The organism is Bradyrhizobium sp. LTSP849 (genome assembly GCF_000938255.1).
In the GTDB taxonomy this organism is placed as follows: domain Bacteria; phylum Pseudomonadota; class Alphaproteobacteria; order Rhizobiales; family Xanthobacteraceae; genus Bradyrhizobium.
In genome coordinates, this window is record NZ_JYMR01000053.1 from 55337 (window position 1) to 286022 (window position 230686).

Genomic DNA, 230686 nt, shown 5'->3' on the forward strand with positions numbered 1-230686 from the left:
GCCTGGAATGCTCACCTGCTGGGCGCGCCGTTCGACCGTGTACTCACGGTCAAACGTCAGGTGCTCCATTGGTACGAGCTCGAGGACACGAGCGCGTATCACGCAAACGCCCCGGTGTTCATCTGGATGCATGGCGCGACGGATGTCGACTACCTCTACGGCTTCCCGCCCCTGCCAGGCGATCGTAGCCTCAAGGTGGCGACCGAGCAGTATGAAACCAGCACAACGGCCGATACCGTCGATCGCACCGTCGATCCGGCGGAGTCGGCCAAGATGTACCGGGACCACGTCAAAGGGCGGCTCGCAGGCGCCACGCCACGCGTCGCGCGGACGGCCGCCTGTCTCTACACGGTGACACCCGATCGGGGCTTCATCATCGACCGGCATCCCGACCAGGATAGAGTCTTTGTCGTCTCGGCGTGCTCCGGTCACGGCTTCAAGCACTCAGCCGGTATCGGCAACGTCGTGGCCGAGAAGATGGTCGATGGTCGAAGCTCGATCGACCTCGCCCCTTTCTCCGTGTCCCGTTTTTTGTGACCTTTGGCACGAACTTTGTACTACGAAAAGAGTGCGCGCCGGTCGCGTCGTGTTTCAATCCCTGGAGGTGTCATCCGATGAGAAATATGCTCCGGTCCATGATGACAGGTGCCACGGTGCTGCTGATGCTCGGCAGCGCTCAAGCGGCTGATGGCGTCGATGCCATCAAGCAGCGCGGCACGTTGAACGTCGGCGTCAAGGCAGACTACAAGCCTTTTGGATACCGCGATCCCAGCGGAAATGTCGTCGGCATCGAGCCGTATCTCGCCGCCGATATTGCCAAGCGCCTCGGCGTCAAGCTCGAGCTCGTTCCAGTCGGGGCTTCGAACAGAATTGAGTTTCTTCAGCAGGGAAAAATCGATCTGCTGATCGCGACCATGTCAGATAGGCCCGAACGTCGCCGCGTCGTTCAGGCCATCGAACCCCTGTATTATTCGGACTATGTGAACATCCTTCTCAACAAGAAGGCCGGCATCAAGGATTGGGCCGACCTCAAGGGAAAACCCGTATGTGCGACGTCAGGCGCCTGGTACAACAAGGACGTTGCCAAATCCTACGGCCCCGAAATCGTTGCATTTGACGGTTCGGAGAAGCCTCTGTTTGCCATGAAGCAGGGCAACTGCATCGGCTATGTTTATGATCAGACCTTCCTGCAAGGCAAGCTGCTCGAAGATGAGTGGAAAGCGGACTACGACCTTCCCCTGAAAGGTGTTCTGCCTTCGCCATGGATGATCGCCGTCGCGCTCGAGAACACCAGTCTTCAGAAGCTGCTCGAAGATACGACAAAAGATTGGATGAAGACGGGTTTCATCGTGGAAGCCGAAAAGAAGTGGGGCATTACGCCGACGGAATATTCTCTCTCCATGCACGAGCAATACAAGGACAAATAGACGCACGAAGCGGAGCGCCGGATTCATCTCGTGCTCCGAACAGGTCAAGCCCATGCACTGATCCGGGGTGATTGCCTCAACAATTCGGTGTCACGCAAAATGCAGGCAATCGGCAACTGGTTTCAGCATCTCTATGAAACGACGGGGCTGAATTTCTCCGTATTCTACGACGCGTACGACTGGGATCGTTATCTCAACGGGCTCAAGATGACGCTGTTTCTCAGCGTCACGACCATCGTGCTGAGCTTGATCATCGGCGCGGCCGGAGCCTTGATGCAGGGTAGTCCGTCCAGATTGTTGCGGCTGGCCGTCAATGCTTTCGTGGTGGTGTTCCGCAACACACCGCCACTGGTCCAGATCTTCTTTTTCTATTTCGGCCTCGGCACGATGCTTCCCGCTGTCGAGGCGGCGGGCATGCGCGTTCCATTGCTGAGCAACGTTCAGTGGGCGATCATTTCGCTGTCACTGTTTGCGGCTGCCTTCAACGTGGAGATCTTCCGCTCAGGCATCGAGGCCGTCCCGAGCACGACGATCGAGGCCGCGGAAGCGCTCGGATACACGCGTCTCAAGGCCTACACCCATATCGTCCTTCCGCTGGCCATTCGCGTCTGCCTTCCCGCACTGAACAACAACCTCGTCAACCTGCTCAAGACGACCACGCTTGCCTACGCGATCGCCGTTCCCGAAACGCTGTATGCGGTCAAGCAGATCTGGTCGGAGTCGCAGAATGTTTTCGAGATGATGATCCTGTTGCTCGCGACCTACGGCATCCTCGTCGGTGTCCTCGTCTGGCTGATGCATCGCTGGGAGCGGGCGATGCGCATCCCGGGGTACGGACGATGAAACCCGCCGAGCCCGTACACGGCTTTGCCGTCCTCCTGCCGTATCGTCTCGTGCCGACCCGGATGTCCGTTCGGATCAGCCCGCTGTCCGCTGCGATCATCTGTTTCTGCGCCATCATGGCTGTGTCCACGGCGTGGGCGCAGACTACGCCAACGATGCTGTCACCGCTCCAGATCATCTTGAAGTGGTCACCACTCCTGCTGCGCGGGTTCGCCTTCAATATCCTGATCTCCTTGCTGGCCATGCTGCTGGGTACCGTCGCCGGACTTGGCCTGGGCCTGGCCTTGTTGTCGGAGTTCCGGCCGCTCGCCAGCGTCAGCTGGCTCGTGACTCAATTCTTTCGCAACGCGCCCTGGCTGGTGTTGTTGTTCTTCGTGATGTTTCTGGTGCCCTTCCAGATCACCATCTTCAAGACAACCATCCCCTTGCCGGACTGGGTCAAGGCCACGGTGGGCTTCGCCCTGCCCGTCATGGCGAATGTCGCCGAGGTCGTGCGCGGGGCCGTGCGTTCCGTCCCGTCGACGCAATGGGAAGCGGCGGAGTCGCTATCATTCACGCGGCGCCAGATGATGTGGCTGATCATACTGCCGCAATGCATTAAGAGAATGCTGCCGCCCTGGATGAACATCTATGCTCTTGTCGCCATGGCGACGGTGCTCGCGTCGATCGTGGGCGTCTCGGAAATGCTCACCCTGACGGCGCAGGTGCACGCCGCCGAAGGCGGCAGACCAGAACTGTTTGCGCCGCTCTACGGCTTCGCCCTGCTGTGCTTCTTTCTCTACTGCTATCCGATCAACCTTTGGACGGCTCGCCTCGAGCGTCGGTTCCGCATACGCTGAAGGAGCAGAGCATGGCTGCGAGCTGGACCCCGGATCAGCCCATCGTTCAATGCGTCGACGTCAGAAAATCATTCGGGGCTTTGGAGGTTCTGAAAGGCATCAGCCTGTCGGTCAAGAAGGGCGAGGTGATTTGCATCATCGGCCCCTCGGGATCAGGAAAGTCCACCCTGATCCGCTGCATCAATGCGCTCCAGCCGATCTCGTCCGGCAGCATTCAGATCGAAGGCATCGAAGTCACTGCCCCCAAGCTCGACAAGTTGGCGCTGCGCCGCAAGGTCGGGATGGTATTTCAGCAGTACAATCTTTTTCCGCACAAGACTGCGCTCCAGAATGTGATGATGGCGCCGATCCATGTTCTCCGCCAGAACCGCGCCGAGGTTGAAGTCCGAGCCCGAGCCTTGCTTGCGAAGGTGCGGCTCGCCGGGAAGGAGGACAGCTATCCCGGCGAGCTCTCCGGTGGACAGCAGCAGCGCGTGGCCATTGCCCGTTCGCTGGCGATGCGGCCGGATATCATGCTGTTCGATGAAGTCACGGCCGCGCTCGATCCGGAGACGGTCAAGGAGGTCCTGGTCACCATCCGCGAGCTTGCGGAGGACGGGATGACGTGCCTCCTCGTCACCCACGAAATGAACTTCGCGCGCGAGGTCGCCGATCACGTCTACTTCACCGATCGCGGTGTGATCGTCGAGCACGGGCCGCCGGAAACTCTGTTTACGGCGGCCAAAGACGAGCGAACGCAACGGTTTCTGTCGCAGGTCCTCTGAGCAAGTTGCGAGGATCCCGTCTAAAACTCGCTTCTGAGCGGGGTGGTTTTCTAACGCCCCCGATCCGGCGGTAGGAGCCTACTTCCCCGCCGCCTTGCGCAGCGCGTCGTTGATCCGGTCCTGCCAGCCGGGACCGCCCGCCTGGAAATGCTCCAGCACGTCCTGGTCGATCCGCAAGCTGACCTGCTCCTTGATCCCCGGCGCCACGTTCTGCTTCGGCGGAGCCTCAGCGGCCTTGGTCGTGACTTTCTTGAATGCGGCCTCGGCTTCGCTCCGCGCATCGCCCAATGTGCGCGGCCGCCTCGGTGGTTGGTCCGCCATCTGCTAGATTCCTTCAAACAGTGCGGTCGAAAGATAGCGCTCGGAGAAGGACGGCACCACAGCGAGGATGGTTTTTCCTGCCGCTTCCGGGCGCTTGCCGATCTGGAGGGCGGCTGCGATCGCGGCGCCCGAGGAGATGCCGCCCGGGATGCCCTCATAGCGCGCCAACGCCCGCGAGGTCTCGATCGCCGTCGTCGAGTTGATCTTCACGATCTCGTCGATCACGGAGCGGTCGAGGATGTCAGGGACGAAACCGGCGCCGATGCCCTGGATCTTGTGCGGCGTGTGCTGACCGCCCGAAAGCACCGGGCTCTCCTCCGGCTCGACCGCCACCACCCGCAACGATGGTTTGCGCGGCTTGAGCACCTGGCCGACGCCGGTGATCGTGCCGCCGGTGCCGACGCCCGCCACAAAGAAGTCGATGTTGCCGCCGGTGTCGTTCCAGATCTCCTCCGCCGTGGTCCGGCGGTGCACCTCGGGATTGGCGAGGTTCTTGAACTGTTGCGGCATCACCGAGTTCGGCGTCGTCTTCAGCAGTTCTTCGGCCGCGGCAATCGCGCCCTTCATGCCTTGCGCTGCCGGCGTCAGCACCAGCTCGGCGCCAAGGAAAGCCAGCATCTTGCGCCGCTCGATCGACATCGACTCCGGCATCACCAGCTTCAACCGGTAGCCGCGCGAGGCGGCGACGAAGGCGAGCGCGATGCCGGTATTGCCGGAGGTCGGCTCGATCAGCACCGTGTCCGGCTTGATGATGCCGGCCTTCTCCATGGCGATGATCATGGCCGCACCGATGCGATCCTTCACGCTCGCGGCCGGATTGAAATATTCAAGTTTTGCCAAAATCGTCGCATTCACGCCGTGCATGCTCGGCAGCCGGCGCAAACGCACGATCGGCGTGTCGCCAAAAGCCTCGACGATCGAGTCATAGATCCGGCCGCGGCCGGCTTGGTGCGCTGCACCCTTCTCGGACGATGCGTCCATGATGAACTCCCTGTGGCGACAATTAGTGCTTCTGTCGCAGCCTTTGCGAAGTTAGAGACAGCCTGTGACGACACGCAAGCGACAATGCGGCACATGTTAAATACGCTGCATCGCAAAATCGCGTGAGGTTTAATTAGCAGAAAACCAACGCATTTGTGTTGCGACCTCGTCAACTGATTCTGCTTATGTTAGACTTAGGTCTCGAAAGCAGAGAGGTCACCACGATGTCAGCAGTCGCTGAAGTGTTGTCGACCGTAGTGCCGAAGCGCGATCCGCGTTGCAGCGAGTTGCCCACCTGTCCCGTCTGCGCCGACTCCATGGTCGCCGCCGAAGCTTCCGCCTATGTCTCGGACCACGTGATCAGCTATCTCTGGACCTGCGACACCTGTGGCTATGGCTTCGTGACCAAGCACGCCGTCAAGCAGCGTTTCATCTGCAACTGATTAGCGCGGGGCGATGTCGCCCCTCGCCCAGTCCTCGCGCGTACGCCGGTAGAACTCTTCGAATGTCCCGTGTGCGATCGCGTCCCTGATGCCCTGCATCAGGAACTGGTAGTAAGCGATATTGATCTCGGATAGCAGCATCGCCCCCAGCGTCTCGCCCGCCTTGACGAGATGGTGCAGGTAGGCGCGCGCATAAGCGTGCGTCGACGGCCATGAGCTCTCCTCGTCGAGGGGACGCGGATCATCGGCGTGGCGCGCGTTGCGCAGGTTCACCTGGCCGAAGCGGGTGAAGGCGACGCCATGCCGGCCATTGCGGGTCGGCATCACGCAGTCGAACATGTCGATGCCACGCTTCACCGCCTCGAGAATGTCATCGGGCGTGCCGACGCCCATCAGATAGCGCGGCCGGTCCGACGGCAGCGCCGGCGCGGTCTCGTCGATCATCGCCAGCATTACGGCCTGCGGCTCGCCGACGGCAAGGCCGCCGATCGCATAGCCGTGGAAGCCGATCTCGACCAGGCCTGCGGCACTTGCATGACGAAGCTGCGGGACGTCGCCGCCCTGCACGATGCCGAACAGCATGTAGCCGTCCGGCGCGCTTTCGAACGCGCGCTTGCTTCGTTCGGCCCAGCGCAGCGACAGGCGCATCGCGCGCTCGATGTCGTCGCGTTCGGCCGGCAGCCGCACGCATTCGTCCATCTGCATGGCGATGTCGGATCCGAGTAAGCGCTGCACCTCGATCGAGCGCTCGGGCGACAGTTCGACCTTGGCACCGTCGATATGCGAGCGGAAGGTGACGGCGTTCTCGGTGACCTTGCGCAAATCCGACAGCGACATCACCTGGAAGCCGCCGGAATCCGTGAGCATCGGCCCATTCCAGCCGGTGAACCTCTGCAAGCCCCCGAGCGCAGCGATGCGCTCCGCGCCGGGGCGCAGCATCAAATGGTAGGTGTTGCCGAGCACGATGTCAGCGCCGGCGTCGCGCACCTCGCGCCAGTGCATGCCCTTCATGGCGCCGGCGGTGCCAACCGGCATGAAGGCCGGCGTCCGCACCACCCCATGCGGCGTGGTCAGGCGGCCGGTGCGCGCGGCGCCGTCGGTGGCGAGCAGTTCGAAATGATTGGATAGATTCATGGCGGTGCTTATTGCGTGTCGGGACATGTCGATCAACCCGCCCGGACCATGATGCCCCAGACTGGGACACCGCTGACGTGGACGTGATACTCGCTCCCGCTTGTTAAATAAAACGATACAGTGTAGTTTTATCCAGGGGTTGGACGAGATGCCGCGGTGAAGTTGCCGGCGGCATTACAAGCGTGATCGCCAGCCGCCGACCGATGCCCTTCCCCTCATGTTCGACTGACGCGTCCGGCCTCTCACACGGCTGGCTAAGGCAGGCAGGCGCTCGCCTGATCGAGTTATTCGTCCTGGTGTGCAGCCTGGCGCTCGCCGGCTGCACCTCCCTGCCGCGCACACCCTACACCGCCGCCGACGCCGCCGTCTCGCGCGTGCTCGATATCGACGGCTTGCGGCGCTACACCGACGAGCCCGTCACGAAATTCAGCTTCGCAAAGGACAATAGCGCGGCGACCGGGAGCTATTTGGCGCTTTCCGGCGGCGGCGCGGATGGCGCCTACGGCGTCGGCGTGTTGAACGGCTGGAGCGCGGCCGGCACCCGGCCCGCCTTCTCGGTCGTCTCGGGCGTGAGCACCGGCGGCCTGATCGCGCCCTTTGCGTTTCTTGGGTCCCAATATGACGACACGCTGAGGGAGCTCTACACCAGCGGCCTCGCGGAAAGCCTGCTGAGCGATCCCAGCATCATGCGTGTGCTGTTCAGCTCCGGCCTGTTCGGCAACACGCGATTGCGCGAGCTGGTGGCGCGCTATGTCGGGCCGGAGATCATGGCGCAGGTCGCCCGCGAAAACGCCAAGGGCCGACGGCTGCTGGTGGTCACGACCGATCTCGACACCCAGCGGACCGCCATTTGGGACATGGGCAAGATCGCCGCGGTCGGCACGCCCGAGGCGCTCAAGCTGTTTCGCGACGTGATGGCGGCCTCCGCCAGCATTCCCCTGGTGTTTCCGCCGATCATGATCGAAGCCGAAGGCCAAGGCCGCAAGTTTCAGGAGATGCATGTCGACGGCGGCGTGACGGCCCCGGTGCTGACGCTGCCGGAGGCCCTGCTCTTCCAGGGTCGCCTGCCCGGCAACGCGAAGATGGACATCTACATCCTCGTCAACAAGAAGATCGAACGAAACTTCGAACTTGTCGCCAACGGCACGATCGATGTCGCCTCACGCAGCCTGTCCTCGATCACCCAGTCGCAGACGCGCTCGATCATCTTCTCGACCTACGATTTCGCAAAGCGCAACCGGCTGGGCTTTCATCTCTCCTATATCGAACGCGATTATCCAGCGCCGGCTTCGGAAGGGTTCGACACGGCCTATATGCGGGCGCTGTACCAATACGGATATGAGAAAGCCGCAAGCGGCCAGGCCTGGACCTCGAGGATGCCTTAAAGCCGCGCCTGCGGAACGACGTCGCACTGAGACCGTTGACGATACGACCAATTCGGCCAGATTCGCGATGACGCCCCGGCTGCTGCGCGTTATAGAGCAATGACCATTGTCAGGAACGCGCAGGAATCATTGGGCATGGGATTGGCTGCGACCAAGGCAAGAACGGCAACGCCGCGACGCGAGGTGTCGAAATCGCGCGGCGGCCGTCCGACGAAAAGCGCCGCGATCGAGCGCGATCAGCGGCTGATCGAGGTCGCCACCCGCTTGTTCCTGGACCGCGGTTTCGACGCAACCTCGCTCGATGCGGTCGCGGAAGCGGCCCGGGTGAGCAAGCCCACCGTCTATGCCCGCTACGGCGACAAGCGCGGGCTGTTCACGGCCGTGCTGAGGCGCGAGATCTCGCGCTGGCTTGCCCCATTGTCCGCGGCAGCCGAAACACAGCTCGGCAGCTCGTCCGACATTTCGGTCGAGCAGCGGCTGGTCGAGATCGGGCAGGAGATGCTGAGCTTCACCTGCGGGCCTGATGCCATGGCCTTCAGCCGCATGATGACGTCACAGGCCATCAACTTTCCCGACATCGCCAAGCTCGGCATGGAAGAAGGCTGGCTGAAGGCCGTCGCCACGACCGCGCGATTCTTCGATCACCTGGTGGCGCAAGGCGCGCTCGACCTCGAGAACACCAACATTGCGGCCGAGGTGTTTCTCGACGTCGTCGTCGGCCACACCCACCGCATGGCGACGTTCGGAACGCCGATGGAAATCAAAGCCGCCGAAAAGCGGATGCGCGTGGCGATCAAGCTGTTCCTGGCCGGCGCGCTGGGGCCTGCCGACCGTGTCCAGGAGACTTCAAAAGCCCCTCCCAAACGCGCGCAGCGCCGCCGCCCATCCCGCTGACATTTCCGTGAGCTTCGCGATCTGTCCCCTGAGCGCGACAGCCTTGTCGTTGACCGAAATAAAACGATACGGTATGGTTTTGTTATAGGCGGTTCGGAACCGTTTTTCACCAGCCCCAAATGGGTTCGGACCGCCTTTGAGACCATGATCGCCGTGACGGGTACAGCCCGTTGCGACAATCAGCGGCCGGCCACTGCCCTTGGTCGGCCGCGACTTCTTTACGATTATCCGGCACACTCGCCGGCTGAGGGTTCTGAGCATGAGCACAGCACGACGACACACTTGGCAGTTGCTGGCGATGGCCCTGTCGGGGCTGCTCGTCGCAGCGCCGGCGCAGGCGCTCATCTCCACAGGCAGCACACCCACCGCCCTTCACGGCGAGACAGATGGTGACGCCGGGACGGATCGCCAAGCCGTCAGCCGCGAGATCGAGCGCTTCCGCAGTTCGTCGATCTCGATCAGCCAGGCCATGGCGATCGCCGAAGCCCGTCATGCCGGCGCCACGACCGCCGACGTCAGCTTCGATGGCGGCTCCGGCGTTCCGGTCTACCGGGTCAAGACCCTGCACAATGATCGGGTCTGGCGGCACACCATCAACGCTGCGACCGGCGAGCTGGTCGGCGGGGAAGCCGCCTTCCCTTTGGCCGAACTTGACGTGGAGGATCGCAGCAATCTTGCGGCCCTCGGCGCTATCCGGCATCGCCTTGCGGATGCAGTCCGGGTCGCCGAGCACGCGGCATCCGGCAAGGCTATCAGCGGCGGACTCGTGCGCGAAGGCGGACGGCTGAATTTCGCGATCGTCGTCATCAGCGGCGACGACCTCAAGGAGGTCATCCTCGAGCCACCGGGCGCCCGGACCAAATAGCGACGGCCACAATCCCGCCGAAAAGCCATTGACGGCCGCAAAACTCTCCCGCATAAGTCGCCGCCATGTTCACGACCACCAAACGCACGACCAAAACCACGAAGCCCGCAGGGGCCTCGGGAGGCGCGCGCGCGTAGTCGTAACGTAACGCATCAGCTTATCCGAAGCCCCGTCCTGAAAAGGTCCGGGGCTTTTTTATTGCCCGCAACACTGCTCAAACAGAGGACAGACCCGTGAGCTACGAACCCGTTGTTGCCATCGCCGGCGTGACCGGCGCGGTCGGCGCCGAATTCATTGCCACCATGAACCGGCGCGCCTTCCCCGTCGGCAAGCTCAAGGCGCTGGCAAGCGCCCGCTCGGCCGGCAAGACCATCGACTTCCGCGGCCAAAAGGTCGTCATCGAAGAGCTCACGGAGAAGTCGTTCGAGGGCGTCGATATCGCGCTGTTCTCGGCGGGTGCCGGCGTCTCGCGCAAGTTCTCCCCCGCCGCGGTGAAGGCCGGCGCGGTCGTGATCGACAATTCCTCCGCGTTCCGGATGGATCCGAACGTGCCCCTGGTGATCCCCGAGATCAACGCCAATCGCATCAGGGAGCACAAGGGCATCATCGCCGTTCCGAATTGTTCGGCGATCACGGCGCTGGTGCCGCTATGGCCGATCCATCGGCACAACCGCATCAAGCGCCTGATCCTGTCGACCTACCAGGCGGCAAGCGGCGCGGGCGCCGCGGCGATGGAGGAGCTGGTGGAGTCGACCCGCGCCTATCTCGACGGCCAGCCCTTCACGCCAAAGGTCATACCGCTTCCTTATGCCTTCAACGTCTTTAGCCACAACACGGACATCGATCCCGAGACCGGCTACAACGGCGAAGAAACCAAGGTCATCAAGGAAACCCGCAAGATTTTTGAGGATGAGACAATCGCCATTGGCGTGACCTGCGTTCGCGTGCCGGTGCTGCGCGCCCATTGCGAGGCCATCACCTTCGAATGCGAGAAGCCGATCAGCGAGGACCAGGTCCGCGCCATCATGGCGCAAGCCCCCGGCGTGAAGCTCGTCGACGACCGCGTGAAGAATTACTTCCCGATGCCGATCGACGCCTCGGGCCAGGACGACGTCCTGGTGGGCCGCATCCGCAAGGATCTCAGCGATCCCACGGGGCATTCGATCTCGATGTTCGTGGCGGCGGATCAGTTGCTCAAGGGCGCCGCGCTGAACGCGGTGCAGATCGCGGAGCTGTTGCCGCAGCGGGTCATGGCGTAAGCCATCGCGTCTGTCGACCCGTCATCCTGAGGTGCGAGCTCTGTGGCGCAATTGCGCCGTGGAGCGAGCCTCGAAGGATGAACGGCCGGGATTCAGCAGCCGGGCCGTCGCCCTTCGAGGCTCGCCGAAGAGGCGAGCACCTCAGGGTGACGGTGATAGAGTCCGCTCCCGCGCCCGAAACAGCAGGCACGCATCCCCATACGAATAGAACCGGTAGCCTTCCGCGATCGCGTGCGCGTAGGCCTGCTGCATGGTCTCGAGCCCGGTGAATGCCGACACCAGCATGAACAGCGTCGACTTCGGCAGGTGGAAATTGGTCATCAAAATATCGACGGCGCGGAAGCGATAGCCGGGGGTGATGAAGATCGAGGTCTCGGCCGCGAACGGCCGGATGGTGCCGTCCTCGCTGGCTGCGCTTTCGAGCAGCCGCAATGATGTGGTGCCAACCGCGATGATGCGGCCCCCATTCTTCCGCGCGGTGTTGAGCGTCTCCGCCGTCTCGGCCGGGATCATGCCCCACTCGGCATGCATCTTGTGGCCGTCGGTGTCGTCCACCTTCACCGGCAGGAACGTCCCTGCCCCGACATGCAGCGTGATGCGGTTGATGCCGACGCCGCAGTCGCGCAGCGCCTGCTCCAGCGCCGGCGTAAAGTGCAGGCCCGCAGTAGGAGCCGCGACCGCGCCTTCATTCGCCGCGAACATGGTCTGGTAGTCTGCGAGATCCTGCTCGTCAGGCGTGCGCTTGGAAGCGATGTAGGGCGGCAGCGGCGGGCTGCCGAGATCGGCGATGGCCTGGTCGAGCGCCGGGCCGTGGAACGAGAATGACAGCGTCACCTCGCCTTCACTGCCTTTGGCCTCGACCTCGGCATCGAGATGGCCGAGCAGGCAGACCTTGCCCTCATTGCCGAAGCGGATGCGGTCGCCGGCCACGAGCTTCTTCGCCGGCTTCACCAGCGCCTGCCAGCGCGAGCCGTCGAGGCGCTTGATCAGCGTCGCCTCGATCTTCGGCTCGGTCTCGCGGCCGATGCGGCGGCCCTTGAGCTGCGCTGAAATCACCTTGGTGTCGTTGACGACGAGCTGATCGCCCGCCTTCAGCCATTGCGGCAGGTCGGAGATGATTTGGTCGCGCAACGCACCGTTCTCTACGACCAGCATCTTCGCGGAGTCGCGCGGGTGCGCGGGGCGCAACGCGATGCGCTCGGCAGGCAGATCGAAGTCGAAGAGATCGGTGCGCACGTTTGGTACCTTGTCCTGCCCCGCCATCCGGCCCGGTCTTTGACCGGCCGGACAACAGGCTCCGGCGGGGCATGACGGCAGCGGTTACTCTGCGTCAGCAGCCATCCGCGCCTTGACGATCTTGTCGGGGTTCTGCACCGGCTCGCCGCGCTTGATCTTGTCGACGTTCTCCATGCCCTCGGTCACCTTGCCCCACACCGTGTACTGGTTGTCGAGGAAGCGGGCGTCGTCGAACACGATGAAGAACTGGCTGTCGGCGGAATCAGGGCTCGCCGCACGGGCCATCGAGGTGACACCGCGCACATGCGGCTCCTTGTTGAACTCGGCCTTCAGCTTCTGGCCGGAGCCGCCCGTGCCGGTGCCGTGTGGGCAGCCGGTCTGCGCCATGAAGCCGTCGATGACGCGGTGGAATACGATGCCGTCGTAGAAGCCTTCGCGCACCAGCTCCTTGATGCGGGCGACATGGCCCGGCGCGAGGTCGGGCCGCATCTCGATGGTGACGGGGCCCTGCGTGGTCTCGAGGATCAATGTGTTCTCAGTGGCGCTCATGCTCGTCTCTCTTGCGTTGGGGGTGAAGTCTTCCGGTTACGAAACTGGATTGCGAATGGACGCCCCGCAGCGGCGCCGGCCATCGCATCGGTAAATGGCATCGGCGTGCAGCGTTGCAATGCCTCCATCACCGCGATCCGGTATTGCAGCCGGTCATCGTCGGAGGCCTCCGCGGATTCATAGGTAATCCTCGGATGGCCCAGAATGTTTCCGGCCCGGTTAAAGCTCACGACGACGGTGATGTCGATGGGGCGAGCCCTGGCCGCCGGCGGCGGTTTCCAGCAGGTACGCAGATGCTGGAAGATGTCCTGGATGGTGTTGACCTGCGCGTCCTCTGCGGCCGCACTGGTGACGCCGATCAGCAGCGCCGCGGCGGCGAGCAGGAGCCTGTCGCCACGGCGCGCCATCGCGTTTCCCTATTTGATGTCGGAGGCGACCTGCACCTTCACCATCTTGTCCGGATCGGTGACGGTGCCGCTGCCTGAGCCGGGGGGGGCCTTCTTCAGCTTGTCGACGACGTCCATGCCCTGCACGACCTCGCCGACCACGGTGTACTGGTTGTCGAGGCTGCCGCCGTCGGCGAACATGATGAAGAACTGCGAGTTGGCGGTATCGACACTGTCGCCGCGCCGGGCCATGCCGACGATGCCGCGGGCGAAATGAACCTTGGAGAATTCCTGCTTCAGGTTCGGATATTTCGAGCCGCCGGTGCCGTTGAAATTCTGGCCGTCGCCGGTCTGCGCCATGAAGCCGTCCATCACGCGGTGGAACGGCACGTTGTTGTAGAAGCCCTCGCGCGCGAGCTGCTTGAGGCGCTCGGCGTGCTGGGGCGCAAGGTCGGTCCTGAGCTTGATGACGATGCGGCCCTTAGTGGTGTCGATGACGAGCGCATTGGCCTTGTCGAGTCCTGCCGGCAGGGTCTGTGCGCCCGCCGGGACCGCGCCAATGAGCGCGACAAAAATCGTGGCAAGAATTGCGAGGCGACGGATCATGAGAACTCCGGATCAGGTGAGATGAGGAAGCGCGCCGCTATGCGGCGAATTTGGTCTTGAGCAGGGATGCAACAAGCGGCGGCACGAACGTCGAAACATCGCCGCCCATGCCCGCGATCTGGCGCACCAATGAGGCGGTGATCGGGCGGACCATCGGGGACGCCGGCAGGAAGACCGTGTGCACCTCCGGCGCCATGGCCCCGTTCATGCCGGCAAGCTGCATTTCGTAGTCGAGATCGGTGCCGTCGCGCAAACCGCGAATCATGATGGTCGCCCCGGCTTTGCGCGCCGCGGTCACCGAGAGGTCGTCAAAGGTGGTGGCCTCGAGGGTGCAGCCGGCCGCCGCTGCTACCGGCCCACAGACGTCGTGGAGCATCTTCAGCCGCTCCTCGGTCGAGAACAGCGGCTTCTTGCCGGGGTGTACGCCGATCGCGACAACCAGCCTGTCGCATAGCGGAACGGCATGCCGGACCACGTCCAGATGGCCGTTGGTGATGGGGTCGAAGGAACCTGGATAGAAGGCAATGCGCGGCATGGCTTCCTCCTACCCCGCCCGGCCCTGCCCGGCAAGCCGGGCAGGTTCCCTGCCGGTTTTTCCGGCAATCCAGGTCTTTTCGTCAAATCACGTCGGAAACCGCCGAATTGTTTCGTCCTCGGGGCAGCGACGAAACAAAGGGAGCACGGACGAAACCATTTCCCGTATTCGCGAAGACGTCCGGAAACTGGCCATGGTTACTAATCCACCCAACAAATGACGGGCCGCACACTGGGCGTAGCGGCCGCATCACAGGGGACTGTCAATGATCAAGGCTCTTTCGGCGATCGCTATCGCTGCGTGTGTTGCTGCGACCCTCACCCTCCTGCCCGGTTTCGCGCCGACCGTCGAAGCCAGCGTGCCGCAGCCCCTCGCCAAGAGCGATCGGCTCGACATCAAGACCATCGGCAGAGACTGCTCGCAGCAGGCCTGGCCGAATTTCGAGGCCTCCTGCTTGCGCCGCGCCGGCACCAAGACCGACGTTCGCGTGGCGCGCCTCGTGACCGCGGACCGCACCCCGTAGGCGGTCTGTCAGCTTGGCGTCATAAAGACCGATATAAACCCCAAGATAAGCCGAAGATAAACCCCATGGATATTTGCGGCGTCTCGTCGCAGACTATGTGACGCTCGCGCCCTTCGGAATGGCCCGTGGGGCGCGATCCCATTGGGGGGTCGCCTTTGTCCAGTACGCCCGCAGTCGCTTCCGGCCATCATCCCGATCCGCTGCCGATTGCCATGACCATGGGCGCCCTCGGGGTGGTCTACGGCGATATCGGCACCAGCCCCCTCTACGCCCTCAAGGAAGCCGCCAAGGCGGCCGCCCATGGCGCGACAGTGACTCCGGAAGCTATCCTGGGCGTTGCTTCGCTGATCCTCTGGGCCCTGCTCCTCATCATCTCGCTCAAATATGCGCTTCTGATCCTGCGCGCGGACAACCGCGGCGAAGGCGGCATCGTCGCGCTATTGGCGCTGCTGCATGCCCGCCACGCGCAACCCGGCACCTGGCGCGCACATCTCCTGGTGGTTGGCCTCGTCGGCGCCGCGCTGCTCTACGGCGACGGCGCGATCACGCCGGCGATCTCGGTGCTCTCAGCCATCGAAGGTCTCAAGGTCGACGCGCCCTCGCTTGCGCCGGCGGTGGTGCCCATCACCGTCGTCATCCTGATCGGGTTGTTCATGATTCAGAAGCAGGGCACCGGCTTCATCGGCCGTATCTTCGGGCCGGTGATGATGGCATGGTTCGTCGTGCTGGCCGCGCTCGGCATCCACGGCATCATCAAGGCGCCGGGGGTGTTGGCGGCGCTCAGCCCGCTCTATGCTTTCGACTTCCTGATCCACCAGGACTTTCATGTCTCCTTCGCGATCCTCGGCGCGGCCTTCCTCGCGGTGACCGGCGGCGAGGCCATGTATGCCGACATGGGGCATTTCGGCCGCCTTCCGATCCGGCTGGCGTGGTTCGCCATCTGCCTGCCCGCGCTGGTGCTGAACTATTTCGGCCAGGCTGCGCTCCTGATCACCGATCCCACGATGATCGAGAATCCGTTCTTCCAGCTCTGCCCCGACGCCCTGCATTATCCGCTGGTCGCCTTCTCGGCAGTAGCAACCGTGATCGCCTCGCAGGCGATCATCTCCGGCGTGTTCTCGCTGACGCAGCAGTCGATCCAGCTCGGCTTCCTGCCGCGCATGCAGATCCGCCACACCACCAGCGATGCGATCGGCCAGATCTACGTGCCGCTGGTGAACTGGCTGCTCGCGGCCGCGACGCTCGGCGCGGTCCTGAGCTTCGGCACCTCGGATGCGCTCGCCGGCGCCTACGGTATCGCGGTGTCGCTCCTGATGGCGATCACCACGCTGCTCGCGGCCCTGGTTGCGATCCAGTGGGGCTACTCGCCGTGGCTCGTGGTGGCCGTGAACGGCTTCTTCTTCGTGATCGACGTGATCTTCTTCGCGGCCAACTCGACCAAGTTGTTCGAGGGCGGCTGGTTTCCCCTGCTGCTCGCGGCCCTCGTCGCCTTCCTGATGCTGACCTGGCGCGCTGGCGTCAAGCTGGTCGAGGCCGCGCGCGGAAAGCTGCGCCAGCCCGAGGAAGACCTGATCGAGACCGCGGTCAACAAGTGCAGCGCAAGGCTGCCCGGGACGGCCGTGTTCCTCGCGTCCGCGCCGAACGGCGTTCCGCTCGCGCTGACCCAATTCGTCAAGCACAACCACGTCCTGCACGAGCGCATTATCCTCGTCACCGTGCTGATCGAGGAGCTTCCTCACATCGCCGACGAGGACCGCACCGAGGTGATCGATATCATCCCCGGCATCACCCGCGTGGTCCTGCATTACGGCTTCATGCAGAACCCGACGATCTATGACGGGCTGACGCTCGCCTGCCGCCAGGGCAAGCTGCCCGGCATCGACCTCTCCGACATCACCTACTATGTCGGCCGCGAGACCATCATCCCGCGCGAGGATGTTCCGGGCATGTGGGTCTGGCGCGAAAGTCTGTTCGCCTTCCTCCAGCGCAACGCCGAACGCTCGGCCGCGTTCTTCGGCGTGCCGACCAAGCAGGTGGTGGAGTTCGGCACGGAGCTGGAGATTTAGCACGTCAATTCGCTTGAGACCCTGCCGAACCGGCGCGATCATGCCGGAAGCCGGATTGCGAGAGACGATGAGAGCGCTGCTTCTTCTTGTTTCGACCATCGTGCTCTACGCAACGCCCGGCTTCGCCATCAGCAATGACGATGTGCGCGCGGCACTCGAACTGCGTTTCAGGCGAGATCGCACCGGCGCCTGTATCGCAGCCGGAGTGATCGACGCTGGCGCCATTGCGACAGGCTATTACTGCGCGAATGCGAGCTCCCAGCGACCGTACGATGACCACACAGCCTTCGAGATCGGCTCAGTCACCAAGACGATGACTGCGGCACTGCTCGCCGAACTCATCGCACGCGGTGAAGTCGCCCTCAGCGATCCCATCGCAAAGCTGTTGCCTCCCGGGACGCGCGTGCCCTCTTTCAACGGCCACGACATGACCATCGGGCAAATCGTGACTCATACGTCCGGCCAGCCGGGGGTCCCGGCTAACTATCGCCCGTCCGACATCAACAATCCCTACGCCAACGTCACCGAACACGAATTGCTCGACGCATTGGCCGAGACCACGCTGACACGCGAGCCCGGCTCGAAGTGGGAATATTCGAATTTTGCGATGATGGTGTTGTCCTACGCGCTCGCCAAGCGCGCCGGCAAGGACTACGAGACACTGCTCCGCGAACATTTGCTTGTCCCGCTCGGCATGAACGAAACCTATGTGGACCATCGCCCGCCGCAGGTTCACGTGGCCCAGGGTCACTTCCCCAACACTGACCCTGCCGGCCCCTGGGATTTTCCGCCTGATATGGCCGGCGTCGGGGGCGTGCGCGCAACGTTGCCGGACATGTTGCGGTACCTCGAGGGCCAGCTGGGTACGCGCGCGAGCGCGATCACGCCTGCCTTGGCGCAGACCCAGGAACAGGTCGCCAGCGTCGGTGGACACACGATGGGCATGAACTGGAATCTATTCACCCGGAACGGACACACCATCATCGTGCACGAAGGTGGCACCGGCGGCTTCTCAGCCTACGCGGGGTTCGATCGCGCGGCCAAACGCGGCGTCGTCCTGCTTTGCGATACCGCGTTGACGTCCATCGGCGGCCTTGGACAGCTCGGAACGCACCTGCTCGATCCGTCGGCACCGGCCGGCGCGCCGCGTGTGGTCGCCGCGGCGGACACCAAACTGATTGACGCCCTGGTCGGAAAGTATCGCCTGCAAGGCGGCCTTGGCATGGAGTTGCGCCGAAAGGAGAGCAATTTGACCATCCAGGCGGATGGCCAGCCTGAATTCGAGATGGGCTACGACAGCGCCGGCGACTTCTATCCGCTCAAATTCGACGCCCTGTTGCGACCCAAGCACAAGGCGGACGGCAGCTACACCTTCACCTGGTTTCAGCTTGGCGGCGTTGCCGAGGCCGAACAAATCGGTACCCGGCCGGTTGCGGCCAAATGGACCCCTTCCGAAGAGAAACTCAAGGACTACATCGGCAACTACCCGCTGACGTCCAGTTTCGCGCTCCGCATATTTTCGACCGACGCCAAGCTATTTGTGCAGGGGACCAATCAACGACCGCTCGAACTCGCGTCCGTGGAACGGGATGTCTTCGTCGCCGAATCCGTTGCCGCTGAGCTCGATTTCGAGCGCGACGCCAATGACAAGGTGGTCTCGCTGACGTTGAAGCAGCGAGGACAAGTCCTGAAAGGCGAACGCCGCTAGACGGTTTCGATAGTCCCGTAACATGTGCGGCCGTCGGGCGGCTCGGAGCAGCGGCGCCTTCAGTGCGGCGGCAAAGGCTTCATTCCGGCTTTCGTGATCACGGCTGCAACATCTGCGGAGGAAAGGAAGTGCAGCAGGGCCAGCGCGGCGTCGGGCTGTTGCGAATTCATGGGCAGGGCACCGACATAAAGGGTCGGCGGCTGAACCTCAGACGGCACCGTGCCCACGAAATCGATCCCCGGCACGTGGATCAGCTCCGGGACTTGCTGGAAACCGAGCTCCGCCTCTCCGCGCGCGACGACCGCAGCGACGGGCTCGCCTGAGGGAGGACCGCGCACCTTGCGCGTCTTGCCGGCGATTTCGTCGGCGACACCGAGTTTCTTGAAGCCGATCGTCGACAGATAGGTGCCGCTGGAACTGTCCGAATAGGCGATGGACTTGGCCGCGAGCAGTGTCTTGCGCAGCGAATCCATCGTGCTGATGTCGGGCTTCGGTTGCCCGGCCCGAACCACCATGCCGATAAACGATTCCGCGAGCGGCACCCGGCTGCCCGGGCGCGTCAGATCCTTCTGGTCCAGGAGATCGACGCCGACCCCGTCCATGATGACCACGTCGGCCGCCTCGCCACGGGACAGACGGGTCGGGATCGACTCCGGTGAATCGCCGACCGAAGGCCCGCGCGTGGTGATGAGCTTGTGCCCTGTCGATTTCTCGAATGCAGGACCGAGCTCCTCATACACGGCAAAGAACCCGGCTGAGATAATCACCTTGACATCAGCGGCCGCCGCACCCGTCGCCAAAGTGGCGGTAACCAGGACAGCAATCAGGCAAGCAATGTATCGCGGCATGGCACGTCCCCTAACACCAACCCGGGCCACGCTTACTGCGCGCCATTCCCGTTGTCGCCATTGCTGCTCTCGGCCTCCTCCGTGATGTGCTCGACCGAGACCACATGCTCGTCCTCGGCGGTGTCGAACACGATCACGCCCTGCGTCGAGCGGCCGGCGATGCGGATGCCTTCGACCGGACAGCGAATGAGCTGGCCCTTGTCGGTGACCAGCATGATCTGGTCGGCGTCTTCCACCGGGAAGGAGGCGACCAGATTGCCGTTGCGGTTGTTGACGCTCATGGCGACGATGCCTTTGCCGCCGCGGCCGGTGGTGCGGTACTCGTAGGACGAGGTCCGCTTGCCGTAGCCGTTGACGGACACCGTCAGCACGACCTGCTCGGCCGCCGACATCTCGACATAGCGCTCCGACGGAATCTGGAAGCTGCCGGAGGTCTCCTCGACCTCGGCGTCCGCTGCCGGCTCCTCGGCCGCGGCTTCGCCGGCCACCGCACGGCGCATCTTCAGGTACGCCGAGCGCTCGTCCGAGGACGTCTCGACGTGGCGCAGGATCGCCAGCGAAATCACCTTGTCGCCGTCGCTAAGCGCGATGCCGCGCACCCCCATCGAGGTGCGCCCGGTGAACACGCGCACGTCGGTGACGGGGAAGCGGATGCACTGGCCAGCGGCGCCGGTGAGCAGCACGTCGTCGCGCTCGGTACAGATCTGCACGTCGACGATTGCTTCATTGTCGTCGAGCTTCATGGCGATGATGCCGGAGCGGCGCACATCGACGAAGTCGGATAGCTTGTTGCGCCGGACGTTGCCGCCTGTCGTGGCGAACATCACGTCGAGATTGCCCCAGGTCGATTCATCCTCGGGTAGCGGCATGATAGTGGTGATGCGCTCGCCCTGCTCCAGCGGCAGAATGTTGATGAGTGCCTTGCCCCGCGCGTTCGGCGCGGCCATCGGCAGGCGCCAGACCTTTTCCTTGTAGACTTGGCCGCGTGACGAGAAGAACAGCACCGGCGTATGCGTCGACGCCACGAACAGGCGCGCAACAAAATCCTCGTCGCGGGTCTGCATGCCGGAGCGGCCCTTGCCGCCGCGGCGCTGGGCGCGATAGGCCGACAGCGGCACGCGCTTGACGTAGCCGGCGTGCGAAACAGTGACGACCATTTCCTCGCGCTGGATCAGGTCTTCGTCCTCGACCTCGCCTTCCTGCTCCATGATCACGGTCTTGCGCGGCGTGGCGAACTCGGCCTTCACCTCGGCGAGCTCGGTCTTGACGATGTCCAGCACGCGGGCGCGCGAGCGCAGGATGTCGAGATAATCGGCGATTTCGCCGGCGAGCGTGTCGAGCTCTTCGCGGATCTCATCACGACCGAGCGCGGTAAGGCGCTGCAAACGCAGATCGAGAATCGCCCTGGCCTGCTCCATCGACAGCCGGATCGTGCCGTTCTCGCTGATGCGGTGACGAGGGTCGTCGATCAACGTGAGCATGTCCTCGACGTCCCGGGCCGGCCAGTCGCGCGACATCAGGGTGTCGCGCGCAGTGGTCGGGTCGGGCGAGGTCCGGATGACGCGGATCATCTCGTCGATATTGGCGACAGCGATCGCCAGACCGACCAGGATATGCGCGCGGTCGCGCGCCTTGCTCAACAGGAACTTGGTCCGCCGCGTGACGACACGCTCGCGGAAGTCGACGAAGATCGCGAGCAGATCTTTCAGATTCATGATCCGCGGCCGACCACTGTCGAGCGCCACCATGTTGACGCCGAAGCTCGTTTGCAGCGGCGTGAACCTGTAGAGTTGGTTGAGCACCACATCGGGCACGGCGTCGCGCTTCAGCTCGATGACGACGCGGAAGCCGTCGCGGTCGGATTCATCGCGCAGATCGGCGATGCCCTCGATCTTCTTTTCCTTAACCAGTTCGGCGATGCGCTCGACCATCGTCGCCTTGTTCACCTGGTACGGAATCTCGGTGACGATGAGCGCCTCGCGCTCCTTGCGAATGGTGTCGATCGTGACCTTGCCGCGCATCACGACCGAGCCGCGGCCCAGATGGTAGCCGGCGCGGATGCCCGCGCGCCCGAGAATGATGCCGCCGGTTGGAAAATCCGGTCCGGGGACGATGTTAATCAGTTCGTCGATGGTGAGCGCAGGATTGTCGATCAGCGCCACGCAGGCATCGATGACCTCGCCAAGATTGTGCGGCGGAATGTTGGTGGCCATGCCGACCGCGATGCCGCCCGCGCCGTTGACCAGAAGGTTCGGGAACTTGGCCGGAAGAACCGAGGGCTCGGTCTCGTTGTTGTCGTAGTTCGGCTGGAAGTCGACGGTGTCCTTGTCGATATCGGCCAGCAGGGCCAGCGCCGACTTGGTCAGTCGCGCTTCGGTGTAACGATAGGCGGCAGGCGGATCGCCATCGACCGAGCCGAAATTGCCCTGACCGTCGATCAGCGGCACGCGCATCGAGAAGTCCTGCGCCATGCGGACCATCGCGTCGTAAATCGACTGGTCGCCGTGCGGATGGTACTTACCGATGACGTCACCGACCACGCGGGCGGATTTGACGTACTTCTTGTCGGGCGTATGCCCCTGCTCGTGCATCGAGTACAGGATGCGACGGTGCACCGGCTTCAATCCGTCGCGGGCATCAGGCAACGCACGCGCCACGATCACGCTCATGGCGTAATCGAGGTAGGACTTCTTCATCTCCTCGAAGATGGAGACGGGGCGAATGTCCGAGGGTTGCGCCGGCTGGTCGCCGGGCTTGTTGTCGTCGTCAGCCAAGGGGGAATCCGGTGAAGTTTTATCTGGGAATCATATAGCGCATCGCCCCCCTGATAACCACCCTTGCACGCTTTCGGGAAGCGCTTTTTCCGACTGTTTTTCCAGAGACTTACGGGCTTTGCGCCGTCGCCATGGACAGGCCCCGGATGAGCCGCCCGGAACCGCCCCTTACGCCCCGAAAATTACGCGGTGCATGATGCGCCCGGGCACCGGCGTGAACAGGCCCGCCACCACCAGCGCGCCCGTGAACAGCAGGATCATGATGCGCCGGTGATCGATGACACAATGGGTGTGGGCCCGCCACACCGCCAGCGGCAGCATCACCAGCGTGAAGATCGAGAGCAGGTGGATCGGGCTGAACGGCCCGACCAAACGGATCTGGTGAATCCAGAACGACGATGCCGCCACGACCGCTCTTGGTCCGGATGCTCGAAAGCCGGGCCGGCCGTTTCCAGCCCCGATCCGAGCCGACTCTTCCCAAGCCTTAGATCTCAAGCCTCAGAACGGAATGTCGTCGTCCATGTCGCTGTTGCGGCCACCGCCGCCGGCGGCAACGGGACGGCGCGGCGCGCTGCTGACAGGACCGGAGGAGCCGAAATCGCCGCCCGGCTCATCGCCAAAGCTGCCGCCTCCTCCGCCGCCGCTACGGCCATCGAGCATCGTCAGCGTCGAGTTGAAGCCCTGAAGCACGACCTCGGTCGAGTACTTCTCGACACCCGCCTGATCAGTCCATTTGCGCGTCTGGAGCGCGCCCTCGATGTAAACCTTGGCGCCCTTCTTCAGGTACTGCTCGGCAACCTTGCAGAGCCCTTCATTGAAGATCACGACGCGGTGCCACTCGGTCTTTTCCTTGCGCTCGCCGCTATTCTTGTCGCGCCAGGTCTCCGAGGTGGCGATGCTCAGATTCGCGATCGGCCGCCCGTCCTGGGTGCGACGGATTTCCGGATCCTTGCCGAGATTTCCAACCAGAATGACCTTGTTGACGCTTCCCGCCATCGCCGCTCTCCGCTCCAAATCCACTGAATTTTAGAAGGCCGGGCCCGCTCGCCGCGCCATCTGTGCCTGTTGAGCTGACCCTATACGCTCACGGGCGCCGGTCGGCCCGCCACGCCCTTGGTTATCCCCATATATAGCATCGACCTGATATTTGTTCCAGATTTGTTCTAGTCAAAATCGATCGTGAATATAGGGCGCATGTCGGTAGCTGTGCCGCTCCCGTCGCGACCTACACCAAGGCGTCAGCCATGATGTCGACTGGGCCTGTCAACTATCGCGTGGGGCGGTCCGATCATCGCGACGTACTGATCCACCTGATATCATTCGGGAATCGAAGGCCGGCCTGGCGCCGGCCTTTTGCCGTTTAGTTCCCTGCGGGAACTATAGGTCAGTGACCGTTACATTCTGCGTCTGTTGTGACTTTTGAGAGACACAACTTGCAGCTTCAATGGTGTAGGTACGACATCAGTTGGACCAACGCGTCCGATGCCCTTCCGATCGCGGAAGGCAGCAACAGAAACTGGGACTGGGATTAGGTTGAAAATGAAGAAGGTTTTGTTGGCTTCGGCCTGTTTGTTCGCACTCGCCGCTCCGGCTTCGGCGGCCGATCTCGCGGCACGCCCCTACACCAAGGCTCCGGCCCCGATGGCTGCGGTCTACAACTGGACCGGCTTCTACCTCGGTATCGTCGGTGGCGGTGCCTGGGAAGATTCCTCGACCGATCCGAAGGTGAAGGGCGGCTTCGTCGGCGGCACCGCCGGCTACAATTGGCAGACCGGCAACGTCGTGTTCGGCCTCGAAGCCGACGGTTCCTGGGCTGACGTCAATGCTTCGGTGACGACGCTTGGCGTTACCCTGAGCAACAAGATCGATGCGCTGGGCACCGTGCGCGGCCGCATCGGCTACGCCGTCAACAACGTTCTGTTCTATGGTACCGGTGGCTACGCCTGGATCGACGACAAGCTCAGCCTCAGCGCGCTCGGCGTGACCGTCTCCGACACCAAGTTTCGCTCTGGCTGGACCGTCGGTGCGGGCGTCGAAGCGTTCTTTGCCCCTCAGTGGTCGGTCAAGGGCGAGTACCTCTATCGCAGCTTCAGCGGCGCGACGTATTTCTCCGGCATCGGTCTCCCTTTCAACACGGGCACGGACAGCTTCCACACCGTGCAGGTCGGCGTGAACTATCACTTCAGCGGCCCGATCGTCGCGAAGTACTGATCTTCGCTACCGACGTTACATCGTCACGAAAGGCCGGCCTCGCGCCGGCCTTTTTGTTTTTGCGGCACGTTCCAATGCCGCCCACACCCGGTTCCTGCTGCCATTTCCCGCCAACGCCCCAACAATCCGTTGACGATTCGCGAAGGGCACTGGAAATCCGTTCTCGTTCTTCCTACGTTCGCTGACATACCCATCGGCGCCGATCCCGGTTCCGGGCGAAGCGCGCCTTTTACGTTGGCGCGATCGCGCGCCTTTGGGATTCCTTGAGGACCACCAGGATGGATGAAGTGATCAAGGCGAAGCGCCAACAGAACGTGGGCTCAAACCTGCGCGCAATTACGATCCGTGGCGCGCGCGAGCACAACCTCAAGAATATCGACGTCGAGATTCCCCGCGACAAGCTCGTGGTGTTCACCGGCCTGTCCGGCTCCGGCAAATCCTCGCTCGCCTTCGATACGATCTATGCCGAAGGCCAGCGCCGCTATGTCGAGTCGCTGTCGGCCTATGCGCGCCAGTTCCTGGAAATGATGCAGAAGCCGGACGTCGACCAGATCGACGGCCTGTCGCCGGCGATCTCGATCGAGCAGAAGACGACCTCGAAGAACCCGCGCTCCACCGTCGGCACGGTCACCGAGATCTACGACTACATGCGCCTCTTGTGGGCGCGCGTCGGCGTGCCCTATTCGCCTGCCACCGGCCTGCCGATCGAGAGCCAGACCGTCTCGCAGATGGTCGACCGTGTGCTGGCGTTGCCCGAAGGCTCGCGCCTTTACCTCCTCGCCCCCGTCGTGCGCGGCCGCAAGGGCGAGTACCGGAAAGAGCTCGCCGAATGGCTCAAGAAGGGCTTTCAACGCGTCAAGATCGACGGCACCTTCCATGAGCTCGCGGAAGCTCCAACGCTGGACAAGAAATTCCCGCACGACATCGACGTCGTCGTCGACCGCATCGTGGTGCGCCCGGATATCGGTCAGCGCCTCGCCGAAAGCTTTGAGACTGCGCTGAAGCTCGCCGAGGGCCTCGCGGTCGTCGAATTCGCCGACGCGCCGGCGGCTGCGCCCGTCGAAGAAAAGAAGAAGACCGCAAAGATCCACGACAAGAGCGGGCCGGAACGCATCCTGTTCTCGGAAAAGTTCGCCTGCCCCGTCTCCGGATTCACGATCCCGGAGATCGAGCCCAGACTCTTTTCCTTTAACAATCCCTACGGCGCCTGCCCCGCCTGCGGCGGTCTCGGTGTCGAGCAGCATGTCGATGAAGACCTCGTCATCCCCGACAAGGAGCTCCCGATTGGCAAGGGCGCGATCGCGCCCTGGGCCAAATCGTCGTCGCCCTACTACGTGCAGACGCTGACCGCGCTCGGCAAGCACTACAAGTTCACGCTGACCACCAAATGGAAGGATCTGCCCAAGAAGACGCAGAACGCGATCCTCCTTGGCTCCGGCGAGGACGAGATCAAGTTCTCCTATGAGGACGGCGTCCGCTCCTACGACACCAAGAAGCCGTTCGAGGGCGTCATCACCAACATCAACCGCCGCTATCGCGAAACGGAAAGCGAGTGGGCGCGCGAGGAGCTGGCGAAATACTTCCACGACGTGCCCTGCGGCGCCTGCAACGGTTTTCGGCTGAAGCCGGAGTCGCTCTGTGTCAAGATCGGCGGCAAGCACATCGGCGATATCTCGGAGCTCTCGGTCAAGGGTGCCGGCGCGTGGTTCGAGACCGTGCCGGAGGCGCTGAACACGCAGCAGAACGAGATCGCCGGCCGCATCCTCAAGGAGATCCGTGAGCGCCTCACCTTCCTGCTGGACGTCGGCCTCAACTATCTCACCCTCTCCCGCTCCTCCGGCACGCTGTCCGGCGGCGAGAGCCAGCGCATCCGCCTGGCCTCGCAGATCGGTTCGGGGCTGACCGGCGTGCTCTACGTGCTGGACGAGCCCTCGATCGGCCTGCACCAGCGCGACAATGCGCGCCTGCTCGACACACTGAAGCGCCTGCGCGACCTCGGCAATACCGTGATCGTGGTCGAGCATGACGAGGATGCGATCCTGCTCGCCGACCACGTCCTCGACATCGGCCCCGGCGCCGGCATGCATGGCGGCCACATCATTGCCGAAGGCACGCCCGCCGAGATCATGCGCAACCCGAAATCGCTCACCGGCAAATATCTCACCGGCGAGCTCGAGGTCGAGGTGCCGGAGCGGCGTCCGCCGAACCATCGCCGCACCATCAAGGTGGTCAACGCGCGCGGCAATAACCTCAAGAACGTCACGGCCGAGATTCCGCTCGGCCTGTTCACCTGCGTCACCGGCGTCTCCGGCGGCGGCAAGTCGACGCTGCTGATCGACACCGTCTACAAGGCCATCGCCCGCAAGCTGAACAATGCCAGCGAAGGCGCCGCGCCCCACGACCGCATCGAGGGCCTCGAGCACATCGACAAGATCATCGACATCGACCAGTCGCCGATCGGCCGCACCCCGCGTTCGAACCCCGCGACCTATACCGGCGCCTTCACGCCGATCCGCGAATGGTTCGCCGGCCTGCCGGAATCCAAGGCGCGCGGCTACGAGCCCGGCCGCTTCTCCTTCAACGTGAAGGGCGGCCGCTGCGAGGCCTGCCAGGGCGACGGTGTCATCAAAATCGAGATGCACTTTTTGCCCGACGTCTACGTCACCTGCGACGTCTGCAAGGGCAAACGCTACAACCGCGAGACGCTCGAGGTCCTGTTCAAGGGCAAGAGCATCGCCGACGTGCTCGACATGACCGTCGAGGAAGCCGCCGATTTCTTCAAGGCGGTGCCCCGCGTCCGCGAGACCTTCCAGACGCTGCACCGCGTCGGCCTCGACTACATCCATGTCGGCCAGCAGGCCACCACGTTGTCCGGCGGCGAAGCCCAGCGCGTCAAGCTGGCAAAAGAGCTGTCGAAGCGCGCCACCGGCCGGACGCTCTACATCCTGGACGAGCCGACCACCGGCCTGCACTTCCACGACGTCAAGAAACTGCTGGAAGTGCTGCACGAGCTGGTCGCACAGGGCAACACGGTCGTCGTCATCGAGCACAATCTCGAAGTCATCAAGACCGCGGATTGGGTCATCGACCTCGGCCCCGAAGGCGGCGACGGCGGCGGCGAAATCGTTGCCTGGGGCCCGCCGGAAGACATCGCGAAGGCGCCGCGGAGCTATACGGGGAAGTTTCTAGCGCCGGTGCTGGCGAAGGCGCGGAAGCCTAAGCGGCGGCGGACGAGCGAGGCGGCGGAGTAGTCTCCGCCGCCTTGAGCGACCGGGATCAAGCTACCGTGGAGTGACCTCCATGCCGAGCCGAACCTATACGCTGTTTCGCAACGCCATCCTCGCTGAACAGCAGGTCACCTGCGTCTACGAGGATCGCTATCGCGAACTCTGCCCGCATATCATCGGCATCAACAAACGCGGCGAGGAGGCTGTGCTGGCCTGGCAGTTCGCCGGCGAGAGCAGTGGTTCGCTGCCTCAATGGCGATGCCTCAAACTGGCTAATGTTAGCGACGCTCGCGCGCGCAATGGCCGCTGGCACGCGGGCGGCTCCCACCTGACCGCTCAAACTTGCATTAACGATATCGATCTCGATATCAATGTTCACGTACGCAAGCTGCGTTGAGCCTTGCTAACTGCCGACGAATTCTATGACCGCCTCGCCTCGCGCAACCGCTTCGACAATTTGCGGCATGGCCGCCAGAAACTGACGAACCAGGGTGCGATTGTCGATGTTGCCAACCCGGACCCACAGCACGATCGGCCCCTGCCTCTTTGCTGCGCGCAAAAGTGAGAAATCGCGGTCCTTGGTAATGAGAACGGCCGATCGAGAAATGGCTTCGTTCCAGATTGCCCCATCGGTCGCGTTTGCCATCGCGAACTCGGCCACATGAGCCGCATCATATCCAGAGCGACGCATGGCTTCCGCGAGTCCAGGGGGAAGCTGAGCATCGATCAGATAAAACAAGCTATTTCGCCGCTATGATCGGGTGGTCAACCTGACGCGCAGCATAGGCGAGCACAGCGTCGATATCCGCCTCTTCCAGATACGGATAGTCCCCGAGAATGCTCTCGCGCGACTGTCCCGCGGACAGCAGTCCCAGGACGTCGGCAACTGTGATCCGGAGATCGCGAATACAGGGGCGTCCATGCATCCGCTCAGGATTGACCGTAATTCTTGCCAGTAGCTCCGACATCTGTCACCTCTGTGCAATCAATATAGCATCTCCGATTGCATCTGTCAGCGCATCGCCAGCGAACACGATGCTCGGTCAGTCCGGCCCGCTCTTCCTCCATGCCCTACTCCCTCGCCATCTTCGATCTCGACGGCACGCTCGTCGACAGCTTTCCCTGGTTCCTGCGCACCATCAATGACGTCGCCGACCGCTTCGGCTTTCGCCGCGTCGCCGATGAGGATGTCGAGGGGCTGCGGCATGCCTCGACGCGCGAGATCCTCAGCCGACTCGAGGTGCCGCTGTGGAAGCTGCCGGTGATCGCGCGGCATGCGCGGCGGTTGAAGGCGGAGGCGGCGGCCGAGATCTCGCTGTTTGCCGGCGTCGAGACGATGCTGCAGACACTCGCGAACAGCGGCGTTCAGCTGGCGCTCGTGAGCTCCGACAGCGAGGCCAATGCACGGCGGAAGCTCGACGGCACCGCCGCGTTGTTCTCGCATTTCGACTGCGCCGCCTCGGTGTTCGGCAAGCCCGCGAAATTTCGCCGCGTGATCCGGCGCGCCGGTGTCACCCCCGCGGATGTCATCTCGATCGGCGACGAGGTCCGCGACATTGAGGCGGCGCGGACTGTCGGAATTGCCTGCGGCGCGGTCAATTGGGGCTACGCGGCGCCGGCGGCGTTGCAGGCGCTTGCGCCCGATCACATGTTCGCGCAGATGGATGAGATTGCGGACGTGGTTTGCCGGACCAAAGCCTGATCCGCAATCGGCACGCCCAGCCCAGGGAGACGGTGATGACACTGACGGACGCAGCCCGCCTCAAACTCCTGGAGCCGCCGGTCGGCAAGGTGCGCGTCGTGCTCGACACCGACACCTATAACGAGATCGACGATCAGTTCGCGCTCGTGCAGATGCTGCTGTCGAAGGACCGCTTCGACGTCGAGGCGATCTACGCCGCACCGTTCTTCAACGCACGCGCCGACAGTCCCGGCCACGGCATGGAGCTGAGCTACCAGGAAATCCTTCGCCTGCTGGAGCGGCTGAACATCGCAGCCGAAGGCTTGGTCCATCGCGGCGTCACCGACTATGTCGGTTCGGCCAAGACGGCGCAGGCGGCACCCGCGGTCGACGACCTCGTGGCCCGCGCGCGCGCGGGCTCGCCCGACAAGCCGCTCTATGTCATTGCCATCGGTGCCATCAGCAACGTGGCCTCTGCGCTGCTCAAAGCCCCTGACATCATCGACCGTATCGTCGTGGTCTGGCTTGGTGGCCACGCGCTGGAATGGCCGCACACGGTCGAGTTCAATCTCAAGCAGGATGTCGGCGGCGCGCAGGTGCTGTTCGACAGCGGCGTGCCGCTCGTTCTGGTACCGTGCATGGGCGTCACCTCGCGCCTGCACAGCACGGTGCCGGAGATCGAGCGCTACGTCGAACCGCACGGCAGTATCGGCGCGTTCCTCGCCATGCGCTTCAAGGAATATTCGTCCGACCATATAGGCTGGGCCAAGGAGATCTGGGACATGGCGCCGGTCGGCTGGCTGCTCAATTCTGTGTGGGCACCGAGCGTGATCGTCCCCGCCCCGGTTCTCACCGATCAGATGACCTGGAGCGTCGACCGAAGGCGGCATCCGATCCGTTACGTGACCTATGTGGATCGCAACCCGATCCTGAAAGACTTCTTCCTGAAGCTGAAGGCGTTTGCCGGATCGAAATAGAAAGCGCGCTTACGCAACCCACAACCTGTTGCGCTGCCCGGCGCCCAAAACACCCACGCAAAGGTCAACGACATCAGGCAAAGATAATTCTCTTTATCAGAACTTCGGGTTATCGTATAGGAGGCCATCTCAACCCGGCCGAGGGGCGTTATCGCGATCGTCACGTACGCGGGATGGGACGTGGTGGACGCGGGCGGCGTCGGCGCGAAGGTGGTTTGCAGGGCGGCTCACGCCGTGAGCAACTACCGAGGCGCAAACGACCGGTGCAGCCCGCGTACGGCAAAATCGTGTGGTCCTGGCGCCCGGAGCCTGTGCGCCAAGTCTTGTGGTGATGTGCGAGCCCGACCGGGCACGCAAATCAGCCATCCGCAAGGTGACGGGGGCAATAGTGCATCGCTCCCCGGGGAGATCACGACATAAGCCGTAAAGCCACTGCGCAGGGAAGGCCGGATGTTTGGCTTCACCTGTATGCCGCTGTGCATCTGTTTCCAGCGCATTTGCGCACAGCGGACCGCGGGTGCCAGCCGGCACCCGGCCTTCCCTGCGCCCTCGGCACTTTCGGGGGCGGCAATTGAGCAAAGCTCGGGCAGGATATGCCGCGAGGGTTTGAACGTGTGTCCGCGATTTCAAACGTCAATGAAAGAAGAAGCATGCGGCTACGAGCCGTCATTGCGAGCGCAGCGAAGCAATCCAGAGTCCCTCCGCGGAAAGATTCTGGATTGCTTCGTCGCAAGAGCTCCTCGCAATGACGACGGAGAGAGCGATTGTGCCCCTCGCCTATTCCCCCAGCGTCGCTTCCACGAACCCACGCGGATCGTCGCAAAACTCGCGCATCACCCGATAATGATCGGTCTGCTCCACCGTCGTCGGCTCAAGGCCGTATTTCCCGAGCCGAAGCAGCTGCGCATTTGGATAGGCCATCAGCAGAGGCGCATGGGTCGCCATGATGACCTGGCAATTGCCGGAGAGATCCATCCGATGCAGGAGCTTGAGGAAATCCATCTGCCGCGCCGGCGACAACGCCGATTCCGGCTCGTCGAAGATGTAGATGCCCTGCTTCTGGCAGCGCTCCTCGAAGAAAACCAGAAAGCCCTCGCCATGGGAGAAGGAGAGATAGTCCGGCGCCTCCTGAACGCTCGCACCAAACACGCCCTCCATGGCTTGCGCAGCGCTCACGGCCGACCGGTCCAGATAGCGCGCGATCGAAAAGAATGTCTCCGCCCGGAAGAACCAGCCATCGGTTACCTTTGGTACCCAGGCAGCCTTCAAGGCGGCAGACAGCTCTACGCCAGTGACTTCCATGCCGCCGCCGTCGATCTCCTGAAAGCCCTTGCGGCCGCCCGTGCTGGCAAAGCCGGCGAGCCCGGCGATTCCCTCGAGGATGGTCGATTTGCCGGTCCCGTTCTCGCCGACGATGATGGTCACGGCGGTATCGAAGCTCTGATCGAACTCGTCCCTGAACACCGGAAGACAGAACGGATACGCCTCCCAATCCTCGACCTGCGCGCGATCGAGCCAGACGCGCCGAAGGTAAGGTGCAGGCAGCGTGGTTTCGCGACGGCGTTTCCGACCCATGCCCTCTACCTTCCCTGCTGGTCCAACGCCGCGTCGATAAATCCGTCCGGATCGTCGCAAAACTCGCGCATCACCTTGAAATGATCCGTCTCCCGCAACCTCACCGGCTCAAGTCCCGCTCTGGTCAGCCGCAGCAAGCTCGCATTCGGATAAGCCATCAGCAGCGGCGAATGGGTTGCCATGATGACTTGGCAGATGCGCGACTCTTCCATGCGTCGCAGCAGCTTCAGGAATTCGATCTGGCGCGCCGGCGACAGCGCCGATTCCGGTTCGTCGAAGATGAAGATGCCCTGGCGCTGGCAGCGCTCTTCGAAGAAGCGCAGGAAGCCTTCGCCATGGGAATGCGACAGGAAATCGGGGCCGACCTGGCCGGCATCGCGTGCGGCCTTGTCGAGATATCGCGCCACCGAGAAAAAACTCTCGGCGCGGAAAAACCAGCCATTGGTAATCTTCGGCAGCCAGCTTGCGCGCAGAGCTTTGGAAAGTTGGCCGCCCATCTTCTCCCGCGCTTCGGAGTGGTCGACGGGCATGTATCCCTTCCCGCCACCGGCATCGTCGTAGCCAGCGAGCGCTGCAATACCCTCGAGGATGGTCGACTTGCCCGTCCCATTCTCTCCGACGATGATCGTGACGGCGGCCTCAAAGTTAAGCTCGAAATCATCCGGAAAGATCGGCAAGCAAAACGGATAGACCTCGCGATCGTGGACCTGCAACGGGTCGAGCCAGATCCGTTTCAGGTAAGGCGCCGGCAGGTTGATCGTTCGACCGCTTCTTCGGCTCATGCCCGGCTTCCAACTCCTTACGACTGATCTGCTGATGTGAACATATCAGGAACGCAATCTTCGCGAAAGCTGCATCTGAGAAACATATGGAAACAAATAGCAATAAAACCCGCTATGCGTCACTTGGACGAAAACTAAAATCTAAGATTGTGGATCAGAATCGTCTTAGAAAAACGTAGCGCTGAGACAGCACGCTGGCATGAGGCCAGCCCCCACCTCGCGACCCCGGCAATGATTGACGGAAGTCCAGGACCGTTAGAAGCCGCGAGGAATGCGCGATGGTGACAACGTATTTCAACTACAACTACATCACGAGCAATCTCAAGCAGTCGCTGACGCGGGTTGGACAGCAACCGGACGTCGCGCGGGAGGCCGCCTATTACAAAGCCAACATCGGCAAGGTGAAGACCGTCGACGATTTCATGAAGGATTATCGCCTTTATAGTTATGCGATGAAGGCATATGGCCTGGACGACATGACGTACGCCAAGGCTTTCATGAAAAAGGTGCTGCAGAGCGATCTCTCCGACTCCAACAGCTTTGTGAACAAATTGGTCGACAAGCGTTACCAGGAGTTTGCCGCGGCATTTTCCTTCAATGGCAGTGCAACGCCGGTTGCGCAATCGGAGAACCAGACCGATGAGATGATCGGTCTTTACACGTCGACCAAGACAAACCAGGTCAATGCACTTGCCGACGACTCGAACTACTACAGCGCCGAAATCGGCAACGTCAGCAGCGCAGACCAACTCCTAAACAACGACCGTCTTCGCAACTATGTCTATTCGGCATACGGGATCGACCAAAGCAAGTGGTCGCGTGACACGATAAGCCAGGTCTTGCGCAGCGATCCGTCCGATCCAAGCAGCTACGTCAACACCACCTTCACGTCCCAGCTCAGCGGCCTCAATACAGCGCTCACCCAGGCGCAATCGGATATCAGCACCGCCAATTCGAACATTACCAATTATACGGCCCAACTCTCACAGCCGGGCGCCAACGTGCCTCAATTGCAGGTCCAGATCCTGGTCGAGAAATATCATCTCGATACGGCAACGAAGAGCGTTTCCAGCCTCAACGACCAGATCGCGACGATCGGCAATTTTGTAGACTTGGCCGGCGCGTTCGAGTTCCTGCCCGACGGGTCGCTTCCGGCAGGTACGCCTGCGCAGACTGCCGCAAATATAACGCTCACGAAGAAGCAGTTCGACGACAGCAAGGCCGAGGTCTACGCTGCGGCAAGCCCGATCTACGGAGCCGTGGCGATCAAGCAATTCAGGGCGGACCTCCTCAAGATCAATTCGGTCCAGGCGTTCGTGTCGACGCCGGGTGTGTATGATTTTGCGCTGGGCGCCGTCGGCCTCGATCCCGGACAGGTCTCGCAAGACACCGTCAAGAAAGTCCTCGAAAGCGATCTCAACGATCCAAAGAGCTACGTGTACACCCTCAAGGACAATCGATACGTTCAGCTCGCGCGCGCCTTCAACTTCGATGCAAAAGGCAATCTGACGACCCCCCTGGTCGCGCAGGACTCGGCCGAAGTCCTCCAGATTGCGAAAGACTACATCATTCAAGCAGTGAAGAGCGCGAGCACGGCAACCCCGCAGCAGCAGGCGGCAGTTCGGGCACAAGCCGCCAAGGACGCGACGGCCTATCAGGAGGCGATCGCAGGCATCGACAGTGTTTCCGATCTTCTTGCAAACAGGCCAATGGTCGATTTGATTCTCCTGGCCAAGGGTTTGGACCCCAGGAAGGTCAGCGACGATTTTCTCAAGAAGGTCTTCGCCTCCGACCTGAACAATCCAAAGAGCTTCGCGAACACGCAGAGCGATCCTCGCTTTGCCGAAATCGTGGCGTCGTTCAACTTCGACAGCAAGGGCAACGTCGCGCGCCTCCCGATGATGGGTCCGCAGAAGCGAGATCAATTCCGGGAAACACAAGCGAACTATATCGAGCAAAGCCTGGAGCAGCAGCAAGGGGATACCAATCCCGGTGTGCGCCTGGCGCTATATTTCCAGCGAAAGGCGGGAGAAATCACCTCCGCATACGACATCCTTGCCGACAAGGCGCTTTCGGAGGTGTTCAGGACCACCTTCGATCTGCCTGATTCGATGGCTGCGATGCCGATCGATCAGCAAGCCAAGTTCGTGGACAAGATCCTCAAGGTCAAAGATCTGTCCGACCCCGCGAAGGTTGAAAAGCTCCTGAGCCGGTTCACCGCCATGTATGATCTCAAGAACAGCCAGAGCACCGATCAGTCTCCCGTGCTCGACCTCTTTCAAGGATCTGGTTCAACCATATCAGGGATAAGTGAATCGACGTTCCTGGCCATTGCCAAACTGCGCGCGCATTCCTGATGATCGCTCGCCGTAGTTACGCCAACACCTCGAGCACCAGCTCCATGGTCATCAGCACAGGATTGTCGCCACGGATCAGACGGCCCTCCGCAATGCCTCCGGTGTAGTCGATCAGCGCGACATCGAGCACAGCTTCGAGCGCGCCGGATGCGTCTGGCGCGATCGCGCCGGCCGTTATCGCGAGCTCCGTTGCGAACGGCTCGGTCACACCACCATGGGTGAAGCGCGCGCCGACGGTCGAGCCGACGCCGCCGTGGATTTTCGCGCGCGCAATGCCTTGCGCGCGACAGAACTCTTCGAGGCAGCCGGCGAAATCCTGGTTAGGCCGCAGCCGCAGAGCGAAGGCCCGGCTCGTTGTGTGCGCGCCGCTGAGCGCGGAAACCACCGGTCCGAACAGCTTGAAATTGGTCTCGGTATCAGGCTCGGCGATGAACGCCGCACCATCGATCCCAAACGCCTCAACCGCGAACGGCTCGGCGACGATGGTCTCATCTGGCAGCATATGCCCGCCGCTAGCGCGGCCATCGGCCTCAGTCCAGAGCCCGTGGCAGTGAAAGAACGGCGCGCCGTCACGCGTGCCCAACGTCATGCTGCCGAGCTTCGTACGCGTCACGCCCTTGGGCCGGAACGTATCGCTGTAGAACGCGGCATTCTCGCCGGTCTTCGACAGCGCCGGCATCACATAGGCGAACGGCCCCAGCGCACCGCTGCCAAAATTCAACACGCCGCCGGCAAATCCCTCTGCCGCAAAACCGCGGCGCGCGGCCTCCAGCAACGGCACACCTGCCTGAAGCGTGAACGAGAAGGCGCGTCCCCTCGCCTCCACCCATTGGATGCGCTCGACGATGGGAGCGCCCGGCTGCTTGATACTCCGCATCGTATGCGCTCAGCCCGCCTTGGTCTTGTCGAGATCGAGCAGCCCGCGCGCCTCGAGTTCGTCGCGGACCATGCGCTTTGGAATCTTGCCATAGCCCGACTTCGGCAGCGCCTCCCAGAAGAAGAACCGCTTCGGCATCTTGTAGCGCGGCACCTTTGGCAACAGGAATGCCGCCATCTCGGCTTCACTCACAGGCCGCTCGCCTTCGCGCGCCACGCAGACAGCGACGCCGACCTCGCCCCAGGTCGCATCCGGCACGCCGAGGACGGCAACCTCGCCGACGCAAGGATGCGTCAAGATCTTCTCCTCGATCTCGCGCGGATAGATATTGGAGCCGCCGGAGATGTACATGTCGGAGGCGCGGCCGGTGATGTAGACAAATCCCTCCTCGTCCATGTGGCCGAGATCGCCGGTGCGGAACCAGCCGTTGCGAAATGCCTTCGCATTGGCTTCGGGGTTGTCGTAATAGCCGGCGAGCACGGCAGGGCCGATCACGCAGATCTCGCCGCTCTGGCTGGCACTGAGCTCGCGGCCCTCGTCGTCCTGGATCGAGACCTGCATGCCGGTTCGCTCGAAGCCGCAGGTGCCGATCCTGGCATGCGGCCCGTCCTCGGGATCGTGCAGCGCCGCCGGCAGCACCGTGATGTTTCCGGTGACCTCGCCGAGGCCAAAATACTGCACGATGACCTTGCCGAGTTTCTTCAGCGCGGCCTTCTGGTCCTCGCGGTACATCGGCGCGCCGGCATAGATCACGTGACGCAGCGAGGAATGATCGTATTTGTCGGCGGCGGGGTGCTCGACCATCATCTTCAGGATCGTCGGCACGGTGAAGAGATTGCTGACCCGATGCGCCTCGATCAGGCGGAACGCCTCGCTGATATCGAACTTCTCGCTCGGCAGCAGCACGGTGCACACGCCGCGCGCGGTCTGCACCAGCTGATGCACGCCGGCGCCATGCGACAGCGGCGCCACGACCAGCGATGCGTCGTCTTCGGTGACGCCGGGCGTCAGATCGGCAAGATGATTGGTGACAACAAAGCCCATTTGTCCGTGGGTCAGCACCGCGGCCTTGGAGCGGCCGGTGGTGCCGGACGTAAAGAAGAACCAGCAGGGATCGTCATGCTCGACCGCGACGTTCTCGACCACGTGACCGGCCTGCGACGCGATGGCATCTGCAACCGAGGTCTCGCCGAAAGATGCCTTGCCGTCGATGCTCCAGGTGAACTCCAGCGTACCGCCGCTGACGGCCTTCGCGTGCTCGGGAAAATCGACGTGGCACAGAAACGCCTTCGCGCCGGAGGCCTGCGCGAGATAGGTGACCTCGTCCGGCATCAGGCGGAAATTGGTGGGCACCCAGACCGCGCCGAGCCGGAACGCGGCGAACATCGAAAAGAACATCTCGTCGCCATTCTTGGAATGGACCAGGATGCGATCGCCCTTCACGATGCCCCGCGCGGCAAGCGCAGCCGAAAGCGCGGAAACCTGCGCATCGATCTCGCGCCAGGTCCAGGATTTGTCCCCCCACACGAAGCCGGGGCGCGATCCATGCCGCCGCGCATTCAGGGTCAGCATGTAAGCGAGATTCATGACGCGGCGGGACATGCGCAGGGGCTGCATCGGGCTTCCTCTTCGACGGCGGACGGCACGCAAGCCCCCCGCTCATTGCAGCCCATTTATCGCCATCGCCAGCACCCCCGCAAGGCCGCCGGCCGCGTAGCTGCCAGCACGATCGTTCAGGGAATTTTAAACATGATCGGCGCAACCTCGCGCAGTTCTCGCGTACAGAGTGCCGCATCATGGTCAAAGCGTCCGCATTACTCCTCTTGTCGCTGGCGCTCGCCGGATGTGCGATGTCCCCGCAAGCCCAGCTCACCCCGGATCCCGCCTTCAAGCTCGCGCGCTATGCCTGGGATGGCGCCGGCGAGGACCCCAATCGGCCCCGTTCCGCCTCCGAGCCATCTCGCGCAACGCGAACCTCAGCGAGTGGCAAACAGGACAACGCGCAGGACGGCATCGATACCGATCAGGATGCGAAGGTCAGCCGTTCGCTGGTCATTTGCCAGGGTTGCCTGCGCTCAAAACCTCAGCCGGAAGATTCGCGGCTCGCCAAAGCGGCCGATTGAAGCGAACCGAAAACATCATGAGCGACATCATCAACAACAGGGGCCAGCACCGCTACGAACTCGAGCTCGAGGGCCATCTCGCCGCGACCTATTACGAGATCGAGGGCGACGTGATCACCTTCGTCCACACCGAGGTGCCGCCCGAACTCGGCGGCAAGGGTGTTGGCTCAAAGCTGATCAAGGGCGCGCTCGATCAGGTCCGCGCTGCCGGGCTGAGGGTGGTCGCGCAGTGCCCGTTCGTGAAAGCGTATATCGAGAAGCACCCGGAGTATCAGGATCTGCTGAAGGTCTAACCCCGTCATTGCGAGCGAAGCAATGACGGAGAACTACAGCGCTCCCAGCCGCTTCAACGACTCCTGCGCCGTCTGCAAGCCCGGCTTCAACTCCAAGGCCTTCCTGAAATCGGCAATCGCGCCCTGCTTGTCGCCGAGCCGCATTCTGGCCTGGCCGCGATTGTTCCAGGAAAACACGTCGGCGGGATCGTACTGCAGCGCCTTGTCGTAGTCGGCGAGACCGCCCTTGTTGTCACCCTGGTAGAGGCGGATCATGCCGCGATTGCGCCAGCCCCGCGCGTCGGTCGGCGCGACGCGGATCGCCTCGCCATAGTCGGCGGCGGCGCGGTCAAGCTGCTCGCTGTCGCGATAGACGTTGCCGCGGTCGATATAGGCGAGCAGATCGGGCGCGAGCTTGATCCGCACGGTGTAATCGGCGAGCGCATGCGTCATGTCGTGCCTGCGGTAATACACCAGGGCGCGATTGGCGTAGGCCGTGGCATAGTTAGGATCGCGCTTGATCGCAGCGTCGAAATCCGCGAAGGCGCCGTCGAGATCGCCCTTGTTGAAGCGGGACTCGCCGCGGTTGCTGTAGGCCAGCGCCAGCGACGGATCGAGCTTGATGGCCTGGTCGTAATCGGCGATGGCGCGGTCATAGTCGCGCTTGAAACTGTAGACGCGGCCGCGGTTGTTGAAGGCGCAGGCATAGGTCGGATCGAGCCGAACCGCTTCGTCCAGGTCGGCCAGCGCGGCATCGAGCTCGCGGTTCTCGGTGAGGCCGTGCCCGCGGCTGCAATAGGCGCCGGCGAGTCTCTGACCTGTCTCGCTCCTGGTGTCGATCACCGTCGAGCAGGCCTTGACCCGTTCATCCGGCGTGCTCGTCAGCCCAATGCAGGCGTCCCAGGTTGGACCGCCCTCAGCCGAAGCCGGGACCGACGAGAGGAGCGCGGCGAGCAACGCCATGAGGCTGAGCGGGACACGCATTTTCCGGATATCTCCCCTGCGGCAATTTCCCTTGGTCGCGCCTTGGCAGAGGCGGGTTCAGGCGCCTAGATCAGGGGATAAGCAGCGCTTCGGAAGGATCTCTCATGGCGGCATCGGTACGCGACAACAGCGACAGGAGCCGCTTCGAACTCGATGTCGGCAATGAGCTTGCCTTCGCCAATTACCGGCTGACGCCGTCGGCCGTGATCATCACCCACACCGAGACGCCGCACGCGCTGCGCGGCCGCGGCGTCGCCTCCGAGCTGATCAAGGGCGCGCTGGACTTGATCCGGCGCGACGGCAAGAAAGTGATCGCGGGCTGCGGCTTCGTGGTCGACTATCTCGACAAGCATCCGGAGGATGCGGATCTCGTCGCCTGAAGCAAATGGGCCCGCGCGATGGCGGGCCCTCGCAGCGACCGAGTGCTCGATCAGTGCTTGATTTCCGGCGGCAGCTTACCGCCATTGGCGGCGAGCTTCGACATCACCTGCTTATGCAGCCAGACATTCATGCTCGCCGAGTCGTTCATGTCGCCGCTGAAACCGAGCTCCTTGGCGAGGTCCTTGCGCGCGGCCAGGCTTGAATCGATGTCGAGCGCCTTCATGAGATCGACGATCGAGGTGCGCCATTCCAGCTTCTCCTTCTGGGCCGCCACCAGCTTGTCGACGATGGCCGCAACGTCCACGGTCGCTGCGGGCGCCGCAGAGGGTGCCGCGCCGGGCGCGGACGACGGTGCAGCCCCGGCAGACGCGGTCCCTGCGGGTGCGCTGCCGGCGGGCGCGGCGGAAGCCGGATGGCTGCCGAAGATCGCGCCCATAATTTTCCCGAAAATGCTCATGTCTACTCCCCGAAAAGGATCCGTTGGAAGGGCCTTGAGTGGCACTTATAGACGAAGTTTGTGCGATGCGCCCGCGCTGTTCTCGCGAACCACAAGCAGCATCAGCTTATCTGCGGCGAAATGACGACCGAATGACATCATCGAGGTTGCACTGCGGCATCGAATCTCACCCAAGCGTGAGGGACAGGACTCGGGATTGGGAGTACGCTTTGTGTTCAGCTCGCGATGCCATCCGGAATTCGCGTCTGGTCGGAATCGCGATCATCCAAGAAAAGCGGCCGCTCGCGCCGTTTGCCGGCGCCGGATTCGGCTGCATGGCGAGGAGCAAGCGACTATGGCCACACTTTACCAGGGCAATGTGCCCACAATGGCCCCGCCCGCTGATGCGGCGGGACCAACCATCCGAACCATCCAGCTATCCGACCTGTACGACGCGCTCAAGCGCGGCTGGGAAGATTTCAAGGCGGTTCCGAGCCACGCCATCATCCTCTGCGTGATCTATCCGGTGCTCGGCCTCGTGATCGCGCGCGTCGCAATGGGCTATTCGGTGATACCGCTGCTGTTTCCGCTGGCCGCGGGGTTTGCCCTGATCGGCCCGTTCGCAGCGCTCGGCCTCTATGAGCTATCGAGCCGGCGTGAACGCTATGAAGAGGCCAACGCCTGGGATGCCGTGGAGGTGCTGCGCTCGCCCTCCTTCGGTGCAATGCTCGGCCTCGGCACGCTGTTGCTCGCTCTGTTCGTGACCTGGGTTGCGACGGCGCAGGCGATCTATGTTGCGGCGTTTGGCTATGAGGGGGTGACCGGAATCTCGGATTTCGTGACGCGCGTGCTGACGACATCGCAGGGCTGGTGGCTGATCGCGATCGGCTGCGGCACGGGCTTCCTGTTTGCACTCGCCGCGCTCTGTATCAGCGCCGTGTCGTTCCCCTTGATGCTCGACCGCCATGCCGGTGCGTTCGAGGCAATGGTCACCTCGCTCCGCGTCGTGGCCAAAAACCCGGTGCCGATGGCGGCCTGGGGCCTGATCGTCGCGGTGCTGCTGGCGCTCGGCACGATTCCCGCTTTCCTCGGCCTCGCCGTCGTCATCCCGCTGCTCGGCCACGCCACCTGGCATCTCTATTGCAAGGTGATCGTCTCCGATCCCGGCGCACGGCCGGTGCCGCCTCCGCCACAGCGTCCGCGCAAGCCGGCCGCCGATTTCCCCGCCAATCTCTTCCCGTGGCGGAACAGGACGGACGCCTGACGATATCGCAACATCCGATCCTGCCCAGATCCGGGCAGGATCGGACAGCGTCATACGCCTTGCTTTGGCCGCGGTTACAACCGACATTGCCGCCGCCGGTCATGCCACTTCACGGAATCAATTTAGACGAATGACCCCGACGATTTCTCGTCTCGCTCTCGCAGCCTTCGCCCTCACCGCCTTAATCCTCGCCGCCGAGCCTGCGGTCGCCTGCGGTTCAGGCAATTTCGACGCCTGGCTTGCGGATTTCAAAACCGACGCCGCAGCCAAAGGCATCTCGCAACAGGCCATTGCCTCCGGGCTCGCCGGTGTGACGCTCGACCAGGGCGTGCTCAACCGCGACCACTCGCAAAAGGTCTTCACCCAGACCTTCGAGGAGTTTTCAGGCCGCATGGTGCCGCCGAGGATGACGCGCGGCTCAAACATGATGAAGCAGTACGGCTCGGTGCTGTCGCGCATCGAGCAGACCTATGGCGTGCCAGGCGAAGTGCTGGTCGCGATCTGGGGTCTCGAGACCGATTTCGGCGTCAACACAGGCAAGTTCGCGACGATCCGCTCGCTGGCGACGCTGGCCTATGACTGCCGGCGCGCCGAGCAGTTTCGCGGCGAACTGATGGATGCGCTGCGCATCGTCCAGCGCGGCGATCTCGCGCCCGCCGACATGAAGGGCGCCTGGGCCGGCGAACTCGGCCAGACCCAGTTCATGCCATCGTCCTGGATGAAATACGCCGTCGATTTCGACGGCAACGGCAAGCGCGACCTCTTGCGCAACGCGCCCGATGTGCTCGCTTCCACCGCCAACTATCTCGCCGGCTATGGCTGGCAGCGCGGCAAGGATTGGCAGCCGGGCAGTCCGAACTTCGCGGTGCTCCAGCAGTGGAACAAGAGCGAGGTCTATTCCAAGACGGTCGCTTATTTCGCCACCCAGCTCGCGCACGCGCCTTAAGGCAAGCCTGTTTAAGACAAGCCTGAAACGAAACGCGTAGGGCCGATCGCCCAGCGACCGGCCCTCTCTTGGTGCGTTTACTTACCCGTTTACTTGCCTGCGGTGGCTTGCATCGCCTTGTTCAGGTGCATGCCGCACGCACCCATTTTACCGTTGAGCAGCGCGTCCTGCGCAGCCGTGATTTCCTTCTCAGCCACGAACTTGCTGTCACCGTCGGCCATGTTCTCGATCGCGGTCTCCGTCTTCTCCAGATTGGACCCACTGCAACCGCCCATGGCGTGCTTGGCGGCCTGGGCCGGCGCGACGGCGAAAGCGACGGCGGCAATTGCAATAACCCCGAGTAACTTCGTCATGATGTTACTTTCCTTCTCTTCTTCTTGGGACAGACCCAGCGACATTGCCGGAATCTGCAACATGACTTTGCTGCCGACGCGGCAACTTGCCGCAATAAATTCCCCGCGAGAACTGCGTGATGTTGCGCGCGGCGCAGAGCCGCATGCGAAATTTCTGATTTTCATTACAAGTTTGTAATCAGGCCTCTGCACGTTCGGCGTGTGTGCAGTGCATCATTGGAACGGACGCTCACTTGGCTGATTGAGCAAGAATCTCGGGCCTCGCTGCGAGCCCATTAATGAATTCCTGAAGCCTCGCCCGAACGAATCCCAGCCGTCTCCCCGAGACAGATAGCGGGATTATCTCCCTCCAATACTATGAATGCATAATCATTTCTTCTGACACTGATTCATGCGAATCACGCATGCCGGACTTGGGCCTACAAGCTGCCGCGACGCCTTGAAGATCACGGAAATGTAACCCATTTCCTCAGTATCGGAACCGCGCAAAGATATGTAAATCCGTGATTTAACGGGCATTTAGAGTGCCACGCGACCGGTTTCGCCTAGCTGTTGGGCGGGACTGCCGAGAGGTTAATCGTCTCTTACCGATGCCATGCATCCTTCGCTTAGCTGCATCGCAACATCGGAACTTCCGCACTGCACCACCCTCTTCTATATTCATTTCAACGATGACGCTCAGGTCAAGGGCTGAATCGAACTACAGGAGACTACCAATGCTGCTCTCGCTCATCCGCATGATCCAGGCTTTCCGGGACTATCAGCGCAATGTTGCCGAGCTGTCCCAGCTCAGCGATCGCGAACTGGCCGACATCGGCCTCGATCGCTCGGACATCCCGCGCGTTGCCGCCGGTCAGTATCAGGGCTGATATCGTTCAGCCCTTAACCGGACGAACCGATAACGCCCGCCTCGTGCGGGCGCTGTCGTTTTCAGCGGCAGAAAACTCGATCTCAGCGATTCCACTGACCGCCGAAAAGCGCTACCTGTCCGCCCCATGACAGGATCCCAATCTAATACCGTGCACGTCATCGGCGCAGGCCTTGCCGGCTCCGAGGCCGCCTGGCAGGTGGCGAAATCCGGCGTGCCCGTGGTGCTGCACGAGATGCGGCCGGACCGCATGACCGAGGCACACCGCACCGACGGACTCGCCGAGCTCGTCTGCTCCAATTCGTTCCGTTCGGACGATGCCGCCAACAACGCCGTCGGCCTGCTCCATGCGGAGATGCGCCGGCTCGGCTCACTGATCATGCGCGCGGCCGACGCCAACCAGGTGCCTGCCGGCGGCGCACTCGCCGTCGACCGCGACGGCTTTTCGGCCGCCGTCACCAAGGCGCTCAACGACCATCCGCTCATCGAGATCGCCCGCGGCGAAGTCGCAGGCCTGCCACCGGCGGACTGGAGCAACGTCATCGTTGCGACTGGCCCCCTCACCTCCGCCCCGCTGGCCGACGCCATCCGCGGGCTGACCGACGAGAACGCGCTCGCCTTCTTCGACGCGATCGCGCCGATCGTGCACCGCGAATCCATCGACATGTCGGCGGCCTGGTTCCAGTCCCGCTACGACAAGGTCGGCCCCGGCGGCACCGGTGCCGACTACATCAACTGCCCGATGACGAAAGAGCAGTATGACGGCTTCGTCGCCGCGTTGATCGCCGGCGAGAAGACCGAATTCAAGGAGTGGGAGACCAACACGCCCTATTTCGACGGCTGCCTGCCGATCGAGGTGATGGCGGAGCGCGGTCCCGAGACCTTGCGCCACGGCCCGATGAAGCCGGTCGGCCTCACCAATCCGCACGATCCCGCGACGAAAGCCTACGCGATCGTGCAGCTGCGCCAGGACAACAAGCTCGGCACGCTCTACAACATCGTCGGCTTCCAGACGAAGCTGAAGTACGGCGAGCAGCAGCGCATCTTCCGCACCATTCCGGGGCTGGAGAAGGCCGAGTTCGCCCGCCTCGGCGGCCTGCATCGCAACACCTTCCTGAACTCGCCAAAGCTGCTCGACGGCCAGTTGCGCCTGCGCGCGCAGCCGCGGCTGCGCTTTGCCGGCCAGATGACGGGCTGCGAGGGCTATGTGGAATCCGCCAGCGTCGGCCTGATCGCCGGCCTCTATGCGGCAGCCGATTCGCGCGGCGAGACGCTTGCGAGCCCACCCGGCACGACCGCGCTGGGATCGCTGCTCAGCCACATCACCGGCGGCCATATCGAGACCATCGAACCGGGCACGCGCTCGTTCCAGCCGATGAACATCAATTTTGGCCTGTTCCCGCCGCTCGCGAGCGCACCGACGAAGAAGCCGGACGGCACGCGTCTGCGCGGCAACGAGAAAACGGTGGCCAAGAAGCAGGCGATGAGCGCTCTGGCGCTCGCCGATCTCGATCGCTGGATCGCCGATCATTTGCGCATTGCCGCCGCGGCGTGAGTTTGAGATGAACCTTCCCAAAGACGACGCCGCGGTGCTCTCGGCACGCTGGATCGAGGGCGTGCTGCTCAAGCGCGACGTGTTCTCGACCGTCGAGCGCGGCCGCTTCCGTGGCGACAATGGCGAGGTCGACGCTGTGCTGCGCCGGCTCGACGAGGTGCCGTGGTGGTCGTTCCTCCTGGCACGCCATCTGTTCGCGCGCGAGAAGCATGCGCTGGCGCTCGCCAAGGGCCTCGACGTCGGTCCCGAGCTCTTGTGGGCCGGCCGCCGCGCCCTGATGCGCGGCTTCGTTGACGGCGTCGCACTGCATCTGGCGAAGCCGCATGGCGATCTCGCCTATTTCCGCTCGGCCAAGGTGGCGCTGCGCCGGATGCGCCGCGCCGGCATCTGCCACAACGATCTCGCCAAGGAGCAGAACTGGCTGGTCGGCCGCGACGGCCGCGCCTATGTGACCGACTTCCAGCTCGCCGCCTGCTTCAAACGCCGCGGACGGCTCTATCGCGTCCTCGCCTATGAGGATCTCCGGCACCTCCTCAAGCACAAGCGTTCCTATGCGCCTGAGGCGCTAACGCCGCGCGAACGAAAAATTCTCGCGAAAAAGTCGTTCGCCGCGAGCCTGTGGCTCGCCACCGGCAAGAAGGTCTATCGGGCAATCACGCGCGGCCTGTTCAACTTCACCGACCGGGAGGGCGGCGGCCGCCGGCTCGTCAACGATGCGCCGGTGCTGGCCGAGCTGATCCGCAAGATTCCGGCCGTGCGCGACACCGCGATCGTCGCCTTTGCCGACCGCCGCTCGGGCGTCGGGCTCTATGCCTTCGTCGAGGCCGATCACGCCGCACTCGAGGGCCAGATTCGCAACGAGCTCAGCGCCGCGAAAGGCCCAAAGCCGCCGGAACACATCCAGGTCGTGCACGCGCTACCGCGCGACGCCAGCGGCAGGCCCCGCACCGAGATCCTGCAACTGGTCGCCATGAACCAGCTCGACCTGATCGAGCCGATGATGAAGAACGACCAGGACCGCGCCTTCCTGAAGGACATTCTGGAGCAGCGCAAAAACCTGCGTGACCGCTTCAATTTTGAGGCGCACCTGCCGGCGGGCTGACAGGCTGCCCGCGCCTTGAAGCGTCCACATTGGCGATAGAGAAGCAGTCGGATAACGCAGGTTTGGCGGAGTTATGGGCACTCGGGGGACGAAGATGCATCGCGTGGCTGGCGGCCTGATCGCCGGCCTTCTGTTGCTGGCCACCGCACCCGCAATGGCCGAATCTCCGGCAGAGCAGATCTCCAGCTTCCGCCTCAAGCATGGTGAGGTCCGCGTCGTGCGCGATGCCACCCTCGACCGCATTGCGATGGACCAGGCACGCGCGATGGCGGCGAAGGATGATCTCAGCCACGAGACGCTCGGCCCGTTCAACAGGCGCATCGCGCCGGCCGGCGCGGGCCGTGCCGCCGAGAACATTGCTTACGGCTACGACAATTTCGAGAAGACGCTCGGCCAGTGGATCGACTCCTCCGGCCACCGCAAGAACCTATTGCTCCCCAACGCCTCCCGCGTCGGAATTGCGAGCGCCAAGAATGCCAGCGGCAAGCGCACCTATTGGGCCATGGAGATCGCCGGCGATTACGAGCAGAAGCGCGGCAAGGGCAAGAAGGACACGGAGCCGCTGGTCGTCGTAAAGCGCGAGGCTGCTCCCGCGAGCAAGCCCAAATCCAGCAACTGCCACATCAAGCTGCTCGGCCTCTGCATCTGAGACGACGCCAGGCATTGTTCCTTGCTGTCCGCCATCTTGCCCGCATTGTTCGGCGCGTCTAATTCATGCAGAAAGATGGCGAGAAGCGGAGGCCTAGTTGATCGACATCGCGCGAATACGTGCCGACACGCCTGCCACCAGCCGGCTCACATACCTGCATAACGCGGGAGCCGCTCTCATGCCCGCGCCTGTTGTCGAGGCGATGAAGCAGCATATCGATCTGGAAGGCGAGATTGGCGGCTATGCTGCCGCCGACCGAGAATCCGATCGGCTTGATGCCGTCTACGGCTCTGTGGCGCGCCTGCTGAATGCCGCGCCGGACGAAATCGCCCTCGTGGAGAACGCGACAGTTGCCTGGCAGATGGCGTTTTATGCGCTGCTGTTTCGCACCGGCGATCGCATCCTGACCGCCGAGGCGGAATATGCCGCCAATTATGTCGCCTTTCTTCAGGTCGCCAAGCGGACGGGCGCGATCATCGAGGTGGTGCCGAGCGATGCCAGCGGCGAGCTCGACGTCCACGCGCTCGAGCGCATGATCGATGAGCGCGTGAAGCTGATCGCGATCACCTGGGTCCCGACCAATGGCGGCCTCGTCAATCCTGCGGCGGCCGTCGGCAGGATCGCGCGCGCACGAGGCATTCCCTATCTGCTCGACGCCTGCCAGGCGATCGGCCAGATGCAAGTCGACGTCGAAGCGATCGGCTGCGACATGCTGTCCGCCACCGGCCGCAAATTTTTGCGCGGCCCGCGCGGCACCGGCTTTCTCTACGTCCGCCGGGCGCTGCTGCAACAGCTCGAGCCCCCCATGATCGACCACTTCGCGGCGCCCTGGGTTTCGCGCGATGAGTACCGGCTCCGCGACGATGCGCGCCGTTTCGAGACCTGGGAGAACAACTACACAGCCCGGCTGGGACTCGGCGCGGCCATCGATTACGCCCTCGATATCGGAATAGGCCCGATCGAACAGCGCTGCCGCATGCTTGCGGACCGCCTTCGCAGCGGCCTCACCTCCATTCGCGGCATCAAAATTCGTGACCTCGGACGCACGCCGGGTGCCATCGTCAGCTTCACGATGGAGGGGTATGAGGCCGAGGCCATCGTCACCAGCGCCGGCGCGGCCGGCATCACGATCGGCGCATCGGATCCATCGAGCACCCGCATCGACTCCGAGGTGCGCTCCCTGCCGGTGCTCGTGCGCGCATCCCCGCATTACTACAACACGGAGGCCGAGATCGATCGGCTGATCGGCCACCTCGCAGGTTTGGCGCCGCGATAGCGACGCTCAGGTGCAGCGTGCGCTCAGCCCGGATGCGCCGAGCTTGGCCATGACCTCGTCGAGATGCGCGCTATCGCGGGTTTCGATGACGAGTTGCAGCAGTGTCGCCTTAGCCGGCAGATCGGAGAACGTCCGCTGGTGCGAGACCTCGATGATGTTGGCGCCGGCCTCGGCCAGCAGCGCCGCGACCGCGGCCAATTGCCCGGGCCGGTCGGGGATATCGAGCGACAATTGGGTCAGCCGGCCCTCGCGCGCAAGCTCACGCGTGAGCACCGAGGCGATCAGCCTTGTGTCGATATTGCCTCCGCTCAGGACCAGCCCGACTTTCTGGCCGGCGAAGCGCGACGGATCTGACATGACCGCCGCGAGGCCCGCGGCGCCGGCGCCCTCGACGACCGTCTTCTCGATCGAGATCAGGGTTGCGACCGCGCGCTCGAGCTCGGCTTCGTTGACGAGCGCAATGTCGTCGACGAGGTGGCGGACGATCTCGGTGGTAATCTTACCGGGCGATTTCACCGCAATGCCTTCGGCCAGCGTATCGCCACGCGCGGGCAGAGTGCCGCCGTGGATGGCGTTGTACATCGAGGGATAGAGCCAGGCCTCGACGCCCAGAATCCGCAATGATGGCTTCAAGGACTTCGCGGCTATGGCAATGCCGCTGATCAGGCCACCGCCGCCGATCGGGACGACCAGCGTATCGAGCTCCGGCACCGCCGTGAGCATCTCAAGCCCGACCGTGCCCTGCCCCGCAATGACCAGCGGATCGTCGTAAGGGTGGACGAAGATCATGTCGCGGGCCTCGCCGTGGCTTCGCGCGAACGCGGCAGCCTCCTCCAGCGTCGCGCCGGTAACGACCACCTCAGCACCGTGATGCCTGGTATTCTCGACCTTCACCATCGGTGTGCCCACGGGCATGACGATGGTGGCGGGAATGCCGAGCCGCCTGGCGTGATAGGCCACGCCCTGCGCATGGTTTCCCGCAGACATCGCGACCACGCCGCGCGCACGTTCTACCGGCGTCAGCGCCGTGAGCCGGTTCAGCGCGCCGCGCTCCTTGAACGAGGAGGTGAACTGGAGGTTCTCGAATTTGAGCCAGATCTCGCAGCCGCAGATGTTGCTCAGCGTCCGGCTGTAGCTACAGGGCGTTTCGACCACGGCGCCCCGGATCGTAGCGGCAGCGGCATGAATGTCGCTCAGTGCGACCGGAAAGTCGCTCGGATCGGAGGATACGGTTTGGGACAACTCGGCCATAGGACAGCATAGAGCATTTGGCCGGCCCGGGCGATAAGCCGAGCGCTATTTGGTAAATTCCCGCGATCGTGAAGCCCGCCACAGCGTCCACAGCGTGCGCAACCGCGACGCCGGCTGCGGCGCGAACGGATTGCGCCCCGGCCGCGACAGGCGCTTGAGATCGGCCCGTGCCTGGCTTAGCGGCAGAAGCGCAGGCCGGACCGACGGCGGCACCTCCGCGAGCAGCGATATGGCCGTTGCCAAATGTTGCTGCGCCTCGCTCACGAGCTGATCCAAGACAGCTCTGAGATTGGAGCTCTCCTTACCGGCAAAGACATCTTCGATCCCGCAGTCGTGGCTATCCAGAATCTGCTGCGGCAGGAACAGTTGCCGGTGCGCGGCATCGCGCGGCAAATTCGTGATCACCTGCGCGATGCCCTGCGCCAGCCCGGCGTGCCGCGCGAGATGCTCGACGGCTTCCGAAGGCGGCGCCATGATCCGGGCTGCGAGCGTGAACAACGCCGAACAGGTCGCAGCCAGATAGCCTTCGAGCGCCGTCATCGTCGGCATTGGATCGTTGTAGAGATCGAACTGGTGCTCGTCGGCGAGCAGCGACAATGGCTCGACCGGCAGCTCGAAATCGCGGATCGCCCGCAGTAGCTCTGCCGCGACCGGATTGCCCTCGACGCTGCCATGGGCGTGGCCTGACAGCATGTCGGTCCACCATTGCAGGCGGATTTCGCCGGGCAAGGGCTGGCTCACCTGATCGCGGACGCGGACGATCTCGACATTGAAGGCGTAGAGCGCCAGCAGCGCGCGACGCTCGACGGCGGGCACGAACAGCGTCGCGACATAGCGCGGAAAGTCATGGCTTCGCACGAGATCGGCGCAGAAGGCAGCGCTATCGGCAGGAGGCGTGGCGCTGTTCATGGCACGGCGATCAGCGCGGCCGCGACGCGACGCCGTTCGCCGATCATGATGTTGTAGGTGCGCACGGCGGGACCGGTCTGCATCGTGTCCAGCACCACTCTCACCGCCTTCAAGGCCTGTCGCAGCTCCGGCGGCGGCAGCCACACTCCGGTTCCGGTGCCGACCAGAAGCGTGTCGATGCTGTTGGCAGCCGCAAAGACCCGCTCAAGCGAATAACGGTCGATCCTGGCGGGATCGGTCACGTCCCAGGCCCAGATCGCGTCGGGCAGGCAGAGCAGCGAGCCCCGATGCGACATGCCCGCAAAGGCAAAGCCGCCCTTGCCATAGGCCTCAATTGGCGCCGAGCGCGGGAAATGCGGTGCGTTGGGATCGCCGGCCATGCGCTTCGTCCGAATGAGCTTACTGCCGTCGCAAACGCTTGCGAGGGCATGCGGTTCGGATCATGCCTTGTTTTTCTTCGCCGGCGTAGTCACTTCGACCGCATCCTCGCGATGCTCGCCGACGCCGAGATAGATCAGGATCGGCGCCGCGATGAAGATCGAGGTGTAGGTGCCGACCAGCACCACGCCGAACATCATGACGGCCGTGAAGCTGTGAATGGCATGCCCGCCGAACAGCAGCAGCGCCAGCAGCGCCAGTGTCACAGTGAAGTGGGTGATGATCGAGCGCGACAGCGTCGAGTTGATGGACTCGTTGAGCAGCTGCGGCATCGGCATCTTCTTGTAGCGCCGCAGCATTTCACGGATGCGGTCATAGATGACGACGGTGTCGTTGAGCGAATAGCCGAGAATGGTCAGAAGCGCGGCGATGCTGGTCAAGTCGAAATCGACCTGGCTGATCGACATGAAGCCGATCGTCAGCACGATATCGTGCACGTTGGCGATCATGGCGCCGAGCGCGAACTGCCATTCGAACCGGAACCAGAGGTAAATCAGGATCGAGACGATCGCGAGCATCAGGCCGAGCATGCCGAAGGCCAGCAACTCGCCGGAGACGCGCGGGCCGACCACCTCGACGCGGCGATATTCGAAGGAATCACCGAGCGCGCCGCGGACTTTCTGCACGGCTTCCTGCTGGGCGGCATCACCGCCGGGCTGCTCCGCGACACGGATCAGGACGTCCGCGGGACCGCCGATTTGCTGGATCTGGACTTCGCCCAGGCGCAGACCATCCAGTGTCGTGCGCATCGCCGCGATGTCGGCGGTGCCGGATTTGGCCCGCACCTCCAGCAGCGTGCCACCGCGGAAGTCGATGCCGAAATTCAGGCCGTGGGTGAAGAACAGCGTGATGGCGACGATCGACAGCGCCGCCGAAATCGGGAAGCTGATGCGGCGGAAGCGCGTGAAATCGAAATGCGTATCGTCCGGGACGATGCGCAGCGACGGCAGCCAGCCGAACACCGAGACCACGGTGAGGACGGCAATCAGGATGCCGAGCCCGATGAGAACAATGTGAGTCACGGTCAGGCTCCTAGATCGGGACGCTCTGCGGCCGCTTCCACCGCACCCACCCGGCCACGATCAGCCGGGTCAGCGTAAAGGCGGTGAATACCGTGGTGATGATGCCGATGCCGAGCGTCACGGCGAAGCCGCGCACCGGGCCGGTGCCAATATAGAATAGCACCGCAGCGGCAATGAAGGTCGTGATGTTGGAATCGAGGATGGTCGCAAGCGCCCGCTTGAAACCGGCGTCGATCGCCGAGATCGCGTTGCGGCCGCCGCGCAGCTCCTCGCGGATGCGCTCATAGATCAGCACGTTGGAATCGACCGCGATGCCGACGGTGAGCACGATGCCGGCGATGCCGGGCAGCGTCAGCGTGGCATTGAGCAGCGACAACAGGCCGAAGATCATGGCGACGTTGATCGCCACCGCGATGTTGGCGAACACGCCGAACAACCGATAGGTCAGCAGCATGAACACGATGACCATGATCGAGCCGACATAGGCCGCAAGCTCGCCCTTCTCGATCGAGTCCTGGCCGAGGCCCGGACCGACTGTACGCTCTTCGACGACCGTGAGCGGTGCCGGCAGCGCGCCGGCGCGCATCAGGATCGCGAGATCGTTGGCGGACTGGACCGTGAAGCTGCCCGAGATCTGCCCCTGCCCGCCCGTGATGGGCTCGCGAATGACAGGTGCCGAGATCACTTCATTGTCGAGCACGATCGCAAATGGCAGACCCACGTTTTCCTGCGTAGCCTGCGCGAACTTGCGGGCGCCGGTTGAATTGAAGCGGAAGGAGACGATCGGTTCGTTGGTACGCTGGTCAAACCCGGTCTGCGCATCGTTGAGCTCGGCGCCCGAAACCAGCACCTGCTTCTTGACCACGTAAGGCACCTTCGGCGAGCTTTGGCTCATCAACAGCTCGGATTCCGGCGGCACTCCACCCCGCTGCGCCTGGTCCGGCGGCACGGAGGTGTCGACCATCCGGAATTCCATCTTCGCGGTCTTGCCGAGCAGCTCCTTCAGATGGGTCGGATCCTGAAGGCCCGGGACCTGCACCAGGATGCGGTCGTTGCCCTGGCGCTGGATCACGGGCTCGACGGTGCCGAGTTCGTTGACGCGGCGTTCGACGATCTGGATCGATTGCTCGATGGTCTTGCGCATACGCTCGACCATCGCGGGCTGAGACAGCGCCAGGCGGATCAATCCGCCGCCGGCATCGGTCACCTCGAGGTCGCGCTGGCTGCTCGACCCGAGCAGGCCGCCGATCGGCTGCGCCAGGTCACGCAGCTTGGCGAAAGCAGTCTGGAGGTCGGTGTCCTTGACGCGGACTTCGACCGTGTCGCCGCGCGTCACAAGGCCGGTATAGCCGATCTTGGCATCGCGCAGCGCGCGACGGACATCGTCGCGGACCTGATCGAGCTTCTCTTTCTTCACATAGGCGGAATCGACCTCGAGCAGCAGATAGGAGCCGCCCTGGAGGTCGAGGCCGAGCACGAGCCGGCGCTGCGCCCAGGCCGGCCAGGTCTTGACCTGCGTTTCGGGGAAAAAATTCGGGACCGCGCAGAGGCACACGATCAGCGCCGTCAGGATAATCCCGAGCGCCCTCCACCGCGTGAAATACAACATCGACTGGACCTGTCAGATCAGGAGATTTGAGAGACTCGCGCGGACGCTCACTTCGCCGCGGTGTCGTCCTTGGCGCTTTCCTTGGCGCTTTCTTTGGCCGGCTCGCCCTTGGCGCGCACGCCAGAGACCATCGAACGCATCTGGCGCACACGCACGCCGTCGGCGATCTCGAACTCGATCTGGTCGTCATCGACCACCTTGGTGACCTTGCCGACGAGGCCGCCCGAGGTGACGACGGTATCGCCGCGGCGGATGTTCTTCACGAGCTCGGCATGGTCCTTCACCTTCTTCTGCTGCGGGCGCAGAATCAGGAAGTACATGATCACGAAGATCAGGGCGAACGGCAGCAGCGACATCAACATGCTGTTGGTGTCGCCGGCGCCCGCAGCCTGGGCATACGCAGGAGTAATGAACATTCGGACGATCCTCGTGGAAACGGGGGAAAACCGGTCAGGCCCCTGGGGCGACCGGTTCGGTCAAATTCGCGCGGACTATAGCGGCCACCGGCCCAATTGCAACGCTGCCAGACCGGCGATTTGGCCACCTTGCGGCGCGGCTTCAGGCCCGATAAGGCTGCATTCTCAGGAACTTCGGACATGCCCAGAAAACCAAGCAAAAGCCCGGCCGGCAAAGGCCCCCGTACCCCTGCCGGAAAGCCCGCCCGCGTCGCGGCAAAACGCCTCAAGGGACCCACCAAGGCAGCCCCCATCGACCTCACCCAGGAGCGCATCGTCCGCGCGCTGGAGACCATTGCGGCCCACCTCGCCGCCCAGGGGAAGCCGGCCGCAACGCCCGAATCGTTCGCACGGGCGGATGCCTATGTCTGGCACCCAGACGGCCGCCTCGCCGCGGTGCCTCGGGTCAGCCGCGTCGAGCTGTTCCTTTTGAAGGGCGTCGACCGGATGCGCGACATCCTGATGGAGAACACCGAACGCTTCGCCAATGGACTGCCCGCCAACAACGCCCTGCTCTGGGGCGCGCGCGGCATGGGCAAGTCGTCACTGGTGAAGGCGGCGCACGCCAGCATCAACGCGGACCGCAAGGCCTCCGAGAAACTGAAGCTGATCGAAATCCATCGCGAGGACATCGAAAGCCTGCCCGCACTGATGGAGCAATTGCGCGCCTCGTCCTTCCGCTTCATCGTGTTCTGCGACGATCTCTCCTTCGACGGCAACGACGCCTCGTACAAATCGCTCAAGGCCGTGCTCGAAGGCGGCATCGAGGGGCGGCCCGAAAACGTCATCCTCTACGCCACCTCCAACCGCCGCCATTTGCTCGCGCGCGAGATGATCGAGAACGAGCGCTCGACCGCGATCAATCCCGGCGAAGCGGTCGAGGAGAAGGTCTCGCTGTCGGATCGCTTCGGCCTCTGGCTCGGCTTCCACCGCTGTAGCCAGGACGAATACCTCGCCATGGTACGCGGTTATTGCAGCCATTTCGGCGTCAAGGTCGACGACGAAGCGCTCGAACGCGAAGCGCTGGAATGGTCGACCACGCGCGGCTCGCGCTCAGGCCGCGTCGCCTGGCAGTTCGTGCAGGAGCTTGCCGGACGGCTGGGCGTGAAGCTGGCGGCGAAGTAGCGGAAGATCTCGCCACAAGTGAACTGTCATTCCCCGCGCAGGCGGGGAATCCAGTATTCCAGAGACATCGAGATTCAGCACAACCGCCGCGGCGTACTGGGTCGCCCGGTCAAGCCGGGCGACGACACCGTCTTTGCGGATGCTACGTAGGCCTCACGCCCCATTCAAAAATTGAAGCGGGTCAACCGGGCTCGATCCCTTACGGATCTCGAAGTGGAGCTGCGGCGACGCCACCTCCCCGGATTGACCCGACTTGGCAATGACCTGACCGCGCTTGATGGTATCGCCGCGCTTCACCATCAGCTCACTCGCATGGGCATATGCGGTGACGTAGCCGTTGGAGTGCCGAACCAGGACCAGATTGCCATAACCCTTCAGCTCGTTGCCGGAATAGGCAACGACACCGTCTTCAGCCGCCTTGACCGGCGTACCTTCGGGCACCGCGACATTGATGCCGTCATTGGACTTGCCGTTGGTCTTGGCGCCGTAGCTCGTGATCACCTTGCCGCGCACCGGCCAGCGGAAGGTCGGCAGCGAGCTGGTGGTCTCCGCAGCCTTCGCCGGTGTCTCGACAGGCTTCTCTTCGATATTGGTGGTGGCCTGGGCCAGACGCGCGCTCTGCGCCGGCGCAGCGATAGAAGCCATCTTGGTTGCGGGCGCAGGCGCGGCTGCAACGGGTTGCAGCGCGGCCGCAACGGGCGCGGCCGCGACAGGCGCCGGAGCAACCGGTGCTGCGAGCGCGGCGGTCCTGGCACCCGGCACGGTCAGCTTGGTGCCGAGCTTGAGTTTTGTCGACGGGTTTAGACCATTGGCGCGGGCGAGCTCGGCCGCCGAGATATGGTTCTTGCGCGCGATGCTGGCGAGCGTGTCGCCGTGATTGACGAAGTGGGTACTCGGCGGTGCGGCCAGGGCCGCAACCGGCTTCGCCGCCGGCGCCATCGCGGGAGCAGCCGCGACCGGAGCCATCAGCGGCGCGGGCGCAGCAGCCGTCGCTCCGGGATGCGGGATGACCAGTTGCTGGCCGGGCGAGAGCGCGCGCGGGCCCTTGTAGCCGTTGGCAGCCATGATCGCCTGCGGCGTGACGTGATAGCGTTTGGCGAGCACGTCGAGCGTGTCGCTGGTCCCGACGATGATCTTGGTCCCGCCGGGCGGCTGGGCGGCCGCGACCGAGCGCGGCGGCACGGTGCCGGTGGTTTCAAGACGCGGCTGGGCCGGCGGCGTATAGGACCCGAGGCCGCGCCCGCCTCCAGAGACGCCTCCACCCGCTGCAACGGGATAGGATTGCGGGGCTGCAACCGCCGGCGGCGGCAAGGGCTGAGACTGGTAGTAACCGGACTGCGTCTGCGGCCGCGCATATTGCGGCAGCTCGCGCGGCGGCGGTGCCTGCTGTACCGAACCGGTCTGCTCGGACGCAAAGGGATTGGAGAAATTCGACTGGGACAGCCGCGACTGCATGTCGGCGCTACACCCAGCAAAGCTGAAGGAGATCAGCGCCAGCACCGCAACCTGCGGCACGCGGCGCGAGTAAAGCAACTCGGCGACTACAGACATGGTTACTCACTCGTACGCAACAGAACTGGTCTTTTAAGTAAACACGCGCCGAGTAAATAACGGCTTAACCCTCCCAATAAGATGTTGGCAGCACAGCCAATCCGGAGTTCTACAGCTCCCGCGCCACGCCCGGCAGCGCCGGCACGAAGCGGACCTCGACGAGTTCCTTGCGCTCGATGCCGGCCTCGCCCCGGCGGAGGCGGGTCAGCGTCTGCACGCCCTGATGCGGGCCGACCGGCGCGATCAGGATGCCACCGACCTCGAGCCGCTCGACCAGGTTCTCCGGAATCTGCTCCATCGCCGCGGTGACGATGATGCGGTCGAACGGGCCGATGTTGGGAGGCAAATTGAGGCCGTCGCCCAGCATCACCTCGACATTGTGGAAGCTGAGCTGCTCAAGCCTGGCGCGCGCGGCATCCGCGAGCCTGCGGTAGCGCTCGACCGTCAGCACCTGGCCCGCCAGCCGCGACAGCACGGCGGCCTGATAGCCGGAGCCGGCGCCGATCTCTAGCACGCGGTGGCTCTTCTGGAGCTGGAGCTGCTCGGTCATGTAGGCGACGACGAAGGGCTGGCTGATGGTCTGCCCGCAAGCGATCGGCAGCGCGCTGTCGCGATAGGCGCCGTCGCGATCGGCGGCCTCGACAAACAGCTCGCGCGGCACCTCCTCCATGGTCCGCAGCACGGCCTGATCGCTAATGCCCCGGCGCCTCAGCGTGAGCTGAAACATCATCTTTTCCGGCGGATGCTGATGGGAGGTCATTGCTGTCTGCGTTCGTCTCGGAGGGCTAGATCGATGGTTTGCGTCGCAACGGCCCAGGCGAGAATCTTGTTCCGGCTCAGGAACCTATGATAGCCTTCCGGCGCAGCACTTGACCACAATCGGCTCGCGACAGATTAAGCTATTTGCGGATTTGCGTTGGCCTAAACGCGCATTGCGTCGCTTGGTGTTATCTGCGAACGTTTTCCGGAATGGGCAAGGACTCGGTTATGACTGCGACAGGGCTTTCGGGCCGCTCTGTGTTCCTCGTCGAGGACGAGGTCATGATCCGGATGATGGTCGCAGATATGCTGGAAGAGCTCGGCTACAAGGTCGCGGCTGAAGCGGGCGATATCACCGAGGCGCTGCGGCTTGCACAATCGACCGAGTTCGACCTCGCCATCCTCGACGTCAACGTCAACGGCAAGGTCATCTCGCCGGTTGCCGACCTGATCAAGGCGAAGGGCTGCCCCTTCATCTTCGCGACCGGCTACGGCTCATCGGGCCTGCCCGAGCAATATCGCGACCGGCCGGCCCTTCAGAAGCCGTTCCAGCTCGATGCCCTGGGCAAGACCATCGAGGCCGCGCTGCGCGGCGGCTAGCCCTGTTTCCAAGCCGTTACTTATTTCAGCGTCACGCTTAGCGCTTCCGAAAACGCTTCGTTGGTGCGGTCGAGCCTGAGCGGCGTGACCGAGACGTAGCGCTCGCGCAGCGCTGCGAGATCGGTGCCTTCGGCAGGCGTGTCCAGCATCGCCGCGCGTTCGAAGCCGATCCAGAAGTAAGGGTTGCCGCGACCGTCCCTGCGCTCGTCGATCTTGAGGAAGCCGAGATTGCGCTTGCCCTGCCGCGTCACACGGATGCCCAGCACATCTTCCGGCGCACAGGCCGGGAAGTTGACGTTGATGACCGTGTCCTTCGGGATGCCGGCAGCAATCACCTTGCGCAGGATGTCGGGCCCGAATTTAAGCGCGGTATCCCAGAGTGGCCGCTCGCGCGTCTCGACGCTGAATTCCTGCGACAACGCGAAGGATGGGATCCCCAGAATGGTGCCTTCAAGTGCACCGGCAATGGTGCCGGAATAGACCACGTCCTCGGCAACGTTGCGGCCCTTGTTGACGCCGGACAGCACGAGGTCGGGCAGCTTGGCGCCGAGAATATGGCGCGCGCCCATGATGACGCAGTCGGTCGGCGTGCCGCGCACCGCGAAGTGCTGTGGGCCGACTTCGCGCAGGCGCAGGGGATCGTTCAGCGACAGCGAATGCGACACGCCCGACTGGTCGAGCTCAGGCGCCACCACCCAGACATCGTCGGACAGCGCGCGTGCGATCTCCTCCACGACCTTGAGGCCGGGAGCGTGGATGCCGTCGTCATTGGTGCAGAGAATACGCATGCCGGAGGTCGATTCCTGAGATGGGGGCAGGCCGTCTTATCCGGCTACGGCCGATCAGGCAAACCGGCCGAATCCGGGAATTAGGCCGGTGCAATGCACGTCTCCTTTGTGATCTAGCTCATTGCGGTGCTGCAACGCCGTATCCTATTTTTCCTGGGCATTTTCTGGCGACTGGGCACGGAATGACCCGCTTTGCAGCCGCAATCCTCCTCAGTCTCGGCCTCTGCATGGCAGGCGCCGGATGGGCGCAGGATTCGGAGCCTGCGGACCGCTGCTTTCCCTGGCAGGAGTTCCGCAACGGCGTCTGCGTCGCCAAACCGGCCCCAATTGCGCCCGCACCGATCCCGGCAGCGCCGGAGCCAAGTCCGCTTCCCGCCCCGGCCGAGAACAGCGCGACGAGCATCCCGCTCGCATGTCCGCCCAACTCCCATGTCGAGGGCGGCGCCTGCATCATCGATGCGTCCCCCGCCCCGCCGCGCACGCTGATCACCGTCACGTGCAATGGCGGCACGGTGAGCAACGGGCAATGCACCTGCCCGGCCGGCTACGAATTGATGCCGGCGGGGACGGATCCGGGCGGGACATGCGTGCGGGCCAATGCGGAGAATTGCATCGGCGGCGCGATGACGGTCGCGGGCCAGTGCCTGTGCAACGGCCAGGTCACGATGTCCGGGCAGGTCTACGATCTCGAATTGGCCAAGGGCCAATGCGTGCCGAAGCGATGCCCGCGCGATGCTCCCTGCGTCACGGCCGCAGCCAAGCCGGAGACCGACGCTTCGCCAAAATTGTCATCGGAGGAGCCATCGCGCGACTGCGGCCGCGGCATGGTCGCGACGCGCCATGGCTGCATGCCGGTGCGGCATCGCTCGCACGCGACCGACCCGGGCACGTATTTCCGGATCACACCAAACTACCCGAGCCCAATGCACCATTAGCTAGCGGCGGATTCGCCATTGCGGCAGGAAGCGCGCGAGCTTGCCCTCCGCACGGAGCTGCATCGCCGGCAAGACCGGGCTCTCGACGGGCGATGTGTCAATCACACCGAGCGCTTCGAGTTGCGCGATGATCGGAGCCAACACCGGCGTCTGCGGATGGCGGCTCCGCGCCATCGTCACGGCCTTGTCAAAATCCTCGACATTGACGCCGGGCTTGGCCCGCCGGCTTTGCACATGGGCATCGTCCCAGAGCCGCGCGACGTCGATGTCCAGCACGCCACGCAGGCGCTGATCGACGGCCTGAACGCCAGCGCCGGTCACCGCCCATTGTCTGCCAACCCAGAAGATGTCGCGATGCAAGGCCATGAACGGTTGGTTCGCGTTGACGGACGGCCGGTAGGATAACCGGCCGCCCGATCTTCGCAACCAAACGTTTCTGCCGCAACACCCGGCAATGGAGCGTTACTCGCGCGCGACGACCTTCAGCCCGCCCATATAGGGCTGGAGCACGTCGGGGACCGCGATCGAGCCGTCCTCCTGCTGATAGGTCTCCATCACCGCGATCAGCGCGCGGCCAACCGCCGTGCCAGAGCCGTTCAGCGTGTGCACGAAGCGCGGTTTGCCGTCCGGCCCACGCGAGCGCGCATCCATGCGCCGCGCCTGGAAATCGCCGCACACCGAGCAGCTCGAGATCTCGCGGAACATGCCGCCATCGCCCTGCCCGGGCATCCAGACCTCGATGTCATAGGTTTTTTGCGACGAAAAACCCATATCTCCTGCGCAGAGCGTCATCACGCGATAATGCAGGTCGAGCTTCCGGAGCACCTGCTCGGCACAAGAGAGCATCCGCTCCAGCTCGTCCTTGCTGGCCTCAGGCGTCGTGATCGAGACCAGCTCGACCTTGGTGAACTGATGCTGGCGGATCATGCCGCGGGTGTCGCGTCCGGCAGCACCGGCTTCGGCGCGGAAACAGGGCGTCAGCGCGGTGAGCCGCATCGGCAATTGCTTCTCGTCGAGAATGGATTCGCGCGCGAGATTCGTCAGCGACACTTCTGCGGTCGGGATCAGGCCAAGGCGCTCGGTCCTCAGCCGCTCAAGGTCGGGTGACGCAAGCAATTCGCCCTTGATTGCCCAGAACTGATCGTCCTCGAATTTCGGCAACTGCCCGGTGCCGAACATCACCTCGTTGCGCACCAGCAGTGGCGGGTTGATCTCGGTGTAGCCGTGCTCGGTCGTGTGCAGGTCGAGCATGAATTGCCCGATCGCGCGTTCGAGACGAGCGAGCCCTTTCTTCAGCACCACGAAACGCGCGCCGGAGAGCTTTGCCGCCGCTTCGAAATCCATGTAGCCGAGCGCAGTGCCGAGATCGTCGTGCAGCTTTGGCGCGAATGCGTAGTTGCGCTTGTTGCCGAAGACGTGGCGTTGCACATTGCCGTGCTCGTCGACGCCGTCGGGTACTTCGCCGAGCGGCAGATTCGGGATCGCCGAAAGCTCCTTGGCCAGCTCCTCGTCGGCGGCCTTGGCAGCCGCTTCAAGCTGCGGCATCGAGGTCTTCAGCTCGGCCACCTCGGCCATCAGTTTGGCCGCACGCGCCTCGTCCTTCGCCTTCTTGGCGTCGCCAATTTCTTTCGAGGCGGCATTGCGCCGTGCCTGCGCCTGCTCCGAGGCCAGGATCGCCGCCCGCCGCGTCTCGTCGATCGCGAGCAGCGAAGCCGACAGCGGCTTCAATCCCCGCCGGGCGAGGCCGGCGTCAAAAGCTTGCGGATTGTCGCGGATCGATTTGATGTCGTGCATGGCCGTGGTCCTGAGGCTGGTTGCAAACTTTCAGCTTCCGAGTTGCAAGTTTGCAGATAGCGGGTCTCCCTAGCACGGCTGTCATCGCCCGCGAAAGCGGGCGATCCAGTATTCCAGAGACGGCAGTGATTCTTCGAGGGGCCGCGGCGTACTGGATTCCCCGCCTTCGCGGGGAATGACATCGGGGCGGCGGCGCCCTACTCCGCCGGCTTGGCGTCCGACGACGCGTCGGTGCCGGAGGGAGCCTTCGCGGCGGCTGCCTTCTTCTCCACCATCGAGACCGCAATGATCGAACCCTCATAGAGCGCGAGCAGCGGAATCGCGAGCGAGCACTGACTGAGCACGTCCGGCGGCGTCAGCACGGCGGCGATGATGAAAGCGACGACGATAAAATAGCGTCGCTTCTCGCGCAGCATTTTCGAGGAGATGATGCCAATTCGGCCGAGCAGCGTCAGGATCACCGGGAGCTGGAAGGCGATGCCGAAGGCGAAGATCAGCGACATCATCAGCGACAGATATTCGCCGACCTTGGGCAACAGCTGGATCTGCGCGGTCTCGTCACTGCCGGCCTGCTGCATACCGAGCGAGAAGCGGACCAGCATCGGCAGCACGACGAAATAGACCAGCGCCGCGCCCAGCACGAAGAAGAACGGGGTCGCGACCAGATACGGCAGGAAGGCCTGCTTCTCCTGCTTGTAAAGGCCCGGTGCCACGAACTTGTAGATCTGCGTGGCGACGATCGGGAACGAGATGAAGCCGGCGCCGAACAGCGCGAGCTTGAGCTGCGTGATGAAATATTCCAGCAGCGCCGTGTAGATGAATTTCGAATTCTCGGGCCCAGCGATCCACACGAACGGCCAGACCAGCACGTTGTAGATCTGCTTGGCGAAGAAGAAGCAGAAGATGAAGGCCAGGCCGAAGCCAAGCAGCGCCTTGATCAGCCGCGAACGCAGCTCGATCAAATGGTCCATCAACGGCGCCTTGCTGGCTTCGATATCGGCGTCGCTCATGACGCTTTGGCGTCCTTGATCGCCTCGGATGGCGCGGTGTCCTGGCTGACCTCGGCCGGTTCGACCTCGCGCGTGATCGCGAGCGGCTCGTTCACCGCAGCATGCGCTTCGGCTTCCACAAATGTCTCGGGCGTCGGGGCTTCCGGCGTCGTCGGTGTGACCGGTGCTTCATTTGAAGTCGCCGGCGCTTCACTCGGAGTCGCTGACGCTTCGACGGCAGCGGCCGTGGTCGTGGTCGTCTCGGCCGGCTTGTCGAGCGCATCGACGCGGAGCGCGTCGCTGACGTCCTTCTGGAGCGAGGTCATCAAATTGTTGCCGGCAAAGCCGGACGCGGCTTCCTTGACCTCGTCAAAACTCTTCTTGAGGTCGGCCATCTCGGCCTCGCGCATCGCTTCCTGGAACTGGCCCTGGAATTCGGCGGCCATCTTGCGGGCCTTGCCCATCCATTGACCGACCATGCGCAGCACGCCCGGCAACTCTTTCGGGCCGATGGCGACCAGGGCCACGACCCCGATCAGGACCAGTTCACTCCACCCGATGTCGAACATGACGTCTTCCGTTCACGCGAAATCACGATCGGCCCAATCCCTCACGCGCAGGATCGGGGCCACTACCCGCGTCTCGCGTGCTCCTGGCTCAGACGGCCTTGCTGCCGACGTCGGTTCGCGCCGCGGTCGGCGCAGCCGTGTGCTCGATCGACTTGGACGGCTCGGGCTTGTCGGCGACCTTGTCGTCGTCCTGCATGCCCTTCTTAAAGGCCTTGATGCCCTGCGCCACGTCGCCCATGAGATCCGAAATCTTGCCACGGCCGAACAGCAGCAGGACGACTGCGATCACCAGGATCCAGTGCCAAATGCTAAGCGAACCCATCCTGCAACCCTCCAAACACGCATGGCCGGGGACCCCGACCGATCTTCACCGAAACCTAGGCTTCGCAGGTGTCAAAAACAAGGACCAAGGCAGCGCCAATTCGCTGTTGGCGCTACGTAATCTTGCTAGTGTTAACTGGTCGCAGGGCGCCCGCAAAAGGACGGAATATCAGCCCTCTTCGCCACCCTCATTGCCGCCTTCTGGCGTCTCGGGTTCGACCGCAGGAGCCAGCGCGAGATCCAGGTCTTCGCCTGGTTCCAGCGGATCCTCGTCCTCGCGCAGCGTCGGGTCATCCGACGGCGTGGGGACGCTGAATCCGGTCGGCAGACGTGAATCCAGCAGGCCCGTGCCCTTCAGCTCCTCGAGGCCCGGCAGATCGCCGAGCTGTTCCAGGGTGAACTGCGACAGGAAGTCCTCGGTGGTTCCGAAAGTCAGCGGACGGCCGGGCGTCTTGCGACGGCCGCGCGGCTTGATCCAGCCGGTCTCCAAGAGCACGTCGAGCGTACCCTTCGAGGTGACGACGCCGCGGATCTCCTCGATCTCGGCACGCGTCACCGGCTGGTGATAGGCGATGATCGCCAGCACTTCGATCGCCGCACGCGACAGGCGCCGGGTCTCGGTGCTCTCACGCGTCATCAGCCAGGCGAGATCGCCGGCGGTGCGGAACGTCCATTTGTTGGCGACGCGCACGAGGTTCACCCCGCGCAACGCATATTCGGCCTGCAGCTGTTCGAGCGCGGCCTTGACGTCGACGCCCTCCGGCATGCGCTTGGCCAGCGTCGCGGTATCGAGCGGTTCATTCGAAGCAAACAGCAGCGCTTCGAGCAGCCGCAATTCTTCGGGGCGCGCCTGGGGTTCATTCTCCATCGGCTCGACCTCTTCTACGCGAACTTCCGCCAAAGCCATGGCAGCTTCTCCTTCTTGCACTTAGCCGACCGGCGCATCGGGCGCGGGAGCTGCGTCCGGAACCGGTTGATGGCGCCCCTTGCGGAAATAGATGGGCGCAAACGCCTCTTTCTGGTTCAGCTCCAGCTGACCCTCGCGCACCAGCTCGAGCGCGGCGGCAAAGCTCGAGGCGAGCACCGTCGCGCGCTGCGTCGGATCGGCGACGTGCCGGAGCAGATAGTCGTCGAGAACGCCCCAATCATCCTGTTCGGTGATGCTGCCGACCAGCCGCTCCAGCGTGGCGCGCGCCTCGGCAAGCGACCACACCGTGCGCTTGGCGAGATGCACGCTCGCCAGCACGCGCGACTGGCGCTGCGAGGCGTAGGCCGTGAGCAGGTCGTATAGCGTCGCCGTATATTTCGGATGCCTGATCTCGGCGATGTGCTCGGGCTCGCCGCGCGGAAAGATGTCGCGCAGCAATTGCTGCCTGTTCATCAGCCGGTTGGCCGCTTCGCGAATGGCTTCCAGCCGGCGCAGACGGTTGGCAAGCGCGGTCGCCATCTCCTCCGCGCTCGGACCTTCCGCACTCGGCGGCTCCGGCAGCAGCAGGCGCGACTTCAGGAAGGCGAGCCACGCCGCCATCACGAGATAATCGGCCGCCAGCTCGAGCCGGATCTTTCGCGCAGCTTCGATGAAGTGGAGATACTGGTCGGCCAGCGCCAGGATCGAGATCTTGGACAGGTCGACCTTCTGCTGCCGCGCCAGCGCGAGCAACAGGTCGAGCGGGCCTTCATAGCCCTCGACATCGACCACCAATGCCGGCTCGCCCTCGGCGAGCTCTGCGGGCCGCCCGGTTTCAAACGATAGGATTTCTGCGGTCATGCGGATGCCGTGCTTGCCCGTGCGATCAATGCGTCCAGTTCCGCGCGTGCAGCCGCCCGGTCGAACGGCTGCGGCGCCTTGCGCGCGGCGAGTGCGGCGTTCGCCCGCGCCAGCGCCCTGCCCGACAATTCCGGCGTCTGGCCGGCAACGTCGCGCATCTCCTCGATGTTGCCGTTGCAATGAAGCGCCATGTCGCAGCCGGCCGCAAAGATGGCCCGGGTCCGCTCGGCGAGGTTGCCCGCCAGCGCGTTCATCGACACGTCATCACTCATTAACAAACCCTGGAACCCGATTGCGTGGCGAATCACCTGAGCGATCATTGTCGCAGAAGTCGTCGCCGGATGAACGGGGTCGACGGCGCTAAACACAACATGTGCAGTCATCGCCATCGGCAGATCCGCGAGCGGCTTGAATGCCGCGAAATCGGTCCGGTCCAGCTCGTCCCGCGGCGTATCGACGGTCGGCAGCTTGAAATGGGTGTCGGCAGTTGCCCGGCCATGGCCGGGAATATGTTTCAGCACCGGCAGCACGCCACCCTGCTCCAAGCCCTCGGTAACCGCGCGGGCGATGGCCGCGACCTTGCCCGGCTCGGTGCCGTAGGCGCGGTTTCCGATCACGGCATCAGCACCCGCAACCGGTACGTCAGCCAGCGGCAAGCAGTCCACGGTAATGCCGAGATCGCCGAGATCGGCCGCGATCAGGCGGGCGCTAAGGCGGGCTGCGGCGAGCCCGAGCGCCGAATCAGTGTCGTACAATTTCGCAAACACGGCGCCCGGCGGATAGACCGGCCAGTGCGGCGGCCCCAGCCGCTGCACCCGTCCGCCCTCCTGATCGATCAGGATTGGTGCGTCGGCAGCACCCGAGACGCTCCGTAATTCCGCAACAAGTGCAGCGACTTGAGCTGGCGTCTCGATATTGCGCTTGAAAAGGATGAAGCCCCATGGGCGCTCAGCACGGATGAACTCCCGCTCAGCGGCGGTCAGTCCCGTTCCGGAAACGCCGGTAATGAAGGCCCGCGTGTTCATAGGGCCGATTAACCCTGCCCCGTGAGAGGGTCAAGGAATCCGCCGCTAATTCCTCTGGACGAAGCACGACGGCAGGCCAGCAGACTTCAGATTGTTGCAGGCCTGCACCGCCTCATCGGCCGAGCCAAACGGCCCCGCGAAGGCGCGGTAGACGATTCCCTTGCCCTTGTCGGTCAGATCAACCCGCTTGATCACCGGGGAGCGCGAGCCGAGGACGCTGCCATATTTGCTCTGAAGCACCCGATACGAGGCCTGCGCGCTGTCCTCGCTCTGCTGCGAGGAGACCTGCACGACAAAGCCGCCACCGGCACCGCTGCTCGCAGGTGCAAGCTGCGTCGGATTGGTCGCGGCCATCCGCTGCGGCGGCTCGGACGGCGCTGCCTGCGGTGACAGCGAGAGCGGCTGGTTGGCACTGGCATTGGCCGAGGTCGGCGGCGTGCGCGGTGCGGCCGGTGCTGCGACCGGCTTCAGCGGTGCTGCCGGCTTGGTGGCCGACGGCGCGGCGACTTGCGGCGCGGTGCCGTCAGTCTGATCGCCTCTCACGGCCACAGTCTTGATCGAGCGCGGCGCGCTGTTCGGCATCGTTCCGTTGCTTGGAATCGAACCGCCAGTCGGCGGCGGAACGGTGGACGGCGAGACGCTCGCGACCGGCGGCGGGTTCGCGTTCTGGTTCAACGGCGGGAACACCACGCGGGGACCGGCCGCCTTGGTGTTGACGTCGACAGGCGCCTCCTCGCGCGGCACGATTTTCTCGCTGCCGTCACCGCTCACCATGCGGTCCGGCACCTTGGCCGAGGAGTCCGCCGGCGCCGGCACGACCTTGGTCGGCGTGTTGTCGGCCTTGATGATCGGGGGCTCGCCGCTACGGGGCGAGCCGATATAGGTCTTGTAGGCGAACGCGGCGCCGGTTCCGACAACGGCGAGCGCCAGGATTGCCGCAACCGTTATCATGCCGCCGCGCGACTTCCTGGGCTCTTCGAGATCGGCCTCGGGATAGTCGCTCTGGAACGCGTAGGGATCGTCCGGATAGGCCGGCTCGCGCTGGAAATCCTGCTCACCCGCCTCAAGCCGGCCGTAGAGCGCATCATCGTAGCGCGCCGGATCGGGCTGCTCCTGTGGCTCCTGGTAGGCCTGCTCCTGATGGTAGGTTTGGGCTTGGTGCGCCTGGTCTTGGTAAGCGTGATCCTGATAGGCCTGCGGCTGATGAAGATCAGGCTCGGGCGCCGTCGGCTGGGCCGAATAGCGATGCAACGGATGAACCGGGTTCACAGAGACGGGATAGTCAGGCTCGGGAGCGGGTGCCGGCTGCACATTGGCGCGCCGCATCCATGACGGCGGCCCGGGCTGAGGCGGCGCGGCCTGCTCGGCATAGTCCTGCTGAGAGTCGTCCTGCGGATAGTCGTCTTCCTGATAGCTCTGCGTGGGTGCAGGCGCTGCCGGTGGCCGTGCACTCGGCCGGCCTTGCGCGACGAAGGGATCAGTTTGCCCGATCAGGCGGGCGAGTTCAGCCAAGGGATCGCTCTCCGCTCTCCCATGCTGATCGCCACCGCGACCAAAGTCATCGGAAGGAAACGGTCTGTCCTGATATCGATCGGCCATCGTGATGATGCGTCCCTTCGGGAAAGCCGCGCGCCCCTCGACCAAGGCGCGGCTTTCGACCCACAAGGCTTTCAACCAAGTCTAAGCGATCCGGCTTCTGCCGGTATCCCCAAAATTCCCCTTAAGTAGTTCGCCCCAAACTACCGCATCTCGTCCGGGGCATGGACGCCGAGGATGGCGAGGCCCGATGCCAGGACTGAGACGACGCCCTGGACCATGGCCAGCCGCGCCTTCGTTAGATCTGCATCATTATTGATAATGAAGCGTAAATAGGGCAAATCGCGCCCCTTCGTCCAAAGTGCGTGAAATTCGCTCGCTAAGTCATAGAGATAGAAGGCAATTCGGTGCGGCTCGTGGGCGCTGGCTGCCGCTTCCAGCATGCGTGGAAAAATTGCGAGCCGCTTGAGAAGGTCGAGCTCGACGGGGTCCGAGAGCCGCTCCACAGCCGACTCACGAAGCCAAGCGATGCGCTTGCCGGCGTCCTCCGGGAGTTCCGGGAACACCTCGGTCCGCGCGTTGCGGAAGATCGAGTGGCCGCGGGCATGGCCGTACTGGACGTAAAATACCGGGTTGTCGCGGGACTGTTCCATGACCTTGGCGAGGTCGAAATCCAGCACCGCGTCATTCTTGCGGTAAAGCATCATGAAGCGGACGGCGTCCTGGCCGACTTCATCCACCACCTCACGCAAGGTGACGAAGTCCCCGCTCCGCTTGGACATTTTCACCGGCTCGCCATTGCGCAGCAGCTTGACGAGCTGGACGATCTTGACGTCGAGCGCGCCCTTGCCGGAGGTCGTGGCCTTCACCGCCGCCTGCATGCGCTTGATATAGCCGCCATGATCGGCGCCCCAGACGTCGATCATCTCGGCGAAGCCGCGGTCGAACTTGTTCTTGTGGTAGGCGATGTCGGAGGCGAAGTAGGTGTAGGAATTGTCCGATTTGATCAGCGGACGATCGACATCGTCGCCGTAAGCGGTGGCCTTGAACAGCAGCTGCTCGCGGTCTTCCCAATCCTCGACCGGCGCGCCCTTCGGCGGCGGCAGGCGCCCCTCGTAGATGTCGCCCTTGGCCTTCAGGAAATCGATGGTCTCGGCAACCTTGTTGTTGCCGGTCTCGATCAGCGAGCGCTCCGAGAAGAACACGTCGTGGCGGATGTTGAGCGCGGCAAGATCGCCCTTGATCTCGTCCATCATCATCGCGATCGCCTTGGCACGCACCGTCGGTAGCCATTGCGCCTCGCTCATCGCGCGGAGCTTGTCGCCATGCTCCTTCGCCAGTGCCGCGCCGACAGGCTTGAGATAATCGCCGGGATAAAGCCCTTCCGGGATCGCGCCGATATCCTCGCCAAGCGCCTCGCGATACCTGAGGAAGGCGGAGCGCGCGAGCACGTCGACCTGCGCGCCAGCGTCGTTGATGTAATACTCGCGCGTAACATCGTGGCCGCCGAACTGGAGCAGGCTCGCCAAGGCGTCGCCGAACACAGCACCGCGGCAATGGCCGACATGCATCGGTCCGGTCGGATTGGCCGAGACGTATTCGACGTTGACCTTGGAGCCGCCGCGAACGCGGCCGTAATCGGCCCCGTCGCGCAACACCGTCCGCAGCGCCTCCGCCCAGGCGGCAGGCTTCAGCGTCAGGTTGATGAAGCCCGGACCGGCGACATCGACCTTGGCGATCAGCCCGTCGGCACGGAGCCGTTCGGCGATCTGCTCGGCGAGGTCGCGCGGCTTCGCCTTTGCCTCTTTCGCAAGCACCATGGCGGCGTTGGTCGCCATATCGCCATGAGAGGGATCGCGCGGCGGCTCGACCACCACGCGCGAGAAATCGATGCCCTCGGGCCAGCTGGCGTCGGCCGCGAGCGCGCGGCAGACAGCGTGCACGCGCGCGAGCACGTCGGCGAACAAATGCAGGGATGAGGATGTGTCGGGCATGGCCGCCGCCTAACGCAAATCCGGGGTCGAGTCAAAGAGCCGCTGGTGCTCGGTCAGGGCAAAACGGTCGGTCATTCCGGCAATGAAATTGCCGATCCGGCGGGCCCGGTCGGCCTCGTCATCCCCCTCCGCCTCCACCAGCCATTCCGGCGGCAGCTCGCCCGGCGATGTCAGGTATTTTGCGAACAAATCGAACAGGATCTGCTCCGCCTCCGCCATCACCCGCATCACGCGCTTGTGGCGGTACATGTGCTGGAAGAGGAAGCGCTTGATGGCGGCCTCCTCATCGGCGACCTCGGCGGGGAACGAGATCAGTGCCCGGCTCTGGTGCCGGACGTCCTGGGCCGATTGCGGTTGCACGGCGGCGAGGTTCCTCTTGGCTTCCGCGAAGACCGCGCCGATCAGGTGCGAAATCAGCTCGCGCACCAGCTCGGCGCCACGCCTGACGTCTTCGAGATCGGGATAATGCGCCGAGGTCTCGGCGATGATCTCTGCCGTGAGCGGCATCACCTTGAGATCGTCGAGGTGAAACAGGCCGGCGCGCAGGCCATCGTCGATGTCGTGGGCGTCGTAGGCGATGTCGTCGGCGATCGCGGCCACCTGCGCTTCGAGCGAGGCGAAGCTCCAGAGCTCGAGGTCGTATGACTTGATGTAGTCGGCGATCCCGACGGGAATGCCGTGCTGACGATAGCGCCCGACCGGCGCGCCGCTGCGATCCGCCAGCGGCCCGTTGTGCTTGACGATGCCTTCCAGCGACTCCCAGGTCAGGTTGAGCCCGTCGAATTCGGGGTAACGATGCTCCAACGAGGCTACGACGCGCAACGCCTGGGCGTTGTGGTCGAAGCCGCCAAAATCCCTCAGGCAGGCGTCCAGCGCCCTCTCGCCGGCGTGCCCGAACGGCGGATGACCGAGATCATGGGCGAGCGCCAGCGTTTCCGTGAGGTCCTCGTCGAGCCCGAGCTGCCGGGCCAGTGCGCGGGCGATCTGCGCCACCTCCAGCGAATGGGTCAGCCGGGTCCGGTAGTGGTCGCCCTCGTGGAACACGAACACCTGGGTCTTGTACTTCAGGCGGCGGAACGCGGTGGAATGGATGACCCGGTCACAATCTCGCCGGAACGGGCTGCGGGTCTGGCTCGGCGGCTCCGCGACCAGCCGGCCACGGCTGCGGTCGGGGTCGCAGGCATAGGGCGCACGGGGGGCAGCCATTCCGACGGACACGGCGAATTTAGTCCCTATCCATTTGATTCTGCGTATGGTGGCACTTAACTATGCCGGACGCGGGATACCAAATGAATTGGGCAAGTGAATTTGGTATGACCGCGGGACTATCGGAGACGAACGATGACGACTGACGTGACCATCAGTGACAAGGCCGCACGCCGGATTGGGGAGATTCTCAAAGGCGAAGGGTCTGGCGCGATGCTGCGGATCTCCGTTGAGGGTGGTGGCTGCTCCGGCTTCCAGTACAAGTTCGACATCGACCGTGCCCGCACCGACGACGATCTCGTGATCGAGCAGGACAATGCAGTGGTGCTGGTCGATTCCGCCTCCCAGCCGTTTTTGGCGGGATCGCAGGTCGACTTCGTCGACGATCTGATCGGCGCCTCGTTCCGCGTCAACAATCCGAACGCGACCGCCTCGTGCGGCTGCGGGACCAGCTTCTCGATCTAGCCCGATTCAAAATCTGAAAAACAACCCCATGCACAGTAGCCGGGACGCCGGCGCGGCCAGTTTCGGCTTTTGCGAAGTACATTTGACCCGTCGGGCAAAACAGGGGTAGGATGTGATCATCGCGATATCCCCAAGGGCTGGGAGCTAGACCGGGCACACCCACGATCGCGAAAGTTTTGTTTGAGCGAGCCTGCCGCAGCACATCAAGTGATTAGGTGTCAGTCGTGACGTGGTCCCACGCTTGTTCATTGTATCCGATAAGCCAGTTCAAAGCGTAGTGCCTTTCTTGCGTCACGCCAGGATCGAGACCCGCCGGTACCTCCTGTCCCCTAATACGGGCATTTCTAACAGCCCAGTGGTACCTGTAGATCAGATCGGCCTGATCAAGAATGTCGGCGATCGGACGAAGTTCGGAGTCTTCGATGAACTGAGAGGTTGTCCTTTCGGCCATTGTCCCAGCGGCGAATTCCACGTCGCAAATCTGAGCTGGCTTTCCTAATTGCGCCACGAAGCCCAATGCCCAAAGCAGAGTCCAGGCGGCTTCGTGCCTCCAAGTGAATTGAATCCGGTCGTGCTGCGAGGGGGAATGGTCGAGCACGAAGGCGAGCTCCTGGGGAGTCAGATGTGGCCGGAGTTCGTATGATTCCAGAAGTTGTTCAACTAGCTCTTCCCCAAGCCCTTCGCCCTTTGCAGCAACGAAAAGGACGCAAAGAGTGCGCAGCGCGACTTCTTCTTTTGATCGTTTCAGCGCCTCAGCCGCGCTCTCAATAACGGGTAATGTGGCAAGGACAGGTACGCCCTCGGCTCGAAGGATCCCTTCTGACCTGAGCCTTCTATCAATAGCTTCCGCTGAGACCCCGCCATTGTCCGCTGCCAGCCCCTCATTCATCGCGCCCCCCAACACTTGTTGAACCTGCAATATTACGAGGCACCTTCGGCAGCGACAAGATCGAGCATTCCCATCGCAGCCGCTTGGAGCGCATGCCAGACTGCGGCATCGCCGTGGCGCGCCAGTAGCGGAAGACAGTTATCCAATGCGCATGATCAATCGTCTGTTCTGTTGCCTCGTTCTATTCGTTGCAGTCGCTGCCGTCCCGGTGCTCCCCCTGCACGCTGCCGAAACATGCCCGTTCATCAGCGCCCAGGAGCTCGCCGGTGCGATGCCGACGCTCAAATGGTCGCTGATTTCAAATCAGGACGGCCGCGGCTGCATCTACCAGGCCGGGCGCGGCGATACGATGATGCTGACCGTGTTCCGCAATCCCGACAAGGACCGCGCCAGGGAATTGTACGCGACCTTCGTCAAGACGCTTGGCGAGCGCATGCCGCTTAACGCAGTGTCCGGGATCGGCGACGAAGGCCAGGGCGGAACGAGCGCCGCCGGCGCGGAGCGCCAGGAGGCCTCGGTCGTCGCCCTGTCCGGCGATTACATTCTGCAGATCAGCGTCTATCCGATCGGCCGCCGTGCCGACGACGCGCTGCTCGGACCGATCACCCAAGCCGCGCGCGTCGCCATTGGCAATGTGAGCAAGACCAGCGAGCGGTTCGGCACTTGCGAATGGCTCACGCCTGGGGATGCCGACGGCTTCCTCGACAAGAGCACGCTGCAGGTCCAGCGGACCGGCGCGGGCAGCTGCATGATGTTCGATCGTGAGGCCAACACCATGACAGTCGCGGTGATTGCGATCTCGCGCGACACGGTCATCAGCATGATGAAGCGCACGGGCCCGTGCAAGCACGTGGCTATCCCCGAGCTCGGCAGTGAAGCGTTCGGCGAGCATTCCTGCACCAAGGGCAACGGCAATGCCGTCAACATCTTTGTCTGGAAGAACGGCAGGCAGGCCTCGATCCTGTTCGCGCCGGTCAAGCCGCATCCGGAGTCCGGCTCGGTCGAGCGCCTGAAGGTGATCGCCGGGCGAGTCTATGGAAAGCTTTAGGCGCCGGTCATCTGCCTTTCCTCGTCCGTCCACTCCACCTCATCAGGCATCAGCTCCGGCTGAAGCGGCGCGTCCTCCGCCATCACGTCTCCGTTCAGCGCACGCAGCAAGGCTGCGGCCAGCGCGGACTTGCGCAGCGGCTTTGCCAGAAAATCCGACATGCCGGCTTCTCGGCAGGTCTTGACGTCCTCGGGGAAGGCGTTGGCGGTGAGCGCGATGATCGGCAAGGCTTCGAAGCCTCCCCCCTGCGCGCGGATCGCCCGGGTCGCGGCAAGGCCGTCCATGTCGGGCATGCGGACGTCCATCAGCACGACATCGTAGTCGCCCTCGGAGGCCGCCTCGACGGCCTCGACGCCGTCGGTGACGACGCGCAAATCGACATCGAAGGCGCCGAGCATCTTGCTCACGACCATGCGGTTGACGGCGTCGTCCTCCGCGACCAGCACCTTCAGCGGCCGATCGAGGCCGGCGATACGGGCCTTGAGCTCATCGGCTTCGTCGCGGTCCGCATTCTGGTCGGATGCCTGCGCCTGGCTCCAGGGCAGCACCAGCGTGAAGCGGAAGGTCGAGCCCTCGCCCGGCGTCGAAGTGACGCCGATGGTACCGCCCATCTGCTCGATGATGCGGCGTGAGATCGCAAGCCCAAGCCCGGTGCCGCCGAAGCGGCGGCTGATCGAAGCGTCGGCCTGCGCGAAGTCGGAGAACAGCTGGCCGAGCTTCTCGGGCGCGATGCCGATGCCGCTGTCGGTTACGGTCCATTCAACGGTCGCGAGCAGGTCGCGACGCGCCTGGCAGGTGGCCTTGATTGTCACCTCGCCTTCGTCGGTAAACTTCACCGCATTGGAGGCGAGGTTGAGCAGCACCTGCCGGATCCGCGCGACATCGCCGCGCAGCGTCGGCGGCAGGTTCGGATCGAGCTCGACCTTGACCGCGAGCCCCTTGCTCTTGGCGCCCGCGCGCACGACGGTCGCGACCGTCTCGACCAGCGCCTGCGGCACGAAATCGATGGCCTCGAACGCGAAGCGACCCGCCTCGAGCTTGGAGAGATCGAGGATGTCGTTGAGGATGCGCTGGAGATTGTCGCCGGACTCGTGAATGCTGGTGACGGCCTCGCGCTGTTCCGGATCGAGTTTTGTTTCGAGCAGCATGCTGGCAAGCCCGAGCACGCCGTTCATGGGCGTACGGATCTCATGGCTCATCACCGCCAGGAAGTCGGACTTGGCACGGCTCTCGGCCTCGGCCTTCTCCGCGCGCCAGCGCTCGGTGACGTCACGGCCGAAGCCGCGATAACCGAGGAATTGGCCGTCGCGGTCGTAGGCCGGCTTCGCAGTCAGCGACCACAACCGCGCCTCGCCGCCGGCGACGACCTTGAGGTTCATCTCGTGCAGCGGTTCGGCGTGCTCCATCAGGCCGACGACGTTGTAGGCGGCCGCCTTGTCTTCGGGGCAGAGCATGTCGAGCACGTCGGCGAAATGCGATCCCTTCAGCAACGGAAGCGGCAGCTGCGCGACGTCGGCGAAGCGTTCAGGCACGTCGGTGAGATGCCCTTCGGCGTCGGTCTGCCACAGCCAGTCGCTGGCATTCTCCTGAAAATCCTTCAGCAGCAGCGAGATGATTTCGGTCTGCCGCTCAAGCTCGAGCTGGGCCTTGAGATTGCCGAGAAACAGATTGCCCTGCGAGACGATGTTGCGCGCCATGAAGAACGCGAACAGCAGCAGGAACACTGCGGTCAGCGCATACGGACCAGCACCGCACAGCAGCATCGCGCCGGCGCAGGCAACCGTCATGGTCGCGAGATAGACGAGGCCGGCGCGCGGGAAGGTCGAGAGCGTGAAGGCACCGCCCGACATCATGCCGACCATCAGGCAGGCCAGGATCAACTGGCTGGTCGGCTCGACGCGGCTGAACAGCGCCAGCGGCAGCGTGCCCCAAATCGCGGCGAGGAAGAATGCCTGCCGCAGTATCTGCCGCGTCGCGCGCGGTGAAGCTTCCTGCGGCGGGTTCTGATGCGAGCGCCGCCACGCGCGCACTGCGAGCGACGCAGAGGTGGCGAGCGTCAGGCCCCAGATCGCGAGGAAGTCGTTCCAGCCCCTGCCCCAGAACAGGATCAGCACGATGGCGACGTTGAGCATGGTCACAGCCATCGTCACCGGAATCAGCCGCGTCACCGCGTCGATCTGCTTGGCGCGGATCCGGCGCAGCTCGCGCTCGCTGAGACCGGCGGTCAGGCCGTCCTCGATCTCGAAGCCGCCGAGCCAATACAGGAACGCGCCGATCAGGCCGTCATGCGGCTCAGTCTGTTGTGTGGATTTGTCCGGCCATCCCATCCGCGGAACCTTTTCCGCATCAATGGCCTGCGGCCTGCTTAAGCCGGGTTAATTTTGTGGGAGATTTTGCGGCGTCCTTGACGGGCGCGTTTACATTTTGTTCTAACGATGGCCCCGTTTGGAGCGCCCCGCAATGCCGATCAGAGTAGCCACCTGGAACGTGAATTCGGTCCGGCAGCGGATCGATCTTCTGCTGACCTGGCTCAGGGAGTGCCAGCCGGACATCGTCTGCCTCCAGGAGATCAAATGCGTCGACGAGGCCTTCCCGCGGCTGGAGATCGAGGCGCTCGGCTATAACGTGGTCACTCACGGGCAGAAGACGTTCAACGGCGTCGCCCTGTTGTCGAAATTGCCGTTCGACGAGACCAAATCGGGGCTGGCCGGCGACGACGAGGATGCGCATGCCCGCTTCCTCGAGGGTGTGGTGACACTCAAGCGCGGGGTGCTGCGCATCGCCTGTCTCTATCTGCCCAACGGTAACCCGGTCGGAACCGAGAAATATCCCTATAAGCTCAAATGGATGTCTCGGCTTCTTGAGTATTCGAAGGAGCGCCTTAAGACCGAGGAGCCGCTGATCCTCGCAGGCGACTTCAATGTCATCCCGGCTGCCCGCGACGTCCACAATCCCGCCGCCTGGACCGAGGACGCCCTGTTCAAGCCCGAGACGCGGGAGAGCTTTCAGTCGCTGCTTGGGCTCGGCCTGACCGATGCGCTGCGGGCGGTGACGGACGAGCCCGGGCTCTACACCTTCTGGGACTACCAGGCCGGCGCCTGGCAGAAGAACCACGGCCTGCGCATCGACCATCTGCTGCTGTCGCCGCAGGCCAGCGATCGGCTCGCCAATGTCGGGATCGACAGCTATGTGCGCAGCTGGGAGAAGCCGTCGGATCACGTGCCGGTGTGGGCGGATCTGGATCTAGAGGCGGCGTGACGCCGCCTCTACAGGCCTACTCGCGGCGGCCTTGCACCCACTGTTCCAGCATTTGCAGGCACATGGCGCGGTCGTCATCAGAGGCCTTGGAGAAGGCGCGGTTGTAGTTTTCCTTGATCCAGGTCTCGTCGGTCCCGGCACTGTCACGCGCCAGGGTCAGCCACATCAGGCCGCGCGCGGCCTGCCGCGGCAGACGGTCGCCGTTGAACAGCATCTGTCCCAGCAGCGCCTGGGCTTCATGCTGCCCCTTCTGGGCGGCCAGGCCGAGCCAGCGCGCGCCATAGCGGAAATCCTCGCGCGAGGCGTCCGGGGTCTTCAGATAGAGCCGGGCGAGATCGTATTGTGCATCCGCATTGCCGAAATAGGACGCGGCATAGGAGAACATCTCCCGCGCCCGGTCCGGATCCGGCTTGATCTTCGAGTTCGGGATGCCGCTCAGATAGTAGCGGCCGAGCGCGACGAAGGCATTGGCCACGACCTGCGCCTGCGGCGCCGACGGGCTGTCCTCGGCATGCGCATTCGCGATCCGGCTGAAATATTCGAAGGCGCGCACGTCGTCCTGGGCGACGCCGTCGCCATTGGCGTACATGCGGCCGAGCTTCCACTGCGCAATCGGGTGGCCGCCCTCGGCGGCATATTGCAGGGCGCTGAGCGAGGTTTCCTGGCCGGTCACGGCCGGCGGCGCAGCCTTGCGCACCGTGCCCGCGGCACCCGGCAAGGTGGTCACCACCGGGATGGTCGCATCCTTCTGGTTGACCGGCGCGCCGTCGAAGGCGAGCGCCGGCGCGGCCAGCGCGGTAGCCCCCAACACAAACGCAACGATGGTACGCCTAGATGTCCGCATAACACTGTTTCTCGTGCGCGCCGCCAGGATGGGTTACTGCCCCATCGACCGCTGGTCCAACCTGCTGAGCATATTTCCAGAGCGCACCCGACGTATGGTTAGTCGCGCGAGGGCTCCATTTGGTCTTGCGTTGCGCGAGCTCGGCGTCGCTCAATTTTACGTTAAGGATTCCGGCCACGGCGTCGATCTCGATGATGTCGCCATCCTGCAACAGTGCGATCGGGCCGCCGATGGCGGCCTCGGGCCCGACATGGCCGATGCAGAAGCCGCGGGTGGCGCCGGAGAAGCGGCCGTCGGTGATGAGCGCGATCTTGCCGCCCATGCCCTGCCCGGTCAGCGCCGCGGTGGTCTGGAGCATCTCCCGCATGCCGGGGCCACCCTTGGGGCCCTCGTAGCGGATCACGATGACTTCGCCTTCGCGGTATGTGCGGTTCTGGACGGCCTCAAAGGCGTCCTCTTCCCGGTCAAAGCAACGCGCCGGACCGGTGAACCTCAGATTGGACATTCCCGCGACTTTCACGATCGCACCTTCTGGCGCCAAATTGCCCTTCAGACCGACCACACCGCCGGTGACGGTGATGGGGTTGTCTGCCGGGTGCACCACGTCCTGGTGCGGATTCCATTTAACGCTTTTGAGATTTTCGGCGATCGTTCGACCGGTGACCGTAATGCAGTCGCCGTGGAGAAATCCGTTGTCGAGCAGCGTCTTCATCAGAAGCGGTATGCCGCCAACTTCAAACATGTCTTTGGCGACATAACGGCCACCCGGCTTCAAATCCGCGACATATGGTGTCTTTTTGAAGATTTCGGCGACGTCGAACAGGTCGAACTTGATTCCGGCCTCGTGCGCGATCGCAGGCAGGTGCAGTGCAGCATTGGTCGAGCCGCCGGACGCGGCGACCACGGCGGCCGCATTCTCGAGCGCCCTGCGGGTAACGATGTCGCGCGGCCGGATATTGGACGCGATCAGCTCCATCACCTTCTCACCCGCAGTCGTGCAGAAGGCGTCGCGGATTTCATACGGTGCCGGAGCACCGGCCGAGTACGGCAGCGCCAGGCCAATCGCCTCGGAGACGGTTGCCATGGTGTTGGCGGTGAACTGCGCGCCGCAGGCACCGGCCGAGGGGCACGCCACGCGCTCGATTTCGTCGAGGTCCTCGTCCGACATGGCGCCGACCGAGTGCTTGCCGACCGCCTCGAACATGTCCTGCACGGTGACCTGCTGGCCGCGGAAATTGCCGGGCAGGATCGAGCCGCCATAGATGAAGATCGAGGGCACGTTGAGGCGGACCATCGCCATCATCATGCCCGGCAGCGACTTGTCGCAGCCGGCGAGCCCGACCAGAGCGTCATAGGCGTGGCCGCGGACGGTCAGCTCGACGGAGTCGGCAATGCATTCGCGTGACGGCAGCGAGGAGCGCATGCCGTCATGGCCCATGGCGATGCCGTCGGTGACGGTGATAGTGCAGAATTCACGCGGCGTGCCGCCGGCCGACGCCACGCCCTTCTTCACCGCCTGGGCCTGGCGCATCAGGGAGATGTTGCAGGGGGCGGCCTCGTTCCAGCAGGAAGCGACGCCGACGAAGGGCTGGTGGATCTGCTCGGTGGTCAGACCCATGGCGTAGAAGTAGGAGCGATGGGGCGCGCGCGTAGGGCCTTCCGTCACGTGACGGCTTGGCAGCCTCTGCTTGATGTTGGTCTTCGCGTCCATGCGCCTAGTTTCCTTGGCGACCAGTTTCCTTGGCTAACCCTTGTCAGACCCGGAACATCAGACCCAAGATTTGAATCGACCTTGGGATTTCCCGTCGCCCTTCGCCGGCTGCCGTCGCCCCTAAACATTAGAGCGATTTTATTCATGTTCAGGTGTGGCCAAAAAGCGGCGTGGATGCGAACGGACTGCGATAAGGGTTAAATCGCGCGGGAATGTTGCATAGACAGCACAATCGTGGCCTGGAGGACACGAATAAGACTACTGCGATACCCTCACGGAGAGGGCAATCCACAACTTCAGATTTTGGAGCAGGCTCGGCGCGCCCGGCACTCAGCTCAATGAGGGGGTTCCTTGAGCTGAGTCGCGAGCGGCACTGCCAGCTCCGTCATTCCGGTGAGCGCTCATCGTCATTGTGAGCGCAGCGAAGCAATCCAGAATATTTCCGCGGAGGAGTGCGTGGTAACGCCGTTCATTTCCAACTCCCACCTTCCCTCGCAGACACACCTTCGCGTTCTCGCGGCCCAATTCGCCCGAGCTTTGCTTGATCTCTCCACCCTCTTATCCAAGAGGGCGCAGGGAAGGCCGGGTGCCGGCTGGCACCCACGGTCCGCTGTGCGCGGGTAGCGCAAAAGGAATTGCACAGCGGCATACAGGTGAAGCCGAACACACGGCCTTCCCTGCGCAGTGGGTTGACGGCTTATGCCGTGCTCTCCCGGGAGCCGAGTTCGTTCTGGCCTCCCTCACCTTCGCGAAAGTCGCCGACACCGCGCCGGTTGACGCGAATGCCGCCTCCGCGAAAGCTTGACCGTAGCAACGACGGCCAGGACCACACGGTTTTGCCGTACGCACGTTCGCTTGTTCGCCACAGAGCCCGACGGCGTGGTGCACACAGCCACCGGGATATTGGCGAGACGAACCATCAGCGCCGCTCGTCGGCGTGAAGCCTCGGGCTCACGGAGAGCAATCCGCCCTGCCCGCACATCTCACGCCCGACGCTGCTGCGTCCACCGCAAGCCCGGCTCGCGAAAAATGACGACACATGATCGCCCCTCAAGGTCAAGCCGGGATGGCCGACACATACGACAAATCCGAATTTCGGTCAGCCGCGGTGGGCCAAAACGAGGCCTAACCAGATCTAGACGCGCGCATCAACACCATGATCGAAACGCGCGAAGATCGCGCTCGTCACCGCACCAAGCGAACTCCAGAACACCAGGCTGGTTACCGTGACAGCCGTGACGAACTGATGCGTGAGCGAGGACGGCACGTTGGTCTCGACCTGCGCGAGCTCGGGCGCACCGATCAAGTGGGGCAGGATCAGGAGGATCACGCCGGCAATGGCCGCCGGCACCGAACGGCGGAAGACGATCAATGCGAGGCCCGCAGCAGTCGCCAGCGCAGCCGCCGTCCACCAGATCTGGCGCGACACGAGCGGCGCGGCCGGCACGCCCGGCAACTCCGGCGCCAGGCCGAGGCCGGGGGCAATGGTGAAGACGGCAAAACCCGCCAATCCCCACATCAGTCCTTCGTGCCAGGAGACGCGCTCGCCGGTCGCACCGCTACGGACGGCGAAGAATCCGGCGAGCAGCAACGCGAAGCCGATCGCGGTCAGCACGTTCGCGGCAGCCGTGTATGCGTTGCGCTCGAACCCGTCTCGCGGCTCCCACGCTTCAGCGCCATGATCATGAGAAGCGTGGTCATGACCAGCGTGTTCAGGGCTTGCATGGTCATGGCCAGCTGCGGCCGGCTGCGGCACCGCCTCATGCTGATGGGTCTCCGTGGCCTTCTCGAAGACCTCGGCTTTCAGGATCAGGGGAACGGTGCCGAACTGCTGGGCGACCGTGACGAGGAGACCAACGATGAAACCGGCAATGACCGACGAGAAAACGATCGAACGAAACGTGCTCATGCCGCCCCGGTTAGTGGCAGGGGAAGGCGTTCGAATGGCGCACGTCGTGCGCGGCATTGTGGACGACGTCGATATGCGAGAAGCCGACGACTCCGACGACGAACAGGCCGAGCACCATGGCCATCAAGGCTTGCGAAAGCCGGCCCACCTGCCCGGCGGCGACCGGGAAATGCGTGACCTGGGCATTCGAGAGCTGGGATTGGCTCATGACTCTTCTCCGTTAGCGATTTGGTGGTCTTCTAGCAGCTTCCGGGTGACGTCGCGACTGGTAAGATGCAGGCTCGTCCCCACAGAAATGCCCTTGCGGGCGATCTTGGCGCTGGCCGCCTCCCGGAATGCAGCTTCGAAACGGCGGAAATGACCAAGGCAATCCTCCGGCGAGGGCTCCGCACCGATAAGGGTGCGGAATGCGCCGCGATGCACGGCGCAAATCGCGCCGTGTCCCCGGACCGGAAAGATCACGGACGCGATGTCGTCACGCCATCGGACTTCGTCGTTCAAGCCGACATCGCGCGGCCGCGCCCGAACGGATCGATCATGCGGACGATCTCACAGGCAGCGACGAGGCCGGCGAGCCACACGGCGCTGGTCAGCCCAATCCGCGTCACGATGGCCAATGTGAAGGCGCCCTCTCCGCCCAAAAACGGCGTCGCGGCCAGCAGCGTGAACTCATAAGCCGCGTAGGCAGCGACGAGGGTGAGCGCGAGCACCAGCGGTGTGCGGCCCTGTGGCAGCGCGCGGAGCGTGGCCGACGATGCCGCAGTCGCGGCGAGCGCAGCCGCGCCGATGACAAAGCCCCAGGCGATCGTGCTGGCGTCGATGGGATAGTGCAGCGCGCCGAAGCCGATGGTCTGGTTGACCAGCCACGCGCCGGTGACGACCAGCAGCGCCGGCCGCAGCGACAGCGTCGCAGCCGCAATGACGGCGAACGCCGCAAACGGTGTCGCGCAGGCGAGCGCGAAGCTTGCGAGCGCACAAGAGATCGTCAGCAGCGCAAAGCAGAACATCGCGGCATGGCGCGGCGCGACCGGGTGAAGCCGGAAACGGTCGGCGTGGGACGGAAGCATGTCGATGGCCATCATTGATCTCCCGACCGCGACGCTACCACATTTGCCGGGAGGTGAACCGCCCCGATGTGGCTCGCATGCGACCAGCGGACTGGCCCTAGGCGGGCTCCCTCTCCGAGCGCGTTCTGATCACCGCCCGCTCGCCGGCATCGACGAGCTGGCCGAGACCGGTGCGGCCCCTGAGCGCACAGCGGATGATGTTTTCGGCGACCGATTTGCGGAAGCCGTGATCGTCGCCGCTGGGGCGATTGCGGCAAATCCGATCAAGCGCCAGCTTCATGTTGATCCGTGTGCGGGTATCGAAATGCTCGCTGATCATTCGCCCAGCCTCGATGTATTGATGTCAGGGCAGGAACGTCTGAGGGACGCCCGGGTTCCAAACCGGGATCATGCAAGGTCCGATGCACGGCTGCCTATGATCGCCCGCGCGGCCGCTGGGCCTGAGCCCAGGCTGTGGTGACGTCGCGCGGCGGAGTGTCGATGCGCCGGATCGGCGTCAATTCGCCAGAGGCGGAGACGATCGCGGTCTCCTCGCGGCAGCAGCGCGGGCACACGAAGCGGACCTCGTGCGGCTGCGCCGACCAGCTCGCACGTTTGACGTTGGCCGCCATCGGCCATGCCTCGCAATGCGAGCACGACACCAGAAATCGACCAGGATCGAGCATACCCATTTCATCGGACTCCGCGTCCTGCCTGCTCCTTCAATGACGATCTCATGGAAATCGTTCCGGTGCCGGGGCACCGTCAGCCTATCGGGTGGCGTCTCAGCGCCCGCTGTTCCCCGACCGCGGCCACATCCGCGCCAGTGTTCCATCGCGCATCACCACGGCGTGCCAAGCGGTCGCAGCAATGTGCAACGCGACGGCGGCATAGACGACCCAGGCGAGCGCGTCGTGCGTCACCTCGCCGGCATGAGCAATCGCCGGACTATCGGTCACCAGCCGCGGCCAGCTGAATGTCCAAAAGTATTTCAGCGAGTAGCCGCCGGCCGAGGAGAACGCGTAGCCGGTAAGCGGCATCGTGAACAGGATGGCATAGAGCGCGACGTGATTGAGTCGTGCCGCGAAGCGCACCAGCGCGCCGAACGACGACGGCTCAGGCGGTACCTTCGTCGCCAGCCGCACCATCAGCCGCAGCACCGACAGGAACAGCAACGTCATGCCGAGCGACTTGTGCACCTCCAGCAGCTCGCGGCGCGGCGACGTGCCCGGCGGCTGGAGGCCGCAATAGAAACCGATCAGCATGGCTGTGATGAACAGCACCGCCGTCGCCCAGTGAATCCTGCGCAGCAGCGGCGCATAGGCCGTCGTCTCGTTCACAGGCATCAGGCTTCGTCGGCAATCCCGTTGCGCAGCAGGCCGACTTTGTCGATCTCGACCTCGACGACGTCGCCGGCCTTCATCCAGATCGGCGGGGTGCGCCGCGAGCCGACACCGCCGGGCGTGCCGGTGGCGATGACGTCGCCGGGCTCGAGCCGCGTGAACTGGGAGCAATATTCGATCTGGCGCGGGATATCGAAGATCATCTGGTCGATGGTGGTGTCCTGCACCACCTCGCCGTTCAGCCGGGTCTGGAGCCGCAAGCGGCGGACATCTCCGACCTCGTCCGCCGTGACCAGATACGGGCCGAAGCCGCCGGTTGCGGGAAAGTTCTTGCCCGGCGTGAATTGGTGGGTGTGGCGCTGATAGTCGCGCACGCTGCCCTCATTGTAGCAGGCATAGCCGGCGATATGGCCCCACGCCTCGCTGCGCGGGATGTAGCGGCCCGCCTTGCCGATCACGACGGCGAGCTCGCCCTCGAAGTCGAGCTGGGTCGAGACCTTCGGACGGATGATATTTGTGAGATGGCCGGTCTGGCTGTTGGCGAAGCGGCCGAACACGGTAGGACTTTCGACCTCCGTGCGCCCGGTCTCCTTGCGATGGTTCTCGTAGTTCAGGCCGATGCAGAGGATCTTGTCCGGGTTCGGGATCACCGGCAGAAAGGCGATCTTCGACAGCGGATAACGCTTGGCCTTGGTAGCGGAAGCTGCGACCTCGGCCAGTGCGCCTGCGGCGATCGCCGATTTCAGGTCGGGGTAGCGGTTCCCCAGGACGGCACCGAGATCGGCGACGTCATTGCCCTCCACCAGGCCCCATGAGGCGGCGTTGTCGATTTCAAAGCTTGCGAATTTCATCCGATGTCCCCTGACGCTGGAACCAGCCTATCAGGTCGATCCATCCGGAACGATGGCGGCAGGGAGATGGCGCGGTTGCGATCCGCGCAACGATCCTAGCAAAGCCCCCGATGCGCCGCTCAGTGCGCACCCCTGAGCGTGCAGGAGGTGGTGCAAGTCACCGTATTGCCGTGGTCGCACGATTTGCAGGCATTGACGCACTGGTTCATGTCGCGGGCATTGTAGGAGCTGTAGTTCCGCAACGGGCAAGACGCGGTCGAGCCGGTGATATCCTGCTCCTGATTACAGGCTGCCGTCATGAGGGCAAACACAATGACCACAAGGAGACGCATGGGACCGCACTCCGTGGGACTGCTGCATCGCAACGAGCCCCGGCATTCCCAACATGAGGAATTGCATGGGCATCCCTCACATCGCATCGAGGATGCGTGCCAAACGTTAAGAACGGCTTGCGATCGCGCGAAATCCCGCAAAGGCAGGGATGCCCGGCATCGCGCCTCGATCCGATTGTCACCCTTCCGCGGCGTCAGGCTGCGGCCTTGGTCGCAATTGCCTGCCGCATATCCACCGCCAGCTGGCGGTATTGCTCCGAAAGTTTCAGGTAAAACTCGCGCTTCTTGCTGTCGGTGGCAAGCTTGGTGATCAACTCGCATTCGGCGGTGAGCGTCTCGAACCGTTCCAGCCTGTCCTCAAGATCTGTCATCGGCGTATCCCCAATCAAACGCCTCAAGGACGACAAATCTAAGCCCGGGAAATAGGTCACGGCCAACATCGTTATGGAGTAGAATCTCTTTTTGTCCGGAAAGACACACTTGGCAGGCGCGTTGCGCGGCAGGCATTCCCGATATTGACGCATCTCAAAGCAGGTGCCAGTTTCGTGATCGGTAGTGTCTGCAAGGACTCTCCAAGGGAATGCGGTGCGCCCGTCTCGGCGGGCAATTCCGCGGCTGCCCCCGCAACTGTAGGCGGATAGCCGACGACCAGAAAAACCACTGGAGCCCGTTCGGGTCTCTGGGAAGGTGGTCGAAGGCAGTGACCCGCGAGCCAGGAAACCTGCTACCAGCCATGGTCACGCGCGAACGCATTGGGCGGGGTGCCTCGATGTCGGACAAGTAGCCGGTGCATCTGCCGCCTGGGGCGAAGGCAGATGACTAAGGCAACCGCGGTGACAGTTTGTTGCGTCGCCGCAGAGTATTGTTGTGCAAAATCCTTATTTCGCTTCTGGCGTCACGCCAGGGTTTTCGCGTGCCTTCCTGATCGCCCTGCTCTCGTCCGCATCGCTGTCTTCCACGGCGATCGCGCAGAGCGCAGCCCAAAGCGCGACCCAAGACAAGCCCTCCCGGGAGGTCGGTCCGATCGTCGTCTCCCCGTCCGGTCCGAAGCCAGCTGCCGCCGTGAGCCCCGGCAATCAGAGATCACGTACAGCGCGCCGGGCCGCAGGGCGCAAGCCCACAGCTCCGGCCGTTGCGGCCCCGGCAAGTCTGCCTCCGAGCGGCACGGTGCAAACGCCGCTGAACACGGCCGCCGTCACTGACGTCGGCTCCCGGCTCGGGATCACGGCACGCGAGACGCCGGCCACCGTCGAGGTCATCAGCCAGCAGACCATGCAGGACCGGGGCATCAGAACCACCACCGACGTTGCCAAGGCGGCGGTTGGCGTGACCGGCGGCGATGCACCTGGCGCGCCCGCCATCTTCTCGATGCGCGGCTTCAGCGGGGATCAGCTCACCACGCTCTACAACGGCATCCCGATCGGGCCGTCGACCATGACCGGCCGCCCCATGGACGTCGCCGGCTTGCAGCAGGTGGAGATCATCAAGGGACCGGACTCGCTGGTGGCGGGCCTCGGCGCAACCGGCGGCGCCGTCAACTACGTCACCAAGGCACCGCACACGGGTCCCGTCGTCAACGAGGCCTTCACCTCCTACGACTCATTCCACGGCTACCGCGCCGGCTACGGATCGGGCGGCAGCACGCTGGTCGACGGCCTCGACTATCGGTTCGACATCAGCCATTCCAACGACAAGGGCTTTATCGACGACACCTACTCCAAGCTCAGCAATGTCTCCGGCCAGTTGAATTATCGCGTCAATGAAAGCTTCAAGATCTGGGGCGCGGCCGAGTACAAGCAGGACAGCGACCGCTTCTATTGGGGAACGCCGCTGGTACCCGCCAACGCACCCGGCATCGTGCCGACCAACGGCATCGTGTCGGGCCAGTGGAGCAACTATTATCTCGGCGGCGGCACGCCGGTCCCGGTCACCGTTGACGCGCGCACGCTGACAACGAACTACAATGTGCTCGACAATCACAGCGGCGCCAGCGAGCTCTGGCTGCGCAGCGGCTTTCAATGGGACATCACCAACAACATCTCGCTGAAGAGTCAGGTCTACGGCTATGATGCCCACCGACATTGGTTCAACAACGAGATCTCGTCGTTCGACCAGACCGTAGGCAACTTCGCCGGCGCGCAAAGCATCTATCGCGAGCGCCTGGCGCTCGATCACGCACAGCGGCTCTACGGCAACATCACCGACCTGACGATCAATTCCAACATCGGCGGAATGGACAATCGATTTGTCGCCACCGTGGCGGCGAGCAGCAGCCAGTTCAACGTCTCGCAGGATACGCTGTTCTTCAATGATTACGTCGACCTCCTCAATCCGGACCGCGGCCTCTATGGGCCCCGCAGCGACGAGAAGATCTACACGCATCTCGACACGACGGCGCTGTCGTTCGAGGACCGGCTCAAGCTGACCTCGACCTTCGCCCTGATCGGCGGCATTCGCTTCGAGGATATCGAGCTGGCGCGGACCCGCTTCTTTCCCGACGGCACCCTGGAGTCGGCAAAGGGCTACCCGTTCTCGAAGAAATTCAATCCGATCACAGGACGGGTCGGCTACACCTGGGACATCGCGCCCGGCGTGATGCTGTACAGCCAGTATGCGACCGCCGCCGATCCGACCGTGGCCAACATCTTCATCCTCGCGCCGTCAGTGCCGCTGCTACTGACGACGTCGCGGACCTACGAGACCGGGGTGAAGGTGCAATCGGCCGACAAACGGGCGGAGTTCACGTTCTCGGCCTTCGATATCGAGCGCAAGAACGTCTATGTCCCCGAGAGCGGCATCGAGTTCAACGTGGCTGGCAAGATGGAATCCAAGGGCATCGAGATCGCAGGCGCGATCAACCCGATTGGCGGGCTGAAGCTGTGGGGCAATGTCGCCTTCGTGCAGTCGCGGTTCATCGATTTCAACTATGTCGATGGCAACGGGGTATTCCAATCCTATTCCGGCAAGACGCCACCAAACGTGCCGAACTTCATCGCCAATGCCGGTGCGTCCTATCGCTTCGACACGATACTGCCGGTGGAAATCGGGGGCTCGGTCCGTCACGTCGGCGACCGCTTCAACTTCCAGGACAATCTGGTCATCATGAACGCCTACACGATCTTCGACGCGTTCGCGTTCGTCGACATCCCGAAGGCCTATTTCCCGGGTGTCGACCAGACCCGGATCAGCTTCCGCGTGAAGAACCTGACCAACAAGCTTTACGCCGCCTGGGGCGACCCTGGATACACCGACCAGATCATCCTGGGCGCACCGCGCAGCTATGAGGTGGCCGCTTCGTTCAAGTGGTGATCTGCGCTCGGCCCGAGCCGGTTATTTCTGCTCCATCCGCCAGGCGCCGTCCCAATCGGCGGCAGGCGGACTGGTGTCGAACTGCACAATGCGGGTGAGCATGGTTTGCGAGGGGCCGTCGCCGGGGACGCTCTCCAGCGCGGCGTTGAACGCCGTGCGCGCCTCATCGAAACGGCGCACGCGATAGGCCGCGAGCCCCGTGGCATAGTGCTGCCGCAGGCTCTCCTGTGGCGCGGTCAGCGCACCCGTCCTGCCCATCACCTCGAAGACGGGTTGCGGCATGCTCTGGCCGACCACTGCCAGACGGTCGATCTCGCGCAATTCGAGGCGCGATCCGATCGCATCCGCGGTCTCCTGCGCGATCAGGATGCGGGTGCCGTAGACCTTGTTGGCGGCCTCCAGCCGCGAGGCGAGGTTCACCGCGTCGCCCATCACGGTAAAGCTCATCATCAGCTCAGAGCCGATGCTGCCGGTCAAGACCTCGCCGGTGGCGATGCCGATCCTCAGGTCGCAGAGCGCGGGCATGGCACGGATGCCGAGCAGATCCGGCAATTGCTTCTGGAGCGCCGGCACCTGCTCGATCATGTCGACGGCGGCAAGGCCTGCAAGAACGGCCTGCTCGTCCTCCTCGATGAAGGGCGGGCCCCAATAGGACATGATGGCGTCGCCGATATATTTGTCGATGACGCCGCGGTTGTTCCGGATCGGGCCGGACATCACCGTGAAATAGTGGTTCATCACTTTGACGAGGCCGCGCGGGGTCATGCCCTCGCTCATCGAGGTGAAGCCGCTCATGTCGCAGAACATGATGGTCATCACCCGGCGCTGGCCGTCGATGGCGACCTCCGGCCGGTCGATCAGGCCCTGCACCACCTTGGGATCGATGTAGCGGCCAAAGGTCTCGCGGATGCGCTCGTTCTGGCGCAACTGCTCGACCATGCGGTTGAAGGCAGCGGCAAGCTCACCGATCTCGTCCTGGGTCGAGACAGTGATGGCCTTGTCGAAGCGGCCGGCCTCGACCTCGCGGGTGCCGGCGAGCAGCAGCCGCACCGGACGGGTGATCCCGCTACTGACCAATAGCGCAAAGACAAATCCGACGATCGCCGCGAGCAGGGTCACGATGCCCGAGATGATGATCGCCTGCCGCTGGTGGCGGATCACCTGCGACGTAGAGGCGAAGACCTGCTTGAGCATGTCGGAACGGATCGCGTCGATCTTCTGGTTGAACTGGTCGCGCAGCGCGTCGATGTGCTCGAGCGTGCCCCTCGCCTCCGCCATCTGCTTGGCGTCGATCTGCTTGAGGAGCTTTGCATGGTCCTCGTTCTGGTCGCGGCGCAGCTCGGTGACGGCGGTCTCGATCCGGGTCTCGATCCGCGCCAGCGCGGCATTGTCGGAAGGCGTCCGTGTATCGTCGATGATCGCGTTGATGTGCTTGCGCGCGGCCTCGGCCTCCTCATCGATCTTGCGGTCCGCCTCCTCGAACTCGCGAAGACGCGCCGCATAGGCCTCCTCCTCGGAAGGCGCCTGCATCTTCATCATGACCATGCGCCGCAGTGCGACCGATCGCTCCAGCGAACGGATATTGGCGCGCGCCAGATCCCCATAGGCCGGGATGTAGCGGTCGGTCAGCTCGTCAAGGAGGATTCCGACCTGGCTCGACATCACCATCGACAGGATCGAGGTGACCAGCATCAGGACGATCAATCCGAGGGCGATGCCGACGATTTTGCGCCGGATCGTCTGGTTGAAAATCGGCATATGTGCGGAACAAAAGCTGAAAAGGACGGGTCTGGGAACTCACTACACCGGTTTTTGGTGCGGGAATATGCGCAATTTGGCCATTCGTGGCGCCCTCGACCGCCACAGCCGTCGCGCCAGCCTTATTCGTTAACAAAGGTTAAGGGCCTCATTCTATCCCCCGTTGCACAAGTTCCCGCGTTCCATCCGTATTTTGCCGCATTGTTGCGACAGCGTGAGGAATGCGAAACGATGCTGTGTCACCGTTTTTGATGGCGTTCTGATTCTCAAGCCGCATGTCGTCGCGGACTTTGGTTTGTACTGGTTTCGCAGGGGGACCACGGAATGAACCAGTGCCTACGCTCGCTCGCGTGTGTCGTTGCTATGGTCGGTGTGGCGCTCCTTCCGACGGAGCTGGCAGCAAAGAGCAGTCACAAATCATCAGCGTCAAAGAAGACGCATGAGGCCAAGACCGGCAAGCACGGCAAACATGCCGAGGCCAAACGCAAGTCGAAGAAGCAGGACGACGAGCCCGCAGACAAGCCGGCACCGCCGCCGCTCACCGGCGACCTCGCCGCGCTGAAGGACGCCATCGACCTCGCGCGCAAGGGCAAGACCGATGACGCGAGCGCGGCACGCGACCGGATCGCCGATCCGGCCGGGCAAAAACTCGCCGACTGGTTCATGCTGCGCCATTCCGAGAGCACCGCGAATTTCAAGCGCTACGCCGGCTTCCTCGCCGCCAATCCGGACTGGCCGAGCAGCGCGCTTCTGCGCCGGCGTGCCGAGGCGCGGCTGTGGCAGGAGAAGAGCGACGCGGCCACCGTGCACAAATTCACGATGGACCGGCCGACCAGCGCCAAGGGCAAGTTTGCGCTCGCCCGTGTGCTGCTCACGGAAGGCGACAGCGACAGGGCCACGCGTCTCGTCCGCGAAGCCTGGCGCACGGATGAATTGTCCGAGCGCAGCGAAGAGGATTCCTACGAAGCATTCCACGATCTCCTGACCGCGGACGACCATCGCGCACGCATGGACAAACGCCTCGGCGCCAAGGACTACGCCGGTGCGCGGCGCGTGGCAAAACGTCTCGGCGAGGATGCGCTCGCGATCGTCAAGGCCTGCGCCGCGGTCAATGGCAAGGAAAACAAGGCCAAGGATTATCTCGACGACGTATCAGCCGATGCGCGCCGCGACCTCGGCTACGTTCTGTGCCGCGTGCAATGGCACCTCCAGAAGGACCGCATCGACGATGCGGCCGAAGTGATTTTGGCCGCCGCGCCCGACACGATGGCGGCGCAGGATACGGACGCCTGGTGGCGCGAGCGGCGCCTGCTCGCGCGAAAACTGCTCGACCAGGGCAAGTCGAGGACCGCCTATGACGTGGTGCGCGCCGCCGCGGTGCCGGAGATGGAGGTCTACCGCGTCGACTATCACTTCATGTGCGGCTGGATCGCGTTGCGCTATCTCGACGATCCCAGAACCGCATTGATGCACTTCGCCGCGATCGACGAGGGCTCGGCCAATCCGATCGCATTGTCTCGGGCGCATTATTGGCGCGGCCGAGCGGCGGAGGCGATGAACGCAACGGCCGACGCGCGCCTGAGCTATCAGGCCGCCGCGCGCTATCCGACCGCCTATTACGGCCAGCTCGCGCGCGCAAGGCTTGGCCTCGACCGGATCGAGCTGCGCCCGCCCTCGCCTGTGCTGGCTTCAACCGACACGCCGCCCGCGGACGAACGCGTGCGTGCCGCCGACATGCTGTACGGGATCGGCGAGCGCGACACGGTGTTCTATTATGCCGAGGACTTTGCCAAGGAGAGCACCGACGTCGCAGCCCTCGAAGGGCTCGGCGAACTCGCCGGCCAACGCAATGACGCGCGCGTCATGCTCGAGATCGGCAAGTCGGCGCTGGCACGCGGGCTCGCGCTCGACCATTACGCCTTCCCGACCATCGGCATCCCCGAGCACAAGCAGGTTGCGCCGGCGATCGAAACCAGCGTGATCTATTCGGTGGCGCGCACCGAAAGCTCGTTCAACCAGCGCGACAAGTCGGCCGCCAACGCGGTCGGACTGATGCAGGTGACGCCGGAAGCCGGCCGCGACACCGCCAAGCGCTTCGGCGTGACCTATGACTGGGACAGGATGGTCTCCGATCCCGTCTACAACACGCAGATGGGCGCAGCCGAGCTCAGCGCTTTGCTGTCGGAATATCGCGGCGACCAGATCATGACCTTCGCCGGCTACAATGCCGGCCGCGGTCGTGTGCGCGAATGGGTGCAGGCGCATGGCGACCCCAGGGATCCCAAGGTCGATCCGGTCGACTGGGTCGAGCGCATCCCGCTGTCGGAGACGCGCAACTATGTGCAGCGCGTGATCGAGAACGTGCTGGTCTACCGCGCGCGGTTCGAGGGCAGCGGTGCCGTGGCCGGCAAAAGCGATCAGCGCGTGGTGACGCAAGATGCCGCTGCCGCCCCGCGCGCTGCGGCGACGCCGGTGGGGTTTACGGGATCGGAATGAGGTCGAACTCCTCATCCTGAGGAGCCTGCGCAGCAGGCGTCTCGAAGGATGAAGGCCCCGCTCTCGCCCGCAGCCATCCTTCGAGACGGCCGCTACGCGGCCTCCTCAGGATGAGGTCCGAGAATGAGGCGACATAGCTGAGCGCGCCTCACTCCACCGTGATATTCGCTGCCTTGATGATCGGCCACCATTTTGCGATCTCGGCTTTCTGGCGAGTGCCGAGCGCATCAGGCGTTAGCTGATCCTGCGGCGTCATCTCCAGGCCCTGGCTTTCGAGCTGCTTCTTCACGGCTGGATCGTTCAGCGCCTCCACGGCGGCGGCGTTGAGCTTCGTCACGATCTCCTTCGGCGTGCCCTTGGGCACCCACAGGCCCGACCACAGCGTCATGTTGAAGCCCTTCAGCCCCGCCTCCGCCGCGGTCGGAATTTCTGGCGCCGACGCGAGGCGCTTGTCGTCGGTGATGGCGTAGGCGCGGATGGTGCCGGCGCGGACCTGATTGATGGAATTGGAGGTCTGGTCGACGATGACGTCGATCTGGCCAGCGATGAGATCGTTCAGTGCGGGCGCCGTGCCGCGATACGGCACGTATTGCAGCTTGATGCCGGAGACACTCTCGAAATAGACGCCGGCGATGTGGCTGCCGGAGCCGGCCCCGGCCGTACCGGCCGTTGGCGGCGACGGGCGCGACTTCAGCCAGGCCATCAGCTCCTTCAGCGAAGTCGCGGGCACCGCGTTCTTGCTGACGACGATCATCGGGTTGCTCGGCAGCAGCACCACCGGCTCGAGATCGGCGACGAGATCATAGTTGAGCTTGTAGACGGCGCCGTTGGCAACATGGGTGCCGAGATGGCCGAAAGAGATGGTGTAGCCGTCGGGCGGCGAATGCACGGCGCGGCCGACGCCGATCGAGCCGCCGGCACCGGTGACGTTCTCGATCACCAGGGGCTGGCCGAGCGTCCCGCGCATGCGCTCAGCCAGGACCCGCGCCATTGCATCCGACGGGCCGCCGGCCGCAAACGGGACGATGATGGTGATGGGATGCGAAGGATAATCGTCGGCGCGCGCCGCGCCTGCGAACGCGACAATGCCGATCAGCGCAGCCCAGACGGCTTTCTTCATGGTGTCCTCCCGACGACGTCATTCTTATTTTTGCCCTCTCCCCGCAAACGGGAAGAGGGGTCGTTGGTGACGTATTGCCGCGCTAGAACTGGGAGAAGTCGATCGGCTTGTGGCGGTCCAGCGTGCGCGTGACCGGCGGCAGCGGATATTTCAGGCCGGTCGCGCAGTTGAACAGCATAACGCGGTCGGTCTTGCTGACGCGGCCGTCGGCGAGGCTGTCCTTATAGGCGGCGTAGGTCGCGGCGCCCTCGGGGCACAGCAACAGCCCCTCCTCACGCGCGACCTCGTTCAGCGCCGACGAGATCTTGTCGTCGTCGACGGCGATGGCAAAGCCCTTGCTCTCGCGCACGGCGCGCAAAATCAGGAAATCGCCGATCGCCTGCGGCACGCGGATGCCGGAGGCAATGGTGTGTGCATCCTCCCAGCGCGTCGCATGCTCGGTGCCGGCCTCGTAGGCCCGCACCATCGGCGCGCAGCCCGACGCCTGCACCGCGACCATGCGTGGGCGTTCTGAACCGATGAAGCCGATCTTCTCGAGCTCGTCAAAGGCCTTCCACATGCCGATCAGGCCGGTGCCGCCGCCAGTCGGATAGAAGATCACGTCGGGCACGTCCCAGCCGAGCTGCTCGGCGAGCTCCAGCCCCATCGTCTTCTTGCCTTCGATGCGATACGGCTCCTTCAGCGTCGAGGTGTCGAACCAACCGACCTTGGCCTTGCCCTCGCCGACGATCTTGCCGCAATCGTCGATATAGCCGTTGACGCGGTAGACGGTCGCGCCCTGGAGCTCGATCTCGCTGACGTTCACTTCCGGCGTGTCGGCCGGGCAGAAGATCGTGGTCTTGATGCCGCAGGACGTCGCGTAGGCCGCGAGTGCCGCGCCGGCATTGCCGTTGGTCGGCATCGCCATGTGCTTGATGCCAAGCGCCTTGCCCATCGACACCGCCATGACGAGGCCGCGCGCCTTGAACGAGCCGGTCGGCAGCCGTCCCTCGTCCTTCACGATGATCTCGCCGCCGCCGAGCTTCGCGCCGAGCTTGGGCAGCCGGATCAAGGGCGTCGTCACCTCGCCGAGCGAGACGATATCCTTGCATTTACGCACCGGCAGCAGCTCGCGGTAGCGCCACATGTCGGCGGGGCGCTGAGCCAACGCATCCTTGGTCATCGCCTTCTTCACGCCGGCGAGGTCATAGCGCACCAGCAGCGGCTTGCCGGCCTTGGAGAGATTGTGGACCTCATCGGCCGCGTAATGATCGCCCTCCATCGCGCATTCGAGATGGGTAACGAAGGTCGGGCGTTCGATGGTGAGGTTGTCGTTGTCGTGCATGGGGTGAGCCCTCTTCTTGTTCTGATCCGTTCGGTATTAGACCGTTACCCGAGGTGCGAGCCATGCGGCGCAACGCGCCGGATGGGGAGCCTCGAAGGGCGACAGCCCGGCTGCCACGTCTCGGCCGTTCATCCTTCGAGGCTCAGCCAACGGTGCTCCGCACCGCTGACCTCGCACCTCAGGATGACGGGTCTGACGGGTGCCCTCGCGCAACCATCAAATATTCAACACCCGCCCGTAAGCATCCAGCACGGCTTCCTTCATCATCTCCGACAGCGTCGGATGCGGGAACACCGTGTGCATCAGCTCTTCTTCCGTCGTCTCCAAATTCATGGCGACGACATAGCCCTGGATCAGCTCGGTGACCTCCGCGCCGACCATGTGGGCGCCCAGCAGCTGGCCAGTCTTCTTGTCGAAGATCACCTTGACCAGGCCCTGGTCCTCGCCGAGCGCGATGGCCTTGCCATTGCCGACGAAGGGGAAGCGGCCGACGCGGATCTCGCGACCACCTTCCTTGGCCTTGGCTTCGGTCAAGCCAACGGAGGCGACCTGCGGGTTGCAATAGGTGCAGCCGGGGATCAGGAGCTTGTCCATGGGGTGCGGATGCAGTCCCTTGATCGCCTCGACGCAGACCACGCCTTCATGCTCGGCCTTGTGGGCCAGCATCGGCGGACCTGCGACGTCGCCGATGGCGTAGATGCCGGGGATGTTGGTCTTGCCGTAGCCGTCGATCACGATGCAGCCGCGGTCGGTTTTGACGCCGAGCTTTTCGAGGCCGAGATTTTCGATGTTGCCGACGACGCCGACGGCCGAGATCACACGCTCGAACTCGGTCGTGACCGGCTTGCCCTTGCCGTCGTCGATGGTGGCGACGACGCTTTCGGCCTTCTTCTCGAGCTTCGTCACCTTGGTCGAGGACATGATCTTGAGGCCCTGCTTCTCGAGACGCTTGCGGGCAAGGCCCGCGATCTCGGCGTCCTCGACGGGCAGGATCTGCGGCAGCACCTCGACCACGGTCACGTCCGAACCCATGGTGTGGAAGAAGGAGGCGAACTCGATGCCGATCGCGCCGGAGCCGACGACCAGCAGCGACTTCGGCATCTTCTCCGGCACCATCGCTTCAAAATAGGTCCAGATCAGCTTCTTGTCGGGCTCGAGCCCCGGCAGCACGCGCGGCCGCGCGCCGGTCGCGACGATGATGTGCTTGGCTTGGTAGCTCCCCTCGCCCAGCGCACCCTTCGGTCCCTCGACGTCGGACTTCTTCACGGTGACCTTGCCGGGCGCGTCGATCGAAGCGGCGCCCCAGATCACGCTGACCTTGTTCTTCTTCATCAGGAAGCCGACGCCGTCGTTCAGCCGCTTCGAGACGCCGCGCGAGCGCTGCACCACGGCCTTCGGATCGAACGAGACGTTGTCGGCCGACAGGCCGTAATCCTTGGCGTGCTGCATGTAGTGATAGATCTCGGCCGAGCGCAGCAGCGCCTTGGTCGGAATGCAGCCCCAGTTCAGGCAGATGCCGCCGAGATAGGATTTCTCGACGATCGCGACCTTGAAGCCGAGCTGGGCGGCACGGATCGCGGTGACATAGCCGCCGGGACCAGAGCCGATGATGATGACGTCGAAGGATGTGTCGGCCATTGCGGCTCCCATTCAACTGAACTTCATAGGGTGGGCAAAACGAAGCGTGCCCACCGCCTTCCAACGCTATGAAATAAGGCGGGCACGGCGCCTTGCGCCTTTGCCCACCCTACGTATTCACCGTCCGCGGCTCACACCATCATCATGACGGGGTTTTCGATCAGCTGCTTGAACGCGCCGATCAGCTCGGCGCCGAGCGCGCCGTCGATGGCGCGGTGATCGCAGGAGAGCGTCACGCTCATCATGTCCGCGATCTCGATCTTGCCCCCGCGCACGACGGGGCGCTCCTCGCTGGTGCCGACCGCAAGGATCGTCGCATGCGGCGGGTTGATCACGGCGGTGAAGTGGCTGATGCCGAACATGCCGAGGTTGGAGACCGCGGTGGTGCCGCCCTGGTACTCTTCCGGCTTCAGCTTGCGCGAGCGGGCCCGCGCCGCAAAATCCTTCATCTCGTTGGAGATGGTCGACAGCGTCTTGGTCTCGGCCTTGCGAATGATCGGCGTGATCAGGCCGCCAGGCATCGCCACGGCGACGCCGACGTCGGAATGGTGGTGCTTGACCATGCCGGATTCAGTCCAGCTCACGTTGCAGTTCGGAATCTTCTGGAGCGCGACCGCCATCGCCTTGATGACGAAGTCGTTGACCGAGATCTTGTAGAGCGGCTTCTTCTCCTTGTCCTTCGGCGCGGCGGCGTTGATCTCCTCGCGTGCGGCGAGCAGCTTGCCGATGTCGCAGTCGATGGTGAGATAGAAGTGCGGGACGTTCTGGATCGATGCGGTCAGGCGCTGCGCGATGGTGCGGCGCATGCCGTCATGCGGGACGACCTCGTAGGAGCCGGGCGCGAACAGCGACAGGATCTGCTTGTCCGACATGGTCGGCGCGACCGAGGGCGCGGCGGACGGAGCTGCCGCGGGTGCCTTGAGGCCCTTGCCGGATTTGGCCTGCTCGACGTCGCGCGCGACCACGCGACCGTGCGGGCCACTGCCGGTGACCATCGCAACATCGATGCCGGCGTCCTTGGCGAGACGGCGTGCCAGCGGCGACGAGAACACGCGGCCGCCATGGCCGTTGCTCTGTGCGGCCGGTGCGGCAGCCTGCGGTGCCGGAGCAGCAGGCGGCGGCGCAGCCTTGGGCGCGGCCGGCGCGGGCGCCGGTGCGGCAGCAGGAGCCTGAGCAGCCTTTGGCGGCGCAGCCGCGGCGCTGGGCTTCGCAGCTCCGGCACTAGCGGCCTTCACGTCCTCGCCTTCGCCGGCCAGCACCGCGATCACGTCGTTGACCGGGACGTCCTGCGTGCCCTCGGGCACCAGGATCTTGGCGATCGTGCCCTCGTCGATGGCCTCGACCTCCATGGTCGCCTTATCGGTCTCGATCTCGGCGATGACATCGCCGGATTTGACCTTGTCGCCTTCCTTCTTCAGCCACTTGGCGAGGTTGCCCTTCTCCATCGTTGGCGAGAGAGCGGGCATCAGGATGTTGATGGGCATGCTGACCTCAAGAAGAACTTTGCAAAAATCCATCTCCGACAGCGAAGACGAACAGACCAGGTTTAGTTGCCGATGTCGCCCTGCCACAGGCGCTCATTGGCAGGGATGGAACGCCAATTCTTCATCATGGTGATGGAGCGGTCGTCGGCAAGGTCGATCCAGGGGATTCCGAACTTGTCGAGGATGTCCTTGGAGCCCGGGAAGGTAACGGATTCCCCGATCACCACCAGTTGGACCTTGAACAAAGCGAGCGCGCCGGCACACATCGAGCATGGCGACAGCGTGGTGTACATGACGGTATCGTGGAATGTGATCGCGCCGGCCTCGCGCAGGCAGCTCATCTCGCCGTGCAGGATCACGTTGTTCTCCTGCACGCGGTTGTTGTGGCCGCGAGCGATGATCTTGTTGTCGCGGGTCAGCACGGCGCCGATCGGCAAGCCGCCCTGCGCGATCGAGGCTTCCGCCTCACGGATCGCCTCGAGCATCAAATCGAAATGATGGGCTTCGATCGCCACTGTCAGTGCCCCTTCCCGCGCGGTGTCGTGGTGCCGGTGTCGGTCGGCCGCTCGATCTCGGCCTGGAACATATCGAGGATCCGGTTCATGGCGTCCTCCTCGGTATATTCGCTCTCGCGCGCATAAGCACGCGCGGCGTGGCGGGCGAGATCGACCAGCAGCAGGCCCCACATGTCGGGCTCCTCGAAGGCCCGCTGGAACGCCATCGACAGCCCGCCGTCCAGCACGAATACGCGCAGAATCTCGACCGCATCATCGCGGGCGAGGACGTCGGGCGGCAATGGCTGCTCCTTCGGGCCCGCCATGGCCTACCTGTAGCAGACAGCTTTGGCGGCCTCGACAACTTCGGCCACTGACGGCAGCGCGAGCTTTTCCAGGTTCGCGGCATAGGGCATCGGCACGTCCTTGCCGGTGACACGCGCGACCGGTGCATCCAGATAGTCGAACGCGTTTTCCATGATGCGCGTGGCAATCTCGGCGCCGACGCCGCTCTGGGCCCAGCCTTCTTCCACCGCGACGGCGCGACCGGTCTTCTTGACCGAGTTGATGATGGTCTCGGTGTCCATCGGCCGCAGCGTGCGCAGATCGATCACCTCGGCCTCGATGCCGTCCTTCGCAAGCTCGTCGGCGGCCTTCAGCGCATAGGACATGCCGTTCGACCAGGAGATGATCGTGACATGGCTGCCTGAGCGGACGATGCGCGCCTTGCCGATCGGGATCACGAAGTCGTCGAGCTTCGGCACCTCGCCGGTGTGGCCGTAGAGCATCTCGTTCTCGAGGAAGATCACCGGATTGGGATCGCGGATCGCAGCCTTGAGCAGGCCCTTGTAATCGGCGGCCGAGAACGGCGCGACGACCTTGAGGCCCGGGATGTTGGAGTACCAGGACGCGTAATCCTGGCTGTGCTGGGCGGCGACGCGCGCGGCAGCGCCGTTCGGGCCGCGGAACACGATCGAGCAGCCCATCTGGCCGCCGGACATGTAGAGCGTCTTGGCGGCGGAGTTGATGATCTGGTCGATCGCCTGCATGGCGAAGTTGAAGGTCATGAACTCGACGATCGGCTTCAGCCCGGTCATCGCGGCGCCAACGCCGATGCCGGCAAAGCCGTGCTCGGTGATCGGCGTATCGATCACGCGCTTGGCGCCGAACTCCTGAAGCAAGCCTTGCGTCACCTTGTAGGCGCCCTGATATTCGGCGACCTCTTCGCCCATCACGAAGACGTCCGCATCGCGGCGCATTTCTTCGGCCATGGCATCGCGCAGCGCTTCGCGGATGGTCTGCGTCACCATCTCGGTGCCGGCGGGCACTTCCGGATCGGGCTCGGCGACGTGCGGCGCGGGGGCAGCCTTGGGTGCAGGCGCCTCAGCCTTTGCGGCGGCCGGTGCTGCGGACTCCGCGGCCTTCTCTTGCTTGGCCGGTGCGGGCGCTTTCGCAAGATCAGCCGCGGTCTCGCCATCGGCAAGAATGGTCGCGATCGGCGTGTTGACGGGAACGTCGGCGGTGCCCTCGGCGATCAGGATCTTGCCGAGCGTACCCTCATCGGTCGCTTCGACCTCCATGGTCGCCTTGTCGGTCTCGATCTCGGCGATGACATCGCCCGACTTGATCGTCTCACCCTCTTTTTTCAGCCACTTGGCAAGGTTGCCCTTTTCCATCGTGGGCGACAACGCGGGCATCAGCACTTGAATTGGCATATCGACTCCAAAAGAAAGCTTGCGCGCGTTCAGCGATAAACGTCGGTCCAGAGCTCGGCGGCATCCGGCTCGGGATCATGTTGGGCAAAGTCGGCAGACGCGTTGACGATGTCGCGCACCTCGGCGTCGATCGCCTTCAGGTCGGCCTCGCTCACCTTGGCAGCCAGGAGGCGATTACGGACCTGCTCGATTGGATCCTGGTCGTGGCGGACCTTCTCGACTTCCTCACGCGTGCGGTATTTTGCAGGGTCGGACATCGAATGGCCGCGATAGCGGTAGGTCTGCATTTCCAGGATCATCGGTCCCTTGCCGGCGCGGCACCAGGCCGCAGCTTCGTCGCCGGCAGCCTTCACGGCGCGGACGTCCATGCCATCGACCTGCATGCCGGGGATGTTGAAGGACGCGCCGCGCTTGGAGAAATCTTGCTGCGCAGAGGCGCGCGACACCGCGGTGCCCATGGCGTAGCGGTTGTTCTCGATGACGTAGATCACCGGCAGCTTCCAGAGCTCCGCCATGTTGAAGCTCTCATAGACTTGGCCCTGGTTGGCCGCACCGTCGCCGAAATAGGTGACGCTGACATTGCCGTTACTGCGATAATTGTTGGCAAACGCGAGACCGGTGCCGAGCGAGACCTGCGCGCCGACGATGCCGTGGCCGCCGTAAAAGTGCTTCTCCTTGCTGAACATGTGCATGGAGCCGCCCTTGCCCTTGGAATAGCCGCCGCGCCGGCCGGTCAGCTCGGCCATGACGCCGTTGGCTTCCATGCCGGTGGCCAGCATATGGCCGTGATCGCGATAGCCGGTTATGACCTGATCGCCCTGCTTCAGGGCCATCTGCATGCCGACCACCACGGCCTCCTGGCCGATATAGAGATGGCAGAAGCCGCCAATGGCGCCCATGCCGTAGAGCTGGCCGGCCTTTTCCTCGAATCGCCGGATCAGAAGCATGTCGCGGAGCGCCTTGAACTCCTGCTCCTTGGTGAATTCCGGGGGAGAACCGCCGTTGATCTTGTCCTGTGGTGCGCTTGCGGCGGCTTTCTTGAGTGCGGCCATGGGAATTCCGGGTCAGAGAAATCTAAGTCCTCTCTAACCTAACTCAATCGCGCGCGAAAGCGCTGCGGCGGCATGGCACGACTTTCATTATGCCGCACTGCAACGTGGTCGAAATTTTGCAAAACCTTTGACGCCGATCAGGCAACATTAGCTCCGCCGCGAAGCCGGGCTCACCAGCCCAGCTCTCGCAGATAGGCTGTGCGGGCACCAACGCCGGTATGCGTGAAGTCGGTGAAGACCCCATCGACGCCGAGACGGAAGAATTTGAGATATTCTTGGGCCGGATCGGCGTGATAGTCGGCGGCCAGATATTTCTTCTCGTTCCGGAACGTGAAGACATGCACGAACAGGCCGAGCTTGTGCGCATCGGCAATCAGGCTGGTCGGCTCCTGCGTCGAAGCCTCCGGCGTTGATCCCTTGTAGGGCGTGCCGTCGGCATTGCTGTCCTTCCACGGCGCAATCTTGAGCGGAACGATGTAAGCCTTCCACGGCCCGATGCCATCGGCATAGGACTTGATCTCGCTAAGGCCCTCCGGGGTCAGCATCGCATCGTACAGGCGCGCGTCACCCGACACCGTCCAGTCAAACGGACGGGAATTGGTGATGTTGTTGAGGAGGACCTTGCCAGTCTTGAAGTCGATGCCGTTGCCGTCGACGAGCTGGACCTGCCGCGTCTCCAGGCCATGGCTGCGCATATATTTGAGGCTGCCGGGCTCGAAGCTCTGAACAAGGATGGGCGCGTCCTTCGTATTGAGTCCGTTCTCCTTGATGATCTTGATCAGGGCATCCTCGAGCGGATGGCTGCCGGGCGCGCCGCAGCCATTGGCGATCGCCTGGGCATTGTTCCAGGTCGGATTCTTGGTTTCGGGATAGACGAGGATGGAACGCCCCGTCTCCTTGCTCTTGGCCTTGGCGATGTCGATGATGTCCTGGAAGCTGATAACCGGGAACTTGCCGTTAGAAACCTTCGGCCTTTCGTTGGCCGCATCATAGGTCGTGCCGGCGATCCAGCTCTTCAGCTCGGCCATGGTGAAGTCGGTGATCGACCAGTCGTTGGTGTGGTCTTCGCCGTCGACGATCAATGACTTCAGCACCGATTTGGGATCGGCCGGATCGGTGAGATCGATGAGGTAGTCAACCGGCCCGCTAGTCGGAGACGGAGCTTTGACGCGCACACCGGGCACCGTGCGCTTGCGGGCGGCGACCGCCGCATTGGTCTTCGCCACTTCGGCAACATTGGTGTTGTCGGCCAGCCAGGGGTTGTGGCGAGCAACCAGCACGCAATCCTTGGTGAGATGCAGGTCTTCTTCGAGCGCGTCAGTCCCCAGCGCCGCGGCGAGCTCGTACGACGCCTCGGTCTCCTCGGGCATCAGCCCGGGCACGCCGCGATGTCCGAGAATCAACGGTGCTTTTCCGTCAACGGTCAGGAAGTGCTTGGCGCTGGCCGGCGCCGGGCCAGTCTGTGCGAAGGCCATCGACGATGGAAGCAACGCCAGGGCCGCCGCGCCGAGCAGCATCGCTCCAATATGTACCTTCCGCTGCAAACGATTGTCCCGCATCACAAGCCTCCATCTTCACGGCATCGCATCGAATGCCGGGCTTGTCGTCTTGTCTCACTTCTCTGACAAGCAGATGACGAAAAGGGGCGAAAACGAGCCTTCGCTTGCGACGGGGACGCTCTGTTCAGTTCGCCGGGGTCATCCGAACGAGATCATGCGGATTGGCATAGTCGAGCTGATAGCGCGCCCGCTCGTCCAGCATGTCGGGATCGATCTTCTCGGAGCGCAGCAGCGACACGCGCTGCTCATTCCTGGCGCGCTCGCGCTTGAGCTGCGCCAGCTCGCTCGTCAGCGCGATGATCTCCTGGTCGAGTTCCTGGCGGGCGTTGAGGCCGTATTTGCCGGTATAGGCGTTGACGCCGAAATAGCCGACGATGGCGGCCGCCATCGCGTAGAGGGCGAGACCGGTCAGGATCGATTTCAGACGCGCGCGGGAGACCATTTTGGCAAGATGGGGCAGCTTGGTTAAGGGAGTGCTAATGTCCCCTGCCCGGCCTCGCTCCGATGCCCCGCCCCAAACGTCATGCCCGGCCTTGTGCCGGGCATGACGGAGAGCGCGTCCTCAGCCGTGATGCTTCGCCACGTGCGCAGCGAAGGCGTCGATATACGCCTGGAGCACGGGCTTCAGGGACTCCTTGGCCAGATTGCCGTCGGCATCGAAGGCATCGCCGACCGCGTTCAGATAGATCTCCGGCTGCTGCATGATCGGGCCGGTGATGCCCGGCAGGATGTTCTGGAGCGTCTTGGCGGCGCTGACGCCACCAAGCGGGCCCGGCGAGTTGGAGACGATGCCGACCGGCTTGCCGTTGAACGAGCTCTTGCCATAGGGCCGCGAGGCGACGTCGATAGCGTTCTTCAGAACGCCCGGGATCGCGCGGTTGTATTCCGGCGTGACGAAGATAACGCCGTCCGACTTCTGGAGCTTATCGCGGAAAGCCAGCCAGTCCGCGGGCGGCGCGCCCTCGAGATCCTGATTGAAGAACGAGATGCCTGCCAGTGTGACGACCTCGAGCTTCAGGGAAGCCGGCGCTAGCTTTGTGAGCGCATTGGCGATCTTCAGCGAAAAGCTGTCCTTGCGCAGGCTGCCGGCGATTACGACGATGTTGTAGGCCATGGGTTGTCCTCGAAGTCTTGAGCGGGAGTGCCGGGGCGGGACTTAAGCGATCCCGGCCAATGGATGCAAGTGCATGTACCGGCTGGATTTGGAAACCCAGCGTTTCACGAAAGCAGACGGTCGCTCAAAACAATCAGGCCGCCAAGAGGCGGCCCGATCTTTAGCGCAACTGCGTCACCTCGATCAGATCGTTGGATTCCACGCCGACGGGATCAGGCGGTATTTGGCACCGTCCTTCTCGACATGTCCAACCGAGGGGAAGGTGAAGTGGAAGCCGATCACAGTTGCCTTCTCGGCCGCCGCCATGTCGTAGAATTTGTGGCGCGTCTGCTGCGCCAGGGGACCGTCGGTATCGAACGCAACGTGCCAGTCCGGATTGCGCAGAAAGAACTCCGGGATGTTGGTGACGTCGGACTGGATCAGCACTTTTGCGTCGCCCGAAGCGATCGCGAAAGAGGTGTGACCTGGCGTGTGGCCCGGCGTCCCGATCGAAGTGATGCCTGGCGCGACCTCCTTGCCCCAATCATACTTCGTCACCTTGGATTCGAGGCCGGCAAAGGTCTTCTTCACGTTGGCAAAGTAGCCCTTCATCATCGCATTGGACTCGGCCTTGGCGGCGTTGTCTTCGCTGGTCCAGAATTCCCAGTCCTTGCCCGGCACCATGATCTCGGCATTCGGGAAGGCGAGCGCGCCGTCGGCCAGGCGGATGCCGTTGGTGTGGTCAGGATGCAGATGCGACAGCAGCACGACATCGATCGTCTTGGGATCGACGCCGGCAGCCTGAAGGTTTTGCAGCGTGCGGCCGACCGCGCCCTTGCTCGCCTCGAGATTGGCGACGCCGTTGCCGGTATCGATCAGCACGAGCTTGGAGCCGGTGTTGATGAGCTGCGGATTGAACGGCACGGTCACCATGCCCTTCGGCATGTAGGCAGCATCGGCCGCGGCGAGGGCTTCTTCCTTCGGGATGTTGACGACGAACTTGTCGGGCATCGGGAACGAACGCGCACCGTCATTGATCGAGGTGCACTCGTAGGACCCGACCTTGTAGCGGTAGAAGCCCGGCGCCTGCGCGCCGCTTTGCGGCACCGCCGCATTGGTTGCAATTGGTCGCAGTCCGGTCACGGCAGCTGCGCCGACAGCGGCGGCGCCTGCGAGCAGGTGACGGCGTTTGAGATCTATCATGGAGATGTCCCCTTCTGAGCGCTGTGCGGTTTTTCCGCTTTTAACGCGGCGGAATAATCTCCCGCTTCGCTCAGAAGGCAAGACCTTCTTTCGGTGATGTGCCGTCGTACATCACGAAGATTTATTCGGGTTGATGAGGAATTTTTCGCCGGTGGCACGTTTGGCGTAGACCGCGATGTTGGCCGGTTCGAGCGTCTCCTGCAACGACACCACCTTGGTGTAATGGCTAGCGAAGGTCGTCTTCAACTCGTCGACCACGCGCTGGCGAAGTTTCGCGCCGTCCGCCTGCCCGATCTTCATCAGGAACGGAAACAGCAGCCAGCCGCCGACGCCCCAGGCCATGCCGAAGCCGCGTGGCAATTCGATCGGGCGGATATCGAGTCCGCCGTAAACATAGACCTGCTTGTGCACGTTGGAGCCGTAGCGGCTGTATTCCTTCGCGGTCTTGTTGATCGCGACTTCCATGCAGTTGAGGATATCGCCCGCGAGCTTGCCGCCGCCAATGGCGTCGAAGGCGATGGTGGCGCCGGTCTCGACCAGCGCGTTGGTGAGATCGCCGAGGAAGCTCGGCGCAGAGGAGTCGACGACATATTTAGCACCGATCTTGTGCAGGATGTCGGCCTGCTCCTTGCTGCGCACGATGTTGACCAGCGGGATTCCGTCCTTGATGCAGATCTTGTTCAGCATCTGGCCGAGATTGGAGGCGGCCGCGGTGTGCACCAGCGCCTTGTGGCCCTCGCGCCGCATGGTCTCGGTCATGCCGAGCGCCGTCAGCGGATTGACGAAGCATGACGCGCCTTCCGCCGGCGTGGTGCCTGATGGCAGCGGCAGGCACTCGCGCACCTTGAGAGTCCGATACTGGGCATACATCGCGCCGCCGATCATGGCGACGGTCTTGCCCAGCAGCGCCTTCGCTGCATCGGACGAGCCGGTCCTGATGACGACGCCCGCGCCCTCGTTTCCGACTGGCATCGATTCATCGAGGCGAGCCGCCATCGCCCGCATCGCACCCTCCGGCACCTTCGCGGTGATGACCGGAGCGTCCTTCGTGCCGGAGGCCTTCGTCGTGCTCATGTCGGCGGCGCCGACCAGAAGCCCGAGGTCGGATGGGTTGATCGGCGCCGCCTCGACGCGGACGACGACCTCGTCCGGGCCAGGCTCGGGGGTCGGCACGTCGACGAGCGAGATCTCGAGCTCTCCGCTTGTCTTGATCAGCGAACGCAGTTGCAGGCCGCTCTTGCCGTCGCTCATGTCGATCCTCCCTTGTTGCCTATTCGAGGCGCTGGCTTATGCCAGCGCCTTCAGTGCCGCCTTGCCGCCGTAGAGCCCCTGCTTGCCGAGCTGCTGCTCGATGCGCAGGAGCTGGTTGTATTTGGCAGTGCGATCGGAACGTGCAAGGGAGCCGGTCTTGATCTGTCCGCAATTGGTGGCGACCGCGAGGTCGGCGATGGTGGAATCCTCGGTCTCGCCGGAGCGGTGCGACATGACCGAGGTGTAGCCGGCCTTGTGGGCCATCTCGACGGCGGCGAGCGTCTCGGTCAGCGTGCCGATCTGGTTGACCTTGATCAGGATCGAATTGGCGCGACCGGCCTTGATGCCGTCTGCCAGGCGCTTGACATTGGTGACGAAGAGATCGTCGCCGACCAGCTGGCACTTGTTACCGATGAGGTCGGTGAGCTCCTTCCAGCCGTCCATGTCGTCTTCGGACATGCCGTCCTCGATGGTGACGATCGGATAGCGGCCGACGAGATCGGCGAGATACTTCGCCTGCTCGGACACCGAGCGGGTCTTGCCCTCGCCTTCATAGACGTACTTGCCGTCCTTGAAGAACTCGGTCGAGGCGCAGTCGAGCCCGATCACGATGTCGGAGCCCGCCTTGTAGCCGGCTTTGCCGATCGCGTTCATGACGAACTCGAGCGCGGCATCCGCCGACGGCAGGTTCGGCGCAAAGCCGCCTTCGTCGCCGACATTGGTGTTATGACCGGCCTTCTTCAGCTCGGACTTCAGCGTGTGGAAGACTTCCGCGCCGCAGCGCAGGGCCTCGGCAAAGCTCGAAGCGCCGACCGGCAGGATCATGAACTCCTGGAAGTCGATCGGGTTATCAGCGTGCATGCCGCCATTGATGATGTTCATCATCGGCACCGGCAAGAGCCGCGCCGAGGTGCCGCCGACGTAGCGATAGAGCGGCATGTCGAGCGAGTTCGCGGCCGCCTTGGCGACGGCGAGCGAGACGCCGAGGATGGCATTGGCGCCGAGCCGGCTCTTGTTCGCGGTACCATCGAGATCGATCATGATCTGGTCGATCTGGACCTGCTGCTCGGCATCGATGCCGCTCAGGGCCTCGAAGATCTCGCCATTGACGGCGCCGACCGCCTTGGTGACGCCCTTGCCGAGATAGCGGGCCTTGTCACCGTCGCGCAGTTCCACGGCCTCATGGGCGCCCGTGGAGGCGCCGGACGGCACCGCCGCGCGGCCAAGCGCGCCGTCTTCCAGCACGACGTCGACCTCGACGGTGGGATTGCCGCGGCTATCCAGGATTTCGCGTCCGATGATGTCGACGATGGCGGTCATGAGGGCCTCTTTTCGGGGAACGGAGGGGGCAGTTGGCGGTGCTTCTACCGCAATGCATCGGAGCGGAAAAGGCCGGGTGACGGCCGCGCGATGATTGGCTAAGAGGGCCACCACGGAGGCGGCCTGATGTCGAAAAAGCCCAGCAAATCGAACACCTCACCTGCAAACTCACCTTCTTTGCAGCTAGGACGTGCCGTGGAATGGCCAGATGCGCCCGAAAAGGCGAAGCTCGACCGCGTGCCGAATCCGCAAGGAGGGACGGATTACCTGGTCCGTTTCACCGTGCCGGAATTCACCTCGCTCTGCCCGGTCACCGGCCAGCCGGATTTCGCCCATCTGATGATCGACTACGCGCCCGGCCAATGGCTGCTGGAGTCGAAATCGCTCAAGCTTTACATCGCGAGCTTCCGCAACCACGGCGCCTTCCACGAAGACTGCACCGTGATGATCGGCAAGCGCATCGCGTCCGAGATCAAGCCAAAATGGCTCCGCATCGGCGGCTATTGGTATCCGCGCGGCGGCATCCCGATCGACGTGTTCTGGCAGACCGGCCGCGTGCCGAAGGGCCTGTGGGTGCCGGAGCAAGGCGTCGCGCCCTATCGCGGGCGGGGTTAACCAGGCCAGAGCGATTATCTCAGAGGCCGCCGCTTGGTCGCCCGCTTTGGCGCTGTCGGCCCTCTCTTACGCGCGACGCGACGTGCCGCCGCCAGCGCCGAGCGCGCCCAGGTGACGAGTTCATCGGGTTCATCGAAAAGCCGCTCGGGCGCTCGCCAGAACGAGAGATCGATTGAGCCGCCCCGCTTCTCATAATTGAGCGGCGGAAACGACTCCGCTTCCTTGAAAGCCACCCGGTTGTCGTCATCAACCCGGAAGTAGAGCGTGTTGTCACGGACCATCCCGAGCATGAATCCATCACAGAACACGCCGGTCTTGCCGAACATGCGCCGCACATTGATGTGTCCGAGCGGAGCGAGCTGCTCGCGCAGGAACTCGACGAAGCTGTCGCTGGCAACCATCTCCAGTCCTCAGCGGGGCGGCTCGAACTCGAGGCCTCGTTTCGCCTGACGATATGGGCCCCACGTTGGATTTGTGACAGGATTCCGCGTCGTCTCAAGCAGGAATCGCCGCACCCCGATGCCGCGCGGGTCTTCCTGACTTGTGCTTCTGCCCGGCAGCCTTACGCCACCGCACGCACCTTGGTGATGAAGCTGTCCACCTCGCCCGTGAGCGAGGACGACTGGCTCGACAAATTGGCGGCGGCCTTCAGCACGCCCGACGCGGCGCGGCCGGTCTCGTTCGCCGCTGACGAGACGCTGGCGATATTGCGCGTGACGGTCGAGGTCGCTTCCGCGGTGTGCTGGACGGTGTTGGCAATCTCGGCGGTCGCCTTGTTCTGCTCCTCGATGGCGGCAGCGATGGTGCGATTGATGCTCGAGACTTCCTCGATGGTCTTGACGATGCCGTCGATGGCGGAGACCGCCTTCTGCGTCGCGCCCTGGATCTCCGTGATCTGGGCGCTGATCTCTTCGGTGGCTTTCGCCGTCTGCGACGCGAGGTTCTTCACCTCGCTTGCCACGACCGCAAAGCCGCGCCCGGATTCGCCGGCGCGCGCGGCCTCGATCGTCGCGTTCAGTGCCAAGAGATTGGTCTGGCCCGCGATCGAGGTGATGAGACCAATGACCTCGCCGATGCGGTCGGCACCGTCGGCAAGTGCGCGCACGGTGCTGTCGGTCTCCTTGACGGTGACGACCGCCTGCTCGGTGGCGCGGCTCGCCTGCTCGACCTGGCGGTTGATCTCGCGGATGGAGGCATTGAGCTCCTCGGCCGCGGCCGCGACCGTCTGCACGCCGCCGCCGACCTGGTCGGCCAGCGTCGAGGCCGAGCCGGCCTGGGTCTGGGCTTCCGCCGCCGTGCCCGACATCGAGCGTGCCGTCGTCTCCAACTCGCTGGAGGCGCTCGAAAGCGTCTGCACCATCTGGCCGATCCGGCTTTCGAACTGCCGCACCAGGCCCGAGAGCTCGGACGCGCGCTTCTCCTTGTCGGCGCGTTCGACGGCCTGATCACCCGACAGACGCTCGGCGTTGATCATGGCATCCTTGAACACCTGCAAGGCCGCGGCCATGCGGCCGATCTCGTCATTGCGGTCGAGGCCCGGCACCTCACTGGCGAAATCATGCGCTGCGAAGCGGGTCATGATGCCGGTGATCGCGGTCAGCGGCCGGGTGACGCGGTTGCGCATCAGCATCAGCCCGCCAATCGTCAGCGCGAGAGAGGCCGGTAGCAGGAGCCCGAACAGGATCAGGCCGATGCGCGCTTGCGCTGTGTCCTCTTCCGCACGCGAGATCATGTTGGCGAGCGCAGACTGGGTGGCAATGACGAGCTTCTCGGCGCCGGCAAGCTGGCGGTTGCGGAAATCGAGACCGGTGATGCCGGCGGGCTCGCCCTTCAACAAGCGGGCTGCAACGGTGTTACGCTCGTCATAGAGTTCGCCGGACATGTTCGGCTCGGCGTCGCGGATCGCCTGCAACAGCGCAGGCGACGCGGCATTCACGCTCAGATTCCGCACGATGCTCCAGGCCGCCTGCGAGCGCCCGCGCAGATCGGCGAAATCGGTGCCGTCGGAGGCGGCCCAAGACTTGTTCGCCAGGATCGTGCTGAACTGCGACAGGATGGTCTGGCCGACCGTCGCGCGGGTCAGCCAGGCCGACTGCTTGACCAGCAGCAGGCGGTCGACGACCGGATCGATCAGGGTCATGCTGTTGTCCAGATGCGCGGTCACCTCGCCGATCGCATCCATATAGGCGTCGGATGCCTTGGCCCAGGCCGGGGTCAGGGTCGCATCACGCGCCGCCTTCTCCTGGCGCAGCGCTGCCGTGGAGCGCGCCCGCAGGCCGTCGACGTCCTGCCAGGTGCCACGCAGCTTCTGCACGCGCTCGGCGAGGCCGGGCAGATCGAGCTGCTCGAGGGTCTGGAGCGCCTGCCCATAGTTCTTGATGGCTACCGCGCGCATGTCGGCGATGGCGCTGAGCGTGTTCTCAGGGGTCGGCACGGGCGCCGACAGATTGCTCAGCGTATCTCCGCGCTCGAGCCGGAACACCACCAGCGCATTGGTCATGTCACGGCTCGCGATCGCAAGTGACACGATGCGGTTGCTGTCGGCATAGCGGCTGACCGCCTGCTTCAGGCTGTAGGTGCAGATGAGGACGAGGACGATACCGAGAGAACCGACCACTGCCCCGAGAATGCGGGCGACCGAGCGTTGCTTTTGCATCTGACGATCCGATGGAGTGATGCCGCAACCGACGGCTTGGCGGCACTCTACGAATCGAAGGGTGAGATTTGATTTAAGATTGAAGGGATGCCGCTACCGTTCTTTCCCGGAAAAATACGGACATCGGTAATTCGATACTTCCGTCAGGCCCGCGCGTCGGACGGCGCCCGCTGTTTGAGCAGCCGGGCGCAGACGAGCCCAAGAACCACCATGATCGCGGCACTCGTCATCAGGGTCGGCACCTTGCCGCCGTGCTGGAGGCCAAGGCCATAGGCCAGCGGTCCGACGGTCTGTCCCATGAAGAAGAAGAACGAATGCAGCGACATCGCCGTCGCCCGCGCTCCGATCGACAGCTCGCTGGCGAACACCTGCAAACAGCCATGGATCATGTAGAAGCCCCAGCCCATCGCCAGCATGCTGACGAACTGGAGCTTCCAACCGGGACCGAAGGCGAGCGCACCGAGCTGGAGCGCCACGAGGCTCGCGCCCGCGATCATCATCCCCTTGACGCCGAGCAGCGGTAGGAAGCGCGACACCGTGAAGGTGTAGAACAGCCCGCCAATTGCAAAACCCGCGATCACGATGCCCGCAATCGACAGCGACTTCTCACCGAGATCAAACAGAAGCGCGGCGATGAAGGGAAACAGGCCGAACACGCAGCAGCCCTCGACGAACACGGCCGAGTAGCAGTAGCGCGTGTTGGGATTGGCAAAGATGGTGCGGTAGCCCTGCCGCAAGGTCTTGAAGTCGGTCTTCGGCGGAGCGGCAAGAGCGGCACCGCGAAAGCCCACCGCCACCGCCGCGGCCGCGATCAGGCCGAGCGCACCGAGAACCACCAGCACACCTCGCCAGCCGATGAGATCGCCGATGATGCCGGAGGCCGACGCGCCAAGGAGATTGCCGGTCATTGAACCCGCCATCGTGCGCCCGATCGCGACCTGCCGCTTGGCCGGCGCGACGAGGTCGGCGGTCAGGCCGAGGGCGACCGGAAACACGCCGCCCGAAGCGATCCCCGCCAGGATGCGGCTCGCGAACAAGCCCGAGAAGGACGTGGCGAGCGCGCCCAGGATGCAGGCCACGCCAAGCAGCGCCAGACACAGCGTCATCAATCGCGCCTTGCCGAACAGATCGGCGGCGGCTCCGACAGCGGGCTGAACCAGCGCGTAGATCAAGGCAAAGCCGGCCGCAACGCTCGCCGCTGTCGTGATGCTGACCGCAAAATCCTCCGCGACATGCGGCAGGACAGGATCAAGCGCTCGCGTCGACAACGCCGCCGAGAATCCGGCGAGCGCGATGATGTTGATCGCGGGTGGAAACTTCTGGTCGGACGACGGCCCGGTCACAGGCTGGTGCATCAGCGCGGAGTGCTCTTGGCCAGCGCGTCGAACGCCATCAGCTTGCGGATGAGCCCCTCGAACTCGCGCAGCGGCACCATGTTGGGCCCGTCCGAAGGCGCATGATCGGGATCGGGATGGGTCTCGATGAAGACACCGGCGACGCCGACCGCCACGGCCGCGCGCGCCAGCACCGGTACGAATTCGCGCTCGCCGCCTGAGGATGCCCCCTTCCCGCCCGGCTGCTGCACCGAATGAGTGGCGTCAAAGATCACGGGCGCACCGGTGGTGCGCGCCAGGATTGGCAGCGCGCGCATGTCCGAGACGAGCGTGTTGTAGCCGAAGGACGCGCCGCGTTCGGTGACGAGCACATTGGGATTGTTCGCGCCGGTGATTTTGGCGACGACATTCGCCATGTCCCAGGGCGCAAGAAACTGCCCCTTCTTGACGTTTACGACCTTGCCGGTTGCGGCCGCCGCGAGCAGCAGATCGGTCTGGCGGCACAGGAAGGCCGGGATCTGCAACACGTCCACCGCCTGCGCCACCTCGGCGCATTGCGCGGCGTCGTGCACGTCGGTCAGCACGGGTAGTCCAATCGATGAACGGATCTCGGCGAAGATCGGCAGTGACTGCGCAAGCCCGAGGCCGCGCGCCGCCGAAGCGCTGGTACGGTTGGCCTTGTCGAACGAGGTCTTGTAGACGAGGCCGACGTTCAGCCGCGCCGCGATCTCCTTCAGCGCTGAGGCCACCTCCAGCGCATGCTGGCGGCTTTCGAGCTGGCATGGCCCGGCAATGATCGAGATCGGCAGATCATTGCCGAATTTGACCGTGCCAATGGTAACGACCGGGGCCGCTGAATTCGAAGAGCTCAAGGCCAATATCCCTCGTTTCGCCGCGACCATAGCGGCGATGAGGGGGCGATCAACCCCATTCGTCCGGGGCTATCAGAATATCAGGGTTGCGCGAGGGGGCCCCGCCGCAGCCCATGCCGGACAGCCGCTACTTGACCGACGAGAAGGCGGTCGGTGTCAGGAACTGACTGACGATGTTGCCGACGATCTGGCCGTCCGCTTCGCTCTCGGCGCGTGCTTTCATCCAGTCCAGGTCAGTCATGAACTTGCCCCACTTCGCCTCGCGGTCGGCGAGCGACTCCCAGGCCAGGAAATAGGTCAGCTCCTGGTTGGATTCACCGATCAGCGTGGTGAAGAACCCGGCCTGCTTGATGCCGTGCTTCTCCCACAGCTTGAGCGTGACCGTCTCGAACCGCTTCAGCAGCGCCGGCAAGCGGCCGGGCACGCAGCGATAGATGCGCATTTCGTAGATCATTGGAATTCACTCCCAGTATTGTTGTTCTTGCGGCAGCGAGTTGTCGCAACAAATTGCGCGATCGTCAAAGGCCGAGAAAGAGCTACACCAGCCGCGACTGCACCATCGCCGCCTGAATGAAGGATGCAAACAGCGGGTGCGGCTCGAAGGGGCGCGACTTCAGCTCGGGGTGGAACTGGACGCCGATGAACCAGGGGTGATCCTCGTACTCGACGATCTCCGGCAGCACGCCATCGGGCGAGAGGCCGGAGAATTTCAGGCCGTGCTGCTCGAGGCGATCCTTGTAGGCAGTGTTGACCTCGTAGCGGTGGCGGTGGCGCTCGGAAATCTCGGTCGCGCCGCCATAGACTTGCGAGACGCGGCTGCCGCGATTGAGCGCCGCCGGATAGGCACCGAGCCGCATCGTGCCGCCGAGATCGCCGGCGTTGGTGCGCTTCTCGAGCTCGTTGCCGCGCAGCCACTCCGTCATCAGGCCAACCAAGGGCTCCTTGGTCGGGCCGAACTCGGTGGAGTTGGCCTCCTCGATGCCGACGAGATTTCGTGCGGCTTCGATGACGGCCATCTGCATGCCGAAGCAGATGCCGAAATACGGCACGTCGCGCTCGCGCGCGAACTGCGCCGCGCGGATCTTGCCTTCCGCGCCGCGCTGGCCAAAGCCGCCGGGCACCAGGATGCCGTTGACGTGCTCGAGGAACGGCGCCGGATCTTCCTTCTCGAAAATCTCGCTTTCGATCCAGTCGAGATTGACCTTCACCTTGTTGGCGATGCCGCCATGCGAGAGCGCCTCGATCAGCGACTTATACGCATCCTTCATGCCGGTATATTTGCCGACGATGGCGATGGTGACGTTGCCCTCGGGATTGCGGACGCGTTCGTTGATCTTCTGCCAGCTCTGGAGCTGCGGTGGAATCCGCGAGCCGATGCCGAAGGCGGCGAGCACTTCGTCGTCGAGGCCCGCGTTGTGGTAGGCCTCGGGGACAGCGTAGATGTTGTCGACGTCGCGCGCCTCGATCACGGCGCTTTCGCGCACGTTGCAGAACAGGCCGAGCTTGCGCCGCTCCTCCTTCGGGATCTCGCGATCGGTGCGGCAAAGCAGGATGTCCGGCTGGATGCCAATCGAACGCAGCTCCTTCACCGAGTGCTGCGTCGGCTTTGTCTTCAGCTCGCCGGCGCTCGGGATGTACGGGAGCAGCGTCAGATGGATGTAGACGGCGTGATCGCGCGGCAGCTCGTTCTTGAGCTGGCGAATCGCCTCGAAGAACGGCAGGCCCTCGATGTCACCGACCGTGCCGCCGATCTCGACCAGCACGAAGTCGTAGTCGTCGTTACCGGAGAGAACGAATTCCTTGATGGCGTTGGTGACGTGCGGAACCACCTGGATGGTCGCGCCGAGATAATCGCCACGACGCTCCTTGGTGATGATGTCCTGATAGATGCGCCCCGTGGTGATGTTGTCCTGCTTTGTCGCAGGCCGCCCGGTGAAGCGCTCGTAGTGACCGAGATCGAGATCGGTCTCCGCGCCGTCATCCGTCACGAACACTTCGCCGTGCTGATACGGCGACATCGTTCCGGGATCGAGGTTGAGATAGGGGTCGAGCTTGCGGAGGCGGACCTTGTAGCCCCGGGCCTGCAACAGAGCACCGAGTGCCGCTGAAGCCAGACCCTTGCCGAGCGAAGAAACCACGCCGCCGGTGATGAATATGTACCGCGCCATGGGGCTTAACCTCTAATCCCTCGAATTCGATTCGCCAAAGCGATTCGTATTCCGCCCCAAAGAATCTGCGGGCCTGTGGGTGAGCCAAAACTAAGAGTGGTGACAGGGTCTTGATGGGGATTGTTGATGCAGGACGGTAGCAGCCGCCCTGCATGGCCCCCCTGCTTTATTGCGAACGCGGCACCTGCGGGCCGCTCGGCGCTGCCGGCGCCTGCTGCTGTTCGTCCGCCTTCTTCAGCGAATCCAGGATGCCGCCCGAGGTCGGCGGTGCGATCGGCCCGCCTCCGGCCGGCTGGGTGTGCGACGCCGGCGCCCCGATGATCGACGAGGGCGCACGGTTGTAGCCCGCGTACCAGGACAGGAACAGGCTGGTTACGAAGAAACCGGCAGCCAGGATCGCGGTCGTGCGCGACAAGAGATTCGCAGTGCCGCGGCTCGACATGAAGCCCGCGCCTCCGCCCATGCCGAGGCCGCCGCCTTCCGATTTCTGAAGCAGGACGGCACCGATCATGACGGCAACGATCATGAGGTGGATGACGATGACAACGGTCTGCATAGTATCCTTCCGTCACAAGCCGACAGCGCCGGTACCGGCAGCCGATCGCGCTTCGCGGGTTTTCCTGAAGTTGCGCGGTGTTACACGATCGGAAACGGCAATGCCACCCCCGATCGGTCCCGATCGCGCCCCGAGCTTAGCTAGGGGCAGCCCTTGGCGATCGCAAGGAAATCGGCCGCTTTCAAGCTGGCGCCGCCGACCAGCGCGCCATTGACGTTCTTGACCGCCATCAGCTCGGCCGCATTCGATGGCTTGACCGAGCCGCCATAGAGGATGCGCATCCTGGCACCGTCCGCTTTGAACCGGGAGGTCAGGAACTCCCGGATAAAGCCATGAATCTGCTCAACATCCTCAGCGGTGGGCGTGAGACCCGTGCCAATCGCCCAGACCGGCTCGTAGGCCACAACCAAATTGGCGGCCGTGGAGCCGTCCGGCAGCGAGCCATTGAGCTGGCCGCGCAGGATGTCGAGGGTCTGGCCGGCATCGCGCTGGCTCTGCGTCTCGCCGATGCAGACGATCGCAACCACCCCTGCCCGCCAGGCAGCCTCGGCCTTCTGCTTCACCAGGGCGTCGCTCTCGCCATGGTCGGCGCGGCGCTCGGAATGGCCGACAATGATGGCGCTCGCGCCCGCATCCGCCAGCATTTCGGCAGCGATATCGCCGGTATGAGCGCCTGAGGTCTTGGGATGGCAGTCTTGCGCCCCAACGGTCACCGCCTTGCCGCGCGCCTTCTCGGCGAAGGCCGCAATCAGGGTTGCCGGCGGGCAGACCAGCAGATCGGCCTTGCCGGCCACCTCTGCCGCACCGTTGAGCATGGCGTCGAATTCGGCAGTCGAGGCCGTGAGGCCGTTCATTTTCCAGTTGCCGGCAATCAGCGGTCGGATGGCGTCGGTCATGTCAAATTCCAGCAAAATGAGGTTTGTCCATGCGCTAGCAGAGGTGCCGCGGCAGTTCCAGAGACCAGGGGCTTTTAACCGCAGGACCAGGCACCGGCCTGACCTGAGGTTGCGGGGGGAAAGCCGCCACTTTATGATGCCATATCAATTTGGTGACGCGCTCTTGCGGAATCTGCATTAAGACGCGCTCCCGTTCCCCTCCTGCCAAACAAGTTGGACCAAATGCTTCGAGGAATGCGCAAGGCCTCATCAAACTGGGTCGGCAAGACCATTATGGCCGTGGTGATGGGTGTATTGATCATCAGCTTCGGCGTCTGGGGCATCGCCGACATCTTCAAGGGCTTCGGGCAGTCCACGGTGGCCAAGGTGGGCAACACCGAGATTTCGCTGAACGAGTTCCGCCAGATCTACACCGACCGCCTCCAGCAGATCAGCCGCCAGTTCGGCCGCCCGCTCACGCCTGACCAGGCGCGCGCCTTCGGCCTCGACCGCCAGGTGCTCCAGCAGACCATTGCGGAAGCAGCGCTTGACGAAGAGGCGCGCCGGCTCGGGCTCGGCCAGTCCGACGACCAGATCCGCCAGCTCATCATGAACGATCCGAACTTCAAAGGCGTCGGCGGCGCCTTTGATGCGAACCGCTTCCAGGCCATGATCCGCAATTTCGGCTACACCGAGCAGCGCTACGTGGCCGAGCAGCGCAAGGTGTCGCTGCGCCGGCAGATCACCGGCACGATCGGCGCCGGACTCGAGCCGCCCAAGGCCATGCTCGAGGTGCTGACGCGTTTCCAGAACGAGCAGCGCGCGATCGAGTTCGTCAAGCTCGACGCAGCGCAGGCGGGCACCATCGACGCGCCCTCGCCCGAGGCGCTTGCCGCCTATTTCGAGGACCACAAGGTCCAGTTCCGCGCGCCTGAATTTCGCAAGATCGCCTTCGTCGTGATCTCGCCAGAAGAGATCGGCAAGTGGAGCCAGGTCTCCGACGACGATGCGAAAAAACTGTTCGACCAGCGCAAGAACCAGCTCGGCACGCCGGAGAAGCGCCAGATCCACCAGATCGTATTCCCGAACGCCGCCGAGGCGCAGGCCGCGCGTGAGCGCCTCGCCGGCGGGCTGTCGTTCGAGGATCTCGGCAAGGAGCGCGGACTGAGCGCCTCCGACGTCGATCTTGGGCTGGTGACCAAGTCGTCGCTCGATCCGGCGATTGGCGACGCTGTCTTTGCACTTCCCGCCGGCGAAATCAGCCAGCCGATCGAGGGCCGTCTCGGCACCGCGATCGTCAAGGTCGACAAAATCGAACCGGGTGTCGAGGCCAACTACGCCAGCCTCGCCGACGGCATCAAGCGCGAGATCGCAACCGAGCGTGCACGCATCAAGGTCGCGGAGCTGCGCGACAAGATGGAAGACGAGCGCGGCGCCGGCACCAGCGTCGTCGACGCGGCGCAGAAGCTCGGGCTCGCAGCCGTGACCGTCGACGCCGTCGATCGCTCCGGCCGCGCGCCGGACGGTCAGCCCGTCGCCAGCATTCCGCAGGGCCTCGACGTGGTGTCGCAGGCCTTCAACAGCGACGTCGGCGTCGACAACGATCCGATCTCGTTCCGCGGCGGCTATGTCTGGTACGACGTGCTCGCCACCACGCCGTCGCGCGACCGCAATCTCGACGAGGTCCGCGACCAGGTCGAGGCGCGCTGGCGCCAGGACCAGATCGCCGCCAAGCTCAAGACCAAGGCGAGCGAGATGGTGCAGAAGCTCGAACAGGGCGGCAAGCTCGCTGACGAGGCGGCCGCCGTCGGCGCCACGGTCCAGACCGCGACCGGCTTCAAGCGCGACGACTCCCCCGCCGGCGTGCCCACGAACGTGGTTGCGGCCGCCTTCCGCACTGCCAAGGATGGCGTCGGGCAGACGCCCGTGGCCGGCGGCGGCGAAGTCATCGTCTTCCGCGTCACCGACATCATCGAGCCAGCGGTCGATGCCGCCTCCGATGCCATCAAGAAGCTGAAGGACAGCATCGACCGCGCGTTGACCGACGAGCAGGTTGCATCCTACGTCAACAAGCTTCAAACCGATATCGGGACCACCATTAATCAGGCCGCCTTCGCGCAGGTGACGGGCGCGAACCAGTAAGTTGAAAGCACGCGATGGACGACCTGAAATCGATCATTGGAAAAGTGGCGACCGGCGCCAGCCTGTCGCGCGACGAAGCGGCCTCCGCCTTCGACGCCGTGATGTCGGGCGAGGCCACGCCCTCGCAGATGGGCGGCCTCTTGATGGCGCTGCGGGTGCGCGGCGAGACCGTCGACGAGATCACCGGCGCGGTCTCGGCGATGCGGTCGAAGATGCTAACCGTCACTGCACCAGCTGACGCCGTCGATATCGTCGGCACCGGCGGCGACGGCTCCGGCTCGGTCAACGTCTCGACCTGCGCCGCCTTCATCGTCTCGGGCACCGGCCTGCCGGTGGCCAAGCACGGCAACCGTGCGCTGTCGTCGCGCTCGGGCGCGGCCGACGTGCTGGCCTCGCTCGGCGTGAAGATCGATCTTAAGCCCGAACAGATCGGCCGCTGCGTGCGCGAATGCGGCATCGGCTTCATGTTCGCGCCCGCTCACCACCCGGCCATGAAGAACGTCGGTCCGACCCGGGTCGAGCTCGCCACCCGCACAATCTTCAATCTGGTCGGACCGCTGTCGAACCCGGCCGGCGTCAAGCGGCAGATGGTCGGCGTGTTCTCGCGGCAATGGGTGCAGCCGCTGGCGCAGGTGCTGAAAAACCTCGGCTCCGAATCCGCCTGGGTCGTGCACGGCTCCGATGGGCTGGACGAGATCACCCTCACCGGCCCGACCTTCGTCTCCGCGCTCCACAATGGCGAGATCCGGAATTTCGAAGTGACGCCGGAGGATGCCGGCCTGCCGCGTTGCGAGCCCGGCGCGCTCAAAGGCGGCGACGCCGACTCCAATGCGATTGCGCTCCAGAGCGTACTCGACGGCAAGCCGAGCCCCTATCGCGACGTCGCGCTGATGAACGCAGCGGCCGCACTGATCGTGGCCGGACGTGCCAAGGACCTCAGGGAAGGGGTCGCGATCGGGACAAAGTCGCTCGACAGCGGCGCGGCGAGCGCGCGGCTGAAACATCTGATCGCGGTCTCAAACGGCTGAGCCTCCCCATGTCGGACATCCTGACCAAGATCGAAGTCTACAAGCGCGAGGAGATCGCGGCCGCCAAGCGCGCGCAGCCGCTGTCGGCGGTCGAGGCGAAGGCCAAGGCGCAAGCCGCCCCGCGCGGTTTCTTGCGCGCAATCCGGAGCAAGATCTCCAATGGCGATTACGCGCTGATCGCCGAGGTCAAGAAGGCCTCGCCGTCGAAGGGGCTCATCCGCGCGGATTTTGATCCGCCGCTGCTCGCCAAGGCCTATGAAGCGGGCGGCGCCGCCTGTCTGTCGGTGCTGACGGATGCGCCCTCGTTTCAGGGGCATCTCGACTTCATGATGGCGGCGCGCGCGGCAACCTCGCTGCCGGTGCTGCGCAAGGACTTTCTGTTCGACACCTACCAGGTGGCGGAGGCGCGCGCGCATGGTGCCGACTGCATCCTCATCATCATGGCCGCACTCGACGATGCGACGGCCAAGGATCTCGAAGACGCCGCCATCGCCTATGGCATGGACGTCCTGATCGAGATCCACGACCACGCCGAGCTCGATCGGGCGCTCAAGCTCCGCTCGCCGATGATCGGCGTCAACAACCGCAATTTGCGTACCTTCGAGACCACGCTTGCGACCAGCGAGACGCTGGCGCCGCTGATCCCTGGGGAACGGCTCATGGTCGGCGAGAGTGGCATTTTCACGCCCGCGGACCTCGCCCGGCTTGAGCGCGTCGGCATGTCGACCTTCCTGGTCGGCGAGAGCCTGATGCGTCAGGCCGACGTGACCGCTGCTACACGCACGCTGCTTGCGCGCGAGACCACGTCGCGTGCGACGGGCACGCGCTGACATGGCGCGCAAGCCGGCGAAGAAGGCGATCCCTGCCCTCACCCATATCGGCGCCTCGGGCGAGGCACGCATGGTCGATGTGTCGGACAAGCCCGCGACCGAGCGGCTCGCAGTCGCGGAAGGCCGCGTCGTCATGACCAGGGCAACGCTCGATCTGATCGTCTCGGGAAATGCCAAGAAGGGCGACGTACTCGGCACCGCGCGCATCGCCGGCATCATGGCGGCCAAGCGCACCTCGGAGCTGATTCCGCTCTGTCATCCGCTCGCGCTGTCGAAGGTGACGGTCGACATCGAACCCGACGCGAAACTGCCGGGCTGTGTGGTCCGCGCCAGCGTGAAGGTGACCGGCCCCACAGGCGTCGAGATGGAAGCGCTGACGGCAGTTTCCGTCGCCTGCCTCACCATCTACGACATGATCAAGGCGGTGGAGCGCGGTGTGCGCATCGAGGGCATCCACCTCATCGAAAAACTTGGCGGTAAGTCCGGCCACTACCGCGCCTGATCGCAGGCCGCTACTTCAGCGACGAGCTGATCGACCCGAATTTTGCGTTGAGCCTGCTGCCCATGCCGTTCACGATCGTGATGATGGCGAGCGCGATGCCGGCTGCGATCAGGCCGTATTCGATCGCGGTCGCGCCGGATTCGTCGGCGAGGAAGTTCGTCAAAGTGTTTTTCATGATCGTATCCTCTCTTCGTCTCTGCCAGCCTTGCTCGCAAATCGCGTGCCATTGCGGCATCAAGGATCGTCAACAAGTTAGATGGTTAAGCCCTGGTTGATGTCGTGATGACCGGCAAGAATTGACCGGCATCACCAGACCTTGCGGCAAATCCTGCACGCCTGTCGTCATACGCATCGATTGCATTTGTGTATTACGGTTTATGTCGCATTAACTGCGCTTCCTAACGTCGCCTCCACATCGTTCCCGTAAACCGACGGATGTCATGGGGATCAAGAGCTGACCCTGACGTGTGCACGGCAACGATCGACATGATGACGAGATACGGCAGTCGCCTCTTTGACCAGGCCTTCGTGCGCAGCGGACCGATCCGCTGGCTGGTGGTGGGCGGCACGCTCCTGATCGCGGCGATCGCCGTCGGCGCGACGTTGATGGCCCAGAATTTCCGCGAACGCGCGCTACGCAACAGCGGCCGCGAGCTCGAGAACACCGTGCTGCTGCTCGCCCATCATTTCGATCAGCAATTGCAGGATTTCGCCGTCATCCAGAAGGATTTCGTCGACCACGTCCACGCGAGCGGAATCACGACTGCGGAAGACTATCGCACGCGCCTCTCCGGCCAGGACATCCATCGCATGCTGCGCTCGAAGATCGAGGCGCTGCCTTACATGGGTGGCGTCAACATCATCGATGTAGACGGCAATGTGATCAATTCGTCGACGGCATGGCCGGCGCCGAAGATCAACGTTGCCGATCGCGCCTATTTCCGCAGCTTCCGCTACGACCCCTATGCGCCCGACGTTCTGATCGAGCCGGTACATAGCCGCATCTCCGGCGCCTGGACCATCCTGATCTTGCGCAAGATCGTCGCGCCGGACGGCGAGTTCATGGGCGTGATCGGGCGCGGCATCGAGCCCGCCAATTTCGAGAAATTCTTCGAGACCGTGGTGCTCGGCGAAGGCGCCACCATCTCGATGCTGCATCGGGACGGCACGCTGCTCGCCCGTTATCCCCATTCGAGCGATCTGATGGGGCGGAATTTCAAGACCGGCCCGTTCGAGCAGCAGAGGGTGTTCGGGCTCGATCACTTCGCCGGACGCTTCATCAGTCCGGTTGACGGCGACGACCGGCTGATCTCCGCGCGCGCCCTGCCCCACTTCCCGATCCTGATGATGGCGACCACGACACGCGCGGCGGCGCTGGCGGACTGGCGCGAGCAGATCGGCATCCTGATTTCGGTTGCCGGCGCGTCCGCGCTTGCGATCGCAGGCGTGCTGATCGCAATCGTGCGCAAGCTCCTGGAGCAGCACCGCCTCTCGCGCGAGCGGCTGACGCTGGAAAAGCAGCGCCTCGACCGCGCCGTGAACAACATGACCCAGGGCCTGCTGCTGTTCGACGCCTCGCAGAAACTCGTGATCTGCAACCAGCGCTACATCGAAATGTACGGACTGTCGGCCGAGATCGTGAAGCCCGGCTACAGCTTCCACGACATCATCGCGCACCGCAAAGCCACGGGCTCATTCACGGGCGACGTGGACCAGTATGTCGCGCGCGTGCTGCGCGACATCCACGCGCGCAACTCCATGGTCGTGGAGACCGGCGACGGCCGCTCGATCCAGATCGTCAACGAGCCTCTCGGTGACGGCGGCTGGGTGGCGACGCATGAGGACATCACCGAACGCCGTCGCATCGAAGAGCGCATCACCCACCTCGCCCATTACGACGCGCTGACCGACCTGCCCAACCGCGCCATGTTCCACGAACATTTGCGCGGAGAGCTGGCCGCCATCGCCGACGGCGAAGAACTCGCGGTGCACTACATCGACATCGACGAATTCAAGGGCGTCAACGACGCGCTCGGCCATCTCGTCGGCGACGAGCTCCTGAAATCGGTTGCCGCAAGCCTCAGCCGCTGCGCGGGGCCAATGGATTTCGTGGCGCGGCTCGGCGGCGACGAATTCGCGATCGTGCAGAGCACGGTGACGTCGCCGGACCAGGTCAACGACCTCGTCGCGCGGATCTTCGCGGCGATCCGTACGCCGTTCGACTGCATGGGCCATCATCTTACCACCGACGCCAGCATCGGCATCGCGCTGGCGCCGGGGCACGGCACCGCGCTGGACCAGATCCTGAAGAACGCGGACATGGCGATGTATGCCGCCAAAGCCGCAGGCCGCCGCACCTATCGCTTCTTCGAGCAGGAAATGGATGCCAAGGTTCGCGAGCGGCGGCAACTCGAGATCGACCTGCGCCACGCCATCGCCCATGGCGACCTCGAAGTCTATTACCAGCCCTGCCTCAGCCTGAAGGACGACCGCATCACCGGCTGCGAGGCGTTGGTGCGCTGGCGCCATCCCGGGCGCGGCATGGTGTCACCGGCCGAGTTCATCCCGATCGCGGAGGATACCGGCCTGATCAACGAGATCGGCGAATGGGTGCTGGCGACCGCCTGCCGCGACGCGGCCGCCTGGCCCGACGACATCCGCCTCGCCGTCAACGTCTCGCCGGTGCAGTTCAAGAGCGGCACGCTGGCGCTGAAGATCATGGCGGCGCTGGCCACCTCCAACCTGCCCGCGAGCCGGCTCGAGCTCGAGATCACCGAGGCCGTGCTGATCCGCGACGACGACGCTGCGCTTGCGATCCTGCATCAGCTCCGCGCCATCGGCGTGCGCATCGCGCTCGACGATTTCGGCACCGGCTACTCGTCGCTGAGCTACCTGCACCGCTTCCCGTTCGACAAGATCAAGATCGACCGCTGCTTCGTCAGCGACATCGCGGGTCCTGACGGCTCCGCCAGCATCGTGCAGGCCGTGGTCAGCCTCGCCAGCGCCCGCCGCATGGCCACCACGGCCGAGGGCGTCGAGACCGAGGAGCAGCAGCGCCTGCTGCGCGCGCTCGGCTGCTCCGAGATGCAGGGCTATCTGTTCAGCGCCGCAAAACCGGCCGACAAGGTGCTGGAGCTGTTCGCGCTACATCGCAACCGGCTCGCCCAGCGCGATGGCAACGAGAGCCGCCGCCGCGAAGCAGGCTAGCAAGGACCGCTAGTTCGTGGGTGGACAGACTTCGTAGGGTGGGCAAAGCGAAGCGTGCCCACCTCTTGTCTTGCCGCGCATGCAGAAGCGGTGGGCACGTCGCTTACGCGCCTTTGCCCACCCTACGGCATCTTGCTAGTTCGGCACCGTCGTCTTCGGTGCCGGCTTGGCGGCCGCCGCGTTCACGGTGACGCCGTGCAGGAAATCGTAGGCCGTGTGCAGCGCCTTGTCGTCCTTCTCGTCCGGCGGGACGTAGGATTGCGAGCCGGTCTGCTCGGTGCCGTCTGCGGCCTGCAGATGGCCGCGCATCTGGGACTCCGCCATGGTGTCCACGCGGCCCTTCAGCTCGGCCGGCACGTCCTGGAGGATCTCGATGTCGGGCGCGATGCCCTGGGCCTGGATCGAACGGCCCGAGGGCGTGTAGTAGCGCGCCGTGGTCAGCGCCAGCGCGCCGTTGCCGGCGCCGAGTGGAATGATGGTCTGCACTGAGCCCTTGCCGAACGAACGCGTGCCGATGATCGTGGCACGCTTGTGATCATGCAACGCACCGCCGACGATCTCGGACGCCGAGGCCGAGCCGCCGTTGATCAGCACCACCAGCGGCTTGCCCTTGGTGAGATCGCCGCCATGGGCGGTGAAGCGCTGGGTTTCTTCCGGATTGCGGCCGCGGGTCGAGACGACCTCGCCGCGCTGGAGGAACGCACTCGACACCGAAACGGCCTGGTCGAGCAAGCCGCCCGGATTGTTGCGCAAGTCCATCACATAGCCGACGAGCTTCTCCGGCGGGACGTCCCTGGAGATCGAGGCGATCGCCTTCTTCAGGCCGTCGGTGGTCTGCTCGTTGAACGAGGTGACGCGGATGTAGCCGATGTCGCCGTTCTCGACGTGGAAGCGCACCGGGCGGACATGGATGATCTCGCGCGTGATCGCAACGTCGAGCGGAGCGTCCGCGCCCTTGCGCACAATGGTGAGCTTGGTCTTGGTGTCGACCGGGCCCTTCATCTTGTTGACGGCCTGCTCGAGCGTCATGCCCTGCACGGCGTCGCCGTCGATCTTGCTGATGAGATCGCCGGACATGATGCCGGCCTTGGAGGCCGGTGTGTCGTCGATCGGCGAGACGACCTTGACCAGGCCGTCCTCCATCGTGACCTCGATGCCGAGGCCGCCGAACTCACCGGAGGTGGTCTCCTGCATCTCGGTCCAGGCCTTGTCATTCATGTAGCGCGAATGCGGATCGAGCGAGGTCACCATGCCCGTGATCGCACCTTCGATCAGCTTGGAATTATCGGGCTTCTCGACATAGCTCGCCTTCACCCGCTCGAAGACCTCGCCAAACAAATTGAGCTGGGAATAGGCATCATCCGCGCTCGCCGCCGCCCGGGCCGCCCATAGTCCACCATGCGGACCGGAAACGAGGAGGGTCAGGCACGCACCAGTGAGCGCGCCGAGGGGGAACAGCAGGGTTTTCCGCATGGAATGGTTGGCCTTCTCGTTTCGCGGTTCTCTTGAGGCAGTTCTTTTGGGTCTTGGGAGCCGCCATGCAAATGGCGATCCAGCCCGGTTCTCACAATATCATTCCGGTTTCTTCAAGGCCGGGATGCCACGCCCACGGGTACATTACAGAAATCCCTTCGCCCTGGCCTAAACTTTTGGCAACGTTCGGAAACACCTCGCGCAATGCGGGAATCGGTCGGCCGGCCACGCCTCGCAGCTATGCGATTTTAGGATGGTTTGGGAGGGCCGGACGGGATAGTCGATGACATAAGACTTCAAATTCTCGGGAGGATAACAATGAACGAAGCGCCCCGGATCCAGCCGCAACGGAATGTCGAACTCGGCGCCAGCAACGAGCCCTTCCAGAACCTGCACGAATTCATCCGGAAGGCGCGCTCCAACCTCAACCAGAACGCCTGGGACTATATCGTCGGCGCCGCCGAGACCGAGACCACGATGCGCCGCAACCGCATGGCGCTGGACGAGATTGCCTTCCGCCCGCGTGTGCTGCGCGATGTGCACAAGATCGACGGTTCGGTCGAGCAGTTCGGCCGCAAGATGCGGCTGCCGGTGGTGCTCGCCCCCGTCGGCGCGCTGGAGATCTTCGACCCGCACGGCGCCGCCAGCGTGGCGCGCGCCTGCGGCACGTTCGGGGCGGCGCACATGCTGAGCTCGGTGTCCGAGCCCGGACTCGAAAAGACCGCCGAAGCCGCGCCCGATGCGCTGCGCCTGTTCCAGCTCTATGTCCGCGGCGACGATGCCTTCGTTGCCGATGTGGTCAGCCGCGCCGAGAAGCACAGCTACGCCGCCTTCTGCCTGACCGTCGACACCGCCCATTACAGCCGTCGTGAGCGTGACATCGCCAAGCGCTACGTTCGCGAGAGCCGCCTGCGCGCCACCGGCGGCGACTACCAGAAGGGCCTGGAGTGGCGGACCGTGAAGATGATCAAGGACACGTTCAAGATCCCGCTGATCCTCAAGGGCATTGCCACCGCCGAGGACGCGCAGATCGCGGTCGATCACGGCGTCGAGTGGATCTACGTCTCCAATCATGGCGGCCGCCAGCTCGACCACGGCCGCGGCGCCATGCATGTGCTGCCCGAGATCGTCGAGGCCGTGAAGGGCCGCGCCAAGATCATGGTCGATGGCGGCTTCTGCCGCGGCACCGACATCGTCAAGGCGATCGCGACGGGCGCTGACCTCGTCGGCATCGGCCGGCTGCAATGCTGGGCCCTGGCGGCGGCCGGCGAAGCCGGCGTAACGCGCATGTTGGAGCTGTTGGAGGACGAGGTGCTGCGCTGCCTCGGCCTGCTCGGAGCCACCTCGTTCGCCGGGGTGAACAAATCCTGCCTGCATCCGGCGACCGCCACCAACGCGCCGAGCGTCTTCAGCGCGTTCCCGCTGTTCGACCACGAGCCTTATCGATACTGATCGCCGATACCGAAGTGAAAAGGACGCAATGACCTCGCTTTCTCCCGGCAGCGCCGATGCGCTTCTGTTCGATCTCGGGCGCGTCGTGCTCGATATCGATTTCTCCAAGGCGATCGCCTGCTGGGCGGGACATGCCGGCTGCAAGCCGGAAGCCATCGTCACGCGCTATGTGCGCGACAGCGAAGCCTATCGGCTGCACGAGGTCGGCAAGATCAGCGACGAGGACTATTTCCAGTCGCTGCGCGCCACGCTCGGGATCGGCATTTCGGATGCGCAGTTCCTCGAAGGATGGAACGCGATCTTCGCCGGCGAGATGCCTGATATCGCGGAGCTGTTGCCACGCGCGGCCCAGCAGGTGCCGCTCTACGCCTTCTCCAACACCAACCGGCCGCATATCGACTATTTCTCAAAGGAATATGCTGACGTGCTCGGCCATTTCCGCGAGCTATATTTGTCCTCCAGCATCGGCCTGCGCAAGCCGGATGCGGCAGCCTTTGACCATGTGGTGGCCGCGATCGGCGTGCCGGCTGAGCGAATCGTGTTCTTCGATGACCTTGCCGAGAACGTCGAAGGCGCTCGCGCACGCGGACTGACCGCGGTGCATGTGACCTCGCCCCGCGATGTCGGTGAGGCGCTGAAGGCGCTCGGGATCTGACCGGCGGACGGGCCGCCAAATCGGCCGATTCCGGAACAATTTCACCCGGGAATGAGGAACCAAAGCACTTTGTGCATTTTTGTACAGAGTTCCGGGAACGGAATGCCCTGTTCCGGACTCTTGAGTCCGTTGGGACTTCTACGAACGGACGTATCATCGTGTTGGGCAAAACCTACCTCACCAAGCAGGCCTCTCTGCTGGTTGAATTCGCCAGAACCACCTCGGATTCTGAGCTTTCCGCAAAACTGATCAGCAAGGCCGCCGACCTGAAGTCTCAGGCCGATCCGCTGCCCGACAAGGATCGAGGCCTCAAGGCGCCCGACGTCAGTTCGGACGGATAGACAGGAGGCGCCCCATACTGGCTGCGGTTATGGTCGTTCTCGTCCTTGCCATCGCCACGCTCGTGCCGGTCTTCCTCGTCCTTCACACCATGCCGCGCCGGACCCGATACTAGCCTCCCAACGCGGAGCGGGTGATGCTGGATGAATAATCCCGCTCGCTGCGGTTTTGCCTCTGCGCCCGCACTCGGTTAGAACTCTCGCCGCCCATTCGTCCGAGTCCGCCGAGCAGGAGTTGTCCCGTGGCCTTGATGCCGGTTTCTGACGCGCTTGCCGCGGTGCTGGCCGGCGCGGAGCCGCTGCCTGAAGAGATCGTTCCCCTCGACGACGCCTTCCATCGCGTGCTCGCGCGCGACGTCGCGGCGCGGCGCACGCAGCCGCCGCAGGCGATGTCGGCGATGGATGGCTACGCCGTGCGCGCAGCCGATGCAGCGAAGATCGATTCCCGGCTCACCGTGATCGGTGAGGTCGCGGCGGGCCGGCCATTTGCCGGAACTGTCGGCGCCGGCGAAGCCGTGCGAATCTTCACCGGCGGCGTCGTTCCCGACGGCGCTGACGCTGTCGTGATCCAGGAAGACACGGTCACTGACGGCAAGCGCATCGCGATCAAGGAGGCCGCCATCACCGGGCGGCACATCCGCCCCGCCGGCATCGATTTTCGCGAGGGCGACGTGCTCCTGCGCAAGGGCACCCGGCTGACCGAGCGCGACCTCGCACTCGCCGCCGGCATGAACCACCCGCAGCTTGCCGTCCGCCGCCGTCCGAAGGTCGCGATTCTCGCCACCGGGGACGAACTGGTGATGCCGGGCACGACGCCCGGCCATGGCCAGATCGTCTATTCCAACGGCTACGCCCTGCATGCGCTCGCCCGTCGCGAGGGTGCGGATACCATCGACCTCGGCGTTGCCGCCGACACGCTGGAGGCGACCACGGCCGGCATCCGCCGCGCGCGCGAGAGCGGCGCAGATATCCTGATCACGACCGGCGGCGCATCGGTCGGCGATCATGACCTGGTGCAGCCGGCGCTGAATGCCGAAGGTATCTCGATGGCGTTCTGGAAGATCGCGATGCGGCCGGGCAAGCCGATGATGCACGGGCGGTTAGGGGCGATGCGCGTGATCGGCCTGCCCGGCAATCCCGTGTCATCCTATGTTTGCGGCTTCCTGTTCATGGTCCCGCTGATTCGTGCGCTGTCGGGCCGCGAAGTGATTCATCATCGCCGCGAACGCGCCCTGCTCGGCCGCGATGTCGGCGCCAACGACCAGCGCGAGGATTATCTGCGCGCGCGGCTTGAGGTGCGCGACGACGGCACGCTCATCGCCCGTCCCGTGAATCATCAAGATTCCTCGCTGCTTGCGAATCTCGCTGCGGCACAGGCACTTCTCGTGCGCGCGCCGTTCGCGCCGAAGGCCGACGCGGGCACGCCCTGCGAAGTGCTGCGCTTACCGGCCTGAACGCCTGGACCACATGCGTTCCGCGAACTTTGCGGCGTTCACGGTAAATTAAGCAGTTGCGGAACACATATCGAACATATAGTGTCCGTTCATGATTTGTTTCGAGCATGTAGCGGCTTATCGCTGAATTGAACGTCTCGGAATCGAACGACATCAACCGGGGGATTTTGGTCGAGATGCTAACGCGCAAACAATACGAGCTTCTGCGGTTCATCAGTGAGCGGCTGAAGGAAAGCGGCGTGCCGCCCTCCTTCGACGAGATGAAGGACGCGCTCGACCTGCGCTCGAAATCGGGCATCCATCGCCTGATCACCGCGCTCGAGGAGCGCGGCTTCATCCGGCGCCTGCCCAACCGCGCCCGCGCGATCGAGGTGATCAAGCTGCCGGAGCTCCAGGCCGCCGCCGGCAGCCGCCGCGGCTTCACCCCGAGCGTCATCGAAGGCACTCTCGGCAAGGTCCGCACCAGCTCCGGCTCGCCTGCGGATGACGGCGAGCGCCCCGTTGCGGTGCCCGTGATGGGCCGCATCGCGGCCGGCACGCCGATCGAGGCGTTGCAGACCCGCAGCCACACCATCAGCGTACCGCCTGATATGCTCGGCTCAGGCGAGCATTACGCGCTTGAAGTGCGCGGTGATTCCATGGTCGAGGCCGGTATTCTCGACGGCGACATGGCGCTGATCCAGCGCAACGAGACCGCCGATACCGGCGACATCGTGGTGGCGCTGATCGACGACGAGGAGGCAACGCTCAAGCGCTTCCGCCGTCGTGGCGCCTCGATCGCACTCGAGCCGGCGAACGCCGCCTATGAGGTCCGCATCCTGCCGCCCAACCGGGTGAAGATTCAGGGCAAGCTGATCGGGTTGTACCGGAAGTACTGAGTCTTGCGCGCACCGCCTGTTGGCGGCCGAGCCATTAACGATTGGAGCGGACGATTGTCCGCTCCGGCTGGATAGTCTTTCTGGTTTTGCACAGATTATCCGGCCACCTCTCCAGCGCTACATCCTCGGCACGCCACAACGAAGCACGCACCGCTTCGCAGGCTTTGAGAGACCGAGGAGACAACCATGCGCAAGATCATTCTGAGCACAGTCACGATGGCGCTGATCGCAGCATCAGCGTCGCAAGCCTTTGCGGCGCAGTCGCAGCACCATCTACGCAAGGCACCGCAGGCGACGACCAGCGAGCAATTCCGCAATGCCCGCAACGCGGTCGAGCCGACGCAGCCGGCTTGGCAATATACGGGTTGGTCGGCACCTGCTGGCCGCTGACGTCGAAGCTCCCAAAATGCACGGGAGCAGGCTTTGTTCCCAGCGCATTTGAAAAAGATAATGTGATCGCGCGCTGCGGATGCGAGCCGCAGATTTGCCCACAAACAAGCATAAGCTTGCAGGCTTCCACTCTGATAGAGGCCTGCGCCTCAGAAGAGGCGCGGGTGCTCTATCCTGAATGAGGAGCACCCGATGTGTGACTACAGCCTACACGCCGTCGCGACGCGTCCCGCAGAAGTTGGCGAGACGATTGTCACGACAACCTTCCGCGGCACCTCGACGCGCGGCTTCGCCTCCGAAGCCGATCTCTCCGTCGCGGTCTGCCTGCTGCCGGGAACGGAGCTCGCCTTCGCCGACAGCGTCCGCTACGACAATCGCTGGATCTGGACGCGCACCATCAACTCTCGCGTTGGCAAGTTCGGCAAGGTCGATCCGCACATTCCCGATCGCCACCATGATGCGATCGAATTTCCCGACGGCAAATACGTGCTGGTGACACAGCTCGTCGAGGGCCAGCGCGCAACCGTGCTGCAATTGCCGGTGACCCAGCAGGTGGGCGAGCGCGAGCACAAGCCGCAGATCGCCGACAGGCAGCCAACGATCACTCGCCTGCCGATCGGCTGACACCGCCATCCCGGCCGCCAGGTCGGCGCCAGGATTGAAATGGCCATCGCCGGCCGAGGCCGGCGAGATGGGATGGATTGCGGCCCTGGAGTAAAATCTGCTCGCCGCACTTCCCCACCGCTCGAAGTTTGCGCTGCCCTGCCTGAATTTTGAACGTCCGTTCCGCTGACGAATGGCCGATGCTGCTCACGGCTCGAGGCGGCGGACAGGCTCGATGAAGACCTTCATTCGCGTCGTTGAACTCTGGGTGCCTGACCGGACGCGGATGCGGCTGGAATTTGGCGGCGGCCTTTACAGCGAGGGCCTGTCCGCGTTCAAGGCCGCGAGCGAAGATTTGCGCTTCAGATATGACGAGGGACTTCCCGGCAAGGCCTGGGCCGCCGGCCACCCCGTGATCCTCACCAAATTCGCCAACTCCTATTTCAAGCGAACCGACCAGGCCGTCGAGGCTGGCCTGACCTGCGGCGTCGCGGTGCCGGTGTTTGCCGGCGAATTCTTGCAAGCGGTCATGGTGCTGTTCTGCGGCGGCGACGAGGCCCATGTCGGCGCGGTCGAGCTCTGGCACAACGATGCCCAGGTCTCGCACGAGATGGGGCTCGTCGACGGCTATTACGGCAGCGCCGACATGTTCGAGTTCAACTCCCGCCACACCAAATTTCCGCGCGGCTTCGGCCTGCCCGGGCGCACCTGGAAAGCCGGGCTGCCGCTGATCATCAAGGATTTGCACGACGCCAAGAGTTTTCTGCGCTGGGAGGACGCCGCCAAGGTCGGGATCAATCTCGGCGTCGGCGTCCCCTACCGCACCGGCACCGACCAGACCTGGGTCCTGACATTCCTCTCCGCTCAGGCCACGCCGATTGCGCGACGCTTCGAGATCTGGGTGCCGAACGAGGCCCGTTCGGGGCTGATGTTTCGCGCCGGCGATTGCAGCGCGCAGACCGATCTCGCCGCGCTCTATGCGCAAAGATCCATCGCCAGGGGCGAAGGCAGCATCGGCGGGGCCTGGACCACCGGCATGCCCGCGCTCAACGACGATCTCGTGCATGACGGCTCGATCGCGGCCGTAGGGGCTCGCGCGACCGGGCTGAGCCGGATGGTGGTGCTGCCGGTGATCGGGAGCGCAGGGCTTGAAGCGATGTTAGCCTGGTACCTGTAGCTCGTCCGCTCAATCCTCGCCCTGCAAGTCGGTCTCAGATGGCGTTGCGTCGTTGCTGCGGGGCGCGGCCGTCTTCGGCGCAAGACTGCCGTCATAATCCGCCGCGCCGGGGATCACCGGCGACCAAGGACGATCTGCGCCCCTGGCCTTGACCGCCTGAACCGCAAAACCGTCGCCACGCCGCGTCAGCGCCAGCCCGCCCTGGCTCGCGAGGCGAGGCCGATCGACCACCATGGCGGCGCAATCCGGCGGCGCCGGCCGCGCCGTCACCACCAGCGCGGCGCGGCTGCAATCATCGGCCAGCGCGTCGATGCGCAGCGCCAGCGCGACCAGGCGCCCGTCGGCAAGCGGCGTCACGCAGCCTGAATCGTCGCACGAGACGTCGTTAGCCAGCGAGGCACTGCTCGCGTCGCGCGGATCCGCATCGGCCGCGAGCCACTCTTTGAGCAGAAAATTGTCCTTGCTCGTCCTGATCAGATGCAGCTGCCCGTCCCTGCCCCGCACCGCGACGTTCTGGCCATCACCGGCGATGAGGATGTCGGGTTGCCGGACCGACAAACCCCAGACGATCGCAACGAACAGCACCAGCGCGCCGGACCATCGCAGCGGCGTCCGCAGCAGCCCCATCAGGATGAGGCCGAGGCTCGCCGCGATCAGGGGCGCGGTGCCGAAGGCGCCGACGTGGCCGATCGCACCCGGTAATGCTGCGACCCAGCGCGTGACCGCGATCATCCAATCAATGCCGATCCCCATCAGCCACCAGAACACGCCGTCGAGCCCGAAGGGCGCCGCGAGCAATCCCAACAGCCCGGCAGGCATCACCAGCGCCGAGACCACCGGCATTGCGCCTAGATTGGCGAGCACGCCGAACGGCGTGACGCGGTGAAAGTGGAAGGCGGCATAGGGCGTGGTCGCAAGCCCCGCGATCATCGAGGCCATGAACAACATCGCGATCTCGCGTCCGCCCCACATTGCGATGCGCGCGGTGGCGGAATGATCGGGCGAGGCGAACAGGTTCGGCATGCCGATTTGCACCAGTGCCACGAGCCCGAGCGTTGCTGCGAACGACATCTGAAAACTCGGATGCACCAGCGCTTCCGGCGCAACCGCAAGCACGATCAGTGCCGCCACCGCCAGCGTGCGGAACGTGATGGCGCGGCGGTCGACCATGACTGCGATCAGCACTACCGCCGTCATGAAGAACGATCGTTGGGTGGCGACCTCCGCGCCCGACAGCAGCAGATAGAACGCGGCAGCAAACAGCGCGGCAGCTGCCGACCATTTCTTGATGGGGAAGCCGACCGCCAGTCCCGGAATGAGCGCCAGCAGCGTGCGGACTGCGAAGAAGACGACGCCGGCGACCACCGCCATGTGATAGCCGGAGATCGACAGCACATGGCCTAGCCCTGAGATGAACATCGCATCATTGACGGGCGTCGTGATCGCATCGCGGCGACCGGTGAGCAGCGCGGTCGCGATCGCGCGGTTGTCGCCGTCGAGCGTGGCGCGGATGCGCGCATCGATCGCGTCGCGCAGGCCCTGCATGATCGCGGCATAGCGCAGCCTGATGCCTCCAGTCTCCGGCGGCGCCGCCACCGTGATTGCACCCATTGCAAAACCTGAGGCGCCGATGCCCTGGAAGAACATGTCGCGCGAGAAATCATAGCTGCCGGGGCGCAACGGCGAGAGCGGCGGCATCAGCCGCGCCTTCAATTGCACGAAGCTGCCGACCTCAGGCGCGGTCCCCTTGCGCACGGAGAGACGAACGCGCTCCAGCTTGACGTCGCCGCGTTGGGTCTCCATCGCCGTGACGCGCAGCACGAAGCGGTCGGTACGCTCGCGGATGTCACGGGTCTCGACGAAGCCCGACAGCGACACCGAATAAAGCGGTTTTGTCAGGACGGTATGATCGATGCGCGCCGTTTTCCAGGTCGCCATCGCAAAGCCGGCCGCGACCGCGGCAATCATGATCATCGGTGCAAACAGCCGGCTCCGCCGCAACAGAACGGCGCCGAGCGTGAGCGCGACCGCCGTCGCGGCAACGACCCACAGCACCGGCTCATGATCCGCGGCGAAATAAAGCGCAATACCGCAGCCGAAGGCGATGGGCACCCAAGGGAACAGCCGCCCAGCGCCGGCCTCGGCGCGCACCCATTCGCGCAGCGTCTCGACGAACGAAGGCCAAATACCAAAACCCGCCGGCACAAAGCCGCCAGCGGACGCGGCTCGGCCGACAGGCCAAGTCCCCGCAACACCCTGGGACCGTACTGGCCGGCCCGGCTCCGCCATTCCCTGCACCTTGCGATACGCGACGGAGGCGGAGGCTACCGGAACGTGCGGCTGCGCGAATAGCGGTACGGATCAGGAACGGGCGGCGGAAAGCCCTACTTTTCCTCTTCCATCGTCACGGCGACAGCCGCCTTGGCCGAGAGCCGGACCTTGTTGCCCTCGATATCGGCGACCAGCCCCTTGTCGATGAAGTGATGGTGGCCCTTGTGGCTGCCCTCGCCGCTGTCCTTCTTGGTCAGCTTGATGCGGTTGCCCTCGACCTTGTCGACGGTGCCGATGTGGACGCCATCGGCGCCGATGACTTCCATGTGCTCTGCGATGTTCTGCATGGGGGGATCCTCAATTGGGGACCCACACAACGCGCGGGGGACGCGTTCGTTGCTTTCGCCGGAATGACGATGCCGTGTGCCCCGTCAGATCAGCGGCGTGCGCGGCGAGGCGTGGTGATTGACGATCTTCCAGTCGCCGTCCTCGCGCAGGATGACCCAGCTCATCTTGACCGAGAACTCCGCCCGCTCGCCGGCGAGGTCGAACGACACGATCGCGGCCATGTTGATGAGGTCTGGGCTCGCTTGTGCCGCGTTCACCTCGGAAAACGCCGCACTCGGCTTGCGCCATCGCGGCAGACCGTTGAAATAGTCGGCGACGCCGTCCCTGCCCCGATAGAGCTTTGGGTTGGAGCCGAAAAAGAACGCATTCTTCGCATAGAGCGACGACAGCGCGACGGCGTCGAGCCTTGCGAAGCCGGCGCACCATTTCGCGATGATGGTGGAAACGATGGCGGCGGCTTCGTCCGTCATGTGAAACCTCAGCCCTTCGCGACTTCCTTCGCAAACGTATCACGCAGGCCGATCGTCCGCGAAAATACCGGCTTGCCGGGCGTCGAATCCTTGTCGCGCACGAAATAGCCCTGGCGCTCGAACTGCATCGGCTCGGCAAAATTGCTCTCGGCAACCGATGCTTCGATCCGGGCGTCCGCCAAAATCTCCAGCGACTGCGGATTGAGATCGGCGGCGAAATTCGAAGCGTCCGGACTCGGGTTGGCGAACAGCTGGTTGTAGATGCGGATCTCCGCAGGCTTCGACGTCGCCGCCGGCAGCCAGTGCATGGTCGCCTTGACCTTGCGGCCGTCGGGCGCGTTGCCGCCCTTGGTCGCGGGATCATAGGTGCAGCGCAGCTCCACCACCTCGCCAGCGTCGTTCTTGATCACGCCGGTGCATTTGACGAAATAGGCGTAACGAAGCCGCACCTCGTTGCCGGGCGACAGGCGGAAGAACTTCTTCGGCGGATTCTCCATGAAATCGTCCTGCTCGATATAGAGCTCGCGCCCGAACGTGATCTTGCGCGTGCCGGCGGACGGATCGTCGGGATGATTGATCGCGTCGAGCTCCTCGACCTGCCCCTCCGGATAGTTCTCGATCACGACCTTCAGCGGGCGTAACACCCCCATGCGCCGCTGCGACGTGCGGTTCAGCTCCTCGCGGATGCAGAACTCGAGCATGCCGACATCGACCACGCTGTTGGCTTTCGCCACGCCAATGCGCTTGACGAATTCGCGCAGCGCCGCCGGCGGCACGCCGCGGCGGCGCATGCCCGCCATGGTCGGCATGCGCGGATCGTCCCAACCCGCGACGTGGCCCTCGCGCACGAGCTGAGTCAGCACGCGCTTCGACAGCAGCGTGTAGGTCAGGTTGAGCCGCGCGAACTCATACTGATGCGGCTTCGACGGCACCGGCAGTTTTTCGATGAACCAGTCATAGAGCGGCCGGTGGTCCTCGAACTCCAGCGTGCAGATCGAGTGCGTGATGCCCTCGATCGCATCCGACTGGCCATGGGCGTAGTCGTAGCTCGGATAGATGCTCCACTTGGTGCCGGTGCGCGGATGATGCGCATGCAGGATGCGGTACAGCACGGGATCGCGCAAATTGATGTTGCCCGCCCCCATGTCGATCTTGGCACGCAGCACGCGCGCGCCATTCGGGAATTCGCCGGCCTTCATGCGGCGGAACAGGTCGAGATTCTCATCCACCGTGCGGTCGCGAAACGGCGAGTTCCGGCCCGGCTCGGTCAGCGTACCGCGCGAGGTGCGGATCTCCTCCTGGGTCTGGTCATCGACATAGGCGAGCCCGTCGCGGATCAGCTTCTCCGCCCATTCGTACAGGCGGTCGAAATAGTCCGAGGCGAAAAACAGGTTCTTGCCCCAGTCGAAGCCAAGCCAGCGCACGTCGGCCTGGATGGAATCGATATATTCCTGCTCTTCCTTGACCGGGTTGGTGTCGTCGAAGCGCAGATGGCAGCGGCCCGGAAATTCCTGGGCGATGCCGAAATTGAGCGCGATCGACTTGGCGTGGCCGATATGCAGGTAACCGTTCGGCTCCGGCGGGAACCGGGTCACGATCTCCTTGTATTTGGCCTGATCGAGGTCGGCCTGGATGATGTCACGAATGAAATCGCGCCCAACCTCGTTCGCCACCGGTTCTGTCATTACGAAAATCCTGTAGGGAAATCAGCGGCCCTTCTGCCAAATTCGCTTGGCTGAGCCAAGGCCTTAAGCGGTCCGCTGCCGGGCTTTAGTTATGCTCCGGTCCTGTTATATACCACCGCCTCCAATGCATAGGCCCTGCCAAGAATGACCGATTCCGTCGTCACACGCTTCGCTCCCTCCCCGACCGGCTTCCTCCATATCGGGGGCGCCCGCACGGCTCTGTTCAACTGGCTCTATGCGAAGAAGCACGGCGGCAAGATGCTGCTCCGGATCGAGGACACCGACCGGGAGCGCTCCACCGAGGCTGCGATCGGCGCCATCCTCGACGGGTTGAGGTGGCTGGAGCTCGGCTGGGATGGCGACGTCATCTACCAGTTCAGCCGCGCCGCCCGCCACCGCGAGGTCGCCGAGCAGCTGCTCGCCAACGGTAAGGCCTATCGCTGCTACGCCACCCCCGAAGAGCTCACGGCCATGCGCGAGAAGGCGCGCGCGGAGGGCCGCACCCGCCTCTATGACGGAATGTGGCGCGACCGCGACCCGGCCACGGCGCCATCATCCAACAACATCAAGCCGACCATCCGGCTGCGCGCGCCGCAGACCGGCGAGACCGTGATCGAGGACCAGGTCCAGGGCCGCGTGGTCTGGCAGAACGAGAACCTCGACGACCTCGTTCTTTTGCGCGGCGATGGCAACCCGACCTACATGCTCGCGGTGGTGGTCGACGACCACGACATGGGTGTCACCCATGTGATCCGCGGCGACGACCATCTCATCAATGCCGCGCGCCAGAAGCAGATCTACGATGCGATGGGCTGGACGCTCCCGAACATGTCCCACATCCCGCTGATCCACGGCCCGGACGGCTCAAAGCTGTCCAAGCGCCATGGCGCGCTCGGCGTCGATGCCTACCGCGCCATGGGCTATTTGCCGGCCGCGCTGCGCAACTATTTGGTCCGGCTCGGCTGGAGCCATGGCGACCAGGAGATCTTCTCGACCGAGGAGATGATCGCGGCGTTCGACCTCGCCAGCGTCGGCCGGGCGGCTGCCCGCTTCGATTTTGCCAAGCTGGAAAACCTCAACGGCCACTACATCCGCAATGCCGACGATCAATCACTCGTGAAGATGTTCGAGGACGTGCTCGACCACGTCGTGCCCAGCCGCGACGAGATTAAGGCCAAGTTAAACGACACCACGCGGGCGCAGCTGCTCAAGGCCATGCCGAGCCTGAAGGAACGCGCCAAGACGCTGATCGAGCTGATCGACAGCGCCTATTTCATCTTCGCCGACCGGCCGCTGGAGCTCGATCCCAAGGCGGCGGCGCTGCTGACGCCGGAAAACCGCAAGCTGATCGGCCAGCTTCATTCCGCGCTGGAGAATGTCGAGACCTGGAGTGCGGCTTCTGCCGAGGCCGCGCTGCGCGCCTTCGCCGACGAAAATAGTCTCAAGCTCGGCGCGGTCGCCCAGCCTTTGCGGGCGGCGCTCACCGGACGGTCGACATCGCCCGGGATTTTCGAGGTTTTGGACGTGCTGGGACGCCAGGAAAGTCTGGGCCGGCTTGAGGATCAGGCCAAGGACCCGGCCAAGGATCAGGCTACGACGTAAGTCGAGCATGCGCGGCGCCATCTTGCAGCGCACACAGCAATAATATACCCATCTTGACCGTACCTTCTGGAATATCCGGCCTGCCCCGCCATGTCATCGGGGCCTTCCGGATCCGGCCCGTTTCACCACACATCGGGGACCTCTGATGGACGCAAAAGCAAGCAATAAGACCGCCACGCTGACGGTTGGAAACAAGAACTACGATCTCCCGATCCTCAGCGGCACCGTCGGGCCTGATGTCGTCGACATCGCCAAGCTCTACGGCCAGTCCGGGCTGTTCACCTACGATCCCGGCTTCACCTCGACCGCGAGCTGCCAGTCCAAGATCACCTATATCGACGGCGACGCCGGCGTGCTGGAATACCGCGGCTACCCGATCGAACAGCTCGCCGAGAACGGCGACTTCCTCGAGACCTGCTACCTGCTGCTCTACGGGGATCTGCCGACCGCCGCGCAGAAGAAGGATTTCGACGACCGCGTGATCCATCACACGATGGTGCACGAGCAGATGGCCCGCTTCTTCCAGGGCTTCCGCCGAGACGCCCATCCGATGGCGGTGATGGTGGCTTCTGTCGGCGCGCTCGCCGCGTTCTATCACGACTCCACGGACATCAACGATCCGAAGCAGCGCATGATCGCGTCGATGCGGATGATCGCCAAGATCCCGACGCTGGCGGCGATGGCCTACAAGTACACGGTCGGCCAGCCCTTCGTGTATCCGAAGAACTCGCTCTCCTTCGCCGAGAACTTCCTCAACATGTGCTTCGCGGTGCCGTGCGAGGACTACAAGATCAACCCGGTGCTTGCGGAAGCGCTGGACAAGATCTTCATCCTGCACGCCGACCACGAGCAAAATGCTTCGACCTCGACGGTGCGCATCGCCGGCTCCTCCGGCGCCAACCCGTTCGCCTGCATCGCCGCCGGCATCGCCTGCCTCTGGGGCCCGGCGCATGGCGGCGCCAACGAAGCCGCCCTTGCGATGCTTGCCGAGATCGGTTCGGTCGACAAGATTCCGGAATTCATCGCCAAGGTGAAGGACAAGAACAGCGAAGTCCGCCTGATGGGCTTCGGTCACCGCGTCTACAAGAACTACGATCCGCGCGCCAAGATCATGCAGAAGATGTGTCACGCCGTGCTCAAGGAGACCGGCCATGGCGACGATCCGATGCTGAAGGTGGCACTCGAGCTCGAGAAGATCGCGCTCAGCGACCAGTACTTCATCGACCGCAAGCTGTACCCGAACGTCGACTTCTATTCGGGCATCACGCTGAAGGCGATGGGCTTCCCGGTCTCGATGTTCACCGTGCTGTTCGCGGTTGCCCGCACCGTCGGCTGGATCAGCCAGTGGAGCGAGATGATCGAGGATCCGCAGCAGAAGATCGGCCGTCCGCGCCAGCTCTACACCGGCGTCACCAGCCGCGACTACGTGGCGATCAAGGATCGCAAGTAAGCTTGGGCTTACGGGCCTCTCAAGCGGCGCTATCTTCGGATGGCGCCGTTTTTGTTTTTGCGGTGAGCTTGTAGGGTGGGCAAAGCGAAGCGTGCCCATCACCTCTCCACGAGAGAGACAGAAATGGTGGGCACGCTTCGCTTTGCCCACCTTACGAATACTGCCCCAAGGAAGCCCGAATGCTGAGCGGAAGCTGCCTCTGCGGAGGCGTGGCCTACGAGGTCGATGCGCCCCCAGGCACTATCATGCACTGCCACTGCCAGACCTGCCGCAAGACGCACGGCTCCGCCTTCTCCACCGTCACCAACGTGCCGCGCGATCGCTTTCGCTGGACCAAGGGCGAAGGGCTGCTGCGCGGATACGAATCCTCGCCCGGCAAGACGCGCTATTTCTGCTCGCAATGCGGCTCGCACATCGTCGCGACCCGCGAAGGCAGGAACACGGTGCTGCTGCGGATGGGCTGCCTGGACACACCGATCGCGGAACGGCCCGAGGTCCATATCTGGCGATCGGACGCCGCCGACTGGTACGACCCGAAGGCCGACATACCGGAATGGGCGGAAGGCAGGCCGCCAGAATCCTGATCGGACGACATCCCTCTCTTGCTGCCGCGCACAACAACAAGTCGAGCCGTCGCGCCCGCAATCGCTTGACAGCGAACGCTCCGCGCGCAAATTCTTACATTAAGTAAGAATGACGACAGGGATGGAAATGCCGGAGCAGCCGAGAAGTCGGCGGCAGACGCGTGCTGCCATTTTGACCTATCTGCTCCAGTCGGGCGGCACGTTTCGGCCGCCTCTCGCCAGGGCCGTGCGCCTGTCTGAGGCGAGCCTGTCGCGCATCCTGTTTGACCTGAAGGCCGAAGGCCTGATCGAGGAAGTCCGGCGCCCTGCCCCTTACGTCGGCGGCCCAACGGGTCTCGTGTTGCTCGATGGCTCGGTGGCGCTCGCGGCCGTTGAGCTGACCGGCGATCGGCTCAGCGTCGGCGTTGGCAGCCTGTCGGGCGAACTGCATTACACCGAACGCCTGCCGCTGCCAGCAAAGCTGACCGTCGAAACCGTCGGCCGGGTGTTTCGCGAGGCGCTGACATTGCTGCGCGACTGGACGCGACGCCGCCGCATCAGGCTCGCGCAGATCGGGGTCTCCGTTCCGGGCCTCGGCCGCCTGAGCGAGTTCGGCAATCCGATCATTCCCTGTGACATCGAACGTATCGGCGACGTGGTCGGCGAATTGTTCGCCAACGTGCCGGTCGAATTCACCAATTCGGTCGTGGCGCACGCCATTTTTCATCGCTGCCGCACGGAAGATTATCCCTTCAGCGACACGCATCTGTTCGTCTTTGTCGGCCAGGGCGTTGCGGGCGCCTGGATGGATGATCCGATCGAGCAGGACGCGCTCCAGCCGGTCGAGCTCGGCCACATGGTATTCGGCGCTGACGGACCGCGCTGCCGCTGCGGGCATCATGGCTGCGTCGAGGCCTATACGTCACTGCCGGCACTCGCCGAGCTCCTCCGCGTCACCGAAGCTGAATTGCTTCAGCTCGGCAACGAATGGGTGACCACGATCCCGCTGTCGTCGCGCGTGCGCCAGGAATTGCGCCAGCGACTGTTCCGGCTTGGGCTAGCGATCGGCAACACGCTGAACGTGAAGCCCTGCCGCGGCGTCGCGATCAGCGGCTGGCCATCGCTGCTCGCCGAAGACGATCGCAAGGCCGTGGTCGACGGGATCGATGCCTGCCTGCTGGGTGGCCGTAAATTGGCGCAGGTATCGCTCGTCTTCGTGCCGCCCTCGACCGGCAATGATCCTCAGGCAGCACTCGCCTTCGCCGCGTTCTGTCTGGCCAGTCGCGGCGGCATGCCCGCCGCATCGACGGAGGCCGCCTGACATGCCCTGAACCGCGCGGCCTGCACGCGCCGAGAATTTCACACCGGGAGGAACCTGCCATGCCGATCACAACAACAAGGCGCCGACTACTCGCTGGATCTGCTGCCGCGCTCGCGCTGCCGGCATTTGCCCGCGCGCAAAGCGCGGTCAAGCCGCGCCTGACCGCGATCTCGCAATGGTCCGCAGGCAGCGATGGAGCGGCGATCACTGCGCTCGGCAAGAAATTCGAGGAGAAAGGTGGCACCTGGCAGCACTCGCCTGTTCCCGGGTTCACCACCGAGATGATGAACAAGCTGCGTGCCCAGATCATCGCCGGCGACCCGCCAGCCTGTTCGCAACTCAAGGGGCCCGAGATCGCGGCCTGGTCGAAGATTGCCCCGACCCTCGATCTCGACGCGGTCGTCGCGGCCGCCGGCTACGAAAAGGTCGTCGCGCCGGACCTTGCAAAATTGCACAAGCCGGGCGGCAAGTGGATCGCGCTGCCGCTGCAGATCTACAGCACCAACATGCTGTTCCTCTCCAAACGCGCGATGGACAAGGCCAAGGCCGACAAGATCCCCGTCACCTGGGCCGAGTTCAATGATCTTGCCGACAAGATGAAATCAGGCGGCGTCGCATTTCCTGTCGCCAACGGCGGTACCCGCCCCGACGATGGGCAGAAGTTCGAGGCTGCTTTGGCGGGCATCAGTCCCGCCGTATACCGCGCGGCTATCATGAATCTCGACGAGAAGGCCCTGAAGGCCCCTGAGATCAAGGCTGCGTTCGTGCAGGTCCGCAAGATCGCCGACTGGATGGACCCCAACGTCGGCGCCCAACATTTTTCGACCAACCTGAAGCGCTTCGTCGACGGCGACATGGGCATGATGATCATGGGCGGCTGGGCGCAGGGCGTGTTGCGCAACGCCGGTTTCAAGTTCGACGACTTCATGATCGCTCCGGGCCCGAGCGACAACAGCAAGCCGGTCTTCCTGTTGAATGCCGACGCGTTCATCTTCTGGCAGCGCAAGGAGCCCGACCTGCAAGCCGGCCAGACGCTGATGGCCCAGCTCGTCATGGATCCGGCGATCCAGACGATGTATTCGCAGATCACCGGATCGATCCCCGTGCGCACCGATGTCGATCTGTCCGGTGAAGGCTGGTCGGACGGTCAACGGCGGACCGCAGCAGCTCTGAAAGAGGCGATCGCCAGCAATCAGGCCGTCCTCAGTCTCGCGCACAACATGGCGCAGGAAAACGGCATGACCGCAGCGATGATCGACGTGATCACGGAGTACGTGAAGAACAAGACGATCAAGCCGGAGCAAGCGGCTACACGCCTCGCCGAGGCCGTCGAGAGCTCACGTTGACGATCGCCGTCTCGACAAGACCGGGCCGGCCGGCGGCCTTTGACTGGGTACGCCGGCTGCCCGAATATTTGACGATCTGGGTGCCGCTGCTGTTATCCGCCGCGCACCTCATCGCGTTTACGCTGTGGACGATCTGGATATCGTTCACACCGTCCACTCTGGTCCCGGTCTCGGGCTGGGTCGGTTTGCGCAACTACTCCGCGGTTGCGGCATCGCGAAACTGGCAGATCGCCTTGGACAATCTGCTGCTGTTCGGCAGCGCCTTCGTGTTGCTCAGTCTGGTGACCGGCCTCGTCCTGGCCATCCTGCTCGATCAGCGCATTCGCGGCGAGAACGTGCTGCGCTCCATCTTCCTCTATCCCCTGGCGGTGTCGTTCGTGGTCACCGGCACGGTCTGGAGCTGGCTGCTCAATCCCGGCCTTGGAATCCAGAAGCTGGTCCACGACCTCGGCTGGACCTCCTTCCGATTCGACTGGCTGATCGACCGCGATATGGCCATCTGGACCATCGTGATCGCCGCGATCTGGCAGTCCTCCGGCTTCGCCATGGCGCTGTTCCTCGCCGGCCTCCGCTCCGTCGATGCCGACCTGATCAAGGCCGCGCAGATCGACGGCGCCGGACCTGTCAGGATGTACCGGCGCGTCATCCTGCCGACGCTTTGGCCGATCACCATCACTGTCATCGTCATCCAGCTGCAGTTCGCGATTTCGACCTTCGACCTCGTCCGCGCGCTCACCAATGGCGGGCCTGGTATCGCGACCCAGCTGCCTGCACTTGTCGTCTATGACCTGATGTTCCAGCGCAGCCTGCTCGGACGCGGAGCGGCGGCGGCCGTCCTCATGTTGCTCATTCTTCTCGCAGTGTTGCTGCCGTATGCAGCTTGGCGTTATGTCCAGCGGCGGCGGGCAATCCATGCGTGAGCGAACCTTCGCACCAAGCCGGATTCTGATCTATCTCATCGTTTCGCTGATCGCTGTGGCATGGCTCGCGCCACTCGCTGTTGTCGTGCTGAATTCGCTCCGCACCAACGAGGAGATCGCGCAGGGTTCGATGATCGGCTGGCCGCAACATTTGGCCTGGAGCAATTACGCCACCGCCTGGAGCGGCTTCTGCGTCGCCGAGACCTGCGCCGGCATCCGGCCGTACATGCTGAACTCCGCGCTCATCACGATTCCCGCGACGATCCTCTCGACCCTGCTTGGTGCGGTCGCCGGTTACGCGGTTTCGCTCTGGCGCTTTCGCGGCGATAACTGGATTTACGGGATCGTCACGCTCGGCATCTTCCTTCCGCAGCAGATGCGTTTGCTGCCGTGGACCATCGTGCTGCGCGATACGGGCCTGATGAACACGCTCACGGGCCTGGTCGTGATCCACACGATCCAGGGGCTCTCCTTCACCACGCTGTTCTGCCGAAACTACTATGTCGCCATTCCTCATGAATTGATCAGGGCTGCGCGCATCGACGGCGCCGGGTTCTTTCGCATCTTCTGGCGCATCATCCTGCCGCTCTCGCCGCCGATCCTGGTCGTCACCGTGATCTGGCAGTTCACGCATATCTGGAACGAGTTTCTCTATGGCGTGACTTTCACGACCGGTCAGCAGCAACCGGTCACCGCCGCGCTGATCGCTCTCTCCGCCGCGGTTGCCGACATCCCGCAACATGGCGTGCAAAGCGCCGCGGTGATCATCGCGGCCCTGCCCACTTTGTTGATCTATCTCCTCGGTGGCAGGTATTTCGTACGCGGCCTCACTGCTGGCGCCGTGAAATGATGGATTTGTCATGGCAGCACTAAGCATTCGCGCCCTGTCGAAGCGCTACGCCAATCTGGAGGTGCTGAAGGGCATCAACCTCGACATCGAGAGTGGAGAATTCACCGTGCTGGTCGGGCCCTCCGGCTGCGGCAAGTCCACGCTGCTCAACATCGTCGCAGGGCTCGATCGCGCCAGCGAAGGCACCGTCGAGATCGGCGGGCGCGTCGTCAACGACGTCCCGCCCAAGGATCGCGACATCGCCATGGTGTTCCAGTCCTACGCGCTCTACCCGTCGATGACGGTGCGCCAGAATATCACTTTCGGCATGGAATGCCGAGGCGTCGCCAGGGCGGAGCAAGAGAAGGCGCTAGCAAATGTGGCCCGGCTGCTCCAGATCGAGCCCCTGCTCGGCCGCAAGCCGTCGCAATTGTCCGGCGGCCAGCGCCAGCGCGTGGCGATGGGTCGGGCGCTGGTGCGCGATCCCCTGCTCTTCCTGTTCGACGAACCGCTTTCCAACCTCGATGCCAAACTGCGCGTCGAGATGCGGATGGAGATCAAGCGGCTGCATCAGCGCATTGGCGCCACGATCGTCTATGTCACCCACGACCAGATCGAGGCGATGACGATGGCGACCCGCATCGCGGTGATGCATCGGGGCGTGGTGCAGCAATTCGCCGATCCGGACACCGTGTACCGCTATCCGGCCAATCTGTTCGTCGCCCGCTTCATGGGCTCGCCGCCGATGAACACGATGCCGGCGCGGCTCGAGGCTGACGCCGGCGGACCTATGGTGGTGATCGGTGCAGGGCTGCCGGATGAGGTCCGTTTCCACCTCCGTGGCTATGACGCAGCGGCGTCCTTTGTCGGCCGCGAGGTGGTGCTCGGGATCAGGCCGGAATGCATCGCCGAGGGCAGCCGCATCTTCTCAGCCGAGCCGCCCGTCCTCGTCACCGCGCCAGTCGAGATGATCGAGCCCACCGGCGCGGAGACCATCGTCCTGCTGCGGCTTGGCGGCGAGCCCGCGCTGGCGCGCCTCTCGCCGGACATCCGCCCGACACCGGGCGCCCCCGCACCCTTCGCGCTCGACACCCGGCGCATCTGCCTGTTCGACCCCGAGACGGAGCGACTGATCGCATGACCCAGACGAGCTATGCCGGCCTTGCGGACCGCGTGGTGCTGATCACCGGAGGCGCCAGCGGCATCGGCGCCGCCTTCGTGCGCGCCTTCGCGGCGCAGGGTGCGCGTGTCGCGTTTCTCGACGTGGATGCGGATGCCGGCGAGGCGCTGGCAAATGAGGTGGCGGGCATCTCCGGCTCCGCACCGCTATTCGTGCCCTGCGACCTCCTGGACATCGACGCCTTGCGTTCGGCGATGACACAGGTTCACGGAACACTTGGCGATGCCGCGGTCCTCGTCAACAACGCCGCCAACGACCAGCGCCAGGTTCTGGCCGAGGTGACACCGGCCGAATTCGACTGGATGATCGGCGTCAATCTCAAGCACGTCTTCTTTGCGGCGCAGGCGGTGGTACCGCAGATGCGGGCGCGCGGCGGCGGCTCGATCATCAACATGTCATCGATCGCCTGGATGCGCGGCGCGCCGGCGCTGCCGGTCTATGCCGCAGCAAAGGCTGCAATCGTCGGCTTCACCAATTCGCTGGCCCGGCTGGTCGGCCCCGACCGCATCCGCGTCAATGCGATCGCGCCGGGCATGGTGATCACCGAGCGGCAGCGCCGGCTGTGGTTTCCGAACGAGCAGGCAATCGCCGAGCTGCGCACGCGCCAGGCCATTCCCGATGCGGTGACGCCCGAGGACATCGCCAACATGGCGCTGTTCCTGGCTTCCGACGCCAGCCAGCGCATCACGCGCCAGTGCTTCCAGGTCGATGGCGGCCTTGGCTAGGGCTTTCGCACGCCCTTGCGCATCGTCGCGAGCACGATGTCGGCGGCGAGCACGCTCGGCGATTTGTTGCCGGTCGACATGATCGTGTCGAGCTGGGCGAAGGCCTCGACCTGCTGCCGGCGCAGCGGCGAATCCGTCAGCACTTCGGACAGCGCTGGCGCGAGCTTCTCCGGCGTGCAGTCCTCCTGCAAGAACTCCGGAATGACGTCCTTGCCGATCACGAGATTAGCGAGGATCACAGACGAGACCTGGACCGCGCGGCGCAGGATGAAGGCCTCGATCGCGCCGACGCGATAGGCCGTCACCATCGGAATGCCGGACAGCGCCAGCTCCAGCGTCACCGTGCCCGATTTTGCAAATGCCGCGCGCGCGATGCGGAAGGCGGCGCGCTTTTCGTTTTCGCCGACCACGATCCGCGGCTTGACCGGCCAGCTGGCGACGCCCTCGCGCACCGTGGCTTCCAGATGCGGCATCGTCGGCAGCATCAGCTCGAAGGCAGAGCCGCCAGCCTGCAACCGGCCGAGCGTCGCGCCGAACACCGCGAGATGATGCCGGATCTCGCTGCGACGGCTGCCCGGCAGCACCAGCAAAACCGGCGGCTCTGCGTCGCGGCGCGTCTGCTCCTCCGCGTTCGGGCGCAGCTGCGCAAGCTGCTCGATCAGGGGATGGCCGACATAGCTGCATGGCGGTCCCTTCAGCTTGCGATATTCCTCCGGCTCGAACGGCAATACGCCAAGCACGTGATCGACATAGCCGAGCATGGCGCGCGCCCGGCCCGGCCGCCACGCCCAGACCGAGGGCGAGACGTAATCGACAACCGGGATCGCTGGATTGTGCCCGCGCACGCGGCGGGCGACGCGATGGGTGAAATCGGGGCTGTCGATGATGATGAGCGCGTCGGGCGCGGCCTCGATCACGGCGTCCGCGGTCTCGCGGATCAGCCGCAGGATTTTTGGCAATTGCTGCACGACTGCGGCGAAGCCGACGATCGAGAGCTCCTCGATCGGAAACAGCGAAACCAGCCCCTCGCGCGCCATGGTGGTGCCGCCGACGCCTTCGAACTGCACGCCATCGCCGAGCCGCTGGCGCAGCACCTTCATCAGCGCCGAGCCCAGCCGGTCGCCGGATTCCTCCGTCGCGATCAAGAATATCTTCCGCTTGGGATCGCGGCCCTGCATCACGCGGGCATGCCGACGATGAAGAGGTATTTTGCGTCGGCGAGCGCGATCATCGCCTGCGGCTCGGCCGCGATGGTGTTGCCGGCGACGACGGCGATGCCGGCCAAGCCTGCGGCCGCGACGCCCTCAATGGTGCGAGCGCCGATGGTCGGCAGGTCGAAGCGCAGATCCTGACCGCTCTTCGGCGCCTTCACCAGCACGCCGCGGCCCGTCGCGGCGCGGATGCGGCCCTCCTCACGCAGCCGTGCCACACGCGCCAGCAGCGCATCGGTGCCCTCGATGTCCTCGACCGCCACCACATGGCCGTCGATCACGACCGCGGCCTGGCCGATGTCGAACGGACCGAGCGCGGTCAGCACCGCGCGCCCGCGCTCGATATCGCTCTTGCCGTTGTCGCTCGGCCAGGCGCGGGTGATGCAGCCCTCGGGCATCAGCAGGTCGGGCGCGACATCCTTGATGCCGACCATGCGAAAGCCGCCTTGCTCGAGAATGCGCCCGACACTGGATAACAGATGATCGTCGCCGCCACGGAAGGCGCGGATGACGTTGCCGAGCAGCCGCAACGTTGTGAAGTCGAACCGGATCTCGGTGAGCGAGGGCCGCACCAGCGTGCCGATGAAGATCAGGTCACGGCAGCCCTCCTCGCGGAACAGCCGCATCGCGCGGCCGAGCTGGCCGACCGAGATCCAGCGGTGGCGGAATTTTTCCACCTGCGCCGGATCGCAGGCGCCCCGGAGGGGAAACAGCACTGGCGTGATGCCGCGCGCGGCGAGCGACTCGGCGACCGCAAACGGCATCGCGCCGCCGCCTGCGACCACGCCGACCGGCGATGAAATCCCTGACGCCGCCGATGTCATGTCCGCGGCCATCCCAGGATCACTTCGCGATGACGGGAAGACAGAGCGGGCGATGCTTGCCCTTGCCGATGAAGTCGAGGATTTCGCCGATCGCGGGATCCTCGCCGGCAAGCGGCCGCACCGCTTCGAGCCGCTCGGCAAACATGCCGGGGCCGTGAAAGAGTTTTTGATAGAACGCACGCACCGACGCCAGCCGCTGCTTGGTGAACTTGCGCCGCTTCATGCCGATGATGTTGAGGCCTTCGAGCGCTGCGTACTGGCCGTTGACGAGCCCGAACGGAATGATGTCGTCGCGCACGCCGCAGACACCGCCGACCATGACCTGCGGACCGATGCGGGTGAACTGGTGCACGGCGGACAGACCACCGATGAAGACGAAGTCGCCGATCTCGCAGTGACCGCCGAGCGTCGCCGAGGTCGCGAAGATCACGTCGTTGCCGACGTTGCAGTCGTGGCCGACATGGCTGCAGTTCATGAAATAGTTGCGGTCGCCGACCTCTGTGATGCCGCCGCCCGCGACCGTGCCGGCGTTCATGGTCACGGATTCGCGGATGGTGCAGCCTGAGCCGATCGTCAGCTTCGTCAACTCGCCACGATAGCTGAGCGATTGCGGCGGCGTGCCCAGCGAGGCGAACGGATAGATGGTGCAATCGTCGCCGATCGTGGTCTGCGCCGTGATGTGCACATGGCCGATCAGCTTGCAGTTTTTGCCGATCACGACATGCGGGCCGATGATGCAATAGGGCCCGATCTCGGTGCCCTCGCCGATCACGGCGCCGTCTTCCACCCGCGCGGTGGGGTCGATCTTACTCATCAAGAAGGTCTGACTATGTGTTGAAGTTGCTCGGCTTTCCGGTGGTTAGCGCGACTGCGCCCGATCTGTCCAGTGACGTATGATCTCGGCTTGTTTCAGAAGCCGGCCGAACTGGCCGTGCCGCTGGATCAACGACCTCATCCAACACTTGAACGGACGGCGCGCCTCAATCAGTCGGTCAGCATGGCGCCGACATCGGCTTCGGCGACGACCGTGCCGTTGACCTTGGCGTCACCGTGAAACCACCACATGGCCTTGCGGCGGCCGAGCGAGCGCATGTGATATTCGATGGTGTCGCCGGGCATCACGGGCTTGCGGAATTTGCACTTGTCGATGGTGAGGAAATAGACCGCGCGTGGCTTCTCGGTGCCCTCGACCGACTTGATGCCAATCACACCCGCCGTCTGTGCCATCGCCTCGATCATCATCACGCCGGGATAGACCGGGCGATCCGGGAAATGGCCCTGAAACTGCGGCTCGTTGAAGGTGACGTTCTTGATGCCGATGCCGCTGTAATCGGCGCGGATGTTGATCACGCGATCGATCAGCAGCATCGGAAAGCGGTGCGGCAGCGTTTGCAGGATCATATTGATATCCACAAGCGCGAACTTGACCGGCGATTCCTCCGTCATTCCCGTCCCTCATCCTTCGGATCGGCCTTGCTGTCGCGCGCCAGGCGCTCCACCGCCAAAATCTCTTTGAACCACTGCCTGGTCGGCTTGGCAAAAAAACCACCCCAGCGCCCACCCGCCGGAATGTCGTCCTTGACGCCGCTCATGGCCGTCACCTGAGCCCCGTCGCCGATCTTGAGGTGGTTGTTGATGCCAACCTTCGCTCCCAGCGCCACGTTGTCGCCGATGGTCAGGCTGCCCGCGAGCCCGATCTGGGCCGCCAGCAGGCAGTGCCGGCCGATGGTCACATTGTGGCCGATCTGGACCTGATTGTCGATTTTGGTGCCCTCGCCGATCACGGTGTCGCGCAAGGACCCGCGATCGATGGTGGTGCCGGCACCGACCTCGACATCGTTCTGGATCAGCACCCGTCCGGTCTGCGGCACCTTCAGATGGCCCTCGGGGCCGAAGAAGATGAAGCCGTAGCCGTCCTGGCCGATCGAGCAGCCAGGATGGATCAGGACGTTGTTGCCGATCAGGGCGCACTGGATCGCGGTGCGGGCGCCGACATTGCAGTCCCGGCCGATCTTGACGCCCGGGCCGATCACCGCGCCGACGCCGACCACGGTGCCGCTGCCGATCTCGACATCCGGACCGATGACGGCCAGGGGATCGACGATGACGCCGTCCTCGAGCCGGGCGGAGGGATCGATGATGGCCGACGGCGCGATGCCGCCATTGCCGACCCAGGATTGCGGCCTGAGCGCATCGCCGTGCCATTCCCTCGCGATCCTGACGAACGCGCGGAATGGCTGTGCCACCCGCAGCACCGCCACATGCGCCGGCACCTGGGCCTCGAAGCGCGGGCTCACTAGGCAGGCGCCGGCTTTGGTGGCCTTGAGCTCGTCGGCGTATTTCAAATTGTCGAAGAACGCCAGATGCATCGGGCCGGCCTCGTCGAGCGAAGCGAGGCCCGTGATGACATGGCTGCCCCGAGAGGGGTCGACCAGTTGCGCCTTGGTCAGCTCGGCAATGTCGGCCAGCGCTGAGGCCGGCGGCTTTGTGAAGAAGGTCGGCTGCGCCATTCCACCCCGTCGCGGTCCGGCTTCGGCATGAAGCGGCCAGGCCGCATCATGCCTCATCTCATGGATTGAACACGATCTTTTTGGCGACCGGCCCCCAAGGGAAACCCAAGGGGCCGGATCATGCCCTGCTGATCGAACTAGAACGTCGTGCCGCCGCCGAACCGGAATTCCTGCGTGCGGTCATTCTTGCCCTTGGTGAGCGGCACCGCGTAGTCGAAGCGCAGCGGTCCGAACGGCGAGGCCCAGATCAAGCCGACACCGACCGACGAGCGGATGACCTTGCTGTCGTCATAGACCAGGCCAGTACAGGTTCCCGGCGTGGCCGCCGGGGTGATGGTCGACGGAATACAGTTCGAGTTCTTCGGCGTGGTCATTTCGTTGGTCACCGACCACGTCGTCGGGCCCTGGTAGTCGTAGAGACCGCCGGCGTCGGCATAGACCGCGCCCTTCAGGCCCACTTCCTTGGGCAGGAACCAGAACGGCATCTGCAATTCGAGCGAAGCGCCCCAGTACTTAGTGCCACCGAGCGCGTCCTGCGTGCCGAAGGGATTGAGGTCGCGCGGGCCGATGCCGTTCGGGGCAAAGCCGCGGACGAGGTTCGGCCCCATCTGGAAGTGATCGAGCATGCGCAGGTCGCTGCCCACCTTGGTCAGGATACCGCCCTGGAGGTGGATGAGGCCGACGAGGTCCGACACCAGCGACTGGTAGTACTTCGCATCGGCCACGGTCTTCAGGTAGGTGACGTCGCCGCCGACGCCGGCGAAGTCCTGCTTGAAGTCGACAATCAGGCCGTCAGTCGGGTTCTTGTTGTTGTCCAGCGTGTTGTAGGTCAGCGAATAGCCGAGCGCCGAGGTCAGCGTCTTGCCATTCGCAAGCTCCTTGCGCACCGGCAGGGAGGCTTCGCCGTCGCTGTAGCAGCCGAGGCCGCTGGTCGAACTCAGGTCGATGCCATTGAGGTTGGCAAAGGCCGGGCTCGGATTGAACGCTGACGAACCCAGCACGTTGTTACAGTTCGCCAGGTAATACGGCAGCGTGATTTCCTGCTGGTAGACCGAGTAGCGCAGCTGGAGCGCCAGATCTTCACGCAAGGAGAAGCCGAGGCGCGGCGAGAAGCCTAGCGTCTTGGTGCCGTAGGAGATGTAGCTGTTGGAGAGCTGGGTACGCTGATAGAAGTCGAGACCCAGCGCGACGCGGTAGTCGAGCAGATACGGCTCGACGAACGACAGCGAATAGCCGCGCGCATACTGGCCGTAGGTCACCGACGCCTTGGCGAACAGGCCGCGGCCGAGCAAATTGCGCTCGGAGACCGACACTTCGGCCAGCGCACCGTCGGTCGTGGAGTAACCACCCGAGATCGAGAAGTCGCCGGTCGACTTCTCTTCGAGATCGACGATCAGCACCACGCGGTCGCTGGATGAGCCCGGCTCCGTCGTGATCTTCACGGTCTTGAAGTAGTCCAGGTTCTTCAGGCGGCGCTCGGCGCGGTCGACCAGTGCGCGGTTGTAGGCGTCGCCCTCGGAGAGGTCGAACTCGCGGCGGATCACGTAGTCGCGCGTACGGGTGTTACCGCGAATGTTGATGCGCTCGATATAGGTGCGCGGACCCTCGTCGATGTTGAACACGACCGACACGGTGTGCGCATCGAAATTGCGATCACCGCCCGGACGCACCACGGCGAAGGCAAAGCCGCGGCGCGAGGCCTCGATCTGCATGTCCTCGACCGACTTCTCGACCGATTCGACGTTGTAGAGCGAGCCGACATTGACGCGCGAAAAATTGCGCATCGAGGTCGGGTCGAAACTGGCGATGCTGGTGCGGAAATCGACGCTGCCGACGCGGTACTGCTGGCCTTCCTCGATCTTGAAGGTGACGAGGAAGCCCTTCTTGTCCGGATCGTATTCGGTGAGTGCGGCCACGACCTGGACGTCGGCAAAACCGTTCTTGAGATAGAAGCGGCGGATCAGGTCGCGGTCGGCTTCGACGCGATCGGGATCGTAGATGTCGTTGCTGGCGAGGAAGCTCAGCAGATTCGACTCGTGCGTCTTGATGATGTCGCGCAGGCGGTAGGACGAGAACGCATTGTTGCCGACGAACTCGATCGACTTGACGCCGGTCTTGGCGCCTTCCTCGACCGTGAAGACGAGGTCGACGCGGTTGTTCGGCTGCTCGATGACTTCCGGCGTGACGCGTACGTCATAGCGGCCGGAGCGGCGGTAGATTTCAGCGATTCGCAGCGTGTCCGACTGCACCATGGCGCGGGAGAATGTGCCGCGTGCCTTGGACTGGACTTCAGCGGTGAGCTGCTCGTCCTTGATCTTCTTGTTGCCCTCGAAGGCGATGCGACCGATCACCGGGTTTTCCACCACGGAGACGACGATCTGGCCACCCGCGCCGCGGTTGATCTTCACGTCCTGGAACAGGCCGGTCTCGATCAGGGCCTTGAGGCCGTCATCGATGGCGCCTTGATCAAGGCGGCCACCGGGGCCCGGCTTGAAATAGGAGCGGATCGTCTCCACCTCGACACGGCGATTTCCTTCGACGGAAATCGACTGGACGGTCTGAGCAAGCGCAGACGAAGACACAAAAATAGCCCCGACCGGGGCAACCACCGGCGCGCCGAACATGATCAGGGCGGCAAGCAATCCCCCCCGGAGTCGCAGTCCAAACTTCATGCGCAACGCGCCCTTATCATTCCGTACCAGACCCAACCCCAACGCCGGTCTGGAGATTCCCCAAGTTCAAGCCGCTTGTAGCCAATTTCGCCGACGCCGCAAACGGTTGAGCGCGCCGTAATTCCAATTCAGTCCAAGACGTTGCCCAAGAGCAACGTCACAAAAAAGCCCCGATCAAGATGCGGCCATCCGAAGGATGTCGTTGTAGGTCGCAAACACCATCAGCATCAGCACCAGACCGAGTCCGATTCGGAATCCCATCTCCTGCGTCCGCTCCGACAGCGGACGGCCGCGGAGCACCTCAGCCGTATAGAACAGAAGGTGGCCGCCATCGAGCAGCGGGATCGGGAACAGGTTCAGCAGGCCGATCGAGACCGACAGCACGGCACACAAATTGATCACGAACTGGAACCCGGCGCTGGCCGCCTGCCCCGACATTTTCGCGATTCCGAGGACGCCGCTGACCTCGTTCGGATTGCCGTTTCCGACGAACAGCGAGCCAAGGAACTTGAACGTGCTGGTGATGATGAACCAGACCTGCTCGACACCGATCTTGAGCGCCTCGCCGACACCGACCGGCGCGGTCGAAGCTTCACCAGCCTGAGATTTGTGCTCGACGCCGAGCACGCCGAGACGATGGCTGTTGCCGAACGGGTCCTTGCGCTCCAGCAGCGCCGGCGTCGCGGTCAGTGACACTACTGCACCGTCCCGCTTCACCTGGAAAGCAAGCGCCGAACCGGCGTTCATCGCAACGATTCGCTGCATGTCGGCAAAGCTCTCGATCGGCTTGCCGTCGATCTGTACGACGACGTCCCCGATCTTGAAGCCAGCCGAAGCCGCGGCGCCGTCGGCCACGACGCCGTCGACACGCGCGATCGTGCTCGGCTTGCCGTAGTACAGCGCCATGCCGGCGAAGATCAGCGCGCCGAGGATGAAATTGGCGATCGGTCCGGCCGCGACGATGGCCGCGCGCGGGCCGACTTTCTTGTGGTGGAAGCTGCCGGCGCGCTCCTCGGCGGTCATGGCCGCGAGCGTCTCGGCTGACGGGGTCGAAGCCTCGCTCTCGTCACCGAAGAATTTGACGTAGCCGCCGAGCGGAATCGCCGAGATCTTCCAGCGGGTGCCATGGCGGTCGTTGAAACCAACCAGCTCAGGCCCGAAACCGAGTGAAAAGGTTAACACCCGAACACCCGCCCAGCGCGCGACCAGGAAATGGCCGAGCTCATGGAAGAACACGACGATCGTCAGGACGAACAGGAAGGGAACCGCGTAACCCAAGAGCCCATGGCTCAACGTATTGAAACTATGGACGAAAAAGTCGATCATCGAATTCCCTCATCCAGCGCCGCAAGGCCCTGGCCCCGAACTACCTAGGATGCCTTTAAGGCAATTTGAGGCAATAGGGCGGCGGCTCTATTTCGCGAAACATGGTCAACGGATATTGCATCATCGGCTGACGTCAGCGGGGCCTGGTTCCCGCCCCGGATCCAGTCCTCGAGCGTCGCCTCGACCAGCCGCGCGATGGCGCCGAACCTGATCTTACCGGCGATGAAGGCGGCGACCGCGACCTCGTTGGCAGCGTTGTAGACGGTGGTCGCCCCCTTCCCGGTCCGGAGCGAATCGTAGGCCAGGCGAAGCCCGGGGAACCGTTCGAAATCCGGCGCCTCGAAGGTCAACTGGCCGATCTTGGCCAGATCGAGCTTGGCCGCCGGTCCCTTGATCCGGTCGGGCCAGCCGAGGCAATGCGCAATCGGCGTCCGCATATCGGGCGAGCCGAGCTGGGCCACGACCGAGCGGTCGGAGAATTCGACCATGCCATGGATGATCGATTGCGGATGAACCAGGACGTCGATCTCGTCCGGCGTCAGCGCGAACAGATACGACGCCTCGATCACCTCAAGCCCCTTGTTCATCATCGAGGCGGAATCGATCGTGATCTTCTGGCCCATGCTCCAGTTCGGATGCTTCAGCGCCTGGGCGAGCGTAGCCTGCTCGATGTCGGCGCTCTTCCAGGTCCGGAACGGCCCGCCCGAGGCCGTGATGATGACGCGGACGAGTTCATCGCGATTGCCTGAACTGAGCGCCTGGAACAACGCGTTGTGCTCTGAATCGGCCGGCAAAATGCAGGCGCCCGCTTTCGCCGCGCGCTGCATGAAGAAGTCGCCGGCACAGACGAGGCATTCCTTGTTGGCGAGCGCGACATGGGCGCCGCGATCAACCGCAGCCAAGGCCGGCTTCAGTCCGGCCGCCCCGCTGACTGCCGCCATCACCCAATCGGCCGGACGCGCGCCGGCCTCGATCACCGCGCTTTCGCCGGCGCCGCATTCCGTGCTGGTTCCGGCAAGCGCGGACTTGAGCTCGGCGAATTTGGAGGTGTCGGCGATCGCGACGAAGCGCGCGGAAAACTCCTTGGCGAGCTTCACCAGCGCTTCGACATTGCTGTTCGCCGTCAGCGCCTCGACGCGGTAGCGCTCGGGAGAGGCACGCAGCAGGTCCATCGTGCTGTCGCCGATCGAGCCGGTGGCGCCGAGGACTGTGACGCTGCGGACGCTCGACGCCGCAGCCTTGTTGTTACGCAATGGGACCGCGCTCATATCCTCACCAAACCATAAGACCGCTTCCGGCGCTATGCACACCATGGCGGAGAAAGCCGATAATCCATGCCACCAGGATGGCGGCGACAAAGCCGTCCAGACGATCCAGAAGCCCGCCATGGCCGGGAATTAAGTGACTGGAATCCTTGACCCCGAAGCGCCGCTTCACGGCGGATTCAAAGAGATCACCGAGCTGCGAGACCACGGTCAGGACGGCGCTCACGAGCAGCAGCGGAACCGCCTTTCCGAGCCCGCAAGCGGCAAAGCCGGCCGCAACCCCAAGGCTCCCGGCAAAGCTGCCGAACGCGCCGGCCCAGGTCTTCTTGGGGCTGACCCGCGGCCACAGCTTCGGTCCGCCAATGCCGCGGCCGGCGAAATAGCCGCCGATATCGGTCGCCCACACCACGAGCAGCACGAACATCAGCGCGGCAAAGCCGTGCACGGGATCCTGCCGCACCAGGATCGAGGCCAGCAGCGCTGCCGATGCGTAGGCGAAACCGGTGGCGGCCCAGACGAACTTGCCCCGCGCGAGCAGTGTCACGATCGCGCCGCCGACAAAGCCGGCGATGACAGCGGTCTTGAGCGCGCCGAAGGCAACGCAGAAGCCCATGATGGCGAGGACGATCGTCCCGGACGCCGTCAGAACGGCCGAGCCGGCGCCCACCACCATCAGCCATTCCGCGAACAGTCCGATCGACACCAGGGTGACGAGAAGCGCCCACAGCCAGCCGCCGGCATAAGCGAGCGCGATGGCGAGCGGCGCCAGCACGAGCGCTGCGAGGACTCGCATCACGAGATTGCTCGAGGCAGGCGCGGAGCCGGCCGGTGCGGCGTCGGGTTCGCTCACGAGGCGGTTTTCGCGACCAGGCCGCCGAAACGGCGCTCGCGCCTGGCGAATTCGGCGATCGCACCTTCGAGCGTCGCCTTGTCGAAGTCGGGCCAGTGGATCGGCACGAACACGAGCTCACTATAGGCGGCCTGCCACATCAGGAAATTGGACAGGCGCTGCTCGCCGCTGGTGCGGATGATGAGATCGGGATCGGGAATGTCGGGCGCATCGAGATGGCCGCCGAGTGTGTCGGCATCGATCGAAGCCGGATCACGCCTGCCTTCCGCAACTTCGCGCGCGAGCTGCTGCGCCGCCTTCGCGATCTCCTGCCGCGAGCCGTAATTGAAGGCAACGACCAGCGTCAGGCGCGTGTTGTCGCGCGTCAATTCCTCGGCCTCGTTCAGGAGTGCGCAGATGTCGCCCTCCAGCCCGTCCCGTTCGCCGATGATGCGCACCTTGACGCCGTCGCGATGCAGGCTTGCAAGATCGTTGCGGATGAAGCGCCGAAGCAGGCCGAAGAGATCGCCGATCTCGCTCGCCGGACGCGACCAGTTCTCCGAGCTGAAGGAGAAGATGGTGAGATAGCGAATGCCGAGCTCGTGCGAGGCGCGGACCACGCGGCGCAGGGCTTCAACACCGCGGCGATGGCCCTCGGCCCGCGGCAAGCCGCGCGCGGCCGCCCAGCGTCCATTGCCATCCATGATGATGGCAACATGCGCGGGCGCCTCGGACCTGTCGGGTCCTTCCGTGACGGGCGCTGCGGCGTTGGACATGACGGCGGCCTTAAAGCATGATCCGGACCCGAAGGGCCGCGTTAGCGCAAAGTGCGAAGCGGTTTTCCGAAAAGATCATGCGCAACAATAACCTAAAGAGCGATGACAATTCATCGCGCTTTAGACGGTGAGGATTTCTTTTTCCTTGGCGGCCAGCAACTGGTCGATCTCGGTGATCGTGCTGTCGGTCGCCTTTTGCACGTCGCCGGCCAGGCGCTCCTGGTCGTCCTCTGACATCTCGTGGTTCTTCTCGAGCTTCTTCAGAACATCGAGGCCGTCGCGGCGGACATGGCGCGTGGCGACCTTGGCGGCTTCCGCGTATTTGTGCGCGACCTTGACCAGTTCCTTGCGCCGCTCCTCGTTGAGCTCTGGAATGCGCAGCCGCAAGACCTGGCCTTCCGTCGCCGGCGACAGGCCGAGATTGGAATCGACGATCGCCTTCTCGACCGGCTTGACCATCGACTTGTCCCAGACCTGGACCGAGATCAGCCGCGGCTCGGGCACGCTGACGGTGGCGAGCTGGTTGAGTGGCATGTGGCTGCCGTAAGCCTCGACCTGGACCGGATCCAGCATCGATGCGGAGGCGCGGCCCGTGCGCAAGCCACCCAGCTCGTGCTTGAGAGACTGGATGGCGCCCTGCATGCGGCGCTTCACTTCGTTGATGTCGAAATTACCCGTAGCCATCTCGCTTCTCCTTCAAAAACCCGGCACGCCCCGCACCCCTTTCGGGCGCCGATGAGCTGTCAGCCGGCGACGATCGTCCCGTGGCCGGCGCCGCGCAGAATGGCGCCGATCGAACCGGGCTCCGCGATCGAAAATACGATGATAGGCAGCGACGTCTCGCGGGCAAGTGCGAAGGCGGTCGCATCCATCACCTTGTAGCCGCCCTCGATGGCCTGCGAATGCGTCAGCCGGTCGAACCGCGTGGCGGTCGGATCCTTTTTCGGGTCGGCGGAGTAGACGCCGTCGACATTGGTCGCCTTCAGCACGGCTTCGGCGCCGATCTCGGCGGCGCGCAGCACCGCGGTCGTATCGGTGGTGAAAAACGGATTGCCGGTTCCGCCGCCGAGCAGCACGATTCGGCCCTCGGCGAGGTATTTGTGCGCCGCGGTGCGGGTGAACAGCTCGGAAATCTCGGGCATGACGAAGGCCGACAGCGTGCGCGCCGGCGTGCCCTTGCGCTCGATCGTGGCTTCAAGCGCGAGGCAGTTCATCATGGTGGCGAGCATGCCCATGGTGTCGCCGGTCGGGCGCGACACGCCACGGGAGGACACTTCGACGCCGCGAAAGATATTGCCGCCGCCGATCACGACAGCGACCTCGGTGCCGAGATGACGGGCGGCGATCAGATCGTCCGCAACCCGGTCGATGGTCGGCTGATCGATGCCAAAGCCCTGCTGTCCCGCGAGATATTCGCCGGACAGCTTGATCACGACGCGACGATAGACCGGATCAGTCATGAGCACTTTCCTCGTCCGGGCGCCGCTTCCGGCGGCACGCCGGAAGGAACGTTCCGGCGCTTACTTCTTGCCGCTGGCCGCCGCGACCTCGGCCGCGAAGTCCGATTCCTGCTTCTCGATTCCCTCACCGAGAGCATAGCGCACGAAGCCGGCGATCTTAATGGTGCCGCCGACCTTGCCCTCGGCCTCCTTCACCGCCTGCGCCACCGACTTGCCGGTGTCGTGGATGAAGGCCTGCTCGAGCAGGCAGACTTCCTTGTAATAGGTCTTCAGACCGGACTCGACGATCTTCTCGATCACGTTCTCAGGCTTGCCCTGCTGGCGATATTTGTCGGCGAGCACGTCCTTCTCGCGCTTCACGACCGCCGGATCGAGGCCGGACGGATCGAGTGCGAGCGGGTTGGCGGCCGCGATATGCATCGCGATCTGGCGGCCGAGCGTCGCGAGCTCGTCAGCCTTGCCGGGCGATTCCAGCGCCACGATCACGCCCATCTTGCCGGCGCCGTCGATGACGGCACCGTGGACGTAGCTCGACACCACGCCCTGGCTCACTTCGAGCGAAGCAGCGCGGCGCAGCGACATGTTCTCGCCGATGGTCGCGATCGCATCATTGATCGCGGCTTCGATCGTGACGTCGCCAACCTTGGCGGCCTTGATCTTCTCGACATCGGCGCCGGCGTCGAATGCGACCTGGGCGATCATCTTGACCAGGCCCTGGAACTGGCCGTTGCGCGCGACGAAGTCGGTCTCGGAGTTGACCTCGACCACGACGCCCTTGGTGCCCCTGGTGAGCGCGCCGATCAGGCCCTCGGCCGCGACGCGGCCCGACTTCTTGGCGGCCTTCGACAGGCCCTTCTTGCGCAGCCAGTCCTGCGCCGCTTCCAAATCGCCGTTGGTCTCGGTGAGCGCGGCCTTGCAGTCCATCATGCCCGCGCCGGTCGACTCGCGCAGCTCCTTGACCATCGCTGCTGTGATCGTTGCCATCGTTGAAAATCCTTTTTGCCTGCCGGTTTGCCGCGGCGTGGCATCGAAGCGCCCCGCCGCGGTCCATTTCAGGAATTCGCGTCAACTGAAATGGTGGCCGGACCTTATCCGGCCAACCCATCGCTCTTTTTGACTATTCCGCTTCCGCGGTCAGCGCCTTGGCCTTGGCCACCCAGGCGTCCGCGCGGCTGGGCAGACCGACTTCTTCGCCGATCTTGTGGGCGGTGTCGTGATCGAGCTCGGCGAGCTGCCAGAAGTGGAAGATGCCGAGGTCGTTGAACTTCTTCTCGATCGCGCCCGACACGCCCGGGAGCTTCTTGAGGTCGTCGGCGGTACCGCGCGGACCGGCAAGGCCCTGGAAGCCGCTGGTGGCGGCCGGAAGCTCTTCAGCGACGACCGGCCGGGCCGATGCACCGACGTCAATGCCGGAATCGCCCTGGGCGCGCGAGATACCATCGATCGCCGCACGTGCGATCAGATCGCAATAGAGCGCGATGGCGCGGCCGGCGTCGTCATTGCCCGGCACCACATAGGTGATGCCCTTCGGGTCGGAGTTGGTGTCGACGATCGCCGCGACCGGGATGTTGAGCCGCTGGGCTTCCTGGATCGCGATGTCTTCCTTGTTGGTGTCGATCACGAAGATCATGTCGGGCAGGCCGCCCATGTCCTTGATGCCACCGAGCGAGCGATCGAGCTTGTCGCGCTCGCGCTGCAGCGTCAGACGCTCCTTCTTGGTGTAGGAGCTGGCATCGCCGCCAGCCAGCACGTCGTCGAGGTGGCGCAGGCGCTTGATCGAGCCGGAGATCGTCTTCCAGTTGGTCAGTGTACCGCCGAGCCAGCGCGAATTGACGAAATACTGCGCGCAGCGCTTGGCCGCGTCGGCAACGCCGTCCTGCGCCTGGCGCTTGGTGCCGACGAACAGGATGCGGCCGCCCTTGGCGACGGTGTCGCTGACCGCCTGCAACGCGGTATGCAGCAACGGCACGGTCTGGGCGAGATCGACGATGTGGATGTTGTTGCGGGCGCCGAAAATGAACGGCGCCATTTTCGGATTCCAGCGGTGGGACTGGTGACCAAAGTGCACGCCAGCTTCGAGCAACTGACGCATAGTGAAATCGGGTAGTGCCATCGTTCTAATTCTCCGGTTGGTTCCTCCGGAAGCGTGTGAGCAAAACGGAGCGTTGTCGCCCCGGCTGCCACCGGACGGCCTTGTGAGCCATGCTTCCGTGTGAGATGGCGCGGTGTATAGCGCGATTTCGGCCAGAAGCAAGGAAATAAGGGCCTTTCGAGGGCGTTTATGGCCCCCCGAAAGGTCTATTCCGGGCGTTCCGCCCTGCCCCTCAGCACCTTGGCTGGTTGGGCGGGCATTTCTTCGGGGCCGCAGGGCGTGGCGGCGGAGCGGCCGGGCGCGGCGGCGGGGCGGCAGCTACCCGGGGTGGCGGCGGCGGGGCCGGCCGGGCCGCCGGCGCGGGCCGTGGGGGAGCCGGGGCTGCCACCCGCGGCGGAGGCGTCGGTTTCGCGAGCGCCTGCGGACGCGGCGGCGGCGACGCCGGCTTGGCCGCCTGCGCTGGCGGAGGCGCGGCTCGCTGATTCCTGGGCTTGAGCTGCTCCCGCGCGGCGACCGACGATGGAGGCGATGCGGCCGGCTTCGCCGAGGTCACCGCCGGCTTGACTGCCGGGGTCGCCGAAGGCGCGATGGCGGCCGGCTCATGTGCGGTCGATTTCGCGCGCCCCGCCGGTCCCGTCGTCGGCGTTTGCGCCACGGGCGGCTTGGAGGACGGTGCAGTACCGGCGGGAACGGCCGCATTCGACGGCGCCGTCGCCGCATTGGGATGCGTCTGTGGCAGGCCGTTGGCAGGCGCCGTTGCGGTTGGCGCCAGCCGGTTCGGCGCCTGGACCGTGCCGGCAGGCGCAGGCGGGGCGTTCTGGGTGCCCGGAACCGGAAGCGCGTGGCCGGCCGGCGGCGAAGCCGTCTGCGGCGCGGCCGCCGTCGGCGCGGCGTTGACCGGCTTCACGAGCATCGCTGCCGGCTTTGCGGTCGGATTGCTGACGAACGCCGCCTGGCTCGGCTTGAGCTGCTGGTTCGGATTGGTCTGGATCGCCATCGCCTGTTGCCTCACAGCACCGGGTACCGGCGTCAGCGCGCCCGCTCGGCCGGCTCCATTCGCCGCAACGATCGCTGCGGCCGCGGCATTCCCGGCCGGCGGCGGGGCCGGCGCCTGGTTGATCACGGTGTTGATGACCGTGGTGTTGTGGCTGTTCTGGTAGATGATGTTGTTCGGCGGCGGCGCGACATAGATCGGCGGCCGGACGAACACCGGGATCGGCACGAACATCGGCTGCGGCAGCACGAACAGGCCGACGACCGGCAGCGGCGGCGCCAGTACCACGAAGTCCGGCGGCGGCGGCGGCAGATAGTAAACCGGCGGCGGTGGCGGCGGCGCGAAACCGAACACGGGATCGCCGAACAGCAGCACCGGACGGTCGATATAGACCACCTCCTCCGGCGGCGGTGGCGGCACGTCATAGTCCATCATCGCGAAAGTTGGCGGCGGCTCGAGCGGCGCGGTCAGGATCGCTAGCCTGCGCCGTGCATCGCCCGCATGCGACCCGCGCGGATAGCGGCGCAGATACGACCAATAGGCGTCGGGCGTATCGGCGCGATAGGTCCGCCGCCAGGTGATGGCTTCGCGGCGCGCCGCCACGATCGCCATCACGCGCTTGGACATCGGATCGTTGGGATAGGCACCGAGAAATTCTTCGTAGGCTGGCAGCGTGTCGCGCTCGAGCGCGGCCGCATAGGCATCCTGTACGCCGAGATCGCGGATCGGCTTGTTGCGCAGCGCGGCGACCTGGTCGGGCGCGGCCTGCGGCGGCGGCGCGTCGGGCCCACGCTCGAAGAAGGCGAATTGCGCCGAGACCTTCTGGTCGTCCCAGGGCACCTGCGCGCCCTTGCTGGCCTCGTTGACGCGCAGGCGAACGCGGTCGAACACATCCGTGAGCGACAGGCCGCCGGTGCGGATCATTTCGGCCAGCGATTGCGCGTAGATGCCGTAGGGCCCGGGCTCCTCGGGCGCCACCGTGCCGGGCGCCGCATTGAAGGCGATCAGCATGTTCGCCTCCGGCTCGACCAGCCCAAGTCCGCTCGCGATCGCCTGGCCGCCCTCGATGAAGGGCTGTGCGCGCGCCGCGTCGAGCACGATGATGTTGGCCTTGAGCGGAATGGACGCGAGCTGGCGGACATAGTCGCTGATACGCAGGCCCTCGATCGGAATGTCGGTATCGCGCGTGATGCTGGAATCGACCGGGATGAAATAGTTCTCGCCGGCGAGCTGCACGCCATAGCCGGCGAGATAGATCATCGCCACGGTGCCGGGGCCAGAGGCCTGCGCCTTCTGGATGAAATCACGAAAACTCTTGCGCAGCGTGTCGCCGTCGAGATCGCGCGCGCCGACGACGTCGAAGCCCGCCGCTTGCAGCGTCTGCGCAATCAGGCCGGCATCGTTCGCGGTGGTCGCCAGCGGCGACTTGGCATAGGCCCCATTGCCGACCACGAGCGCGATGCGCTTTTCCTGCTGCTGCGCGCGCACGGGATCATGCAGCCCGCCGGCCACAACCAGCAGGATCGGCAGAAGAAGACGGACCAACAGTCCTGGTGTCCCATGCATGGCTTGCTTGCCCCGCTATTGTTGTTGAGCGCATTCCCGCGCAACAAGGCACGCGGATACCTGAACGGCATTTGAACGAAGACGCCGCGAATGCGGCGGCCGGATGGCGCACACGCTTGTCAGGATCATGTCAGCTTCACCGGACCAAACGGCCACCTATCTCGCAAGGTGGCCCGCTCGCATCACAGGCGCGGCTCGCCCGGGCGGGACTGGCTGCGATCAGCATCGAGCTCGCCCTTCAGGCTGCCGATCTTGTCGAAGAAGGCGTCCTTGTTCCTGACCGGAACCGCGCGCAACATTGGCGGCATCAGCCAATGCACCGTCAGCTGCCGTCCGGAATCGGTGAAGGCCTCTGATTGCTGCAACGTCTGCACGCCGATGCCCCCCACCAGCACAGCCGCGACGAGTCCCCCTTTCAACCACAGCCGGCTGCGCCCGATCTCGCGCAGATGACCGAAGCAGACGACCGCAAAGATCAGCCAGACCGCGACATAGGCGTAACTGACGCCCTCCGGCCAAGTCCAGGCGAACGCGGCATATTGCGCGAACTCGTTGTAGAGCGAGACGGCGGCGAGGCCGACCAGCACGATCAAGAGATTGCGGAGGAAGTGCGAGCGTCCGGCGAAGATGCGGCAGAGCAGCGCCCATAGCCCGACCCAGACCAGGAGCGTCCCGGCGACCGTCAACAGTGGCGTGAAATAGGTCGATGCGCGCGGCTCGCTCGTCTGCGTCAGCCAGATCTTAAGCGCGTCGATCGCCAGGACCGACACGCCAATGACGAGCGCCAGGATGATCGGCAAGACATGCCGCTCGGGCGGCGCAATCAATTCGCGCTCGACTGCGTGATTGACGTCGCGAATGCGCAGATAAGTCTGCCCGATGCGGATCAGCTGCTTCCCGTCCACGACGAAATCGGACAGCCCGATCTTGCTGCCGTCGATGAATGTGCCGTTGGCGCTGCCAACGTCCTCGGCGACAAGGCTGCCATCGTCGCGACGGACCACGCGCAGATGCTGCGCGGCCACGTAGGGGTCATCGATCACGACATCGTTGTCGTAGCCCCGCCCGATACGCACCTCGGAGGCGGTGATGCGAAAGCGTGCGGCGACCTCGCGCTGTCGCGAAAGTATCTCGATCCACATCATTTGGCGACCTGCACCGCCTCGAGGAAGCGCTTGCCGAGCGCGACGGCGTCGTCATAGCCGACCGCCTGCATGTTCAGCCGCGAGACCAGCGCTTCAAGTGACTGGTCCTGCGTAACCGCGATCAGGGACACATCATAAAGTCCTTCGAACTGCCGGTAGGCCTGCGCGCACCACACCACATGCAGCGGCGGATGCTGCGGCGCCGCGCCAGCCTGGACGAAGTCCTCGTGACACCGCTCCGGCGTGTACCATTTCTTGAAGGGACCGCCGACGCTGAGGCGGGGCTGGCTGATCCGGACTAGATAGGTTGCGAACTGGAATTGATTGAGGTCGACGGTCTTGACCAGGGAATGATTGATGTTGATCGCACCGATGTTGAGGTCGGACGCCACGAACACGCTGGTGTCGCTGCTGCATTCGGTGGAGTTGACGCTGGCGCGCGGCTTCGGCGTGTCGACGGCGTTGGTGCTGGCCCAGCAGTTGAACCAGCGCGCCTGCGCCGCCGGTACGCGGTAGGGACCGAGCGCGTCCGAGCGGAAATCCGCTTCACCCAGCGACTTGTAGAGTCCTGATCGCCACGCGACCAATTGCCGGCCCACATCGCTCTTGATGTCAGACGGCTTGACGTCAGAGGATCTGGCATCCTCGCTCGCCCGCTGCAGCAGATCCGCCGCAAAGCGTGCGGGCACCAGGAAGCTGATGAGCTGGCCGCCCCTGCGCGTTGCGACGTTGACGCCGATGACGTTGCCGTCGGCAGTGACGGCCGGGCCTCCGCTCATGCCGGGATTGAGCGCGCCGGAGAAATGGATCCGATCGGTGTAGGTGTGATCGGTAAGACCGTTATAGGTGCCTTCGATGATGGTGAAGCCAAGGTCGAGCGGATTGCCCATCGAATAGAGCCGTTCGCCCTTGGCGAGCTTGTCCTCGAGCGCCGCCTGGTTGAAGGCAAAGAACGGCACGCCCTTCTTGTCGATACGGACCAGCGCAAGATCGTTCGGCAAATCGACGCGCAGCAGCGTCACTTTGCCCTGGCCGCCGTCGGCGGCGGTATATTCAAGCCGATAGGTGTCCGGCTCCAGCGCGGCCTGCGAGACGACGTGATAGTTGGTGATCGCCAGTCCGTCCGCAGAGACGAGGAAGCCGGAGCCGTTCGAGGTCTGGCGCCCAGCATCTGCGACCAAGGTGCGGATTTGCAGCAGGCGCGGCGGCGCGGCCGCGTAGATACGCTCGGCGACCGAACCTTCACCTTGTGCTGCCGACGCCGTGTCCGAAGCGCTCGCCGCGATCAGAAGCGACAATCCGATCGCACGCACAAGCGCGCCAACAAACAATCTTTGCAAGTCCCTGCCCCCGCGCAAATACACGCACGGCTGCATAGCCAAAGCACGGAGGGGTTGCAACATAATCCGGCTTCGTCCGAAGCACGCACGCGAGGCATCTCATCCCTGGGCGATCAAATCGACGGTGCCGGTCGCGAGCCGATAGATACCGCCGGCCACTCTGAGCTTGCCCTGCCCGACCGCGGCGTCGAGGATCGGCGCGGCTGACTTCAGCTTCGCGACATTGTCGATCACGTTCTGCCGGATCGCCTTGTCGAGAACGTCCCCGCCCTGCTGCATCGCAGCCTTTGCAGAGGGCGCGATCGCATCGACCAGCGAGGGAATGTGCCCCGGCGGCGGCTTGTCGTCCTTGAGAGCTTTCAGCGTCGCATCGACCGCGCCGCAAGCATCATGGCCGAGCACGAGGATCAGCGGCGCGCCCAGCACAGCGACCGCATATTCCATGCTGGCGATGGTCTCGGTGCCGGCAAAATTGCCGGCGACGCGGCAGACGAAGAGATCGCCGCGGCCGGTGTCGAAGGCATATTCCGGCGCGATGCGCGAGTCGGCGCAGCCCAGCACCGCCGCGAACGGGTTCTGCCCGCCGGCCAGCGCCTCGCGCTCATGCTTGAAATCGTGGCGGCGCGACACGCCGTCGACATAGCGCGCATTGCCCTCCATCAGCCGCTTCAGCGACGCGTCGGGCGACAGCACATTCTGCGGCTTCGGCGGCGGTTTGGTCTCCTTGGCGAAGGCCGCGCCGGCAAAGGCCAGCCCCACCGCGGAGACTGTCAAGTGGATGAGCGACCGCCGCGAAGGCCCGATGCGGACATCATCATGGACGCAGTTCTCGCACATGTTTGCTCCTCCCGGCCGAGCCGCCTTCGTCGATACAGCGGCAATCCTGCCGCGCATCTTAGTCGACGGCTTGCAACTCGGCGAGCTTTGTTCGCGCGGTCGCCTCGTCCAGCGGGACAAGCTCGGCCGGCCCGGGATTCGCTTCTCCCGCCGTCGCGACGGACACGACCGCAAGCCCGGCCAAGCCGCCGAGGATCGCTCCGCCCGTCGTGGCATCGTGCCTAGGGCTGCTCTTGATGAGGTAAAACTGCGTGCGGCCGGATTCCATCACGATCTCGCGCTTGGTGTCGCCGGGAAACAGCAGCTCGGTCACCAGCAATTCGTGACGGCCGGCCGGACGATCAGCATAGGCATAATTCCCGGCCAGAATCTTCCCGAGTGGGGCGCCATCGAGCTTCACCTCGCAGGCGCAGATCGCCATGCTCAGGCCCTGCCGCTTGTCCTGCAAGAAAACCACGCGCGACTGGCCCGCGCGCGGAGGACCGATCTTTTGTGACACGGAAGCAAAGTCGGTTCCGACCTGATCGCTGACACACCCCGCCAGCATGGCACCAACGGCAGACAACAGCACGCCCAGTCGCAGCATAACACCCCCAATTCATTCCCCGGGGACATGCTAGCCAAAATCAGCGCAGGGTTGCAACCGATCCGATATGACTACTTTGTAAAATCTGGAACGTGCATCCGCCACGCGGCTACAGCTGCTGCACGTCCACTACGCCAGCGACCGCCTTGATGGCGCCGGCGATCTGCGGCGAGACCTTGAAGCGGCCGGGCAGCTTCATCTCCACCTCGGTCTCGAGATCGAGCATGATCACCAGCGAGACCTCGCCGTCACCGTTGGAGCGCGGCGCGACGCCGGGACTGCCGATCTTTGGCGCGGCGCCGTTTGCGCCGGTCATCTCGGGTCCAGCCAGACGCTTGGCGATCGAGTCCAGCGGCTTGGTGTCGCGCACGAAGATGCGCAGGCCCTTCTGCGTCTTGGCAGCGGCGTCATCCAGCGGTTCGGCGTGCAGCACGCGGGCGCGGACGTCCTCGCCCTGGAGCTCGGCGCCGAGCTGGAGCAGCACGGCTGCGCCCGGCTCCAGCACGTCGCGATATTGCGCGAGCCCTTCCGAGAACAGCACCGCCTCAAAGTGACCCGTGGGATCAGAGAGCCCCATGATGCCCATCTTGTTGCCGGTCTTGGTGCGCCGTTCCATCCGCGACACCACGGTGGCCGCGACCTTGCCGGCGGTCGCGCCGGTCTTCACCGCGCGCGAGAATTCGGCCCATGACTGCACGCGCAGGCGCTTCAGCACGGTGGCGTAATCGTCGAGCGGATGGCCCGAGAGGAAGAAGCCGATCGCGTCATATTCGCGGCGCAGCCGCTCGGCCGGCAGCCACGGCTCGACCTGCGGCAGCATGATGGTCGGCGCGTCGGCCGCACCGCCGAACATGTCGTTCTGCCCGACGGTCGCAGCCTCATGGGAGCGCTGACAGGCCGCGAGCACCGCATCGGCGCCGGCGAAGACGCGTGCGCGGCTCGGCTCCAGCGTGTCGAACGCGCCGGCGGCCGCGAGACTCTCGATGATCCGCTTGTTGATCGCACGCGGATTGACCCGCGCGGCGAAGTCGGCAAGCGAGGTGAACAGGCCGTTCTTGGTCCGCTCCGCGATGATCTGCTCGACCGCCTGAATGCCGACGCCCTTCAGCGCTGCGAGCGCATAGTAGATGGTCTTGTCGCCGACCTCGAAGGTCGCGCCGGAACGATTGATGTTGGGCGGCTCGACCTTGATGCCGAGGCGCTGCGCCTCGGAACGAAACTCCGAGAGCTTGTCGGTGTTGTTGAGATCGAGCGTCATCGACGCCGCGATGAACTCCACCGGGTAATGCGCCTTCATATAGGCGGTGTGGTAGGACACCAGCGCATAGGCGGCCGCGTGGCTCTTGTTGAAGCCGTAGTCGGCGAACTTCGCCAGCAGTTCGAAGATGGTGTCGGCCTGCCCCTTCGGCACGCCGTTCTTGACCGCGCCCGCGACGAAGATCTCGCGCTGCTTCTCCATCTCGGCGCGGATCTTCTTGCCCATGGCACGGCGCAAGAGGTCGGCGTCGCCGAGCGAATAGCCCGACATCACCTGCGCGATCTGCATCACCTGTTCCTGGTAGATGATGACGCCGAACGTCTCCTTCAGGATCGGCTCGAGCACGGGATGCAGATATTCCGGCTCCTCGTCGCCGTGCTTGCGCAAGCAATAGGTCGGGATGTTCGCCATCGGGCCCGGGCGATAGAGCGCGACCAGCGCGATGATGTCCTCGAAACGGTCGGGGCGCATGTCGACCAGCGCGCGCCGCATGCCCTGGCTTTCAACCTGGAACACGCCGACCACCTCGCCCCGCGCCAGCATCTGGTAGCTTTCGGCATCGTCGATCGGCAGCGTGGCGAGATCGACATGGATGTCGCGCGGCTTGAGCAGCTTGATCGCGACGTCGAGCACGGTCAGCGTCTTCAAGCCGAGGAAGTCGAACTTCACGAGCCCGGCCGGCTCGACCCATTTCATGTTGAACTGGGTCACCGGCATGTCCGACTTGGGATCGCGGTACATCGGCACCAGTTCGCTCAGGGGGCGATCGCCGATGACGATGCCGGCCGCGTGCGTCGAGGCGTGGCGCGTCAGGCCTTCGAGGCGCTGCGCGATGTCGAAGGCGCGCGCCACCACGGGGTCTTCATCGCGGAAGGCCTGAAGCTTCGGCTCGCTCTCGATCGCAGCCGCCAGCGTCACCGGCGCGGCCGGATTCTGCGGCACGAGTTTCGTAAGCTTGTCGACCTGGCCATAGGGCATTTGCAGCACACGGCCGACGTCGCGCAGCACGCCGCGCGCTTGCAGCGTACCGAAGGTGATGATCTGGGCGACCTGATCGCGGCCGTAGCGCTCCTGGACGTACTTGATCACCTCGCCGCGGCGATCCTGGCAGAAGTCGATGTCGAAGTCCGGCATCGAGACGCGCTCGGGATTGAGGAAGCGCTCGAACAGCAGGCCGAACTTGATCGGGTCGAGATCGGTAATGGTCAACGCCCAGGCCACCAGCGAGCCTGCGCCGGAGCCGCGGCCCGGCCCGACCGGAATGCCTTGCGCCTTGGCCCATTTGATGAAGTCCGACACGATCAGGAAGTAGCCCGCGTACTTCATGCGCAAGATGACGTCGAGCTCGAACGCCAGGCGCTTGTTGTAGTCCTCTTCCATCGTGCCCTGCGACAGGCCGTGCACGCGCAGGCGGTTGGCGAGCCCCTCCTCCGCCTGACGCTTCAGCTCGGCCGCTTCGACCGCGGCGGCATCGGAGCTTGCGGCGGCGCCGACCGTGAAGAACGGCAGGATCGGCTTGCGCGTCATCGGGCGGAACGAGCAACGCTCGGCGATCTCCACCGTGGAGGCGAGCGCCTCCGGAATGTCGGCGAACAGCACCGCCATCTCGGCGCGCGTCTTGAAGCGGTGATCGGGCGTGAGCTGCTCGCGCTCGGTCTCCGCGATCAACCGGCCGCCGGCGATGCAGAGCAGCGCGTCATGCGCCTCGTAATCGTCGGCCGCGGCGAAATACGGCTCGTTGGTCGCAACCAGCGGCAGGCCCTTGGCATAGGCGATGTCAATCAGCCCGCTCTCGACGCGCCGTTCCTTGTCGATGTTGTGGCGCTGCAATTCGACATAGAGGCGATCGCCGAACAGGCTGGCGAGACGCTCGCAGCGCGTGGCCGCAAGCTCGGCGTAGCCGCCGGCCAGCGCGAGCGAGATCGGCCCGTCCGGGCCGCCCGTGAGCACGATCAGGCCATCGGTCTCGCCTTCGAGCCAGTCGAACTTGATGTGGGAGGCCTGGGTGTCGGGCGTGTCCAGGAACGCGCGCGAGTTCAGCCGCATCAGGCTGCGATAGCCGCGCTCCTCGGCGGCCAGCAGCACCACGCGCGACGGCAGCAGCGCGTTGCGCGCGTTCGGATCCTGGTCGCCGAAATCGATCGCGAGTTCGCAGCCGACGATCGGCTGGATGCCGGAGCCCGCCATCTTGTCGGAGAACTCCAGCGCACCGAACATGTTGTCGGTATCGGTCAGCGCTAAGGCCGGCTGGTGATCCTTCTTCGCAAGCTCGGCGAGCTTGGCGATCTTGATCGAGCCCTTGAGCAGCGAATAGGCCGAGTGAACGTGAAGGTGGACAAATCCGGCGCTCGGCATGGTCGCGTGACGGCCTCTGCAGATGGGTGGCGCGGTCGCCGGCACCAAGGGCGTCATGCACAGGCACGGCCGACTCGCCTCACAATGGTGGGGGCTCGCCGCGCCAGAGTCCACGCCGGAGCGGCCGATCGGCCAAATCGTCCCGCTTTTCCCCAAGGGGGACTAGACGCGGCACCAAAAGGCGCCCGCATCAGAGCTGCGGTAACACTTGGGCCCAGATCGCGATCATCCCGACGAACAGCGCGATCGAGGTCAGTGCAGCGGCTTCTTCCACGAAAATCCTGAACATGGCTTACTCCCTTGCTGGAACGTATGAAGAACATTGTTCTCATTTCGTTCTCGGGAGTCAAGCCAACTCAACCATCTCGCAATGAAATGGTTAACTCACTGAATTCAAACAATAAAAAAGCCCCGGCCAACGGCCGGGGCTTTCGACAATCGCTCCGAGGGAGCGATTAGTCTCAGTACTTCGCGATGATGGGGCCGCCGAACTTGTAGTTCAGGCGGACGAGACCCATGTCGACGTCCTGCTTGATGTGGTCGGTCTGAACGAACGCGCCGCCATTGGTCAGGTTCTGGTCGTTGCCGCCCAGGAAGATGTGGTTGTACTCGACGCCAACCGACCAGTTCGGGGCGAAGCCGTATTCGAGGCCCACGCCGACCGTGCCGCCCCAGCGGGTGTCGTCGGACGAAGCGACAAACGCGCCACCCGCGGTGCGGACGTCGAACTTGTTGCCGACCACGGCAGCACCGCCCTTGACGTAGACGAGGACGTTGTTCCAGGCGTAACCGACCTGACCGGTGATCAGACCGAACGAGTCGATCTTGGTGCGATTGCTGTTGCCGGTCAGCGCGCTGGTGTTGCTGCCCGAGAAGTCAGCCCAGTTGCCCTGGCCTTCCACGCCGAACACCCACTGCGCCGACTGCCAGCGATAGCCGACCTGGCCACCGACCGTGCCGCCGGTCGCATCGTGCGAACCTTCACGGCCGACGCCGGTCAGATCCCAGGTCGCGTGCGACGAACCGCCACCGCCGTTGATACCGATGTAGAAGCCGCTCCAGTCATAGACGGTGGCAATCATCGCAGGCGCCTTGGTGTAAGGCCGCGCCGCGAGATCAGCAGCCACCGCTGGCGCAGCCGCGCTGAGCGCGACGAGGCTGACAGCAGCAAGCAACAAATTCTTGTTCATTTGAATCCCGTTCCAGTTTCTTCAGTAGGCCCCCGGGCCGTGGCGCCGTCTTAGCAGCGATCGACGGAATTGCTGTAACCTCGACGCAACAGTTCAGTCGAAAGGCCCGCGCTTCATTAATGAAGATTTAGCAGAGCGTTCGGGAAACCCTTTGAAACAAGAGTTTTCAGCAGTTCCAATGTCTTCTGCGCGAAGTACACTGCGAGCGCGCGCAACAACGTCGCGCGCACAATCCTGTGATCGGAGAATCGATGATGCGCGCACTGTTTGCCCTCCCCATTGTCGCCACATTTTCGCTCGCGACCGCCACATTCGCGCTGGTGTCGAGCGCGAGCACGCCGGCGCGTGCGTTCGGCACGCATCATGCGTTCTGCCTGACAGGCGATGAATGGCCGGGACTGAGCAACTGCACCTTCGACACTTACGCGCAGTGTCAGGCCAGTTCATCGGGCCGTGCGCTGACCTGCATCGCGAATCCGTATTTCGGCGGGCAAAGCGACGATCCCTACGCGTACCAAAATCGCCCGCGCGCGCAGGCGCCGGGTTATTCCTGGTCGCGATAAGATGCGCCGCGCTTGCCTCACGCTTGCGCTGGGCACGCTTCTCGTGAGCGCACCTGCACATGCGCAGACCTACGATCCGAACTATCCGGTGTGCATGCAGATCTACGGCCCCGTCGGCTATCTCGACTGCCGCTACGCTTCACTCGAGCAGTGCAGATATCTCGCCGTCGGCCGCTCCGCGACGTGCCTCGATAACCCGTATTTTGTGCGGAAGCCGACAGCCCCTCGCCGATCGAGGCGCGGCGATTAGAGCGCGGGGTGTCGCGAGATAAACGGCGCGTCAACACGCTACCAAAAGTTGTGAACGCCCCGATCATTGTGTATCGTCAGCACCTGTTATTCACCGCGCGTGGTCCCCTCACTTCATGCTTGCCCGTATTTTGGTTCTCCTGGCCTCGCTGTCGATCCCCGGCGCATTGCATGCGGAAGGAACGGCGGCCGAGAAGGCTCCATTTGCGCACAGGCTGACGATCTATCTTGCCAAGGGGGCCCCTGACGCGTGCGGGCCGGGCTGCGACCGCTGGATCGCCATCGAGGGCGAGGTCGACCAGGACGCCGCGCCGCGGGTTCGCCGCTTCCTCGCCGGCGTCAAGGACACGCAGCGTCCTATCTATCTTCACTCGCCCGGCGGAAACGTGGAGCAGTCCTACGTCATCGGGCGGCTGCTGCGCAGTCGCAAGGCGGTCGCGCGCGTCGGCCGCACGATTGTGACGGCGTGCGCCGCGGGCACGCAGCAGGACGCCGCGTGCCTGAAGATCAAGAACGCAAGCGGCGAAGTCGAGGCCGAACTCACCACCCGCAACGCGATGTGCAACTCGGCCTGCGGCTACCTGTTTCTCGGGGCGACATCTCGCGAAGTGGCGCCTGACGCTGCGATGGCGGTCCATAATTCCAGGCTGATGCTCCTCATCCACGGGCATCCACCAGCGAAATTGCTCGCGGACGCCAGGCAGCGTCAGATCGAGACCTCCAATCGCGCGCGCACGACGTTCATGGCGGCGATGGGGATCAGCCACGAGCTTGATGATCTGATCCGGACAGTGAAGTTCGAGAACCCGCACACGCTGACGCGACCCGAGCTCTATCGGTTCGGAATCGATACGCGAAATTTGGCCGAAACGATGTGGACGCTGGAGAAGGGAGCGCGGCCCTCCATCAGCAAGTTCGCGATGATGAAGAAGGACAGCGGCTCCTCGTTCCGGGCGATGGAATGGCGTCTGTCCTGCGAAACCAGGGATCGCGTGCCGCTGAGATTCGCGGGCGAGATCGACGAGGCCACCGTCGGCAAAAGCACGATCCAGATGGCGGCGAGCGCCGACACGAACGCGGAAGCCGGAGGGTTTCCGGTACGCGTCGGCAAGTATGAGGTCTGGAGCGGCGCCGTCGGCTCCGACATGGTCAAGGCGATCCTGGCGTCGCGCTATCTCCAGGTCCGCGAAACCACGCCCTTGCCGGACGGACAGGCGGACACAACAAGATTCGACATCGAGATGACGAGCCTGGCGCCGGTGTGGACGCAGCTTGTGGCGTCGTGCGCGTCGGCGACAGCCGTCCCGAAGAGCCCGTCGCCGGCGCCCCCGTGGCCGACCGTCAGCGCAACGCCTCCGGCCGCGCCATCGCCGTAAGCGCAAGGGGCGTGGCGGGTTCAACCGATTGGCGCAACACTCCAAGATGGAGTGTGGATATGAAACGACGCCGTCAGTTCTTGGTCGCGCTCTCCATGATCTTGTCCATCGCGTCGCTGACCGTAAAACTCGCCGCCTTGGCACGCGGTGGAAACTCCTTGAAGCTCTCCAGGTATCTGGCAACGACGGCCTGCGCCGGAACCAGCAGGAACGAGCGACGTGCGAGCCAGTCGCCGTAATAGATGCTGGTCGTACTCCGCTCAAAGGGGTCGGCACGGAGATTGTACAGGTTCGGCATACGCAGCTTCGTAAACTGGCCTTGCCAAGGCCCAACGGGCACCTTGGGGTTCACCTCGTTGTTCTGCTCCATGAAGGCGATCTTCCAGTCTCGAACCCGGATGGCCATCAGGTCGCCGTCGTCGCTCCAATAGAGGAATTCCTGGCGGGGCGATTCTTTTGCGTCGCCCTTGAAATATGGCAACAGGTTCGTGCCATCGAGATAGACCTTGAAGGTCCTGCCGTTCATCGTGTGGCCCGTCCGGATCTTCTCAACCAGGTCGGGTTCGCCCGCAGCGGCGGCGAAAGTCGGGATGAAGTCTTCGTGTGCACACACGTCGTTGACGATCGTGCCCGGCTTGATCACACTTGGCCACCGGATCAGGCAAGGAACGCGGAAGGCGCCCTCCCAATTGGTGGCCTTTTCGCCTTTGAAGGGCGTTGCGCCGCCGTCGGGCCACGTGAAAACTTCGGCACCGTTGTCGGTCGTGTAGACGACGATGGTGTTGTCGGCGACGCCGAGGTCGTCAACGAGCTTCAGGAGTTCACCGACGTGCCCGTCGGTCTCCACCATGCCGTCAGGGTAGAGGCCGAGCCCGGTTTTGCCCTGAGAGGCCTGCTTCAAGTGCGTGAAGACGTGCATCCGCGTTGAATTGAAATAGCAGAACCAGGGTGTTCCAGCCTGTTGTTGACCGCCGATGAAGTCCTTGGCCGCCGCCAGGAACTCCGTGTCTACCGTCTCCATGCGCTTGGTATCTAACGGCCCGGTATTTTCGATGATCTGTTTGCCCACGCGACCAAAGGCAGGATCAACAGTCGGATCGTCGCGATCACTCGCCTTGCACTTGAGAACGCCGCACGGCCCGAACTTGCCGCGGAAGCGGGGGTCCTTTGGGTAATCCGCATTCTGTGGCTCCTCCTCGGCGTTCAGGTGATAGAGATTGCCAAAAAACTCGTCGAAGCCGTGCACCGTCGGCAGATGCTCGTTGCGGTCGCCCAGGTGGTTCTTGCCGAATTGGCCGGTGGCGTAGCCGAGCGATTTCATGACGTCGGCGACAGATGGATCGAGCGGATTAAGACCGAGTTCCGCGCCCGGCAAGCCAACCTTTGTCAGACCTGTTCGGATCGGCGACTGGCCGGTGATGAAGGCGGCGCGTCCCGCCGTGCAGCTCTGCTGACCGTACCAGTCGGTGAAGATCGCACCTTCCCTGCCGATCCGGTCGATGTTCGGCGTCCGATAGCCCATGATCCCCATGTTGTAGGCGCTGACGTTGAACCAGCCGATATCGTCGCCCATGATGAAGAGGATGTTCGGCTTCGTGGTCACTGGCGGTGTCGACGCGCCCTGCTTGGATTGCACGGGTGCTGCTTTCTGCGCCTGCGCCAATGCTTCGGAGGTCAAAACGGATGCGGCCACCAACGTTGAGGTGCCGAGCAACAGGCTGCGACGGTCAACCTTTGACGGCGAGTTTGATTGGCTTGGTGTCTTGTTGCTGCCGGTCATTGAGCGCACTCCCATATTGGTCTTGCTGGACGGCTAAGCCCTGGACGGCTGAGACGCATTAAAACCTATGGGTGCGACTTGCGCATATGCAGTTTGTGCCAGCTCGGACCTATTCCGACGTCCGCGGACCGGAAGGGGCCAGCCACTCATCCATCTGAGCAGCCGTCTCCGCTTGCCCAGCCTTCCTCAGAAGCTCGTCGCGGCGGATGCTGGGTGGCATTCCTTCAGCTTGCTTGCGCAAATTCCTCGCCTCCTTCTTCAGGCGATCTCCGAGCGTCGATGATTGCTTGATGCGGCTTCGCATGTGCTGCTCCCTCTATGGGCGGGAGCGCGACTGGCGTTCTCATCACCGGCAACTGCCACGAACCGGGCGGTGACGATTCATAACGCTCCAGGACCGGAACGGTTGCCGCTTCAAGGCGAATTAAGCCAACGTGATTTTCAGAACGAGGCCACTGAGGTGGGAGACAGGCCGCAGAAGGTAGCGCCTCGCCAAATGCAGCACGTCAAGGCCACACGCAAATCGGGACGCTGATATGCGGCCTGCCTCGCGTTGGGGGTCCGGTGTTGACGCGGACTGATCCGGGTTTAAGTAGGACAGACAAATCTTGCAGGGGTGGCGACGTTCGCTGGGCTGGTTCCCGTTGACGCCACCAATGCAGGACACATGACGACATCGCCCCAAGCGACCTCGCCCCGCGCGACCTCGACCGCGGCCTCAGCACCCCATCATCTCGGCATCGTCCTGTTCTCGCTCGCGATGGGCGGGTTTGCGATCGGAACCACCGAATTCGCATCCATGAGCTTGCTGCCGTTTTTCGCCGCCGACCTCAAGATCGACGAGCCGACCGCGGGATACGCGATCAGCGCCTATGCCCTCGGCGTGGTGCTGGGCGCACCTCTGATCGCCGTGCTCGGCGCGCGGTTCGCGCGGCGCACGCAGTTGCTGGCCCTGATGGCCGTGTTTGCACTCGGCAATGGGCTCACCGCGCTTGCGCCAGGCTTTGGCTGGATGATCGCGGCCCGCTTTCTCTCAGGCCTGCCGCATGGCGCCTATTTCGGCATCGCTGCACTGGTCGCAGCCTCGCTCGTTCCCAACGATCGTCGCTCACAGGCGGTGGGCCGCCTGATGCTGGGCTTGACCTCCGCCACGATCGTCGGTGTGCCCCTGGCCAATCTGGTTGGGCAGGCGGTCGGCTGGCGCGCGAGCTTCGGCCTCGTGTCGGTGCTGGCGTTGCTGACGATCCTGCTTTGCGCCCTGTTCGCGCCGCGCGACCAGGCCGGCAGGTCGGATCCGCTGCGAGAGCTTGGGGCGCTGAGAAGCGGACGCGTCTGGATCACGCTGGCGATCAGTGCCATCGGCTTCGGCGGCATGTTCGCCGTCTATACCTATCTTGCGACAACACTGATCGAGGTCACCAAGGTCAGTCCCGCGGTCATTCCCTTCTTCCTGGCCGTGTTCGGCATCGGCGCCACGCTCGGCAATCTGTTCGTGCCGCGTTTTGCGGACCGCGCGCTGATGCCGACAGCGGGCATCATCCTATTGTTTTCAGCCGGCGCGCTGCTGGTCTTTCCGCTTGCAGCCCACAATCCTTGGCTACTGGCGGCAGACGTCTTCGCAATCGGGGCCGGCGTCTCGCTCGGAGCCATCCTTCAGACACGGCTCATGGACGTCGCGGGAGACGCGCAGGCGCTCGCTGCCGCGCTCAACCATTCGGCGTTCAACACCGCCAATGCGCTCGGGCCTTTCCTCGGCGGCCTTGCCATCCGCGAGGGGCTGGGCTGGACGTCGACAGGTCCCGTCGGCGCTGCGCTCGCGCTTGCGGGTTTCCTGATTTGGATCGTCGCCTATCGGGACGCCCGATCGGATCGGGCTGACAACAGCTCTGGAAGCGACGCGGGGTCACCGCAGAACCCTCCCACACGGCCAGCGCCACCGCTGGCGCCGCACGGCCGAAGCCATTCGGATCGTCCCAAGGAACCGGTAACGTAGCGTCTCGGGACGAGCCACGAGATCGCGGTCCGCGTTGGCGCCAACACCGTACGTCCCTACTTGATTGCCTTCTGCATCACGCTATCGACGTAGACCGACTTGGCGTCGGTGTATGCCTCCCGATCTGCTCGATGTTCGGCGGCAAGTCGTCGTTTGATCCGTTCGTAGGTCCGCGCTTCCTCCGGATGCGCGCGCAAATAATCCCTGAAAGCGAGGCGCTGCCACATCTCTCCGTTGGGCTCTGTGACATGCACATGATGGGAACGCTTTGCGCCGAACGGCGGCATGCCCTTGACGAAGAACATTCGATCCTTCTTCGGATTGTCGGCCCAATAGACGTAATCAAGACTTTGAAGCGCGTCGACAAAGGTGGCTTGCGCGACAGCCAATGAACGGACCGCGATCAGGATATCTATGATGGGCTTGGCAGACAGGCCGGATATCGCAGTGCTTCCGAAATGCTCGAGTCCCACGATCAATGATGGATCGAGGACCTTGCGCAACCGCTCGGCCTCTTCGTCAAACAGGAGCGACCATCGGGGATCGTAATCGACGATCTCGACTTCATCCATGCCCTTGGCTCCATGACCGCCCGCCCAGACCCATACGACAAGCGGCGTTGATTTCTACCTAATTCTAGCACGGCCAAACTCGTTGGAATTGTTGAACCGGAATTCTCGTGCAGCACCGCACGAGCGGGCGCTGCCCGTTACCCGGGAAGCTGAGCCTCGATGGCGACCTTGTCGATGACCGACCAAACCGACGCGATCTTGGAGAGTCTGAACTCGTAGAAAACGTTCTCCGCAAACGAGAGCATGCGCCCGTTGACGCTCAGCCCGAGGAATTTCCCCTTTGGGGAGCATCTGAAGGCGAGGCGCGCGGCGACGAACGGGGGAGAGCCGAGCAGAAGCTGGATGTTGAAGCGGAGATCGGGGATGTCCTCGAAGTCCTGGACGAGCATGTCACGGTAGCCGGACAGCTTAAGCGGTCGGCCGTTATGCTCGACCTCGTCATCGACGTATTGCCCGAGTTCGTCCCAGTCCTGTCGGTTCAGGCAGTCGATGTAGGCGCGGTAGAGATCGGTAAGAGACGTAGACGCCAAAACGGAACTCTCCATGGATCGACCTTCCGCTTCCCCCCATTCTTGGCCCAAATCGTGCGGTGCGCAATTCTTGAATTTTGCACCTAAACCAAAGCAAGGCGAAGTACGTTAAGGGGACGGAAACGGACGTTACTGAGAACCGGAATCAAAAGCAGTTAGCGTCTGCTCGCCATAATGGACCACTGCATCACAACCGGCGCGTGGCATTAGCATGAGCAGGGCAAGACCAGCGCGTTGACGGGCGTTGATGCGATGCGTTGGATGTCCGACCGCCGAATGCCGAGGTCGGAAAGTTCGCGGTCGTGCAGTTGCGACAGCTCGGCAATGCACCGCTGACGCTCCCGAGCTACGCGGATCAAACTGAATAAGAAAGCGATACGTCCTGGCTCTCCATTGCGATACTCGCCCGATCCGGCGCGGCCTCCGGACTCACCTTAGCGGCGAGTGCGGAGCAGGCAGCATGATGGTGGTGTGCATCTCCTCGAGAAGAGAACCTCCCTTCGCGAGGAAGTCCTGCCACTCAGGCTCCTTCAACGCATTGGCTCGGGCTTCGGCGCGCGCATTCAAGCTGGGAAATGCCCAGATGTGACAGACCTCGCTCGGCCCTCCGTCGTCGGTATGCCAAAGTCCCACGATCTTCGAATGCCTTTCACGTCCTGGAAGGCCCGTGAGAAATGCATCGATCCACTGAGCGACCGCGCCGTCTTTGACGCGGTAGTTGCGAAGTTCGTAGACATTTCCATCCGACGCCGGCGGCACCGGGCCCACCGCCGCCTTGAGCAAGCGGACCTCCTGGCGGACAATCAGCGGAGAAACCAGCGGAGCGTATTCCGCGGCCCAGCGCTCATTGCTGGTCAGTTCTGCCTGTAGCTGTGCCCGTTCATTGGAATCGCGGTAGCTCCACAGCTGCTTGACCTGGTTCAGCGGACCGATGTCGGTCGACCAATATCCCTCGAGCTTGCCGAAAGCATCTCTGCGGATGTCTTGCTCTAAATTGCTCGCTGCCTTCAGCATGTCGCCGACCGTGCCGGGCTTCAGGGTGTATGTGCTCAATTCATACAGTCTCGTCGCAGCAGCCTTACCGGTTTCCTGCATCTTGTCGTCTCCCAAGGCCTGAGCTGGCGAGGCAGCGCCCGAAAGGGGCAACGCCTGGTCCGCTGTCGCGAGCGTCGATCATCCTTGCGTTTATGGCGCCGGCCGTCCGATAATTGAAATCGATAGGTCATATACGAGGTATCATTTTGATGGATATCAAGGGACATAACCTTCCCCTGCTCGTGTCGCTTCGGATCATGTTGGACGAAAAGAACATCACGCGCGCTGCCGCGCGTCTGGCGATCAGTCAGCCGGCCCTGTCGGCGCAGCTTGCGCGGCTGCGCGACATCTTCGGCGACGAGTTGCTGACACCTGCCGCATCGGGCAAGGGAATGGTCCTGACACCGCGCGGCGCGGAGCTTCGCGAGCCGCTACGGCTCGCCTTGCAGCATCTGGAAGACGTCCTCAGGAAGCCTGATGTCTTTGACCCCGCGAGCTCCGATCGCACCTTCAACATCTGCGCCAATGACAACGCCACCGCAATCGTCGGATCGCGCCTGATCTCGTTGATCCGTGGCGAGGGCTTTTCGCAGATCCGCCTCGCCTTTCGAGGCGTGGATTCTGCGAAACTCAGCGATCAACTGGAAAGCGGCGAAATCGACATCGCCCTGGTCTCCAGGAATGCCGTCCCCAACATCATGCCTCACCAGCCGTTGCTGGACGAGGAATTCATGATGGCTCAACGCAAGGATCATCCGCGCGGTCTGCGGCGGCCAACTGTCAGAGACTACGTCAAGCTCAGTCATCTGATCGTTTCGGGAGATGGCGGCGGATTTCACGGATTCGTCGACGATATTCTGGAGCAACAGGGCCTCAAACGACGCGTCAGCGTTTCAGTTCAACATTACAGCGTCGTGCCTCTGATCCTTCAGACCACCGACCTGGTCAGCACGTTACCGAAGAAATTTCTGATGAGGTACGCCGGCATGCTCACCGCATTGCCTCTGCCCTTCGAGACCCGACGGTTCAACCTCCACGCAACCTGGCATTCTCGATTTGACAAGGATCCTGGTCACCTCTGGCTCAGACAGCAACTTGGCCGCTGCGCGTAATCATAGGACCAGGGCCGAAGGCACCACAAGCCAGCGCGTCCCCGCCTTCACACCGGCGTATAAATCACGAGCTTCAGCCCGGGATCGTCGTTGGCCTGGAAGCTCGTGTGCTCGAAATGCAGCACGCCCTTGGTGGGATGGTTCATGGTCTTGCGGCCCGACGCCGTGCTGCGGATCTCGTGCGCCTCCCACCATTTGACGAATTCCGGACTGCCCTGCCGCAGCCGCGCCAGCAATTCCGCAAACGCCGGATCGCCCGCCCAGACGTCGTGGGTGGCGCGAAACATCGCCACCATGCCCTTGGCCACGTCGGCCCACCCGGCACCGTAGGATTTTCGCGTCTGCTTGTTGGTCATCATCAGGATCAGCGTGTTGCGATCTTCTTCCGGCAGCCGTCCGAACGCAAAAACCTCCTCTGCGGCAGCATTCCAGGCCAGCACGTCCCAGCGCCGCCCGGTGATGTAGGCCGGCTGATTCAGACTCTCGATCATGCGCCGGATGGGCGGCGGGACGATTTCGGGCGCGAATGGACGTCTGTCACCGTCGCGCGCGAGCGCCTTCAGATGCGCATGCTCGGTCTTCGTCAGACGTAGCGCGCGGGCCAGCGCGTCGACGGTGGTGACCGACGGGCTGACGGTGCGGCCCTGCTCGAGGCGGATGTACCAGTCGACCCCGATGCCGGCGAGCTGCGCCACCTCCTCGCGCCGGAGACCTGCGGTTCGTCGCCGCTGGCCTGCGGGAAGCCCGACGGTCTTCGGCGACAGCTTTTCGCGGCGCGACCTGAGGAAGTCACCGAATTCGACGCGGCGTGGGTCGGCCATGATGACTGCCTCGATGGAGGGTCCGGACAATACTAGGATAATACCAGGCCTTCCTAGCCCTGCAAAGGCGGCGCATATTGGTTTCACCCGACTTTGAGGTGAACATCATGAAAGCTGCCGTACTTAAATCCTTCGGATCGCCGCTGGTGATCGAGAATGCCCCGGAACCGGTGCTCGGCACCGGCGAGGTCATCGTCGACGTCGTCGCCACGCGCGTGCTGTCCTACATGAACGAGGTCTTCAGCGGCGAACGCAATTACGCGCTCGAACTGCCGATCATCCCGGGCCCGGGCGGCATCGGCCGGGTGCGCACGATTGGCCCGGACGCAACCAAGCTCGAAATCGGCGACTGGGTGTTCTGCGACCCGACGGTGCGGTCGCGCGACGACGCGGTCGCGCCCGATATCGCCCTGCAAGGTTTAACGGCCGCCGGTCCCGGCGGCATGCGCCTGCAACAGCATTTTCGCCACGGCTCGTTTGCCAAGCAGATGCGGGTGCCGACCGAGAACGTCAAGCGGCTCGGCCAGATCACATCCGAGGAGGCCACGCAATGGTGCGCGCTGGGGACGCTGCTGGTGCCCTATGGCGGCTTTCTCGCCGCCAACCTTCAGCCGGGCGAGACGGTGCTGGTGAGCGGCGCCACCGGCAATTTCGGCAGCGCGGCGGTGTCGGTCGCACTCGCGATGGGCGCGGCCTGCGTGGTGACGCCCGGCCGCAACGAAACAATCCTGGCCGATCTCGTTCGCCGCTTCGGCGCGCGGGTGAAGCCGGTCAAGCTCACCGGCAATGAGGACGACGACCGCGAGGCGATGAAGCGCGCGGCACCTGGCCCGATCGATTGCGTGTTCGACATCATGCCGCCCTCGGTCAGCACGGCGGTGGTGCGCGCGGCGATCATGACGGTGCGCGCTTACGGCCGGGTCGTGCTGATGGGCGGCGTCGGCATGGCCGGCGGCGCGGGCCTGGAGCTGCCCTACCCCTGGATCATGCGCAACTGCATCAGCATCCACGGCGTCTTCATGTACCCGCCGGATGCGGCGAACCGCCTGATCTCGCTGGTGCGATCCGGGTTGCTGCGGCTGGAGGAGTACGAGACGACGGCGTTCGATCTCGACCATGCCAATGACGCCGTGACGCACGCCGCGGCCAATGGCGGGCCATTCAAATTGACGGTGATCCGGCCGTAACCGGCCTGGCCGCTGCGGCGATGCGCCGTCGCAGCGGGTTTGCCTGATCTATCAGATGGCTGGAAGACGTCACCCCGATCGAAGCCGGCAACGGCCGGCTACTGTGCATGGGGTTGTTTTCGACTTTTTTAGTCGAGCTCGACCACTTGGCCGTTCGACAGCGACACGCGCCGGTCCATGCGGCCGGCGAGCTCCATGTTGTGGGTCGCGATCAGCATCGACACCTGCGTGGCCTTCACGAGCTGCATCAGGGCCTGGAACACGTGGTCCGCGGTGTGCGGATCGAGATTGCCGGTCGGCTCGTCCGCAAACAGCACCCGCGGTGCATTCGCCACCGCGCGCGCGATCGCAACGCGCTGCTGCTCACCGCCCGACAGCTCGGCGGGGCGATGGGTGATGCGGTCGCCGAGGCCGAGATAGCCGAGGATTTCCTTGGCGCGCTTGACGCTCTCGGATTTCTTCAGGCCGCGGATCATCTGCGGCATCATCACGTTCTCCAGCGCCGAGAACTCCGGCAGCAGCCGGTGCGACTGGTAGACGAAGCCGATATCGGTGCGGCGAAGCTGGGTGCGCTCGATGTCGGGCAGTTGCGAGGTCGGCGCGCCGTTGACGTAAACCTCTCCGGAATCGGGGGCTTCGAGCAGGCCCGCAATGTGCAGCAGCGTCGACTTGCCCGAGCCCGACGGCGCCACCAGCGCCACGGATTGTCCCGCCCACAGCGCGAGCTTGGCGTTGTCGAGGATCGTCAGCGCCGCCTCGCCCTGCAAGTACTGCCGCTTTATCTCGTGGAGATAAATGACCGGTACATCTTCCGCTCCATGCTGCTGCTCCATCACCCCCTCACTCATACCGCAGCGCTTCGACGGGATCGAGGCGCGCGGCGCGCCACGACGGATACAGCGTCGCAAGGAACGACAGCGTCAGCGCCATGACGACGACGGCCGTGGTCTCGCCGACATCGATCTCCGCGGGCAGTTTTGAGAGGAAGTAGAGCTCTGGCGAAAACAATTCGGTGCTGGTGAGCCAGGACAGAAACTGCCGGATCGATTCGATGTTGAGGCATATCACGAGGCCGACGACGAACCCGACCAGCGTGCCGACCACGCCGATCGAGGCCCCCGTGATCAGGAAGATCCGCATGATCGAGCCTTGCGAGGCGCCCATCGTGCGCAGGATCGCGATATCGCTGCCCTTGTCCTTCACCAGCATGATCAGGCCGGAGACGATGTTGAGCGCCGCGACCAGCACGATCATGGTCAGGATCAGGAACATCACGTTGCGCTCGACCTGGAGCGCATTGAAGAAGGTCGAGTTGCGCTGCCGCCAGTCGACCAGGAACACCGGGCGGCCGGCGGCCTCCGTCACCGACTTGCGAAACGAGTCGATCTTATCGGGATTGGTGGTGAACACCTCGATCGAGGTGACGTCGCTGCTGCGGTTGAAATAGGCCTGTGCTTCGGCCAGCGGCATGAAGACGAAGCCGAGATCGTACTCGGACATGCCGATCTCGAACACCGCGACGATCTTGTACGGTTTTATGCGCGGCGTGGTGCCCATCGGCGTCACCGCGCCCTTCGGCGCCACCAGCGTCACGCTGTCGCCGGCATGCAGCGACAACTGGTCGGCCAAGCGCCGGCCGATGGCGACACCCTGCCCGTCGTCAAAGCCCTCGAGCGAGCCCTGCTTGATGTTCTTGGCGATCGAGGTGAGGTTGTTGAGGTCGTCGGAGCGGATGCCGCGCACCAGCACGCCCGAGGCGTTCCAGGGCGAGGACGCCAGCGCCTGGCCGTCGACGACGGGGGCAGCCAACCGGATGCCCTGGACCTGACTGATGCGCTCGGCGACATCCTTCCAGTCGGTCAGCGGCGATTCCAGCGGCTGGACCAGGATATGGCCATTGAGGCCCAAAATCTTGTCGAGCAGCTCTTTGCGGAAGCCGTTCATGACGGCCATGACGATGATCAGGGTCGCCACGCCCAGCATGATGCCGAGGAAGGAGAACCCGGCGATGACCGAGATGAATCCCTCCTTGCGGCGCGCCCGCAAATAGCGCGCCGACAGCATCCACTCGAAGGGCGCAAAAGGCGCGGTCTGCACGGTTTCGGTCATGGTTTCATCCATCGCTTGATAATCCCATGATTCGGGGTCAATTGTGGCCGGATTGCCGGCCCATTATCGCGCGATGAACACTATTCAACCGACCAGGCGAGCAACCGCGTCCGCCGGGGACATTGTTTCGCGTGAGCCGTCGCTGCGCCGCTTGAGCTCGACCTTGCCGTCGGCCAGCCCCTTCGGTCCGATCATGATCTGCCAGGGGATGCCGATCAGGTCGGCGGCTGCGAACTTGGCGCCGGCGCGCTGGTCGGTGTCGTCGTAGAGCACGTCGACGCCTTTGGCGGAGAGCTCGGCATAGAGCTTCTCGGAGGCCGCATCGACCGCCGCGTCGCCCTGCTTGAGGTTGAGCACCACGGCGCGGAACGGCGCCACGGCTTCCGGCCATTTGATACCGGCATCGTCATGGCAAGCTTCGATGATGGCACCAAGCAGGCGCGAGACACCGACGCCATAGGAGCCACCATGGATCGGCACGTCGACGCCGTCGGGACCCGCCACCATCGCCTTCATGGGCTCGGAATATTTGGTGCCGAAATAGAATATCTGGCCGACCTCGATACCGCGGGTATTCAGCCGCTTGTCTTCCGGCACTTCCTGCTCAAACCGCGCGGCGTCATGGACGTCCTCGGTCGCAGCGTAGACCGAGGTCCATTGCTTGATGATCGGCGTCAGATCGCCATTGTAGTCGACATCCTCGCCCGGCACCGGCAGGTCGAGCACATCGCGATTGATGAACACGCCGGATTCGCCGGTCTCGGCGAGCACGATGAATTCGTGGCTGAGATCGCCGCCGATCGGGCCGGTCTCGGCGCGCATCGGGATCGCCTTCAGCCCCATCCGCGCAAACGTGCGCAAATAGGCGACGAACATCTTGTTATAGGCGACCCGCGCGGCTGCCTCGTTGAGATCGAAGGAATAGGCGTCCTTCATCAGGAACTCGCGGCCGCGCATCACGCCGAAGCGCGGACGCTGCTCGTCGCGGAATTTCCATTGGATGTGATAGAGATTGAGCGGCAGGTTCTTGTAGGACTTCACATAGGCGCGGAAGATCTCGGTGATCATTTCCTCGTTGGTCGGCCCGTACAGAAGCTCGCGCTTGTGGCGATCGGCGATGCGCAGCATCTCCGGGCCATAGGCGTCGTAGCGGCCGCTCTCGCGCCAGAGGTCGGCGAGCTGGAGCGTCGGCATCAGCAGCTCCAGCGCGCCGGAGCGGTCCTGCTCTTCGCGCACGATCTGCTCGATCTTCTTCAGCACGCGAAAGCCGAGCGGCAGCCAGGCGTAGATGCCGGCGGCTTCCTGCCGGATCATGCCTGCGCGCAGCATCAGCCGATGCGAGACGATCTCCGCCTCTTTCGGATTTTCCTTCAGGATGGGCAGAAAGAACCGCGACAACCGCATGGCAACACTCGAAGAATCAGCGACGGGTTGCAGTGAAACCGGATTGGGAGCGAAAACACAAGACCGGGAATGAGGAAAAGCCGCTAACGCGGCGGAATTCCTGTCATTTTTCCGTCGACTTCAGGTTCAGCTTGAACCGCGCGGACCTCAAGGCGCCGCGATCTCGAGCTCGTCCTCGAGCGTGATCTTCTCGAAGTCCGTCACCAGCGCATCGATCCGCACATGCCAGCGGCCGGCGAAGGGAAGCTCGACCTTGCGCACGTGCCAGTAGCCGTCCGATCCGAGCTCGGCGTCGCGCTCGATCGGCTCGATGCCGCGCTCCGGCAGGCTCAGCGTCAGCGTCGCCTCCTTGGCTTTCAGCGGCGTCGCCTCTCCCGTCATGAGCTGAAGCACGAAATCGTCGATGCCGGCCTTGCCCGGCGACACCAGCACCTGGAACATCGCCTTGTCGGTGTGAATGTGGATGGCCAGCGGCGTCTCCGGAACGATCGTTCGCGGCGGCGGTGTGAAGCGCCAGCCGGCAACGACGGCGAAGATGCCAAGCGCGGCCCCGCATTCGAACAGGATCGAACGTTTGAGCACGGACGCAGCCTTTTGATCCTTCGCCAGCGCAGGCGTCAGCCGGAAGCGGTTGAGTGCAGCAAGCCCCAGCAGGGACAAGACCAGCGCGAGCTTGAACGAGAGGATGAGGCCGTAACTGGTCTCGACCAGTGCCGACAGCTTTTCGAGCTGGATGATCGCAAGCAGCAGGCCGGTCAGCGCCAGCACCGCGACGACCGGCATGGCGATGCGCGAGAAGCGGTTCAGGACTGGCAATGTCGCCGCCGTCGGTCTCGACACCAATACTGTCAGCGGCGCCAGCGCGCCGATCCAGAAGGCGACGCCGAGGCCATGGAGGAAGATCGCCGGCCGCGTCAGCACCTCAGGCGGCGCCGTCGCGGCGTGCCCGGTCATGGCGAGCGACAGGCCGACGCCGGCGAACGCGACGACCGCAAGAGCGCGCGCGTACCACGCGCGGCCCAGCGCCATCAGCGCGAGCAGCATCGCGGCAATGGCAACCAGCAAGGCGGGGCCGGCGCTGGTCGCGAATGAGATTGTCCAGGGAGCCGCCGTCACGAGAGCCGCTGGTGGCAGACCGAGGAGATCGAGGCCCAACACGCCAAGAGAGGCAACAGCGCTCGGGAGGCCAGCAAGGAGCGCGATGCGCGGCACGGTCATGCCCGCCATCGACCACGCAATCCAGCGCGCGAAGAACACGCCGCCGACACCGACGAAGAGCCCGAGATAGAGACCGATCCGCGTGAGCCAGATCAGCGCATTCAGCCCGCCGTCCGCATTGGCCGGCGGTTTCGTGGCTGTCGGCGCGCCGACCGAAAAAATCACCGATCCCGCGACGGGATGACCATCCTGCGAGATCACCCGATAGCTCACAACCGCCGTGCCCTGCGGCAGGTCCGGTGGCATCGCGACCGAGATACTCTCGCCCGAAATGGCGACGCGCGCATCGTCGCGCACCCTGCCGGCGCCGTCGATCAACTGGATCGCGCCTGGCGTCACCGCTTCGTTGAAACGCAGATCGACTTCCTTCGGCGCGCTCTTTAAGAGGCTGCCGCTGGCAGGCTCAACCGCAATCAGCGCCGCATGCGCGAACGCGCCGGTCGAATAGCCGACCAACAACAGCAGTGTCGCGAGCGCAGCGATTAGGCGCATTACGGCTTGGGCAGCAACTTCACGCCCGGCGCCGGGGACTTATCTTCGTGCGAGTGCCCTGCCCCCTCCGCCGGGATTTCGATCCAGCGGCTGACGCCCTTCTCGCATTCCTGCACGACGGGGAAATACAGCGTCGTGTTCGGCTTCAAACTGTCGGTGAGAAAGCTGCTGAGGACGAACTCGTCGTAATTGTGGTCCGGCAGCTTGCCGCCGGACCAGACCACTTCCTTCGCTCCCGCGGACAGCTTGTTGCCGTGATAATCGTATTCACTGGTATATTGGCCCTCGACGACATCGACATTCCAGCCGGCCTTCGGCATCGGCTTCACCGCGATGACGCCTTCGGGGATCTGCACGCGGATCTTGACCGTGGGCGAGCCCGAACAGCCATGCGGGACGGCGAAGACGGCCTTGTAGGACGCGCCGACCGTGGCCTGCTTGCTTTCCAGATAGACGTGCGCCGCCGCAGGCGATGCGGCGAGCGCAGCCATCAGGATCAGCCAGGGTGTCTTCGACATGTTTGGTCTCCCGGGAGTTAGATCGGGCTCGTTACATTTTCATTCCCGAATGATCGGGCATTTTCTTCATCATCATGCTTCCACCACCGGCGGGCGCCTGGGCGCCGACGCCCTGGACGTCGAGAGACACGGCAACCTTGCCCGCCTTCTCGAACTCCAGCGTGACCGGCACCTTCTCGCCCTCCTTGAACGCGCCTTTCAGGTCCTGGAGCATCAGATGATAGCCGCCCGGGGCAAGCTTCACCGTCTTACCCGGTTCGATGACGAGGCCTTTGTCCAGTGGGCGCATCTTCATCACGCCATTGTCCGTCGTCATCTCGTGAACCTCGGCCTTACCCGCGATATCAGCGGAAACGCTGATGAGCTTGTCAGGCGCCGTGCCCTTGTTCTCGATGGTGAGGAAGCCGCCGGCGACCTTGGCGCCGCCCGGCGTCGCCCGGCTCCAAGCCTGGCTGATGACGAGGTCGCCGGCTTTGACATCCTCGGCGCGGACGGGAGCTGCGATCACCACAGCCGAGAGCGCAGCGAGCGCGACGATGCGAGAGAGTGTGTTCATGTCGTTTGCCTTTCTTGTCGCCGTTGAGACCGCCCCATCCGTCAGAACGTATACTTGCCGGCGAGAACGAAAGTCCGTCCCGGGAACGGATGGAACAGGAAGTACTGCTCGTTGAAGAGATTATCGATGCCGAAGTCGAACGCGAAATTCTTCGTCGCGTTGTAGTGGATCTTCAAGTCCACAACGAAAAAGTTATCGAACGCACCATAGACGTGCGGGATGATATCCGAGTTGTCCAGCGTCGAATACTGCTTGCCACTGTAGCGCGCCGCGACCGTATAGGCCCAGCTGTCGTTCGGCCGATAGGTCACGCCGAATTTAGCGCGCCAGTCGGGCACGAAGGGAACGCGCTTGCCGACGACACTGGTCGGACCCTTCCAGCTCGGATCGGAGATGATCCTGGAATCGACGTAGGTGACGCTGCCGAAGAGTTGCAGGCCGCTCACGAGCACATTGTCCTTGTCGGCCGACAATTCGACGCCCTGCATGCGAACGGCTGCAACGTTGCTGACCGCCGTCTGCACCGACTGCGCCCCGCCCGCATCGGTCACCGTGGTCGACTGCGAGATCAGCGCATTGTTGGTCCGTTCCCCGAACACGGTGAGCCGTATCCGCCCATCAACCCAGCGCCGCTCGAGATTGAGCTCGCCGTTGAAATCCTGCTCCGGTGACAAGAGCGGATTGGCCAGATAGGTAACGCCGCCGACACTGATGTTCTGATAGAGCTCGGTCACCGTCGGATAGCGGTAGGCCTCGCCGAAATTCGCAGTAACGTTCCAGTCCTTGTTGGGATCAAACGACAACGACGCCTTCGGCGAGAAATTGGTCGAGGACAGCCCCGGCTGCCACGTCGGCACGGCCGACGTGATGACGCCAGCACTGGTTGCCGTGGTGTTGAGGTTGAAACCCTCGACCGCCTGCCAGTTCTCCAGCCGTCCGCCGAGCGTCAGCTTGACGACCGGCGTGATCTTCCATGCGTCCTGTACCCAGAGCGCTTCGGTGCGCGTCTCGCCAACCCCGGTCGAATAGAGCTGGCCGTTGCCAGTCGAAGGCGCGTTGAACCAGACGGTCGAGGCATAGACCGGATTTTCCAGCCGGTAGCGGTCGCCGTGCACGCCAAAACTGATCTCGTGCGGCCCATCGATCCCGAATGGACGCCAGATGCCCTTTGCATCGGCGTTCTGCCAATTGGTGCCGTCCATCCGCGTCACCTTGCCGTTCAGGGAATAGCCGAGGCCCGGTGACGACGCGACCGTAAAGGGATTGACCAGGGTGTCCTGGAGATAGTTGTAGCTCGACGCCGACAGGTCAAAGTCGAACACGCCTTTGGTATCACTCTTGAGCGAGACAGCGTTGCTCACATGGAGCTGACCCCAGGTGTATTTGCTGCTGGCAAAACTGCTGACGCCGCCGAACGTGGGCAAGCCAGTCGCGGTTGATCTCAGATAGGTTTGCGGATCGGAGGTCTGATGATTGCTCCAGATACCGAACGAATACGTCGCCTGTACAAGCGGCGTGATGTCATAGGCGAGGCGCAGATTGCCCGAAGTCTGCTGCGAATGCGCCAGCACACCTGTGCCGACAACGTTTGCAACACCCCCTGTCTTGTTGAGTGCGGCAAAGCCGCCGGTCGTGCCAGCCGGGAACGTCGCGTTGGTGGTGTACGTCAGCGGTTGCTGAAAGCTATCGAGATAGTTCGCGCTGACGAGCCAGGACAGCTTGCCGTCGCGATTGCCCGCAGCGGCGCTGGTTTGGCTGGTCACGTAGGTGTCCTTGGTGCCGTATTGATTCCACGGCATCACCGAGACCGTCTCTTTGGCCACGGCAAATGGCTTGTCCGGCATCTTGGACGTGATTAGCAGCACGCCGCCAATCGAATTGCCGGGATAAGCCGCCGCGAACGGACCGTTGAGGAAATCGATCCGCCCGATCGCCTCGGGCGAGATCAGGTTCCATTTCGGTGAGGCGCCGGAGTTGTTGTTGCCGATCAGCGCCGAGATCAGGAGATCATCGTAATAGATCAGCGTGCGTGCGCTGGAATTCAGGCCCCAGCTTCGCGTCGCCAGCACGGCTTGGTTGTCGCCGTCGTTGCGCTTCCGCACGAACAGGCTTGGCATATATTTGACGGCGTCTTCGGAGTCCTTGAGGTTGATGGTCTCGTCGGCCTGTTTTGCCGTGATGCTGAAGGAACGCTGCGGCAATTGATAGCGCGCCACGGCCGCCGGCGGATCCAGCGACGCCCGGGCGCTGCCCGCACCCTGGTCATTGGTCGCGGCCACTGGGGCTGCCCGCTCGGCCACCCGCTTTGCCGACGACCGCGAGGCTCCAGCCGTTTGGGCCACAGGCTTGCGCGGCTTGGGCTTCACCGTCACGGGTGCATCGACGGTCACCGCCGGCAGCGCTCTCTCGCTGCTCTCTGCGAAAACGCCGCTCGACGAGGCGAGCAGCGCGGCCGGAACGGCAACGATGCTCACGCCGCGGCGGGCATGACGAGATAACATGGGGCATTCCTGACACCGGCAGTCATCGCCGGCCAATTGACAACAACAATCGCCGGCGGACGGACCGCGGCGACACCGAGGGTCGTCAGGAAAGCTGGGGAGGCCCGCGGGCCTGGGCGCTCGAGCCCTTATGGGGGGCGACGGCGGATGCATCCGCGTCGTGCCACACCACGCGTTCGGCGTGGCGGAAAGGAATGGAGAGTGCGGCCTGCGGCGGCGAATCGAACGACGCGTTGGCCTGCGCCAGGCAACACAGCGCGCACGCACCGGCATGCGCGGTCGGCGCGCCCGTCGGGTCGTTCGGAACGCCCTGCTCGCTCGCGCTGTGACAGATGACGGCGGCAGAAAGCGGATCGGTAACGGCTTGGCCGGCCGCCCAGCAGGCGGCAATCGGCGCCAGCACCTGCATCACCAGCGCGAGCAGGACAACGGGTAGGAATTTTTGCAGCTGTGCGCGCATCCGCCGAACCATTCGTTCGTCTGCTAACTAAACACCGCACCCGCCCCGAGTCGAGGTTACTTCGCCAGCCTTGTTGGGTTGGCGCAAATTTCTCGAAAACTGTGTTCGAACTGCCCGCCCGGCGGTCGGAATTCCGAAATTGAGGCAGCGGCATGATCCCGCCCATCCACAGATATCTTATACTTGTCATATACTTAGGGGACGAAGAGCCCGATCATTTCGTTAACTGCTCTAATTTTGAACAATCGTTGCCGAAAATGATGACAAGTGAGAAAAGTTGATCTAGCATCACTCTTGCTCAGGCTAGCCGCGAGGCCAAAGTCTGGTGGTCCAAGTCTCGGGAGGAGCCCCTGGCGCGCAAAACGCAGCGTCGCCCCGCCAATCAAGATCAAATCTTAGAATCGGGGATAATAGGGTCGACACAATTTTTGAGCGGGGCTAGGGCCCCGCTCTTTTTTTGTCTGCGTGGCTGATGCGCCGATGAATGCTTCTCCCAATCGAATCGAACAGTCTTTCGAGCTTGCGGCGGTGCGCTGCGCGGATCTCACGCCGCTCGTCTACCAACGCCTGTTCAAGGAGCATCCGGAAACGCAACGATGTTCCGCTCGCAAGGCAGCGAGCTCGTGAAGGGATCGATGCTCGCGCTGACGATCGAGGCGATCCTCGACTTCGCGGGCGCGCGCAGCGGACATTTCCGGCTGATCGCCTGCGAAGTGTCGTCACACGATGCCTATGGCACGCCGCGCGAGCTGTTCATCGCCTTCTTTGCCGTCGTTAGGGATACGCTGCGCGACTTGCTCGGCGATGAATGGTCGCCGGAGATCGCGCAGGCCTGGGACACTTTGCTCGTCGAGATCGACGCCTTCGCTGGCAGCGCAGCGTAACGCTTTGCGCTGCACCAAGACGACGCGGCGAAACCCAACGCGATTGCAGATTGGGTGGCGTGAACTCCTCGATTGTGAGACACTTTCGGACATCGGTCGCGCAATCAATGACGCGCCGACGAAAAATGATATGGGAGCGAGCGATGTCCGGGACGAAAGATTTCTCGACGACGAGGCGCGATCTTCTTCAGGCGGCAGCGACCGCCGGCGCCGCAACTGCCATCCTCGGCAGCATGGGCATAAACCCCGCACTTGCGGCCGAAGTCGGACGATCCGAGAAGCCGCTGAAGGCGGCGTTCTCCAACGCAGGCCTTCAGGCCACCTGGTGCGCGCAGGGCAAGCAGGCCGCGGAGTTCTGGGGCAAGCTGTTCAATGTCGAGGTCACCTGGTTCGATGGCCAGCTTGACGCGGTGAAGCAGCGCGCCGCGATCGACAACATGGCCTCGCAGAAATGGGATTTCGTCGCGATCCAGGCGTTCGGCATCGGCACCCTCACCCAGCCCGTGCAGAAGATGATCGATGCCGGCACGCCGGTGATCGATATGGACACGCTGATTGCGCCGCTCGACCAGATCAACGTCCACTCCTTCCTCGCGCCCGATAACGAATTCATGGGCGCCTCGGTGACGCAGGCGCTGTGCAACGCGATGGGCGGCAAGGGCAAGATCATCATGACGCAAGGAGCCCTCGGCCACACCGGTGCACAAGGCCGCGCGAAGGGCTTCAACAACGTCGTCAAGCAATTCCCCGCAATCGAGGTGCTCGACACCCAGCCGGCCGACTGGGACGTCTCCAAGACCGCGCGCCTCTGGGAAACCTATCTCACCAAATATCCGCAGATCGACGCGGCGTTCTTCCACAATGACGACATGGCGCTGGCCGCCGCCAACATCATGAAGGCGCACAACCGCACCAACATCCTGATCGGTGGCGTCGACGCCATGCCGCCGGCGATCCAGGCGGTAAGCGAAGGCCGGATGTTCGCGACCGTGCGCAATCCGTCCTGCCGTATCCATGGCGGCGCCATCATCGCGGGCGTGGCGGCGGTGGCCGGTGGCGAGAAGAGCGGACAGGGCATTCCCAAGAACGTCATCACCGACGGCCCTGTCGTGACCAAGGCCAATGCCGCCGGCATGCAGTGGATGCAGGATCACTTCCTGATCTGAACTGACATGTTCGAGGGTCGTTCGCCCATCCTGGAACTCCAGGCCATCACCAAGAGCTTCGGCGGTGTCGAAGCACTTCGTGGTGTCGACTTCGCGCTTCATCCCGGCGAGATCCATGGTCTCGTCGGCGAGAACGGCGCTGGAAAAAGCACGCTGATGAAGATCATCGCCGGCGTGCACACCGAATTCTCCGGCCGCTTCCTGATCGACGGGCAAGAGACGCATTTCCGCTCGGCCCGCGATGCGCACGCGGCCGGCATCGCCATGGTGCATCAGGAGCTCAGCGTCGCGCCTGACCTCACGGTCGCGGAGAACGTGTTCCTGGGCAATCAGCCGACGAACCGGCTTGGCCTCGTGCAATGGCGGCGCATGGCGCGCGAAGCCGGCGAGCAGCTCGCCCGCTTCGGCATCGACGTCGATCCGATGAGCCGGCTCGGCGACCTCCCGATCGGGCTCCAGCAGCTGATCGAGATCGCGCGGGTGCTGTTCTCCGGCGCGCGCATCGTGATCCTGGACGAGCCGACCTCCGCCCTCTCCCCGCCCGAGGTCGAGCGGCTCTTCTCCACGCTCCGACGCTTGCGCGAGGAAGGCACCGGCATCGTTTTCATCTCGCATTTCATCGAGGACATCCTGCGTGTCTCCGATACGGTCACCGTGTTCCGCAACGGGCGGAAGGTCGCTGAGACTGCGGCCTCAGCCACAACCAAGGGCGCGCTGATCGAGGCGATGATCGGCCGCGGCGGCGAAGCGCTCGAGCACAGCTATAGCGACGATTTGATGCTGCCGCGGCCTAGCGACAGTTCGGTGGTGCTGAAGGTCGACCAGCTTTCGCTGGCGCGCAGCCTGAAGGATATCTCCTTCGAGGCCCGCGCCGGCGAGGTGCTCGGCATCTACGGTTTCATGGGCTGCGGCCAGCAGGAATTGTCGCGCATCCTCTTCGGCAAGCTGAGGCCGGACGGTGGGACGCTGGTGGTCGAGGGCAAACCCAAGACCTTTGCAAGCACGGCCGCCGCGCGCCGCGCGGGCGTGGCGCTGGTGCCGGAGAGCCGGCGCGCGATGCTGTTCCACCAGGAGCCCGTCTACAAGAACATCTCGATCAGCATTCTCGACCGCATCTCGGCGCTGCTGCTCAAGCCGACGCAGGAGCGCGACATCGCCAAACGCCAAGTCGAGCAGTTACAGATCAGACCGCCCGTGGTCGGCCTCGACCTCGGCATGCTCTCCGGCGGCAACCAGCAGAAGGTCGCGCTGGCAAAGTGGCTGACCTATCCGCCGAAGCTCTTGGTGCTGTGCGAGCCGACCCGCGGCATGGATGTCGGCGCCAAGAACGACGTCATCAACATCATCCGCGACCTCCGCGCCAAAGGACTTGCCATCATCGTGCTGTCGACCGAGCCGGAAACGGTGCTGTCGCTGGCCGACCGCATCCTCGTGCTCAAGCGCGGCGCATTGGTGCGCGAATTTGCGAACGAGCCGGTCAGCAAGGACCGCCTGCTGGAGGCGGCGTGACGGAGAAGCCAATGGCAAGCAGTGAGACGGTTCCAGCGGCGGCTCGGCGGGCGCGCGGTCTGGCGCCCTTCCTGCGCTCGCAGATGCGCAACATCGCGCCGTTCCTGACGCTGATCATCCTGTCGGCTTTCTTCGCCCTCTCCAGCCCGTCCTTCGCGACACTGGACAATCTCGGCAACATCCTCACGCAGGTGTCGGTGACCGGCATCATCGCAGTCGGCCTCACCTTCGTGATCCTCTGCGCGGAGATCGACCTCTCGATCGCCAGCATCGCCAACGTCACCGGCATCGCGGTCGCCTATTTCACGCTCCAGGAATCCTACGTCAACATTCCCAACATCCCCCTCCCCGGCGCTGCCGCGATCCTGCTCGCCATTCTGCTCTGCGCAGCTCTCGGCCTCGTCAACGCGCTGGGGCTGACCGTGATCGGCATCCCCTCCTTCATCATGACGCTCGCCATGATGCAGATCGCCGCCGGCATCTCGGCGCTGCTGGTGCGCGGGCAGATCGCCTACAAGGTGCCCGGCCTGATCACCACGCTCGGCTCGGGCTCGATCGGCGGCATTCCCTGGATCGTCATCGTCGCGGCCATCATGCTGCTCGGCGGCCATCTGGTGCTGACCTACACGCGCTTCGGCCGCTACGTCTACATGGTCGGGGGCAATCGAGAGGCGGCCGAATATTCCGGCCTCAACGTCAAGCTCATCCTCGGCGCGGTGATGGTGATCTCGGCGGTGTGCTCCGGCATCGGCGGCATGCTTGGAGTAGCCCATTTCGGCAGCGCCCAGCAGAACGAGTTCGACACCTATTTGCTCGACTCCATCGCCGCCGTCGTGGTCGGCGGCACCAGCCTGTTCGGCGGCCGCGGCGGCATCGGCAACACCATCGTCGGGCTCTTCGTCCTCGGCGTCCTCAACAACGGCCTCGACCACGTCAATATCGACAGCTTCCTGAAGATCCTGATCCGCGGCGTCATCCTGCTGGCGGCGCTGATCATCAACGTCTACGCGCAGCGGCTGAGGGAGAAAGCGGCGGAGTAAAGTGCCTCCCCGCAAAAAGCGCGAAAACAACCCCATGCACAGTACAAATCATTGGGGAATTTCGCCCGGAATGGCTTGAGCGCCCTGCCACCGAACGTTTGACTCGTCGGGCAAAACACCGGCACAATCCCATCATCGCACCGCCCAACTAACACATCATGTCATGTGCTATACACCAGTCCGGGCCATTTTCGGGTGCTGGTTTTCCCTGTATCTTCGTTGTTTGCCATCGATAGCCGCGACCGAGCATGCACTGTTTGAATGCAGCGGTATCCGCGAGGCCTCGAATGTCACCTGTCTGGCTATAGCAAAAATCGAGAGCGGCTTGTGAGACAGCGGCACTGCGCGGGTGCCCGTGCGGCCTAATGAGATCCCGGTAAACCTCATTTACAACCTGGCCGGCGCGCACATCAACGCAGCTTACAAGCAAAAGGACTAAAATAATCATTGCCCGTTGCATGGCTCGCAACCTTTGCCTTTTTGAATGGCCTCAATAGTTGGTCACGTTCAGCGTCGCACCGGTTCGAAGCTGTCAATGACAAACTGGAAAGCCTAAGCGTAACAGGCAATATTCCGAACCGCACCGCATGTCGCCTTCTGGCCCATCGCTTCCGTATTAGATCGCTGTGCACTGCGGCTTATAGGGCGCATGTCGCGACCTTACGTTGGCAGGATCATTCGTTGATCTAGGTCAACATCCGCGATCCCGCGCCTCTCAGCAATGTTTCAACCACGGCTGAAGCGGCTCCCATTATCAGCCGCGGCTCAGAGGAGGTTCGCCATGCATCCGAGGAAGCGTCTTTCGATCACGTCAGCGACAGTTGCCGGGATTGCCGCCAGCGTCCTGTTGGGGCTGACAGGTCTCACGCTCAATCCAACGCCAGCCGAGGCGGTCGTGTATTGCCAGTACGTTGAATATCCGGTCGGTTGCGTTGCCCGAGCAGGCGTCGTGCTTAGGCCTCGTCCCGTGGCGCGCGCTGCGGTCCGTCATAACGCCGGTGGCAATGCAAATGGTGGCGTTAATCGCGTTGGGGTGCGGCGGTGAGGCACGTGCATGTGGGCTTGGTTCTCCAGACCGGGCGCCCTTATGCTGAGGCCTAGGCTCCGCGCCAGACGCGCAGCACGCCTTCGCGAAAGCCGCCGACGAAATGATCAGATGCGTCCGCTGGTAAAATTTGGCTGAGATCATCGAACGAGCCGCTCACCATGGTCGCAAGCTCATGTGCCGAAGCATGCTCCGCCCATCGACGCCCCAACTCCAAACCACGATTCCGATCTTCCTCTGCGTCCATCGTCTTGGCTATCCCACGCGTTAACCGGCGCCGACGAAGTTGCTGACCGCGTCGGGGCCTTCGACGTTCTCGCCAATCTTTGGACGCTTGGGGGCTGGAAAGATCAGCAAAGCGCATCCAGACAAGCACAACCGCAGTGTCTGGCTAGTGTACTTTGTGCCAATGCCGGTGCGACCGCAGGCGTGGAAGTTAGGTGAGGACGGCAAACGACTTGAATGCGAAAATGGTGGTCCCGAAGCGGGGACGGCATCCGTCAATGCTACTGGCTACCTCCAAGTACACGCCCCAGTCGTTCGAGTTCAAGTGTTACGCAAAATAGCGCGAACAGCGATGCCACGAGTTGCAGCCCGCGACGGAACATGAGCCAAAGATCGGCGCCTTGATTGATCTCCGGCAAATGTCTGAAGAACACGACGCCGAACAGTGAGCCACCGAAGATAAAGGCAAGACGCCCCAGAAATAGAAACAGGTGACTTAAGACCGGACTCGAGCGCTGAGGGGGAAGCGGAACGCATCGCAAGCGATACCAATAGGCGACCTGCATCGCAATGATCATGACGGGCGCAACAAAATTGTGGGACCGTTCGAACGGCAGCTGCTCACCAGGATAGGTCATCAAGTGCCTGAATTCGGGCAGACCGTCCAAGATTATAAAGAGCGCTCCCGTCAGTTGAATCAATAGAAGAACCAAATAGACGGCTCTCGATTTCAAGTTCGTCATGCCGAACACCCGTCAAAGCCCATGCTAGTAGGCTCGCCTCCGACCATTTTGTTTATTCGAGAGTGAGGACACCACAAAAGAGTAAGCGCCTCAGAAGCTCTTGAACGATGATCCAGATCAAAGCCTAGCCTCCAGCGGTCACCAACGATACCGGCATGGCATTCGATCCACGGCAGCTTTGGCAGATTACCATCCTCGAAGTGGTGGGGATCGTCACGGTTGCCGTCAGTGCGGTTACAGTCGCTGGCGTCCTATATTCGGTCTGGTAGCGGGCGCCGTGTTGTGCCGGTACGGCAAAGCCACATAGCTGCTTCGCGGCTTGCCCTGAGTACGTCGACTCCCCTGCAATGGTGATGATCATCGCATCGCCACCGGTCATCATCGGATGACTGGATGCGCGCAAGGAGACAACGTGCCTACCGCTGAAGAATGACGTGCCTACGCCGCCGAGTACAAACTACGTGCCGCTGATCCGAGGAATTCACCCCGCCGAGCGACCGTGCTGACGAATATCTCACGGAGCTGGGCGGCCCTCTCGAGCCAGCTCGAGAACCTTGCAGACATCGTGAAGGCGGAAGAAATGTGAGATCGCGCAGCTCAACAGTGGGGCACTGTTCTGTCCGGTAACGAACATTAGTGCGCAACTTTGCCGGATTCCGCTAACTGTTGCGGTCAAGCTGGCGCAAACTGCATAGCCACCTTGGGGCACGGCCAGTTACGATTGCCCATGTGGCGGGAAGTGGCATTTCGTATCGCGGTCATTGTGATTGGCATGTTGCCGGTCGCGCTGCTCACCTTCGCACTCTTGAAGATGTGATCCGCAACATTCATTGATCCAGCGCAACGCGCACGGCGGCGGTCGAGCGCCTCTCTCTTGTTGTAGGGAAGCGCGCCATGACCCGCCGTCAGCTCTGGATTTACCAATCACTGGTCTGGGCGTCAGCCGCGCTTGGCATTGCGGCGATCGCATCCATGATGTGGTGATGCCGCGGCACGATCTGAGGATCACAGCAGCCTATGGTGTCCCCTCGTGGCCCATCAGCGAAGCAGCGGCGCACCTCGTTAGGGTCCGCTCAGTGAGGCACGGCGGACTAGATTTGCTCAGGTTGAGGCCAGGCTTTCTCAAACGCGCGCTCGCCACAGCGTAGCCGCAAGCAGTATGTAGGCAGCACAAGTCCACAGCGACTGCCAATTGTCCGGGCCCTCGCTCAGCGCCGCATAGATCGCTGCCACCAGGAATACGCCGGCAAATATCGCTTCCGCCATGGGGCGGTTTCCTTTCTTGGGGCGATTGAGCTGCGCCATAGCCGCAAACGGGACTGCCGCCATAGTGAGGGCCGCAAAAGGAAAATCCTTTTCGCGCGGGTCAAACATAAAGCCCAGCGCGGTCTCCGTGCCGATCACGATGGTGACGATCAAGATCAATCCGTGCGTGATCGCCAGCTCCGATGGTGTCCGGTAGTCCTTCGGACCCAGCAATTCCAGAAATGTGGGCGGTGCGCGCCCGGACATCAGGGCGTTGGCGCCGAACAGCGGCGAGGCAGTTGCCGCCACCAGAAGTGCGCCCCACAGAAGCCAGCTGCCCGCGTCATAGCTCTCATAGAACATCTTTTGAGCGGCCAGCCCAAACAGGACGCCGGCGGTGGTTGCCGATATTGCGACCGCAAACCATGAGACGAGCCGGGGCTGCGAGGGCTTCCGGCTCGAGGTCAGCCATGCAGTGCCGAACACCAGGATCGCCAGCGCCATTCCACTGCTCATTTGCAGTTTCCAGAGCGGATAATTGCTGACGGGGATGCCGGGCGGATATTTCAGCGTGCGCTGCGCGGAATCGAATAAGCCCCACGATCCGCCGACGGTGCCCTCGAACTCATGCTTCCATAATTCATCATACGCCTCGAACAGGTTGACGCGGAAATTCTCGCGCCGGGCAAGATCGAGGACCTCCGAGATCACTCGCGCCTGATTGGTGCGCGACGGTAGCGCCGAAGCGCGCATCCGCCCTTCGCTCGGCCAACCTGTTTCTCCAATCAGGATTTCCTTGCCGGGAAACGCCGACGCCACCTGCTTTCGGACGGCGTCGACATGAGCAGCGGCAGATTTCGCCGGGACCGGGACATTTTCCCAATATGGCAGGATATGAACGGTGACGAAATCGACGGCGTCATCAAGTTCCCGATAGCGCAGCCAGTACTCCCAGACGTCGGAATAGGTGACGGGGACCGGCACTTGTGCCTTGACCGAGCGGATCAAGGCAGCAAGGTCGGACGGCGTCATCGTCCGATGCAACAGAACCTCATTGCCGACCACGAGTGCGGTGATGGTTTCCGGATATTGCCGGGCGAGGCGTATGCCCGTGGATATCTGCGTCGCGTTCTTCTGTCGGTCCCTATCGAGCCAAATTCCCTGAATGACTTTCAACCCCACCTTGGACGCAAGTTCGGGGATCTGATCGAGACCAAGATCAGTCGCATAGGTACGGATACAGTCGGTTATTTTGGCAAGCTGAGCGAGATCTTCCGCGATCTGGTCCCGCGGCACTGGTGTCGGCGACTCCGACGTTTGGTTGTTGCGGAAGGGCGCGTAGGAGATGCATTGCAGTTTGGCATTCGGATCGATCGGTGCGCGCGCCAAGTTGATCGGTGTGGCCAGCCACCACCACACCGCGGCGATCGCACCTATGGATATGATGAGAAGCACCAGAGGCGTGCGAAGCGAAATAGTTCGACCCTCCAACGTAGAGATCGTCGGTCAACCGGCATGCTGTCGTGACCAGACAACAACAGACATCATCGTCCGCCGGTACCTACTTGACCTGTGATAGCTGCCAACGCCGCCTGCCCCACAATCTCGTCAGCGCGCCAACACCTCACCGCATGTCCGTCGGGGCGGGTTTCAAGTGACGGACCGGGCTCGCGACGACACTTGTCCTCAGCGTAACGGCAGCGCGGGCTGAACGCACATCCGTTCGGCGGATTGAGCGGATTGGGAAGATCGCCGCCGGTCGTCGCCAACGGGGCATGGTGCAGCGGATCGGGGATGGCGGCAATCAGCGCCTGCGTATAGGGATGCGCCGGCCGTTCAAAAATCTCGCGCCAGTCGCCATTCTCGACGATGCGGCCGAGATACATCACGGCGACCCTGTCGCTCATATGCTCGACGACGCCGAGATCGTGGCTGATCATGATGTAGGAGAGACCGAGCGTATCCTTCAATTCCAGCAGCAGATTGATGATCTGGGCGCGGATCGAGACATCGAGTGCCGAGACGGGCTCGTCGCAGATGACGATTTTGGGGTTGAGGATCAGGGCGCGCGCGATGCCGATGCGCTGGCGCTGGCCGCCCGAGAATTCATGCGGGTAGAGGTTGGCCTGTTCGGGCCGCAGGCCCACATGCCGCAGCATCGTCGCAACGCGGTCCTCGATCTCGCTTTTCGCGGTCACTCCGTGCACACGCAACGGATCTTCAAGCGTGCGACGGACGGTCTGGCGCGGATTGAGCGAGGCATAGGGATCCTGGAACACCATCTGCACGGTGCGGGCCAGAGACCTCCGATCGCCGGATTGCCTGCTCGTCACGACCTGCCCGTCCAGCACGATGCGGCCGCGCGTCGGCGTCAGGAGACCAAGGATCGAAAGTGCCACCGTCGACTTGCCGGAGCCGGACTCGCCAACGAGACCGAGGCATTCGCCGCGCTTCAGCTTGAGATCGACGCCATCGACCGCCCGCAACACCCGCTGGCCGCGCCCCAGCAAACCGCCGCCCAGCGGAAAATGGACCGCGAGATCCTCGACACTGAGAATGAGATCGTCGTCCGGCTTCCCGTCACCCGACCTGTCTTGCGGCTCATGCATGGTGGTGACACCTCACCAGACCGCCAGCCTCCAGAAAATCGGCCGTCGGCGCGACGGTCCTGCAAATGTCAGTCGCCTGCGTGCAGCGCGGATTGAACCGGCAGCCATCGGGGAAATTCGTAATGGCCGGGACGACGCCCGCGATCTCCTTGAGCCGGTTGCGGCCAAGCGCTGCGCGGCTGCCCAGCCGCGGCAGCGAGGCGACTAGGCCCTGCGTATAGGGGTGCGAGGGCGCCCGAAAAATATCGGCCGAGCCGCGCTCCTCGACGATGCGGCCGGCATACATCACGGCAACGCGGCGGCAGACATTGGCGACCAGGCCGAGATCATGGCTGATCATCAGGATCGCAGTTCCCCGCTCGGCGCATAGATTTCGCATCAGCTCGATGATTTCCGCTTGCACGGTGACATCGAGCGCGGTTGTCGGCTCGTCGGCGATCAGAAGGTCCGGGCCACATGCGAGTGCAATGGCGATCATCACGCGTTGACGCATGCCGCCCGAAAGCTGGTGCGGGTAATCCTTCACCCGTCGCTCGGGTGCGGAGACGCGAACGCTCGCCAGCGCCTCGACCGCCAGTTGATTGGCTTCCCGCCAGCTCTTTCCCTTGTGCAGCACGAACATCTCGGCGATCTGCCGGCCGACGGGCGAGACCGGGTTCAGCGCCGTCATCGGCTCCTGGAAGATCATGGCGATGCGATTGCCGCGCAGCGCACGTTGTTCGGCCGCCGAAAGTCCCTGGATCTCACGGCCATCAAATCGGATGGCGCCGGCGCCAATCGAGAGCGGCTGGCGCAACAGGCCGATCAAGGCGAGGGCCGAAATGCTCTTGCCGCAGCCGGATTCGCCGACAAGGCCGAACGTTTCGCCGCGATCGATGCGGAATGAAACGCCCTCCGCGGCGGGAACCTTGCCCGATCCGTTGTCGAGATCGATGCGCAAATCCTCGACTTCGATCAGCGGCGCGCCCGTCATGACCGCCGGCTCCGCGATTGGGGATCGAGAATGTCACGCAGGCCATCGCCGAGCAGATTGAGACCGAGCACCGTCAGGAAGATGGCGAGGCCTGGAAACACCGAGAGCCACGGCGCCGTGGTGATCTGGTCGCGGGCTTCCGACAACATGCTGCCCCAGCTTGGAAAAGGCGGGCGGACGCCGAGGCCGAGGAACGACAATGCGGCTTCGGACAGGACCGCGCTGCCCATGCCAAGCGTGCCGATGACGATGATGGGTCCGAGCATGTTCGGCAACAGCTGCGTGATCATGATGCGCAGATCGCCGTAGCCGAGCACGGTTGCCGCCTGCACATAGCCCTGGCTCTTGAGCGACAGCGCCGAGGCCCGCGCGATCCGGCAGGTGAAGGACCAGTTGGTCAAGCCGAGCGCGATGAGCAGGCTGGTCAGGCCAGGTCCCAGCACCGCCATGATGGCAAGCGCAAAGATCAGCGAGGGGATCGCGAGCATGAGATTGGTCAGGCCGTTGACGACATCGTCCCACCAGCCGCCCCAATAGCCGGCGCTCAGGCCCAATCCCACGCCGATGACGCTGTTGATGAGTTGCGAGACGATACCGACCGTCAGCGAGATGCGCGCGCCGTACACGACGCGCGAATAGATGTCGCGGCCCTGCCCGTCGGTGCCGAACCACCAGGTCCAGCTCGGCGGCTCTTCGGCATTCATCAGATTCGCGTCCAGGACAGGGTCGGTGTGCGCGAGCCAGGGCGCGAGCAGGCCGACGACAATCGCAAGCGCGAACAAGGCACCGCCGATGATGAGATTGGCGCGGAGCTTCATGCGTATCTGATCCTGGGATCAATTACGCCATAGAGCAGGTCGATCAGCAGATTGATCGCGAGAAAGAACAGCACCACCACGAGAATGGAGCCCTGGACGGCGGGAATGTCGCGCTGGAGCACGCTGTCGACCAGCAGCGAGCCGATGCCCGGCCAGGAGAACAATTTCTCGACGACAACCGCCTGCCCCATCAGCGCCCCGAATTGCAGGCCGACCGTCGTGAGAATGAGGACGAGCGCATTGCGCATGACATGCCACTTCACGACCCGGGTCTCGCTCATGCCCTTCGAGCGCGCCGTGCGAACGAAATCCGCGGTCATGATCTCGAGCACCGCGGCGCGTGTCGTCCGGGCCAGCAGCGCCATCGGCGAGACGCCGAGTGTCACGGCAGGCAAGATCAGATATTTGCCTCCGCCATCGCCATAACCAAAACTCGGCAGCCAGCCGAGTTTCAGAGCGAACAGATACATCAACAGCAGCCCGAGCCAGAACTTGGCCAATGACAGGCCCGACACCGCCAGGACCATCGCTGCGCTGTCGACAAGACCGCCCGGCCGCAATGCGGCGACGAAGCCGAGCGGCACGCCGACCACGACCGCAATCGCCATGGATGCGAAGATCAGTTGCAGCGTCGGCCATGCCCGCTTGGCGATCATGGTCGTGACCGGTTCGCGGGTCCGGAACGACGTGCCGAAATCACCGGTCGCGAGCTTGGCGATATAGGTGCCGAAGCGGATGTAGACGGGCTCGTCGAGGCCGAGCTGCTTCTTCATGCGCGCCTCGACCTGCGGATCGCTGTCGTCGCTCATGGTCGAGACGATGCTGCCGGGAACGACGCTGAACAGCGCAAACACCAGCAGCACGACGGCAAGCACGGTTGGGATGGTTTGCAGGAGACGACGGATCAGGAAGGAGAGCATCGGCCTTTGTCCTCTCTCCCTCCATCGTTTGCTACGACGGAGGGAGCGCGAGAGCGCGTGTCACTTCGCGGGCGAGGTCGCGTCGACCCAGAGGTCTTCGACGTTCTGATGGGTCAGCTCGGTGGCGTTCAACTGAACGCCCTTGAGCCACGGCTGCACGGCCATGACCGCCTTGTTGTAGTTGAAGAACCAGACCGGCGCCTCTTCATAGAGCAGCGCATTGGCCTTTTGCAGCAGCTGGCCGCGCTTTGCGGAATCGTCGGTCTGCCCGGCTTCGTCGATCAGCTTGTCGAAGTCGGCGTTCTTGAAGTTCATGTAGTTGCAGGCTGTTTGTGGCGTCGCCGAATGGAAACATTTCAGCGCCGCCTGGGGATCCGGGCCGGTCTGCTGGGAATAGACATAGGCCTGGTAGTCGCCGCTGCGAACCACCTCCGACAGCACTGCGGCCTCGACCTGCTTGACCTTGGCCTTGATGCCCACCCTGTCCAGCATCGGAATGACGGCCGTGACGATCGGCAAGCCCCAGCTTTCATTCTGGCTGGTGGTCCATTCGAATTCGAAGCCGTTGGGATAGCCGGCGTCCGCGAGCAGCTGCTTGGCCTTCGCCGGATCGAAGGGATAGGGCTTCATGGTCTTGTCGTAGAGCGGAGAGGTCAGCGGCAGCCAGCTGGTGGCGCGGTAGGCCTTGCCCTTGACCAGCTTGTTGATGATCAAATCGGTATCGATCGCATAGTTGATCGCCTGCCGGACCCGCTTGTCGGCGAACGGCTTGAAGGCGGGATTCATCCCCATGTAACGCGTGAAGACCTCGGCGACCTCGACAATGGTGCCCTTGAGGTCGGGGTCGGCCTGATAGGCGACATATTGCGCGGGTCCCAGCACCGAGGTGTCGATCTCCTTGTTACGGAAGGCGACGTCGCGTGCCGCGGCCTCACCCATGACCGACACGATGAGCTTGTCAGCGTAGGGCTTGCCGGGCTTGTAGAACCGGTCCCACCGCTCCAGCACGATGCGCGATCCCGGCACGTGCTCGACGAATTTGAACGGCCCAAGGCCGATCGGATGCTGGATGAAGCTGTCCTTGGCAGCCTCGTCGGCGGGATAGATCGAGGTCAGCGCGGTGAAGAGGTAGAAGCCCGGATCGACCTTCTCGGTCAGCTTCATCTCGACGGTGAAATCGTCGATCTTCTTCAACCCGGAGATGTCCTTGGCTTTGCCCTTCTCGACCTCGGCCGCGCCCTCGATGATCCGGACATAACGCGCGCCGGGATAGGCCTTGCTGCCGTCCATGATGCGATTATAGGACCAGATGACGTCGTCGGCCGTCATCTTGCGGCCATTGTGGAAATAGGCGTCGTCGCGCAGCTTGAAGGTGTAAACGAGCCCACCGCCGGAAACGATGACCTCCTTGGCCAATTCCGGAACCGGCTTTCCTTCGGCAGAATCCCAGATGTAGAGCGACCGGTGCAGGCCCTTGGCGTAGATCTCGTCCTGGGCGCGCTGGGTGGTGTGGATGTCCAGGCTGGTGAAACTCGAACCATAGGGCGCCGTCATGCGGATGGTCCCGCCCTTGCGCGGTGTCTGCGCCTCCGCTGACCCGGCGAGCGCCAGTCCCAACCCAGCGACGATCGCCATTACCTTGAAGATCATTTGTCCTCCAACCATGCGGAAGTCGTCCGATCCGCGATTTGAGCATTCACGGCATGTCGAGCGCAAGCGCCTCTTTTCATGTTGATGGCGATCCGAAGCCCCCAATTTAGGCGTACGCCGCCCTAGTCGGCCGTAAACTCCGGCATCCAGCTGCTCAGCTCGCGGGCGGCGGCCGTGACGCTGGCGATGTCGGGAAACTCCGCCGTATCCACCATCAACGTGCGCGCGAGGCCGACGCTGCGCGCTTCGCTGACGGCCCGCCTGCGCGGGTCTTCGATCAGCTCGAAGTCGATATTGTGGGCGAGGCCGAAGATGCGGCGGTTGATCTTGGCACCGGCAAAGCCGACGGTGTCGGCGAACAGCCGCTGCATATAGGCCTGCCGCTCGGCTTCCAGCCGCGCACCGCCCTTCCCTCCGCCGAATAGGGTGGCCGGATAGGCATCGCCCCTTGCATCGGTCCGCCAAAGGTCGAGGAATTTGCGAGCGAACTCGTTCCACACCGTTTCCACGGTCTCCAGCACCCAGCCCTCGAACGCTCGCCGCTCGCCGGGCGAGCGCTCGTGGCCGGCGGAAGCGAAGAAGGCCATCAAGAGATTGGCGATGACGGCGCCGACGTCGAACCCCATCGGGCCATAGAACGCGAATTCGGGATCGATCACGCGCGTCTCGGTTGCCGTCACCATGATCGAACCGGTGTGGAGATCGCCATGGAGCAACGCTTCCGGGCTCGCCATGAATTTCAGCTTGAGGCGGGAGACCGCGACATGCAGGTCCATGTCGTCGCGCAAGTCTGCGGAGAGTGTGTCGAGGTACGGCGTGGTCCAGCGGTTCTGCTCAGCGATGCGGTAGGGATCGGTGAAGATCAGATCCTCGGTGATCTTGCAGAGCGCATGGTTGCCGGCAAACGCCGCGATGCCCTCCTTCTTCTCCGCGGCGGAAAGCGCGAGGTCGGAGGTGAAGAACAGATTCTGCGCCATGAAGGTGGTGATGTCACCGACGAAGCGCGGATAGTGCGTTCCGGCAACGAGCCCCCTGCGCATGATGATGTGGGGCTCGAGCAGCTCCATTACCGTCAGCGCCAGCGCCTCGTTGTGATGCAGCAGGGCCGGCACGAGGCCGGGCGCAAGCTGGGCCTGCCGTGACAGGGCCAGATATTCGTAGTGCGCCCGCGACAGCGGCAGCGGCCAGCTTTCGCCGACGAGGCGGACGTAAGGCAGCGCCTGCTTCACGGCGACGCCGCCGCGGTCGCCCTTGACGATGAAGACGAGATTGAGATTGCCGTCGCCGACCTCGGTGATCGACCAGGAGGCCGGCTCGGCGCCGAGCAGCGCCGCGATATCCGGAACGCCTGCGAGATAGTCCCGCAAGGCCGCATCATGCAGAATCCGATAGTCCCCTGCCCGGTCCCCGGTCATGACGATCCCATCCCATGCTAAAGCGCGATGAGATCGCGCTTTAGATTTTTGTTTGAGCATGATCTTTTCGGAAAACCGCTTCGCACTTTGCGCTAACGCGGCCCTTCGGGTCCGGATCATGCTCCCGCATGGCCGGATCGTTACTCCCGCTCCAGGAAGCTCGAGCCGATCTCGGCCTTTCTTTTGATCGGATCGTAATCGCAATAGACGCTGTCCGCCACTAGCGTGTAGCTGGCGCTGACGGTGTATTTGTCGAGCTTGACCGAATTCAGCCCGATCACCGAGGTGCTCCTGCCGCCGTTCCATTTGAACGGCGTCGAGCTCGGCGCCCGCTCGCAGGCCGCCACGGCCTCGTTGAAGACATAGCCCTCGACGAACGCCTTCAGCGTCCGCACCTGCACGGCCATCTTCCACTCGACATAGCCGATGGCGCCAAGACCGGCGACGATCAGCACCAGAAGCGCAATGACGATCCTCTGAAAAGTCATTCGTCCCCCCCTAAACAACACGCAATCAGGAAAATCGAGCCAAGAAATCTAGAACGGCATTCCCATCAATTTGGACAGGCGTTCGATCGAGAGATAGCCGGCCTGATAGGCCGCCATGGCGAGGCCATAGATGATCGCCGAGATGATCGTGGTCCAGATCAGCTTGCGCTTCATGCCGGTCAGGATCGGTGCGCCTGGGTCCGTGCCGGGCGCGCCGACGCCGTCCTCGTGCTGACTGCGGACGCCGAACGGCAGCGTCAAGAACAGCGCGATCCACCAGATGACGAAGTAGATCGCGAGAGCGGTCGATATCTGGATGGCCATGGTTCGGCCCTATGCCTGCTCGATTTCGACGAGTGCGCCCGAAAAATCCTTCGGATGCAGGAACAGTACCGGCTTGCCGTGGGCGCCGATCTTCGGCACGCCGTCGCCGAGCACGCGCGCGCCCTCCTTCACCAAAGTGTCGCGCGAGACGATGATGTCGATCACCTCGTAGCAGATGTGGTGGATGCCGCCGTCGGCATTGCGCTCGAGGAACTTTGCGATCGGCGAGGTCTCGCCGAGCGGCTCGATGAATTCGATCTTGGTGTTGGGCAGCGTCGCGAACACGGTGGTGACGCCATGCTCGGGCAGCGCGACGGCTTCCGAAATCTCCGCCCCGAATGCCGCGCCGTAGATCCTGGCAGCCTTGATGGCGTCCTTTGTGGCGATCGCCACATGGTTGAGCCGGCCCAGCATATGCTTCTCCCTCAAAGCATGATCCGGAAAAGTGTGAAGCGGTTTTCCGAAAAGATCATGCTTAAACAATTAGACTGTCAGGACATGTACCAGACAGGGGGGCTTTTTGCCCCAATGTTCGTTGATCACGGCACGGACAGCGCGTCGCACCGACTCGCCCAACGCGTCAGCATCACGGCGGCGCGCCTTTGGCAGGCCCTCGATGGTGGAGACCACGGCATCGAAAACGAGATCGTCGATGGGCTCGCCCGCCCGGTTCTTCTCGGGGATGCCGACGAGATCGACCTCGGGATCGTCGGCCAACTCGCCCTGCTCGGTCATGGCGATGGCCACGAAGGCGCAGCCCGAAAACGCCATCCGGCGCCGCTCGGACACCGCGCGCGACTTGGAATCCTCCAATATCGTGCCGTCCTTGTAGAGACGACCCGCGGGCACCTGGCCGATGATGCCGGGATCGCCCGGGCCGAGCTTGACGAGATCGCCATTGCGGACGACCAGCACGCGCGGCACGCCGGCGGCGCGCGCGAGTTTCGCGTGTTCGTGCAGATGCAGCGCCTCGCCATGGACGGGGATCAGAAGCTGTGGCCTGACCCAGGCGATCATGTCGCGCAACTCATCCCGGCGCGGATGGCCGGAGACGTGGACCAGATGGTCGCGATCGGTGATGACCTCGACGCCCTGGAGCACCAGATTGTTGATGATCGAGCCGACTGCCTTCTCGTTGCCCGGGATGGTGCGCGAGGAGAAGATCACGCAGTCGCCACGGTTGAGCGTGATTTCGGGATGGTCGTCATTGGCGATGCGCGCCAGTGCGGCGCGGGCCTCGCCCTGGCTGCCGGTACAGAGCGCCAGCACCTTGTCATGCGGCAGATGGCCGTAGACGTCGGTCGAGCGGAAGCTCTGGACGCCGTCGAGATAGCCGGTCTCGCGCGCGACCTGCGACACGCGCTCCATCGCGCGTCCGACCACGACGACTTCGCGGTCAGCGGCCTTGGCGGCGTCGGCGACCGCCTTGATGCGCGCGACGTTGGAGGCGAAGGTCGTCACCGCGACGCGGCCCTTGGCGGCCTTGACCAGGTCGGCGATGGTCCTGGCGACTTCGGATTCGGACGGCGAGCGGCCGTCGCGCACGGCGTTGGTGGAATCGCCGATCAAGGCGATCACGCCCTCATCGCCCAATTCGCGCAGCCGCTTCTCGTCCGTCGGGCGGCCGATGATCGGGGTCGGATCGATCTTCCAGTCGCCGGTGTGCAGCACGGTGCCGATCTCGGTGTGGATCGCCAGCGCATGGGACTCGGGAATCGAATGCGCGACCGGGATGAACTCGACGTTGAACGGGCCAACATCGATGCGCCCGCCCGACGGCACCACCGTCACCGGAATCTTCGGCGCATTGCGCTCGGCGGCGCATTTGGCCTCGAACAGCGCGGCGCTGAATTGCGTCGCGTAGATCGGGCATTTCAGCTTCGGCCAGAGGTCGATGATCGCGCCAAAATGGTCCTCATGGGCATGGGTCAGCACCAGGCCCATCAGGTTCTTGCGTTCCTTCTCCAGGAAGCTGATGTCGGGCATGATCAAATCGATGCCCGGCAAATGCTCCTCGTCGCCGAAGGAGACGCCGAGATCGATCGCGAGCCAGGCGCGCTGCTGTCGGTTGCCGAGGCCGTAGATCGACAGGTTCATGCCGATCTCGCCGACACCGCCGAGCGGCGCAAATACCAGTTCGTCAGACTTCGCCATCACGCAGCTCCCACGGAGGCGGCCGAACCAAAGAACACCTCGCCGGCCGCCACCGGCAGGCGTCGGCCGTCAGCGGTGCGGACGATCAGGCAACCGGTGTCGTCGATCGTGTCGAAAATGCCTTCCAGCGTCGTCGCTCCCGTGTTGATCGCAACCCGCTCGCCAAGGCCAGCCGCGCGCTCCAGCCACAGTTTCCGGATCTCGGCGAAGCCGCGACCATTGTCCCAGATGCCGCGGAATTCCACCCAGGAATCCGTCAGTGCCGAAAACAGCTCTTCCGCGCTGATCTGGACGCCAAGGGTTGCGAGCGACACCGCGGGCGTCGGTGTACCCTCCGGGGCCGCGACAATGTTGGTGCCGATGCCGACGACGATGGCAAGGCGATCGCCGACGGCTTCGGCCTCCAGCCCAATGCCGACCAGCTTCTTGCCGTTGGCCAGCACGTCATTCGGCCATTTCAGGGCGTATCGCGGCCTGTCAGGGCCAAGCCGCAGCGCGGCCTCGAGGCTGACCTTCTCCAGAGCGGCTTCCTCGGCCAGCCCCGCGGCAAAGCCGATCGTGGCGGCAACCGCGGGCGCGACGTCCACGACCTCGAGCACGCTGGCGGCCAGATTGCCCCGCGGCGAGATCCAGGCGCGCTGGCGTCGGCCGCGGCCGGCGGTCTGCTCGGAGGTCACGAACCAGATCGGGCCGCGCTCGCCCGAACGCGCGCTTTCGATCGCGTCGGTGTTGGTCGAGCCGGTCCGTTCGAGGGCTGCGAGCTTGTAGCCCGCCGAAATGGCGCGAGGACCGAGCGCGAACCCCATCCTAGAACAGCGACTTGGCGGCGGCGGAGGCAACGCTCACCACCGGACCCGCGATCAGCGCAAACAGGATGTTGAACAGGCCAAAGACCGCCAGCACCGTCTTCACCTCGACACGCACCGGATCGACCTGACCGGCCGGCTCGTCGAAATACATCGTCTTGACGATGGTGAGGTAGTAGTAGGCGCCCACGACGCTGGAGAGCACGCCGATCACGGCGAGCGTGAACAAATTCGCCTTGATGGCGGCGACGAAGACGTACCATTTGGCGAAGAAGCCGGCGAGCGGCGGAATGCCGGCGAGCGAGAACAGCAGCATCGCAAACATGAAGGCGAGCAGCGGATTGGTGCGCGAGAGGCCGGCGAAATCGCTGATCTGCTCGACGGCCTGGCCGTTGCGCTTCATCGACAGAATGACCGAGAACGAGCCGAGCGTCATCGCGACATAGATCACAATGTACATCAGCACGCCCTGCGCGCCTTCGACCGTGCCGGAGGCAAGGCCCACCAGGGCAAAGCCCATATGGCCGATCGAGGAATAGGCCATCAGTCGCTTGATGTTGCTCTGGCCGATCGCGGCGAAGGAGCCGAGCACCATCGAGGCAATCGCCACGAACACCAGGATCTGCTGCCACTGCGAGACGATGCCAGGGAACGCGGTGAGCGTGACGCGGGTGAAGACGGCAAGTGCGGCGACCTTCGGGGCGGACGCAAAGAAGGCAGTCACCGGCGTCGGCGCGCCCTCGTAGACGTCAGGCGTCCACATGTGGAACGGCACGGCCGAGACCTTGAAGCAGAGGCCAGCGAGGAGGAAGACCAGGCCGAACACCAGGCCGACATTCGCGGCCGTCGCCGCCGTTGCGATCCCGGCAAAGCTGACCGTGCCGGTGAAGCCGTAGATCAGCGAGGCGCCGTACAGCAACATGCCCGAGGACAGCGCGCCCAACACGAAATACTTCAGGCCGGCCTCGGTCGACTTGGCGTTGTCGCGGTTCGAGGCCGCCACGACGTAGAGCGCGAGCGACATCAGCTCGAGGCCGAGATAGAGCGAGATCAAATCGCCGGCCGAGATCAGCACCATCATGCCGAGCGTCGAGAGCAGCACCAGGATCGCATATTCGAAGATGCGGCGCGACGGATCCGACAGGAACTCGGTCGACAGCACCAGCGTCACCGCCGAGCCGATCAGGGCCAGGATCTTCATGAAGCGCGCAAAGTCGTCGACGATGAAGCTGCCGCCGAAAGTCACCTGCTTGCCCGCGGGCAGCATGTATTCGAGCACGCCGACCACGATCAGGAGCAGGACCGCGAGCGTCGTGACCGTCTTGGTGGTCTCCTGCCCGCGATAGGCCCCGAGCATCAGAAGCGCCATGGCGCCGACCGCGAGCACGAGCTCGGGCAGCACCGGCGCCAGTTGATAACCTGCAGTCGAAAAGCTCATGGCGATATCCTGACCTGCCCGCTCACTGGAGCAGTGCGGCGGCCTTCACGGCCGTCACAGCGGTGTTGTAATTGTTGACGAGTTGCTGAACCGAGGCCGCCGACATGTCGAGCACCGGCTTCGGATAGATGCCGAACAGGATCGTCAGTGCGATCAGCGGGAACAGCGTCAGGCACTCACGGAAGGTGAGATCCTTCATGCTCATCAGCGACGGCTTGACCAGCGCCCCGAACACGACCTTGCGGTAGAGCCACAGCGCATAGCAAGCCGACAGGATCACGCCGAAGGTGGCGAAAAATGCAGTCGGGACCGAGACCTTGAAGGTGCCGAGCAACGTCATGAACTCGCCGACGAAGCCGGAGGTGCCGGGCAGACCGACATTGGCCATGGTGAAGATCATGAAGGTCAGCGCGTAAAGCGGCATCCGGTTGACAAGGCCGCCATAGGCCGCGATCTCGCGGGTGTGCATGCGGTCGTAGACGATGCCGACGCAGAGGAACAGCGCGCCGGAGACGATGCCATGCGAGATCATCTGGAACACGCCGCCGGCGACGCCCTGCATGGTGCCGGCGAAGATGCCCATGGTGACGAAGCCCATATGCGCGACGGAGGAATACGCAATCAGCTTCTTCATGTCCTCCTGCATCAAGGCCACCAGTGAGGTGTAGATGATGGCGATGGCCGAGAGCACGAACACCAGCGGTGCGAAGTCATGCGAGGCCAGCGGGAACATCGGCAGCGAGAAGCGCAGGAAGCCGTAGCCGCCCATCTTCAAGAGGATCGCGGCCAGCACCACCGAACCCGCGGTCGGTGCCTCGACGTGCGCGTCGGGGAGCCAGGTATGCACCGGCCACATCGGCATCTTCACCGCGAACGAGGCGAAGAAGGCGAGCCACGCCCAGGTCTGCAAAGACCGCGGCACCGCGGTGTGCATCAGGGTCGGGATGTCGGTGGTGCCGCCGTTCCAGTACAGCGCCATGATGGCGAGCAGCATCAGCACCGAGCCGAGCAGCGTGTAGAGGAAGAACTTGAAGGACGCGTAGACCCGGCGCGGACCACCCCAGACCCCGATGATCAGGAACATCGGGATCAGGCCGCCCTCGAAGAACAGATAGAACAGCACGAGATCGAGCGCCGAGAAGGTGCCGATCATCAGCGTTTCCAGGATCAGGAACGCCATCATGTATTCGCGGACGCGATTGGTGATCGCCTTCCAGCTCGCGACGATGCAGAACGGCATGATCGCGGTGGTCAGGATCACCAGCGGCAGCGAAATGCCGTCGACGCCCATGTGGTAGGTGATGCCGGTGGCGAGCCAGGCCGCCTTCTCGACGAACTGGAAGTCGGCGTTGGACGGGTCGAAACGCATCACCAGCAGCACCGACACTGCGAAGGTGATCAAGGTGGTCCACAGCGCGATCCAGCGCGAATTGCGCCGGGCGGCCTCGTCATCGCCGCGGCTGAGATAGACGATCAGCGCGCCGACCAGCGGCAGGAAGGTCGTGACCGATAGGATGGGCCAGGTCGTCATTTACTGGCCTCCAAAGCCGAACATAAACCAGGTGATCAGGCCGGCGGCGCCGATCAGCATGGCAAACGCGTAGTGATAGAGATAGCCGGTCTGGATCTTCACGACGTTGCGGGTGACATCCAGCACGCGAGCTGAGATGCCGTCGGGGCCGAGACCGTCGATGATAAAGCCGTCGCCCTTCTTCCAGAGCTGATAGCCGATCCACTTCGCCGGACGGACGAAGATGACGTCGTAGAGCTCGTCGAAGTACCATTTGTTGAGCAGGAACTGGTACAGCATCGGCTGGGTGTTCGCGAGCTCGACCGGGAGGTAGGGCTTGCGGATATAGAACGTGTAGGACACCACGAAGCCCAGCGCCATCATGATGAAGGGCAACCACCCGAGCAGCGGCGGCATGTGCTCCATATCCTCGAGGATATGCGGATTCATCTTCACGGACTCGCGGAAGAACTCTTCCACACCATGAGGCCCGGTGAAGAGCTCCTTGAACGGGAAGCCGGCGAGGATCGAGCCGATCGCGAGAACGCCGATCGGAATCAGCATCCAGATCGGGCTTTCGTGCGCGGCCTCGTAATGCTCCTGGTTGTGCGGCTCGCCGAAGAAGGTCTTGAACACCAGACGCCAGGAGTAGAACGAGGTCAGGCCGGCGGCCGCGATCGTCAGCAGATAGGCATACATCGAGAACGGATTGTGCGAGGCGTAGGCGGACTCGATGATCGCGTCCTTGGAGAAGTAGCCGGCGAACAGCGGGAAACCGGTCAGCGCCAGCGTACCCACGGTCATCACCCCGAACGTGTAGGGGATCTTGCGCCAGAGGCCGCCCATGTTGCGGATGTCCTGCTCGTGGTGCATCGCGTAGATCACCGAGCCGGAGCCCAAGAACAAGAGCGCCTTGAAGAAGGCGTGCGTGAACAGGTGGAACATGCCGACCGAATAGGCGCCCGCCCCCATCGCCACGAACATGTAGCCGAGCTGCGAACAGGTCGAATAGGCGACGATCCGCTTGATGTCGTTCTGGACGAGACCGATCGTCGCCGCGAAGAACGCGGTGGTCGCGCCAAAGAACATCACGACGGCCTGCGCGTTCGGCGCGAGCTCGAACAGCGGCGACAGGCGCGCCACCATGAAGACGCCGGCGGTGACCATGGTCGCGGCGTGGATCAGCGCCGACACCGGCGTCGGGCCTTCCATCGCGTCCGGCAACCAGGTGTGCAGCAGGAACTGCGCCGACTTGCCCATCGCGCCCATGAACAGCAGCAGGCAGGTCAGTGTCAGCGCATCGGCGTGCCAGCCGAGGAAGTCGATGGTCTTGGCGGTCAGGCCGGGCGCCTGGTGGAAGATGGTCTCGAAATCGGTCGAGTTGGTCAGGTAGAAGATCGCGAAGATTCCGAGCGCAAAACCAAAGTCACCGACGCGGTTGACCACGAAGGCCTTGATCGCCGCCGCATTCGCCGACGGCTTCTGGTACCAGAAGCCGATCAGGAGATAGCTGGCGAGACCCACGCCTTCCCAGCCGAAGAACAGCTGCACGAGGTTATCAGCCGTCACCAGCATCAGCATGGCGAAGGTGAACAGCGAGAGATATCCGAAGAAGCGCGGCCGGTTCGGATCCTCGTCCATGTAGCCGATGGAATAGAGGTGCACGAGCGAGGACACGGTGGTGACCACGACCAGCATCACGGCGGTGAGCGTGTCGACCCGCAGCGTCCAGTAGACTTGCAAGTCGCCGGAGAAAATCCAGGGCAGCAGCTGGATCCGGGCGTCATGGCCATTGAAGCCGACATCAACCAGCGTCATCCAGGACAGCGCGGCTGCCACGAACAGCAACGCTGTGGTGATCAGCTCAGCACCGCGCGATCCCGCAGCCGCGGGCTCGACCGGGCCGTGCCCGTGGTCATCGTGCGCGTGATCGTCGTGGCCATGGTCGTCATGGGCCGCCGCCGCATGGGCGTCGCCGTGACCATGGTCATCGTGATGCTCGACCGTGTCGCCGCTGGGATTGCGGGCATGCGCGCCGAACAGCGCGATCAGGCCAGCCAGAATGGCGCCCAGCAGAGGCAGAAAGACAATTGCCTGGACCATGACTGAGCTCAGCCCTTCATCAGATTGACGTCCTCAACCGCGATCGAGCCACGGTTGCGGAAATAGACCACCAGGATAGCGAGACCGATCGCGGCTTCAGCAGCCGCGACCGTCAAGACCAGCAGCGCGAAGACCTGGCCGACGATGTCGCCGAGGAAGGTCGAGAACGCCACCAGATTGATGTTGACCGAGAGCAGGATCAGCTCGATCGACATCAGGATGACGATGATGTTCTTGCGGTTCAGGAAGATGCCGAGGATCCCGAGCGTGAACAGGATCGCGCCGACCGCCAGGTAATGTCCGAGCCCGATCGTCATTTCACCCACTCCGCCGCGTCGCTGTCCTGGAGCCCCTGCCCCGACGCGACCTTGCGCATCGCCATCGCCATCTCCGGCGTGCGCGCGTTCTGAACGTTGATGTCCTGCCGCTTGACGCTCGCCTTGTGGCGCAGCGTCAGCACGATGGCGCCGATCATCGCGACCAGCAGCACCATGCCCGAGAGCTGGAAGTAGTGGATGTACTTCGTATAGAGCACGAGCCCGAGCGCCTCGGTATTGCTGACATTGGTCGGGATCGCCGCCGTGATCGTCTTGCTCACGGTGGGATTGATGACCCAGAAGCCGACGGTGAGCAGCAGCTCGAACAGGAAGATGCCGCCGATCACGAGACCGACCGGCAAATATTCAATGAAGCCCTCGCGCAGCTCGAGGAAGTCGACGTCGAGCATCATGATCACGAACAGGAACAGCACCGCGACGGCGCCGACATAGACGACGATCAGGATCATCGCCAGGAATTCGGCGCCCATCAGCACGAACAGGCCGGAGGCGTTAACGAAGGCCAGGATCAGATACAGCACGGAGTGAACGGGATTGCGCGAGACAATCACCATCACCGCCGAGGCGACGCAGACGCCGGCGAAGAGATAGAAGAACAGCGCGGGAAGGATCATGCTCTCATCTCACCGGTACGGCGCGTCGAGCTCGATCGCTTTTGCGATCTCGCGTTCCCAGCGGTCGCCGTTGGCGAGCAGCTTGGCCTTGTCATAGAACAGTTCCTCGCGGGTCTCGGTCGCGAACTCGAAGTTCGGGCCTTCGACGATGGCGTCGACCGGGCAGGCCTCCTGGCAGAGGCCGCAATAGATGCACTTCACCATGTCGATGTCGTAGCGGACGGTACGGCGGGTGCCGTCATTGCGGCGCGGGCCGGCCTCGATGGTGATGGCCTGCGCCGGGCAGACGGCTTCGCACAGCTTGCAGGCGATGCAGCGCTCTTCGCCGTTCGGATAGCGGCGCAGCGCGTGCTCGCCGCGGAAACGCGGCGAGATCGGGCCCTTCTCGAACGGATAGTTCAGCGTCGGCTTCGGCTGGAAGAAATAGCGCATGGCGAGGAAGAACGCCGAGACGAATTCCGACAGCAGAAGCGAGCGTGCAGTGGCGTTGATGTTGATACCCATGACGGCCCTCACTTCGGCGCGATGCCGGCGAACTGGAGCACGCCGGCCACCACGACCACCATCGCCAGCGACAACGGCAGGAACACCTTCCAGCCCAGGCGCATCAGTTGGTCGTAGCGGTAGCGCGGCACAATCGCCTTTGCCATCGCGAACAGGAAGAACATGAAGAACACTTTGAGCGAGAACCAGATGATCCCCGGCACCCAGTTGAAGGGCGGCAGGTCCACCGGCGGCAGCCAGCCCCCGAGGAACAGGATCGTCGCCAGCGCGCACATCGTGACGATCGCGACATACTCGCCGAGCATGAACAGCAGATACGGCGTCGAGCCGTATTCGACCATGAAGCCGGCGACGAGCTCGGATTCCGCTTCGACGAGGTCGAAGGGCGGACGGTTGGTTTCCGCCAGCGCCGAGACGTAGAAGATCACGAACATCGGGAATAGCGGCCAGACGTACCAGTTCAGGATGGTCAGCTGCGGCAGCCCAATCAGGCTGGCAAGGCCGCGGATGTGCTGGGCCTCGACGACGGCCGAGAGGTTCAGCGTGCCGGCGCAGAGCAGCACCGTGATGATGACGAAGCCGATCGAGACCTCGTAGGACACCATCTGCGCCGCCGAGCGCAACGCCGCCAGGAACGGGTATTTCGAGTTCGACGACCAGCCGGCCATGATGATGCCGTAGATCGACAGCGACGAGATCGCGAAGATGAAGAGGACGCCGACATTGATGTCGGAGATCACCCAGCCGAGATTGGTCGGGATCACCGCCCAGGCCGTGAGCGCGAGCACGCAGGACACCAGGGGGGCCAGCAGGAAGACCCCCTTGTTGGCGCCGGCCGGGATGATCGGCTCCTTCAGCACGAACTTCAGCAGGTCGGCGAAGGACTGGAACAGGCCCCAGGGACCTACCACGTTCGGGCCGCGCCGGATCTGCACCGCCGCCCAGATCTTGCGGTCGGCGAGCAGGATGTAGGCGATCGCGACCAAGAGGACGACGAGCACCAGCACGCTCTCCGCGATCATGATGATCAGCGGCCAGAGGAAGCCCGTCCAGAATGCGCTTGTGAAGAATTCCATCAGCTCACTCCGCTGCGGTCAGCATCTGCCCGGAGGCAAGCCGCGAGCATTCCGCCATCACGGCGGACGCACGCGCGATTGGGTTGGTCAAATAGAAGTCCTCGACGAGTGGCTTGAACGGCGCCTTTTCCGTCGAGCCGCCCTTGCCAGCGAGCTTCTTGATCTGGTCGGCGGAGCCGGCCTCGATCTGATCGAGACGGATCAGATGCGGCACGGCCTTGAAGATCGCCTGGCGCAGCGCTGCGAGCGAGTCATAGCCGAGCTTCTTGCCGAGCGCTTCCGACAGTGCGCGGACGATCGCCCAATCCTCGCGGGCCTCGCCCGGCGGGAACGCGGCACGGCCGGTCATCTGCACGCGGCCTTCGGTGTTGACGTAGATCGCGGACTTCTCGGTATAGGCGGCCGCCGGCAGGATCACGTCGGCGCGATGCGCGCCGCGGTCGCCATGGGTGCCGATATAGACGACGAAGGTGCCGTCCGGCGCCTTGATCTCGTCGGCGCCGAGCAGGAACAGCAGATCCAGCGTGCCGAAGGTCGTCATCTGCGCAGCGTTCAGCCCGCCGGGACCGGCCACAAAGCCGATATCGAGCGCACCGACGCGCGAGGCGGTCTCGTGCAGTACGCCAAGGCCGTTCCAGCCGTCCTTCACCGCGCCAACATCGAGCGCAAGCTTGGCGGCGGCGGCGAGGATGGCGGCGCCGTCGTGACGCGAAGCCGCGCCTGCACCGACCAGGATGATCGGGTTCTTGGCGTTCTTCAGCACGTCCATGAAGGAGTGCTTGCCGGCCGCGAGCTCACCGAGCGTCTCGCTGCCTGCGCCGAGATAGTCATACTCATAGGTCAGGTCGGCCTTGGCACCGATCACGCCGACCTTGAAGCCGCCGGCGCGCCAGCGCTTGCGGATGCGGGCGTTGAACACGGCCGCTTCCTTGCGCGGATTGGCGCCGATGATCAGCAGCGCATCAGCCTGCTCGACGCCGACCAGCGTCGGGTTGAAAATGTAGGAGCCGCGGCCGAGTGCGGGATCGAAGGCGTCGCCGCCCTGCACCGCCAGATTGGCCGAGCCGAACTTGGCCAAGAGATCCTTCAGCGCGAACATCTCTTCGACGCCGGCGAGATCGCCCGCGACCGCGCCGATGCGCTTGCCGTCGGTGCGCGCCGCCTTGGCAGCGATCGCAGCGAAGGCCTCGGGCCAGCTCGCCGCGCGCAGCTTGCCGGCTTCACGGATATAGGGCCGGTCAAGACGCTGAGTGCGCAGGCCGTCGACGACGTGGCGGGTCTTGTCGGAGATCCACTCCTCGTTCACGGCCTCGTTGATGCGCGGCAGCACGCGCATCACCTCGCGGCCGCGGGTGTCGACGCGGATCGCAGATCCCACACCGTCCATCACGTCGATCGACTGGGTCTTGCCGAGCTCCCAGGGGCGTGCCGCGAAAGCATAAGGCTTCGAGGTCAGCGCGCCGACCGGGCAGATATCGACGAGATTGCCCTGGAGTTCCGACGTCAGCGCGTGCTGGAGATAGGTCGTGATCTCCATGTCCTCGCCGCGGCCGGTTGCCCCCATCTCGGGCGCGCCGGCGACTTCCGCCGAGAAGCGGACGCAGCGCGTGCACTGGATGCAGCGGTTCATCGAGGTCTTGACCAGCGCGCCGAGATATTTGTCCTCGACCGCGCGCTTGTTCTCGGCGAAGCGGCTGGTGTCGACACCATAGCCCATCGCCTGGTCTTGCAAGTCGCACTCGCCGCCCTGGTCGCAGATCGGGCAGTCCAGCGGATGGTTGATGAGAAGGAATTCCATCACGCCTTCGCGCGCCTTCTTCACCATCGGCGAACGGGTGGAGATTTCCGGCGGCTCGCCCTTGGGGCCGGGACGGCAATCGCGCACGCCCCAGGCGCAGCTTGCGACCGGCTTCGGGCCGCCCTTCACTTCGACGAGGCACATCCGGCAATTGCCGGCGATCGACAGCCGCTCGTGATAGCAGAAGCGCGGAATCTCGGCGCCTGCGGCTTCGCACGCCTGAAGCAGCGTGTATTCGGCCGGGACATCGATCTCTTTGCCGTCGATGATGAGCTTGGTCATGCTTCCTACTCCGCCGCGACCATGTTCACGGGATCGCGGACGCCGGCATCGTCGATGTCGGCCTTGTGCGAATACTGGTCGATGCGCGCTTCGATCTCGTGACGGAAATGCGCGATCAGGCCCTGGATCGGCCATGCGGCTGCGTCGCCGAGCGCGCAGATCGTATGGCCCTCCACCTGCTTGGTGACCTCCAGCAGCATGTCGATCTCGCGCTTGTGGGCGCGGCCATCGGCCATGCGGGTCAGCACGCGCCACATCCAGCCCGTGCCTTCGCGGCACGGCGTGCACTGGCCGCAGCTCTCATGCTTGTAGAAATAGGAGATGCGGGCGATGGAGCGGATCAGATCGGTGGACTTGTCCATCACGATCACGGCCGCGGTGCCGAGACCCGAGCGCAGCTTGCTGAGGCTGTCGAAATCCATCGGCGTGTCGATGATCTGCTCCGCCGGCACCATGCGCACCGACGAGCCGCCGGGGATCACGGCCTTGAGGTTGTCCCAGCCGCCGCGGACGCCGCCGCAATGCTTCTCGATCAGCTCACGGAACGGGATGCCCATGGCTTCTTCGACGTTGCAGGGCCGCTCGACATGGCCGGAGATGCAGAACAGCTTGGTGCCGACATTGTTCGGACGGCCGATGCCGGCGAACCAGGCAGCGCCACGACGGAGAATGTCCGGCGCGACCGCGATGGACTCGACGTTGTTGACCGTGGTCGGGCAGCCGTACAGGCCGACATTGGCCGGGAACGGCGGCTTCAGGCGCGGCTGGCCCTTCTTGCCCTCGAGGCTTTCGAGCAGCGCGGTTTCCTCGCCGCAGATATAGGCGCCGGCGCCGTGCGCGACGTAGATGTCGAACGGCCAGCCATTGACGTTGTCCTTGCCGACCAGCTTGGCCTCATAGGCCTGGTCGATCGCGGCCTGGAGATGCTCGCGCTCGCGGATGAACTCGCCGCGGACATAGATGTAGCAGGCATGCGCGTTCATCGCGCAGCTCGCGATCAGGCAGCCCTCGATCAGGAGATGCGGATCGTGCCGCATGATCTCGCGATCCTTGCAGGTGCCGGGCTCGGACTCGTCGGCATTGACGACGAGATAGCTAGGACGACCGTCGGTGGACTCCTTCGGCATGAAGGACCACTTCAGACCGGTCGGGAAGCCGGCGCCGCCGCGGCCGCGTAGGCCGGAGGCCTTCATCTCGTTGATGATCCAGTCGCGGCCCTTGTCGATGATCCCCTTGGTGCCATCCCAGGCGCCGCGACGCCGCGCACCCTCGAGCCCCCAATCGTGGAGGCCGTAGAGGTTCTTGAAGATGCGGTCCTTGTCCTCGAGCATATCAGCGCTTTCCGATCAACGATTGGCTTGCTTGTAGGCAAGCCCGGCGGCGCAGACGGCGAAAGTCAGCGCCCAGAGCAGACTGGTTTCCTGCGACGCGCTCATCACGAAGCGCTGAAGCAGGAACATGAAGACGGCCGCGCCCGCGGCATGCATGGCAACGAAGCCCCATTTGTTCACGGCTTCGCTCCTTGAAATGGCCTGGTACGAGAGATCACGCATCAGGTGCTCTCCTTCAGCGTGGTCGGTCCGCCGGCCGGCGCGGAGAACTGGCGGCCGTTCTGCGGACCGGGCTTTGGCGGATTGCCCGAGGCAAAACCGTCGAGCACCTTGCCGAAGGTCTCCTTGTTCAGGTCCTCATAGGTGTCCTTGCCGATCAGCACCATCGGCGCGTTCACGCAGGCACCAAGGCATTCCACCTCTTCCCAGCTGAAATTGCCGTCCTTGGAGAGATGGAAGGGATCGTGATGGATCCGGCTCTCGCAGACATGGATGAGGTCTTCGGCGCCGCGCAGGCGGCACGGCGTGGTGCCGCAGACCTGGACGTGGGCCTTCTTGCCGACGGGGGCGAGCTGGAACATCGTGTAGAAGGTCGCGACCTCGAGCACGCGGATATAGGGCATGTCGAGCATGTCGGCGACGACGCGGATCGCGGCCTCCGACACCCAGCCGTCGTGCTGTTCCTGGACACGCCAGAGGATTGCGATGACAGCGGAAGCTTGCCGGCCGGCCGGATATTTCGCGATCTGCTGCTTCGCGAACGCAAGGTTCTCGTCCGTGAACGCAAAGCTCGCGGGCTGGACTTCCTGGGGCGCTAATCGGCGGACGGACATCTCTTATTCTCTCACTGCATACGGCGCGTGGTTTTCGCATTCAGGGCATTGATCCTGTCCTGCCAGAATGCGCTTGCGGTGCCGAAAACGTTGTAGCCGACGTGGGTCGAAACCTTGATGCGGTCGAGGATCGACAGATCGCTGACGGTCTCCAGCCGGTTGGTGCGCGGATCGAGCACGATCAGCTTCATCGGGGTCTGTTCGAGGATGTAGCGCGACACCGCGTGTGAGCGGTCGCTGCCGTGCTCCTCGCACATGATGACGCTGTCGGCCTGAAGCAGACGGGCGCCGCCCTTGATCGCCTCGATCTCGACGCCTTCGACGTCAAGCTTGATCAGATATTTGCCGTTGGCCGAGACCTTGCCGTCGTCGATGAGATTATCCAGCGCGAGCACCGGAACCTCCTCACCGCCATCAGACACGTCGCCGGCGATGCTGAAGGCCTCATGCTTGGTGCCGGACAGCCGCGCAGTACCGCGCGATGCGCCGATCGCGCATTTCATGGTCTCGAAGCGGTTGCCGTTGATCCGCGAATTGTTGGCGAGCTTTGGATAGTTCTGCCCTGACGGCTCGATCGCGATCGCCTTGTGCGCGCCGAACAGCTTGCTCGAGACCAGCACCGACCAGTAGCCGTAATTGGCGCCGCAATCGAGCAGCGTGTAATCGACGTCGATCGAGTCGGCGAACAGCAGCTCGAGCTCGCCCTCATAGCTGTAGGAGCGGTCGAGCAGCTTGCTCCAATAGCCGTCACCATAGGGGAATTCAAACGCAGCGTCGGGATTGAGCTTGATCGCAATGTTGCGCTTGGGCAGCGTCTTCGCCAGCAAATTGGCGCAGGCGATGTAGCCCATATGCGAGAAGTGCGACGAGATCTTCGCTCCCGTCACCAGCGCCAAGGCAGCCGTCCGCTCCCACAGGTTGGCCCCTTCAAGGGCCCCCGAGGCACGGTCAAACTGGATTGGCGCCTGCGCCATCACCGATCGACCTCTCCGAACACGATGTCGAGCGAGCCCAAGATCGCCGAGACGTCGGCGAGCAGATGGCCGCGGCAGATGTGATCCATCGCTTGCAGATGCGCAAAGCCCGGCGCGCGGATCTTGCACTTGTAGGGCTTGTTGCTGCCGTCGGAGACGAGATAGACGCCGAACTCGCCCTTGGGCGCCTCGACCGCGACATAGACCTCGCCGGCCGGCACGTGGACGCCCTCGGTGTAGAGCTTGAAGTGGTGGATCAGCGCTTCCATCGAGCGCTTCATGTCGCCACGGCGCGGCGGCGCGACCTTGTTGTCCTCGACGACGACGGGACCCTTCCCGTCCGGCGCATTCAGCTTCTGGATGCACTGCTTCATGATGCGCACGGACTGGCGCATCTCTTCCATGCGGATCAGGTAGCGGTCGTAGCAGTCGCCGTTCTTGCCGATCGGAATGTCGAAATCCATCTCGGCGTAGCATTCATAGGGCTGCGACTTGCGCAGATCCCAGGCCGCGCCCGAGCCGCGCACCATCACGCCCGAAAAACCCCACTCCCAGGCTTCCTTCAGCGGCACCACGCCGATGTCGACGTTGCGCTGCTTGAAGATGCGGTTGGCGGTGAGCAGGCGGTCGAGGTCCTCGACCACTTTCAGGAACGGATCGCACCAGGCCTCGATGTCGTTGACCAGCTTTTGCGGCAGATCCTGATGCACGCCGCCGACGCGGAAGAAGGCTGCGTGCATGCGGCTGCCCGAGGCGCGCTCGTAGAACACCATCAGCTTCTCGCGCTCTTCGAAACCCCACAGCGGCGGGGTCAGCGCGCCGACGTCCATCGCCTGCGTGGTGACGTTGAGAAGATGTGAGAGGATGCGCCCGATCTCGCAATAGAGCACGCGGATCAACTGGCCGCGGCGCGGCACCTCGATGCCGAGCAGCTTTTCGGCCGCCATGCAGAAGGCATGCTCCTGATTCATCGGCGCGACGTAGTCGAGCCGGTCGAAATACGGGATCGCCTGCAGATAGGTCTTCTGCTCGATCAGCTTTTCGGTGCCGCGGTGAAGCAGGCCGATATGGGGATCGACGCGGGCCACGACTTCGCCGTCAAGCTCCAGCACGAGGCGCAACACACCATGGGCCGCCGGATGCTGCGGACCAAAATTGATCGTGAAGTTACGAAGAACTTCGGGTTGCTCGTTCATGATCAGACCTTCGGCCCTGCTTTTTCATCCCCCGGAAGGACCGGATAATCGGCCCCCTCCCACGGCGACAGAAAGTCGAACTTGCGGAATTCCTGGTTGAGCCGGACCGGCTCGTACACCACGCGCTTCTCCTGGTCGTCGTAGCGAACCTCGAGAAAGCCGGTGGTCGGGAAATCCTTGCGCAGCGGATGCCCCTCGAAGCCGTAATCGGTGAGCAGGCGGCGCATGTCGGGATGGCCGACGAAGATCACGCCATAGAGGTCGTAGGCCTCGCGCTCGAACCAGTCGGCACCGGGAAACACGTCGATCAGCGACGGCACCTGCGTGGTCTCGTCGGCCTGGGCCTTGAGCCGGACCCGCGTGTTCAGCGCCGGTGACAGGAAGTGATAGATCACGTCGAACCGCTTCTCGCGATCCGGATAATCCACCGCCGTGATGTCGGTGAAGTTGATGAAGCGGCAATTTGGGTCGTCGCGGAGGTACTTGACCACCTCGACGATCTTGCTGGCCTCGACATCAACAGTGAGCTGGTTGAAGGCCACCGTGTGACCGGTGGCGGCGCCCGGAAGCGCGCTAACGATCGTTTGCCCCAGGGCGTCGAGCTTGCCATCGTCCATGACGTAAACCTTAGCGTTCGATGGTACCAGTGCGCCGGATCTTCTTCTGAAGCAGCAGCACGCCGTAGAGCAGCGCTTCCGCCGTGGGCGGGCAGCCCGGCACATAGATGTCGATCGGCACGATGCGGTCGCAGCCGCGCACGACCGAGTAGGAATAGTGATAGTAGCCGCCGCCATTGGCGCAGGAACCCATCGAGATGACGTAGCGCGGCTCGGGCATCTGGTCGTAGACCTTGCGCAGCGCAGGCGCCATCTTGTTGGTCAGCGTGCCGGCGACGATCATCACGTCGGACTGGCGCGGCGAGGCACGCGGCGCGAAGCCGAAGCGCTCGACGTCGTAGCGCGGCATCGACACCTGCATCATCTCGACGGCGCAGCAGGCGAGACCGAAGGTCATCCACATCAGCGAGCCGGTACGCGCCCAGGTGATGAGGTCGTCGGTCGCGGCCACGAAGAAGCCCTTGTCGGACAGCTCGGAGTTGACCTCGAGGAAGAACGGATCATTGGCCCCGACCGGTTTGCCGGTCGACGGATCCAGGATGCCCTTGGGGGCCGGCGTTACGATGGGGCCAGCCGATGGTGCAGGGTTCAATCCCATTCGAGTGCGCCTTTCTTCCATTCATAGGCGAAGCCCACCGTCAGCACGGCGAGGAACACCAGCATGGACCAGAAGCCGGTCGCGCCAAGCTTGCCGAACGCGACCGCCCAGGGAAACAGGAACGCCACCTCGAGGTCGAAGATGATGAAGAGGATGGCGACCAGATAGAAGCGGACATCGAACTTCATGCGGGCGTCGTCGAAGGCGTTGAAGCCGCACTCATACGCCGAGAGTTTTTCCGGGTCCGGCTGCTGGAACGCCACGATGAAGGGGGCGATCAGCAGCACCAGGCCGATGAGGCCCGCGACCCCTATGAAGACGACGAGTGGAAGATAGTTCTGTAGAATGCCGCTCATTGGCGAGCCCTTTTTCCCGCAGCCTCGGGACAGCCGCGGATTCGTCCAGTTTGGAATTGTTCTGAGCCTTAGCGCAGTGCACCAATGGGCGCAAGACACGCTCTTTTTAGGCCCTTTGCCGCCCCCGAAACGGTGGAAATCCCGGAATCGCCCCGCGCTGGTATGGAGCAGATCGGCCAAGCCAGCAAGGGCGGCCCCTCAGCCTCCCCACCGCCGATCATACGCTCCGCGGGAGCATTCTCCCGCAGGCGGCCACACGTCTTGGACGATTATGCTTTCTTGCTGCGGCGCAGCCAGACCCCGAGAACGACAAGCACGGGCGCCCCCACCGTCACCCAGGCGACATACTGGCCGACCGTGCCCCAGAGCAGCGCGGCCAGCAGGCCGGTGATGGTCGCAGCCGCCAGCAGGATAGGTGCAGCAAAGACACGTATCCGCAGGTGCGAAGGGCCGGACGAGCCATGCATCACGACGGGACCGGGGCTCGTTTCGCGAATGCGTCAGTGCGGGCGGGTGCACGCTTGCGCCGCCGGGCCAGCCATAGATAGAGGCCGCTGCCGATCACAACGATCGTGAGCATGTCGAGCGCAGCCCAGATCACTTTCAGCGGCATCCCGCCATAGTCGCCGAAATGCAACGGCTGCGAGATGAAGAGCGCCTGGAGATACAGCGGCAGTGCCCGACTGTCGGCGACCTCCCCGGTTTCGCCGTCGAGCAGAACCGGCTTCAACAGCCGCGCCGTCAACGCCGTGTCGCCGCGCATGAAAGCTGCGAAATGGTGCGAGGACGTGAACGGCGTGCCCGGAAACGCGATGAAGGCGATCTCCATGCCCGGAGCCGCCTGTCTGGCGCGCGCCACGACGTCATCGAGCGAGGCAAGATGCAATGGCGGCGGCTTGCCGGCATAGGGCGCGACCATGCTGGCAAGCTCGGTCGCCTTCCACTGGTTCAGCATCAGCTCGGCCCAGGTGTTGACGACGCCGGTCAGCCCGACCACCAGCGCCCAGGCCACCGTCACGACGCCAATCAGATTGTGCCA

Annotated in this window: 220 protein-coding genes, 2 pseudogenes and 1 riboswitch (2 of these 223 cut by a window edge); of the genes and pseudogenes, 71 read left to right on the plus strand and 151 right to left on the minus strand. The window is 63.8% G+C overall.

Going from position 1 to position 230686, the window contains the following annotated elements:
* From solA to UB31_RS33900, 5 genes are all read left to right on the plus strand, one after another.
* Positions 1–537: the 3' portion of an N-methyl-L-tryptophan oxidase gene (solA, locus tag UB31_RS33880; protein WP_045014176.1), read on the plus strand. Its footprint begins 633 nt before the window's first position; only the last 537 of its 1170 coding nucleotides appear in the window; its start codon lies off the left edge, out of view; the stop codon is at positions 535–537.
* A gap of 77 nt (positions 538–614) precedes the next feature.
* Positions 615–1427: a transporter substrate-binding domain-containing protein gene (locus tag UB31_RS33885; protein ID WP_045013984.1), complete on the plus strand. Its 813-nt coding sequence runs from the start codon at positions 615–617 to the stop codon at positions 1425–1427.
* Between the two features lie 99 nt (positions 1428–1526).
* Positions 1527–2270, plus strand: coding sequence for an amino acid ABC transporter permease (locus tag UB31_RS33890; RefSeq protein ID WP_045007476.1), 744 nt, complete (start codon positions 1527–1529; stop codon positions 2268–2270).
* Entirely contained in the window at positions 2267–3109 is an 843-nt protein-coding gene (locus UB31_RS33895) for an amino acid ABC transporter permease (RefSeq protein WP_045007477.1), read from the plus strand. Before UB31_RS33890 ends, UB31_RS33895 begins: the two co-directional genes overlap by 4 nt.
* 11 nt (positions 3110–3120) lie before the next feature.
* Positions 3121–3873 carry an amino acid ABC transporter ATP-binding protein gene (locus UB31_RS33900; RefSeq protein ID WP_045007478.1) on the plus strand — a complete coding sequence of 251 codons (753 nt, stop codon included), beginning with the start codon at positions 3121–3123 and terminating at the stop codon, positions 3871–3873.
* Between the two features lie 78 nt (positions 3874–3951).
* Here UB31_RS33900 and UB31_RS33905 read toward each other — a convergent pair whose 3' ends face one another.
* Positions 3952–4194, minus strand: a complete 243-nt coding sequence (locus tag UB31_RS33905; RefSeq protein WP_045007479.1) for a BrnA antitoxin family protein — start codon at positions 4192–4194, stop codon at positions 3952–3954.
* Between the two features lie 3 nt (positions 4195–4197).
* Complete coding sequence (gene cysK, locus UB31_RS33910; RefSeq protein WP_045007480.1) at positions 4198–5175, minus strand: cysteine synthase A; 978 nt, start codon at positions 5173–5175, stop codon at positions 4198–4200.
* A 224-nt stretch (positions 5176–5399) separates the two neighbouring features.
* Here cysK and UB31_RS33915 point away from each other — a divergent pair, with 224 nt between their 5' ends.
* Positions 5400–5618, plus strand: a complete 219-nt coding sequence (locus UB31_RS33915; protein ID WP_045007481.1) for a hypothetical protein — start codon at positions 5400–5402, stop codon at positions 5616–5618.
* On the opposite strand, the gene tgt is transcribed toward UB31_RS33915, so the two are convergent.
* The gene (gene tgt / locus UB31_RS33920) at positions 5619–6752 is read right to left on the minus strand and encodes a tRNA guanosine(34) transglycosylase Tgt (protein WP_045013985.1); all 1134 of its coding nucleotides are present in this window, start codon (positions 6750–6752) and stop codon (positions 5619–5621) included.
* 293 nt (positions 6753–7045) lie between these two features.
* On the opposite strand from tgt, the gene UB31_RS33925 reads away from it, so the two are divergent.
* From UB31_RS33925 to UB31_RS33940, 4 genes are all read left to right on the plus strand, one after another.
* Positions 7046–8137, plus strand: a complete 1092-nt coding sequence (locus UB31_RS33925; RefSeq protein WP_245306121.1) for a patatin-like phospholipase family protein — start codon at positions 7046–7048, stop codon at positions 8135–8137.
* 135 nt (positions 8138–8272) lie between these two features.
* Positions 8273–9031, plus strand: coding sequence for a TetR/AcrR family transcriptional regulator (locus tag UB31_RS33930; protein WP_045013986.1), 759 nt, complete (start codon positions 8273–8275; stop codon positions 9029–9031).
* Between the two features lie 259 nt (positions 9032–9290).
* Positions 9291–9896 (plus strand): PepSY domain-containing protein, encoded by a 606-nt coding sequence (locus tag UB31_RS33935; RefSeq protein WP_045013987.1) that lies wholly within the window; start codon positions 9291–9293, stop codon positions 9894–9896.
* A 233-nt stretch (positions 9897–10129) separates the two neighbouring features.
* Positions 10130–11155, plus strand: a complete 1026-nt coding sequence (locus UB31_RS33940) for an aspartate-semialdehyde dehydrogenase (protein WP_045013988.1) — start codon at positions 10130–10132, stop codon at positions 11153–11155.
* A 141-nt stretch (positions 11156–11296) separates the two neighbouring features.
* On the opposite strand, the gene queA is transcribed toward UB31_RS33940, so the two are convergent.
* The 5 genes from queA to coaD all read right to left on the minus strand — a co-directional run bounded on the left by queA (position 11297) and on the right by coaD (position 14467).
* Positions 11297–12391 (minus strand): tRNA preQ1(34) S-adenosylmethionine ribosyltransferase-isomerase QueA, encoded by a 1095-nt coding sequence (queA, locus tag UB31_RS33945; protein ID WP_045014178.1) that lies wholly within the window; start codon positions 12389–12391, stop codon positions 11297–11299.
* 84 nt (positions 12392–12475) lie between these two features.
* Complete coding sequence (locus tag UB31_RS33950) at positions 12476–12940, minus strand: peptidylprolyl isomerase (RefSeq protein ID WP_045007486.1); 465 nt, start codon at positions 12938–12940, stop codon at positions 12476–12478.
* Positions 12937–13347, minus strand: a complete 411-nt coding sequence (locus UB31_RS33955) for a UCP034077 family protein (protein ID WP_045007487.1) — start codon at positions 13345–13347, stop codon at positions 12937–12939. Before UB31_RS33955 ends, UB31_RS33950 begins: the two co-directional genes overlap by 4 nt.
* A gap of 9 nt (positions 13348–13356) precedes the next feature.
* Entirely contained in the window at positions 13357–13932 is a 576-nt protein-coding gene (locus UB31_RS33960; RefSeq protein WP_045007488.1) for a peptidylprolyl isomerase, read from the minus strand.
* A 37-nt stretch (positions 13933–13969) separates the two neighbouring features.
* Complete coding sequence (gene coaD / locus UB31_RS33965; protein WP_045013989.1) at positions 13970–14467, minus strand: pantetheine-phosphate adenylyltransferase; 498 nt, start codon at positions 14465–14467, stop codon at positions 13970–13972.
* A 265-nt stretch (positions 14468–14732) separates the two neighbouring features.
* Between coaD and UB31_RS33970 the strand changes: the two genes are divergently transcribed.
* The 3 genes from UB31_RS33970 to UB31_RS39980 all read left to right on the plus strand — a co-directional run bounded on the left by UB31_RS33970 (position 14733) and on the right by UB31_RS39980 (position 18764).
* Positions 14733–14990: a hypothetical protein gene (locus UB31_RS33970; protein WP_045007490.1), complete on the plus strand. Its 258-nt coding sequence runs from the start codon at positions 14733–14735 to the stop codon at positions 14988–14990.
* 212 nt (positions 14991–15202) lie between these two features.
* Positions 15203–17056: a potassium transporter Kup gene (locus UB31_RS33975; protein ID WP_045007637.1), complete on the plus strand. Its 1854-nt coding sequence runs from the start codon at positions 15203–15205 to the stop codon at positions 17054–17056.
* Between the two features lie 67 nt (positions 17057–17123).
* The gene (locus tag UB31_RS39980; RefSeq protein ID WP_050044901.1) at positions 17124–18764 is read left to right on the plus strand and encodes a serine hydrolase; all 1641 of its coding nucleotides are present in this window, start codon (positions 17124–17126) and stop codon (positions 18762–18764) included.
* A 59-nt stretch (positions 18765–18823) separates the two neighbouring features.
* Here UB31_RS39980 and UB31_RS33985 read toward each other — a convergent pair whose 3' ends face one another.
* From UB31_RS33985 to UB31_RS34000, 4 genes and pseudogenes are all read right to left on the minus strand, one after another.
* A complete protein-coding gene (locus UB31_RS33985) occupies positions 18824–19612 on the minus strand; it encodes a substrate-binding domain-containing protein (RefSeq protein ID WP_045013990.1) in 789 nt (262 codons plus the stop codon).
* Between the two features lie 32 nt (positions 19613–19644).
* The gene (gene gyrA / locus UB31_RS33990; protein ID WP_045013991.1) at positions 19645–22386 is read right to left on the minus strand and encodes a DNA gyrase subunit A; all 2742 of its coding nucleotides are present in this window, start codon (positions 22384–22386) and stop codon (positions 19645–19647) included.
* Between the two features lie 168 nt (positions 22387–22554).
* Positions 22555–22797: pseudogene (locus UB31_RS33995) on the minus strand (DUF2306 domain-containing protein); the annotation flags it as partial.
* 87 nt (positions 22798–22884) lie between these two features.
* Entirely contained in the window at positions 22885–23382 is a 498-nt protein-coding gene (locus UB31_RS34000) for a single-stranded DNA-binding protein (protein ID WP_045007493.1), read from the minus strand.
* Positions 23383–23925: 543 nt separating this feature from the next.
* Here UB31_RS34000 and UB31_RS34005 point away from each other — a divergent pair.
* The 3 genes from UB31_RS34005 (at position 23926) to UB31_RS34015 (ending at position 28221) form a co-directional block, all read left to right on the plus strand.
* Complete coding sequence (locus UB31_RS34005; RefSeq protein ID WP_045013992.1) at positions 23926–24597, plus strand: outer membrane protein; 672 nt, start codon at positions 23926–23928, stop codon at positions 24595–24597.
* A gap of 278 nt (positions 24598–24875) precedes the next feature.
* Complete coding sequence (uvrA, locus tag UB31_RS34010; protein ID WP_045007495.1) at positions 24876–27848, plus strand: excinuclease ABC subunit UvrA; 2973 nt, start codon at positions 24876–24878, stop codon at positions 27846–27848.
* A 49-nt stretch (positions 27849–27897) separates the two neighbouring features.
* Complete coding sequence (locus UB31_RS34015) at positions 27898–28221, plus strand: hypothetical protein (protein ID WP_045013993.1); 324 nt, start codon at positions 27898–27900, stop codon at positions 28219–28221.
* 6 nt (positions 28222–28227) lie between these two features.
* On the opposite strand, the gene UB31_RS34020 is transcribed toward UB31_RS34015, so the two are convergent.
* Together UB31_RS34020 and UB31_RS34025 are read right to left on the minus strand one after the other, a co-directional pair.
* Positions 28228–28563, minus strand: coding sequence for a DUF5615 family PIN-like protein (locus UB31_RS34020; protein ID WP_045013994.1), 336 nt, complete (start codon positions 28561–28563; stop codon positions 28228–28230).
* Between the two features lies 1 nt (position 28564).
* Positions 28565–28792: a DUF433 domain-containing protein gene (locus tag UB31_RS34025; protein ID WP_045013995.1), complete on the minus strand. Its 228-nt coding sequence runs from the start codon at positions 28790–28792 to the stop codon at positions 28565–28567.
* Positions 28793–28890: 98 nt separating this feature from the next.
* On the opposite strand from UB31_RS34025, the gene UB31_RS34030 reads away from it, so the two are divergent.
* Together UB31_RS34030 and UB31_RS34035 are read left to right on the plus strand one after the other, a co-directional pair.
* A complete protein-coding gene (locus UB31_RS34030; RefSeq protein WP_045013996.1) occupies positions 28891–29526 on the plus strand; it encodes an HAD-IA family hydrolase in 636 nt (211 codons plus the stop codon).
* A 35-nt stretch (positions 29527–29561) separates the two neighbouring features.
* A complete protein-coding gene (locus tag UB31_RS34035; protein WP_045014181.1) occupies positions 29562–30482 on the plus strand; it encodes a nucleoside hydrolase in 921 nt (306 codons plus the stop codon).
* A 777-nt stretch (positions 30483–31259) separates the two neighbouring features.
* Here UB31_RS34035 and UB31_RS34040 read toward each other — a convergent pair.
* On the minus strand, positions 31260–32057 hold the full coding sequence (locus UB31_RS34040) for an AAA family ATPase (protein ID WP_045013997.1): 798 nt from the start codon (positions 32055–32057) through the stop codon (positions 31260–31262).
* A gap of 5 nt (positions 32058–32062) precedes the next feature.
* On the minus strand, positions 32063–32839 hold the full coding sequence (locus UB31_RS34045) for an AAA family ATPase (RefSeq protein WP_045013998.1): 777 nt from the start codon (positions 32837–32839) through the stop codon (positions 32063–32065).
* A 278-nt stretch (positions 32840–33117) separates the two neighbouring features.
* Here UB31_RS34045 and UB31_RS34050 point away from each other — a divergent pair, with 278 nt between their 5' ends.
* Positions 33118–35196: a DUF1217 domain-containing protein gene (locus UB31_RS34050; RefSeq protein WP_045013999.1), complete on the plus strand. Its 2079-nt coding sequence runs from the start codon at positions 33118–33120 to the stop codon at positions 35194–35196.
* A 16-nt stretch (positions 35197–35212) separates the two neighbouring features.
* On the opposite strand, the gene UB31_RS34055 is transcribed toward UB31_RS34050, so the two are convergent.
* Complete coding sequence (locus tag UB31_RS34055; protein ID WP_045014000.1) at positions 35213–36073, minus strand: PCC domain-containing protein; 861 nt, start codon at positions 36071–36073, stop codon at positions 35213–35215.
* A gap of 9 nt (positions 36074–36082) precedes the next feature.
* Positions 36083–37690 (minus strand): acyl-CoA synthetase, encoded by a 1608-nt coding sequence (locus UB31_RS34060; protein WP_045014001.1) that lies wholly within the window; start codon positions 37688–37690, stop codon positions 36083–36085.
* A gap of 233 nt (positions 37691–37923) precedes the next feature.
* On the opposite strand from UB31_RS34060, the gene UB31_RS34065 reads away from it, so the two are divergent.
* The gene (locus tag UB31_RS34065) at positions 37924–38196 is read left to right on the plus strand and encodes a hypothetical protein (protein WP_245306116.1); all 273 of its coding nucleotides are present in this window, start codon (positions 37924–37926) and stop codon (positions 38194–38196) included.
* A 17-nt stretch (positions 38197–38213) separates the two neighbouring features.
* Complete coding sequence (locus UB31_RS34070; protein ID WP_045014182.1) at positions 38214–38489, plus strand: GNAT family N-acetyltransferase; 276 nt, start codon at positions 38214–38216, stop codon at positions 38487–38489.
* Between the two features lie 33 nt (positions 38490–38522).
* Here UB31_RS34070 and UB31_RS34075 read toward each other — a convergent pair whose 3' ends face one another.
* The gene (locus UB31_RS34075; RefSeq protein WP_045014003.1) at positions 38523–39452 is read right to left on the minus strand and encodes a tetratricopeptide repeat protein; all 930 of its coding nucleotides are present in this window, start codon (positions 39450–39452) and stop codon (positions 38523–38525) included.
* A 104-nt stretch (positions 39453–39556) separates the two neighbouring features.
* Here UB31_RS34075 and UB31_RS34080 point away from each other — a divergent pair, with 104 nt between their 5' ends.
* The gene (locus UB31_RS34080) at positions 39557–39832 is read left to right on the plus strand and encodes a GNAT family N-acetyltransferase (RefSeq protein ID WP_045007506.1); all 276 of its coding nucleotides are present in this window, start codon (positions 39557–39559) and stop codon (positions 39830–39832) included.
* Between the two features lie 50 nt (positions 39833–39882).
* On the opposite strand, the gene UB31_RS34085 is transcribed toward UB31_RS34080, so the two are convergent.
* Positions 39883–40290 carry a DUF3597 domain-containing protein gene (locus tag UB31_RS34085; RefSeq protein ID WP_045014004.1) on the minus strand — a complete coding sequence of 136 codons (408 nt, stop codon included), beginning with the start codon at positions 40288–40290 and terminating at the stop codon, positions 39883–39885.
* A 334-nt stretch (positions 40291–40624) separates the two neighbouring features.
* On the opposite strand from UB31_RS34085, the gene UB31_RS34090 reads away from it, so the two are divergent.
* Both UB31_RS34090 and UB31_RS34095 read left to right on the plus strand, forming a co-directional pair.
* Complete coding sequence (locus UB31_RS34090; protein ID WP_045014005.1) at positions 40625–41533, plus strand: DUF2189 domain-containing protein; 909 nt, start codon at positions 40625–40627, stop codon at positions 41531–41533.
* Positions 41534–41663: 130 nt separating this feature from the next.
* Positions 41664–42479 (plus strand): lytic murein transglycosylase, encoded by an 816-nt coding sequence (locus tag UB31_RS34095; protein ID WP_045014006.1) that lies wholly within the window; start codon positions 41664–41666, stop codon positions 42477–42479.
* An 89-nt stretch (positions 42480–42568) separates the two neighbouring features.
* Here the strand turns inward: UB31_RS34095 and UB31_RS34100 are convergent, their stop codons facing one another.
* A complete protein-coding gene (locus tag UB31_RS34100) occupies positions 42569–42895 on the minus strand; it encodes a hypothetical protein (protein ID WP_045007509.1) in 327 nt (108 codons plus the stop codon).
* 653 nt (positions 42896–43548) lie between these two features.
* Between UB31_RS34100 and UB31_RS40905 the strand changes: the two genes are divergently transcribed.
* The 5 genes from UB31_RS40905 to UB31_RS34120 all read left to right on the plus strand — a co-directional run bounded on the left by UB31_RS40905 (position 43549) and on the right by UB31_RS34120 (position 48282).
* Positions 43549–43701, plus strand: a complete 153-nt coding sequence (locus UB31_RS40905) for a DUF1127 domain-containing protein (RefSeq protein WP_007590701.1) — start codon at positions 43549–43551, stop codon at positions 43699–43701.
* 126 nt (positions 43702–43827) lie between these two features.
* On the plus strand, positions 43828–45255 hold the full coding sequence (gene trmFO, locus UB31_RS34105) for a methylenetetrahydrofolate--tRNA-(uracil(54)-C(5))-methyltransferase (FADH(2)-oxidizing) TrmFO (protein ID WP_045014007.1): 1428 nt from the start codon (positions 43828–43830) through the stop codon (positions 45253–45255).
* Between the two features lie 7 nt (positions 45256–45262).
* Positions 45263–46357 carry a serine/threonine protein kinase gene (locus UB31_RS34110; protein ID WP_045014183.1) on the plus strand — a complete coding sequence of 365 codons (1095 nt, stop codon included), beginning with the start codon at positions 45263–45265 and terminating at the stop codon, positions 46355–46357.
* A gap of 94 nt (positions 46358–46451) precedes the next feature.
* Entirely contained in the window at positions 46452–47006 is a 555-nt protein-coding gene (locus tag UB31_RS34115; RefSeq protein ID WP_045014008.1) for a CAP domain-containing protein, read from the plus strand.
* Positions 47007–47103: 97 nt separating this feature from the next.
* Complete coding sequence (locus tag UB31_RS34120; protein WP_045014009.1) at positions 47104–48282, plus strand: aminotransferase class V-fold PLP-dependent enzyme; 1179 nt, start codon at positions 47104–47106, stop codon at positions 48280–48282.
* A 6-nt stretch (positions 48283–48288) separates the two neighbouring features.
* Here the strand turns inward: UB31_RS34120 and UB31_RS34125 are convergent, their stop codons facing one another.
* The 6 genes from UB31_RS34125 to yajC are packed head-to-tail and all read right to left on the minus strand — an operon-like array spanning position 48289 to position 53927.
* Positions 48289–49533, minus strand: coding sequence for a threonine ammonia-lyase (locus tag UB31_RS34125; protein WP_045014010.1), 1245 nt, complete (start codon positions 49531–49533; stop codon positions 48289–48291).
* A 45-nt stretch (positions 49534–49578) separates the two neighbouring features.
* A complete protein-coding gene (locus tag UB31_RS34130) occupies positions 49579–50442 on the minus strand; it encodes a phytoene/squalene synthase family protein (RefSeq protein ID WP_045014011.1) in 864 nt (287 codons plus the stop codon).
* Positions 50439–50822: an Mth938-like domain-containing protein gene (locus tag UB31_RS34135; RefSeq protein WP_045014012.1), complete on the minus strand. Its 384-nt coding sequence runs from the start codon at positions 50820–50822 to the stop codon at positions 50439–50441. Before UB31_RS34135 ends, UB31_RS34130 begins: the two co-directional genes overlap by 4 nt.
* A 60-nt stretch (positions 50823–50882) precedes the next feature.
* Positions 50883–51902, minus strand: coding sequence for a protein translocase subunit SecF (gene secF, locus UB31_RS34140; protein WP_050032280.1), 1020 nt, complete (start codon positions 51900–51902; stop codon positions 50883–50885).
* A gap of 10 nt (positions 51903–51912) precedes the next feature.
* Positions 51913–53511: a protein translocase subunit SecD gene (gene secD, locus UB31_RS34145; protein WP_045014013.1), complete on the minus strand. Its 1599-nt coding sequence runs from the start codon at positions 53509–53511 to the stop codon at positions 51913–51915.
* Between the two features lie 47 nt (positions 53512–53558).
* Positions 53559–53927: a preprotein translocase subunit YajC gene (gene yajC, locus UB31_RS34150; protein WP_045007518.1), complete on the minus strand. Its 369-nt coding sequence runs from the start codon at positions 53925–53927 to the stop codon at positions 53559–53561.
* Between the two features lie 180 nt (positions 53928–54107).
* Between yajC and UB31_RS34155 the strand changes: the two genes are divergently transcribed.
* Positions 54108–55091, plus strand: a complete 984-nt coding sequence (locus UB31_RS34155; RefSeq protein ID WP_045014014.1) for an ATP-binding protein — start codon at positions 54108–54110, stop codon at positions 55089–55091.
* A 153-nt stretch (positions 55092–55244) separates the two neighbouring features.
* On the opposite strand, the gene UB31_RS34160 is transcribed toward UB31_RS34155, so the two are convergent.
* Positions 55245–56642 carry a LysM peptidoglycan-binding domain-containing M23 family metallopeptidase gene (locus tag UB31_RS34160; RefSeq protein ID WP_045014015.1) on the minus strand — a complete coding sequence of 466 codons (1398 nt, stop codon included), beginning with the start codon at positions 56640–56642 and terminating at the stop codon, positions 55245–55247.
* Between the two features lie 109 nt (positions 56643–56751).
* Entirely contained in the window at positions 56752–57402 is a 651-nt protein-coding gene (locus UB31_RS34165; RefSeq protein ID WP_156175676.1) for a protein-L-isoaspartate(D-aspartate) O-methyltransferase, read from the minus strand.
* A 227-nt stretch (positions 57403–57629) separates the two neighbouring features.
* On the opposite strand from UB31_RS34165, the gene UB31_RS34170 reads away from it, so the two are divergent.
* A complete protein-coding gene (locus UB31_RS34170; protein ID WP_045007645.1) occupies positions 57630–58001 on the plus strand; it encodes a response regulator in 372 nt (123 codons plus the stop codon).
* 20 nt (positions 58002–58021) lie between these two features.
* On the opposite strand, the gene surE is transcribed toward UB31_RS34170, so the two are convergent.
* Positions 58022–58789: a 5'/3'-nucleotidase SurE gene (gene surE, locus UB31_RS34175; RefSeq protein WP_045007521.1), complete on the minus strand. Its 768-nt coding sequence runs from the start codon at positions 58787–58789 to the stop codon at positions 58022–58024.
* 182 nt (positions 58790–58971) lie between these two features.
* Between surE and UB31_RS34180 the strand changes: the two genes are divergently transcribed.
* On the plus strand, positions 58972–59724 hold the full coding sequence (locus tag UB31_RS34180; protein WP_045014016.1) for a hypothetical protein: 753 nt from the start codon (positions 58972–58974) through the stop codon (positions 59722–59724).
* Here UB31_RS34180 and UB31_RS34185 read toward each other — a convergent pair whose 3' ends face one another.
* From UB31_RS34185 to UB31_RS34235, 11 genes are all read right to left on the minus strand, one after another.
* Entirely contained in the window at positions 59725–60090 is a 366-nt protein-coding gene (locus UB31_RS34185; RefSeq protein WP_045014017.1) for a hypothetical protein, read from the minus strand.
* Positions 60091–60186: 96 nt separating this feature from the next.
* Positions 60187–61518: a serine--tRNA ligase gene (serS, locus tag UB31_RS34190; RefSeq protein WP_045014018.1), complete on the minus strand. Its 1332-nt coding sequence runs from the start codon at positions 61516–61518 to the stop codon at positions 60187–60189.
* Positions 61519–61715: 197 nt separating this feature from the next.
* Positions 61716–62528, minus strand: coding sequence for a twin-arginine translocase subunit TatC (gene tatC, locus UB31_RS34195; RefSeq protein ID WP_045014019.1), 813 nt, complete (start codon positions 62526–62528; stop codon positions 61716–61718).
* Positions 62525–63076 (minus strand): Sec-independent protein translocase protein TatB, encoded by a 552-nt coding sequence (gene tatB, locus UB31_RS34200; RefSeq protein ID WP_045014020.1) that lies wholly within the window; start codon positions 63074–63076, stop codon positions 62525–62527. Before tatB ends, tatC begins: the two co-directional genes overlap by 4 nt.
* An 88-nt stretch (positions 63077–63164) precedes the next feature.
* On the minus strand, positions 63165–63398 hold the full coding sequence (locus UB31_RS34205; protein ID WP_045007527.1) for a twin-arginine translocase TatA/TatE family subunit: 234 nt from the start codon (positions 63396–63398) through the stop codon (positions 63165–63167).
* Positions 63399–63566: 168 nt separating this feature from the next.
* On the minus strand, positions 63567–64304 hold the full coding sequence (gene scpB / locus UB31_RS34210; RefSeq protein ID WP_045014021.1) for an SMC-Scp complex subunit ScpB: 738 nt from the start codon (positions 64302–64304) through the stop codon (positions 63567–63569).
* A 21-nt stretch (positions 64305–64325) separates the two neighbouring features.
* Positions 64326–65165 (minus strand): segregation and condensation protein A, encoded by an 840-nt coding sequence (locus UB31_RS34215; RefSeq protein WP_045007529.1) that lies wholly within the window; start codon positions 65163–65165, stop codon positions 64326–64328.
* Positions 65162–66190: a beta-N-acetylhexosaminidase gene (nagZ, locus tag UB31_RS34220; protein ID WP_045014022.1), complete on the minus strand. Its 1029-nt coding sequence runs from the start codon at positions 66188–66190 to the stop codon at positions 65162–65164. The genes UB31_RS34215 and nagZ overlap by 4 nt, the downstream gene beginning before the upstream one ends.
* A gap of 45 nt (positions 66191–66235) precedes the next feature.
* Positions 66236–67789 (minus strand): SPOR domain-containing protein, encoded by a 1554-nt coding sequence (locus UB31_RS34225; RefSeq protein ID WP_045014185.1) that lies wholly within the window; start codon positions 67787–67789, stop codon positions 66236–66238.
* Positions 67790–67929: 140 nt separating this feature from the next.
* Positions 67930–69720, minus strand: coding sequence for an arginine--tRNA ligase (gene argS / locus UB31_RS34230; RefSeq protein ID WP_045014023.1), 1791 nt, complete (start codon positions 69718–69720; stop codon positions 67930–67932).
* Positions 69721–69729: 9 nt separating this feature from the next.
* Positions 69730–70938: a deoxyguanosinetriphosphate triphosphohydrolase gene (locus UB31_RS34235; protein ID WP_156175679.1), complete on the minus strand. Its 1209-nt coding sequence runs from the start codon at positions 70936–70938 to the stop codon at positions 69730–69732.
* A gap of 123 nt (positions 70939–71061) precedes the next feature.
* On the opposite strand from UB31_RS34235, the gene erpA reads away from it, so the two are divergent.
* Positions 71062–71391, plus strand: coding sequence for an iron-sulfur cluster insertion protein ErpA (erpA, locus tag UB31_RS34240; RefSeq protein WP_007610737.1), 330 nt, complete (start codon positions 71062–71064; stop codon positions 71389–71391).
* Positions 71392–71602: 211 nt separating this feature from the next.
* On the opposite strand, the gene UB31_RS34245 is transcribed toward erpA, so the two are convergent.
* Positions 71603–72280 (minus strand): DUF4272 domain-containing protein, encoded by a 678-nt coding sequence (locus UB31_RS34245; protein WP_045014186.1) that lies wholly within the window; start codon positions 72278–72280, stop codon positions 71603–71605.
* A 145-nt stretch (positions 72281–72425) separates the two neighbouring features.
* Here UB31_RS34245 and UB31_RS34250 point away from each other — a divergent pair, with 145 nt between their 5' ends.
* Positions 72426–73328 (plus strand): hypothetical protein, encoded by a 903-nt coding sequence (locus UB31_RS34250; RefSeq protein ID WP_045014025.1) that lies wholly within the window; start codon positions 72426–72428, stop codon positions 73326–73328.
* Here the strand turns inward: UB31_RS34250 and UB31_RS34255 are convergent.
* Complete coding sequence (locus UB31_RS34255; protein ID WP_045014026.1) at positions 73325–75655, minus strand: ATP-binding protein; 2331 nt, start codon at positions 75653–75655, stop codon at positions 73325–73327. The two genes, UB31_RS34250 and UB31_RS34255, sit on opposite strands and share 4 nt — an antisense overlap.
* Before the next feature lie 133 nt (positions 75656–75788).
* On the opposite strand from UB31_RS34255, the gene xth reads away from it, so the two are divergent.
* On the plus strand, positions 75789–76586 hold the full coding sequence (gene xth, locus UB31_RS34260; RefSeq protein WP_045007535.1) for an exodeoxyribonuclease III: 798 nt from the start codon (positions 75789–75791) through the stop codon (positions 76584–76586).
* 16 nt (positions 76587–76602) lie between these two features.
* Here the strand turns inward: xth and UB31_RS34265 are convergent, their stop codons facing one another.
* The 11 genes from UB31_RS34265 to UB31_RS42330 all read right to left on the minus strand — a co-directional run bounded on the left by UB31_RS34265 (position 76603) and on the right by UB31_RS42330 (position 84993).
* Positions 76603–77430: a tetratricopeptide repeat protein gene (locus UB31_RS34265; RefSeq protein ID WP_045007536.1), complete on the minus strand. Its 828-nt coding sequence runs from the start codon at positions 77428–77430 to the stop codon at positions 76603–76605.
* Positions 77417–79141: a dihydroxy-acid dehydratase gene (gene ilvD, locus UB31_RS34270; protein ID WP_045014027.1), complete on the minus strand. Its 1725-nt coding sequence runs from the start codon at positions 79139–79141 to the stop codon at positions 77417–77419. Before ilvD ends, UB31_RS34265 begins: the two co-directional genes overlap by 14 nt.
* Before the next feature lie 1135 nt (positions 79142–80276).
* Positions 80277–81050, minus strand: coding sequence for a CbtA family protein (locus UB31_RS34275; RefSeq protein ID WP_045014028.1), 774 nt, complete (start codon positions 81048–81050; stop codon positions 80277–80279).
* Positions 81051–81060: 10 nt separating this feature from the next.
* Positions 81061–81258 (minus strand): CbtB domain-containing protein, encoded by a 198-nt coding sequence (locus UB31_RS34280; RefSeq protein ID WP_045007539.1) that lies wholly within the window; start codon positions 81256–81258, stop codon positions 81061–81063.
* A complete protein-coding gene (locus tag UB31_RS34285; RefSeq protein ID WP_045014029.1) occupies positions 81255–81551 on the minus strand; it encodes a DUF1488 family protein in 297 nt (98 codons plus the stop codon). The genes UB31_RS34280 and UB31_RS34285 overlap by 4 nt, the downstream gene beginning before the upstream one ends.
* Positions 81548–82129, minus strand: coding sequence for a hypothetical protein (locus UB31_RS34290; protein ID WP_045014187.1), 582 nt, complete (start codon positions 82127–82129; stop codon positions 81548–81550). Before UB31_RS34290 ends, UB31_RS34285 begins: the two co-directional genes overlap by 4 nt.
* A gap of 85 nt (positions 82130–82214) precedes the next feature.
* Entirely contained in the window at positions 82215–82436 is a 222-nt protein-coding gene (locus tag UB31_RS34295; protein ID WP_045014030.1) for a hypothetical protein, read from the minus strand.
* A gap of 94 nt (positions 82437–82530) precedes the next feature.
* Positions 82531–82788 (minus strand): hypothetical protein, encoded by a 258-nt coding sequence (locus tag UB31_RS42325; RefSeq protein WP_045007542.1) that lies wholly within the window; start codon positions 82786–82788, stop codon positions 82531–82533.
* A gap of 93 nt (positions 82789–82881) precedes the next feature.
* Positions 82882–83442: a cytochrome b gene (locus tag UB31_RS34305; RefSeq protein WP_045014031.1), complete on the minus strand. Its 561-nt coding sequence runs from the start codon at positions 83440–83442 to the stop codon at positions 82882–82884.
* Positions 83442–84290: a fumarylacetoacetate hydrolase family protein gene (locus UB31_RS34310; RefSeq protein WP_045014032.1), complete on the minus strand. Its 849-nt coding sequence runs from the start codon at positions 84288–84290 to the stop codon at positions 83442–83444. Before UB31_RS34310 ends, UB31_RS34305 begins: the two co-directional genes overlap by 1 nt.
* Before the next feature lie 526 nt (positions 84291–84816).
* Complete coding sequence (locus UB31_RS42330; protein ID WP_197087431.1) at positions 84817–84993, minus strand: hypothetical protein; 177 nt, start codon at positions 84991–84993, stop codon at positions 84817–84819.
* A gap of 165 nt (positions 84994–85158) precedes the next feature.
* A riboswitch (cobalamin riboswitch) is annotated at positions 85159–85365 on the plus strand.
* A gap of 178 nt (positions 85366–85543) precedes the next feature.
* Here UB31_RS42330 and UB31_RS34325 point away from each other — a divergent pair.
* Positions 85544–87931, plus strand: coding sequence for a TonB-dependent receptor (locus tag UB31_RS34325; RefSeq protein WP_502691309.1), 2388 nt, complete (start codon positions 85544–85546; stop codon positions 87929–87931).
* 21 nt (positions 87932–87952) lie between these two features.
* Here UB31_RS34325 and UB31_RS34330 read toward each other — a convergent pair whose 3' ends face one another.
* Positions 87953–89689 carry an adenylate/guanylate cyclase domain-containing protein gene (locus UB31_RS34330; RefSeq protein WP_045014036.1) on the minus strand — a complete coding sequence of 579 codons (1737 nt, stop codon included), beginning with the start codon at positions 89687–89689 and terminating at the stop codon, positions 87953–87955.
* Between the two features lie 324 nt (positions 89690–90013).
* Here UB31_RS34330 and UB31_RS34335 point away from each other — a divergent pair, with 324 nt between their 5' ends.
* On the plus strand, positions 90014–92185 hold the full coding sequence (locus tag UB31_RS34335) for a lytic transglycosylase domain-containing protein (RefSeq protein ID WP_045014037.1): 2172 nt from the start codon (positions 90014–90016) through the stop codon (positions 92183–92185).
* A gap of 148 nt (positions 92186–92333) precedes the next feature.
* Here the strand turns inward: UB31_RS34335 and UB31_RS34340 are convergent, their stop codons facing one another.
* From UB31_RS34340 to eno, 14 genes are all read right to left on the minus strand, one after another.
* Positions 92334–93305 carry a tripartite tricarboxylate transporter substrate binding protein BugD gene (locus tag UB31_RS34340; RefSeq protein WP_045014038.1) on the minus strand — a complete coding sequence of 324 codons (972 nt, stop codon included), beginning with the start codon at positions 93303–93305 and terminating at the stop codon, positions 92334–92336.
* An 82-nt stretch (positions 93306–93387) separates the two neighbouring features.
* On the minus strand, positions 93388–94629 hold the full coding sequence (locus UB31_RS34345) for a threonine synthase (protein WP_045014039.1): 1242 nt from the start codon (positions 94627–94629) through the stop codon (positions 93388–93390).
* A 216-nt stretch (positions 94630–94845) separates the two neighbouring features.
* Positions 94846–96267 carry a dihydrolipoyl dehydrogenase gene (gene lpdA / locus UB31_RS34350; RefSeq protein WP_045014040.1) on the minus strand — a complete coding sequence of 474 codons (1422 nt, stop codon included), beginning with the start codon at positions 96265–96267 and terminating at the stop codon, positions 94846–94848.
* 131 nt (positions 96268–96398) lie between these two features.
* Positions 96399–97751, minus strand: a complete 1353-nt coding sequence (locus UB31_RS34355; protein WP_045014188.1) for a pyruvate dehydrogenase complex dihydrolipoamide acetyltransferase — start codon at positions 97749–97751, stop codon at positions 96399–96401.
* Between the two features lie 62 nt (positions 97752–97813).
* Positions 97814–98266, minus strand: a complete 453-nt coding sequence (locus tag UB31_RS34360; protein ID WP_050032285.1) for a nucleoside deaminase — start codon at positions 98264–98266, stop codon at positions 97814–97816.
* Positions 98267–98268: 2 nt separating this feature from the next.
* Positions 98269–98571 (minus strand): DUF5076 domain-containing protein, encoded by a 303-nt coding sequence (locus tag UB31_RS34365; RefSeq protein ID WP_045007551.1) that lies wholly within the window; start codon positions 98569–98571, stop codon positions 98269–98271.
* Between the two features lie 3 nt (positions 98572–98574).
* A complete protein-coding gene (locus UB31_RS34370; protein ID WP_045014041.1) occupies positions 98575–99960 on the minus strand; it encodes a pyruvate dehydrogenase complex E1 component subunit beta in 1386 nt (461 codons plus the stop codon).
* Between the two features lie 29 nt (positions 99961–99989).
* Positions 99990–101012 carry a pyruvate dehydrogenase (acetyl-transferring) E1 component subunit alpha gene (gene pdhA / locus UB31_RS34375; RefSeq protein WP_045014042.1) on the minus strand — a complete coding sequence of 341 codons (1023 nt, stop codon included), beginning with the start codon at positions 101010–101012 and terminating at the stop codon, positions 99990–99992.
* 170 nt (positions 101013–101182) lie between these two features.
* Positions 101183–102571, minus strand: a complete 1389-nt coding sequence (locus tag UB31_RS34380) for a glycerophosphodiester phosphodiesterase family protein (RefSeq protein WP_050044902.1) — start codon at positions 102569–102571, stop codon at positions 101183–101185.
* A 124-nt stretch (positions 102572–102695) separates the two neighbouring features.
* Positions 102696–103013 (minus strand): FtsB family cell division protein, encoded by a 318-nt coding sequence (locus tag UB31_RS34385; RefSeq protein WP_045014043.1) that lies wholly within the window; start codon positions 103011–103013, stop codon positions 102696–102698.
* A gap of 120 nt (positions 103014–103133) precedes the next feature.
* Complete coding sequence (locus UB31_RS34390) at positions 103134–103685, minus strand: NADPH-dependent FMN reductase (RefSeq protein ID WP_045007555.1); 552 nt, start codon at positions 103683–103685, stop codon at positions 103134–103136.
* Between the two features lie 183 nt (positions 103686–103868).
* Positions 103869–104867 (minus strand): MBL fold metallo-hydrolase, encoded by a 999-nt coding sequence (locus UB31_RS34395; protein ID WP_045014044.1) that lies wholly within the window; start codon positions 104865–104867, stop codon positions 103869–103871.
* A gap of 111 nt (positions 104868–104978) precedes the next feature.
* Positions 104979–106118 (minus strand): zinc-binding dehydrogenase, encoded by a 1140-nt coding sequence (locus UB31_RS34400; RefSeq protein ID WP_045007557.1) that lies wholly within the window; start codon positions 106116–106118, stop codon positions 104979–104981.
* A gap of 36 nt (positions 106119–106154) precedes the next feature.
* Entirely contained in the window at positions 106155–107438 is a 1284-nt protein-coding gene (gene eno, locus UB31_RS34405) for a phosphopyruvate hydratase (RefSeq protein ID WP_045014045.1), read from the minus strand.
* 126 nt (positions 107439–107564) lie between these two features.
* Between eno and queF the strand changes: the two genes are divergently transcribed.
* On the plus strand, positions 107565–108053 hold the full coding sequence (gene queF / locus UB31_RS34410) for a preQ(1) synthase (RefSeq protein WP_045014046.1): 489 nt from the start codon (positions 107565–107567) through the stop codon (positions 108051–108053).
* 14 nt (positions 108054–108067) lie between these two features.
* On the opposite strand, the gene UB31_RS34415 is transcribed toward queF, so the two are convergent.
* The 8 genes from UB31_RS34415 to tpiA all read right to left on the minus strand — a co-directional run bounded on the left by UB31_RS34415 (position 108068) and on the right by tpiA (position 116535).
* On the minus strand, positions 108068–108454 hold the full coding sequence (locus UB31_RS34415) for a TfoX/Sxy family protein (protein WP_045014047.1): 387 nt from the start codon (positions 108452–108454) through the stop codon (positions 108068–108070).
* 161 nt (positions 108455–108615) lie between these two features.
* A complete protein-coding gene (locus UB31_RS34420) occupies positions 108616–110709 on the minus strand; it encodes a methyl-accepting chemotaxis protein (RefSeq protein WP_045014048.1) in 2094 nt (697 codons plus the stop codon).
* A gap of 143 nt (positions 110710–110852) precedes the next feature.
* Positions 110853–112064 (minus strand): MFS transporter, encoded by a 1212-nt coding sequence (locus tag UB31_RS34425; protein ID WP_045014049.1) that lies wholly within the window; start codon positions 112062–112064, stop codon positions 110853–110855.
* Positions 112064–112915, minus strand: a complete 852-nt coding sequence (gene kdsA / locus UB31_RS34430; protein ID WP_045014190.1) for a 3-deoxy-8-phosphooctulonate synthase — start codon at positions 112913–112915, stop codon at positions 112064–112066. The genes UB31_RS34425 and kdsA overlap by 1 nt, the downstream gene beginning before the upstream one ends.
* A 127-nt stretch (positions 112916–113042) precedes the next feature.
* Complete coding sequence (locus UB31_RS34435) at positions 113043–113369, minus strand: NIPSNAP family protein (RefSeq protein WP_045014050.1); 327 nt, start codon at positions 113367–113369, stop codon at positions 113043–113045.
* An 82-nt stretch (positions 113370–113451) separates the two neighbouring features.
* Positions 113452–115083: a CTP synthase gene (gene pyrG / locus UB31_RS34440; RefSeq protein ID WP_045007565.1), complete on the minus strand. Its 1632-nt coding sequence runs from the start codon at positions 115081–115083 to the stop codon at positions 113452–113454.
* 166 nt (positions 115084–115249) lie between these two features.
* Positions 115250–115639 (minus strand): preprotein translocase subunit SecG, encoded by a 390-nt coding sequence (gene secG / locus UB31_RS34445; RefSeq protein ID WP_045014051.1) that lies wholly within the window; start codon positions 115637–115639, stop codon positions 115250–115252.
* A 140-nt stretch (positions 115640–115779) separates the two neighbouring features.
* Complete coding sequence (tpiA, locus tag UB31_RS34450) at positions 115780–116535, minus strand: triose-phosphate isomerase (protein ID WP_045014052.1); 756 nt, start codon at positions 116533–116535, stop codon at positions 115780–115782.
* A gap of 222 nt (positions 116536–116757) precedes the next feature.
* Here tpiA and UB31_RS34455 point away from each other — a divergent pair, with 222 nt between their 5' ends.
* From UB31_RS34455 to moaC, 4 genes are read left to right on the plus strand one after another with little or no spacing between them, the layout of a single operon-like run.
* On the plus strand, positions 116758–118656 hold the full coding sequence (locus tag UB31_RS34455) for a peptidylprolyl isomerase (RefSeq protein WP_045014053.1): 1899 nt from the start codon (positions 116758–116760) through the stop codon (positions 118654–118656).
* Positions 118657–118670: 14 nt separating this feature from the next.
* On the plus strand, positions 118671–119684 hold the full coding sequence (gene trpD, locus UB31_RS34460; RefSeq protein WP_045007569.1) for an anthranilate phosphoribosyltransferase: 1014 nt from the start codon (positions 118671–118673) through the stop codon (positions 119682–119684).
* A gap of 8 nt (positions 119685–119692) precedes the next feature.
* Positions 119693–120514: an indole-3-glycerol phosphate synthase TrpC gene (gene trpC / locus UB31_RS34465; protein WP_045014054.1), complete on the plus strand. Its 822-nt coding sequence runs from the start codon at positions 119693–119695 to the stop codon at positions 120512–120514.
* A gap of 1 nt (position 120515) precedes the next feature.
* Positions 120516–121016 carry a cyclic pyranopterin monophosphate synthase MoaC gene (moaC, locus tag UB31_RS34470; RefSeq protein WP_045014055.1) on the plus strand — a complete coding sequence of 167 codons (501 nt, stop codon included), beginning with the start codon at positions 120516–120518 and terminating at the stop codon, positions 121014–121016.
* A gap of 10 nt (positions 121017–121026) precedes the next feature.
* Here the strand turns inward: moaC and UB31_RS34475 are convergent, their stop codons facing one another.
* Positions 121027–121191: a Flp family type IVb pilin gene (locus tag UB31_RS34475; protein WP_045014056.1), complete on the minus strand. Its 165-nt coding sequence runs from the start codon at positions 121189–121191 to the stop codon at positions 121027–121029.
* Positions 121192–121502: 311 nt separating this feature from the next.
* On the opposite strand from UB31_RS34475, the gene UB31_RS34480 reads away from it, so the two are divergent.
* A complete protein-coding gene (locus UB31_RS34480) occupies positions 121503–124223 on the plus strand; it encodes a bifunctional diguanylate cyclase/phosphodiesterase (RefSeq protein WP_045014191.1) in 2721 nt (906 codons plus the stop codon).
* Between the two features lie 135 nt (positions 124224–124358).
* On the opposite strand, the gene UB31_RS34485 is transcribed toward UB31_RS34480, so the two are convergent.
* On the minus strand, positions 124359–125696 hold the full coding sequence (locus UB31_RS34485) for a S41 family peptidase (RefSeq protein ID WP_045007573.1): 1338 nt from the start codon (positions 125694–125696) through the stop codon (positions 124359–124361).
* Positions 125697–126014: 318 nt separating this feature from the next.
* Here UB31_RS34485 and UB31_RS34490 point away from each other — a divergent pair, with 318 nt between their 5' ends.
* From UB31_RS34490 to UB31_RS34525, 8 genes are all read left to right on the plus strand, one after another.
* Positions 126015–127148 (plus strand): alpha-hydroxy acid oxidase, encoded by a 1134-nt coding sequence (locus UB31_RS34490; RefSeq protein WP_045014057.1) that lies wholly within the window; start codon positions 126015–126017, stop codon positions 127146–127148.
* A 28-nt stretch (positions 127149–127176) separates the two neighbouring features.
* Complete coding sequence (locus tag UB31_RS34495) at positions 127177–127803, plus strand: HAD family hydrolase (protein WP_045014058.1); 627 nt, start codon at positions 127177–127179, stop codon at positions 127801–127803.
* A 158-nt stretch (positions 127804–127961) separates the two neighbouring features.
* The gene (locus UB31_RS34500) at positions 127962–128144 is read left to right on the plus strand and encodes a hypothetical protein (RefSeq protein WP_045014059.1); all 183 of its coding nucleotides are present in this window, start codon (positions 127962–127964) and stop codon (positions 128142–128144) included.
* A 239-nt stretch (positions 128145–128383) separates the two neighbouring features.
* A complete protein-coding gene (locus UB31_RS34505; RefSeq protein ID WP_045014060.1) occupies positions 128384–129595 on the plus strand; it encodes a molybdopterin molybdotransferase MoeA in 1212 nt (403 codons plus the stop codon).
* Positions 129596–129771: 176 nt separating this feature from the next.
* On the plus strand, positions 129772–130473 hold the full coding sequence (lexA, locus tag UB31_RS34510; RefSeq protein WP_045014192.1) for a transcriptional repressor LexA: 702 nt from the start codon (positions 129772–129774) through the stop codon (positions 130471–130473).
* A 186-nt stretch (positions 130474–130659) separates the two neighbouring features.
* Positions 130660–130863, plus strand: a complete 204-nt coding sequence (locus UB31_RS34515) for a hypothetical protein (protein WP_045014061.1) — start codon at positions 130660–130662, stop codon at positions 130861–130863.
* Between the two features lie 192 nt (positions 130864–131055).
* Positions 131056–131487 carry a hypothetical protein gene (locus tag UB31_RS42335; protein WP_045014062.1) on the plus strand — a complete coding sequence of 144 codons (432 nt, stop codon included), beginning with the start codon at positions 131056–131058 and terminating at the stop codon, positions 131485–131487.
* A gap of 214 nt (positions 131488–131701) precedes the next feature.
* Entirely contained in the window at positions 131702–132643 is a 942-nt protein-coding gene (locus UB31_RS34525) for a GAF domain-containing protein (RefSeq protein WP_045014193.1), read from the plus strand.
* Positions 132644–132652: 9 nt separating this feature from the next.
* On the opposite strand, the gene UB31_RS34530 is transcribed toward UB31_RS34525, so the two are convergent.
* The 4 genes from UB31_RS34530 to UB31_RS34545 all read right to left on the minus strand — a co-directional run bounded on the left by UB31_RS34530 (position 132653) and on the right by UB31_RS34545 (position 137417).
* On the minus strand, positions 132653–134932 hold the full coding sequence (locus UB31_RS34530; protein ID WP_045014063.1) for a ComEC/Rec2 family competence protein: 2280 nt from the start codon (positions 134930–134932) through the stop codon (positions 132653–132655).
* A gap of 95 nt (positions 134933–135027) precedes the next feature.
* Positions 135028–135261, minus strand: a complete 234-nt coding sequence (locus tag UB31_RS34535) for a DUF2171 domain-containing protein (RefSeq protein WP_045007582.1) — start codon at positions 135259–135261, stop codon at positions 135028–135030.
* A gap of 84 nt (positions 135262–135345) precedes the next feature.
* Positions 135346–135732, minus strand: a complete 387-nt coding sequence (locus UB31_RS34540; protein WP_045014064.1) for a YybH family protein — start codon at positions 135730–135732, stop codon at positions 135346–135348.
* Positions 135733–135740: 8 nt separating this feature from the next.
* Positions 135741–137417, minus strand: a complete 1677-nt coding sequence (locus UB31_RS34545; RefSeq protein ID WP_045014065.1) for a glutamine--tRNA ligase/YqeY domain fusion protein — start codon at positions 137415–137417, stop codon at positions 135741–135743.
* A 144-nt stretch (positions 137418–137561) separates the two neighbouring features.
* Between UB31_RS34545 and gltX the strand changes: the two genes are divergently transcribed.
* The 9 genes from gltX (at position 137562) to UB31_RS34590 (ending at position 147353) form a co-directional block, all read left to right on the plus strand.
* Positions 137562–139019 (plus strand): glutamate--tRNA ligase, encoded by a 1458-nt coding sequence (gltX, locus tag UB31_RS34550; protein WP_045014066.1) that lies wholly within the window; start codon positions 137562–137564, stop codon positions 139017–139019.
* Positions 139020–139164: 145 nt separating this feature from the next.
* On the plus strand, positions 139165–140469 hold the full coding sequence (gene gltA / locus UB31_RS34555) for a citrate synthase (protein WP_045007586.1): 1305 nt from the start codon (positions 139165–139167) through the stop codon (positions 140467–140469).
* Positions 140470–140648: 179 nt separating this feature from the next.
* On the plus strand, positions 140649–141053 hold the full coding sequence (locus UB31_RS34560; RefSeq protein ID WP_045014067.1) for a GFA family protein: 405 nt from the start codon (positions 140649–140651) through the stop codon (positions 141051–141053).
* Between the two features lie 121 nt (positions 141054–141174).
* Positions 141175–142353, plus strand: coding sequence for an ROK family transcriptional regulator (locus tag UB31_RS34565; RefSeq protein ID WP_197090887.1), 1179 nt, complete (start codon positions 141175–141177; stop codon positions 142351–142353).
* Positions 142354–142412: 59 nt separating this feature from the next.
* Positions 142413–143699 (plus strand): ABC transporter substrate-binding protein, encoded by a 1287-nt coding sequence (locus UB31_RS34570; protein ID WP_045014068.1) that lies wholly within the window; start codon positions 142413–142415, stop codon positions 143697–143699.
* Entirely contained in the window at positions 143696–144619 is a 924-nt protein-coding gene (locus tag UB31_RS34575) for a carbohydrate ABC transporter permease (protein ID WP_045007589.1), read from the plus strand. Before UB31_RS34570 ends, UB31_RS34575 begins: the two co-directional genes overlap by 4 nt.
* On the plus strand, positions 144612–145469 hold the full coding sequence (locus UB31_RS34580; RefSeq protein ID WP_045014069.1) for a carbohydrate ABC transporter permease: 858 nt from the start codon (positions 144612–144614) through the stop codon (positions 145467–145469). The genes UB31_RS34575 and UB31_RS34580 overlap by 8 nt, the downstream gene beginning before the upstream one ends.
* 10 nt (positions 145470–145479) lie before the next feature.
* Positions 145480–146589, plus strand: coding sequence for an ABC transporter ATP-binding protein (locus tag UB31_RS34585; protein WP_045014070.1), 1110 nt, complete (start codon positions 145480–145482; stop codon positions 146587–146589).
* Entirely contained in the window at positions 146586–147353 is a 768-nt protein-coding gene (locus UB31_RS34590) for an SDR family NAD(P)-dependent oxidoreductase (protein WP_045007592.1), read from the plus strand. Before UB31_RS34585 ends, UB31_RS34590 begins: the two co-directional genes overlap by 4 nt.
* Here the strand turns inward: UB31_RS34590 and lpxB are convergent.
* The 21 genes from lpxB to UB31_RS34695 form a co-directional block, all read right to left on the minus strand.
* On the minus strand, positions 147350–148534 hold the full coding sequence (gene lpxB, locus UB31_RS34595; RefSeq protein ID WP_156175683.1) for a lipid-A-disaccharide synthase: 1185 nt from the start codon (positions 148532–148534) through the stop codon (positions 147350–147352). The genes UB31_RS34590 and lpxB overlap by 4 nt on opposite strands.
* Positions 148531–149388: an LpxI family protein gene (locus tag UB31_RS34600; RefSeq protein ID WP_045014195.1), complete on the minus strand. Its 858-nt coding sequence runs from the start codon at positions 149386–149388 to the stop codon at positions 148531–148533. The genes lpxB and UB31_RS34600 overlap by 4 nt, the downstream gene beginning before the upstream one ends.
* A 19-nt stretch (positions 149389–149407) precedes the next feature.
* Positions 149408–150202 carry an acyl-ACP--UDP-N-acetylglucosamine O-acyltransferase gene (gene lpxA, locus UB31_RS34605; RefSeq protein ID WP_045014072.1) on the minus strand — a complete coding sequence of 265 codons (795 nt, stop codon included), beginning with the start codon at positions 150200–150202 and terminating at the stop codon, positions 149408–149410.
* A 170-nt stretch (positions 150203–150372) separates the two neighbouring features.
* The gene (gene fabZ / locus UB31_RS34610; protein WP_045007595.1) at positions 150373–150834 is read right to left on the minus strand and encodes a 3-hydroxyacyl-ACP dehydratase FabZ; all 462 of its coding nucleotides are present in this window, start codon (positions 150832–150834) and stop codon (positions 150373–150375) included.
* The gene (lpxD, locus tag UB31_RS34615; RefSeq protein WP_045014073.1) at positions 150831–151898 is read right to left on the minus strand and encodes a UDP-3-O-(3-hydroxymyristoyl)glucosamine N-acyltransferase; all 1068 of its coding nucleotides are present in this window, start codon (positions 151896–151898) and stop codon (positions 150831–150833) included. The genes fabZ and lpxD overlap by 4 nt, the downstream gene beginning before the upstream one ends.
* Positions 151899–152035: 137 nt before the next feature.
* Complete coding sequence (gene bamA, locus UB31_RS34620; protein WP_045014074.1) at positions 152036–154570, minus strand: outer membrane protein assembly factor BamA; 2535 nt, start codon at positions 154568–154570, stop codon at positions 152036–152038.
* 174 nt (positions 154571–154744) lie between these two features.
* Complete coding sequence (gene rseP / locus UB31_RS34625) at positions 154745–155896, minus strand: RIP metalloprotease RseP (RefSeq protein WP_045007597.1); 1152 nt, start codon at positions 155894–155896, stop codon at positions 154745–154747.
* Between the two features lie 44 nt (positions 155897–155940).
* Positions 155941–157164, minus strand: a complete 1224-nt coding sequence (gene dxr / locus UB31_RS34630) for a 1-deoxy-D-xylulose-5-phosphate reductoisomerase (protein WP_045014075.1) — start codon at positions 157162–157164, stop codon at positions 155941–155943.
* A gap of 4 nt (positions 157165–157168) precedes the next feature.
* Positions 157169–158011, minus strand: a complete 843-nt coding sequence (locus tag UB31_RS34635; protein ID WP_156175685.1) for a phosphatidate cytidylyltransferase — start codon at positions 158009–158011, stop codon at positions 157169–157171.
* Positions 158008–158766, minus strand: a complete 759-nt coding sequence (locus tag UB31_RS34640) for an isoprenyl transferase (protein ID WP_045014076.1) — start codon at positions 158764–158766, stop codon at positions 158008–158010. Before UB31_RS34640 ends, UB31_RS34635 begins: the two co-directional genes overlap by 4 nt.
* A 120-nt stretch (positions 158767–158886) precedes the next feature.
* Complete coding sequence (gene frr, locus UB31_RS34645) at positions 158887–159450, minus strand: ribosome recycling factor (RefSeq protein ID WP_045007600.1); 564 nt, start codon at positions 159448–159450, stop codon at positions 158887–158889.
* Positions 159451–159509: 59 nt separating this feature from the next.
* On the minus strand, positions 159510–160226 hold the full coding sequence (pyrH, locus tag UB31_RS34650) for a UMP kinase (RefSeq protein ID WP_045007601.1): 717 nt from the start codon (positions 160224–160226) through the stop codon (positions 159510–159512).
* Positions 160227–160286: 60 nt separating this feature from the next.
* Positions 160287–161210 carry a translation elongation factor Ts gene (tsf, locus tag UB31_RS34655; RefSeq protein ID WP_045014077.1) on the minus strand — a complete coding sequence of 308 codons (924 nt, stop codon included), beginning with the start codon at positions 161208–161210 and terminating at the stop codon, positions 160287–160289.
* Positions 161211–161343: 133 nt separating this feature from the next.
* Entirely contained in the window at positions 161344–162339 is a 996-nt protein-coding gene (locus UB31_RS34660; protein WP_045007603.1) for a 30S ribosomal protein S2, read from the minus strand.
* Between the two features lie 211 nt (positions 162340–162550).
* Positions 162551–164878 (minus strand): caspase family protein, encoded by a 2328-nt coding sequence (locus UB31_RS34665; protein ID WP_045014078.1) that lies wholly within the window; start codon positions 164876–164878, stop codon positions 162551–162553.
* A gap of 182 nt (positions 164879–165060) precedes the next feature.
* The gene (locus UB31_RS34670; RefSeq protein ID WP_045014079.1) at positions 165061–166023 is read right to left on the minus strand and encodes an FHA domain-containing protein; all 963 of its coding nucleotides are present in this window, start codon (positions 166021–166023) and stop codon (positions 165061–165063) included.
* A complete protein-coding gene (locus UB31_RS34675) occupies positions 166020–167363 on the minus strand; it encodes a S1C family serine protease (RefSeq protein WP_245306117.1) in 1344 nt (447 codons plus the stop codon). Before UB31_RS34675 ends, UB31_RS34670 begins: the two co-directional genes overlap by 4 nt.
* Positions 167364–167462: 99 nt before the next feature.
* Positions 167463–168200 carry a carbonic anhydrase gene (locus UB31_RS34680; protein ID WP_045014081.1) on the minus strand — a complete coding sequence of 246 codons (738 nt, stop codon included), beginning with the start codon at positions 168198–168200 and terminating at the stop codon, positions 167463–167465.
* A gap of 58 nt (positions 168201–168258) precedes the next feature.
* Positions 168259–168786: a DUF2846 domain-containing protein gene (locus UB31_RS34685; RefSeq protein WP_050044903.1), complete on the minus strand. Its 528-nt coding sequence runs from the start codon at positions 168784–168786 to the stop codon at positions 168259–168261.
* Positions 168787–168895: 109 nt separating this feature from the next.
* Positions 168896–172399: a DNA polymerase III subunit alpha gene (dnaE, locus tag UB31_RS34690; RefSeq protein WP_045014082.1), complete on the minus strand. Its 3504-nt coding sequence runs from the start codon at positions 172397–172399 to the stop codon at positions 168896–168898.
* A 461-nt stretch (positions 172400–172860) separates the two neighbouring features.
* Positions 172861–173589, minus strand: coding sequence for an outer membrane protein (locus UB31_RS34695; RefSeq protein WP_045003069.1), 729 nt, complete (start codon positions 173587–173589; stop codon positions 172861–172863).
* Between the two features lie 254 nt (positions 173590–173843).
* Here UB31_RS34695 and UB31_RS34700 point away from each other — a divergent pair, with 254 nt between their 5' ends.
* From UB31_RS34700 to UB31_RS34710, 3 genes are all read left to right on the plus strand, one after another.
* On the plus strand, positions 173844–174152 hold the full coding sequence (locus UB31_RS34700; RefSeq protein ID WP_082078729.1) for a DUF3551 domain-containing protein: 309 nt from the start codon (positions 173844–173846) through the stop codon (positions 174150–174152).
* Between the two features lies 1 nt (position 174153).
* Positions 174154–174402, plus strand: coding sequence for a DUF3551 domain-containing protein (locus UB31_RS34705; RefSeq protein ID WP_045014083.1), 249 nt, complete (start codon positions 174154–174156; stop codon positions 174400–174402).
* A gap of 115 nt (positions 174403–174517) precedes the next feature.
* Positions 174518–175777 carry a hypothetical protein gene (locus UB31_RS34710; protein WP_045014084.1) on the plus strand — a complete coding sequence of 420 codons (1260 nt, stop codon included), beginning with the start codon at positions 174518–174520 and terminating at the stop codon, positions 175775–175777.
* A 73-nt stretch (positions 175778–175850) separates the two neighbouring features.
* Here UB31_RS34710 and UB31_RS34715 read toward each other — a convergent pair whose 3' ends face one another.
* Together UB31_RS34715 and UB31_RS34720 are read right to left on the minus strand one after the other, a co-directional pair.
* Positions 175851–177557: an arylsulfatase gene (locus UB31_RS34715; protein ID WP_045014085.1), complete on the minus strand. Its 1707-nt coding sequence runs from the start codon at positions 177555–177557 to the stop codon at positions 175851–175853.
* 109 nt (positions 177558–177666) lie between these two features.
* The gene (locus tag UB31_RS34720) at positions 177667–177861 is read right to left on the minus strand and encodes a hypothetical protein (RefSeq protein WP_045014086.1); all 195 of its coding nucleotides are present in this window, start codon (positions 177859–177861) and stop codon (positions 177667–177669) included.
* Positions 177862–178224: 363 nt separating this feature from the next.
* Between UB31_RS34720 and UB31_RS34725 the strand changes: the two genes are divergently transcribed.
* The gene (locus UB31_RS34725) at positions 178225–179550 is read left to right on the plus strand and encodes an MFS transporter (RefSeq protein ID WP_045014087.1); all 1326 of its coding nucleotides are present in this window, start codon (positions 178225–178227) and stop codon (positions 179548–179550) included.
* Positions 179551–179606: 56 nt separating this feature from the next.
* Here the strand turns inward: UB31_RS34725 and UB31_RS34730 are convergent, their stop codons facing one another.
* From UB31_RS34730 to UB31_RS34740, 4 genes are all read right to left on the minus strand, one after another.
* Positions 179607–180122, minus strand: coding sequence for a GrpB family protein (locus UB31_RS34730; RefSeq protein WP_045014088.1), 516 nt, complete (start codon positions 180120–180122; stop codon positions 179607–179609).
* A 137-nt stretch (positions 180123–180259) separates the two neighbouring features.
* Positions 180260–180652, minus strand: coding sequence for an ester cyclase (locus tag UB31_RS34735; protein WP_502691306.1), 393 nt, complete (start codon positions 180650–180652; stop codon positions 180260–180262).
* Positions 180653–180858: 206 nt separating this feature from the next.
* The gene (locus tag UB31_RS40910; RefSeq protein WP_156175687.1) at positions 180859–181011 is read right to left on the minus strand and encodes a DUF1127 domain-containing protein; all 153 of its coding nucleotides are present in this window, start codon (positions 181009–181011) and stop codon (positions 180859–180861) included.
* A gap of 70 nt (positions 181012–181081) precedes the next feature.
* Positions 181082–181747, minus strand: coding sequence for an NIPSNAP family protein (locus UB31_RS34740; protein ID WP_045014090.1), 666 nt, complete (start codon positions 181745–181747; stop codon positions 181082–181084).
* Between the two features lie 149 nt (positions 181748–181896).
* Here UB31_RS34740 and UB31_RS34745 point away from each other — a divergent pair, with 149 nt between their 5' ends.
* Positions 181897–182799, plus strand: coding sequence for a LysR family transcriptional regulator (locus tag UB31_RS34745; protein WP_045014091.1), 903 nt, complete (start codon positions 181897–181899; stop codon positions 182797–182799).
* A 47-nt stretch (positions 182800–182846) separates the two neighbouring features.
* On the opposite strand, the gene UB31_RS34750 is transcribed toward UB31_RS34745, so the two are convergent.
* Positions 182847–183620, minus strand: a complete 774-nt coding sequence (locus UB31_RS34750) for a helix-turn-helix transcriptional regulator (RefSeq protein ID WP_045014199.1) — start codon at positions 183618–183620, stop codon at positions 182847–182849.
* Between the two features lie 107 nt (positions 183621–183727).
* Between UB31_RS34750 and UB31_RS34755 the strand changes: the two genes are divergently transcribed.
* The gene (locus UB31_RS34755) at positions 183728–184807 is read left to right on the plus strand and encodes a zinc-binding dehydrogenase (protein WP_045014092.1); all 1080 of its coding nucleotides are present in this window, start codon (positions 183728–183730) and stop codon (positions 184805–184807) included.
* Positions 184808–184935: 128 nt separating this feature from the next.
* Here the strand turns inward: UB31_RS34755 and UB31_RS34760 are convergent, their stop codons facing one another.
* The 8 genes from UB31_RS34760 to UB31_RS34795 form a co-directional block, all read right to left on the minus strand.
* Positions 184936–185640, minus strand: coding sequence for an ABC transporter ATP-binding protein (locus UB31_RS34760; RefSeq protein WP_045014093.1), 705 nt, complete (start codon positions 185638–185640; stop codon positions 184936–184938).
* Positions 185641–185647: 7 nt separating this feature from the next.
* A complete protein-coding gene (locus UB31_RS34765; protein ID WP_045003076.1) occupies positions 185648–186928 on the minus strand; it encodes a lipoprotein-releasing ABC transporter permease subunit in 1281 nt (426 codons plus the stop codon).
* Between the two features lie 72 nt (positions 186929–187000).
* Complete coding sequence (gene proS / locus UB31_RS34770) at positions 187001–188320, minus strand: proline--tRNA ligase (protein WP_045014094.1); 1320 nt, start codon at positions 188318–188320, stop codon at positions 187001–187003.
* Between the two features lie 147 nt (positions 188321–188467).
* On the minus strand, positions 188468–190030 hold the full coding sequence (locus tag UB31_RS34775) for a copper resistance CopC/CopD family protein (protein ID WP_045014095.1): 1563 nt from the start codon (positions 190028–190030) through the stop codon (positions 188468–188470).
* Entirely contained in the window at positions 190030–190548 is a 519-nt protein-coding gene (locus tag UB31_RS34780) for a YcnI family copper-binding membrane protein (protein WP_045014096.1), read from the minus strand. Before UB31_RS34780 ends, UB31_RS34775 begins: the two co-directional genes overlap by 1 nt.
* A gap of 31 nt (positions 190549–190579) precedes the next feature.
* Complete coding sequence (locus tag UB31_RS34785) at positions 190580–191104, minus strand: copper chaperone PCu(A)C (RefSeq protein ID WP_045014097.1); 525 nt, start codon at positions 191102–191104, stop codon at positions 190580–190582.
* Between the two features lie 41 nt (positions 191105–191145).
* A complete protein-coding gene (locus tag UB31_RS34790) occupies positions 191146–193605 on the minus strand; it encodes a TonB-dependent receptor (RefSeq protein ID WP_045014098.1) in 2460 nt (819 codons plus the stop codon).
* Between the two features lie 85 nt (positions 193606–193690).
* Positions 193691–194065 (minus strand): DUF2946 family protein, encoded by a 375-nt coding sequence (locus UB31_RS34795; RefSeq protein WP_197090884.1) that lies wholly within the window; start codon positions 194063–194065, stop codon positions 193691–193693.
* A gap of 480 nt (positions 194066–194545) precedes the next feature.
* Between UB31_RS34795 and UB31_RS34800 the strand changes: the two are divergent.
* The 5 genes and pseudogenes from UB31_RS34800 to UB31_RS42730 all read left to right on the plus strand — a co-directional run bounded on the left by UB31_RS34800 (position 194546) and on the right by UB31_RS42730 (position 199709).
* Positions 194546–194949 (plus strand): annotated as a pseudogene (locus UB31_RS34800) (globin).
* A 143-nt stretch (positions 194950–195092) separates the two neighbouring features.
* A complete protein-coding gene (locus UB31_RS34805) occupies positions 195093–196115 on the plus strand; it encodes a sugar ABC transporter substrate-binding protein (protein ID WP_045014100.1) in 1023 nt (340 codons plus the stop codon).
* 6 nt (positions 196116–196121) lie between these two features.
* On the plus strand, positions 196122–197624 hold the full coding sequence (locus UB31_RS34810; protein ID WP_045014101.1) for a sugar ABC transporter ATP-binding protein: 1503 nt from the start codon (positions 196122–196124) through the stop codon (positions 197622–197624).
* Between the two features lie 11 nt (positions 197625–197635).
* Positions 197636–198664 carry an ABC transporter permease gene (locus tag UB31_RS34815; RefSeq protein ID WP_045014102.1) on the plus strand — a complete coding sequence of 343 codons (1029 nt, stop codon included), beginning with the start codon at positions 197636–197638 and terminating at the stop codon, positions 198662–198664.
* A 781-nt stretch (positions 198665–199445) separates the two neighbouring features.
* Entirely contained in the window at positions 199446–199709 is a 264-nt protein-coding gene (locus tag UB31_RS42730; RefSeq protein WP_082078730.1) for a hypothetical protein, read from the plus strand.
* 52 nt (positions 199710–199761) lie between these two features.
* Here UB31_RS42730 and UB31_RS41820 read toward each other — a convergent pair whose 3' ends face one another.
* From UB31_RS41820 to UB31_RS34970, 32 genes are all read right to left on the minus strand, one after another.
* Positions 199762–199956 carry a hypothetical protein gene (locus tag UB31_RS41820; protein WP_156162950.1) on the minus strand — a complete coding sequence of 65 codons (195 nt, stop codon included), beginning with the start codon at positions 199954–199956 and terminating at the stop codon, positions 199762–199764.
* Positions 199957–200215: 259 nt separating this feature from the next.
* Positions 200216–200677, minus strand: coding sequence for a hypothetical protein (locus tag UB31_RS34820; protein WP_245306118.1), 462 nt, complete (start codon positions 200675–200677; stop codon positions 200216–200218).
* Between the two features lie 1122 nt (positions 200678–201799).
* Positions 201800–203380, minus strand: coding sequence for a glycoside hydrolase family 17 protein (locus UB31_RS34825; protein WP_245306122.1), 1581 nt, complete (start codon positions 203378–203380; stop codon positions 201800–201802).
* A gap of 86 nt (positions 203381–203466) precedes the next feature.
* Entirely contained in the window at positions 203467–204531 is a 1065-nt protein-coding gene (locus tag UB31_RS34830; RefSeq protein WP_045003088.1) for an ABC transporter ATP-binding protein, read from the minus strand.
* Positions 204524–205504: an ABC transporter ATP-binding protein gene (locus UB31_RS34835; protein WP_045014103.1), complete on the minus strand. Its 981-nt coding sequence runs from the start codon at positions 205502–205504 to the stop codon at positions 204524–204526. Before UB31_RS34835 ends, UB31_RS34830 begins: the two co-directional genes overlap by 8 nt.
* A complete protein-coding gene (locus tag UB31_RS34840; RefSeq protein ID WP_045014104.1) occupies positions 205501–206322 on the minus strand; it encodes an ABC transporter permease in 822 nt (273 codons plus the stop codon). The genes UB31_RS34835 and UB31_RS34840 overlap by 4 nt, the downstream gene beginning before the upstream one ends.
* Positions 206319–207242 (minus strand): ABC transporter permease, encoded by a 924-nt coding sequence (locus UB31_RS34845; protein WP_045003091.1) that lies wholly within the window; start codon positions 207240–207242, stop codon positions 206319–206321. Before UB31_RS34845 ends, UB31_RS34840 begins: the two co-directional genes overlap by 4 nt.
* A gap of 60 nt (positions 207243–207302) precedes the next feature.
* A complete protein-coding gene (locus tag UB31_RS34850) occupies positions 207303–208892 on the minus strand; it encodes an ABC transporter substrate-binding protein (protein WP_045014105.1) in 1590 nt (529 codons plus the stop codon).
* Positions 208893–209014: 122 nt separating this feature from the next.
* Positions 209015–210307, minus strand: a complete 1293-nt coding sequence (mtnK, locus tag UB31_RS34855; protein ID WP_045014106.1) for an S-methyl-5-thioribose kinase — start codon at positions 210305–210307, stop codon at positions 209015–209017.
* Positions 210308–210447: 140 nt separating this feature from the next.
* A complete protein-coding gene (locus tag UB31_RS34860; RefSeq protein ID WP_045003094.1) occupies positions 210448–210795 on the minus strand; it encodes a hypothetical protein in 348 nt (115 codons plus the stop codon).
* A gap of 48 nt (positions 210796–210843) precedes the next feature.
* On the minus strand, positions 210844–211119 hold the full coding sequence (locus UB31_RS34865) for a DUF1467 family protein (RefSeq protein ID WP_045003095.1): 276 nt from the start codon (positions 211117–211119) through the stop codon (positions 210844–210846).
* 9 nt (positions 211120–211128) lie between these two features.
* Positions 211129–211533 carry a methylmalonyl-CoA epimerase gene (gene mce, locus UB31_RS34870; RefSeq protein WP_045014107.1) on the minus strand — a complete coding sequence of 135 codons (405 nt, stop codon included), beginning with the start codon at positions 211531–211533 and terminating at the stop codon, positions 211129–211131.
* A gap of 69 nt (positions 211534–211602) precedes the next feature.
* Positions 211603–213273, minus strand: a complete 1671-nt coding sequence (locus UB31_RS34875) for a ribonuclease J (RefSeq protein ID WP_045014108.1) — start codon at positions 213271–213273, stop codon at positions 211603–211605.
* A complete protein-coding gene (locus tag UB31_RS34880) occupies positions 213273–214079 on the minus strand; it encodes a biotin--[acetyl-CoA-carboxylase] ligase (RefSeq protein WP_045014109.1) in 807 nt (268 codons plus the stop codon). The genes UB31_RS34875 and UB31_RS34880 overlap by 1 nt, the downstream gene beginning before the upstream one ends.
* A gap of 1 nt (position 214080) precedes the next feature.
* On the minus strand, positions 214081–215517 hold the full coding sequence (nuoN, locus tag UB31_RS34885) for an NADH-quinone oxidoreductase subunit NuoN (RefSeq protein WP_045003099.1): 1437 nt from the start codon (positions 215515–215517) through the stop codon (positions 214081–214083).
* A gap of 22 nt (positions 215518–215539) precedes the next feature.
* Positions 215540–217048, minus strand: coding sequence for an NADH-quinone oxidoreductase subunit M (locus tag UB31_RS34890; protein WP_045003100.1), 1509 nt, complete (start codon positions 217046–217048; stop codon positions 215540–215542).
* The gene (gene nuoL, locus UB31_RS34895) at positions 217049–219130 is read right to left on the minus strand and encodes an NADH-quinone oxidoreductase subunit L (RefSeq protein ID WP_045014110.1); all 2082 of its coding nucleotides are present in this window, start codon (positions 219128–219130) and stop codon (positions 217049–217051) included.
* An 8-nt stretch (positions 219131–219138) separates the two neighbouring features.
* Entirely contained in the window at positions 219139–219447 is a 309-nt protein-coding gene (nuoK, locus tag UB31_RS34900; protein WP_008547737.1) for an NADH-quinone oxidoreductase subunit NuoK, read from the minus strand.
* Positions 219444–220082: an NADH-quinone oxidoreductase subunit J gene (locus UB31_RS34905; RefSeq protein ID WP_045003102.1), complete on the minus strand. Its 639-nt coding sequence runs from the start codon at positions 220080–220082 to the stop codon at positions 219444–219446. The genes nuoK and UB31_RS34905 overlap by 4 nt, the downstream gene beginning before the upstream one ends.
* A 9-nt stretch (positions 220083–220091) precedes the next feature.
* Positions 220092–220580, minus strand: coding sequence for an NADH-quinone oxidoreductase subunit NuoI (nuoI, locus tag UB31_RS34910; RefSeq protein ID WP_026232873.1), 489 nt, complete (start codon positions 220578–220580; stop codon positions 220092–220094).
* 14 nt (positions 220581–220594) lie between these two features.
* Positions 220595–221662 carry an NADH-quinone oxidoreductase subunit NuoH gene (nuoH, locus tag UB31_RS34915; protein ID WP_156175689.1) on the minus strand — a complete coding sequence of 356 codons (1068 nt, stop codon included), beginning with the start codon at positions 221660–221662 and terminating at the stop codon, positions 220595–220597.
* 4 nt (positions 221663–221666) lie between these two features.
* Positions 221667–223742 carry an NADH-quinone oxidoreductase subunit NuoG gene (gene nuoG / locus UB31_RS34920; RefSeq protein ID WP_045014112.1) on the minus strand — a complete coding sequence of 692 codons (2076 nt, stop codon included), beginning with the start codon at positions 223740–223742 and terminating at the stop codon, positions 221667–221669.
* A 5-nt stretch (positions 223743–223747) separates the two neighbouring features.
* Positions 223748–225073, minus strand: coding sequence for an NADH-quinone oxidoreductase subunit NuoF (gene nuoF, locus UB31_RS34925; protein ID WP_045014113.1), 1326 nt, complete (start codon positions 225071–225073; stop codon positions 223748–223750).
* 15 nt (positions 225074–225088) lie between these two features.
* Positions 225089–225295, minus strand: a complete 207-nt coding sequence (locus UB31_RS34930) for a hypothetical protein (RefSeq protein ID WP_045003106.1) — start codon at positions 225293–225295, stop codon at positions 225089–225091.
* Positions 225295–225906, minus strand: a complete 612-nt coding sequence (gene nuoE, locus UB31_RS34935) for an NADH-quinone oxidoreductase subunit NuoE (RefSeq protein WP_045014114.1) — start codon at positions 225904–225906, stop codon at positions 225295–225297. Before nuoE ends, UB31_RS34930 begins: the two co-directional genes overlap by 1 nt.
* 11 nt (positions 225907–225917) lie before the next feature.
* Positions 225918–226880: an FkbM family methyltransferase gene (locus UB31_RS34940; protein ID WP_045014115.1), complete on the minus strand. Its 963-nt coding sequence runs from the start codon at positions 226878–226880 to the stop codon at positions 225918–225920.
* Positions 226880–228076, minus strand: a complete 1197-nt coding sequence (locus UB31_RS34945) for an NADH-quinone oxidoreductase subunit D (protein ID WP_045014116.1) — start codon at positions 228074–228076, stop codon at positions 226880–226882. Before UB31_RS34945 ends, UB31_RS34940 begins: the two co-directional genes overlap by 1 nt.
* A 2-nt stretch (positions 228077–228078) precedes the next feature.
* Positions 228079–228693, minus strand: a complete 615-nt coding sequence (locus UB31_RS34950; RefSeq protein ID WP_045003110.1) for an NADH-quinone oxidoreductase subunit C — start codon at positions 228691–228693, stop codon at positions 228079–228081.
* Positions 228694–228703: 10 nt separating this feature from the next.
* A complete protein-coding gene (locus tag UB31_RS34955; RefSeq protein WP_502691310.1) occupies positions 228704–229285 on the minus strand; it encodes a NuoB/complex I 20 kDa subunit family protein in 582 nt (193 codons plus the stop codon).
* Positions 229282–229647: an NADH-quinone oxidoreductase subunit A gene (locus UB31_RS34960; RefSeq protein ID WP_027550614.1), complete on the minus strand. Its 366-nt coding sequence runs from the start codon at positions 229645–229647 to the stop codon at positions 229282–229284. The genes UB31_RS34955 and UB31_RS34960 overlap by 4 nt, the downstream gene beginning before the upstream one ends.
* Before the next feature lie 269 nt (positions 229648–229916).
* Entirely contained in the window at positions 229917–230117 is a 201-nt protein-coding gene (locus tag UB31_RS34965; RefSeq protein WP_156175691.1) for a hypothetical protein, read from the minus strand.
* On the minus strand, positions 230114–230686 hold the 3' portion of the coding sequence (locus tag UB31_RS34970; protein WP_045014118.1) for a PepSY-associated TM helix domain-containing protein. 564 nt of this gene lie beyond the right edge of the window; only the last 573 of its 1137 coding nucleotides appear in the window; the start codon falls outside the window, past its right edge — the gene reads right to left on this strand; its stop codon occupies positions 230114–230116. Before UB31_RS34970 ends, UB31_RS34965 begins: the two co-directional genes overlap by 4 nt.

Bases quoted from the DNA above. Each gene is read 5' to 3' on its own strand.
- UB31_RS33885 (WP_045013984.1), top strand. From the start codon at position 615: ATGAGAAATATGCTCCGGTCCATGATGACAGGTGCCACGGTGCTGCTG.
- UB31_RS33890 (WP_045007476.1), top strand. From the start codon at position 1,527: ATGCAGGCAATCGGCAACTGGTTTCAGCATCTCTATGAAACGACGGGG.
- UB31_RS33895 (WP_045007477.1), top strand. From the start codon at position 2,267: ATGAAACCCGCCGAGCCCGTACACGGCTTTGCCGTCCTCCTGCCGTAT.
- UB31_RS33900 (WP_045007478.1), top strand. From the start codon at position 3,121: ATGGCTGCGAGCTGGACCCCGGATCAGCCCATCGTTCAATGCGTCGAC.
- UB31_RS33905 (WP_045007479.1), bottom strand. From the start codon at position 4,194: ATGGCGGACCAACCACCGAGGCGGCCGCGCACATTGGGCGATGCGCGG.
- cysK (WP_045007480.1), bottom strand. From the start codon at position 5,175: ATGGACGCATCGTCCGAGAAGGGTGCAGCGCACCAAGCCGGCCGCGGC.
- UB31_RS33915 (WP_045007481.1), top strand. From the start codon at position 5,400: ATGTCAGCAGTCGCTGAAGTGTTGTCGACCGTAGTGCCGAAGCGCGAT.
- tgt (WP_045013985.1), bottom strand. From the start codon at position 6,752: ATGAATCTATCCAATCATTTCGAACTGCTCGCCACCGACGGCGCCGCG.
- UB31_RS33930 (WP_045013986.1), top strand. From the start codon at position 8,273: ATGGGATTGGCTGCGACCAAGGCAAGAACGGCAACGCCGCGACGCGAG.
- UB31_RS33935 (WP_045013987.1), top strand. From the start codon at position 9,291: ATGAGCACAGCACGACGACACACTTGGCAGTTGCTGGCGATGGCCCTG.
- UB31_RS33950 (WP_045007486.1), bottom strand. From the start codon at position 12,940: ATGAGCGCCACTGAGAACACATTGATCCTCGAGACCACGCAGGGCCCC.
- UB31_RS33955 (WP_045007487.1), bottom strand. From the start codon at position 13,347: ATGGCGCGCCGTGGCGACAGGCTCCTGCTCGCCGCCGCGGCGCTGCTG.
- UB31_RS33960 (WP_045007488.1), bottom strand. From the start codon at position 13,932: ATGATCCGTCGCCTCGCAATTCTTGCCACGATTTTTGTCGCGCTCATT.
- coaD (WP_045013989.1), bottom strand. From the start codon at position 14,467: ATGCCGCGCATTGCCTTCTATCCAGGTTCCTTCGACCCCATCACCAAC.
- UB31_RS33970 (WP_045007490.1), top strand. From the start codon at position 14,733: ATGATCAAGGCTCTTTCGGCGATCGCTATCGCTGCGTGTGTTGCTGCG.
- UB31_RS33975 (WP_045007637.1), top strand. From the start codon at position 15,203: ATGACCATGGGCGCCCTCGGGGTGGTCTACGGCGATATCGGCACCAGC.
- UB31_RS39980 (WP_050044901.1), top strand. From the start codon at position 17,124: ATGAGAGCGCTGCTTCTTCTTGTTTCGACCATCGTGCTCTACGCAACG.
- UB31_RS33985 (WP_045013990.1), bottom strand. From the start codon at position 19,612: ATGCCGCGATACATTGCTTGCCTGATTGCTGTCCTGGTTACCGCCACT.
- UB31_RS34000 (WP_045007493.1), bottom strand. From the start codon at position 23,382: ATGGCGGGAAGCGTCAACAAGGTCATTCTGGTTGGAAATCTCGGCAAG.
- UB31_RS34005 (WP_045013992.1), top strand. From the start codon at position 23,926: ATGAAGAAGGTTTTGTTGGCTTCGGCCTGTTTGTTCGCACTCGCCGCT.
- uvrA (WP_045007495.1), top strand. From the start codon at position 24,876: ATGGATGAAGTGATCAAGGCGAAGCGCCAACAGAACGTGGGCTCAAAC.
- UB31_RS34015 (WP_045013993.1), top strand. From the start codon at position 27,898: ATGCCGAGCCGAACCTATACGCTGTTTCGCAACGCCATCCTCGCTGAA.
- UB31_RS34025 (WP_045013995.1), bottom strand. From the start codon at position 28,792: ATGTCGGAGCTACTGGCAAGAATTACGGTCAATCCTGAGCGGATGCAT.
- UB31_RS34030 (WP_045013996.1), top strand. From the start codon at position 28,891: ATGCCCTACTCCCTCGCCATCTTCGATCTCGACGGCACGCTCGTCGAC.
- UB31_RS34035 (WP_045014181.1), top strand. From the start codon at position 29,562: ATGACACTGACGGACGCAGCCCGCCTCAAACTCCTGGAGCCGCCGGTC.
- UB31_RS34040 (WP_045013997.1), bottom strand. From the start codon at position 32,057: ATGGGTCGGAAACGCCGTCGCGAAACCACGCTGCCTGCACCTTACCTT.
- UB31_RS34045 (WP_045013998.1), bottom strand. From the start codon at position 32,839: ATGAGCCGAAGAAGCGGTCGAACGATCAACCTGCCGGCGCCTTACCTG.
- UB31_RS34050 (WP_045013999.1), top strand. From the start codon at position 33,118: ATGGTGACAACGTATTTCAACTACAACTACATCACGAGCAATCTCAAG.
- UB31_RS34055 (WP_045014000.1), bottom strand. From the start codon at position 36,073: ATGCGGAGTATCAAGCAGCCGGGCGCTCCCATCGTCGAGCGCATCCAA.
- UB31_RS34060 (WP_045014001.1), bottom strand. From the start codon at position 37,690: ATGCAGCCCCTGCGCATGTCCCGCCGCGTCATGAATCTCGCTTACATG.
- UB31_RS34065 (WP_245306116.1), top strand. From the start codon at position 37,924: ATGTCCCCGCAAGCCCAGCTCACCCCGGATCCCGCCTTCAAGCTCGCG.
- UB31_RS34070 (WP_045014182.1), top strand. From the start codon at position 38,214: ATGAGCGACATCATCAACAACAGGGGCCAGCACCGCTACGAACTCGAG.
- UB31_RS34075 (WP_045014003.1), bottom strand. From the start codon at position 39,452: ATGCGTGTCCCGCTCAGCCTCATGGCGTTGCTCGCCGCGCTCCTCTCG.
- UB31_RS34080 (WP_045007506.1), top strand. From the start codon at position 39,557: ATGGCGGCATCGGTACGCGACAACAGCGACAGGAGCCGCTTCGAACTC.
- UB31_RS34085 (WP_045014004.1), bottom strand. From the start codon at position 40,290: ATGAGCATTTTCGGGAAAATTATGGGCGCGATCTTCGGCAGCCATCCG.
- UB31_RS34090 (WP_045014005.1), top strand. From the start codon at position 40,625: ATGGCCACACTTTACCAGGGCAATGTGCCCACAATGGCCCCGCCCGCT.
- UB31_RS34095 (WP_045014006.1), top strand. From the start codon at position 41,664: ATGACCCCGACGATTTCTCGTCTCGCTCTCGCAGCCTTCGCCCTCACC.
- UB31_RS34100 (WP_045007509.1), bottom strand. From the start codon at position 42,895: ATGTTGCAGATTCCGGCAATGTCGCTGGGTCTGTCCCAAGAAGAAGAG.
- UB31_RS40905 (WP_007590701.1), top strand. From the start codon at position 43,549: ATGCTGCTCTCGCTCATCCGCATGATCCAGGCTTTCCGGGACTATCAG.
- trmFO (WP_045014007.1), top strand. From the start codon at position 43,828: ATGACAGGATCCCAATCTAATACCGTGCACGTCATCGGCGCAGGCCTT.
- UB31_RS34110 (WP_045014183.1), top strand. From the start codon at position 45,263: ATGAACCTTCCCAAAGACGACGCCGCGGTGCTCTCGGCACGCTGGATC.
- UB31_RS34115 (WP_045014008.1), top strand. From the start codon at position 46,452: ATGCATCGCGTGGCTGGCGGCCTGATCGCCGGCCTTCTGTTGCTGGCC.
- UB31_RS34125 (WP_045014010.1), bottom strand. From the start codon at position 49,533: ATGGCCGAGTTGTCCCAAACCGTATCCTCCGATCCGAGCGACTTTCCG.
- UB31_RS34130 (WP_045014011.1), bottom strand. From the start codon at position 50,442: ATGAACAGCGCCACGCCTCCTGCCGATAGCGCTGCCTTCTGCGCCGAT.
- UB31_RS34135 (WP_045014012.1), bottom strand. From the start codon at position 50,822: ATGGCCGGCGATCCCAACGCACCGCATTTCCCGCGCTCGGCGCCAATT.
- secD (WP_045014013.1), bottom strand. From the start codon at position 53,511: ATGTTGTATTTCACGCGGTGGAGGGCGCTCGGGATTATCCTGACGGCG.
- yajC (WP_045007518.1), bottom strand. From the start codon at position 53,927: ATGTTCATTACTCCTGCGTATGCCCAGGCTGCGGGCGCCGGCGACACC.
- UB31_RS34155 (WP_045014014.1), top strand. From the start codon at position 54,108: ATGCCCAGAAAACCAAGCAAAAGCCCGGCCGGCAAAGGCCCCCGTACC.
- UB31_RS34160 (WP_045014015.1), bottom strand. From the start codon at position 56,642: ATGTCTGTAGTCGCCGAGTTGCTTTACTCGCGCCGCGTGCCGCAGGTT.
- UB31_RS34165 (WP_156175676.1), bottom strand. From the start codon at position 57,402: ATGACCTCCCATCAGCATCCGCCGGAAAAGATGATGTTTCAGCTCACG.
- UB31_RS34170 (WP_045007645.1), top strand. From the start codon at position 57,630: ATGACTGCGACAGGGCTTTCGGGCCGCTCTGTGTTCCTCGTCGAGGAC.
- surE (WP_045007521.1), bottom strand. From the start codon at position 58,789: ATGCGTATTCTCTGCACCAATGACGACGGCATCCACGCTCCCGGCCTC.
- UB31_RS34180 (WP_045014016.1), top strand. From the start codon at position 58,972: ATGACCCGCTTTGCAGCCGCAATCCTCCTCAGTCTCGGCCTCTGCATG.
- UB31_RS34185 (WP_045014017.1), bottom strand. From the start codon at position 60,090: ATGGCCTTGCATCGCGACATCTTCTGGGTTGGCAGACAATGGGCGGTG.
- serS (WP_045014018.1), bottom strand. From the start codon at position 61,518: ATGCACGACATCAAATCGATCCGCGACAATCCGCAAGCTTTTGACGCC.
- tatC (WP_045014019.1), bottom strand. From the start codon at position 62,528: ATGAGCGACGCCGATATCGAAGCCAGCAAGGCGCCGTTGATGGACCAT.
- tatB (WP_045014020.1), bottom strand. From the start codon at position 63,076: ATGTTCGACATCGGGTGGAGTGAACTGGTCCTGATCGGGGTCGTGGCC.
- UB31_RS34205 (WP_045007527.1), bottom strand. From the start codon at position 63,398: ATGGGTTCGCTTAGCATTTGGCACTGGATCCTGGTGATCGCAGTCGTC.
- scpB (WP_045014021.1), bottom strand. From the start codon at position 64,304: ATGGCTTTGGCGGAAGTTCGCGTAGAAGAGGTCGAGCCGATGGAGAAT.
- UB31_RS34215 (WP_045007529.1), bottom strand. From the start codon at position 65,165: ATGACCGCAGAAATCCTATCGTTTGAAACCGGGCGGCCCGCAGAGCTC.
- nagZ (WP_045014022.1), bottom strand. From the start codon at position 66,190: ATGAACACGCGGGCCTTCATTACCGGCGTTTCCGGAACGGGACTGACC.
- UB31_RS34225 (WP_045014185.1), bottom strand. From the start codon at position 67,789: ATGGCCGATCGATATCAGGACAGACCGTTTCCTTCCGATGACTTTGGT.
- argS (WP_045014023.1), bottom strand. From the start codon at position 69,720: ATGCCCGACACATCCTCATCCCTGCATTTGTTCGCCGACGTGCTCGCG.
- erpA (WP_007610737.1), top strand. From the start codon at position 71,062: ATGACGACTGACGTGACCATCAGTGACAAGGCCGCACGCCGGATTGGG.
- UB31_RS34245 (WP_045014186.1), bottom strand. From the start codon at position 72,280: ATGAATGAGGGGCTGGCAGCGGACAATGGCGGGGTCTCAGCGGAAGCT.
- UB31_RS34250 (WP_045014025.1), top strand. From the start codon at position 72,426: ATGCGCATGATCAATCGTCTGTTCTGTTGCCTCGTTCTATTCGTTGCA.
- UB31_RS34255 (WP_045014026.1), bottom strand. From the start codon at position 75,655: ATGGGATGGCCGGACAAATCCACACAACAGACTGAGCCGCATGACGGC.
- xth (WP_045007535.1), top strand. From the start codon at position 75,789: ATGCCGATCAGAGTAGCCACCTGGAACGTGAATTCGGTCCGGCAGCGG.
- UB31_RS34265 (WP_045007536.1), bottom strand. From the start codon at position 77,430: ATGCGGACATCTAGGCGTACCATCGTTGCGTTTGTGTTGGGGGCTACC.
- ilvD (WP_045014027.1), bottom strand. From the start codon at position 79,141: ATGGACGCGAAGACCAACATCAAGCAGAGGCTGCCAAGCCGTCACGTG.
- UB31_RS34275 (WP_045014028.1), bottom strand. From the start codon at position 81,050: ATGAGCACGTTTCGTTCGATCGTTTTCTCGTCGGTCATTGCCGGTTTC.
- UB31_RS34280 (WP_045007539.1), bottom strand. From the start codon at position 81,258: ATGAGCCAATCCCAGCTCTCGAATGCCCAGGTCACGCATTTCCCGGTC.
- UB31_RS34290 (WP_045014187.1), bottom strand. From the start codon at position 82,129: ATGGCCATCGACATGCTTCCGTCCCACGCCGACCGTTTCCGGCTTCAC.
- UB31_RS34295 (WP_045014030.1), bottom strand. From the start codon at position 82,436: ATGATCAGCGAGCATTTCGATACCCGCACACGGATCAACATGAAGCTG.
- UB31_RS42325 (WP_045007542.1), bottom strand. From the start codon at position 82,788: ATGGGTATGCTCGATCCTGGTCGATTTCTGGTGTCGTGCTCGCATTGC.
- UB31_RS34305 (WP_045014031.1), bottom strand. From the start codon at position 83,442: ATGCCTGTGAACGAGACGACGGCCTATGCGCCGCTGCTGCGCAGGATT.
- UB31_RS34310 (WP_045014032.1), bottom strand. From the start codon at position 84,290: ATGAAATTCGCAAGCTTTGAAATCGACAACGCCGCCTCATGGGGCCTG.
- UB31_RS42330 (WP_197087431.1), bottom strand. From the start codon at position 84,993: ATGACAGATCTTGAGGACAGGCTGGAACGGTTCGAGACGCTCACCGCC.
- UB31_RS34330 (WP_045014036.1), bottom strand. From the start codon at position 89,689: ATGCCGATTTTCAACCAGACGATCCGGCGCAAAATCGTCGGCATCGCC.
- UB31_RS34335 (WP_045014037.1), top strand. From the start codon at position 90,014: ATGAACCAGTGCCTACGCTCGCTCGCGTGTGTCGTTGCTATGGTCGGT.
- UB31_RS34340 (WP_045014038.1), bottom strand. From the start codon at position 93,305: ATGAAGAAAGCCGTCTGGGCTGCGCTGATCGGCATTGTCGCGTTCGCA.
- UB31_RS34345 (WP_045014039.1), bottom strand. From the start codon at position 94,629: ATGCACGACAACGACAACCTCACCATCGAACGCCCGACCTTCGTTACC.
- lpdA (WP_045014040.1), bottom strand. From the start codon at position 96,267: ATGGCCGACACATCCTTCGACGTCATCATCATCGGCTCTGGTCCCGGC.
- UB31_RS34355 (WP_045014188.1), bottom strand. From the start codon at position 97,751: ATGCCCATCAACATCCTGATGCCCGCTCTCTCGCCAACGATGGAGAAG.
- UB31_RS34365 (WP_045007551.1), bottom strand. From the start codon at position 98,571: ATGGCGGGCCCGAAGGAGCAGCCATTGCCGCCCGACGTCCTCGCCCGC.
- UB31_RS34370 (WP_045014041.1), bottom strand. From the start codon at position 99,960: ATGCCAATTCAAGTGCTGATGCCCGCGTTGTCGCCCACGATGGAAAAG.
- pdhA (WP_045014042.1), bottom strand. From the start codon at position 101,012: ATGGCCGCACTCAAGAAAGCCGCCGCAAGCGCACCACAGGACAAGATC.
- UB31_RS34380 (WP_050044902.1), bottom strand. From the start codon at position 102,571: ATGCGGGACAATCGTTTGCAGCGGAAGGTACATATTGGAGCGATGCTG.
- UB31_RS34385 (WP_045014043.1), bottom strand. From the start codon at position 103,013: ATGGTCTCCCGCGCGCGTCTGAAATCGATCCTGACCGGTCTCGCCCTC.
- UB31_RS34390 (WP_045007555.1), bottom strand. From the start codon at position 103,685: ATGGCCTACAACATCGTCGTAATCGCCGGCAGCCTGCGCAAGGACAGC.
- UB31_RS34395 (WP_045014044.1), bottom strand. From the start codon at position 104,867: ATGATAGATCTCAAACGCCGTCACCTGCTCGCAGGCGCCGCCGCTGTC.
- UB31_RS34400 (WP_045007557.1), bottom strand. From the start codon at position 106,118: ATGAGCGACGGCAAGAGCGGCCTGCAACTGCGTTCGCTGATCAAGACA.
- eno (WP_045014045.1), bottom strand. From the start codon at position 107,438: ATGACCGCCATCGTCGACATCATCGGACGCGAAATCCTGGATAGCCGC.
- queF (WP_045014046.1), top strand. From the start codon at position 107,565: ATGTCGAAAAAGCCCAGCAAATCGAACACCTCACCTGCAAACTCACCT.
- UB31_RS34415 (WP_045014047.1), bottom strand. From the start codon at position 108,454: ATGGTTGCCAGCGACAGCTTCGTCGAGTTCCTGCGCGAGCAGCTCGCT.
- UB31_RS34420 (WP_045014048.1), bottom strand. From the start codon at position 110,709: ATGCAAAAGCAACGCTCGGTCGCCCGCATTCTCGGGGCAGTGGTCGGT.
- UB31_RS34425 (WP_045014049.1), bottom strand. From the start codon at position 112,064: ATGCACCAGCCTGTGACCGGGCCGTCGTCCGACCAGAAGTTTCCACCC.
- UB31_RS34435 (WP_045014050.1), bottom strand. From the start codon at position 113,369: ATGATCTACGAAATGCGCATCTATCGCTGCGTGCCCGGCCGCTTGCCG.
- pyrG (WP_045007565.1), bottom strand. From the start codon at position 115,083: ATGGCGCGGTACATATTCATCACCGGCGGCGTGGTTTCTTCGCTCGGC.
- secG (WP_045014051.1), bottom strand. From the start codon at position 115,639: ATGCAGACCGTTGTCATCGTCATCCACCTCATGATCGTTGCCGTCATG.
- tpiA (WP_045014052.1), bottom strand. From the start codon at position 116,535: ATGACCGACGCCATCCGACCGCTGATTGCCGGCAACTGGAAAATGAAC.
- UB31_RS34455 (WP_045014053.1), top strand. From the start codon at position 116,758: ATGCTTCGAGGAATGCGCAAGGCCTCATCAAACTGGGTCGGCAAGACC.
- trpD (WP_045007569.1), top strand. From the start codon at position 118,671: ATGGACGACCTGAAATCGATCATTGGAAAAGTGGCGACCGGCGCCAGC.
- trpC (WP_045014054.1), top strand. From the start codon at position 119,693: ATGTCGGACATCCTGACCAAGATCGAAGTCTACAAGCGCGAGGAGATC.
- moaC (WP_045014055.1), top strand. From the start codon at position 120,516: ATGGCGCGCAAGCCGGCGAAGAAGGCGATCCCTGCCCTCACCCATATC.
- UB31_RS34475 (WP_045014056.1), bottom strand. From the start codon at position 121,191: ATGAAAAACACTTTGACGAACTTCCTCGCCGACGAATCCGGCGCGACC.
- UB31_RS34480 (WP_045014191.1), top strand. From the start codon at position 121,503: ATGATGACGAGATACGGCAGTCGCCTCTTTGACCAGGCCTTCGTGCGC.
- UB31_RS34485 (WP_045007573.1), bottom strand. From the start codon at position 125,696: ATGCGGAAAACCCTGCTGTTCCCCCTCGGCGCGCTCACTGGTGCGTGC.
- UB31_RS34490 (WP_045014057.1), top strand. From the start codon at position 126,015: ATGAACGAAGCGCCCCGGATCCAGCCGCAACGGAATGTCGAACTCGGC.
- UB31_RS34495 (WP_045014058.1), top strand. From the start codon at position 127,177: ATGACCTCGCTTTCTCCCGGCAGCGCCGATGCGCTTCTGTTCGATCTC.
- lexA (WP_045014192.1), top strand. From the start codon at position 129,772: ATGCTAACGCGCAAACAATACGAGCTTCTGCGGTTCATCAGTGAGCGG.
- UB31_RS34515 (WP_045014061.1), top strand. From the start codon at position 130,660: ATGCGCAAGATCATTCTGAGCACAGTCACGATGGCGCTGATCGCAGCA.
- UB31_RS42335 (WP_045014062.1), top strand. From the start codon at position 131,056: ATGTGTGACTACAGCCTACACGCCGTCGCGACGCGTCCCGCAGAAGTT.
- UB31_RS34525 (WP_045014193.1), top strand. From the start codon at position 131,702: ATGAAGACCTTCATTCGCGTCGTTGAACTCTGGGTGCCTGACCGGACG.
- UB31_RS34530 (WP_045014063.1), bottom strand. From the start codon at position 134,932: ATGGCGGAGCCGGGCCGGCCAGTACGGTCCCAGGGTGTTGCGGGGACT.
- UB31_RS34535 (WP_045007582.1), bottom strand. From the start codon at position 135,261: ATGCAGAACATCGCAGAGCACATGGAAGTCATCGGCGCCGATGGCGTC.
- UB31_RS34540 (WP_045014064.1), bottom strand. From the start codon at position 135,732: ATGACGGACGAAGCCGCCGCCATCGTTTCCACCATCATCGCGAAATGG.
- UB31_RS34545 (WP_045014065.1), bottom strand. From the start codon at position 137,417: ATGACAGAACCGGTGGCGAACGAGGTTGGGCGCGATTTCATTCGTGAC.
- gltX (WP_045014066.1), top strand. From the start codon at position 137,562: ATGACCGATTCCGTCGTCACACGCTTCGCTCCCTCCCCGACCGGCTTC.
- gltA (WP_045007586.1), top strand. From the start codon at position 139,165: ATGGACGCAAAAGCAAGCAATAAGACCGCCACGCTGACGGTTGGAAAC.
- UB31_RS34560 (WP_045014067.1), top strand. From the start codon at position 140,649: ATGCTGAGCGGAAGCTGCCTCTGCGGAGGCGTGGCCTACGAGGTCGAT.
- UB31_RS34565 (WP_197090887.1), top strand. From the start codon at position 141,175: ATGGAAATGCCGGAGCAGCCGAGAAGTCGGCGGCAGACGCGTGCTGCC.
- UB31_RS34570 (WP_045014068.1), top strand. From the start codon at position 142,413: ATGCCGATCACAACAACAAGGCGCCGACTACTCGCTGGATCTGCTGCC.
- UB31_RS34580 (WP_045014069.1), top strand. From the start codon at position 144,612: ATGCGTGAGCGAACCTTCGCACCAAGCCGGATTCTGATCTATCTCATC.
- UB31_RS34585 (WP_045014070.1), top strand. From the start codon at position 145,480: ATGGCAGCACTAAGCATTCGCGCCCTGTCGAAGCGCTACGCCAATCTG.
- UB31_RS34590 (WP_045007592.1), top strand. From the start codon at position 146,586: ATGACCCAGACGAGCTATGCCGGCCTTGCGGACCGCGTGGTGCTGATC.
- UB31_RS34600 (WP_045014195.1), bottom strand. From the start codon at position 149,388: ATGACATCGGCGGCGTCAGGGATTTCATCGCCGGTCGGCGTGGTCGCA.
- lpxA (WP_045014072.1), bottom strand. From the start codon at position 150,202: ATGAGTAAGATCGACCCCACCGCGCGGGTGGAAGACGGCGCCGTGATC.
- fabZ (WP_045007595.1), bottom strand. From the start codon at position 150,834: ATGACGGAGGAATCGCCGGTCAAGTTCGCGCTTGTGGATATCAATATG.
- lpxD (WP_045014073.1), bottom strand. From the start codon at position 151,898: ATGGCGCAGCCGACCTTCTTCACAAAGCCGCCGGCCTCAGCGCTGGCC.
- bamA (WP_045014074.1), bottom strand. From the start codon at position 154,570: ATGAAGTTTGGACTGCGACTCCGGGGGGGATTGCTTGCCGCCCTGATC.
- rseP (WP_045007597.1), bottom strand. From the start codon at position 155,896: ATGATCGACTTTTTCGTCCATAGTTTCAATACGTTGAGCCATGGGCTC.
- dxr (WP_045014075.1), bottom strand. From the start codon at position 157,164: ATGAGCGCGGTCCCATTGCGTAACAACAAGGCTGCGGCGTCGAGCGTC.
- UB31_RS34640 (WP_045014076.1), bottom strand. From the start codon at position 158,766: ATGTCCAACGCCGCAGCGCCCGTCACGGAAGGACCCGACAGGTCCGAG.
- frr (WP_045007600.1), bottom strand. From the start codon at position 159,450: ATGGCTACGGGTAATTTCGACATCAACGAAGTGAAGCGCCGCATGCAG.
- pyrH (WP_045007601.1), bottom strand. From the start codon at position 160,226: ATGACTGATCCGGTCTATCGTCGCGTCGTGATCAAGCTGTCCGGCGAA.
- tsf (WP_045014077.1), bottom strand. From the start codon at position 161,210: ATGGCAACGATCACAGCAGCGATGGTCAAGGAGCTGCGCGAGTCGACC.
- UB31_RS34660 (WP_045007603.1), bottom strand. From the start codon at position 162,339: ATGGCACTACCCGATTTCACTATGCGTCAGTTGCTCGAAGCTGGCGTG.
- UB31_RS34665 (WP_045014078.1), bottom strand. From the start codon at position 164,878: ATGCATGGGACACCAGGACTGTTGGTCCGTCTTCTTCTGCCGATCCTG.
- UB31_RS34670 (WP_045014079.1), bottom strand. From the start codon at position 166,023: ATGATGTGGATCGAGATACTTTCGCGACAGCGCGAGGTCGCCGCACGC.
- UB31_RS34680 (WP_045014081.1), bottom strand. From the start codon at position 168,200: ATGTGCGAGAACTGCGTCCATGATGATGTCCGCATCGGGCCTTCGCGG.
- UB31_RS34685 (WP_050044903.1), bottom strand. From the start codon at position 168,786: ATGCTGCGACTGGGCGTGCTGTTGTCTGCCGTTGGTGCCATGCTGGCG.
- dnaE (WP_045014082.1), bottom strand. From the start codon at position 172,399: ATGCCGAGCGCCGGATTTGTCCACCTTCACGTTCACTCGGCCTATTCG.
- UB31_RS34695 (WP_045003069.1), bottom strand. From the start codon at position 173,589: ATGAACAAGAATTTGTTGCTTGCTGCTGTCAGCCTCGTCGCGCTCAGC.
- UB31_RS34700 (WP_082078729.1), top strand. From the start codon at position 173,844: ATGCGCGCACTGTTTGCCCTCCCCATTGTCGCCACATTTTCGCTCGCG.
- UB31_RS34705 (WP_045014083.1), top strand. From the start codon at position 174,154: ATGCGCCGCGCTTGCCTCACGCTTGCGCTGGGCACGCTTCTCGTGAGC.
- UB31_RS34710 (WP_045014084.1), top strand. From the start codon at position 174,518: ATGCTTGCCCGTATTTTGGTTCTCCTGGCCTCGCTGTCGATCCCCGGC.
- UB31_RS34715 (WP_045014085.1), bottom strand. From the start codon at position 177,557: ATGACCGGCAGCAACAAGACACCAAGCCAATCAAACTCGCCGTCAAAG.
- UB31_RS34720 (WP_045014086.1), bottom strand. From the start codon at position 177,861: ATGCGAAGCCGCATCAAGCAATCATCGACGCTCGGAGATCGCCTGAAG.
- UB31_RS34725 (WP_045014087.1), top strand. From the start codon at position 178,225: ATGACGACATCGCCCCAAGCGACCTCGCCCCGCGCGACCTCGACCGCG.
- UB31_RS34730 (WP_045014088.1), bottom strand. From the start codon at position 180,122: ATGGATGAAGTCGAGATCGTCGATTACGATCCCCGATGGTCGCTCCTG.
- UB31_RS34740 (WP_045014090.1), bottom strand. From the start codon at position 181,747: ATGCAGGAAACCGGTAAGGCTGCTGCGACGAGACTGTATGAATTGAGC.
- UB31_RS34745 (WP_045014091.1), top strand. From the start codon at position 181,897: ATGGATATCAAGGGACATAACCTTCCCCTGCTCGTGTCGCTTCGGATC.
- UB31_RS34750 (WP_045014199.1), bottom strand. From the start codon at position 183,620: ATGGCCGACCCACGCCGCGTCGAATTCGGTGACTTCCTCAGGTCGCGC.
- UB31_RS34755 (WP_045014092.1), top strand. From the start codon at position 183,728: ATGAAAGCTGCCGTACTTAAATCCTTCGGATCGCCGCTGGTGATCGAG.
- UB31_RS34760 (WP_045014093.1), bottom strand. From the start codon at position 185,640: ATGGAGCAGCAGCATGGAGCGGAAGATGTACCGGTCATTTATCTCCAC.
- UB31_RS34765 (WP_045003076.1), bottom strand. From the start codon at position 186,928: ATGGATGAAACCATGACCGAAACCGTGCAGACCGCGCCTTTTGCGCCC.
- proS (WP_045014094.1), bottom strand. From the start codon at position 188,320: ATGCGGTTGTCGCGGTTCTTTCTGCCCATCCTGAAGGAAAATCCGAAA.
- UB31_RS34775 (WP_045014095.1), bottom strand. From the start codon at position 190,030: ATGCGCCTAATCGCTGCGCTCGCGACACTGCTGTTGTTGGTCGGCTAT.
- UB31_RS34780 (WP_045014096.1), bottom strand. From the start codon at position 190,548: ATGTCGAAGACACCCTGGCTGATCCTGATGGCTGCGCTCGCCGCATCG.
- UB31_RS34785 (WP_045014097.1), bottom strand. From the start codon at position 191,104: ATGAACACACTCTCTCGCATCGTCGCGCTCGCTGCGCTCTCGGCTGTG.
- UB31_RS34790 (WP_045014098.1), bottom strand. From the start codon at position 193,605: ATGTTATCTCGTCATGCCCGCCGCGGCGTGAGCATCGTTGCCGTTCCG.
- UB31_RS34795 (WP_197090884.1), bottom strand. From the start codon at position 194,065: ATGCGCGCACAGCTGCAAAAATTCCTACCCGTTGTCCTGCTCGCGCTG.
- UB31_RS34805 (WP_045014100.1), top strand. From the start codon at position 195,093: ATGTCCGGGACGAAAGATTTCTCGACGACGAGGCGCGATCTTCTTCAG.
- UB31_RS34810 (WP_045014101.1), top strand. From the start codon at position 196,122: ATGTTCGAGGGTCGTTCGCCCATCCTGGAACTCCAGGCCATCACCAAG.
- UB31_RS34815 (WP_045014102.1), top strand. From the start codon at position 197,636: ATGGCAAGCAGTGAGACGGTTCCAGCGGCGGCTCGGCGGGCGCGCGGT.
- UB31_RS42730 (WP_082078730.1), top strand. From the start codon at position 199,446: ATGCATCCGAGGAAGCGTCTTTCGATCACGTCAGCGACAGTTGCCGGG.
- UB31_RS41820 (WP_156162950.1), bottom strand. From the start codon at position 199,956: ATGGACGCAGAGGAAGATCGGAATCGTGGTTTGGAGTTGGGGCGTCGA.
- UB31_RS34820 (WP_245306118.1), bottom strand. From the start codon at position 200,677: ATGACGAACTTGAAATCGAGAGCCGTCTATTTGGTTCTTCTATTGATT.
- UB31_RS34830 (WP_045003088.1), bottom strand. From the start codon at position 204,531: ATGCATGAGCCGCAAGACAGGTCGGGTGACGGGAAGCCGGACGACGAT.
- UB31_RS34835 (WP_045014103.1), bottom strand. From the start codon at position 205,504: ATGACGGGCGCGCCGCTGATCGAAGTCGAGGATTTGCGCATCGATCTC.
- UB31_RS34840 (WP_045014104.1), bottom strand. From the start codon at position 206,322: ATGAAGCTCCGCGCCAATCTCATCATCGGCGGTGCCTTGTTCGCGCTT.
- UB31_RS34845 (WP_045003091.1), bottom strand. From the start codon at position 207,242: ATGCTCTCCTTCCTGATCCGTCGTCTCCTGCAAACCATCCCAACCGTG.
- UB31_RS34850 (WP_045014105.1), bottom strand. From the start codon at position 208,892: ATGATCTTCAAGGTAATGGCGATCGTCGCTGGGTTGGGACTGGCGCTC.
- mtnK (WP_045014106.1), bottom strand. From the start codon at position 210,307: ATGACCGGGGACCGGGCAGGGGACTATCGGATTCTGCATGATGCGGCC.
- UB31_RS34860 (WP_045003094.1), bottom strand. From the start codon at position 210,795: ATGACTTTTCAGAGGATCGTCATTGCGCTTCTGGTGCTGATCGTCGCC.
- UB31_RS34865 (WP_045003095.1), bottom strand. From the start codon at position 211,119: ATGGCCATCCAGATATCGACCGCTCTCGCGATCTACTTCGTCATCTGG.
- mce (WP_045014107.1), bottom strand. From the start codon at position 211,533: ATGCTGGGCCGGCTCAACCATGTGGCGATCGCCACAAAGGACGCCATC.
- UB31_RS34875 (WP_045014108.1), bottom strand. From the start codon at position 213,273: ATGGCGAAGTCTGACGAACTGGTATTTGCGCCGCTCGGCGGTGTCGGC.
- UB31_RS34880 (WP_045014109.1), bottom strand. From the start codon at position 214,079: ATGGGGTTCGCGCTCGGTCCTCGCGCCATTTCGGCGGGCTACAAGCTC.
- nuoN (WP_045003099.1), bottom strand. From the start codon at position 215,517: ATGAGCTTTTCGACTGCAGGTTATCAACTGGCGCCGGTGCTGCCCGAG.
- UB31_RS34890 (WP_045003100.1), bottom strand. From the start codon at position 217,048: ATGACGACCTGGCCCATCCTATCGGTCACGACCTTCCTGCCGCTGGTC.
- nuoL (WP_045014110.1), bottom strand. From the start codon at position 219,130: ATGGTCCAGGCAATTGTCTTTCTGCCTCTGCTGGGCGCCATTCTGGCT.
- nuoK (WP_008547737.1), bottom strand. From the start codon at position 219,447: ATGACGATCGGGCTCGGACATTACCTGGCGGTCGGCGCGATCCTGTTC.
- UB31_RS34905 (WP_045003102.1), bottom strand. From the start codon at position 220,082: ATGATCCTTCCCGCGCTGTTCTTCTATCTCTTCGCCGGCGTCTGCGTC.
- nuoH (WP_156175689.1), bottom strand. From the start codon at position 221,662: ATGGAATTCTTCACAAGCGCATTCTGGACGGGCTTCCTCTGGCCGCTG.
- nuoG (WP_045014112.1), bottom strand. From the start codon at position 223,742: ATGACCAAGCTCATCATCGACGGCAAAGAGATCGATGTCCCGGCCGAA.
- nuoF (WP_045014113.1), bottom strand. From the start codon at position 225,073: ATGCTCGAGGACAAGGACCGCATCTTCAAGAACCTCTACGGCCTCCAC.
- UB31_RS34930 (WP_045003106.1), bottom strand. From the start codon at position 225,295: ATGCGTGATCTCTCGTACCAGGCCATTTCAAGGAGCGAAGCCGTGAAC.
- nuoE (WP_045014114.1), bottom strand. From the start codon at position 225,906: ATGTCCGTCCGCCGATTAGCGCCCCAGGAAGTCCAGCCCGCGAGCTTT.
- UB31_RS34940 (WP_045014115.1), bottom strand. From the start codon at position 226,880: ATGGCGCAGGCGCCAATCCAGTTTGACCGTGCCTCGGGGGCCCTTGAA.
- UB31_RS34945 (WP_045014116.1), bottom strand. From the start codon at position 228,076: ATGAACGAGCAACCCGAAGTTCTTCGTAACTTCACGATCAATTTTGGT.
- UB31_RS34950 (WP_045003110.1), bottom strand. From the start codon at position 228,693: ATGGACGATGGCAAGCTCGACGCCCTGGGGCAAACGATCGTTAGCGCG.
- UB31_RS34960 (WP_027550614.1), bottom strand. From the start codon at position 229,647: ATGAGCGGCATTCTACAGAACTATCTTCCACTCGTCGTCTTCATAGGG.